The organism is Microbacterium sp. BWR-S6Y (assembly GCF_041379845.1).
Lineage (GTDB): Bacteria > Actinomycetota > Actinomycetes > Actinomycetales > Microbacteriaceae > Microbacterium > Microbacterium hydrothermale.
In genome coordinates this window covers 284,737-511,256 of sequence record NZ_JBFECV010000001.1, presented here as the reverse complement: position 1 = coordinate 511,256, position 226,520 = coordinate 284,737, and the positions used below count along the sequence as shown (strand labels likewise).

The window sequence follows — 226,520 nt, the reverse complement described above, 5'->3', positions numbered from 1 at the left end:
CTCGGGATCGCCCCCTTCCGCGTGGGGCGCGCGGTGCCGGACGAGGTGCTGGCAGCGATGCTCGCGCTGCAGGCCGAGATCGAACGCCTGCGCGAGGAGCGCTCGGCGACACCCGAGGAGGCGCGCCGGGCGAACGTGGCCCTGCGCCGGCTCATGCGCACGCAGGACAACCACTTCCCGGAGCTCGAGCGCGTGGCATCCGAGATGCTCACCGCGATCGCGCACCCCGGCGGGCCCCTCACGCAGCGCGGGGCGAGCGACATCGCCGCGCACCTCGGGTTCACGCTGCACTACGTGCCCGACCTCCCCTCGTCGACGCGGAGCATCGCCGACGTGAAGAACGGCCGGCTCTACCTCTCGACGAAGGTCGCGAAGGGCGACCCGCGCGCGGCGGTGCTGCAGGCGCTGTCGAGCCGCATGCTCGGCCACGGTGAGCCGACGAGCTACGACGAGTTCCTGCGTCAGCGCGTCGAGACGAACTACCTCACCGGAGCCCTGCTCATGCCCGAGGCGCACGTCGTCCCGGCCCTGCGAGAGGCGAAGGAGCGGCGCGCGCTCAGCATCGAAGACCTTCGCGACGCGTATTCGGTGTCATACGAGACGGCCGCGCACCGCTTCACGAACCTCGCGACCGTGCACCTCGGCATCCCGGTGCACTTCTTGAAAGTGCACGAGTCGGGCACCATCACCAAGGCGTACGAGAACGACGACGTGAACTTCCCCACCGACCGGCTCGGCTCGATCGAGGGGCAGATGTGCTGCCGGCGCTGGACGAGCCGCGTCGTCTTCGACGAGGACGACCTCTTCAACCCGTACTACCAGTACACCGACACCGGCAACGGCACCTACTGGTGCACCGCCCGTGTGGAGCAGTCGAGCGAGGGCGCGCACTCGGTGAGCGTGGGCGTGCGCTTCGACGACACGCGGTGGTTCCGCGGGCGCGACACGACCAACCGGGCGGTGTCGCGGCACGCGGTCGAGACGTGCTGCCGACGAGCGCCCGCGGACCTGGAGGCCGAGTGGCGCGGCCAGGCGTGGCCGAACGTGCGGACACCGCGGACGCTGCTCGCGACCCTGCCGACGGGGTCGTTCCCGGGGGTCGACACGACGGAGATGTACGAGTTTCTGGAGGCGCACGCGCCGCACGCGTGAGCGGGTGTGCAGGATGCATATCGGGGCGGGGAGATGGGGCAGGGTGCCCATTTCGCCGATCGGGAGGGGCCTCTAGCGTGTGCAGCACCCGCACCGTCCCTCTCCCCAAAGGACACCCCATGGCACGTATGGCCCACGCCGACGACTTCGCCCTCAGCCGCGTGACACCCGATGCCCAGAAGCACTGGTTCGGCATCGCCGTGCAGCGCTTCGGCCAGGTCTCGGCCCTCTCGCAGTTCCTGCTCGGCGCCACCCTCGGTTACGCGATGACCTTCAGCGAGGCCTTCCTCGCGCTGCTGCTCGGATCGATCATCCTCGAGGTGATCATGTGCATCGTGGGCATCATCGGGCAGAAGGAGGGACTCAACACCGCCCTCCTCGCCCGTTGGACCGGGTTCGGCGAGATCGGCGCGTCGCTGGTCGGCCTGGCGATGGGAATCAGCCTCATCGGCTGGTTCGGCATCCAGTCCGCCATCTCGGCCGAGTCGCTCGAGTCGCTCCTCCCGGGTGTCATGCCCGTCTGGGCCTGGAGCCTCCTCTTCGGTCTCGCCGTCACCGCGATCGTCGCGGTCGGCTTCGTCGGGATGCAGTGGCTCGCCAACATCACGGTGCCGCTCTTCCTCGTGCTCGTGGGCTGGTCGATCATCTCCGAGCTCAGCACCCACTCCATCGGCGATCTGCTGACCTCTCCCGCCCCCGGCCCGACCATGACGGTGTGGCAGGGCACGGCGATCGTGGCCGGAGGCCTCATCGTCGGCGCGATCATCACCGCCGACATGACCCGCTTCAACCGCTCGAAGGCCGACGTCGTCAAGCAGACCGTCGTGGGCGTGACGCTGGGCGAGTTCGTCATCGGCCTCTCGGGAGTGCTGCTGGCGCACGCCGCTCAGTCCGGCAACATCGTCGCGATCGTCACATCGTCGGTGGGCCTGGTCGGACTCATCATCGTGATCACCGGCACGCTGAAGATCAACGACTGGAACCTCTACTCCTCGACCCTCGGCCTGGTGAACTTCATCTCCACGGCCTTCGGTAAGAACCTGCACCGCGTCACCACGACCATCGTGCTGGGCGTCGTCGGCTCGGTCCTCGCCGCCGCCGGCATCCTGTCGCAGTTCACGGAGTTCCTCATCATCCTCGGCGTCGCCTTCCCGCCCATCGCCGGGATCATGGTCGCCGAGTACTTCCTCGTGCGCCGGTGGCGCGGAGAGCTCGACGCCTCGCGCGCCGAGGGCCGCCTTCCCCTGACCGCCCCGCGCATCGTGCCGGTCACCCTCGTCATCTGGCTGGTCTCGGCGCTCGTCGGGTACTTCGTCACCTGGGGGATCCCGGCGATCTCCTCGCTCGTGCTGTCGATCGTGCTCTACACGATCGCCGGCAAGCTCGGCTGGGTACGCGGGATCGGCCAGGCCACCACCGCGCAGTCCCCGGCCACGAGCGCCGCCCCCGTGGCATCCTGACCCGTCCCCCCCCCCCCCGAACGAAAGAAGCTCCACCCATGCACATCGGCATCGACGTCGGCGGAACCAACACCGACGCAGTGCTCATGGACGCCACCGTCACCCTCGCCGGCGTGAAGAAGTCCACCAGTCCCGACGTGACGACTGGCATCGTCGACGCGATCGCGGCCCTGCGCACCGAGCGCCACTTCGACGGCGACGACATCGACGCGGTCATGATCGGGACGACGCACTTCATCAACGCGCTCGTCCAGGCCCAGCGTCTCGCCCCGACCGCGGCGCTGCGCTTGGGACTTCCCGCGACCAAGGCGCTGCCGCCCCTCGTGGACTGGCCCGAGGTGCTGACCGAGGCGATCCAGGCGCGCAGCTACCTCGCGCACGGCGGCTACGAGTTCGACGGACGGCCGATCTCGCCCCTCGACGAGGACGAGCTGCGCGGCATCGCCCGTGACATGGCGGAGCACGGGGTGCGGTCGGTCGCGATCTCGTCGGTGTTCTCCCCCGTCAACCACGACCTCGAGCAGCGCGCGGCCGAGATCGTCGGTGACGTGCTCGGCCCCGACGTCGCGATCTCGCTCTCGCACGAGATCGGGCGGATCGGCCTGCTCGAACGCGAGAACGCCACGATCATCAACGCGGCGCTGCGCGAGCTCGCCTCCGAGATCGTCGACGGGCTCACCTCCGCCGTGCGCGCGCAGGGGATCGAGGCCCCGATCTTCCTCAGCCAGAACGACGGCACGCTGATGGACGAGGACTACGTGCGCCTCTATCCGGTCGCGACCTTCGCCTCGGGACCCACCAACTCGATGCGCGGCGCCGCCCTCACGAGCGGCCTGCAGACCTGCGCGGTCGTCGACATCGGCGGCACCACCGCCGACATCGGCCTGCTCAACGCCGGGTTCCCGCGCGAGACGGCGAACGAGGTCAAGGTCGCCGGCATCCGGACCAATTTCCGGATGCCGGATGTGCTGTCGATCGGCATCGGCGGCGGATCGATCGTCGATCTCGAGACGGGGGAGGTCGGACCCGCATCGGTCGGGTACCGCCTGACCGAGGAAGCGCTCGTCTTCGGCGGGTCGACCCTCACCGCGACCGACATCGCCGTGGCCGCCGGGCGCGCCCAGGTCGGCGACCCCTCGCGCGTGGCGCACCTGGACCCCGCGTTCGTGGAGCGCGTGCTCGCGCGCATCGCCGAGCGCGTGGCCGAGGCCGTGGACCGCATGCGCACCTCGCCCGAGCCGATCCCCGTGGTCGCGGTCGGTGGCGGCAGCATCCTGCTTCCCGACGAGCTCCCGCTGTTCGGCGAGGTGCACCGCCCGCGCAACTACGCCGTCGCCAACGCCATCGGTGCCTCGATCGCCCAGGTGGGCGGCGAGATCGACAAGGTCTACGCCATCGAGGCCGGCCGGCGCGACGAGGGCATCGCCGCGATCCGCGCCGAGGCCGTCGACAAGGCCATCGCCGCGGGTGCCCGTCCGTCGTCGGTGTCGATCGTCGACTTCGACGAGGTGCCGATCCCGTACCTCCCCGGCAACGCCACGCGCGTGCGCGTGAAGGCCGTGGGCGACCTCGACATGGGTGCGCGCGCGTGAGCTGGGAACTGTCGGCGTCCGTGGTCGCGGACCTCGCTCGCGGTGCCGCCGTCCTCGGCACCGGGGGAGGCGGCGATCCCTACATCGGAGCGCTCCTGGCCCGTCAGGCCCTCGCGGAGCACGGACCGGTGACGGTCGTGGAGCTCGACGAGCTGCCCGACGACGCCCTCGTGCTCACCGTGGCGATGATGGGCGCGCCGACCGTCATGGTCGAGAAGCTCCCGAGCCTCGACGAGGTCGTCGCCCCCGTGCATGCGCTCGCCGCCTCTCTCGGTCGCCCCGTCACCCATATCGCGTGCGCGGAGGCCGGGGGAGTGAACTCCACGATCCCGATCGCCGCGGCCGCGGCCCTCGGGTTGCCGCTCGTGGATGCCGACGGCATGGGCCGCGCGTTCCCCGAGCTGCAGATGGTGCTGCCGACCCTGTACGGCGTCACCGCCTCGCCGCTCGCCTTCGCCGACGAAAAGGGCAACACGGCCGTGCTCTCGACCGTCGACAACACGTGGACCGAGCGCATCGCGCGCGTCGCCTGCGTGGAGATGGGCTGCTCGATCATGATCGCCGGATTCGCGATGACGGGGACGACCGCCCGTGATGCCCTCGTGCCGGCCTCGCTCTCGGCGTGCCTGTCGATCGGCCGCGGCATCGTCGATGCCCGCGCGGCCAAGACCGATCCGGTCGCCGCGGTCGTCGAGGCCCTCGGCGGGCGCGAGGTGTTCGCCGGCAAGGTCGTCGACGTCGAGCGCGGGACGACCGCGGGCTTCGCACGCGGCAACGCCCGTATCGAGGGGACGGACGACACGCTCACCCTGTCGTTTCAGAACGAGCACCTCATCGCCCGCACCGGCGACGACGTGCTCGTGACGACGCCCGACCTCATCATCGTCCTGGATGCCGAGAGCGCCGAGCCCATCACCACCGAGGGGCTGCGCTACGGCCAGCGCGTGCGCGTGGTCGCCGCCCCCAGCGACGAGCGCTGGCACGGGCCCGAGGCCCTCGCGATGGTCGGGCCGGGCTACTTCGGCTACGACATGCCGTCGCACCGCTTCGACGGAACCGTGGAGGTGGCCGCGTGAGCTGGACCCTGACCGCCGCCGACCTGCCCGATCTCGCGCGCGGCGCGACCCTGCTCGGAACGGGCGGCGGCGGCGACCCGTACATCGGGCAGAAGCTCGTCGAGCGCGTGCTGGGGGCGGGGAGCATCACCGTGCTCGACCCCGACGAGATCGCCGACGACCTGTTCGTCATCCCCACCGCGCAGATGGGGGCACCGACGGTCATGGTCGAGAAGATCCCCGCGGGCACCGAGCCCACCCTCGCCCTGCGCACCCTTGAGAAGCACCTCGGTCGCACCGCCGAGGCAACCATGCCGATCGAGTGCGGCGGCATCAACTCGATGATCCCCCTCATCGTCGCCGCCGAGACCGGCCTTCCCGTCGTGGATGCCGACGGGATGGGCCGCGCGTTCCCGGAACTGTCGATGGAGACCTTCGCCGTCTACGGCGTCCACGGCTCGCCCCTGGCCCTCGCGGGGGAGCGCGGCGAGACCGCCGTCATCGACACCGGCGACGACGACCGGCAGATGGAGTGGCTCGCCCGCGGTGTCACGATCCGTCTCGGCGGGGTCGCCCACATCGCCGAGTACGCGATGACGGGGGCCGACGTGCGCCGGACGGCGGTCCCTCGGACGCTGTCGATGGCGCTGGCGCTGGGGCGCGGCATCCGGCAAGCACGCGAGCAGCATCGCTCGCCCGTCGAGGCGATCGCCGACACGCTCTCGACGACGCTCTACCCGCACGTGCGGGAGCTGTTCGTCGGCAAGGTCACCGACGTGGAACGGCGCACCACCGACGGCTTCGCGAAGGGAAGGGCGACCATCTCGGCGCTCGCACCCGACGACTCCTCGACGCTGGAGGTGGCGTTCCAGAACGAGAACCTCATCGCGCACCGCGACGGTGCGCTCGTGGCGATCGTGCCCGACCTCATCTGCATCACCGACATCGAGTCGGCCGAGCCGATCACGACGGAGGGGCTGCGGTACGGCCAGCGCGTGCGCGTGCTGGGCATCTCGACGCCCGCCCTCATGCGCACCCCCGGCGCGCTCGCGGCCTTCGGTCCGTCGGCGTTCGGCCTCGCCGAGACGTTCACCCCGGTGGAGGAGCTGCAGGGGGAGGGGGCCCGACCGCTGATTACCCTGTGAGCATGAGAACCCTCGGGCCCGACCGTCTTCCGGTGCTCGCCCGGGGGTTCTCCCTGCTCGGCTCGGGCGGCGGCGGCACGACGACGCTGCTCGAGATCATGGCCGGCCAGGTGCTGGACGCGCCTGTCGCGCTCTACGACATCGACGATCTCGACCCCCGCACCCCGTGCGTCGCGATCGGCTTCGCGGGCTCGACGTACCTGCTCACCGAGCGGGTGCCGCCCCCCGACGCCTTCGCCCCGCTCCTCGCCGCGGCCGAGCGCTGGACAGGAGTCCGGGCCACAGCCGTCTGCGCGATGGAGGGCGCCGGGTTGAATGGACTGACGCCCCTGCTCGTCGGGGACCGGATGCTCGTCGACGCCGATCTGATGGGCCGCGCGTTGCCCGGTATCGACCAGCTCTCGCTGCTCGTCGACGCGGTCCCGGGCGCGATCGTCGTGGCCGACACCGGCGGCGGCGTGATGCTCGTCGACTCCTCGCGGGCCGGAGACGCCGAGAGCCTCGTGCGTTCGAGCGTGATCCGCGCGGGCGGAGCAGGGGCGGTGCTGGTCGCGGGCTTCACGGTCGGCGACCTGCGGGCCCACGGCATCCCGGGCACGTACACGCGCGCCCTCGCCCTGGGGGCCGCGGACATCGGCGTGGACGACCTCCCCGAGACGCGCGTGCTCGGCAGCGGACGGGTGAGCGCGGTGGAGTCCGTGCCGGACGACGCCTTCGTCCGGTCGGTCGAGCTCGTCGGCGACGACGGAGCGCTGCTGCGCCTGGTCGCGCGCTCGGAGTTCCTCGCCGTGACGCGCGACGGCGAGACGATCGCGGCATCCCCCGAAATCCTCGTCGCGATCGACTCCCTCTCGGGAGAGGTGCTGCAGGTGGATGCCGTCACGCTCGCACGGCACGTCCGCGTCGTGGCGCTCGACGCCCCACCGTGGTGGCTCGCCTCGATCGAGCGTCTCGCACGGGTGATCCCCGCGGCGTACGGGCTGCGCGGTCTCGAGGTCGGGCGATGACCCCCCTCGACCTCGGCGCCCTGCTGGCGCACCCCGCGAACGGCGGGATCCGCGTGGTGGTGGAGGCGGCGGACGCGTTCGCGGGCGTCGTGGTCGCCGCCCGCGAGGCGATGCTCCCCGCGCACGGGGAGGCCGGACTCGCCGCGCTGACGGAACCGCCCCCGACGGCTCCGTGGCAGCAGGACGCGCTCGTCCGCCGTGTCCGCGACCGCGGCTTCCGCGGGCTCGCGGTGTCGGGCGCCGAGGTGCTCGGCCCGGGAAGCCGTCGGCTCGCCGCGCGCCTGGGGCTGACCGTGCTCGAGGTCGATGACCCGATGGCCCTCGCCCGGGCGGGGTGGGAGCTCGTGCAGGGGCGGGATGCCCTGACCCTCGGGTACGTGCGCCGAGTCGCCCAGTCGATCGAATACTCGGCGTCGCACCTCGCCGACCTGCTCCGCCACCTCTCGGCCAGCGTCGGTCACGGCGTCGCATTGATCGACGCCGAGGGCGTGCTGCTCGAGGCCGGCGGTCACCTGCCCGAGGCCGTGCGCGCCGCGATCGACGTCGGCCTCTGGCAGGACGCGGTCTCGGTCGCCGAGGGCGCCGCCGCGTCGGTGCGCGTCGACAGTCCGAGCCGAGCCGGATTGCGCCTGGCGATGTTCGGTGCGGGGCTCAGCCCCGCGCAGCTGTCGGCGCTCGCTGTCGCCGCCGAGGTCGCGATGCCGGCGGTCGCCGCGCGCATCCTCATCGACGAGGTGGCCGACGTGAGCGATGCCGCCGTGGCATCCGGACTCCTCCGCGAGTTCCTCGAGGCGCGCGAGGCGCGCGACCCCGACGTCGAGCAACGGATGAGCGAGCGCGGGTGGCGGACCGGTGGCTACCACCTCGCGTTCCGGATCGCGGGACGCCGCCGACTCGAGACCCTCGAACTGCTGCGTTTCGTGCGCCGGGGACTCGCGGCCCTCCCCGTCGACTCGCAGGCCGTCACGAGCGGTCGGGGTGTCACGGGGTGGCTGAGCTTCGCCGAGCCCCCGCCCGCGCCCCGCCTGGACGAGCACATCGCGTCGCTGCGGGCGCTGCACGACGGTGCGCGACGGTCGTTCGACGTCGCGACCGGGATCGGCTCGCTCGACAGCGGCGCCGGCGGTCTGCTCGCCAGCATCGATGGGGCGGTCGACGGCGCCCGCATCGCCGCGGCCCGGGCGGCGACGGGATGGTTCGTGCGCGTGGACGCCCTCGGCATCGAGCAGGTGCTGTTGTCGTGGGCGGGGTCGGACACCTTCGTGCCCGCCGCCGAGTCGCTGCTCGCGCCCCTCGCCTCGCAGGGCCCGGAGCTTCTCGAGACGCTCACCGCGTACCTCGACCACGAATCGGGCGTGTCGGCGACGGCGGCGGCGCTGGGTCTGCACCGAAACACGGTCGCGATGCGGATCGCCCGCGCGCAGGAGCTCCTCGGCATCGACCTCACCGACGTCGACGCCCGCCTCGCCCTGCATCTCGCCTGTCGCGCGCTGCGCTGAGGGCGGCGGGCGGGGGACTGCGAGTTCCGGGGCCGGGGTGCTGCGGGTGCCGGGCCGGGGTGCTGCGGGTGCCGGGTGCCGGGGACGACGCGGGACGGTGCGCGCGTGCCGTTGTGCGGAGTCGGTGCGTGACACGCCGGTTCGGGATACCGCGGCGGCGGCGTGTCGAGGCGGAGCCCGCGGGACGGTCCGCGACGCCGCAACGCGAGGCCGGGGGTTGTGCGGAAACCTGACACGTGTAAGGTTTCTGCACAACGAGCTCCGATCCCCCCGGAGCGCTTTCGATGAGGAGAGCAGTCATGAAGCACACCCTCGCGGCATCCACCGCGATCGTCGGACTCGTCCTGGGCGGTTTCGCCGCGGCATCCCCGGCCGTGGCCGCGCCACCCGGGAAGCCCGGTCTGCCCGGGCACGCGGGCCCTCCCGCCCACGCCGGTCCGCCCGCCTTCACCGGTCCCGGCGCCCGCGATCTCGCCCGATACGCCACCGACACCTGGACCTCGCTCGCCGCCATGGCCCACGAGGACACCGGTCTGCCCGACGACAACATCGGCGGGACGCTCGATGAGTCCACGGCATCCGGATACACCTCGCCGACCAACATCGGCGGCTACCTCTGGTCGACGGTGACCGCGCGCGACCTGGGCATCATCGATGCCGATGAGGCCCGCGAGCGCCTCACCGCCACGGTCTCGACGCTCGAGACGATGGAGCGCAACGACGGCAGCGGCATGTATTACAACTGGTACGCCCCCGCCACCGGCGCGAAGCTCGAGATCTTCCCGACCTCGGGCGAGGTCATCCACCCGTTCCTCAGCACGGTCGACAACGGCTGGCTCGCCGCGGGGCTGCGGATCGTCCGCGAGGCGGAGCCCACTCTCGCCGACCGCGCCGATGCGCTGTACGAGTCGATGGACTTCTCGGCGTTCTTCGACACCGCCGGGGCCGCGGGCCTTCCCGCCGGCACGAACCGCGGCGGCTTCTGGGAGGCCCCTCCCGGTGACGGCTGCGCCGTCGAGGCGCCGATGTACAACGGAAGCGGCGAAACCGCGTTCTACACGTGCCACCACTACGACACGACCGTCAGCGAGAGCCGCATCGCGACGTACCTCGGCATCTCCGAGGGTTCCATCCCGGCATCCGGTCTCTACGGCACCCACCGCACGATGCCCGCGGGCTGCGACTGGGCGTGGCAGGAGCAGCTGCCCACCGGCGAGAACCGCGAGTACGACGGCGTCGACGTCTACGAGGGCGTGTATTCATACGACGGCATGTCGTTCGTGCCGAGCTGGGGTGGAAGCATGTTCGAGGCCCTCATGCCCGATCTGCTCATCCCCGAGGCTGAATGGGGTCCGCGCTCCTGGGGCGTAAACCACCCCGTCACCGTCGAGGTCCAGAAGCGGCACGGCCTGGCCGAAGCCGGTTACGGGTACTGGGGCTTCTCGCCCGCCAGCAACCCGTTCGGCGGCTACAGCGAGTACGGAGTCGACATCGCCGGCATCCGCTCCGATGGATACACCTCGGATGCCGAGAAGACCGACGTCGACATCGATCGCCCCGGCTGCACCGAGGGGACGAACCCCGACCCGTCGTTCGGCGACGGGGTCGTCACCCCGCACGCGGCGTTCCTCGCCCTGCCGTACGACCGGCAGGGGGTTCTGAAGAACCTCCGCGGGATCGAGAAGAAGCTCGGCGCCTATGGTCCGGGTGGCTTCTACGACGCCGTCGCCGTCAAGAGCGACACGGTCGCCGAGCGCTACCTCTCGCTCGATCAGTCGATGATCATGGCGGCGATCGGCAACGCGCTCACCGGCGACTCGCTGAAGGACTACATGGTCGATGACAGGATGGAGCAGAACCTCCGGCCCGCCATCGAACAGCAGGTCTTCGGCTCGTCGTGGGGCGCTTCGCGTCCCTGACGGCCCGATCGCTCGATGCCCGGTGCCTCTCGGAGGTGCCGGGCATCGGTGTGTCCGGAACGGGGAGAGGATGCCGATGGCCGACGCACCTGCGCCCCGCGCGCGCCGCGGCAGCTACGCCAAAGGCCAGCAGACGCGGCAGCGCATCGTCGACGAGGCCGTCGTCGTGTTCGGTCGATCGGGCGTCACGGCCGGATCGCTCCGTGAGGTCGCGACGCGGGTGGGGCTGACTCCCGCGGGGCTCATGCACCACTTCGCGTCGAAGGAGGAGCTGTTCGCGGAGGTGCTGCGCCAGCGCGACGACAGGGTGCGGGCGGCGGCCGGCGATCCGCACGAGCACACGCTCGTCGAGCAGATGCAGAAGGTCGTCGCGCACAACGCCACCACCCGCGGCCTCACCTCGCTGTACACGCTGGTCGTCGCCGAAGCGGGGGACCCCGCCCATCCGTCGCACGAGGCTTTCGCCGAGCGGTACCGCCACGGTGCCGAGACCGCCGCCGACCTGCTGCGCGCGGGGCAGGCCGCGGGTGAGGTGCGCTCCGACATCGATCCCGCCCGTGCCGCCCGGCTGCTGAGCGCCGTGATGGACGGCCTGCAGCAGCAGTGGCTCCTGGATGACTCGGTCGACATGTCCGCGCTGTTCGCCGAGTTCGTGCGGGGTTATCTGCGGCCTCCGGCTTGAGCTCTGCGGGGCGTCCCGCGGCTCCCGAGACCGCACGTTCTGCACGAGACCGCGCGTTGTGGTGAGCGAATGCGTACGCGCTCGCGAAAGTCATGCGGTCTCGGCGAGGCTGCTCCGCCCGGGCGGGCGCCCACGGCTTGCGCAGCAGAGGTTATGCGCTTAAACTCGACCACGACGTTCAGACGAGCGCCTGACGACGGGCGCCCTGGTTCGAGGAGGAACACGATGAAGATGACCCGATGGAGCGCTGTGGCCGTGGTCGCCGCGGCGGCGATCGCCCTCACCGGCTGCGGCCGTGCCTCCGACACCGGGGCGGGTGCCGCGGAGGCCTCGACCATCGGTGACGCGAAGGCCGAGGGCACGCTCACGATGTGGGCGATGGGCGCCGAGGGTGAGGCGCTGCCGGAGTTTGTGAAGCAGTTCGAAGAGGCAAATCCGGGCGTCACCGTCGAGGTCACCCCGGTCCCCTGGGATGCCGCGTACAGCAAGTTCCAGACGGCGATCGCCGGCGGCAACACCCCCGACCTCGCGATGGTCGGCTCGACGTGGATGGCCGACTTCGGCGACGCGCTGCAGACCGTGCCCAGCGACCTTTCGACCGACGGGATCTTCCCCGGGGCGATCGATTCCACGATGATCGACGATCGCGCGACCGGCGTGCCGTGGTACGTCGACACCCGCGTCCTCTACTACCGGACCGACATCGCGGCCCAGGCCGGCTGGACGTCGGCCCCCACCACGTGGGACGACCTGAAGAAGATGGCCGCCGACATGCAGGCCAAGGGCGGCGCCGACTACGGCATCCGTCTCCCCTCGGGCAACGACTCGTTCCAGGGGAACCTCTGGATGCCGTGGTCGAACGGCGCCGAGCTGGAGGACGGCTCGAAATGGACCCTCGACACCCCGGAGACCACCGAGGCGTTCGACTACTACCAGAGCTTCTACACCGACGGCATCGCCAACCCCGCTGCCGACCGCTCAGCCGGAGCCCAGGAGGCGGACTTCGTCTCGGGCAAGACCCCGATGTTCATCGACGGACCGGCGTTCATCGGCCTTCTCGAAGACCTCGGCGGAGAGGGCTTCAGCGATAAGATCTCCACCGCGGTGCTTCCGGCCAAGGAGTCCTCCACCTCGTTCAGCGGCGGGGCGAACCTCGCCGTGTTCGACAACTCCGACAACGCCGCCAGCGCCTGGAAGCTGGTCCAGTGGCTGACCGAGCCCGAGACGCAGGCCGCGTGGTACGAGGCGACCGGTGACCTCCCCGCGGTTCAGGATGCCTGGAAGTCGGATGCCCTGTCGTCGTCGAAGACGCTCGCCGCTTTCGGCACCCAGCTCGAGACCGCCAAGTCGGTGCCCGCGGTCACCACATGGGTCCAGGTCGCCGCGGCCGGTGACGCGATGCTCGAGAAGCTCCGCCTCGGTCAGCAGAGCCCGGCCGACGGTCTGAAGGAGCTTCAGGCCACCGCGGACCAGCTGGGTCTGGGCTGACATCATGACGCAGGCAGTCGTGGGTGCGACCGGGCGGGCTCCGGCCGCCGGTCGCGCCCGCGCCGGCGGGGCGTCGAGCCGCCGCCGGCGCCAGGGATGGGTCGCGTGGGGCTTCGCCCTGCCGTTCGTCGCGGTCTTCGCGGTCTTCATGGTCGTGCCGATCGTCGGCTCCTTCGCGATGTCCTTCACCGACTTCACGGCGCGCGACATCCGCTCGCCGTTCGCGGTGAACTTCGTCGGACTCGAGCAGTACGCGGGGGTCCTCACCGACCCCGTCTTCCTCACGTCGCTGGGCGTGACCGCGACGTTCGTCGTCGTCGGCATCCCGGTCACGATGGCCGTCGCCCTGGCCCTCGCCCTCGCGCTCAACGCGAGCAAGGGGCGTTTCGTCTCGATCCTGCGGGTGGGCTTCTACGCCCCGGTCGTGACGAGCATCGTCGCGGTCGCGGTGGTCTGGCGCTACATCCTGCAGCCCGAGGGCCTGCTCAACTCGGCGCTCGCGATCATCGGCATCCAGGGTCCGGACTGGCTCAACGACACCCGCACCGCCCTTCCCTCGCTCATCGCGATGGCGGTCTGGCGCAACGTCGGCACGCTCATGGTGATCTTCCTCGCCGGTCTCCAGGCGATCCCGACCGACGTGAAGGAGGCCGCCCTCATGGACGGCGCCTCGTCCTGGCGCCGCCTCACCTCGGTGACGCTGCCGCTGCTGCGCCCCACCCTGCTGCTGGGCGCGGTGCTCATCTCGGTCGGCTTCCTGCAGTTCTTCGAGGAAGCGTTCGTGATGACCCAGGGCGGACCGCTCAACTCCACCCTCTCGGTGGCCTATTACACGTTCAAGCAGTTCGGCTTCGGGCAGTACGGCACGGCTTCGGCCGCGAGCTACCTGCTGTTCCTCGCGATCGCGCTGCTCAGCCTGGTGCAGTTCCGCGTGCTGCGCTCGAAGGATTGAGGGAGGATGCCATGACACTCACGTCACCCGCAGCTCCGGCCGTGGTCGCCGACACCGTCGAGCCGCCGCGCCGCCGCCGCTCCGAGAACCGCGTCACCCCCGGTCGCGCGCTGACCTACGGCGTCCTCGTCGTCGGCCTGATCGTCTGGATCCTGCCCTTCGCCTGGATGCTGCTGGGCTCGGTCAAGACGCAGCGCGAGATCCTGCAGCGCCCGCCGACGTGGTGGCCGCAGGAGTTCACCTGGGAGAACTTCGGCGCCTGGTTCGGCCAGCTGAACTTCGGGCAGTTCTTCGGCAACAGCATCCTCGTGGCGCTGTTCACGGTCGCCGGCAACCTCGTGTTCTGCTCGATGGTCGGGTACGCGCTGGCGAAGATGGACTTCCCCGGCAAGAAGGCCCTGTTCGTCGTCGTCATGGTGACGCTCATGGTCCCGGGTGTGGTCACCTTCGTGCCGTTGTTCGTGATGGTCTCCTCCCTCGGACTCGTCGACAGCTACGCGGCGCTGATCCTGCCGTTCGTCACGACCCCGCTCGGCGTCTTCCTCATGCGGCAGTTCATGCTCGGCATCCCGGATCCTCTCCTCGAGGCCGCGCGCATCGACGGCGCGGGGGAGCTGCGGATCTTCGCCCGGATCGTCATGCCGCTGTGCGGGCCGCCGCTGGCGACCCTCGGCATCCTGACCTTCCTCGCCTCGTGGAACAACTTCCTGTGGCCGCTCGTGGCGGCGCAGACCGAGGCCAAATACACCCTCCCGGTCGCGCTGTCGCTGTACTCGACGGGGCAGAACGCCACCGACTACGGCCTGCTGCTCGCGGGCTCGGTGCTGGTGATCGCGCCGATCATTCTGCTGTTCGTCTTCTTGCAGCGCTACTTCATCCAGGGCATCGCCTCGACCGGTTTGAAGTGAGGTGTCGGGCGGGTCGGCATCATGCGCCCCGCCCCGCACCCCGCAGCCCGCGTCCCGTCCCCGCCCGCCCGATCCCGGCCACGCACGGCCCAGCCGGTCCTGCCCCGCCCGTCGACAGGCCGCCGGCTCCGAAAGGACCCCCCATGACCCACGCCCGCTTCCTCACCGCCCCCGACGGCACGCGCTTCCGCGACCTGAACGGCAACGGCGTGATGGACCCCTACGAGAACCCGACGCTGAGCGTCGACGAGCGCACCGACGACCTGGTCGCGCGCCTCAGCCTCGAAGAGAAGGTCGGGCTGATGTTCCAGACCGTCATCGAGGTCGGCGACGACGGCGAGCTGCTCGAGGCTCCCGGCAAGATCTCGAAGTCCCCGACGACGACCGTGGTGGTCGGCAAGCACATGAACCACTTCAACGTGCACGCGATCCGCACGGCTCGCCAGGCGGCGACCTGGAACAACAACCTGCAGGCGCTGGCCGAGACGACGCCGCACGGCATCCCCGTCACCATCAGCACCGATCCCCGCCACGCGTTCGTCGAGAACACGGGCGTGGCCTTCTCGGCCGGCCCCTTCTCGCAGTGGCCCGAGGGCCTCGGTCTCGCCGCCCTCGACGACGTCGAGACCGTGCGCGAGTTCGCCGAGGTCGCGCGGCGCGAGTACGTCGCGGTCGGCATCCGCGCCGCCCTGCACCCGCAGATCGACCTCGCCACCGAGCCGCGCTGGGGCCGGCAGGCGCAGACCCTGGGACAGGATGCCGCCCGCGTGACCGAGTTCACGGCGGCCTACCTGCAGGGATTCCAGGGCGACGAACTCGGCCCCGACAGCGTCGCCTGCACGACCAAGCACTTCCCGGGCGGAGGGCCGCAGCAAGGCGGCGAGGACGCGCACTTCCCGTATGGCCGCGAGCAGGTGTACCCCGGCGGGATGTTCGACTACCACCTCGAGCCGTTCCGCGAGGCGATCCGCCGTGGCACCGCCGGCATGATGCCGTACTACGGCATGCCGGTCGGTCTCGAGGTCGACGGTCTGCCGATCGAGAAGGTCGGCTTCGGCTACAACCGCCAGATCGTCACGGGACTGCTGCGCGAACAGCTCGGCTACGACGGCGTCGTGGTGACCGACTGGGAGCTCGTCAACGACAACCACGTCGGCGATCAGGTGCTGCCCGCCCGCGCCTGGGGGGTCGAGCACCTCTCCGCGGTGGAGCGCATGGAGAAGATCCTGGATGCCGGCAGCGACCAGTTCGGCGGGGAGGAGTGCGTCGAGATGCTCCTCGACCTCGTCCGCTCGGGCCGGGTTTCCGAGGAGCGCATCGACGCCTCGGTGCGGCGCCTGCTGCGCGTGAAGTTCCAGCTCGGGCTCTTCGACGACCCGTACGTCGATGTCGACGAGGCCGAGCGGATCGTCGGCAACGCGGAGTTCCGCGCGCTGGGGGAGCGGGCGCAGGCGCGTTCGCTGACGGTGCTCGTGAACGAAGATCACGTCCTGCCCCTCCGACCCGCCGGGACGGTCTACGTCGAGGGCTTCCGCGCCGACGATGTCGCCGAGCTCGGCCGTGTGGTCGCCGAACCCGCCGACGCCGACCTGGCGATCGTGCGGATCGGAGCGCCGTTCGAGCCGCGCGACGACCTCTTCCTCGAGGCGTGGTTCCACCAGGGCTCCCTCGAGTTCGCGCCGGGCCTGGTGTACCGGTTGCAGCAGATCGCGGCATCCTGCCCTCTCGTCCTCGTCGTGAACCTCGACCGGCCGGCGATCCTCACCCCGTTCGTCGGACACGCCGCGGCGATCGTCGCCGACTACGGCAGCTCGGCGAAGGCCGTGCTCGACGCGCTCACCGGTCGGGTGGCGCCGCGCGGACGCCTGCCGATCGAGATCCCCCGGTCGATGGATGCCGTGCGTTCGTCGCGCGAGGATGTACCGTCGGACACCGGCGACCCCGTCTTCCCCGTGCACCACGGGCTCGAGCTGGAGGAGCTGGCGACCGTGGGGCAGAGGGGGTAGGTCCGACCGATGGCGGAGGGGCAGACGACGCGTCGACCGACCGTGTACGACGTGGCGCAAGAGGCGAACGTCTCGATCGCGTCGGTGTCGTTCGCGTTCCGCCGGCCCGACAAGCTCAGCGACGCCACGCGTCAGCGCGTGCTCGACGCGGCCCGGCGGCTGGGCTACGCCCCCAGCGGGGCCGCGCGGGGTCTCGCGCGGGGGCGCACCGGCACGCTCGGACTGCACGCGTTCGACCTGCTGCTCGAGCGGGCCGACCCCCTGGCCCAACCGCTGAGCGGACTGCAGTCGCCCGCGCTCGACACCGGGGGAGTCATCCCCTGGGATCAGACCGACGACGACGTCCTCTCCGACCCCCGGGCCTTCCCGCTGTACGTCGACGAGGTGCAGCGCGGTTTCGAGCTGGAGTGCTGGGCCCTCGGTCGTCCGGTGATGCTGAGCAGCGGATCGGATGCCGATGTGTCGGTCGCCGACACGGTGGGTCGCGTCGACGGGCTCGCGATCTTCCCCTCGCCGCAGACGGCGCCCACCCTCGCCCGGCATTCGCTGAACATCCCGATCGTGCTGTTCAGCGCCGCGCCCGACGACGATCCGCACCACCGGGTGCGCGTCGACAACGCGCGGGGGATGCGCGCGCTCGTCGCCCATCTCGTCGATGAGCACGCGGCGACCGACCTCGCCTTCGTGGGGCGCCTGGAGGCGACGGATTCGGTCGAGCGTCGGGCGGCGATGATCGCCGAGCTGGAGGCCCGCGGCATCCGTCCCCGTCCCGAGATCGTGGATGCGACCGTGCGCGGCGACGACGACCTCGTGCCGCAGGTGCGGGCGTTGATAGCGGGAGGGCGGATGCCGCAGGCCTTCGTCTGCGCGACCGATCAGAACGCCTTCACCCTGCTCGACGTCCTCGCCGCGGAGGGCGTGCGCGTGCCCGCCGACGTGATCGTGACGGGTTTCGACGGCACGCTCGGCTCGCGCCTGACCTCGCCGCCGCTGACGACCGTGCGCCAGCCGATGGAGGCGATGGGGCGGGCTGCGGCGCGGATCCTCGCCGGCACGGCCGGGACGCCCCCCGAGGGAGGTCGCTTCGACGTCGTGTTCGAGCCGCGGGTGCTGGTGCGGGAGAGCTGCGGCTGCTGACGTCGGCGCCGGTCCGTCGGCGCGTGCGCCGTCGTGCCGGGCCGTCCGGCTCGCGAGGGTGGGGCGGCTGTGCCGTCGTACGGAGTTCGTGGGTGGCGCGCCGGTTCGGGATGCCGTGACCCGGCGTGTCGGTCTGGATATCCGCGCTACGGCTCGCGGGGGACGGGTCAGGCCGCGTTCCACCGCAGCCGCGGGGCGCCGAGACCCGCGCGGAGCGCCGCGGGATCGGCCACGGGGAAGATCGTGACGATCCGCCCGTCCACCGCGTACGCCAGGGCCGCTGTGCCGCCGGGGGCCGGAGTGCCCAACGCGATGCGCGCGGTGCGGCCCTCCGCCACCTCGGTCACGGCATCGGCGCGGGCGAGCAGCGCCGAAGCGACCGCGGTCGCGCGCGCCAGCAGGGTCTCGGTTCCGGCCCACGGCAGGAGCGCTCCGACCTCGAGCCCGCACGCGCGCTCCAGCTCGCCCGAGAGCCAGCGCTCGCGCTTCAGTCCGTAGGGCGTGGGTGTCGTCGAGAGCAGATACCCGTAGACGTGCAGCAGCCCGGCGTTGCCGACCGGCCAGGTCGCCTCGAGGCCGGCCCGCTCGTGCAGCTCGTCGAACAGGGGGCGGGGGATGACCGCCTCGCCGACGTTCTCATCGATCACCGTCGATCGCCCCCAAGCGGCGAAGCGGCCCGCGGCGGCGTCGTCGGCGAGGGATGCCTCAAGCCACGGCAGCGACGAGATCGCGGCGGCGGGGTCGTCGAGGGCGCGGGCGGCGGCGTCGTCGAGGGCGGTGGTCGAGGTCACCCCTCCACGCTACGACGCGCGGTCGCATCGTTTACACGACGTTCACGGAATGTGGACATTGCGTCCACATTGAGAGCCCATCATGGACGCAACGTCCACGACAGGAGTTCCCCCCGTGCCCCGCCCCGTCCTCATCTTCGACTTCGACGGTACCGTCGCCCTCGGCGACGGTCCCCTGCTGGCCTACGCCCGCGCCGTCGCCGCCCACACGGCATCCGCCGAGACGTTCGTCTCCTCGGTCGCCGCCCGTCTCGCCGCCCCCGCCGGCGACGTCATCGACGGCTACGACGTCGTCCGGCGCCTGTCCCTCGACGCGGGCGTGGGCGAGGCCGCCCTCGCCGCGGCGTACGCCGACAGTCGAACCCGACTGGGCGGCGTCGACGCCCCCGTGTCGACCGCCCCCGGACTCGCCGCGTTCCTCGCCGCCACCGACGCCGAACGACTGCTCGTGACGAACGCCCCCGTCACACGCCTCGACCACGCCCTGGCCGCGATGGGGCTGAACGGACTCTTCGACCGTGTCGTCACCGACGCCGCCAAGCCCGCCGGTCTCGACGCGCTGCTCGACGACCTCGGGGACGGCGTCGCGGTGCTCGCGATCGGCGACGTCTGGCGCAACGACCTCGCCCCCGCGCACGCCCGCGGCCACGCGACCGCGCTCGTCGGCGGCTACATCGATCCCGCCGCCCGTCCCACCTTCCGCGCCGACACTCTCGACGAGCTCCTGCCGGCGCTCGCCGCCTGGGTCGCCGCCGCCCGCGTCGACGCTCCCCCCGCTCGCACGTCCTCCACCCCCGCCTGAATCCCACCCGACCCGCAGAAGGAATCATGAACACTCGTCGCCCCCGTCTCGCCGCCGCCCTCGCCACCGCGGCCCTCGCCTCGCTCGCCCTGGCGGGCTGCGCGGGCACGGCCGGATCGGCCTCCGAACCCGCCGCCGACCCGAGCTCGCTCGTGCTCGCCCTCGTCCCCTCGCAGGATCAGGCCAACCTCGTCGACACCGCGAAGCCCCTCACCGACATGCTCACCGAGAAGCTCGGCATCCCGGTCTCGGGTGTCGTCTCGAAGGACTACCAGGCCGCCGTCGAGGCGATGGGCGCGGGCCAGGCGCAGATCGGCTTCCTCCCGTCGCTGCAGCTGTGGCAGGCGAACGACCGCTACGGCGCCTCGGTCGTGCTCCAGACCGAGCGCAACGGCAACATCACCTACCCGGGTCAGTTCATGACGAACAACCCCGACAAGTACTGCGAGACGCCCGTCGTCGAGCGCGACGGCATGAGCTTCTGCAACGGCGCCGACGCGCTGCAGGGCCCGGCCGGACTCGACTCGATCACCAAGATCGCCGGAGCGAAGGTCGCCGTGCTCGGCCCCGGCTCGCCGGCCGGCTACATCTACCCGATGCTCGCGCTGAAGGAGGCCGGCGTCGACATCGACAGCGGATTCCAGAAGGTCCCCGTCACGGCGAACGACGCCTCGGTTCTCGCGGTCTACAACGGCGACGCCGAGGTCGGCTTCAGCTTCTGGGACGCACGCACGCTCGTCGCGAAGGACAAGAGCGACGTCGGACAGAAGGTCGTCGTGTTCGGCCTGACCGACGAGATCCCCAATGACGGCGTCGCCGTGTCGAAGGACCTCTCGCCCGAGCTGCAGGAGAAGATCTCGACCGCGCTCGAGGAGTACTCCACGACCGAGGAGGGCTCCGCCGCGCTGAAGGCGGTCTACTCCATCACCAAGCTCGCGCCGGCCGACCCCGCGTCGCTCGACGTCGTCGCCCGCGCCGCCCAGCAGCTCGGACTCCAGTGACGACCGGATCCCTCACCCCGGGCGTCGAGGCGCAGGCCTCGGCGCCCTGGGGCATCCGCCTCGACGGGGTGTCGGTGCGCTATCCGAACGGGACGATCGGACTGAAGAACGTCTCGGTCGACATCGCGCCCGGCGATCTCGTCGCCGTCGTCGGACTGTCGGGCTCGGGCAAGTCGACGCTCATCCGCACCATCAACGGTCTCGTACCGGCATCCTCGGGTGCGGTCGAGGTCGGCGGGCGCCGCATCGACGGCGCGTCCGGTCGGCGCCTGCGCGAGACGCGCGGGCAGATCGGGATGGTCTTCCAGAGCTTCAACCTCGCGGGCCGCACCACCGTGCTGAACAACGTGCTCGTGGGCCGCCTCGCGCACACCCCGCTGTGGCGCACCCTGCTCGGCGCGTACCGACCCGAGGACCGGCAGCTCGCGTTCGAAGCGCTCGAGCGGGTCGGGATGCTGCCCAAGGTCTGGGACCGCGCCTCGGCCCTCTCCGGCGGCCAGCAGCAGCGCGTCGCGATCGCCCGCGCGCTCACCCAGCAGCCGCGGATCGTGCTCGCCGACGAACCCGTCGCGAGCCTCGACCCGCCCACGGCCCGCGGCGTGATGGACGACCTGCGGCGCATCAACGAAGACCTCGGCATCACGGTCCTCGTGAACCTGCACCTGCTCGACCTCGCCCGCGAGTACGGCACGCGCATGATCGGCATGCGCGCCGGCGAGATCGTCTACGACGGGCCCGCGGCATCCGCCACCGACGCCGATTTCGCGGAGATCTACGGTCGCAGCGTGACCGCGGCCGACAGGCTCGACCGATGACGGTCCTCGTCGTGCCCCCGCGCCCGAGAGGGCGATGGATGCCGTGGACGGCGGCCGCCGTGATCGTCGCCGTCACGGTGTTCATGTGCCTGCCGGTGGTCGGCGTCGGCCTCGACGTGGGCGCGATCGTCCGCAACTGGCAGCAGGGCGCGCTCCGGGTCGGCGAACTCCTCACACCGGACTGGACGTTCTTCCCGCGCACCGTCGGGCCGATTCTCGAGACCCTGCAGATGGCCGTCATCGGCACGGCCGTCGGCGCCGCGATCTCGCTGCCGGTGAGCTTCTGGGCGGCCCGGCCCACCAATCCGTTCACCCCGACGCGGGCGCTCGTGCGCGGCATCCTGAACGTGGTGCGCGCGGTGCCCGAGCTCGTCTACGCCGCCGTGCTCGTCGCGATGGTCGGGGTGGGCGCCCTCCCCGGCATCCTGGCGCTCGTGCTGTTCAACGTCGGCATCGTGGTCAAGCTGGTCTCGGAGTCGATCGACTCCGCCGACGCCGGACCGCTCGAGGCCGGTCGCGCCGCCGGGGCGACGCAGACGCAGATCAACCGCGCCCTCGCCCTCCCCGACACCTGGCCGGTGTTCGTCTCGCAGACGCTCTACGTGTTCGAGCTCAACGTGCGCGCCTCGACCGTGCTCGGTCTCGTGGGCGCGGGCGGGATCGGCCTGCTCATCGACGCCGTGCGCACCTTCTACCGCTACGACCAGCTGTCGTTGATCATCGTCGAGATCCTCGTGATCGTCGTCGTGCTCGACACCGTCAGCGATGCGATCCGCCGGAGGCTCGTATGACCGCCCTCGCCCCCTCTGCGGTCACGGCCCCCGCCGTGCCGCGCCGCCGTCGGCGACCCCTGCGCGCCCTGTCGTGGGTCGTGGTCAGCGCGATCGTGATCGCCGCGTTCTGGTCGGCCGACATCACGTGGTCGCGCCTGGGCGAACTCCCCGCCGAGATCGCCCGCTACCTCGGGCTGATGTTCCTCTCGCCGAACTGGGAGAAGCTCCCCGAGGCGCTCTGGCAGACCTGGCGCAGCGTCGAGATGGCGTGGATCGGCACGGTTCTCGGCATCCTGATCGCCACCCCGCTCTCCTTGATCGCCGCGCGCGGTTTCGGTCCGCCGCCGGTGCGCGCGGCCCTGCGGTTCGTGTTCTCGCTCGTGCGCGCGGTGCCCGAGCTGGTGTTCGCGATCATCATCCTGTCGGTGACCGGTCTCACGCCCCTCACCGGTGCCCTCGCCCTCGCGATCGGCGGCGTCGGCACCCTCGGCAAGTGGGGATACGAGGCGGTCGAGAACGTCGCCCCCGGACCCATCGAAGCGGCCCGGGCCGCGGGCGGGTCGACCGCGCAGGTGCTGCGCTGGGGCGTCTGGCCGCAGGCGTCGCCGACGTTCCTGTCGTTCTGGCTCTACCGGTTCGAGATCAACGTGCGCGCCTCCGCCGTGCTCGGGCTGATCGGCGTGGGCGGGATCGGCGACATGCTCACCTCGTACACCCAGTACCGTGAGTGGTCGACGGTGGGCATGCTCCTCATCGTCGTGGTCGTGGTCACCGTCGCGATCGACGCCGTGTCGGGTCGCATCCGCCGCCGCATCATGGAGGGTCCCCGTGTCCGCTGAGGTGCCGGTCACCGCGCGCATCGCCGCGGTGCGCAACTCGCTGCAGCCCAGCGAGCGCCGTGTCGCCGACCTCATCGTCGATGAGCCGGATGCCGTCATCGAGCTCACCGCGCAGCAGATCGCCGACCGGGTGGGCGTGGGCCGCTCCACCGTCGTGCGCGCGTGCCAGACCTTCGGCTACCGCGGGTACCCGCAGCTGCGCGTGGCGCTCGCCGCCGAGCGCGGCCGCGGGGCGGTCGCCCCGGTCGCGCAGGACGGGGCCCTGGGCGGCATCCGTTCCGCGATCGATCGCATCTCCGACGACCTCCGGGCCGTCACGAGTCTGCTGGATGCCGAGGGGGTCTCCGAGGCCGTCGATGCCGTGGTCGCCGCTCGGCGGTTGCTGGTGGTGGCCAGCGGCCTCTCGGCGCCGGTCGCCACCGACCTCGCGATGCGACTGACCGCCGTCGGCCGGCCCGCCGAGACGGTGGGCGATCCGATCGGTCAGCAGATCGCCGCCCGGCATCTCGCGGTCGACGACGTCTGCGTCGTGATCAGCGGTTCGGGGGCGAACGAGGCGAGCCTGCGTGCCGCATCCGCCGCGCGCGCCGCGGGAGCGCGGGTGATCGCGCTGACGTCGTTCTCCGCCTCGCCGTTGACGGAGCGGGCCGACCTCTCGCTCGTGCTCGCCTCGGGGGGCTCCTTCCGCGACGAGCTTGAGCACACCTCCCGCATCGCCCACGCGGTGTTCGCCGAGGCGTTCGTCGACGCGGTGGCCGCCGCGCGCGCCGACGATGCATCCCTGGCCCGCTCGCGCGTGCTCGAGATCCTCTCCGACAACCTCGGCGACGCGGGCTGACCACTCGGTCCCGCCGCCCGCCCCGACGAAGAACCGCCCGACCTACTCCGACAGGCGCAGCGCCGTCCACAGCTCCGCGCGCGCGGCGAACGACGACAGGTCGCGCCCCAGCACGCGCTGCGCGAGGGCGATGCGCGCCCGCACCGTGTGCCGATGGATGCCGAGCGCCTGGGCCGTGGCCTCGTGCGAGCAGTCGTGGGCGAGCCAGGCGTCGAGGGTGGCGACCAGGGCGGAGCCGTCGGTGTCGTCGTGGCTCCGCAGCGGGGCCAGGGTTCCAGCGGCCACGGTCCGCGCGGCCTCCGTCCCGAGGGCGGTGAGCAGTCCCGCCCGCGCGGTGTCGGCGAAGTCGGCGAGACCCGCCTGGTCCGTGCGGTCGCGGGCGGTGCGCGCCTGCGTCAGAGCGCGCGAGAACGCGTCGTAGCCGGTCGGGGCGGAGCAGCCGACGACGAGTTCGAAGCGTTCCGCGATCTCGTCGAGCACCGCGCGGCCGGCGGCGGGGACGACCAGGGCGACACCGTCGTCGCTCCGACCGAAGAACAGTTCGCCGCGGCCCTCCTGCGCCCGCGTCTCGAGCCACTCCGTGAGCGCCGTCGAGCGGGTCGCGGTCGCGGCGGTCAGCCCCACGACGATCGGCGCGGCCGGAAGAGGCCCGAACAGGTCGCGCGCCGCACGTCGGGCGAGCGTCGGGTCGTCGCTCGCGAGCGCGTGCACCAGTCCGGCGCGGAACGTGCCGATCGCGCGTCCGAGCCCGTCCTGCTGCTCGAGGGCGAGGGCGGCCATCGCGACGACCGCGGTGACGACGCTGCGCGCCTCGTGGTCGAGGTCGTCGGCGGCGATCGCGAGCGCGCCGCGCAGGTGCCCGCCTCGGCCGAGGGTCTGCACGCTCACGGCGGAGCCGCCGCTGCGGATGGCCCCGGCGGCGCGCGTCCCCCGGCGCAGCATCGTCGTGACCTCGGCCGCGACGGCGTCGGCGGCCTCGGGGGGCAGGGCATCGGCGGGGAAGGCGCTGCGCAACGCCCCCGCCGCGTCGTAGAGCCCGACCCAGCAGTCGAGCTGCCGCGCGAGCTCGGCCAGGGTGGCCGACAGCCCGTCGGGACGCAGCGCGGCGAGCGAGACGGCGCGCTGCGCCGCGAGCGACCAGCTGCGACGCGCGTAGGCGTCGGCGGCGATGGCCTCGGCCCCCGCGCGCGCGACGGCTATGAACGGCGTGCGGTAGGGCACCTCGAACAGCGGCATCCCGGCCCGTCGGCACGCCGAGACCAGGGGAGAGGGGATGCCGTCGCGCACGACCTCCGTGCCGAAACCGAGGCCCTGGACGCCCCGCGCGAGCAGGCGGCCGACGTACGCCTCGTAGTCGGCGGCGTCGGCGTCGGCGAACTGGGTGCCCGTGGTCAGCAGCACGAGGCCCTCGCTGAGGAAGGGCGTGGGATCGACGAGGTCGCTCGAGTGCACCCATCGCACGGGGCGATCCAGGATGCCGGGGGCGAGGTCGTCGTCGGCGACGAGACGCAGGTGCAGGTCACGGCGGGAGAGGAGCGCGCGCAGGCTGGGCGGCGCGGGGACGGTGTCGGCCATGACAGCTCCTGTACGACTCGTATACGACGGCGCCTGCGACTGTACACGCAGGAGAGTGCGGGGCGCGGCGCGGCGTCCGTAGCATCGCGGCCATGAGCCTCGACACCCTTCCCCTCGTCGGCGGTCCGTCCCTCGCCCAGGAGCGCCGCATCGTCACCGCCATCCCCGGCCCGCGTTCGCAGGAACTGCTCGAGCGCAAGGCCGCCGCCGTGGCATCCGGCGTCGGTCACACCGTGCCGATCCAGGCCGTCGCCGCCGGAGGCGGAGTCGTCGTCGACGCCGACGGCAACTCCCTCATCGACCTCGGCTCCGGCATCGCCGTCACCAGTGTCGGCAACGCCCACCCCGCGGTCGTGAAGGCCGTGCAGGAGCAGGTCGCGGCCTTCACCCACACGTGCTTCATGGTCTCGCCCTACGACTCGTACGTGTCGGTCGCCGAGGCGCTCAACCGCCTCACCCCCGGCGACCACGCCAAGAAGAGCGCGCTGTTCAACTCGGGCGCCGAGGCCGTCGAGAACGCCGTCAAGATCGCCCGCAAGTACACCAAGCGCCAGGCCGTCGTCGCCTTCGACCACGGTTACCACGGCCGCACCAACCTGACCATGGCGCTCACGGCGAAGAACATGCCGTACAAGAGCGGCTTCGGCCCCTTCGCCGCCGAGGTCTACCGCGCCCCGCTGTCGTACCCCTTCCGCGACGGGCTCACTGGACCCGAGGCCGCCGCCAAGGCGATCTCGGTGATCGAGAAGCAGGTCGGGGCGGAGAACCTCGCCGCGGTCATCATCGAGCCGATCCAGGGCGAGGGCGGCTTCATCGTCCCCGCCGACGGCTTCCTCAACGCGATCGTCGACTGGTGCCGCGACAACGGCGTCGTCTTCATCGCCGACGAGGTGCAGTCGGGCTTCGCCCGCACCGGCGCGATGTTCGCGAGCGAGCACTTCGGCATCGTCCCCGACCTCGTCACCACCGCCAAGGGCATCGCCGGCGGCCTCCCGCTGGCGGCCGTGACCGGCCGCGCCGAGATCATGGATGCCACCCACACCGGCGGTCTGGGCGGCACCTACGGCGGCAACCCGATCGCGTGCGCCGCGGCTCTGGCATCCATCGACGCCTTCGAGAACGAGGGCTTCGTCGAGCGCGCGCGCGAGATCGGCGTGCTGCTGAAGGACCGCCTGCACGCCCTGCAGCAGAACGACCCGCGCATCGGCGACGTGCGCGGACACGGCGCGATGATCGCCGTCGAGTTCGTCGACCCCACCACCGGCGCCCCCGACGCCGCGCTCACCGGCGCGGTGGCCAAGGCCGCCATCGCCGAGGGCGTCATCGTGCTCACCTGCGGCACCTACGGCAACGTCATCCGGTTCCTCCCGCCGCTGTCGATCGGCGACGACCTGCTGAACGAGGGCCTCGACGTCGTCGCGGCCGCCCTCGCCCGCAGCTGACCCCCGTCCCGGCGGCGGCGGTCGACCCGAGAGCCCGCCGCCGTCGGGGCCACACACGAAGACGTGAACGACACAACGAAGGAAGCTCCCATGGACGACATCACCCGTGACGTGGTCGTGATCGGGGCCGGCGCCGCCGGTCTGACCGCCGCCAACGACCTGCGCAAGGCCGGCCTCTCGGTCGTCGTGCTCGAAGCCCGAGACCGCGTGGGCGGACGCCTGTGGACCGACGTCGTCGACGGCGCGATGCTCGAGCTCGGCGGTCAGTGGGTCTCTCCCGACCAGACCGCGCTGATCGACACCGTGGCCGACCTCGGCCTGTCGACCTACAGCCGCTACCGCGAGGGCGACAGCGTCTACGTCGGCCCTGACGGCGAGACCAAGCGGTTCACGGGCGAGATGTTCCCCGTCGCGCCCGAGACCGAGAAGGCCATCGACGAGATCACCGCGCGTCTGGACGCGATGGTGGCCGAGATCGACCCCGACAAGCCGTGGGAGCATCCGCACGCCGCGGAGTGGGACAAGATCTCGTGGGATGCGTGGCTCCGCCAGCAGACCGACGACGACGAGGCCGTGCGCAACCTGGCCTTCGCCACCGGTTCGGCCATGCTCACCAAGCCCACGCACACCTTCTCGCTCCTGCAGTCGCTGCTCATGGCGGCATCCGCGGGCTCCTACTCCCACCTCGTCGACGCCGACTTCATCCTCGACAAGCGCGTGACCGGCGGCCTCCAGCAGGTTCCCGAGCTCCTCGCCGAGCGCCTGGGCGACGACGTGCTGCTCAACCAGCCGGTGCGGCGCATCGTGTGGGGCGAGCAGTCCGCGACGCCCGCGCGCGCGACCGACTCGGCGACGGGCCCCCGCGTCGAAGACCTGCGCGTGCTGACCTCCCGCGTCGAGGCGGCGAAGCAGTCGTCCACCGGGGTCACCGTGATCACCGACGACGTCACGGTGCGCGCCCGCTTCGCGATCCTCGCCCTCGCCCCCGTGCTCTACTCGCGCATCTCGTTCGACCCGCCGATGCCGCGCCTGCAGCACCAGATGCACCAGCACATCTCGATGGGCTTCGTCATCAAGGTGCACGCGGTCTACGAGACGCCGTTCTGGCGCGAGCAGGGCCTGTCGGGCACCGCGTTCAGCCCCTACGAGCTGTGCCACGAGGCCTACGACAACACCAACCACGGCGACGAGCGCGGAACCCTGGTCGGCTTCGTCTCCGACCAGAACGCCGACGACCTGTTCCGCCTGAGCGCCGAGGAGCGCAAGGAGCGCATCCTCGAGTCGCTCTCGCACTACTACGGCCCCGAGGCGAAGAACCCCTCGGTGTACTACGAGAGCGACTGGGGCACCGAGGAGTGGACCCGCGGCGCGTACGCGGCCAGCTTCGACCTGGGCGGCCTGCACCGCTACGGCGCCGACCAGCGGCAGCCCGTCGGACCGATCCACCTCGCCTGCAGCGACATGGCCGGCGCCGGCTACCAGCACGTCGACGGGGCGATCCGCCAGGGTCACCGCGCCGCCGACGAGATCCTCGAGCGGACGCGCGGATGAGCGGCGACCGCGTCGTCGTCGGCTACACGGCGACCGACGCGGGCGCGGACGCCCTCGCGTTGGGCGCCCGCCTGGGCGCGGCCCTCGAGACCTCGGTCCACGTCGTCGTCGTCCTGCCGTCGGCGCAGGGCAACGTCTCGATCCCCAGCGACGCCTCGTACGACCGCCTGGTCGAGGACACCGCCCGCGGCTGGCTGCGCGATGCCCTGGCGCCGTTCCCCGGCATCCGGGGGCACGTCCGCTATGCCGCCGATGTGTCCGACGGTCTCGTCGCCGCCGCCGAGGAGTTCGGCGCGGGAGTGCTCGTCATCGGCACCGGCGGGGGAGGGCCGCGCGGGCGCCACCGCCTGGGCACCACCGCCGAGGAGCTCGTGCACTCCGCCCCCGTTCCCGTCGCGCTCGCCCCGGAGGGGGCCCGCAACGTCGACGCCGCGGTGGGACTGCCGCGCATCACGACCGCGATCGGCACCCGCCCGGGGGCCGACGTGCTCCTCGACACGGCCGTGTCGGTCGCGCGCCGATCGCACGCTCCCGTTCGTCTGCTCTCGCTCGCGGGAGTCGACCTGCCCGGCCGCGTCGACGCGGGACTCACCCGTCTCACCGGACAGGCGCACGCGCAGGAGGTCCTCGACACGGTGCGCTCGTCGCTTCCCGCCGAGATCGCCGCCGAGGCCGTGGTCGGCACCGGCAGCGACATCGAAGACGCCGTCTCTCGCCTCGACTGGCTCCCGGGCGAGATCGCCCTCGTCGGCTCCAGCCGCCTCGCGCAGCCGCGTCGGCTGTTCCTCGGCTCCACCGCGGGGCGCATCCTGCGCGCCCTGCCCGTCCCCATGATCGTGGTGCCCCGCACCTCGGAGGCTTCCTCATGACCTCATCTCGCAACGACGCGAGCCCCGCACCCGACAGCGCCGTCACCACCGGCATCTCCAACAAGGGACTGCGCGTCGGCTCGATCGGCCTGATCGGCGCCGTCGTGATCGGCATCTCGACGATCGCCCCGGCCTACACGCTGACCGGTGCCCTCGGTCCGACGGTCTCGGCCGTCGGCTTCCAGGTGCCGGCGATCATCCTCGTCGGCTTCATCCCGATGCTCCTGGTCGCCCTCGGTTATCGCGAGCTCAATTCCCGCATGCCGGATGCCGGGACCTCGTTCACCTGGGCCGCTCGCGCCTTCGGCCCCTGGGTCGGCTGGATGGCGGGCTGGGGTCTGGTGGCGGCGACCGTGATCGTGCTGTCGAACCTGGCCGGGATCGCGGTGGACTTCCTCTTCCTGCTCATCGCGCAGATCAGCGGGAACGCCGAGATCGCGGAGCTCACGCGGGTCGTGCCGATCAACATCGCCGTGTGCCTGCTCTTCATGCTGCTGGCCACGATCGTGTCGTACCGCGACCTGCAGACGACCCAGCGGCTGCAGTACGGGCTGGTGGGGTTCCAGATCCTCGTGCTGCTGGTCTTCGCGGGGGCGGCCGTCGTCGAGATGATGAACGGCAACGCCTTCGACCCCAGCCCCGTGCAGGCGTCGTGGTTCAACCCGTTCGAGGTCGACTCCTTCAGCGCCTTCGCGGCCGGTCTGTCGCTGTCGATCTTCATCTTCTGGGGCTGGGACGTCATCCTCACCATGAACGAGGAGACGAAGGACCCCGACCGGACCCCCGGTCGCGCGGCCACCGTGACGGTGTTCCTCATCGTCGCGCTCTACCTGCTGATCGCCGTCGCGCTGCTGATGTTCGCCGGCAACGGCACGGGCGAGCTGGGCCTGGGCAACGAGGACATCCAGGAGAACGTCTTCTTCCACCTGTCCGGACCGATCCTGGGACCGCTCGCGTTCCTCGTCTCGCTCGCGGTGCTGACCAGCTCCGCCTCGTCGCTGCAGGCGACCTTCGTCGGCCCGGCCCGCACACTGCTCGCGATGGCGCACTACGACGCGCTGCCGCGGAAGTTCGCCAAGGTCAGCCCGCGGTTCTTCACCCCCGGGTACGCCACGATCGTCTCGGCGATCGTTGCCTCGGCGTTCTACGCGATCATGCGCGTGCTGAGCGAGAACGTGCTCACCGACACCATCACCGCCCTCGGGGCGATGATCTGCTTCTACTACGGCCTGACCGCGTTCGCGTGCGTCTGGTACTTCCGCAAGCAGTGGTTCGACTCGGTGCGCAACGTCTTCCTCACCCTCCTCGCACCGCTCGTGGGCGGCGGCATCCTCGCCGTGCTCTTCGTGACGACCCTCATCGACAGCGCGAACCCCGACTACGGATCGGGTTCGCAGATCGGGGGAGTCGGCCTGGTGTTCGTCATCACGGTCGTCATCATCGTCGTGGGGGCGGTCCTGATGATCGCCCAGCGCATCGCGAGCCCCGCCTTCTTCCGTGGTGAGACCCTGGGACGGGAGGCGCCCGCCAGCGCCCGCCGCCGCCGCACGACCTGACAACGAAACGAAAAGGAGCAGTCCGATGAGCGACTACGCCGTCGTCAATCCCGCCACCGGCGAGACCCTCGCCGAGTACGACATCCTGACCGACGACGGGGTGGAGAGCGCGATCGCCTCCGCCCACGACGGCTACGGCGTCTGGTCGCGCACGTCTCCCGCCGAGCGCGCCGCCGCCATCCGCCGCGTCGCCGAGCTGCACCGCGAGCGGCGCGACGAGCTCGCCGCGATCATCGTGCGCGAGATGGGCAAGCCGCTGGCCGCCGCCGAGGGCGAGGTCGATTTTGCCGCCGACATCACCGAGTACTACGCCGACAACATCGACAAGATCACCGGCGACACCCCGCTCGACATCCTGGGCGAGGGAACCGCGGTCATCCGCCGCTCGCCGCTGGGCGTGCTGCTGGGCATCATGCCGTGGAACTTCCCGTACTACCAGGTCGCGCGTTTCGCGGCCCCGAACCTCGCGGTCGGCAACACCATCCTGCTCAAGCACGCTCCGCAGTGCCCCGAGTCCGCCGAGGCGCTGCAGGCGATCTACCGCGACGCCGGGCTCCCCGACGGCGCCTACGTCAACATCCGAGCCACCAACGACCAGGCGGCGACCATCATCGCCGACCGCCGCGTGCAGGGCGTGTCGGTGACCGGGTCGGAGCGCGCCGGGGCGGCCGTCGCCGAGATCGCCGGGCGCAACCTCAAGAAGGTCGCGCTCGAGCTGGGCGGGTCCGACCCGTTCATCCTGCTGTCCACGGATGACCTGGATGCCGCCGTGCAGGCGGCCGTCGACGCCCGCCTCGACAACAACGGCCAGTCGTGCAACGCCGCGAAGCGCTTCATCGTCGCCGACGACCTCTACGACGGGTTCCTGTCGAAGTTCACGGCCGCGCTCGGCGAGGCGAAGGTGGGCGACCCGTTCGCCGACGACACGGTGCTGGGCCCGCTGTCGTCGCTCACGGCGGCCGAGCGCCTCGACGAGCAGGTGCAGCGCGCCGTCTCGCAGGGCGCCACTGTCGAGGTGGGTGGGAAGCGCGACGGCGCCTTCTACCCCGGCACGGTCCTCACCGGCGTCACCGCCGACATGGACGCGTACGGCGAGGAGTTCTTCGGCCCGGTCGGCGTCGTCTACCGCGTCTCGAGCGAGGACGAGGCCGTCGCCCTGGCCAACGACACCGGGTACGGCCTGGGCTCGTACATCTTCACGACGGATGCCGAGCAGGCGCAGCGCATCGCCGACAAGATCGAGGCCGGCATGGTCTACGTCAACGTCGTGCTCGCCGACTCGCCCGAGCTGCCGTTCGGCGGCGTCAAGCGCAGCGGCACCTCGCGCGAGATGGGTCTGCTGGCGGCCGACGAGTTCGTGAACAAGAAGCTCATCCGCACGGCCTGATCCACGGGCGAGATCCCCCGGTCCCGGCGCACGGGACCGGGGGATCTCCGCGTCCGGGGCACCGTGACCCGGCGCCCGATCGGCACCGGCGGGACCCTCCGGAGGCGGCCCCGGTTCGCCAGGTCGGAGGACATGGCATAGACTGGGGAGCGCAGTCGAAATCTGCAATCTTTCGCCGTGCCCTCGGGTACGCGGTATCCCTCCCCGAGAGATTCCGTGCGGAAGTGCGTCGGTTTCGCATCCTGGATCCTTCGGGATCTTAGGGCGGTAGCTCAATTGGCAGAGCAGCGGTCTCCAAAACCGCAGGTTGCAGGTTCGATTCCTGTCCGCCCTGCGCACAGCGCACGCTGGCACAGACAGAGACCTGGGTGGTTCGATGACGCAAGACGAGGCGAAGGGCGAGGTCGTCGCAGACCGCGGCGCGCCCCGCGAGAAGAAGCTCAACTTCTTCGCGCGGATCGCTCTCTTCATTCGTCAGGTCTTCGGCGAACTTCGCAAGGTCGTCACGCCGACGCGGCAGGAACTGGTCAAGTTCACCGCCGTCGTCCTCGGGTTCGTCGTCGTCATGATGGCGATCGTCTACGGCCTCGACGTGTTGTTCGTGTGGATCACCACCGCCGTCTTCGGCGTCCCCGGTACCGCCGGCGCCTGACCGGTGTCTGGGCGGACGCGCGGCGCCGAGAGCGGCCGCCACTGAACGGAAGAGATCACAGTGTCTGAAAGATATGTCGACGACGCCGATTGGGCGACGGCCGCCGAACAGTCGAGCGAAGACGACGAAGCCCAGGAGGGCAACGTGCTCGCGTCCCAGGAGCGTGCCTCCGACTCGGCCGAGCACACCGCCGTCCACATCGTCGACGACGAGACCGACACCGATGACGCCGACCTCGGCGACATCGACATCACCGACCCGGAGGCGGACGCGATCGTGAACGACGCTCTCGAGATCGACGAGACCAGCGAGGCCGAGGCCGCCGCCGAGGTCCTGAACGACTCCCTCGCCGAGGAGCAGGCCGAAGAGGCCGCCGAGGCCGCTGACGAGGTCACCCCCTACGACGGCCCCGACGTGAACGGCGAGCCCGACGCGCCGGTCCTCGACGAGGACTTCGTCGACGAGGTCTCCGCCGCGGCATCCGTGGTCGACGAGGTCGAGGCCGAGGAGTCCCCGGCCGACGCGGCGACCGACGTCGACTCCACCGACGACGAGGACGCCGACCCGTACGAGACGTTCCGCACCGAGCTGCGCATGCTCCCGGGCAAGTGGTACGTCATCCACTCGTACGCCGGTTTCGAGCGCAAGGTGAAGGCCAACATCGAGCAGCGCAAGTCGACGCTCGAGGTCGAGGACGACATCTACCAGGTCGAGGTCCCCATGGAGGACGTCGTCGAGATCAAGAACGGCCAGCGCAAGATGGTCAACCGCGTGCGCATCCCCGGCTACGTGCTGGTGCGCATGGACCTCAACGAAGACACCTGGTCGGTCGTGCGTCACACCCCGGGTGTCACCGGCTTCGTGGGCAACGCCCACAACCCGACCCCGCTGCGCTTCGAGGAGGCCTTCAACATGCTGAAGAGCCTGGTCGAGGTCAAGGAGTCCGCTCCCGCCAAGTCCGGTGCCGCCAAGGGCGCCCCGGCCGCGCAGCGCGTCATCCCCGCCGAGGTCGACTTCGAGGCCGGCGAGACGATCACCATCAAGGAGGGCTCGTTCGCGGGTCTGCCCGGCACGATCAGCGAGATCAAGCCCGAGAGCGGCAAGCTCACGGTGCTCGTCTCCCTCTTCGAGCGCGAGACCCCCGTCGAGCTGTCGTTCGACCAGGTCACCAAGATGATCTGACGCGCGCTCTGTGCGTCTTCGCGAACGCCCCGCCCGGCTCCGTCCGGCGGGGCGTTCGCCGTTCACGTCGGCGCTCCCTTGCCGATAAACGCCGTCCGTGTCGAGACACGCGGCACCGCAGCATGTTTCGACAGGAATGGCGTTTGTCGGAGTGTGCGTCCTGCCGCATGCCGGCCCCGAAACCGCTCGATAAACGCCATCGGTGCTGAGGCACGCGGCGCCGCGCCGTGTCTCGGCATGAACAGCGTTTATCGCCGCCGCTGCGCCCTGCGCCGCTGACACGCCGACGCGCCACGGCGGCGCGGCGCGTCACCGTGTCTCGACCGGCTCGGCGTTCAGCGCGGTCACTCTGAGCGCGGGTTGAGGCCGACGTCGCGCAGGTTGCGCCCGTCGACCCGCGACACCACGGGCAAGCCCGCCGCCCTCAACGCCTCGCGCAGGCCGTCGACCCTCAGCGCACCGCCGTAGTCCCAGCGTGCGATGCGCCACCCCGCCCGTCGCAGCGCGTCCTCGCGGGTCTTCTCGGCCCGGACGGCCGAGGCGGCGGCATCCGGGTCGTGACGGTCGTACTTCACCCAGCCGTCGAATTCGCCGACGACGCGATGCTCCGGCCAGCAGAAGTCGGATCGATAGGCGCGGCCGCCGACGCGATGCTCGGTCTGCAGATCGACGGCGGGGAACCCGCACCACTCCATCACGGCCCGGCTCACTGACTCGCCCACGGACTCCGACCGCCGATCGCCGCGGGCAAGGACCCAATCGAGCTTCCTCCGACCCCGCGGATTGCGCTGGGCCGCGGCGAGGTCGAGCAGTTCGCTCGAGGTGATCGTCCCGGCCCGCAGGGCGGCATCCGCGACCGCCAGTGCGAAGGCGGGCGGCAGCACGCGCGCGAGGTCCACCACGACGTCGGCCAGAAGGGAGCATCGGATGCCGTCTTGCTCGACGGCGCGGCGACGGTCGGCGCTCGTGTGCACGCGCACGTCGGCGTACGCCAGTGAGCGTGCGCGCCGCTCGTCGAAGAGGTGGATGTGCCGAGGATGACCGAAGGTGGGCAGGCCAAGCAGAGTGGCCGCCGACTCGTGGGAGAACACCGCGTCGGGGTTGACGAGCCGGAAGGCGTGCACGCGCAGGAGATATCTGTCCCACGGCGGCAGCGCGGCCCACCCGGCCGCATCCGTGTACACCCCCGCCCGGATGCGATGCAGCTGCGGATCGCGCGACGGATGCGACCCGGGGGAGGGGGTCTCGGCTGCGGCGAACAACGGGAGAGGTGCGCTGCGGAACGCGGGGGGATCGGCATCCATTCGCCGAGGGTGGCGCAAACGGAGCGCCCGTGGTGACCGGGTGTGCATAACCCGGGTACCTACCGCACCCGGCGCCTCCGCCGATAAACGCCGTTCGTGTCGAGACTCGTGGCGGCACACAGTGCCTCGACACGGACGCCGTTTATCGGCGAGGGCGCGTCGGGGAGCGAGGGCGCAGGATGCCGGGGCGGCCGGCATCGCGTATGATGAGGAGGTTGCGTGCGCCCGCGCGCGCGACGACCGCTGCCCGGAACCGCCGGGTCGCGGGAGAGAGGGACCCGCGAGGATCCCGCTCGAGAGAGGAAAAGGATATGGCACCCAAGAAGAAGGTGACCGGCCTGATCAAGCTCCAGATCAAGGCGGGTGCGGCCAACCCCGCGCCGCCGATCGGTCCGGCGCTCGGTCAGCACGGCGTCAACATCATGGAGTTCTGCAAGGCGTACAACGCGGCGACCGAGGCCCAGCGCGGCAACGTCATCCCCGTCGAGATCACCGTCTACGAGGACCGCAGCTTCACGTTCATCCTGAAGACGCCCCCGGCTGCAGAGCTCATCAAGAAGGCCGCCGGCCTCGCGAAGGGTTCGCCCACCCCGCACACCACCAAGGTCGGCAAGCTGACCAAGGAGCAGGTCCGCGAGATCGCCACCACGAAGCAGCCCGACCTGAACGCGAACGACATCGAGGCCGCCTCGAAGATCATCGCCGGCACCGCCCGTTCCATGGGCATCACGGTCGAGGACTGAGGGAGATAACAATGGCTACCAAGTCCAAGGCATTCCGCGCCGCTGCTGAGAAGATCGCGGCCGACACGTTCTACACCCCCGCCGAGGCCGTCGCCCTGGCGAAGGAGACCGGCTCGAAGAAGTTCGACTCGACCGTCGAGGTCGCGCTGAAGCTCTCGGTCGACCCCCGCAAGGCCGACCAGATGGTCCGCGGCACGGTCATCCTGCCCCACGGCACGGGTAAGACCGCCCGCGTCATCGTCTTCGCCAACGGCCCCGCGGCCGAGGCGGCCCTCGCCGCCGGCGCCGACGAGGTCGGTGGCACCGAGCTCATCGAGAAGGTCGCCGGCGGATACACCGCGTTCGACGCGGCCGTCGCCACCCCCGAGCTCATGGGCCAGGTCGGTCGCCTCGGTAAGGTCCTCGGACCCCGCGGCCTCATGCCGAACCCCAAGACCGGCACCGTGACCCCCAACCCGGCCAAGGCCGTCGAGGAGATCAAGGGCGGAAAGATCGAGTTCCGCGTCGACAAGCACGCCAACGTGCACTTCGTCGTCGGCAAGGCCTCGTTCTCGGCCGAGCAGCTCGACGAGAACCTGAAGGCTGCGCTCGAGGAGATCGTCCGCCTCAAGCCGTCCAGCTCGAAGGGCCGCTACATCCAGAAGGGCGCCGTCTCGACCACCTTCGGTCCCGGCATCCCCCTGGACGTCAACGCCATCGTCTGACGTTCGTCACCGGAAGCCCCGTCGTGTGCGCTCTGCGCCGGCGGGGCTTTCGCGTTCCCGCATGCGGTGCCCACGGCCCCTCGTCTGCACGGACGTGCAACACAGCGTCATCCGGGAAGACGATCGCGCCCCGACGTGTTGTGCTGGGGGGTCGCGCTTCGCGACCCGCCCCCGATCACACATGTCTGGAACAGCTATGCCCCGTCGTCGTCTGACCGTCCTCGCCGCCACCCTGGGCCTGAGTGCCCTCGCGCTGACCGCCTGCAGCGGCGGAGCCACCTCGGGCGCCTCCTCCGACGCCGGTTCGGAGTACGGCCTGGTCTCGGGCGGCACCCTCACCGTCGCCACCGAGGGCACCTACCGCCCCTTCTCGTACCACGAGGGCGCGGGCGAGCTCACGGGCTTCGACGTCGAGATCGCCAAGGCCGTCGCCGACAAGCTCGGTCTGCAGGTGAAGTTCCAGGAGACCCAGTGGGATGCCATCTTCGCGGGCCTCGACGCAGGACGCTTCGACGTCATCGCGAACCAGGTGTCGATCAACCCCGAGCGCCAGGAGAAGTACACCTTCAGCACGCCCTACACCGTCTCGCGCGGCGTCGTCGTGACGACCGAGGGCGACGACTCCATTTCGAGCTTCGCCGACCTGTCGGGCAAGACCACGGCGCAGTCGCTCACGAGCAACTGGTACGAGCTCGCGACCTCCAGCGGCGCTCAGGTCGAGGCCGTTGAGGGCTGGGCCCAGGCGGTCGCCCTCCTCAAGCAGGGCCGTGTGGATGCCACGATCAACGACCAGCTCACCTACCTCGACTACGAGAAGACCAACAGCCCGACGGGCCTGAAGATCGCCGCCGAGACCGAGGACACCTCCGAGAGCGCCTTCGCGTTCAAGAAGGGGCAGGACGCCCTCGCGGATGCCGTGGACTCGGCGCTCGAGGAGCTCCGAGCCGACGGCACCCTGACCCAGATCAGCGAGAAGTACTTCGGCGCCGACGTCACCCAGTAAGACGTCGCTGTAAAGCCCCGCGGATCGTCCGCCCCGCACCTCTAGCGTGGGGGCGGACGATCCGCGCGTGAGCGGGAGCCTTGAGCGCTCCGCGTCGATCGTGCGGGCGGAGGTCCGCGAAGGAAAGGAGGCCCATGAACGACCTGTGGACGCTGTTGCTCGACTCGTTCTGGCCGATGCTGCTGGCCGGGATCACGGGCACCATCCCGCTGTCGTTGGCCTCGTTCGCGATCGGTCTGGTGATCGCGCTGCTCATGGCTCTGCTGCGCTTGTCGCCGAACGTCGTGCTGTCGGGCTTCGCGCGCTTCTACATCTCGATCATCCGCGGCACGCCGCTGCTGGTGCAGCTGTTCGTGATCTTCTACGGGCTGCCCGCCGTCGGCGTCGTGATCGACCCGTTCCCCGCGGCCGTGATCGCCTTCTCGCTCAACGTCGGGGGATACGCCGCCGAGGTCATCCGCGCCGCGATCCTGTCCGTCCCGCGCGGGCAGTGGGAGGCCGCCCACACCGTCGGGCTCTCACCGCGCAAGACGCTGACGCGCATCATCCTCCCGCAGGCCGCCCGGGTGTCGGTGCCGCCGCTGTCGAACACGTTCATCTCGCTCGTGAAGGACAGCTCGCTGGCATCCCTCATCCTCGTCTCCGAGCTGTTCCGCCAGGCGCAGAACATCGCGGCGTTCTCGTACGAATTCATGGCCGTCTACCTCGAGGCGGCGCTCATCTACTGGCTCTTCTGCCTCGTGCTGTCGTTCGGGCAGAACGCCCTCGAGAAGAGGTTGGACCGTCATGTCGCCCACTGAGACCCCCCTGCTGCAGGTCACGGGGCTGCAGAAGAGCTTCGGGACGAACCGCGTCCTCGACGGCGTCGATCTCGAGGTGCGCCGCGGCGACGTCCTGGTGCTGATCGGGCCATCCGGATCGGGCAAGACCACGGTGCTGCGCTGCCTCAACGGTCTCGAGACACCGGATGCCGGTGTCGTCGCGTTCGCCGACGGACCGCGCGTCGACTTCGCGGGCAAGGTCGCCAAGACCGACCGGGCGGCGCTGCGCGACAGGTCGGCGATGGTCTTCCAGCACCACAACCTCTTCCCGCACCTGACCGTGATCCAGAACGTCATCGAGGGCCCCGTGCAGGCGCATGGCGTCCCCCGAGCCGAGGCTATCGCCACGGCCGAGCGTCTTCTCGCCCGGGTCGGCCTCGCCGAGAAGCGCGACGCCTTCCCGTCGGAGCTGTCGGGCGGCCAGCAGCAGCGCGTCGGGATCGTGCGCGCCCTCGCCCTGGAGCCCGACCTTCTGCTCTTCGACGAGCCGACCAGCGCTCTCGACCCCGAGCTGGTCGGCGAGGTGCTGAAGGTGCTCCGCGAGCTCGCGAACGAGGGCTGGACGATGGTCATCGTCACGCACGAGCTCGGCTTCGCGCGAGAGGTCGCCGACGAGGTGCTGTTCTTCGACGAGGGCGTCATCGTCGAGCGCGGGGCTCCCGCGACCCTCTTCACGCGTCCCGAGAAAGAGCGCACGCGTCGCTTCCTCGACCGTCTGCTGCGCCCGCTCGACGGACCCGACCCGGCTTGAGTCGGCGGCATCCGTCGGCTCGTTCCGCGAAGCGTGCGGAACTGCCGGGGGACCCGCAGAGCGACCCGCAGAGCGACCCGGTGGCCGACCGTGGCACCCTGGGACGATGAACCGCCTGACGCATCTCCTGGGTATCGAGCTGCCGATCGTCCTCGGTCCCTTCGGCGGCCTGTCATCGATCGCGCTGACGGCGGCGGTGAGCGACGGGGGAGGCCTCGGCTCCTTCGGGCTCTACGGCTACGCCCCCGCGCGCATCGCCGAAACCGTCGCCGCCCTGCGCGCGGCGACGCCGCGACCCGTCGCGGTGAACCTGTGGATGCCACGCGGAGACGAGATCACCCCCCACGACATCGACCTGGAACCGTACGCGGATGCCGCGCGTTCGCTGTTCGAGGCGGCGGGGGCGTCCGTGCCCGCCGCGCCGGAGAGCTTCGTGCCCCCGGTCGACGCGCAGATCGACGCCGTGCTCGAGGCCCGGCCCGACGTGCTCAGCGTGGTCTTCGGCGTCCCGGACGCCGCGCTGCTCTCGCGCGCCCGTGAGCGGGGGATCGCCGTGATCGGCACCGCCACCTCCGTGGCCGAGGCGCGGGCGCTGGATGAGGCGGGCGTCGATGCGATCGTGGCGACGGGCTCGGAGGCGGGCGGTCACCGCGTCTCGTTCCTGTGCGAGCCGTCCGACTCGCTGGTGGGCACGTTCGCCCTCGTCCCCCAGGTGGTCGATGCCGTGTCGGCTCCGGTCATCGCGGCCGGCGGCATCGCCGATCGCCGCGGCGTCGCGGCGGCGTTCGCACTCGGCGCGGAGGGCGTGCAGGTCGGCACGGCGTTCCTGCGGACGCGTCAGTCGGCGGCCACGCCCGGGCATCGCGCGGCGATCGCCGGGGCGGCCGACACCGACACGCGCCTCACCCGTGCGATGAGTGGACGGCTCGCTCGCGGCATCCCGAACCGGGCGATGCGCGAGCTCGAGGCGGGGAGGATCGCGCCGTTCCCGGCGCAGAACTGGCTCACGGGAGTCTTCCGGGCGGCCGCGACGGCCGCGGGAGACGCCGACCTGGTGTCGCTGTGGGCGGGACAGTCCGCCGGCCTCAGCCGTCTCGACGACGCCCGCGAGGTGCTCGACGAGCTGCGGGCGGGACTGCCGGTCTAGACGGTCTCGCGGATGTCGAAGCCGGTGGGGATGCCGTCGGCGACGTTCTCTTCGAGCACGTCGACATCGTCCACCCGGGCGGACGGGGGCCCGTCGTGCGCCCAGGCGATGACGGCCTCGACGGCGTCGGGGTCGCCCGCGACGAAGGCCTCCACCGCGCCGTCTCGGCGATTGCGCACCCAGCCCCGCGTCCCGAGGCGCTGCGCCTCCGCGCGCAGGGCGTAACGGAAGCCGACGCCCTGCACCCGGCCGGTCACGGTGATGGTGACGGTTCGCATGCGTCCATTGTCGTCGGGGAGGAGGGGACGGCGCACTCGCGCGCCGGAGGGAGCCGCGTCCCGTGCCGATCGGTGCGGCACGGCGCGGGAGGCTCAGCGCGCGGCCAGACCCGCCTCGCGTGCCATCTCCCGCGCCGATAGGGTCGACACGGCACGGCGCCGCAGCCTCAGTGTGGAAGCACCAGCGACACCGCGATCACGAGCATCACCACGGCGATCAGCGCGTCGAGGATCCGCCACGCCCGGGGCGTGTCGAGCCGACGTCCGAGGGAGCGCGCGCCGAAACCGAGCGCGGTGAACCACACGAGGCTCGCGACGCACGCGCCGAGCGCGAACGCCCAGCGCCCCTCCCCGTGCGTCGCCGCCACGGATCCGAGCAGGAACACGGTGTCGAGGTACACGTGCGGGTTGAGCCAGGTGAGGGCGAGGCACGTCGCCACGGTGGCGGCGAGGGTCGTGCGCGTGCGCACGGCCGTGCCGGCGGCATCCGGAACCGGGGTGGTGGTCGCGGCGTCGACGCGGAGGGTCTCGCCGCTCGGGCGCAGGGCACGGCGCGCGGCGAGCAGGGCGTAGGCCGTGAGGAAGGCCGCTCCCGCCCACCGCACCACCACGAGCAGCCAGGGGATCGCCTGCAGCGCGAGGCCGATGCCCGAGACGCCGACGACGATCAGCACGGCGTCGGAGGCCGCGCACACGGCGACCACGGCCACGAGGTGCTCCCGCCGCATTCCCTGGCGCAGCACGAAGAGGTTCTGTGCGCCGATCGCGACGATGAGGGAGAAGCCGAGACCGAGACCGGCGAGGAGAGAGGCGAGCACGCCTCGACGTTAGGGGTCGGCCGGCATCAAGACCAGCTCAGGATTCTGCAGGACCATTAGCATTCCTTCATGTCCATCCCCCTCGATCTCGCCCGCACGCTCGCCGTGGTCGTCGAGGAGGGGACCCTGGATGCCGCGGCCCGCCGCCTGCACATCACTCCGTCGGCGGTCAGCCAGCGGCTCCGTGCGCTCGAGGACCGGGTCGGCCGGGTCGTGCTCGTGCGGTCCAAGCCCGTGCGCACGACCGAGGCGGGCGACGCGATCGTGCGGCTCGCGCGTCAGCTCGCCCTGCTCGAACACGACGCCCTGACGGCGATCGGCGCGGAGGAGGGGGCCACCGCATCCCTTCCGCTCGCCGTCAACGCGGACTCGCTCGCCACGTGGTTCCTCCCCCCGCTCGCGCGGGTCGCGGCGCGGCACGCGGTCGTGTTCGACCTGCACCGCGACGATCAGGACTTCACCGCGGGCCTGCTCGAGTCGGGCACGGTGATGGCGGCGGTCACCTCGCGCGCGGCACCGGTGGCGGGATGCCGCGTGCGACCCCTCGGCATCCTGCGCTACGAGCCCGTGGCCACGACGGCGTTCGCCGCCCGCTGGTTCGCCGGGGGAGCGGATGCCGCGGCGCTCGCCCGGGCGCCGCTGGTCGACTTCGACCGGCGCGACGACCTGCAGACGCAGTGGCTCTCGCGTCGGGGCGTGGCGGCGGGTGATCCGCCCCGGCATCGGGTTCCGGCGTCGCAGGACTTCGCCACCGCGATCGAGCTCGGGCTGGGCTGGGGACTGCTCCCCGGGTTCCAGTCGGCGGAGGGGCTCGCCGCGGGGACCCTCGTGCGTCTCGCCGACGACGCGGTGGACGTGCCGCTGTACTGGCAGCAGTGGAACCTCACCTCTCCGCTGCTCGACCTCGTCGCCGACGAGGTGGTGGCGGAGGGACGACGCCGGCTGGCGGGAGCCTGAGGGTGCGGCCCGACCCGGCTCCCGCCCGCGGCGCCCGGATCAGTCGTCGCTGACCCGCAGCACGACCTTGCCCCGGGTGTGCCCGCGCTCGATCGCCGCGTGCGCCTCGGGCGCCTCGTCGAGACCGAACACGCGCTCGATGTAGACGCGGACGGCGCCGGAATCGAGCAGGCGTCCGATCGTCGAGAGGGCGCCGCCGTCGGGGATCGTCTTGTAGTCGGTCGAGCGGATGCCGCGCGCCGCCGCCGCCTCCCGGAATCCCGGCCAGGCGCCGGTCGGAACCTCGATCAGCAGACCGCCGGGGCGCAGGACATCGAGCGACCGGGTCCCGGTGTCGTCGGCGACGTTGCCGATCAGGTCGATGACCACGTCGACGGTGTCGACGACGTCTTCGAAACGCGTGGTGGTGTAGTCGACGACCTCGGCCGCCTCCAGCTCGCGCAGCCAGTCGAGGTTGCGGGGCGAGCCGGTCGCGATCACGTGGGCCCCGAAGTAGGCCGCGAACTGCACGGCGAAGTGCCCGACGCCGCCGCTGCCGGCGTGGATGAGGATGCGCTGCCCCTGGTGGGCGAGGGCGGTCTCGACCACCAGCCCCCACGCGGTGAGGGCGGCGACCGGCACGCCGGCGGCCTCGACGTGCGAGAGCGAGACCGGCTTGCGGGCGAGCGAGAGCGTGGGGACGACGGCGTACTCGGCGTAGGCGCCGGGCGTGCGCGGAACCGCGACCATGCCGTAGACCTCGGTTCCGACCGGGAACGGATGGGCGTCGAACGGGGCGCGCACGACCACGCCGCTGAGGTCGAGCCCGAGCACGGCGGGCCACGCCTCGATCGCCGACGACATCCCGCGCCCCGCGCGGGTCTTCGCGTCGATCGGATTCACGCCCGCGGCCACCACGCGCACGAGCACCTCGCTGAGGACGGGGGTCGGGACCGCCACGCGATCCACGCGCAGCGCCTGGGCCGATCCCGGTTCGTCGAGGACGACGGCATCCATCGTCTCGGGCACCGCCGGGGCGGGCTGGAGGGCGGCCTCGGGACGCGTCGATCGGAATCTCATCGGGCGCTCTCTCTCGCGTGCGGCGTGTCCGCGGCGGCTCCGCCGCGGTCTCCACAGTCAAGCGCGCCATTGTCTCGACGGTGTTACACCTCGGTCACCGTGTCGCGAAGCCGCGGGTGCCCGCCGGGCGGGGCGGGAGCCCGGGCGTTCGCGGCGGCGGAACGGGGCGCGTGGTCGGACCAGGCACGCGGCGATCGGTTCCGCGCGCGGCGGGTCGCGTCGCGCGGAACCGTCACGATCGAGGGGCCCGGCCGGCCGGGCGCTCAGTCGCGCGCGGGGACCTCTCCGACCGCGAGGGCGTGGAGCAGCGTCGACAGGTGACGGATGTCGTCGATCGACCAGTCCGCGATCGCGTCGAACAGGCGGCTCTCGTGCGGAGCGCGGGCATCGGCCAGACGGCTGTGCCCGAGTTCGGTGACGGCGATGAGCCGGGAGCGGCGGTCGTTCGGGTCGGGCGTGCGGGTCACGAGCCCCAGGTCTTCGAGCTCGGTGATCGACCGGCTGAGGAACCCCTTGTCGGCGGCGAGGCGCTCGGCCAAGCCCGACAGGGTGAGCGGTCCGAAGCGGCTGACCACGGAGAGCGCCTTGAACGTGGCCGGGAGCATTCCGGGACTGACCCGTTCCGCCGCCTCGGAGACGAAGCGGCGGAACACGGTCATGAGTTCCGAGAACGACGACTCCAGGGCCTGCACGGCCTCACGGCGGTCATCGTCCACATCGCTCATCACGTCAGACATCTTCTCCCATCCCGGCGTCTCGGCGTGCGCGGCGCGAGGACGCGGCATCCTGGGTCGGCACGGTTCCGGTCGCGGCCAGGGTGGCCATGCCCTCGGGCACCGACACGGTGGCGAGATCGGCCTCGCTCGCGGCGACCCGCTCGGAGGTCGTCATGCGGGTGAGCGGGCGGTTGGGCAGGAACAGGATCGCGATCAGGCTGACCACGGCGACGGGCACCGCGATGAGGAAGGAGTGCGCGATCGACTGGGCGTAGATGTCCTCGACGATCACGCGCACGCTCTCGGGCAGCGTCGACACCTGCGGGATGGCGCCGGACTGCAGCGACTGGGCGACGGCGGCGCCCTTCTCGCCGAGCCCCATGATCGCGGTCGTGAGGTCGTCGGCCCGGTCGGTGAACAGGCTCGTCGCCATGCTCGCCAGCGCCGCACCCATGACCGAGACGCCGATGGTGCCGCCGAGGCTGCGGAAGAAGGTCACTCCCGAGCTCGCCGCGCCCATCTGAGCGGGGTTCGCGGTGTTCTGCACGACCAGGACGAGGTTCTGCATCGTCATGCCGACGCCGGCGCCCAGCAGTGCCATGTAGACCGAGACGAGCGCGAAGTTCGTGTCGTAGTGGATGGTCGACAGCAGGAACGATCCGGCGATGAGCAGGATGCCGCCGGCGATGAGGAACGGCTTCCACCGGCCGAAGCGCGAGATCAGCGCGCCGACGACGATCGACGACACCAGCAGACCGCCGATCATAGGGATGGTCATGACCCCGGCCTCGGTGGGCGTGGCCCCGCGGGCCATCTGCATGTACTGGCTCAGGAACACCGAGGTGCCGAACATCGCCAGGCCCGTCGCGATCGAGGCGATCGTGGCGAGGGTGAAGGTGGCGTCGCGGAAGAGGGTGAGCGGCACGAGCGGCTCGGACGAGCGCAGCTCGACGATCACGAAGAGGATCGCGGCGATCACGGCACCGCCGACCATCAGCAGCGTCTCGGTGCTGGCCCACTCGAAGGCGCTGCCGGCGTTGGTGACCCAGATGAGCAGCAGCGACACGGCGGCCGACAGCAGCACGATGCCGAGGTAGTCGATCTTCACCGCGCGCTTCGCGCGGACGGGGAGGTGCAGCGTGCGCTGCTGGATGAGCAGGGCTGCGACGGCGAAGGGGAGCGCGACGAAGAAGTTCCAGCGCCACCCGAACGCGTCGGTGATGACGCCGCCGAGCAGCGGGCCGCCGACGGTGGCGACCGCCATCACGGCACCGAACAGGCCCATGTACCGGCCGCGTTCGCGCGGGCTGATGATGTCGGCCATGATCACCTGGCTGAGGGCCGCGAGTCCGCCGGCGCCGAGACCCTGCACTGCGCGGAACGCGATCAGCATGTCGGTGTTCTGCGAGAAGCCGGCGGCGGCGGTGGCGAGCACGAAGACCGCGATCGCGACCTGGATGAGCACCTTGCGGTTGAACAGGTCGGCGAGCTTGCCCCAGATGGGGGTCGAGATCGCGGTGGTGAGCAGGGTCGCGGTGATGACCCAGGTGTAGGCGTTCTGGTCGCCCGACAGGTCGTGCACGATGACGGGCAGCGACGTCGAGACGACGGTCGAGGCGAGCATCGACACGAAGGTGCCGAGCAGCAGGCCGATCAGGGCCGGCAGGACGCGCCGTTGGGCGGGCGCGTCCGAAGAGAGGACTGTCATGCGGAGCTCCACGGAAAGGGGACGGATGCCGCGACGACGATGGCGCGATTAGTTGACTGATGTCAACGATACGCCTGATGCTTGACTTCCGTCAACTATTAATCGAGGAGCGCGAGGGCGCGGTACCTCTCCGCGGGTTCCGGTCGGGCGGGGGCGGGCTGACGCGCCTGCATCGTGCGGCGGTACAGCTCGTCGATGAGGGAGGTCGCCAGGCCGACCAGCTTGGAGATCTCGCGCTCGTCGCGCTCGACCCACTGGCAGCGCGGTTCGTCGTGCAGGGGGACGAAGCCGTCGTGCTGCTCCCAGGCGACCAGGGTCCGCTCGGCGCCCAGGACGTGCTGCTGCCACCAGATCTGCCGCATGTAGGTCTTCGGGATGGACCGCCACGCCTTGTTGGTGGTCTTGATCTCGGCGAGGATCACCCGGCCCTCGCCGTCGACGACGACGCCGTCGGGTGTCGCGAGGTGCCTCTTCTCGACGACCGCGTGATACAGGGCCGACGAGGGGCGGATGCCGTGCGTCGCCGCGACCCAGGCGGCGATCTCGGGCTCGCGTCGACGACCGTGCGCCGTGAAGGCGTTGCCCGAGAAGTTCGAGCCCATGAGCTTGGCATCCGCTGCCCGCGCGATGGCGTTCGCGCTGGTGAGGGTCGCGACGTCGGTGGCGGTGATCCCGCGACTGCGCGCGCGGATCCAGGCGACGCGATCGCGCGAGTCGGCGACGATCCTGGCGTCGAGGTCGGCGCTGCGGGAGGCGACGAGCTCGGGGGACATGCGTTCGACCCTAACCCCGTCGGCCCGTGCATCGCATGCGAGGCGCGGCGCGTCGGCATCCGGGGTCTTGCGTCCCAGGTAAGGGTGACCTAAGTTGTCCGCATGACTCCGGATGCCGCGCCCCTCCGCCGGCCCGACGGCGGCCGCTGGGGCGACCTCGAGGGTGCGGTGCTTCTCGGTGGCGACGCGAGCAGCGTCCCCCGGATGCGCCGGATCGTCGCGGTCCTGCCTCCCTCCGCGCACGTCACGGTGCTGGTCGAGGTGCGCGGGGCGAACGAGATCGATGTGATCGACGCGCGGGAGGCGCGCGTGAGCTGGCTCGACAGGTCGATCGACGGCGAGTTGTGCCCGCGGGGCGAGCGCCTCGCGCAGGCGATCCACGCCTGGTGCGCCGAGTGGGCGTGCGGCGACGACGCGGTGTGCACGGTCTGGCTCGGCGCGCGGACCCCGTCGCGCATCGTCCGCATGACGCAGGCGATGCTCCCCGCGTCGCGGGTGTCGTAGCCGCGGGTGCGGCGCGCGGCCCTCGCGGCGCGCGGCCCTCGCGGCGCGCGGCGGCGCCAGGCCGCTCGAGATCACACGATCGGCGCGAGCGCACCCGTTGCGCCGCGGCGCGAGCGTGCGATGTCGCGCCGTTCGTGTGATCTCAGCGGGGGTCGGGCGCGGGCGGGGCGTGGGTCCTCCCCAACGTTGGGGAGGGGGAGTTCTCCACCGAGGGGCTCGGGTGCGGGGCGCGGGATGGGGTTGCGCGCGACGCTGGGGGGATGGGGCGCGACATGGATGCGGACGCGGCGCGGAATCTGCTGCGCACGCGGGCTCAGCTGCTCGATCGAGACGTTGCGAAGAGCGGGCTCCGCAGCGACCCCGCCGGAGAGTGGCACCGCGTGCAGCGAGGCGTGTACGTCCCCCGTGTCGCCGTCGACGATCTCTGGCCCCAGGCCGATCTGCGTCTGCGGGTCGTCGCAGCGGCTGGTCAGATGCGCGGAGGTGACGCCGTGATCTCGCACGTGTCGGCCGCGGTCCTGCACGGGTTAGACCTGTCCGGCATTGCCGGCCGGCCGGTCGAGATGACGGTCGCCGGCGGTCGTCGGATGTCGAGCCGTCCGGGCTTGACGCGGCACCTCGATGAACTCGGTCCGGATGACGTCGTCATGGTCGAGGGGCTGCGTTGCACGTCCGTCGAGCGCACGGTCTTCGACGTCGCTCGGGTCGCCTCGCTCGAGACCGGCGTCGCCTGCGCGGACGCGGCAGCGAGGCGGATGGCGGTCCGGGAGGCGTCTTCGACCCGGGCGCGCACGAGGAGTGGCGTGCGCGTCTGCGCGTGCGCGCCGCGGCCGCGTCGGGTCGCCGTGGAGCCGCGCGGGCCCGGTGGGTGATCGAGTTCTTCGACGGGCGCGCCGAACTCCCGGGCGAGAGTCTCAGCCGTCTGCAGCTCTTCCGACTCGGTCATCGGGTCTTCGATCTGCAGGTGCCGGTCGAGGGCCCGGCCGGTGAGGTCTACGAGGTCGACATCGGACTCCCCGAGGCCAGGACGTTCTGGGAGTTCGACGGAGAGGGCAAGTATCTCGACGAGGCTCGGCGGAGCGGACGCACTCTGGACGAAGTGCTGCTGCGTGAGAAGCGTCGAGAGGACTGGATCCGCGGCGTGACCCAGTGGCGGCTGTATCGAGGGGGCTTCCGCGACGTCGCGACGCCGAAGGCCCTCGCGGCGCGCCTCGCCGCGTTCGGCGTAGCGCCGCCGACCGCGTGAGATCACACGATCGGCGCGAGATGACGCGTTCGATGCGCGGCGGAGGGGGTGATCTCGCGCCGTTCGTGTGATCTCGCGGCGATGGGGAAGGGGCGGCGGGCGGGCGGATTGGCGTGGGGAGCGCGGGTCGGGTACAGTAAGAACCAAGCCAAAGACCGTCGGTCATCGTCGTGCTCGCATGTCGATCGAAGCGTCTGCTGAGAAGCAGAGGACCTACGCAGGTAAACGAAACTCTCCCGAGCTCCGTGCGCCTGCGCCGGAGCTCTTCTTTTTTGCCCAGACCCCGGGTGTCTTCGGCCGGCGCCCCGCCTCCGCGGAGCGCCTCGTACACACAAGGAGTGGCCATGGCGCAGAAGGATGCATCGGTCGCCGAGCTCACGAAGAACTTCGAGAACTCGACCGCCGTTCTGCTGACCGAGTACCGCGGTCTGACGGTTGCCCAGCTCAAGCAGCTGCGCAACGACATCCGTCAGGACGCGGATTACGCCGTGGTGAAGAACACGCTGACCAAGATCGCCGCGTCCAACGCGGGGGTCACGGGACTGGACGACGAGCTCAAGGGCCCGTCTGCCATCGCGTTCGTGCACGGCGACCCCGTCGCCGTCGCGAAGAGCCTGCGTGCCTTCGCCAAGGCTAACCCTCAGCTCGTGGTGAAGGGCGGCTACTTCGATGGCGCCCCCCTGACCGCTGCTGAGGTCAACAAGCTCGCCGATCTCGAAAGCCGTGAAGTCCTGCTGGCGAAGCTCGCCGGCGCGATGAAGGCGACGATGACCAAGGCGGCATACGTCTTCCAGGCGCTTCCGTCGAAGGCCGTTCGCACGGTCGACGCGCTGCGCGAGAAGCAGGACACCGCGGCCTGACCCGGCCCGGCTGATTAACCCGATCAAGGAGATACAACATGGCTAAGCTCAGCACCGAAGAGCTGCTCGACGCGTTCAAGGAGCTCACGCTCATCGAGCTGTCCGAGTTCGTCAAGGCGTTCGAGGAGACCTTCGACGTCACCGCCGCCGCCCCCGTGGCCGTGGCCGGCCCCGCCGCCGGTGGCGCCGCCCCCGCCGAAGAGGTCGAGGAGAAGGACTCGTTCGACGTCGTCCTCGAGGCCGCCGGTGACAAGAAGATCCAGGTCATCAAGGTCGTCCGCGAGCTCACCTCGCTCGGCCTCGGCGAGGCCAAGGCCGTCGTCGACGGTGCCCCCAAGGCCGTGCTCGAGGGCGCGAACAAGGAGACCGCCGACAAGGCCAAGGAGGCGCTCGAGGGCGCCGGCGCCACGGTGACCCTGAAGTAATTCCAGCAACACCGTCGCTTCCGCGACACACGAAGACCCCGGATGCCACTGGCATCCGGGGTCTTCGTCGTTTCGGCGTCGCAGGCCGCTCCGAGGCGGGTGACGAACGCCGGAGTCGCGAGCGATGACACCGGGTCTCCGCCGTCGAGGAACCGGAATTCACCGGATCGAAACGAAAAGATCCTGGGAGAACCGTATGGGCATCGTTTACGGTCGATGAGAACACCCCCCCGTCGATCCCCCCATCCGACGTCGTTCTCGTTCACACGCTTGTCCGTGCGTCGGTACTTGGAGACCCATGCCCAACGCTGCATCGCGCGTGCCCGCACGCCGTTTCACGACCGCTCTCAGCGCCGCCCTGGGCGCCGCTCTGCTCGGTTCCGCCCTCGTCCCCCTTCCCGCCTTCGCGGCCGACGGCGCGAGGGTGGTGATCAACGAGGCCTACCTGAAGGGCGGGAGTGCCGGCGCTCCGTACGCGCAGAAGTTCGTCGAGCTGTACAACGCCGGCGACACCGCGCAGGACCTGAGCGGCTGGTCGCTGCAGTACCGCTCCGCCGCCAGCGTCGCCGCTCCCACCGGCGCGAACACGCAGACCCTGAGCGGATCCATCGCCGCGGGCGGCTCCTACCTCATCGCGCTCCCCGGCAACGGCGACGTCGGTGCACCGCTGCCCGCCGCGGACGCCACCAGCACGGGGCTGAACCCGTCGGGGACGACCGGCCAGCTCTTCCTCGCGAACGTCGCGGAGCCGCTCGCCCTACCGGCCGGCTCCGTCGACGACGACCGCGTGGTCGACTTCCTCGGGTACGGCGCCGGCGTCAGCTTCGAAACGGCCCCCGCCGTCGTCGACGGCCCGAACGGCACGCCGAACGCGCTCGTGCGCACCGACTTCGTCGACACCGACGACAACTCCGCCGACTTCACCAACACCACCACGGTGACGCCGCAGGGATCCGGGGGAGCGGCCCCCGAGCCGCAGCCGACCGAGGAGCCGTCGCCCGAGCCGACCACGCCCGTCCCCGGCGAGGTCACGCCCATCCGCGACATCCAGGGGACCGGAGCGACCACGCCCCTCGCCGGCACCGTCGTCACCACCCGCGGCGTCGTGACCGCCGCCTACCCGACCGGCGGATACAACGGCTTCTTCCTTCAGACGGAGGGAACCGGGGGCGCCATCGACCAGGCCGCCCACACCGCCTCGGACGCGATCTTCGTCTACGGCACCGCTGCCGCGGCATCCGTCTCCATCGGCGACCACGTCGAGGTGACCGGAACCGCGGGCGAGTTCTACGGACAGACGCAGCTGACCGCCGACGCCGCGAGCGTCCGCGTGCTCACCGACGCGGCTGCAGAGGTCGCCCCGGCCGAGATCACCTGGCCCAAGACCGACGAGGAGCGCGAGCGGTTCGAGGGCATGCTGCTCGCCCCGCAGGGCGACTTCACCGTCACCAACACGTACTCCACGAACCAGTACGCCGAAGTGGGACTCGCCGCCGGCACGACGCCGCTGCGCACCCCCACCGACGTCGCGCGGCCCGACACCCCCGAATACGTCGCCGCCGTCGCCGACAACAACGCGCGCGCGGTCGTGCTCGACGACGGAGCGTCGCTCGACTTCCTCCGCTCCGCCCAGGACGTCCCGCTGCCGTACGTCTCGCTCACCGACCCGGTTCGCGTCGGCGCACCCGTGACCTTCACGCGCCCGGTCATCCTCGACTACCGCAACAACGCGTGGAAGTTCCAGCCGACCGAGCAGCTCACGGTCGACAACGCCGCCACGGTCCAGCCGGCGACCTTCGAGAACACCCGGACGGCGTCGCCCGAGCCGGTGGGCGGCACCGTCAAGATCTCGAGCTTCAACGTGCTGAACTACTTCACCACGACGGCGGAGAGCGTCGGCTGCACCTCGACCTACGACGACCGCGACGGCAACCCCGTGACGGCCGACACGTGCCCCGCGCCCGGCCCCCGCGGCGCCGCCGACGACGCCAACCTCCAGCGCCAGCAGGCGAAGATCGTCGCCGCGGTCAACGGCCTCGGCGCCGACGTCGTCTCCCTCGAGGAGATCGAGAACTCCGCGGTGTTCGGCAAGGACCGTGACGACGCGCTGTCGACGCTGGTCGACGCCCTGAACGACGCGCTCGGCTCGGAGGCCTGGACCTTCGTGCCCTCGCCCGCCGAGCTGCCGGCCTCGGAGGACGTCATCCGCACCGCCTTCATCTACAAGAAGGCCGTCGTCGCCCCGGTCGGCGACAGCGTCATCCTCGACGACCCGGCGTTCGCGAACGCCCGGCAGCCGCTCGCGCAGGCCTTCGCCCCCGTCGACGATCCGGATGCCACCATCCTCGCGATCGTGAACCACTTCAAGTCCAAGGGCGACAGCCGCCCCGCGGCCACGGGTGACAACGCCAACGGCATCCAGGGCGCCTTCAACGGCGACCGGGTGCGGCAGGCGCAGGCGCTCGGCGCGTTCGCCGCGGAGAGGTCGGCGGCCATCGGGACAGACGACGTGTTCCTGCTCGGCGACTTCAACGCGTACACGCAGGAGGACCCGATCCAGACGCTGCGGTCGTTCGGCTTCGAGCCGCTCGAGGCGGGCACGGGCAAGTACTCGTACTCGTTCAGCGGTCAGTCGGGCTCGCTGGATCACGTGCTCGCCTCGCCTTCGGCGCGCGAGCTCGTCACCGGCACCGACATCTGGAACATCAACGCCGTCGAGGCGCTCGCCCTGGAGTACAGCCGATACAACTACAACGCGCTGAATTTCTACGACGAAACGCCCTACCGCTCCAGCGACCACGACCCTGTGGTGGTGGGTCTCGAGCTGTCGTCGACGACGGAGCTCAACCTGCTCAACATCAACGACTTCCACGGCCGCATCGACGCCAACACCGTGAAGTTCGCGGGCACGATCGAGTCGCTGCGCGCGGAGGGCGGGGAGGGCTCGTCGGTGTTCCTCTCCAACGGCGACAACATCGGCGCTTCGCTGTTCGCCTCGTCGAACGCCGGTGACAAGCCGACGATCGACGTGCTCGACGCGCTCGACCTGGCGGCATCCGGAGTCGGCAACCACGAGTTCGACAAGGGCGCCGACGACCTCGTCGGACGCGTCGGCGACCTCGCCGACTTCCCCTACGTGACCGCGAACGTGTACCGCGACGGAGAGCCGTTGCTCCCCGGCTACGAGATCATCGAGGTCGGTGGACTGCGGGTCGGCGTCGTCGGCGCCGTCACCGAGGAGACCGCGTCGCTGGTCACCCCCGGCGGGATCGAGGGCGTGGAGTTCCGCGAGCCGGTCGCCGAGGTCAACCGCGTGGTCGACGAGATCCGCGACCAGGTCGACGTCATCGTGGCCGAATACCACGAGGGTGCCGCCCAGGGCGGCTCCCTCGACGACGCCCTCGCCGCGGGCGGCGCCTTCGAGCGCATCGTGACGCAGACCGATCCCGACGTCGACGCCATCTTCACCGGCCACACGCACGAGGAGTACGTCTGGGACGCGCCGATCCCCGGCGTCGACGGCACGCGTCCGGTGCTGCAGACCGGCAGCTACGGCGAGAACATCGGCCAGATCGTGCTGAGCGTGGATCGCGAGAGCGGTGACGTCGTGGGTCACACCGCGCGCAACGTCCCGCGCCTGGCCGGCGAGGTCGTCGAGGACGACCCGGAGAAGACGGCGGAGAACAGCGCGGCCCTCGACGCCGAGCTCATCGCCGAGTACCCGCGCGTCGCCGAGGTCGCCGACATCGTCTCGGCCGCCCTCGCCGATGCGGAACGCGTCGGGTCGCAGCCGGTGGGCTCGGTCGAGGCCGACATCACCACCGCCTTCACCGGCGGAGCGTACGTCGACGGCGTGTACACCGGCGGCAAGCGCGACGACCGCTCCCGCCCGTCGGCGCTCGGTTCGCTCGTGGCCGACGCGCTCCGGGAGACGCTGAGCGACCCCGACCGCGGGGGCGCCGACATCGCGGTGGTCAACCCGGGCGGCCTGCGCGCCGAGCTGCTGCGCGACGGCGACGGGGTGATCACCTTCGCCGAGGCGAATGCCGTGCTGCCCTTCGTCAACAACCTGGGAACCACGACGCTCACGGGCGACCAGGTGCGCCGCCTCCTCGAGCAGCAGTGGGGCGACGCGGCCGGCCGCGAGGCCGACCTCGCCCTCGGTGTGTCGGAGAACGTCCGCTACACCTACGACGCCGCCCGTCCCGCGGGCGAGCGCATCACGGGCGTCTGGATCGATGGACAGGCGATCGATCCGGCCGGGTCGTACCGGGTGGGTTCGTTCAGCTTCCTCCTGCAGGGCGGGGACGCCTTCTCGGTGCTCGCCGAGGGCACCGATCCGCGCGACTCGGGCCTGATCGACCGCGACGGCTGGATCGCCTACCTGCAGCAGAACCCGGGCCTGAGCCCTGACTTCGCCGTGCGCTCCGCTCAGGTGCAGGACGTGCCCGCCGAGGTCGCGCGGGGCTCCCGCGCCGCCTTCACCGTGTCGGGACTCGACCTCACCTCGCTGGGCAGCCCGCTCACGACGGAGGTCTCGGCGTCGGTGGGAACGGGCGAGCCCGTGTCGTTCGCGGTGACCGACGGCGCGGCGCAGATCGCACTGGACGTCCCGGCCGATGCGCCGGCCGCCGTCGACGTCACCCTCACCACGGCGTCGGGGACGACCGTGACCGTCCCGCTGCGGGTCACCGACGCGGCTCCGGGCGGAGGGGCGGGGGCCGACGACGGTTCCGGTGACGGCGCCGACGAGGGCGGGAACGCCCCCGGCCGCCCCGGCGCCCTGCCGGTGACCGGCGCCGACACCGCCTGGATGGGCGCGGGCGTGCTCGCCGCCCTGGCCCTGCTGGGCCTGGGGATGGCGCTGCGGCGTCGCAGCAGCACCGGTTCTGCGCACGGCGCCGACTGACCGCGCGCGACAGGACAGAAGGGGCCCGGATGCCAGGACATGGCCTCCGGGCCCCTTCGCGGTCCGGGATGCCACGCGGGGCGACGTGCGCTCCGGGCGGTCAGGAGGGGCGCGGCGGAGCGGTGGAGGAACGCACGACGAGCCGCGTGTCGGCTTCGGTGCGCCGGGCGACCTCGCCCGTGCCCTCGATCATCCGCACGAGCATGCGCGTGGCCTCGATGCCCTGGGCCTGGGGGAACTGCTCGATCGTGGTGAGCGAGAACATCTCGGCGTAGTCGTGACCGTCGATGCCCACGACGCTGAGCTCGGTCGGGACCGAGATGCCCATCCGGCGCGCGGCGATGATCACGCCGATCGCGACCTCGTCGCACGCGGCCACGACGCCGGTGGGCCGTGAAGCGGCGTCGGCGAGGAACGACGCGGCCGCGGCGTAGGCGTCGGTGATCGTGAGGGTCGACGGGACGCTGCGGATGCGGATCGCCAGGCCGTTGTCGTTCATGGCGTTGCGGTAGCCGATCGACCGCTCGTCGACGTCTTTCGCGGGGGCGTCGGTGGGGGGTGTGCTGCCGACGAAGGCGATGTCGGTGTGCCCCAGCGAGATGAGGTGCTGCGTGATGATGCGGGTGATCGCGATGTTGTCGAGCCCGAGCGTCGGGACGCCCGACAGCGCGTTGCCGATGCTCACGACGGGCTTGCCGATGTTCGCCAGGCGCTCGAGGTCGGCGTCGTCGGGTTCGAGAGCGACGGCGATGATGCCGTCGAACCTCTTGCGCGCCAGGTAGGTGGAGTAGAGGCTCTCGCGGTCGCGCGAACCGGGCTCGGCCACGTAGAGCGTCACGTCGTAACCGAGGGGGATGAGCGTGCGCTCGACCCCTTCGACGATCGAACCGAAGTACCAGCGGTTGACCTTGGGGACGATGAGCGCGATGGTCCGCGTGCGGCCGGTGGCCAGGCTCACCGCGCTCGTGGACGGGACGTAGCCGAGGGATGCCGCGGCGTCGGCCACGCGCTGACGCGTGCCGTCGGAGACGTAGCCGCCGCCCGTGAGAGCGCGGCTCGCCGTCGACTTGGACACGCCCGCCAGGCGTGCCACATCGGCGATTCCGCTCATTCGCTGGTCTTCCTCGTGATGCGTCGACGTCCGTGTCGACGTCGAAGAAGAGTATCCGACAATCGAGGAAAGTGGAACCGGTTCCGGGATGCGGCGTGCCGCTTTTCCGCCGTCTTTCCGCTAGTTATCGGTTCGTGACCTGACGCTTGTTGCAACTCTTGTGGATTGCCTCTACGGTTGCCTGGAATCGGTTCCCGACAGGGTCCGATGCACCACCGAACTCAAAGAGGAGAGACCACATGGGTATGTCACAGCGGTATCGCCTGCTGGCTCCCGTCGGGCTGCTGGCGGTCGGAGCGATCGCACTCGCGGGCTGCGCCGAGGGTGACAGCAGCGGATCGGGCGGATCGGGCGGCGGCGAGACCACCGTGCGCATCGCCGGCGGTATCACCGGCACCGAGGCCGACGCGCTGAACCAGAGCTTCGAGCAGTTCACCAAGGACACCGGCATCAAGGTCGTGTACACCGGCGACAAGAGCTTCGAGGGCAACATCGTCACGAAGGTGTCGGGTGGCGACGCCCCCGACATCGCGATCGTCCCGCAGCCGGGTCTGCTCAAGACCCTCATCGGCACCGGCGAAGTACAGAAGGCCTCCGACGCCGTCTCGTCGAACGTCGACGAGTACTGGGGCGAGGACTGGAAGTCCTACGGCACGGAGGACGGCACCTTCTACGCCGCCCCGATGCTCGCCAACCTCAAGGGCTACGTCTGGTACTCGCCGGCGAAGTTCAAGGAGTGGGGCGTCGAGGTCCCCAAGACGCTCGACGAGCTGATGACGCTCACCGCGACCATCCAGCAGAAGACCGGGGCCGCCCCGTGGTGCGCCGGCTTCGCCTCCGACGCCGCTTCGGGGTGGCCGGGCACGGACTGGGTCGAGGACATGGTCCTGCGCCTGTCCGGTCCCGACACCTACGACAAGTGGGTCGCGAACGAGGTCAAGTTCACCGACCCCGAGATCAAGCAGGCCTTCGACGCCGTGGGAGACATCCTCCTCAACCCGTCGTACGTGAACGCCGGCTTCGGTGATGTGCGCAGCATCAACTCGACCGCGTTCGCCGACGTGGCCGCCAAGGTCGCCGACGGCAGCTGCCCGATGACGCACCAGGCGTCGTTCCTCTCCGCGAACTTCCTCACGGTCAAGAACGCCGCCGGCGAGACGCCCACGATCGCCCCCGACGGCGACGTGTACGCGTTCCTGACCCCCGGCGTGACCGAGGGCGAGCTCGCGGTCGAGGGTGGCGGCGAGTTCGTCGCGGCCTTCTCCGAGGACGAGAACGTTCAGAAGGTCGTCGAGTTCATGTCGACGCCCGAGTTCGCCGACGCCCGCGTCAAGCTCGGCGGTGTGATCTCCGCCAACAAGGGCGCCGACCCCTCCCTCGCCTCCAGCGAGTTCCTCACCGAGGCGATGAAGACGCTGCAGGACCCCAACACCACCCTGCGCTTCGACGCCTCCGACCTGATGCCGGCCACCGTCGGTGCCGGTTCGTTCTGGAAGGGCATGGTCAGCTGGATCGACGGCACGCCCACCGACGAGGTGCTGAGCAACATCCAGGCCGGTTACGACAACTGATCGACCTGAACCAATCGATGGGCCGCCCGCGACGCGGGCGGCCCATCCGGTCCATACTCATATTCCGCCCCAGGCACCACACGGGCACTCATCGATGAGCACGAAGGCGTGTTCGGGAGGGACGTCATGACCGATATCAAGAACGCGGAGACGACGCCGGCGGCGTCGCCCCCGCCGACCGGCCGGGGCAAGGCCGCGTCGCGCGGGTCCGCGGCATCCAATCGGACCACGCTTCTCGTGGTCCTGGTGGGGCTCATCCTCGTGGTGGCGCTCTTCCTCTTCATGGTGACGCGCGCCCCCGCCGACACCAAGCCGACCACGCTCGGGTTCTCCCTCAACAGCTTCTTCATCTGGCTCGGCGGGCTCAGCCCGATCGTGCAGATCCCCCTCGTCCTCGTGGTCTTCGGGGCGGTCGTGGGACTGCTCCTGCTCCTCATCGAGTACGCGCCCCGCTCGGGCAAGGGCTACTTCTGGCTGCGCCTGGTCGCGTGCTTCGCCGTGCCGATCCTCGCGTTCATGCTGCTGCGCCCGTACCAGAACGCCGTCATCTATGTGCTCGGCATCGCGGTGATCCTCGGCGCGATCCTCTTCTACGCCGACTACCGCTCCCGCCAGGGAGCCGGCTACCTGTTCCAGCTCATCCTCTTCGCCGCGCCCGCCGCGATCCTGCTGCTGATCGGCCTCGTCTACCCGGCGATCACGACCTTCTTCCAGTCGTTCTTCGACAAGACCGGCGACAACTTCGTCGGTTTCGAGAACTACATCTGGACCTTCACGAACCCCGAGGGCTTCTGGTCGGTCATCAACACCCTCATCTGGGTGCTGCTCGCCCCGACCATCGCGACCGCGATCGGTCTCGCCTACGCCGTCTTCATCGACCGTGCGGCGGGGGAGAAGTACCTCAAGGTGCTCATCTTCATGCCCTTCGCCATCTCGTTCGTGGGCGCGGGCATCATCTGGAAGTTCGTCTACGACTTCCGCCAGGGCGACCAGCTCGGCATCCTGAACGCGATCGTCACCGCCTTCGGCGGCCAGCCGATCTCGTGGCTGTCGGCCTCTCCGCTGATCAACACCCTGCTGCTGGTCGTGGTCTTCATCTGGAGCCAGACGGGTCTGGCCATGGTCATCCTGTCGGCCGCCATCAAGGCGGTTCCGCCGGAGCAGAACGAGGCCGCCGAACTCGACGGGGCGAGCGCCTGGGAGCGTTTCATCAACGTCACCGTGCCCGGCATCCGCTCGTCGCTCATCGTCGTGCTCACCACGATCGCCATCGGCGCGCTGAAGATCTACGACATCGTCGCCGTCATGACCGGCGGTCGCAACGACTCGACCGTGCTCGCCTTCGAGATGGTCAACCAGCAGCAGCGGTTCCAGAGCTACGGCCACTCCGCCGCGCTGGCCGTGGTGCTGTTCCTCTTCGTGCTGCCGCTGATCATCTTCAACGTGCGCCAGATCCGGAAGCAGAGGGAAGTGCGATGACCACCTCCACCGTGGTGCTCGAGCCCACCACCGACACCCGCTCGGCCCGCCAGGTCGCCCGCGACACCCGCAAGCACGAGGCGATGGCGCGCAAGCGCCTGACCTCGAAGGGGGCCACGATCGCGGCGATCGTGATCGCGTTCTTCTGGACGATCCCGACGTTCGGCCTGTTCATCACCTCGTTCCGCCCCGGCTCCGACACGCAGTCGACCGGATGGTGGACGGTGTTCGTCGACCCGTCGTTCACCCTGGAGAACTACCGGCTCGCGCTGACGTCGGGCGGCACCGCCCTGACGCTCGCGCAGTCGTTCCTCAACTCGCTCGCCATCACCATCCCGGTGGTGCTGTTCGCTTTGGCGATCGCCTCGCTCATCGCCTACGCGTTCGCGTGGATCGACTTCAAGGGCCGCAACTTCTTCTTCATCTTCATCTTCGCGCTGCAGATCGTGCCGCTGCAGATGGCCCTCGTGCCCCTGCTGAGCCTGTTCTCGCGCGGACTGACGATCAACGACGTGACGATCTTCCCGGGCTTCGACCTGCGCGGTGTGGAGCACAGCTTCGCCACCGTGTGGATCGCGCACGTGATCTTCGCGATGCCGCTGGCCATCTTCCTGCTGCACAACTTCATCGCCGAGATCCCGCACGAGGTGATCGAGGCGGCGCGCGTCGACGGCGCCGGCCACGGGCAGATCTTCTTCCGCCTGATCCTGCCGCTCGCCGCCCCCGCGCTGGCGTCGTTCGCGGTGCTGGAGTTCATCTGGGTGTGGAACGACCTGCTGGTGGCGACGATCTTCGCGCCATCGTCGTCACTGCCCCTGACGCAGTCGCTGAACTCGCTGTCGGGTACCTGGGGCGACCAGTGGTTCCTCCAGTCCGCCGGTACCTTCATCTCGATCCTCGTGCCGCTGATCGTGTTCTTCCTGCTGCAGCGCTTCTTCGTGCGCGGCCTGCTGGCGGGGGCCACGAAGGGCTGAGGTCCGTTCGACGAGAGGGGCACGGCATCCGGAAGGGTGTCGTGCCCCTCTCGCGTGTGCGGGGCGCGCGTGCGGGGAGGGGCGGATGCCGACGGCGCGCGGTGACCGCGTCACGGGGCCGCGAGAAACGGCATCCGTGACGAGACACGCAGTGCGGGGGCGTTCCTCGTCACGGATGCCGTTTATCGCGGTGTTACGGGCACCCGAGGGCGGGCGCGGGGACGGGGCGGGCGCGGGCGCGGGGCGGGGCGGTCAGGCGGTGCAGGCGAGGCGCGACTGGATGTCGCGCATGGCGTCGAGCTCCGACGACTGACCGGTCACGATCGCGCCCGCGACCTCTTTCACGCGCGCGTCGTCGCCCAGCTCGATCACCGCCTGCGCCATGGGGATGGCGCCCTCGTGGTGGCGGATCATCAGATCGAGGAAGAGGCAGTCGGCCGGCCGGCCCTCGGCGCTGCGCAACGCGTCGAGCTGAGCGTCGGTGGCCATGCCCATCTCGGACAGCAGCTCGTCCTGCGTTTTGGCCGCGGTGTCGCCGTGGCTGTGCGCGTCGGACTTCTCCATCCACGTCATCAGCGGCTGGCTCGAGGCCTGGGGGAGACCCCACTCGACCAGCCAGCCGAACATCTCGCCCCGCTGACCCGACTGGGTCACGGCGATGTCGTACGACAGCGTGCGCAGTTCGTCGTCGGAGGTCTTGCGGTAGATCTCCATTGCCATCAGCACCGCCTGCGTGTGGTGCACCTGCATGTCGCGGGCGAAGCCGGCATCCGCCGAGGTGTCGGCCGGGTGCGCGGGGGCCGCCGTCGCGCCGAACGCCGTGAAGCGTCCGACGGCGAAGGCGACCGCCATCACGGCGACGGCGACGAGCGCGACGACGGCCCACCGGACCGCGGGACGCGCGACCGGAGTGTCGTCGCTCATCTCAGGCCCTGCCCGGCCCGTTCACACCGCCCGAGCACGGGGCGTTCGGCTCGGGGGCGTTCTGGCTGCGCCAGTACTCGGTGAAGAACTCCGCGATGCGCGGGTCGTCGGCGCTGTCGACCTTGAGCTGGTGGTCCCACGCGCTGACGGCGATCGGGGTGTCCATGCCGGGGTAGGGCGAGAGCAGCGCGTAGCTGGAGGGCATGACGGCCTTCAGCGCGTCGATGCCGGCCTGGTCGACGCGCTCCGGGTCGTACGTGATCCAGATCGCGCCGTGCTCGAGGGCGTGCACCGCGTTCTCGTTCTGCTGCGGCTCGGTGTACACGCCGCAGTTCAGCCACACGGGGTTGTGCGGGCCGCCCGCGGGCGGGGTCTGGTCGTAGGTGACGGTGCCCTGCACGTGGTCGGAGCGGTTCTCGAAGCTCTGCACGCCGTCGATCTCGAGGCCCGTGCTGTTGCCCGCTTGGTAGCTGGGCGGCGGCGCCGGGGCGAAGGCGAAGGATGCCACGACGAGACCCACCACGGCGAGGGCGGCCGTGGAGCCGACGACCCACCACACGAGCTTCCCGCGCTTCCGGCGGGCGACCTGCTTCTGGTACTCGGCCAGTTTCTCCTGGCGCTTCTGCTCGCGCTGCTGCTTGACGGTGAGGTCGATCTGGGCCTGCTTCGCGGGGTTTCCGCTCGCGCGCTTGTCGGAGGGGGAGGTCATGCGCTGTGTTCGTCTCTCTTCGGGGCGGGACACATCGGCATCCGCCGACCTGTCCAGACTATTCGGGTGAATGGGCCGTGGGCCTGGGAGGAAACTCCGAGACCGGGATGGTGGCCCGTGGGGGAGTCGCGATAGTATGACGATGTCGAATCGATTCGAGGTTCGACGTTCCCCCCTTTTTCCCAGCCCGGCTCGCACCGGGCTGTCCGTGTTGCGAAACGAAACCAGACGTGCTCGATACTGCCTCCCACCCCGTCGTCCTGACATCCTCGTCCGCCGTGCCCACCAGCACCGGCGCCATCCGCACGCTCGGGAAGAACCCCTCGACCGCCCCGATCGTCTTGCACCCGGGTGACTCCATCCCCGCGTCCCGGCGGGTGCTGTACATCCTGGTGCTCGGCGCGCTGACGGCCCTCGGCCCCTTCACGATCGACCTCTACCTGCCCGCCTTCCCGGTGCTCGAGGCCGACTTCCAGACGACCGCGGCCGCGATCCAGCTCACCCTGACCGGCACGATGATCGGCTTCGCGCTCGGCCAGCTGATCGTGGGGCCCCTGAGCGACAAGGTCGGTCGGCGCATCCCCCTGCTCTCGGTGACCGCTCTGCACGTGGCCGCGAGCATCTTCGCCGCGCTCGCCCCCACGCTCGAGACGCTGTCGATCGCGCGCGTGCTCATGGGAGCCGGGGCGGCCGCGGGCGGTGTCGTGGCCGCCGCCATCATCCGCGACCTCTTCGGCGGGCGTCGGCTCGTGGTCATGCTCTCGCGCATGGCGATGGTCTCGGGGGTCGCTCCCGTGCTGGCCCCCCTCGCCGGTTCGGCCCTGCTGCTGGTGATGAACTGGCGCGGCATCTTCGTGGTGCTCGCCGTGTACGGCGCCGTCATGCTCGTCTCGGCGATCCTCTTCGTGCCCGAGACGCTCCCGGCCGCGCGTCGCGGGGGACCGGGATCGAGCACGGTGTGGCAGCGCTACGCGAGCGTGTTCCGCGACCGCGTGTTCATCGGCGTGCTCATCATCGGCGCGATGACCTTCAGCGGACTCTTCTCCTACCTGTCGGCGTCGTCGTTCCTGTTCCAGGTCACCTACGGGTTCAACGCGCAGCTGTACGGCGTGCTGTTCGCGGCCAACTCGATCGGCGTGGTCGTCGGCGTGCAGGTCGCCTCGCGCCTGGCCGCCCGCTTCGGCCCGCAGTGGGTGATGGCGTTCTCGACCGCGGTCCTGGTGCTCGCGGGAGGCGCGATCGTGGTGTTCGACCAGTTGGGTCTCGGTCTGTGGGGAACGGTCATCCCCCTGTTCTTCTTCATGACCGCGTGCGGGTTCACCTTCCCGTGCGCCCAGGTGCTCGCCCTCGACCGTCACGGCAAGGCCGCGGGCACGGCGCAGTCGATCATCGGCGCGGCCAACTTCGGCGTCGCGGGCATCATCTCGCCCGTCGTGGGACTGCTCGCGACAGGGTCGGGCATCACCGCCACGACCATGGCATCCGTGATGGTGGGCTGCGCGGTCATCGGAGTGCTGTCGCTCTGGCTGCTGGTGCGTCCGCGCACCGTGGAGCGCCTCGCCCCCTGAGCCCCGTCTCGGCGGGTCGACACAGTTCCGTGCCGTGCCCTGTCGTGCCGACCGTGTCGGCCCGGTCGCGAACAGTAGCAGGACGGGCGGTCGGCGCGTCGACCGTTCCGTCGACGGCGCGGACGCGGCATCATGAGGCGATGGATGCCGCTGCGATCGAAGACGTGCTCGACACGCGCCCGCAGCGTTTCCGCGCCGTCGTCGGGGTCGTCCTCATCGCCCTCGCCTGCGGCCTGGGCGCGTGGGTCTTCTTCCGCGGCCCCAGTCCGTTCGCCGTCGACGTGTGGTGGAACCAGCTCTTCGCCGCGGCGCCCTCGCAGCCCGTGTACGTCTTCGCGCTGGCGATGGACACCGTCGGCGGACACGTCACGGCGGTGCTCGTCGTGCCGGTGCTGGGCGCTCTGGCGCTCCTCTTCGTGCGCAGGCGATGGTCGGCGCTGTACTTCCTGGCCGCATCGGTGGGCAGTGCGCTGCTGGTGCAGGTGCTGAAGCACACGTTCGGGCGGGCACGTCCCGAAGACATCCTGATCCTCAGCGACTACGGCTCGTTCCCCTCGGGACACACCGCGAACGCGGCGACGATCGCCGTGGTCGCGGCGGTGCTCTTCCCCCGCGCGTGGGTGCGCGTCGTGGGCGTCGCGTGGGTGGTGCTGATGGCGTTCAGCCGCACGTATCTGCACGCGCACTGGCTCTCGGACACCGCGGGCGGCGCGCTCGTGGGAGCGGGGGCCGCGCTCGTGCTCGCCGCCGTGTTCTCGCGCCTGCGCGCGCGGGACGAGGATCGACTGACCATCCGTCGCCTGCGCAAGACGGATGCCGCGCGGGAGAGCTCGTCGTAGGCTGACGCGCATGAGCGAGCCCGGCGCCGTGCCCTCCGATCCCTCCGCGACCGATGCCGAGGTCGCGCGCCTCCGGGCCGAGGCCGAGGCCGCCGAAGCGGAACTCCGACTCGCCCGAGCGCGCGCCGACCTGGCGGCGGCCGAGGCCGCGGCGGCGGCGGCGCGCGTCCGCGCGGCGGGAGGCGGCGGTGCGGTCCCCGCTGAGGGCGGCTCGACGGCGGTGGGGAACGGCTCGACTCGGGCGGGGGACGGCGGTGCGGTCCCCGCGGCGGGCGCCTCGACGCCGGCGGGAGGCGGCGGTGCGACGCAGGGTGGGGGTCCGGTCGCGGCATCCGTCCCGGTCTCGGCGGCGTCCGGCTCTGCGGCGCCCGTTCCCGACGTGCAGGGCGCCACCACCGGCCCGGCCTCCGCCGACCCGGCTTCCGCCGCGCCCCTCACCGACGCGCAGGTCGCCGCGATCGCCACCGGGTACTCCGCCGACGGTGCGGCCCTCGACCTCGGCGTCCTCGTGAACGGTGGGCCGGTGGCATCCGTTCCGATCCGCATCCCCCTGGCCATGACGAACCGGCACGGCCTGATCGCGGGAGCCACGGGAACGGGCAAGACGCGCACGCTCCAATTGCTCGCCGAACAGCTGTCGCAGAACGGGGTGCCGGTCTTCGCGGCCGACATCAAGGGTGATCTGTCAGGACTCGCGGCGGCCGGCACGCCGAGCGAGAAGCTCGCCGCCCGCACCGCCGCACTGGGTCAGGAGTGGACGCCCCGGGCGTACCCGACCGAGTTCTACGCGCTCGGTGACGACGTGGGATCGGGTATTCCCGTGCGGGCCACCGTCTCGGGGTTCGGTCCGCTGCTGCTGAGCCGCGTGCTGGGGCTCAACGCGACGCAGGAGTCGAGCCTCGGCCTGGTGTTCCACTACGCCGACGAGAAGGGTCTGGCTCTGGTCGATCTGTCCGACCTGCGCGCCGTGCTGACCTACCTCACGGGCGACGAGGGCAAGGCCGAGCTGAAGGGCATCGGCGGTCTGTCAGCCGCGACCGCCGGTGTCATCCTGCGCGAGCTCGTGGCCTTCTCGGCCGCCGGAGCGGACACGTTCTTCGGCGAGCCCGAGCTCGACGTCTCGGTGTTCCTGCGCACGGATGCCGATGCCGGCGGCGCGGGCATCGTGAGTCTGCTCGAGGTGCCGAACGTCGCGGCGCGGCCCGAGCTGTACTCGACGTTCCTCATGTACCTTCTCGCGGAGCTGTACGAGGTGCTTCCCGAGGTCGGCGACCTCGACAAGCCCAAGCTGGTGTTCTTCTTCGACGAGGCCCATCTGCTGTTCCGCGACGCCTCCAAGGCCTTCCTCGACGCGATCACGCAGACCGTGCGCCTGATCCGCTCGAAGGGGGTCGGAGTGTTCTTCGTCACGCAGACCCCGAAGGACGTCCCCGGCGACGTGCTCGCCCAGCTCGGTTCGCGCGTGCAGCACGCGCTGCGCGCGTTCACTCCCGACGACGCCAAGGCCCTCCGGGCGTCGGTGCGCACCTACCCCGACTCGGGATACGACCTCGAGCGCGTCCTGCAGGAGCTGGGGACGGGCGAGGCCGCCATCACGGTGATGAGCGAGCGCGGCGCTCCGACGCCCGTGGCCTGGACGAGGCTGTTCGCCCCGCGCGCGTCGATGTCGCCCGTGACGGCGGATGCCATGGCCGCGGCCGTGGCGGCATCCTCCCTCTTCTCCGTCTATGCGACGCCCATCGACCGCGAGTCCGCGCGTGAGATCCTGGGCGCCCGCATGCAGGCGGCGACCGACGCGCGGCTCGCGGAGGAGCGGGCGAGGAAAGCCGCGGCCGATCAGGCGGAGTACGCGAAGCAGAAGGCGGCGATCGACAAGGCCAACGCAGAAGCGCAGAAGAAGGCGCAGCGCGAGTACGACCGGATTCTGAAGAGCACCGCCGCTCCGCGCAGCCGTTCGAGCGCGCCGGCCGCGGGCCTCGACGGACTGCTCGGACGCGGGGCGACGAAGAGCATCGTCAACGGCGTCATCCGGGGGTTGTTCGGCAACAGTCGTCGCCGCTGAGCCGGGGCGGTGGCGGCTCCGGGTTCGCGCGGGGTGGGGGTCTGCGCGGGCTCAGGGGTTTGCGCAGGCTCAGGGATCTGCACGAGCTCAGTGGGATCCGGGGGTTTCGGGCTGAGGTTGTGCGGATGGGTGAGGTTGTGGGGCGGCGCGGTTGTCGGGATTTGCGCACGCTCAGGGATCTGCACCGGGTCAGTGGGATCGGAGGGTTTCGGGCTGAGGATGTGCGACTCGCTGAGGGTGTAGGGGCGCCGTCGGCTCGAGCGACGAGGGGCGCCGCGCGGGCGCACGACAGGCGGAAGGGGGGCGGATGCCGGGAGGGTTGGCATCCGCCCCCGCCGGTCACGTCACGAGCGGCGGATCGCCAACGGCATCGTCGTGGTGTCGATGAGCGGGTCGTCGTCCTGACGTTCGACGAGGGCCTCGGCCTCGGCCGGGGTCTCGACGGTGGGCACCGAGCCCAGGAGCGGACGCTTCGCGGTCTCGCGCATCGACAGCAGGGCGACGAGCCCGAGCGCGGCGAAGAACATGATGTAGAACGCCGGCATGAGGGTGTTGCCGGTCAGGTCGATCAGCGCCTGGCTGAACAGCGGCGTCGTTCCGCCGAAGAGCGAGACGGCGACGTTGTACGCCACGGCCATCGCGCCGAAGCGCGAGGCCGTCGGGAACAGCGCGGGGAGGGCGGACGCCGAGATCGCGACGTAGAACGCCACCGGGACCGCCGCCATGAACAGCGCGATGATCACGGCCCACAGCTCGCCGATCTGCATGATGAGGAAGGCCGGGACGAGCAGAACCAGGGCCGATCCGGCCGCGATCGCGTAGACGGGCTTGCGGCCGATGCGGTCGCTGAGGCGGCCGATGAAGGGCAGGGCGGCCGACATGATCAGCAGCACCGGCACCGTCGCGATCGCCGCGGACAGGTTCGAGACGCCGACCTCCTTCTCGAGGTAGGTCGGCATGTAACTGGTGAGGGCGTACCCGGCGGTGTTGGTCGCCGCGACCAGCGCGATGCCGATCAGGAGCGCCTTCCAATGGTGGCGCACGATGCCCACGAGGCCCTGACGCGCCATGGGGTCGTTCGCGTCGGTCTCGACCGTCCCCGCCTGCTCGAAGGCGGGCGTCTCGGGGATGCGCAGGCGGAAGTAGATCGCGACGATGCCCAGCGGGATCGCGAGGAGGAACGGAATGCGCCAGCCGTAGTCGATCATCGCGTTCTCGCCCGAGATCGAGGTGGTGATCGCCGTCGTGATCGCCACCGCCGACGCGCCCGCGGCGAAGCCGACGTACGAGCCGACGTCGAGCCACGACGACCAGAAGCCGCGACGCTTGTCGGGGGAGAACTCCGACACGTAGGTCGTGGCCCCGGCGTACTCGCCGCCGGTGGAGAAGCCCTGGACCATCTTCAGCAGGTAGAGCGGGATGATCGCCCAGAGTCCGATCTGGGCGGAGGTGGGCAGGATGCCGATGAGGGCGGTGGCCGTGGCCATCATCGCCATCGTCAGGAAGAGCACCTTCTGCCGGCCGATGCGGTCGCCGAGCGGGCCGAGTACGAACCCGCCGAACGGACGGACGAGGAAGGAGATCGCGAAACCGAGGAGCGTGACCAGCAGGCCCCACGGGGCGGGGACGTCGGAGGCGAAGACGGTGGTGAGCGTGACCGCGAGGTAGCCGTAGATGCCGAAGTCGAACCACTCCATGAAGTTGCCGACGACGGTGCCGCCGATGGCGGTGCGCACGCGCTTCTTGTCGACGACGATGACGTCGTCGACCTCGAGCCGGGGGGCTCCGGATGCCGAGGGGGTTTTCTCGTTCATCCTTCTAGCGTTACCCCGATCGGGCTCGCGTTTCCAGTCCAGGCGCTGCGCGCGCGGGAATGCTACCGGAAGCTGAGCGTCTCGTCGCCCCAGGCGGCGCGCAGATCCCGGTCGAGGTCGTCGACGACGCGGTCGGTGCGGTCGATGACGAGGGTCGCGCGGTCGCCGACGGCACCGGAGTGTCGGCGTCGAAGGGCGTCCACGACGGCGAGGCGACCGCGTCGGGGGACTCCCCGCGGGCGAAGGCCGTCCACCGGGCCTGCATGCGCGCGGAGATCTCGCGCGCCACGCGCAGGCCGCCGAGGCGGAAGGTGAGGTCCTTCGGGCCGCTGACGAGCGCACCCCAGAGGTACGGCAGCTCGCTCGCGTGGGTCGCGCCGAGCCCGATGAGGCGCAGGAAGGGCGCCGCGTGGTCGAAGCGGTACAGCCAGGTCGGAGCGACCCGGGAGTGCCCCTCGGCCACCCAGAGCGTCGGCAGGCGGAACCCGATGTCGCGGGCTACCCCGAGTCCGATCGCGCGGTGACGGACGTGCTCGTACGCCGTGAGCACCTGCTCGCGGCTGGGCAGCTCGACCCCCGGGTTCTCGGCCGCCATCGCGGCGAACATCTGCTCGATGCGCTCGGAGGTGATGGGGATGAGCGGCGACTTCATGAACGAGAACAGCGAGGCTTCGTCCTTGTTGGTCCCGATGAGCAGCGGCACGGGCAGACCGCGGCCCTCGCGGAGGACCGTGATGGGCGCCTCGGGGAGGAGCTCCCCGTCGATCACGGGGGCGAAGGCGAGGGTGCCGGGGTCGGTCGTGGGCACCTCGGTGTACACCGTCATCCCCGCGGCGACGACGTCGTCGACGGGAGCCGAGCGCACGGCATCCGGTGCTCCCGGATCCGCCGGATCGATGCCGAGGATCTCGAGGAACCGGTCGGCCACGCGGCGGGCGCGCTCGGGTCCGTAGACGCTCGAGGCCGGAGACGACTGGGCGATCGCCCGGTGGAAGAGTCCCTCGGCAGAGGGGGTGGCCAGAAGCGTCGTGACCAGGCCGCCGCCGGCCGACTCCCCGAAGACCGTCACCCGCTCGGGGTCGCCGCCGAACGCGGCGATGTTGCGCTGGACCCATCGCAGGGCCGTCAGCACGTCTTTGAGGGCGAGGTTGCCGTCGAAGCCTCCCCCCGGGAGCGCCGTCGACAGGTCGATGAAGCCCAGCGCGCCCAGGCGGTAGTTCAGCGTGACGACGACCACGTCGCCTTCCGCCGCCAGCGTCGTGCCGTCGTACAGGGGCTGGGTCGACGACCCGAACGTGTAGGCACCGCCGTGCAGCCACACCATGACCGCGCGGCCCGGACGCTCGTCGTCGGGTGCCCACACGTTCAGCGACAGGCAGTCCTCGTCGCGGACGACGCCCTCGCCGAGCGGGATCGCCGGGTTCGCGGGCTGGGGGCAGGCGGGGCCGAAGTCCGCGGCATCCGTCTCGTCGGTGAGATCGGGTGCGGGGACGGGGTCGCGGAAGCGTCGCTCGCCCACGGCGGCCAGGGCGAAGCGGATGCCGCGCCACACGCGCACGCCGCCGGGGGCGGTGCTGCCGAGGAAGACGCCGGCGGGGGCGACGGCTCGAGGGGCGGAAGCGGTACCGGTCATGGGATCCTCACACGAGTTGGTGGACGAGGTGCGCGGCCTCGTTGGCCGCGAGGACGGCGAACAGAACGGTCATGATGACGGCGTTGTGCTCGATCATCTCGCTCTTCAAGCGGTCGAGGGCGGAAACGATGCGCGGGATGCCGGTCGCCCCGAGCGCGGTGGGGACGATGAGCGTGAGCGACCCGGCCACGGCCAGAACCACGCACAGGAGGACGGCGAGGGGGAGCGCGAGGTGCGCCGCGCCGATCAGCGCGCCGCCCTTCAGCTCGAGCGGGAGGTTCTTGCCGTTCGTCGCCGCCATGAGCACACCGAGTCCTGCCGCACGGCCGGGCGTGATGGCATCCATCGCCGACAACCAGCCCGGGGGCGTCGGGGTGGTTCCGGGGCGGGGGCGGCCGCGCCAGCTCACGACGGCCATGACCGTGAAGCCGACGGTCAGCAGCGCGCCCAGCGCGAGCACGACGACGTTCCCGCCTGCGTCGGGCGCGGTGCTCGACGCGCCCGACGCGGTGAGGGCTCCGACCGCGATCGCCGCGAGGGTGACGGTGAAGAAGGCGGCCGTGTAGACGGGGGCGGCCGTGCGACCGCGCGCGGACAGCAGGATCGCCACGACCGCGACGATCGGCAGCGGCGAGATCGCCATGCCGACGGCGAGGGGGAGGAGGGGGCTGAGCGAGGACATCGGCTCGGACGCTACGCCGGGCCGCGCACCGCCCCGGAAGAATGTTCGATCGACACGACAGGGACCGCGGTCGCGATCGGGAGATCGGCGGTGAGGAGGGTGCTCGCGGCGCCGGCGACCAGCCGCGCGCCGCGCCGCGCCGCGGGGGCGTCCGGCCGCAGGACCGCCCCGCGCGCGGGGGCGCCGGGCGAGCGGACCCCGATCCGGAGCGCCGGTCCGGCCGCGGTGCGCACCGTCTCGACGGACACGGTGGCCTCGCGTCGCGCCGCATGCTTGGCGACGTTCAGCATCCCCTCGGCCAGGATCTCGAGCGCATCGGCGGCCATGGCGGGATCCGCGTCGAGGGCCGCGCGGGCGTCGGGGGCGATCGTCGTCTCGATCCGCAGCGCGTGACCCCAGGTCTGCAGCACCTCGTCGAGGGTGAGCGACCCCGGCGCCGAGGGCGGCGCGTCGAACGCGCGGGAAACGGTGCCACCGAGATCGGCGAGCGACGCGGACAGGGCGGCGAGGTCGGCCGCGGACGGATCGGGATGCCGCATCGCGAAGTGCACGAGCACCCCCTGCGCGTCGCGGTGGAGGACGTCGGCGGCGGCCCGCAGCCCCGCGCGCGCGGCACGGGTGCCGAGGTCGTCGCTGCGGGTCCGGCGCGAGATCGCCGCGGACAGGCGCCGCCGCTCGCGCGCGAGGGCGTGCGCGGTCCCGCGCGCCCAGGCCAGGACCAGACCGACGGCGGGGAAGGCGACGGCGGGGACCGCGGCGGCGGGCCAGGGGACGCTCTGGGCGACGGCGACGGCGGAGAACAGCGACCCGGCCCCCACGAGCGCGCCGGCGAAGACGGCGAGGCGCGCGCGAGAGCGTCCGACGGCCCGCGGGACCGTCTCGGCGACCAGTCCGACGACGACGGTGAGAGCCGTGCCGCCCAGGACGGGGCCCAGCTCCAGGGTGCGCAGGGCGTAGGGCAGGACGGCGGCGGCGTAGAGGAGGGTGGCCGCTCCCCACGGGGGCAGGCGGAGGGAGGGCCGCGACCGGGTTCGCCGCACGTCCGTCGGCGGAGGGTCTCGGCGGGCGATGCCGTCCGCCCGCGCCGCGAGACGCCGGGCGTCGTCGCGCACCGCCCGCGCGCGCGTCCGCACGGCCTCCGGCGCGGGGGGAAGCGGAGCGGCCAGCGCTCGCGTCGCGGCGGTGACGGCCGCTCGCGCGTCGGCGCAGAACAGGCGCGCCCGGTCGGCGCTCGCGTCGAGCTCGGCCAGCACCGCGCGCAGGAGCGCGTCGGTCTCGCTCGTGCGGCGCGCGGCATCCGTCAGCACCGCGGTTCCGACCAGGGCGAGGGTCCAGCCGGCGAGGTTGGTCAGCGCGCGCAGCACGGCGTCTCCCGCGGGGGCGACGGGAAGACCGAGGGCGAGGGAGATCGCGTCGAGCAGCGTCGGACGCAGGACGGATGCCGCGACGAGCACGCACAGCACGAGAGCCAGCCGCGCCGAGGGGCGGGCGAGGCGCCGCTCGAGCACGGCCACCAGCAGCCAGACCAGCGAGAACGCGGCGGCGGTGAGCACGGAGACCGCGGTGCGGCCGGCGGCGTCCATTCCGGCGGGGGTCGGCATCAGCACGAGGACCGAGACGAGGAGGATGACCACGAACGTCGCGGGCGTGACGAAGCGACCGCCCGCGCACACGGCGGCGATGGCGGCGGGCCTCACGTCAGCGTGCCGTGATCGGCGAGGTACAGCGCGCTCGCGCGGACGCGCGCGTTGGTCGTCGGGTCGGAGCCGAGTCCGAGCCGTTCGAAGATGCGGCTGACGGTCCGCTCCACGGCGCGGGTGCTCGTTCCGCGCTCGCTCGCGATCTGCGCGTTCGTCCAGCCGCGGGCCACGAGCGCCAGCACCTCCAGCTGACGGCGGGTGAGCACCGACAGCGCGCTCGCCGCGCCCGCGGGCACGGGTGGCGCGGGCAGCGTGTGGCGCAGAGCGGCCTCGATCGCCGTCACGACCGTGTCGGCGGAGGTCACGTCGAGCTTCGACAGGAAGACCGCACCCGCGGGTCCCCCCGTCGCCGCCCCGGGGAAGCTGCTGAGGAACACGACCGCCATGTGCGGGGCGAGACCGGTCAGCATGACCGCGAGCTCGACGCCGGAGGGGCGCGAGCCGAGGTCGATGTCGGTGAGCAGCAGGTCGGGGTCGCAGCGCGTGAAGGCCGCCGTCGCCTCGGCCGCATCGCCGGCGCCGGTGACCTCGAAACCGCGGTGCTCCAGCATGTCGCACAGCAGCGCGCGCATCGCCGGTTGATCCTCCACGACGAGCACGCGTCGCACCCACGCGGTCTCCACGCGCTCACCCTATCGGCGGCGGGCCGGGCGCTCCGCCGCACCGCGCGTCACCGCACCGCGTTGCGCCGTGCTGTGTCGTGCCGCGCTCCGCCGCACCACCCGTCACCGCACCGCGCTGCGCCGCGCTCCACCGCGCGTCGTCAAGCCCCCGGCGATGTCGGAGGGGCGGCGTACCCTGTCGGGCATGACCGAGCTCTCCGCCCCCACCGGCCGCGAACCGTCCCTCGTCGCGCAGCCTCGACCCGACGGGTCGGCGCCGCGCGCCCTCGTTCTGGGGGCGACCGGCTACCTCGGTGGCCGACTCGTTCCGCGCCTGCTGTCGGCGGGATACCGCGTGCGCGTGCTCGCGCGCGACCCGCGCCGGGTCGGGGCGTTCCCCTGGGGCGACGAGGTCGAGATCGCCGCCGGCGACGCCACCGACCGCGAGGCCGTGCGGGCCGCCGTCGAGGGCGTCGACGTCCTCTACTACCTCATCCACTCGATGGGCAGCGCGCGCGACTTCGAGGCCACCGACCGCGTGGCCGCGCAGACCGTCGCCGATGCGGCATCCGCGGCATCCGTCTCGCGCATCGTCTACCTCGGCGGCCTGCACCCCGACGACGCCGCGCTCTCGGCGCACCTGCGCTCGCGCGTCGAGGTAGGCGAGATCCTGCTGCACAGCGGTGTCCCGACGCTCGTGCTGCAGGCCGGCGTCGTGATCGGTTCGGGGTCGGCGTCGTTCGAGATGGTGCGCCACCTCACCGACGTGCTGCCCTACATGCCGGCGCCCAAGTGGGTGCGCAATCACATCCAGCCCATCGCCGTGCGCGACGTGCTGCACTACCTGCTCGGCGCCGCCCGCGTCGCCCCCAACGTCAACCGCGCCGTCGACATCGGCGGCCCCGACGTGCTGCGGTACGGCCAGATGATGAACGGCTACGCCATGGAAGCCGGTCTTCCGCAGCGCGCGATCGCCTCGCTGCCCGTGCTCACCCCGCGCCTCGCGTCGCACTGGGTCAATCTCGTCACCCCGATTCCGAAGTCGATCGCCCGTCCGCTCGTGGAGTCGCTGCAGAACGACTGCGTCGTGAAGGACCGCGCGATCGACGACCTCGTTCCCCGGCCCGAGGGCGGGCTGATGCCGTACCGCGAGGCCGTGCGTCGCGCGCTGGGGCGCGTGAACGACGACGCCATCGAGACGAGCTGGCAGGATGCCGAGGTCTCGGGCGCCCCGAGCGACCCGCTGCCCAGCGACCCCGAGTGGGCGGGTCGCCTGGTCTACACCGACATCCGCACCATGACGACCACGGCGAGCGCGGCGCAGCTGTGGTCGGTCATCGAGGGGATCGGCGGCGAGAACGGCTGGTACTCCTCGCCGCTGCTGTGGGCGATCCGCGGGTGGATGGACCGGCTGGTGGGCGGGGTCGGCCTCGCGCGCGGTCGTCGCAGCCGCTCGGTGGTCACCGTCGGCGACGCCCTCGACTTCTGGCGCGTCGAAGCCATCGAGCCCGGCCATCTGCTGCGCCTGCGGGCCGAGATGAAGGTGCCGGGCGGGGCGTGGCTCGAGCTGCGCGCGACGCCGGAGGGCGACGGCGCACGGTTCGACCAGCGTGCGCTGTTCTTCCCGACCGGTCTGGCCGGGCGCCTCTACTGGCTCTCGGTGCTGCCCTTCCACGGCCTGATCTTCAGCGGCATGGCGCGGCGCATCACCGCGGCCGCCGAGCACGTGCAGCGCGAAGACCTCGAGCCGAAGGCGAAGGCGGGGCGCATCGCCCCCGAGATCGCCGAGGTCGAGACCACCGCGGCGCCCTCGGCGTGAGGCCGTGCCCGCGGAACGGCCGCCCCGCACCGGCGTCGCGCCCCTAGGCTGAGCCCCATGCCCCGCCACGCTCGCGTCCTGACCGTGTCCGACCGCTCGGCCGCGGGCCTCCGTGAAGATCGCGGTGGACCTCTGGCCGTGTCGTTGCTGCGCGAGGCGGGATTCGACTGCGCCGCCCCGGTCGTGGTCGCCGACGGGGCCGACAGTGTGGAGGCCGCCCTGCGCGCGCTCCTCGCCGAAGGGCCGGGGCTCATCGTCACGACCGGTGGGACGGGCATCGCCCCCACCGACCGCACACCCGAGGGAACGGCCCGCGTCGTGGATCGCGAACTCCCCGGCATCGCCGAAGAACTGCGGCGCCGGGGCCTCGCCGACACCCCGATGGCCGTCATCTCGCGCGGCCTCGCGGGGATCGTCGACCCCGGCACCCTGATCGTCAACCTTCCCGGATCGACCCGTGCCGTGGCATCCGGGATCGCCGTCATCGCCGAGCTCGCCCCCCACGTGCTCGATCAACTCGCCGGAGGAGACCACGCATGAGCGCCGTCCGCATCGCCCGCCTGTCCGACACGCCCCTCGACCTCGACGACCACCTCGACGCGGTCGAGGACTCGTCGTCGGGAGCGGTCACGACCTTCGTCGGACGCGTCCGCGACATCGACCCCGACGCCTCGGGGGCGGTCGTCGCGCTCGAGTACAGCGCGCATCCCGATGCGGAGCAGACCCTGCACCGCATCGCCCAGGACGCCGCCGCCGGGACCGACGCGATCGTCGCCGTCAGCCACCGCGTGGGCCGGCTGGCCGTGGGCGAGGCCGCGGTCGTCATCGCCGTGGCATCCGGTCATCGTGCCGAGGCGTTCGAGGTGTGCCGCACCGTGATCGAGACGATCAAGACCGACCTGCCCGTCTGGAAGCGTCAGGTCGAGGCCGACGGTACGACGGAGTGGAAGGGCCTGGGGGGTTAGGTATCAGTTCTGATGCCATCCATCTCATGGATGCGGATCTGCCGTCCGGACTGACGGAGGTGCTCGACTCGGCGGCGCGGTTGCAGCAGCTGGTTCCGGACACCGTGCTCGTCGGAGGGTCGGCCGCTGCCCTCTACGCGCGACACCGGATATCGACCGACCGTGACCACGTCCTCGCCGACCTGCGCGACCGGTTCGACCTCGTCCTCGACGCGCTGGAGCGCGACGGCGACTTCGTGCTCAATCGGGCCGTCCCGGGCAAGATCATGCTCGGTGAGCTGGGTGGTATCGAAGCAGGTGTGCGCCAGCTCATCCGACGTCGGCCGCTGGAGGTGCAACGGGTGACGCTCCCCGCAGGCACGGAGATCACGGTGCCGACGCCGGCGGAGATCGCGCGCATCAAGGGTTTTCTCATCGTCCGGCGCAATCAGATGCGGGACTACCTCGATGTCGCGGCGCTCTCCGGCGCGTTCGGCGTCGAGGAGATCGGCGGGGTGCTTGCCGACATCGACGAGTACTACACCGATCCGTCGCACGCCGAGGACCGCCCTGTGCAGGCGCAGTTGGCGCGCCAGCTCGCCTCCCCGGCACCGAAGGACCATCGGGCGATTGCCGGACTCGCCCATTACAAGGGGCTGATCTCCCGATGGCGTGAGTGGGACGACGTCGTCGCGGAATGCCGTTCTCTCTCCACCCGTCTGATCTGATCGGAGACGTCGTGCCCTTGCGCTTCCGCAACATCGATGCGACCCCCGACGACCCCGTCGACGCGTGGGGGTTCGAGGGGATGCTCGCCGCCATCGACCGGGGCTACGCGGTCGATTGGCGCAAGCTCATCGAAGCGGTGTCCACGGATCCTGCGTTGCGGGAGATCTACGAAGACGCCCGTGCTGCAGCCGAGTCCGCGTCGACGGTGGCATTGCTCGACGCGGCGCTGGCGGTGCGGGAACGTTCCCCGGCGGTCGAGGCGCGCGAGCGACTGCGTTCGGCGTTCCGTGCGACGCGTCTCACGCAGGCGCAGCTCGCCGCGCGTCTGGGAACCTCTCGACCGCGCGTGACGTCCTACCTCAGCGGCGCGGTGACGCCGTCGATGGATGTCCTGGTGGCCGTTGAGGCCCTCGCTCGAGAACGGCGTGCTCCCTCGCTCGCCGCACATCTCGAGCTGGTGTGACCGGAAGGCCGCTCAGCCCCCCGCGAAGGGCGGCAGCACGTCGACATAGGTGACCCCGGCGAGCGGGGCGTCGTCATCGTGACGCGTCCCGTCGACGAGGACGGCGCAGCGGTCGAGGATGCCGCCGAGGCCGGGGTGGTCCGCGACGACCCCGGCCCGCAGCGCGGCGAGGCTGTGCTCGGCGCGGTCTTCGGCATCCGTTCCCGCGGCCTCCGCCGCGGCGGCGAAGTAGCGCACGCGGACGCTCACGCGAGGGCTCCCGGCTCGCCCGGGCGCACCCAGTCGCCCGACTTGCCCCCGGTCTTCGACACGATGCGCACGTCCTCGATGCAGGTGCCCTTGTCCATGCCCTTCACCATGTCGACGATCGCGAGCGCGGCGACCGACACGCTCGTAAGCGCTTCCATCTCGACGCCCGTGCGGTCGGCCGTGCCCACGGTGGCCTCGATCTCGACGCCCGCGTCGGTGATCTCGAGATCGACCGCGGCGCGGTGCACCCCGATGACGTGGGCGAGCGGAAGCAGAGCGGGGGTGGACTTCGCGGCCTGGATGCCGGCGATCCGCGCGACCGCCAACACATCGCCCTTGGGGGCGGTGCCGTCGCGCAGGGCCGCGACCACCTCGGGGGCGCAGCGCACGAATCCCCGCGCGGTGGCGGTGCGCACGGTGGGCTGCTTCAGGGTGACGTCGACCATGCGGGCGTGGCCCGCGGCATCCAGGTGGGTGAAGGTCATGGAATCAGCATGACATCGAGGGCGTCGCCCGCCGACACGGTGGACACCTCGGCGGGCACGATCGCGAACGCTTCGGCGCGGGCGAGGGATGCCGCGAGGTGCGAGCCCGAGCCGCCGGCGGTCGCCGGGCGCACGGTGCCCGCGACGAGGTCGATCGCGGCGGGGAGGTACTGTCGTCGACCGGGCGGGGTGGTCCAGGTCTCGGATGCCGTGAGGCGGGCGATGCGCCGATCGACGACCGCGCGCCCCTGGAGCGCCAGCAGCGCCGGCCGCACGAACACCTCGAACGACACCGCGACGCTGACCGGGTTGCCGGGGAGGCCGAAGACGAGTCGCCCGTCGTCGAGCGCGCCGAAGGCCTGCGGTTTGCCGGGCTGCATCGCGACCTTCTCGAACGCGATGCGTTCCGACAGGGCCTGGCGCACGGGCTCGTAGGCGCCGGCGCTCACGCCCCCGCTGAAGACGATCACGTCGACGTCGGCGGCGTGTTCGAGCAGGGCGTGGATCGCGTCCGCGTCGTCGCGCAGCGACGAGATCACGGTCACCTCGGCGTCGGCACCCGCGACCAGAGCGGCGAGCAGCGTCGAGTTGGAGTCGGGGGTCTGGCCACGTCCCGGTGCGACGCCCGGCGCCACGAGCTCGCTCCCCGTCGACACGACGGCGACTCGCGGGCGCCGGTGCACCTCGAGGTCGGCCACGCCCGCCGCCGCGGCCGCGGCCAGTGCGAACGGCCCCAGTCGCTCACCGGCCGACAGCACGACGTCGCCCGCGCGGGTGTCGCCGCCGCGACGGCGGATGAAGGCTCCGGATGCCGCGGGTGCGCGCCGCACCTCGACGGTGCCGAGGGAGTTGGCGAGGCCCCCGGCCGTGTCTTCGAACGGGACGATCGCGTCGGCCGCGGCGGGGACGGGCGCGCCCGTCATGATGCGCACCGCCTCGCCCGCGCCGAACGGCGGGTCGTCGGACGAACCGGCCGGCAGATCGGCGACGACGCGCAGGGTGACGGGGTTCTCGGCATCCGCCCCCTCGACGTCGGCGACGCGCACCGCGAATCCGTCCATCGAGGAGTTGTCGAAGCCGGGGAGGTCGTGCGCGGCGAGAACCGGGGCGGCCAGCGTGCGTCCGACCGCCTCCGCGAGAGGCACGGTCTCGACGGGAAGGGTCGTGACGGCGGCGAGCACGCGGGCGCGGTGTTCCTCGACGGTGAGCAGCGGGGTCATCTCAGCCTCCGGGTCAGGGCGAAGCGGCGGGGCGCGCAGCGGGGATCAGGGGGATGACATCGTGTCGGGCGCGCAGCGCGTCGATGACGACCAGGCGTCCGAGCAACGGCTCTCCCGCGCCGGTGACGAGCTTGATCGCTTCGGTCGCGAGCAGGCCGCCGACCTGCACGCACAGCGACCCCAGCACGCCGACCTGCGCGCAGGTCGGCGGTTCGCCCGCGGAACCGGAGGGGAACAGGTCGCCGAGCACGACGGGGGAGTGGCCCTCGGGCGGGTGCGACCAGAACACGGTCACCTGCGCGGCCCACTCCTGCACCGCGCCCCAGACGAGGGGGATGCCGAGGTGCTCGGCCGCGGCGGCGACGGCCTCGCGCGTGTCGAAGGTGTCGCTGCCGTCGATGACGAGGTGCGCGCCGGCGAGCAGGTCGACGGCGTTGTCGGAGGTCAGTCGTAGCGTTCGCTCATGGACGACGGTGAGCGGGGAGAGATCGCGCACGGCACGCGCGGCGGAGGCGGTCTTCGCGGTGCCGATGTCGTCGATGCGGTGCGCGAGCTGACGCTGCAGGTTGGTGCGCTCCACCGTGTCGTCGTCGATGATCACGAGCTCCCCGACCCCGGCGGCGGCGAGGGCGAGCAAGACGGGCGACCCGAGTCCGCCGGCGCCGATCACGGCGATGCGGGCGGCCGCGATCCTCCGTTGACCCTCCTCGCCGATCGCCGCGAGGACGGCATGACGGGCCGTGCGGATGAGCTCTTCCGGGGCCAGGGCGGCCACCGGCTCGACGAGCGGCCTCATCCGCCGATCGCGCTCATGGTGCGCTCGGGCTGCACGAAATCCGCGCGCGCGAGGCCGACGCGGTCGGAGCCGTGCGCACGGGGCTTGGCCCACATGGCATCCCGCCAGACCTGGGCGAGACCCTCGTCGTCGGCGCCGTCGCGCAGCGCCGTGAGCAGGTCGGTCTCTTCGTGCGAGAACAGGCACGAGCGGATCCGGCCGTCGGCGGTGACGCGCGTGCGCGTGCACGCCGCGCAGAAGGGTTCGGTCACCGACGAGATGATGCCGACGTGACCGGCCACCTCGGTCTCGCCGGGGCGGCGCACCTCCCACCGCTCGGCGGGGGCGGCCCCGCGACCGCGGGGATCGGCGGACAGCACGAACGCCTGCTCGATGGCCGCGCGGATGTCGCGCGCCGGGATGACGTTCTGCGCCGACCACGAGCGGTCGCCGTCGAGGGGCATGTCCTCGATGAAGCGCATCTCGAACCCGTTGGACACGGCCCACTCCACCAGGGGGACGATCTCGGTGTCGTTGACGCCGGCGAGCAGGACCGCGTTGATCTTGATCGGTCCGAGGCCCGCGGCGCGCGCGGCCTGCAGGCCCGCGAGCACCTTGTCGAGGTGGGGGCGTCGGGTGAGTTCGGCGAAGGTCTCGGGGTGCAGGGTGTCGAGCGAGACGTTGAGCCGCGTGAGCCCCGCGTCCTTCAGGGCCTGGGCGCGCTTGTCGAGGCCGACCGCGTTCGTGGTCATCGAGATCGGCAGGTCGGGATTGTCGGCGCGGATGCCGGCGATGATGTGCTCGAGATCCTTGCGCACGAGCGGCTCGCCGCCCGTGATGCGCAGTTCCTCGGCGCCGAGGGAGTGAACGGCGACGCGCACGATGCGCCGGATCTCGTCGGCGCTCATGAGCTGCGTCTGCGGGAGCCACGGCATCCCGTCGGCCGGCATGCAGTACGTGCAGCGCAGGTTGCACTTGTCGATCACCGAGACGCGCAGGTCGGTCGCGACGCGGCCGAAGCGATCGAGGAGACCTCCGTCTCGGGGGGCTCCGGTGGCGGGCAGCGCCGTCGTGCCCGCAGCACCGCGCTCACCGGCCGTCGACCCCGCACGCGCGGGGGGCGGGGCTCCTGTGGCGGGGAGCGCCGTCGCGCCCGAGGCGGTCACGGTCGCGCCGAGCGACACGGCGACCGGCCGTCGCGTCGCGCTCGCATGCTCGGCATCCATGGGTCGAGCCTAGGCGAGTGCGTAGGGGGTGAGGGCGGTCGGGCGGGTGGTGCCGTGCGAGCGGTCGCGCGGGTGGTGCCGTGCGAGCGGTCGGGCGGGTGGTGCCGTCCGAGCGGTCGGGCGGGTGGTGCCGTGCCGCGGCCGCCGGACTGCAGTTCGGCGACGATTCGGTTGCAGGGTGTCGCCGACTCGTCAGCGGGATGCTGTCTCGGCGGTCGACGCGCGGACCCGGGCCGCGGACGCGGGGCCCGCTGCTCGGCCGCGCCGGGTACGGTCGTCGCATGCCGAACACCTTCCGCATCGCCACGGCCGCCCGTCTGCTCGGCGTGAGCGACGACACCGTGCGTCGCTGGATCGACCAGGGTCTGCTCGCGACGACCGGGGCCTCGCCCGTCGAGATCCCGGGGGCTGCGCTCGCCGAACGCGCGGTCGCGCTCGCCGACGAGCCCGACGACCCCACGGGCATCGCCTCGAGCGCCCGCAACCGGTTCACCGGCGTCGTCACGCGCGTGCAGATCGACGGCGTCATGGCACAGGTGGACCTGCAGTGCGGCCCGCACCGGGTGGTCTCGCTCATGTCGGCCGAGGCCGCTCGCGAGCTCGCCCTCGAGCCGGGCTCGCTCACCGTCGCCTCGGTCAAGGCGACAGTGGTGACGGTGGAGGCTCCTCGCGGCTGAGCCCGCCCGTCCCGCCCCCGCCCCGTCCCGCCCCCGCCCCGTCCCGCCCGGCGCCGCCCCGCCCCCGCCCCGCTCGGCGCCGCCCCGCCCCCGCCCCGCCCGGCGCCCTTCCCGTTCGCCGAGACCGCGTCCCCCGACAACTCGGCGTCGGGCTGCAGCCGACTTGCCAGCGAGATGCAGTTTCGCGAGATTTGCGGGAGAAGACGCCCTGACCGACCCGCAGATGCGGAACAATGGGTGCTCAGCGAGCCGCCGGGTCGCCGAAAGGACACCTCATGCGCCGTCTCCTCCGCTCGCTCGCCGTCGTCGGCGCCGTCGCCGTGCTCGCCTCGGGGTGTGCGAGCGCGGCGCCCGCGGCATCCGGGGATCCGACCTCGTCCGCGGCCCTCTCCGGCACCGTCGAGGTCTACGCCGCCGCATCGCTGCAGCGGTCGTTCGACGAGATCGCCGCAGCGTTCGAGCAGCAGAACCCCGGCGTCACGGTCAGCCCGGTGTACGACGGGTCGAGCACCCTCGCGACCCAGATCGGCGAGGGTGCCCCCGCCGACGTGTTCGCGTCGGCCGACGAGAAGAACATGGCGAAGGTCGTGGCGCAGGCGCCCGATCCGCAGGTCTTCGCGGCGAACACGCTGGTCATCGCCGTCCCCGCCGGAAACCCCGCGCAGGTCTCCGCGCTCGCCGACCTCGCCCGGGTCACGACGGTGCTGTGCGCGCCCGAGGTGCCCTGCGGTGCCGCGTCGCAGACGCTGCTGTCCAACGCCGGGGTCGCCGTCACCCCGGCCAGCTCCGAGCAGAACGTCACCGCCGTGCTCACGAAGGTCGCCGCGGGCGAGGCCGATGCGGGACTCGTCTACGCGACCGACGTGGTCGGTCGCGACGACGTCGAGGCCATCGTGCCGGCGGGCGCGGACGCCGTGGTGAACCGCTACCCGATCGCCTCTCTCGCCGACGCGCCGAACCCCGCGGCCGCCGACGCCTTCGTGGCGTTCGTGCTGTCGGACGCGGGGCAGAAGATCCTCGCCGACGCGGGCTTCCGGGCACCGTGACGGGCGGTTTCCTTCCTCGCTGGCTCGCGGTGCCAGCCGTCGTCGGGCTGCTCTTCCTGCTCGTTCCGCTGACCGCCCTCGTCGCGCGCGTGCAGTGGGCGACGCTGTGGAGCGACATCACCTCGCCCGCCGCGCTGTCGGCGCTGGGGTTGTCGCTGGGCACGGGTGCGGTCGCGACCGTGCTGTGCGCGCTCGTCGGCATCCCCCTCGCCCTGCTCATCGCCCGGAGTCCCGCCCGCACCGCGGCGGTGCTGCGCGCGCTCGTGACGGTGCCGCTGGTGCTGCCGCCGATGGTGGGCGGTGTCGCCCTGCTGTACCTCTTCGGCCGTAGCGGACCCCTCGGCGCGCTCGGCCTGCCGTTCACCACCCCCGCGGTGGTGCTGGCCCAGGTGTTCGTCGCCCTGCCTTTCCTCGTGCTCGCGGTGGAGGGCGCCCTGCGTGCCACGGGCGTCGACTTCGAGCGCACGGCCGCCTCGCTCGGGGCCTCGCGCGTCACGATTCTGCGGCGCATCACGCTTCCCCTCGCGGCCCCCGGCATCGTCGCGGGGGTCGTGCTGTGCTTCGCCCGGGCGATCGGCGAGTTCGGGGCGACGGCGTTGTTCGCGGGCAACCGTCCCGGCGTGACGCAGACCATGCCGCTCGCGATCTACACCGCCTTCAACGGCGCCGGGGTCTCGCAGGGCACCGCGGTCGCGCTGTCACTGCTGCTGCTCGTGACGGCGATCGCGGTGCTGCTGCTGGTGCGCGGGTGGCGCCCGGGGGTGGGGCGATGACGGGCCCGGATGCCGCGACGCCCGCGCCCCTCGGCCGACGCGACGCCCAGGGGGCCGGCGCCGTCCCCGCGCCCGACGGCGCGGTGGGGCCGGGGACCCGGATGCCCGAGCCGGGCGACCCCGGCGATGCCGCCTCCCTGCGCGCCCGCGTCGTCGTGCGTCGCCGCGACTTCACCGTCGACATCGGGCTCGAAGCGGCCCCGGGAGAGACCGTCGCCGTGATGGGCCGCAGCGGCGCGGGCAAGTCGACGCTGCTCACGGCGCTGGCCGGGCTCACCGCCCTCGACGAGGGCGAGATCACGCTCGACGGGCGCGTGCTCGATCGCGCTCCGCGTGTGCGCACCGCCCCGATGCACCGCGGCATCGTGCTGCTCGGGCAGGACGCCCGGCTGTTCCCGCACCTCACCGCGCGCGAGAACGTCGCCTTCGGTCCGCGCGCGGGCGGGGTGGCGGCATCCGTCGCCCGTTCGTCGGCCGATGAGTGGCTGGCCCGCGTGGGGCTGCCCGGCGCGGGCGATCGCCTCCCGGCGCAGCTGTCGGGCGGAGAGCAGCAGCGTGTCGCGGTGGCGCGGGCGCTCGCCGCGCAGCCGCGGGTCGTGCTCCTCGACGAGCCGCTCGTCGCTCTCGACGCGGTGACTGCGTCGGAGATCCGGGCGATGCTGCGCGAGCGCCTCACCGGGGTCACGACGATCGCGGTGACGCACGACGCGGTGGATGCCGCCGCCCTCGCCGACCGGCTGATGATCGTCGAGAGGGGCACGGTGACGCAGGTCGGTCCCGTGCGCGAGGTCCTCGCGGCCCCCGCGACGGAGGTGACCGCGCGGATCGCGGGGCTGGAACGACTGGTCGGCGTCGCGGCGGGCGGCGCGTTCGTCCGCGACGGGCGGCGACTCGAGACGACGGATGCCGCCTCCCTCGCGCTCGCGGCGCGTGACGGCGTGGAGCTCGCGGCGCTCTACCGCGCGAGCGACGCCCGCCTCGGTGAGGGCGCACCGGCGACGGTGTCGCACCTCGAGCCGACGCCCGCCGGGGTGCGGGTCGTCACCGACTCCGGGGTCGTCGAGGTGCCCCCGGCCGAGGCCGCGGACCTCCGCCCCGGCGACACCGTGCACTGGAGCGTCCCTCCCGCTTCCGTGCGGTTCGTGCCGGCATCCTGATCGCGCTCCCTTTCTCCCGCTCGAGTGTCCGAGACACGCCGTTGCGACCCGAGGGCGCACGGCGTGTTCTGGACACTCGACGGAGGTACGAGGCGCCGGGGGCTCACGCCGCGACGACCCGCCCGCCCTCGAGCCGCACCTCGCGGTCGATCAGACCTGCGGGCACGTCGACGTGCGACACGACCACCACGGCCTGTTCGTCCCCGACCGCGTCCAGCAGATCGGCGAGGAGGGCATCGGATGCCGCGGGGTCGACGCCCGCGGTCGGCTCGTCGAGCACGAGCACGGGGAAGCCGCGCAGCAGCGCGCGGGCGAGGGCGAGGCGCTGGGCCTGCCCGCCCGAGACGAGGCCGCCCCGGTCACCCACGCGCGCGTCGAGGCCGCCGCGTTCCCGCGCCCAGTCGGCGAGGCCGACGCGCGACAGCACGGACCACAGGTCGGCGTCGGTCGCGGTGTCGCGGGCGAACAGGAGGTTCTGCCGGATCGACTCGTCGAAGAGGTACGGCGACTGCTCGATCAGCCCGATCGTGCGGCGCAGGTCGTCGCCCGCCAGCTCGCGCACTTCGACGTCGCCGATCCGGAACGACCCGGTGTAGTCGAGGAAGCGCACGAGTACGTGCGCCAGCGTCGTCTTCCCGGCGCCGCTCGGACCCATCACCCGCACGCGCTCGCCCGGCGCCACGCGCAGGTCGACGTCGGTGAGCCGTCCGGCGTCGCCGTCGGCGTCGGAGCGGGCCGGCCACGACGCCCCGACCCCGCGAAGCTCGAGGCCCGCGCCCAGCTCGGGTGCGCGACCCGTCGCCGCCGGCTCGTCGCGGGGGAGCCCGTCGGGAACGTGCTCGGGCACGGCATCCGCGATCCGCTCCGCCGCGGCGCGCACCTGCCGCCACGACGCGAGCGCGAGGGGGACGGGTCCGAACACCTCGAACACGGCCATCGGCAGCAGCACGACCACGGCCAGGCCTGGCCCCGACAGCGTGCCGCCGGTGACGGCCGGGGCGGCGACCAGCAGAGCCGCGAGCGAGGCGACGCCGGCGAGCACCGAGACGGCTCCCGAGGTCAGCCCCTGGGCCCCGCCGCGGCGGATGACGGCGCGACGCAGCGCGGCATCGGCGTCGCGAACGCGTGAGCGGGCGGCATCCACCGCTCCGTACGCGATGAGCACGTCGAGGTTCGTCAGCAGGTCGTGGACGGCGTCGGCGACCGCGGCGCGCAGCGGCGCGATCGAGCGTTCGGCGCGGGAGCCGGCGGCCCAGCCGAGCGCTCCGGCGACGGCGAAGGCGAGCAGCAGGCAGACCAGCATCGACAGCGCCGCGGGCCACGACACGAACGCGGTGAACACGACCGCGGCCAGGGCGGTCGTCGCGGCCGTCACCAGCGGCAGCACCACGCGCAGCGGAAGATTCTGCAGCTCCTCGACGTCGTCGACGACGCTCGAGAGCAGCCCGCCGCGACGCGAACGGGCGAGGCCGTCGGGGGCGAGCGGCACGAGGTCGCGCACGAGGTCGGCGCGCACCCCGGCGAGCTGGTGCAGCGCCGCATCGTGGCCGCTGAGCCGCTCGAGGTAGCGGAACACCCCGCGCGACAGCGCGAACGCGCGCACCCCCACGACCGCGACCGACAGGTACATCACGAGGGGCTGCTCGGCGGCGCGGGCGATGAGCCACGCGCTGGCCGCGAGCAGGGCCACCGCGCTCGCCGCCGTGCCGAAGCCGGCCAGCAGCGCGGGGGCGAACCGCCGCCGCGACGGCATCGCCGCGCTCAGGATGCCGCGCACCCGCCCGCTCACGAACGCACCTCCCGTGCATCCGCGCGCGAGCCGCGGGAATCCGTCGCGACCATCCCCGGCGCCTCGTGCGGGGGCGACAGCTCGACCACTCGATCGGCGATCGCGCGCGCGGAGGGACGGTGCGACACCAGCAGCACGCCGCGGCCGGCGTCGGCCTCGCGACGCAGGGTCGCCCACAGGTGCGCCTCGGTCGCGGCATCCAGCGCGCTCGACGGCTCGTCGAGCACGAGCACCGGCACCCCGCCGACGCGCGCGCGGTACAGGGCGCGGGCGACCGCGACGCGCTGGGCCTCGCCGCCCGAGAGTCCGGCCCCGCCCGCGCCGAGGACCGTCGCGGGGTCGATCGCGGCCGCGCCCGCGTCGGCCAGGGCCGCGGCGACCGCGGCGTCGTCGACGGCGGAGCCGACCGCCACGTTCTCGGCGACCGTGCCCGACAGCAGCCCCGGTCGCTGCCCCGCCCACGCCACCGACGCGCGGGCGTCGGCCACCGCGACGCCGTCGACGCGCACCTCGCCGTCGTGCTCCGCGAAACCGAGCAGCGCGGCGATCAGCGACGACTTGCCCACGCCGCTCGGTCCCGTCACCACGACGACCTCCCCGGGCCACACCGACAGCGACACCCGCGGCAGAGCGTGGCCGGCGCGGTGCACGCGCACGCCCGCGAGCGCGATCGTCGATCCGAGCGTCGGGGCGGCGGCATCCGGGGTCGGCTCGGGCGCGAGGTCGCGCGCCGCGTCGAGGGCGTCGAAGATGTCCTCGGTCGCGGCGACGCCTTCGCTGGCGGCGTGGAACTGCACCCCCACCTGCCGCAGCGGCAGGTAGGCCTCGGGGGCGAGCAGCAGCACGAACAGTCCCACGAGCAGCGAGAGGTCGCCGGCGAGCAGGCGGAAGCCGATGGTCACCGCGATGATCGCGACGGAGATGGATGCCAGGAACTCCAGCGCGAAACCGGAGAGGAACGACACGCGCAGCACCGTCATCGTCTCGCGCTTGTAGTCGCGCGTCACCTTCTCGATCGAGTCGGCCGCGCGGTGCTGGCGGCCGAAGGCGGTGAGGGTGCCCAGGCCCTCGACGGTGTCGGCGAAGCGCGCGGCGAGGCGTCCGAGCGTGGCGTACTGCTTCTGCTGCACCCCGCGGGTCGCCAGGCCGATCAGCACCATGAACAGCGGGATGAGCGGGATCGTCAGGATGACCGTCAGACCCGACAGTGGATCGGCGAGGGTCATCGCGCCGATGAGGATCGGCATCGTGATCGCGGTGGCGACCAACTGCGGGAGGTAGCGACCGAAGTACGCGTCGAGCGCCTCGAGGCCGTGGCCGGCCGTCACGGCGAGGGCGGCGCCGTTGCGTGCGCCCAGCCACCGCGGGCCCAGGCGGCCCACCGCGGCGATGAGCGCCTCGCGCAGCTGCCGCGACGCCGACGCCGCCCCCCGTGCGGAGGTGCGCTCGGAGGCGGCGATCAGCAGCCCCCTGACCAGGCCGAAGGATGCCGCGGCCCCGATGGAGCCCCACAACTCGCCGACCGGCTGCCCCTGGATCGCGCCCACCAGCGCGCTCGTGAGCGCCCACGCGAAGCCGACGATCGCGCCCGTCTGGGCGAGGACGATCGCCGCGTTCACCGCGAAGAAGCCGCGGGAGGCGGTGGCGTAGCGGAGCAGCCGCGGGTCGACGGGTTTCATGGGATCAGTGCGCGACGAGCGCGGCCTTCTCGATGCGGGCGCGCGTGACGCGCTTGCGGAAGACCCAGTACGTCCAGCCCTGGTACGCCAGGATCAGCGGCAGGAAGATCAGGGCGGCCCAGCTCATGATCGTGAGCGTGTACGGGGTGCTCGAGGCGTTCTCGATGGTGAGACCCGCCCCTCCGGCGAGAGTGGTGGGCATGACGTTCGGGAAGAGGGCGAAGAACAGCGCGGCCACCGCGGTCACGATCGTCACCGCCCCGAGCGCGAAGGCGGTGCCCTCGCGATCGCGGCTGTTCGCGACCCACGAGCCGATCAGGGCGAGAGCGGCGGCACCCGACAGGGCCACGACGCCGAGGAACAGCGGGGCCGCAGTGGCCTGGGCGATCGTCCAGCCCAGGAAGATCGCCGCGAGGGCGATCGTGACCAGACCGGCGCGTCCCGCCAGTCGGCGGGCGTCGGCGCGGACCTGTCCGTCGGTCTTCAGCGCGACGAAGTACAGCCCGTGCACGAAGAACAGGCTCAGCGTCGTCAGACCGCCCAGGATGCCGTAGGGGTTGAGCAGCGTGAGCACCGTTCCGGCGTACTCGTGATCGGCGTCCAGGGGCACGCCCTGCACGATGTTCGCGAAGGCGACGCCCCACAGGAAGGCGGGGAGGGCGGATCCCACGACGATCATGCGGTCGAACGAGCGCTTCCACCGCAGCGAGTCGCGTTGGTGGCGGTACTCGAACGAGACGCCGCGGGCGATGAGGGCCAGCAGGATCGCCAGCAGCGGCAGGTAGAAGCCGCTGAACAGCGTCGCGTACCACTCCGGGAACGAGGCGAACAGGGCGGCACCGGCGACGATGACCCAGGTCTCGTTGAGGTCCCACACGGGACCGATGGTGTTGATGATCTGCCGACGGGCGATGTCGTCCTTGCCCAGGAAGGGCAGAGACATGCCCACGCCGAAGTCGAATCCGTCGAGCACGAAGTAGCCGACGAACAGGAACGCGACGATCCAGAACCAAAGCTGCGCGAGATCCATGATGACGGGGCTCCTAGTAGACCGTGGTGGGGGTGTTCTCGACGGAGTCGTCGCGTTCGGCGTCGGGGTCGGGCAGCGGCTCGGGGCCCTTCTGCGCGAACTTCACGATGAGGCCGAACTCGACGACGGCGAGGCTGAGGTAGACGAGCGTGAAGGCCACGAGCGACACGAGGACGCTCCAGCCCGGGACGCTGGGCGAGACGCCGTCCTGCGTGAGCATGAGACCGAAGACGATCCACGGCTGGCGGCCCATCTCGGTGAACACCCAGCCCACCAGGCTCGCGAGCATCGGGAGCGGGGCCGTCCAGATCGCCACGCGCCACATCCACCCGGCGACGGGGCGCTTGGCGTTCTTGCGCGTGACCCACAGGCCCACGACGCTCACGAGCGCCGCGATGCCGCCGAGGGCGATCATCCAACGGAAAGCCCAGTAGGTGACCCACAGGACGGGGGCGAAGTTGCCGTCGACCTGGTCGGCGAACTGGGGGAACATCTGCTGGCTGTACAGCGTATTGAGGTCGTTGATGCCCTCGACGCAGCCGTCGAGGGAGTGCGTCGACAGGATGCTGAGCAGGAACGGCACGCGGATGCTGAACAGCTCGCTCGTGCCGTCGGGGGTGCCGAGCGTGAAGATCGAGAACGAGGCGTTCGCGCCGCACACGGTGTTGAAGGTGGCCTCGGCGGCGGCCATCTTCATCGGCTGGGTCGCCACCATCACCAGGCTCAGCTGATCGCCGACGATCGCGACGAGGACGAACGACACCACGGTGGCCCAGAGGCCGAAGCGCAGGGTCTTGCGCATCATGTCGGTGTTGCGTCCGCGGGCCATGTGCCAGGCCGACACGGCGACGACGACCATCGCGGCGAACATCCACCCGGCGAAGATCGTGTGGGGGAAGGCGGCGAGGGCCACGGGGTTGGTCAGCAGCGCCCAGAAGTCGACGAGCTCGGCGCGGTGCCCCTCGGCCGACATCTGGTAGCCGACGGGGTTCTGCATGAACGCGTTGGCGGCGATGATGAAGTACGCCGACAGGGTCGCCCCGATCGACGCCATCCAGATGCTCGCCAGGTGGGCGAGGCGGGGGAGCTTGTCCCAGCCGAAGATCCAGAGGCCGATGAAGGTCGCCTCGAGGAAGAAGGCGAGCAGGCCCTCGAAGGCGAGCGGGGCACCGAAGACGTCGCCGACGAAGCGCGAGTACGCCGACCAGTTCATGCCGAACTGGAACTCCTGCACGATGCCGGTCACGACGCCCATGGCGAAGTTGATGAGGAAGATCTTCCCGAAGAAGCGGGTGAGGTGCAGCCACCGCACGTCGCCGGTCCGGTACCAGACGGTCTGGAAGACCGCCACGATCAGCGACATCCCCAGCGTCAGCGGGACGAAGAGGAAGTGGTACAGGGTCGTCAACCCGAACTGCCAGCGGGCGAGAGCCAGGGGGTCGAGCCACTCCATCGGGAGCCTCCGATCGAACCGGATTATGTGGTCAGACCACATGCTACGCCGGGCTCTCCCGCGCCGCCCGGCGATGATTCGGCGTCGAACCACCTCCCCGGTCTACGCTGAGACTTACCGGGGAAGTCTTTTCCCGCGAACCCGTCCGGAGGCGGCATGTCGGTGCGTCAGAGCCTGCTCGCGATCCTCGATCGCGGCGCCTGCTACGGCTCCCAGCTGCGCGCCGAATACGAGCGGCGCACCGGGGCCGCGGTCAACGTCGGCCAGGTGTACACGACGCTCGAACGGCTCGAGCGCGACGGACTCGTCGAAGGAGCGGGTGTCGACGACGAGGCTCGCGTGCTGTGGCAGCCGACCGACGCCGGTCGCCTCGAGGCGCGGTCGTGGTTGACGACCGCGTCCCTCGCGGAGGGGCGCGACGATGTCGCCCTCAAGATCGCCCTCGCCGTGACCCTCCCCGAGACGGATGTCGAGGCGGTGCTCTCGGCGCAGCGCGACGCCGTGCGCGCGGCCCTGGCGGCGACCGACGTCGAGGACGACCCGGAGGATGCCGTCGCGGTGGCGATCGTGCGCGCGGCGCGTCGGGCGCGCCTCGAGGCCGACCTGCGCTGGCTCGACGAGGTCGAGCGTCTCACCGCCGGCGCGGAACCCTTCGACCTCGCGGTCGAGCGTCCCCGTCGCGGTCGCCCCGCGCGCTCGGCGCTCTGAGGCGCGCGGCCCGTCCGACGCGGACCGTCCGACGCGGGGGGCGCGCGAGTACCTCCACCCCGCCGATCCGTCAAGGGCCGCCCCTTTCATCGGATGAACGCGCACGCTGAGACCACCCCGGACGAGCTAAGGAGTTCTCGCATGGTCATGGAAGCACCGCTCAGCCGCCGGGGTTCGAAGAGCGTCGGAACGCCGCCGGTCATCACCGAGATCCCCTGGACGCGCATCGACCTCGACCTGTACGAGGTCGCGCGCGAGGGGTACATCGTGGGCTACGTCGAGGTCGTCGGCGCCGTGTTCGTCGCTCTCGGCGGGGCGCGCTACGACCGCGCGGTCGAGCTGTCCCAGCACCTCACGTTCCATTCCGCGGTCGACGCCCTCGTGCGCCGCGCGGTCAGCGCGTGAGGCGGTAGCCCGCCTCGTCGATCGCCGCGGCGATGTCGTCGTCGCTCACGGCGCCCGTCCGGGCGATCCGCACGAGCGACGCCTCTCCGGCCCGCAGGTCGACCGAGACGACGTCGACGCCCTCGAGCGCCGACAACTCCTCGGTGACGGCGCGTACGCAGTGGTCGCACGTCATGCCCTCGACGGTGAGCACGTCGTTCGCCGCGGGCGTCGCGGCGGGGGAGGAGGCCGCGCGGTGGCCGCACCCGCAGCCGTCGCCGCAGCCTCCACCGGCGGGAGCGGATGCCGTGAGTCCGAGGTCGATGCGCTGTTCGGTCATGGGGTCTCCTTACGAGCGGACCAGGCGGGCGATGGCCTGGTTGGCTTCTCTGAGCTTCTCTTCGGCGACGGGGCCGCCCTGCGCGGCCGCTTCGGCGACGCAGTGCGAGAGGTGGTCGTCGAGCAGCGAGAGGGCGACGTTCTCGAGCGCCTTCGTGACCGCCGACACCTGGGTGAGGATGTCGATGCAGTACTGATCGTCGTCGACCATGCGGGCGATGCCGCGCACCTGACCCTCGGCGCGACGCAGGCGTTTGAGCAGGTCGTCCTTGTGGCCCTCGTATCCGTGCACGACATCCATCATACCCCCGTGGGGTATATGTATCACCGTTCGCCGAGGTGTCAACCCCCTCGGCACGACGCCGCGACTGACGGAGGGTCGAAGCATCAGGAGGTCGACATGCTGTTGCGTCAGACCGGTGGTGGTCGGCGATGACCACCGAACCCTTCCCCACCGGACCCCACCGCCCCGTGCGCATCCCGCACCTGCCCCCGCTGCGCTCGCAGCGGCGAGAATCGAAGGATGACGCGAACACTGGCAGCGCTTCCGGGCGCCGCCCGGAGGCTGTGCCTCAGCCGAAGAAACGGCGAGATCTGCACCCGTGAGGACGGGCACCGGGGCCTTCACCACCGCACGGGCGGGCGTCTGCTCTGGAGCGACCTGCAGGCCGATCCGCCCGAATGTCCCGGCGCGGGCTCGGCCGCTTCGCCGGCCGCGACGCTCGATGACGGGTTCCCCGATGGTCGCGCGGTCTGCCCCGTCTGCTGGGCGTTCGTCGAGGTGACCGCCGAGGGCGCGCTCGCGCCGCACGACTCCTGGCGCGGTGACGAGTCGCGCCAGGAGGCCGATCGACGGCGCGAGTGGTTCAATGCCTTCGGCTGGTGACCACCCCGCTCACGCGGGCGCCGCGACCAGGGTGGCCCGGCCGTCGACGACCTCGACCGTCTCGTCAAGCGCGCCCGCGTGCACGAGGTCGTGCGTGACCAGCAGGGTCGCGGTGTCGCGCTCGTGGGTGAGCCGGGAGATCAGCGCCATGATCTCGGCGCCGCGCGCGCTGTCCAGCGCGCTCGTGGGCTCGTCGACCAGCAGCACGCGGGGATCGTGCACGAGCGCGCGGGCGATCGCGACGCGTTGACGCTGCCCGCCCGACAGCTGCGCGGGGCGACGGTCGGCGTGAGCGCCGAGGCCCACGGCATCCAGCAGCTCGTCGACGCGTCCGCGCACGGCGGAGCGGCGCTCGCGGCGGCCGCGTCCGCCGAGCTCCGCCATCACCCGCAACTGCTCGCGGGCGGTGAGGGCGGGCAGCAGCTGCGGCTGCTGGAACACGATGCCGATGCGTTCGCGGCGCAGCGCGGTGCGGCTCGCGGCGCTCAGCGGGGTGGCATCCACCCCGTCGATGACCACGCGACCGGAGTCGGGGCGCACGAGCGTCGCGGCGAGGGCGAGCAGGCTGGACTTGCCCGACCCCGACGGGCCGGTGATGCCGGTGACCCGCCCGCGGCGGCCCTCCAGCGTGACGTGGTCGACGGCCGTGACGCGGGCGTCGCCGTCGGGGTAGGTCAGGGTGACGTCGTCGAGAAGGATCATCGGGTGCTCCCCAGAGCGGTGAGAGGGTCGGACGAGGTGACGGTGCGCAGCGACACGGCCGCTCCGGCGAGGCCGAGGGCGATCATGACGGCCGCGGGTGCGAGGGTGGTCAGCGGGCTGAGCAGGAAGGGCAGGGCACTGCCCGCGAGGGCTCCGAGGATCGCCGTGAGGGCGATGCCCACGCCCACGCCGGCGACCAGCACGACCAGGGCCTGACCGAGGGCGTCGCGCACGAGAGCGGGGGTGCTGGCGCCGAGGGCTTTCAGCACGGCGACGTCTCCCGCGCGCTGCATCGTCCACACCGTGAAGAACGCGCCCACGACGAGCGCCGAGACGCCGAAGAGCATCGCGATCATCAGCCCGAGCGAGCCGATCTCCGAGCGGAACGTGGGCAGCGCCGACAGGCTCGCCAGGGGAGTGGATGCCGTGGTCCCGGTGCTCTGCGCGAGATCGTCCCACGCGGGGGTGCCCGAGACGGCGAGCACGGTCGCCGCGCCCGTTCCGCCCAGACGCTCGTCGAGGCTCTTCCAGGCGCTCGGGCTCAGGGCCACGACGGGGGTGTGGCTGTACGACAGGTCGTCGCCGACGGCGGCGACGCGGAACGTTTCGCCCGCGATGGTCACGTCGTCGCCGACCGCGGCTCCCAGAGTTGTCGCGGCGCCGGCGGACAGCGCCGCCTCGCCGTCTGACGGGGCGTTCAGGGCGAACGAGGGGGCGTCGAGGCCGAACAGGGCGACCGCTCCCGAGGCGCCGGGGCCCTCGGCGCGGGACTGCAGGATGCCGACCGGCACGACGCCCGTGACACCCGGGGCGTCGCGCCACGCGGCGACGGTGGCATCGTCGATCGCCGACTCCCCGAAGGTCGCCGCCGCGTCTCCCGCCGGCTGAAGCACGAGCCGATCGCCGGGCAGGGCCAGCACGGCCGAGACGTTCTGGGCGGCGAGGCCGCCGGTCAGGCCCGCGAGGAAGCCCACGAGCAGGGTGATGAGGGCGACGACCGCCCCGATGAGGGCGAACCGCCCGCGGGCGAACCGCAGATCGCGCCATGCGACGTACACGTCGCCTCCTTCCGCCGGTGTCTCTCACCGGCACGTCTCCAGCGTCGTCGGGCGGGCGCCGCGGGTCATCGGCGCAAGGGGCGTTCTTGCTCTCCACCTTTCGGATGATCCGCCGGGGCCCCGGCATCCGTAGCCTGGGAGGGTCATGCCGCACCGCACCCTCGCTCCCGTGTTCGCGGGCCTGCGCGTCGGACTCCACGTCCTGTTCGCCGCGCTGCTCGCGCTCGTCGTGGTGCGCGTGCTCGTCACCGGCGGGTCCGCGATCGCTCTCGTGCTCGCCGGCGTCCTCGGCGCCGTCTACCTCGCGGGGCTCGGTGTCGCCCGCTCCCGGCGACGGGCCGCGGCGATCGCGTGGGTCGCGGTGCTGACGGCGGTGTGGGCCGCGCTCGTGTGGCTGGTCCCCGAGGCGGCCTACCTCGTCTTCCCGCTGTTCTTCCTCTACCTGCACGTGCTGCCCGGCGTCGCCGGCCCCCTCGCCGTGCTCGGCACCACGGCCCTCACGATCGCGGCGTTCGCGGTGCACGGGGGACTGACCGTGGGCGGTGTCGTCGGGCCGCTCGTCGGCGCCGGCGTCGCGCTGCTCATCGGCCTCGGGTACGCCGCCCTCGATCGACGTGCCGCCGAGCGCGAGGCGCTCATGGCCGAGCTGCTCGCCACGCGCGACCGGCTCGCCGCCGCCGAGCGCGAGCAGGGCGTGCTCGCCGAGCGGGCGCGCCTCGCCCGCGAGATCCACGACACCGTCGCCCAGGGACTCTCGAGCATCCAGATGCTCCTGCACGCGGCGGAGCGGGCGGATGCCGACAGCCCGGGCCTCGTCCACGTGCGCCTCGCGCGCGAGACCGCGGCCGACGGTCTCGCCGAGACGCGGCGCTTCATCCGCGAGCTCACGCCCCCGCGCCTCGACAGCGGCCTCGGCCCCGCGCTCGAGCGCCTCGGCCGGGAGTGGTCCGCGCGCGAGGGGATCTCCGTCGAGATCGAGACCGACGACGACGCCGAGCTGCCGATGGACGCGCAGACGGCCCTGCTGCGCATCGCGCAGGGGGCGCTCGCCAACGTCGCCCAGCATTCCGGCGCGGCGCACGCCGGCATCCACCTGACGCGCGACGGGGAGGGGGTGCGTCTGCGGATCAACGACGACGGCCGCGGATTCGACCCGCGCCTCGCCGAGGATGCGGCGGCGCACACCGACTCGTTCGGGTTGCGCGCCATGCGGGAGCGGGTGGAGCAGCTCGACGGCCGACTCGACGTCGAGGGCGCGCTCGGCGCGGGCGCGTCGATCACGGTGACCCTGCCGGGGAGCGCGTCGTGATCCGCGTCGTCATCGCCGACGATCACCCCGTCGTGCGCGCGGGGGTGCGGGCGCTGCTCGACGCCGAGACCGACATCGAGGTCGTCGGCGAGGCGGCGACCCCCGACGAGGCCGTCGCCCTCGCGGACGCCCTCGCGCCCGAACTCGTGCTGATGGACCTGCAGTTCGGCGATCGCGCCGCCGGGGCCGAAGCGACCCGTCGCGTGCGCGCGCTCGCCGCGCCGCCATACGTCCTCGTGCTGACCAACTACGACACCGACGGCGACATCCTCGGCGCGGTCGAGGCGGGCGCGAGCGGATACCTCTTGAAAGACGCCCCGCCCCACGAGCTGCTCGCGGGCGTGCGCGCCGCGGCGGCCGGTCAGAGCGCCCTCGCCCCGGCCATCGCGGGCCGGCTGCTCGCGCGACTGCGCGAACCCCGCGTCACGCTCTCGGCGCGCGAGATCGAGGTGCTGCGCCTCGTCGCCCGCGGGGCGTCGAACGCCGAGGTGGCCGCGCGCCTGCACATCACCGACGCCACGGTGAAGTCGCACCTCGCGCACATCTTCTCGAAGCTCGGGGTGACCTCGCGCACCGCCGCCGTGTCGTCGGCCCGGGCCCTCGGCATCCTGCGCTGACGGGGCCGCCCGACCCGGGCGCCCCGACGACGACGCGCCCGCGACGTACGATGGGCCTCATGATCCGGGTGCGCGTGGTCGGTGTCGCCCTCGATCCGGCGCAGCAGCACGTCATCCTGCTCTCGCCCCTCGACGCGGAGGCCGACGGAGAACGCGTGCTCCCCGTGTGGATCGGGCCGCAGGAGGCGATGTCGATCCTCGTCGCGGTCGAGAACACCCCGCCGCCGCGGCCGCTCGCGCACGACGTCATGACCGCGATCCTCGGTGAGCTGTCGGCGACCGTGGACCGCGTCGAGATCACCCACCTCGACGACGGCACGTTCTACGCCCGGCTCGTGCTCGACACCCCGCGCGGACAGCGCTCCTTCGACGCGCGCCCCTCCGACGCGATCGCGCTCGGCGCGCGCGCCGACGCCCCGATCTGGGTCGCCGAGGAGGTGTTCGCGGAGGCGGGCGTCCCCGCCGACGACGTCGACGTGCAGCCGTCGCCCGAGGAGGAACGCGTGCGGGAGTTCCGCCGCTTCCTCGACGACGTCGATCCCGACGATTTCCAGGGCTAGCACCGATGCCACCTGTCGGTGGACGCTCCTAGACTCGCGGAGGGGGCCGCTCGCCGCGGTCCGTGATCCACGACGAACGGGGAACCAATGCAACTCGCCATGGTCGGACTCGGACGAATGGGCGCCAACATCGTGCGCCGACTGATGAGGGACGGTCACGACTGCGTCGTCTTCGACGTGAATCAGGATGCCGTGGCCTCGCTCGTCGAAGAAGGAGCCACCGGGGCGACGAGCATCGCCGACCTGGCCTCGAAGCTGCAGAAGCCGCGCGCCGTCTGGCTCATGATCCCCGCCGGCCTCACCGGGAAGGTCGTCGACCAGGTCGCCGAGGTGCTCGAGCCCGGCGACATCATCATCGACGGCGGCAACTCGAACTACCGCGACGACGTGCGCCGCGCCAAGAAGCTCGACGACAGCGGCATCCACTACGTCGACGTGGGAACCAGCGGCGGGGTCTTCGGTCTCGAGCGCGGCTACTGCCTCATGGTCGGCGGCCACGACGAGGCCGTCGCGCACCTCGAGCCCGTCCTGCGCACGATCGCACCGGGTCCCGGAGAGGTCGAGCGCACGCCCGGCCGCACCGGCGACTACACGACGGAGGAGCGCGGCTACCTGCACTGCGGCCCGTCGGGCGCCGGGCACTTCGTGAAGATGGTGCACAACGGCATCGAGTACGGCATCATGGCCGCGCTCGCCGAGGGCCTCAACGTGCTCAACAACGCCGACGCGGGCCTGCACCAGGGCGAGCACTCGGCCGAGGTCGCGCCGCTCGAGGAGCCCGAGTTCTACCAGTTCGACATCGACACCGCCCGGGTGACCGAGCTGTGGCGTCGTGGCTCCGTCATCTCGTCATGGCTGCTCGATCTGACCGCGGCCGCCCTGGCGCAGAACCCCACGCTCGACGGCCTCGCCGGCCGGGTGTCGGATTCCGGCGAGGGCCGCTGGACGGTCAAGGCCGCGGTCGACACCGGGGTTCCCGTGCCGGTGCTCGCCGCCTCGCTGTTCGAGCGTTTCGCCTCGCGCGGCGAGGACCACTTCGCGAATCAGGTGCTCTCGGCGATGCGCCTGCAGTTCGGCGGCCACCAGGAGCTGCCCGCCGGAGACGTGCTCGAGGCCGGTCAGAAGAAGGCCGAGAGCGGCCGCGACTGACGCCGCGTCAGCGCGTCAGCAGGATCTGGCAGATGTAGAGGCTCCCGCCGTCGTTCCACACCTCGGTGGCGGGGGCCACGCACGTCCCGTCTTCGGCGGTGAGCAGCCGCACCCCGGCGTCGTCGTAGAGGGCGTACGGTCCGACCGTGCCGTGCACCGGCGCGGACACGCCCTGGGGGAGCTCTCCCACCGACGCGAGGGCGTCGCGAAGGGGCACGCTCGCGGTCTCGGTGTAGTAGTTGACGCCGTTGTAGTCGCGGCAGTTCGCGGTGCCCCCCACACCGACGGGGAAGCCGGTCGCGAGGCAGTAGCCGCCCGGGGGCATGTCAGGAAGCGTGTCGTGCGCGCTGCGGTACTTCTCGAAGATCTCCTGCCACTGCACGAGCTTCTGCGTGGCCTGCTCGTTCGGGGTGGGCTGCGGGGCGGTGAGCAGCCAGACGAGGAAGCCGATCGCCCCGAGGATGACGACCCCGCCGACGACGAGGGCGGTGATCGCGGCGGGGTGGAGACGGGCGCGGGACGTGGACGACATGGCGGGCTTTCTCGAGGGGGCGGGCCGCGTCAGGCTGCCACGCCCGCGCGCAGTGTTCGTGCCGTGAACAGGGGGGACGGGGGATCCCCGGCCGAGGATTCACCCGCGTTCTCGCCCAGGGGCACGGCACCGTGCGTCTCTCCGCCCGCGGCGGTCGGGGGAGACTAGAGGGATGAGCAGTTCGGCATCCACGCCCTCCGACCGTTACGTCGTCGCCACCGACGGTGCCTGCAAGGGCAACCCGGGTCCCGCGGGCTGGGCGTGGGTCGGAGAGGACGGGCACTGGGCGGCGGGGTCCATCCCCTCGGGCACGAACAACATCGGCGAACTGCTCGGTCTCCTTCACGCCATCACCGACCACGCCGACGTCCCCGAGCTCGTCGTCCAGGCCGACTCGAAGTACGCGATCGACACCTACTCGTCGTGGATGGACGGCCACCGTCGACGCGGCTGGGTGACGAGCGCGAAGAAGCCCGTCGCGAACCGCGGCATCCTCGAGGCGCTCATCGCCGCACGCGACGCGCGCCGCGAGGCGGGGCTTCCCGACGTGGTGCTCGAGCACGTGCGCGGTCACTCGGGCCACGTGCTCAACTCGTGGGCCGACGAGCGGGCGGTCCGCGCGTCGCAGCACGCGGCCAAGGGCGAGGAGCTCATCTGGACGTCGCTGCGGGGCCTCGACCGGCTCGAGGTGCAGAAGGCCCCGCCCCGGTCCGCCGCGGACCGCAACGGCCGCTGACCCTCCCCGTGCTCATCCCGCTAGGACGTCGGCCTCCTCGGCGAGGGTGAGCCCGGCGCGTCGAGGGCGGTCGACGCCACGATCCCGTTCGTCGGCGAGCACGCGTCGCATCGTCTCGGCGAGCGGACGACGTCGACCCCCGGATGCCACGAAGGCGGCGTCGCTGCGTCGGGAGAAGCCCTGCGCCTCGGCGGGGAGCCACAGCGGCAGTGACCGGGGGCCCATCCAGTGCTGCACGCCCCGGGAGAGGAGGGTCTCGTCGTCGAGGGCGACCGGCTCGGCATCCGCTCCCGCGGCCTCTCGCGCCGCGGCGAGCACGGCTGCCAGCGGGAGCTCCTCGCCCACGGCGTTCACAGGACCGATCGTGCCCGCGGCGCCCGCGCGCACGATCCACTCGGCGAGGTCGTCGACGTCGATGCCCTGCGCGTGGCGACCGGCGGTCTCGGGCACAACGACGCGTCCCCCGCGATCGAAGCGCGCCGGCCAGTATCCGAAGCGATCGGTCGGGTCGCCCGGTCCGACGATGAGCCCCGCGCGCACCCGCAGAGCCCGATCGCTCGCGCGCGCCGTCGTTAGCTGCTCGGCGTGGACCTTGGCATCCGAGTATCGGGTCGTGTCGAGCGGGTCGACGAGGTCCGCCGACTCGTCGGCGAACGGTGCGTCGGAGCGGGCGTAGACCGAGACGCTCGACACGAGCGTCCAGTGCGCCGCGCGATCGGCGAGGGCGTGGAGTCCGGATGCCACGAAGCCCGGGTCCCACGACAGCTCGACCACGTCGTCCCAGTCGCCGTCGAGGCCGGCGTAGGCGTCGCGTGCGCCGCGGTCGGCGCGCACCAGCCGCGCTCCCGGCGCGACGGCCCCCGACTCACCGCGCGCGAGGCAGGTGACGTCGGCGCCGGAGGCCAGCGCCGCCGCCGCTATCGCGCGGCCGAGCCACGCGGTTCCGCCCAGGATGAGGATGCGTCGCATACGACTCACCCAAGCAGCCCCCGCCTCGCGGGGCGAGGGGGGTTCGCGCTCGGCGGACGCAACCCCTGTCGCACCGTCCCGAGTGCTGACAGAAAGAGAGGATGCCGCCCGCCGCGCCCCGTCCCTCCCTCATCCAGCAGCGTTTCGCTCTCGAACGTGCACGAGCATGGGCGAGGTGGGGAGTGGCCGCAACGTCGATCTTCGCGGTCGGGATGGCGGTGCAGATCATACTCGAGGGCGGGGATGCCTCCTGGTGGCGCTGGGGCGGGCTCGTGTTCTGGGTGATCATGGTCGCTCTCAGCGTGCGCCGCGCCGCCGGGGCGGGGCGATCGCTGCGGGCCTTCGAGGCCGCGCACGTACGCGACGCCGGGAGGCAACGACCCATCGGCGCCTGAAACGACGTCAGAGTGGCGCGATGCAGAGCGCGAGAGCCGCTGCTACGTGCCGGCGCGACCTCTCGGGGGCACCGGGGTGCCCTGATGGAAAACGAGCCGCGGGGGAACGCCCCGCCACAGCGACGAACGGCGGCTGACGCGTCCCTCGAACACGAGCACGTAGTCGAGCAGCACCGTGTCGGGGGCGACGACCCTGCTGGAGCGTTCCCCGATCTCGCCCGCCGACGCCCCGGGGTCCGCGTGCAGGGCGGCGACGATGTCGTCGCGGGTGAAGCGCCGCCCCGACTGCCCGATCTCGACGACGTCCTCGCTCAGGAGCGGCTCGACCTCGGCGGGGTTCCGGCGCACCACGGGGTCGAGCAGTCGTTGCTCGGCCGCCCACGCCGCGGCGACGAGCGCGGCGGCATCCCGACTCCGGCCGCGGATCTCGTACCGGCGGTCGATGCCGGCCGTCGCGGTGCCCCACGCGCTCGCCGCGACCCGACGCTGGTGGGCGTCGAAGGCGGCCTCGTCGACGAAGCGCTCCTCGACGCGCCACACGAGGGGATCGTCGGTGGGATCGACGTCGAAGGCGAGGCATCCCGGCTCGGCCCGGGTGAGGGCGAGGTGCGCCGACAGGTGCGCCCGCACGCGCGCGGCCTCGGCCTCGTCGGCGCAGCGGAGCTCGCCCGACAGGGTCACCTCGGAGTCGCTGCGCACGGGAGTGGTCGTTCCCGACGTCCAATCGCGCCGCAACACGCTGTAGGCGACGGACGCCTTCGGCTCGCCGCCCTGCACGGGCCATCCGTCTCGATACGTCGCCTCGAGGACCCACCCGCAGCGGTCGAACGTCCGTCGCATCGCGAGGTTGTCTTCGCGTGTCTGGCCCTCGAACCGGATGACGTGAGGATGCGCGGAGAAGAGACGGTCGGTGGCGGCGAGCAGGGCAGCGGCTCCCCGCCCCTGCCCGCGCCAGGACTCGCCGATCCGCAGGTCGACCATGACGGTGGAATCGGCGAGGTCGTCGAGGCGGACGACCCCGACGTGTCCGTGCTCGTCATCGTCGACCCAGAGGGCTTCGGTCTCGTCGCCACCCCACGCGCCGGCATCGATCGCCTCGTCCACCTGCGCGGCGGTGGAGCGCGATCGCACGTGGAACGGGAACAGATTCGTGGTGAGAAACGCAACGAGCGCATCGCGATCGGCCCCGGCGGCGTCGAGGGGGCTCAGGTGCAGCGTCATCCGCCCACGCTACGCGGTCACCTGGCCGCGTTCACGTGACCGGGGTCACGTGGCGGGGGACGCCAGCGACGGGGTCTTCGCGATGGCATCTCTCAGCACCTTCTCGCCGGGGAAGAGGGGGTCGTGGTAGACGTCGCCGAAGGCGAAGGGGGCGCGCATGTGCCAGATCGACGCGCCCGTGCACCACGGCGACTGCAGCGGCGCCTTCAGCACCGAGCGGTACAGCAGCGCCTGCACGTCGTGGTTCGGCGCACCCGTGGGCGGGGTGCTGCCCTCCTGCTGGGCGAGGCCGTCGACGCGCGGTTGCACGCCGACCTCCGTGATGAGGAACGGGATGCGCAACTGTTCGCAGACATCCTCGAGCTTGCCGAGGTGGTCGTCGGTGCGGCCGCCCGCCCCGCGCCATCCGGCGGCGAGCTCGTCGACGGTGATGTTCGGCGCATCGGGGGTGTAGACCTTGTCGGTCAGGCGGATCCACGAGTTGATGCCGAAGACGTCGAGCAGCCGGGCCATGTGAGCGGTGCCCTGCGGGAGCCAGTACGTGTGCAGCAGGTAGAGCTCGAGCGTGGTGAAGGCCGCCGTCAGCTTCACCCCGGGTTCGGCCGCGCGCACGGTCTTCACGAGGTCGACCCAGTTCGCGTACTGCGCGGCTTCGGTCTGCCCGGGCTGCTCGCACGCCAGGGAGAGGTATTCGACGTCGTTGTCGGCGCAGAGGCCCGCGAAGTGCACCATCTGCTCGGTCCACCGGGAGAAGAAGCCGTCGACGGATGCCGGGGCGTAGTTCGCGCGGTAGAAGCCGTCGCCGTCCTCCTCGGTGGCGATGTGGGGCTTGAGCAGCGTGATGCGGACGCCGCGATCCTTCGCGAGCGCGAAGACCTTGCGGATGCGATCGTCCGACACCCGGGTGAAGGTCGTCGAGGTCGGATCGGGGATGTAGCACAGCACGACGAGGGTCGCGTGGGCGCCGAGGCGCGCGATGCGATCGAGCTCGCGCGCCGTGGCGGACAGGGGCGTCTTCTCGTCGAGGCTGAGCGAGATGCTCAGGTCGCGCCTGATGTCGCCGACCGTGCCGGCGAAGCGCCGCCGCCACCGATCGTCGCCCCGGCGCACCTCGATCGCGAAGGCGTACGCCTCCTGGGTCGTCGGTCGCCCCGAGAGGGTCGCGCCGACGATCGCGAGACCCGCCGGGAGCTCCCCGTCGACGAGGGTCAGCGTGGCGTCGTCGCTCGTGGACAGCGGACGGCGGACGGTGTCCCACACGTGCAGACCGAGGTCGGTGGGAATGCTCGGGCTCGGCGACGGGGACGCACCGGAGGCGCTGTTCGACGGCGAGAGCGACGGCTGCCCCGCGGCGTCGCCGGTGATCAGGGTCGCCGCCGCGGCGCTCGCCGCACCCAGCGTGACCACGCCGAGCCCGCCCAGCAGCAGGCCGCGTCGAGAGACGTCCATGGTGGTCCCCTCCCGGTGCGGTGCCGTGTGCGGTGTGCGAGATGCACGGTGTCGACGTCGACCGATGAGGGCGGCGCGTCGGGTGCGCGCCCTCGCACCAGGCTAGAGGGGCGGAGGAGGTGGGCGGAGGGACCGGGGTGGAAATCTTCGGCGACTCCCGGGGACTTCTCGGCAACCGCAGCCGATCGAAGGCGGCGGATACGCTGGACCTTCCGATACCCGAGGAGCCCCGTGTCATCCGTCTATCGTTCGAGCCGCGTCCGTCTCCTCCGCACCGCCTCCCTCGGGATCGCGGGAGTCGGGGCCTCGATCGTCATGGGGACGCTCGGGTCGTGGTGGACGCCCCTCATCCTCCTGATCGCCACCGCCGGGGCGCTGCTGGTGGTCTGGAGAACCGACGGCGGGGCTGCGGCATCCGGGGGTGTCGTCCCGGTGCTCGCGGTCGTGGTCGCGCTCACGGTGGCCGGGCTCTTGGGCGTCGCAGGTGCGCTGGCGCCGGTCTGGGTGTGGGCCGCTCTCGGCGCGTACGCGGTCGCGTGGGGCGAGTACCTCGTTTCGCAGACCATCGCGCGCTCGCGCGGGGTGGCGGGTTCCCGGTGACCGGGGCGCCGTTCCTCCTCGTCGCGGCCGTGTCGCGTGCGCACGAGCGGGGGTGGCAGGGCATCCGCATCAACGCGAATCTCTACGCGACGGGACATTGGCGGTGCCGCGTTTTCGTCCCCGAGCCGGGCGAGGTCGACGAGGGCTCCGTGCCACGCGAGAGCAACGTCCTCCTCGCGTACTCGAGTGCGGGCCGGGACGACGTGTTCCACGACGGGCGGACCGATTGGACGGTCGAGACCCTCGCCGATCGGTTCATCGAACTGGCGCGGCCGTTCGCGCCGGCATCCGGATCCGACCCGGCCTACGCCGCGTGGCTCGACGAGCTGCGTCGCCGCACCGGCGGAGGAGCGTTCTTGATGTACGAGGACTCGATGAGCCGCCAGACGATGTGGCGTGAGCGCGGACTCGTGAGCCTCTTGTACGCCCACCCCGAGGCGGCGGCAGCGGATGCCACGGGCGCGGTGGACGAGAACGGGTGGACGCTCGACGGCACCATGCCCGTTCCGCCCGCTCGCTGAGCACCGAACGCCACCCGTCCGCCTCTCGCGTCACGAAACGACGAACGGACCCGGATGCCGAGGGGGCGGCATCCGGGTCCGTTCGAGGGGTGTCAGACCGTCGCGAGGGTCGACTGCCAGCCGAGGGCGGGGGCGACGTGCTTCGCGAAGTTCTCGACGAGGCGGAGGTTGAACTCCACGCCCATCTGGCTCGGGATCGTCAGCATGAGCGTGTCGGCGGTCATGACGGCGGCGTCGTTCTGCAGCTGCTCCACGAGCACCTCGGGCGGCGCCGCATAGGTCTTGCCGAAGGTGGACCGCATGCCGTCGATCACGCCGATCTGGTCGCTGCCCGCGGATCCGCCGAAGTACATCTCGTCTTCGGCCGTGACGATGGGGAAGATGCTGCGGCTCACCGAGGTGCGGGGCTCGCCCGTGTGGCCGGCCTCGCGCCAGGCCGCGCGGAAGGCGTCGAGCTGCTGGGCCTGCAGGATGTCGAACGGCGTGCCGTCGGCCTCGATCAGCAAGGTGGACGACATGAGGTTGACGCCGATGCGACCCGCCCACTCGGCGGTGGCCGTCGTGCCGGCACCCCACCAGATGCGCTTCTTCAGGCCGGGGGAGTGCGGCTCGATGCGCTGGAGTCCGGTGCCGCCGCCGAAGGGGCTCATCGGGTCGCGCTCGGCCAGTCCCTCGCCCTCGATGGCGCGCAGGAACAGGTCGAAGTGCTCGCGCGCGATGTCGGCGCCCCGGGCGTCCTGCGATCCGGTGTAGCCGAATGCCTCGTAGCCGCGCTGCACCGTCTCGGGTGAGCCGCGGCTGACGCCGAGCGCGAGGCGGTTCCCGCTGATGAGGTCGACGGATGCCGCCTCCTCGGCGAGCATGAGCGGGTTCTCGTAGCGCATGTCGATGACGCCGGTGCCGACCTCGATGCGCGAGGTGCGCGCGGCGATCGCCGCGAGCAGGGGCATGGGGGCTGCCTGCTGTCGCGCGAAGTGGTGCACGCGGAACGAGATGCCGTTGACGCCGAGGTCGTCCATGCCCTGGGCCAGATCGATCGCCTGGAGCATCGAGTCGCCCGCCGACAGGTGGTGCCCGCCGCCGAGGGGGCCGTAGTGGCCGAAGGAGAGTGTGCCGAAGGAGCGCATGCTCGGTGCAACGCGCGGCATCCTGATCTATTCCCGCGCATGTACCGGAGACGACCCTCGGGCGCGCGAGGTGTGGAAGCATTTCGAGGGTGGACGATGGCGTGCGGGAGGAGCTGCGGCGGCTGCGCGCCCGGGCGTACGGTCCCGGCGCCGACATCGACACGGACCCCGCCGCCTGCGCCCGGCTGACAACCCTTGAAGAACTCGAGCGCGCCGAGCGAGCGGCCCGCGCGGCGGCTCCGCCGGCGACTCCGGCCGCGGACCCGGTCGCACCGATCGTCCGAACCGACGTCGCGCCGGAGACCGACGGCGAAGACGACGAAGACGACGACGACCCGCGCCCTCGCGAGCGCGCCCCCCTCGTGCGCTCGCGGCGCACGCTGTGGATCTGGGCGGCGTCGCTCGCCGTGGTCGCCGCGGTCGCGAGCGCGGCGACCACCGCGGGGGTGGGCTTCGTTCCGGTCTCGACGTCGCGGGGAGCGCCGCAGGTGGCCACCCTCACCGAGGATCCCGGCACGCAGACCCCCGCGATCTTCGGGCAGCGCACGGGCGACGAGCGGGCGTTCGCCGACTTCTACGGCGTCACGGCGTTCGTCGGCACGGCGCAGATCGACGCGAGCGAGAACCGCAGCCCGTGCCTCTACCTGCTCGACACCGACGAGGTCGGGCAGGACGGCGGCAACGGCTTCCGCGGCAACTTCGTCTACGGGGGATGCGGGGCCGGCATCTTCCCCGCGACCGTGCAGTTCGTCGTCGCCGACGGCATGCCGGCGGAGTTCATCGCGCGCTTCCCGATCGGCACGAGCGTGCAGTTCGTCTACGACGGCGACAACGTCGGCGTCTTCAGCGACAAAGGTTGAGGCGGGACGGGGCCGTGGGCGCGGTGCGCGCGGGAACGCTCTCGCAGCGGGGCGCCGAGCGGGTCGCGAACGCCGCCTGCCGCGGCATCCGCTCCGCCGATCGACCGGTCGGATGAGAGGCTGGGGGAGTGACCCCCCTCCTCGAGCACGTCCCCGCCGGCGCCGACCCGGATGCCGCCTACCTGGGCTTCGTGGAGTGGGCCGCCTCGCGCGGGCTGACGCTCTACCCCGCCCAGGACGAGGCGGTCATCGAGATCGTGTCGGGGGCGAACGTCATCCTGTCCACCCCCACCGGTACGGGCAAATCGCTCGTCGCCATCGCCGCGCACGCGGCATCCCTCTCCCGCGGTGGCCGCACCTACTACACGGCACCCATCAAGGCGCTCGTGAGCGAGAAGTTCTTCGCCCTCGTCGACATCTTCGGCGCCGAGAACGTCGGAATGGTCACGGGCGACTCCTCGGTCAACTCCGATGCTCCGATCATCTGCTGCACCGCCGAGATCCTCGCGAACCTCGCCCTGCGACAGGGGGTCGACGCGGACGTGGACCAGGTCGTCATGGACGAGTTCCACTACTACGGCGAGGCCGATCGCGGCTGGGCGTGGCAGGTGCCGCTGCTGCTGCTGAACCGCGCGCAGTTCATCCTCATGTCGGCGACCCTCGGCGACGTCGACGACATCGCCGACGACCTCTCGCGCCGCACCGGTCGGCCCACCGCGCGGGTGACCGGCGTCGAGCGCCCCGTGCCGCTGCACTTCGAGTACGCCCGCACGCCCGTGCACGAGACGGTGCAGGAGCTGCTCGACACGAAGCAGGCGCCCGTCTACGTCGTGCACTTCTCGCAGGCCGCCGCGATGGAGCGCGCGCAGGCGCTGTCGTCGATCCGCATCATCGGGCGCGAGCAGCGCGACGAGATCGCCGAGGCCATCGGCGGGTTCCGCTTCACCACCGGTTTCGGCAAGACGCTGTCGCGTTACGTGCGCGCGGGCATCGGCGTGCACCACGCCGGGATGCTGCCGCGCTACCGGCGCCTGGTCGAGACGCTCGCGCAGCGGGGACTGCTGCGCGTCATCTGCGGAACCGACACCCTCGGCGTCGGCATCAACGTGCCGATCCGCACCGTGCTCATGACGGCGCTCACCAAGTACGACGGCACGCGCATGCGCCAGCTCTCGGCGCGCGAGTTCCACCAGATCGCGGGACGCGCGGGCCGTGCCGGCTACGACACCGCGGGGACCGTGGTCGTGATGGCGCCCGACCACGAGATCGAGAACGCCGCGCAGATCGCGAAGGCCGGCGACGACCTCAAGAAGCAGAAGAAGATCGTGCGCAAGAAGGCGCCGCAGGGCTTCGTCAACTGGACGGAGCAGAGCTACGACCGCCTGGTCGCGGCCGAACCCGAGCCGCTCGTGCCGCAGATGAAGCTGAGCGCGGCGATGCTCATCAACGTCATCGCGCGCGGCGGCGACGTCTTCGGCAACGTCCGCTCGCTCGTGTTCGACAACCACGAGCCCCGCGCCCGCCAGTACGAGCTCGCCCGCCGCGCGATCGCGATCTTCCGCACGCTGGTGCAGGCCGGAGTGGTCGAGGCGGGGGCCGACGGCATCCGTCTCACCGTCGACCTGCAGCCGAACTTCGCCCTCAACCAGCCGCTGTCGCCGTTCGCGCTCGCCGCGATCGAGATGCTCGACCCCGAGGTCGAGCTCGGCAGGGGACCGGATGCCGCGCCCCCGGCGTCGTCGGTCGGCACGGGGCACTACGCGCTCGACGTCGTCAGCGTCATCGAGGCGACCCTCGACGACCCGCGGCCGATCCTGTCGCAGCAGCAGTTCCGCGCGCGCGGCGAGGCCGTGGCGGCGATGAAGCGCGAGGGCATCGAGTACGACGAGCGCATGGAGCTGCTCGAGGAGATCACGTGGCCCAAGCCCCTCGACGATCTGCTCGCGCAGGCCTACGAGGTGTTCGCGTCGAGTCAGCCGTGGATCCGCGACTTCGAGCTGTCGCCCAAGTCGGTCGTCCGCGACATGTTCGAGCGGGCCTGCTCGTTCGGCGAGTACGTCTCGCTGTACCAGCTCGCCCGCAGCGAGGGTCTCGTGCTGCGCTACCTCAGCGACGCGTACCGGGCGATCCGCCAGACGGTGCCGGTCGACGCGCAGACCCCCGATCTGCTCGACCTCATCGCCTGGCTCGGCGAGCTCGTACGGCAGGTGGACTCGAGCCTCGTCGACGAGTGGGAGCAGCTGATCAACCCGGCGGAGGATCCGTCCGCCCCCGTGGTGCCGCCCGCGCCGCCGTCGATCCTGACCAACCGGCGCGCGTTCGTCGTGCTCGTGCGCAACGAGATGTTCCGGCGCGTGCAGCTCGCCGCGCTGCAGCGGGATGACGAGTTGGTCGAGCTGGATCCGGATGCCGACTGGCCCGACGCTCTCGACCGCTACTTCGACGAGCACGACGCGATCCGCACGGACGGCGCCGCGCGGTCGTCGGCCTACGTCGACATCGACGAGTCGGCCGCCGCCGACGGCGTGTGGCGCGTCGAGCAGACCATCGACGACCCCGCGGGCGATCACGACTGGCGCATCCGCGCCGACGTCGATCTCGCCGCGTCGGAAGAGGAGGGCACCGCGATCGTGCGGGTCACCGAGGTGCTGCGGCTCTGACGGGTTCTCCCCCGCCGCGCGGAGGGTGAAGTTCTCCACCGATCGCATGTGCGCATGCGACCCCTGCTCGGCGGTGTCGTAAATTGGACCCACCCCGCGAACAGGAAGGACGGCCCATGACCCTCGACACGGCGCAGATGTTCGTCGCCCTCGCCGCCTTCTTCCTCACGTTCTCGGCGGCGATCCTCGGGGGCATGAAGTGGATGCTCGACCGGGTCGAGCGTCGCACCGACCGCAACTTCGCGCAGGTCGACCAGCGGTTCGCGCAGGTCGATCAGCGGTTCGAGCAGGTCGACCGTCGGTTCGAGCAGGTCGATCAGAGGTTCGAGCAGATCGACCACCGGTTCGACCGTCTCGAGTCCCGCATGGAACGCGCCGACGCGCGGATGGACCGTGCGGACGCCCGGTTCGACGAGCGCATGGCCCGCATCGACGCGCGCGAACGGCAGATCGACGACCGGCTGCTCAAGATCGACGCCAACATCCTCGACATCACCGCGAAGATCGCCGGGATGAACGACAGCATCGTCGAGATGAAGGCGTCGCTCGCGCGACTCGAGGGGCCGCAACCGCCGCTGCTGATCGCGCGCGGCTGACGTCCTCGTGTCCGCGCCTACCATCGGCGCGGCGCCCGGACCCCCGCACGAACGACGGATGCCGAGGCCCTGAGGCCCCGGCATCCGGTGTGTTCGTCGTTTCTCAGGACTTGCGGGCGACGCGGTTCTCGGCGCTGACCATCCACGAGAGCTGCTCGAGGCGCTCGAGGACGCCGTGCAGGATGTCGGCGCTCGTGGGGTCTTCGTCGTCGACGTCGTCGTGCACGTCGCGGACGGTGCCGACCACGGCGTCGAGACGCTCGGTGATGAGGTCGATGACCTCGGCCGTGTCGACCTCGCCCTGCGGGAACTCGGGCAGGGTGGTGGTCTCGGCGACGGTGTCGCTGCGGCCGTCGGGCAGGGCGTGCAGCGAGCGCATGCGCTCGGCGATCTCGTCGCCGAACTCGCGGGCGGCGTCGATGATCTCGTCGAGCTGCAGGTGCGTGTCGCGGAAGTTCTTGCCGACGACGTTCCAGTGCGCCTGCTTGCCCTGGATCGACAGCTCGATGAGGTCGACCAGCACGGCCTGCAGCGCGTCGGTCAGCTGCTCCGACGCCTGGAAGCCCTTCTCGGCGTTCTGCTCGTCGGTGGTCTCGGGACCGCTGCCTCCGCGCGCGGGGCGGCGGCGGTTCTTGGTGGGGGCGTCCTTCGTGGTGGTGGACATGCGCGTTCCTTTCGCTCACGGTCGATAGCGACGTTAGGCGCCGTCTTCGCACACGCGGCGGGGGTTGCGAGGGCGTCGGCGGAGAGGTAATCGGCCGATCCGTAGCCGCTCCGGCCGCGGACGACAACCCCGGGGGAGGCTCGGCGCGGCCTTTCATAGCGTGAGGCTCGTGCCCCTGACACCGCCCGCCCCCTCCCGGCCCCTCCGCGACTACGCCGCGATCGGCGACGGACGCACGGTCGCGCTGATCGGGTTGGACGGCTCGGTCGACTGGCTGCCGCTGCCGAACATCCACTCGCGCCCGGTGTTCGCCCGTCTCGTCGACGAGGGCGCCGGCGGATGCATCGGACTCGCACCGGCGGGGGAGTACGAGGTCACGCGCCGCTACATCCCGCGCACCAACGTGCTTGAGACGACCTTCACCACCGCGACGGGCGTCGCGACGGTCACCGATGCGATGGTCACGGGTATCGCCGGTCGTCTGCCCTGGGCCGAGCTCGCCCGCCGCGTCGACGGCGTGGAGGGCGAGGTCGAGTTCTCGTGGTGCGTGCAGCCCGGGACCATGCTGCGCTCCGCGGCCCCCTGGACCGAGCGCATCGACGGGTTCTCGATCATGCGCATCGGGCACGTCTCCCTCGCGGTGACGGGACACGAGCACGGACTCCACGGCGATCCGGATGCCGGTAACGAGAGCATCGATGGGAGCTTCACGACGACGAAGGGGTCGCGGCACCTGCTCGTCGTCGCCGCGACCGAGGGCGAGCCCTTGCGGATCCCCGACGCGAAGAACGTCGACCGCGGCATCGACCGCACGATCGGTGGTTGGGAGATGTGGTCCGACGAGTTCTCGTACGAGGGTCCGTGGGCCGACGACGTGCAGCGCAGCGCCCTGGCCCTGAAACTCCTGCTGTTCAGCCCCACCGGCGCCATCGCGGCCGCCGCGACCACGTCGCTGCCCGAGAACCCCCGCGGGGGCAAGAACTGGGACTACCGCTTCGCCTGGGTGCGCGATCTCGCCTACACGGCGCACGCCTGGGTGGGCTTCGGCCTGCGCGAGGAGACGCACGCCGCGATCTCGTGGCTGCTGCGCACGATCCGCAAGAACGGCCCCGAGGTGCAGGTGATGTACACCCTCGACGGCGACGCCGAGATCGGCCTCGAGAAGCATCAGGTGCCGGGATGGAACGGCAATCAGCCGGTCGTCACCGGCAACCCCGCGCAGGGGCAGCTACAGCTCGGCGTCTACGGCGATCTCATCGCGCTGTGCCGCACCTACGTCGAAGCCGGCAACCGCCTCGACATCCAGACCGGACGGCTCCTGGCCGACGTGGCCGACCGCACGTGCGACCTCTGGCGCCGCGAGGACTCGGGCATGTGGGAACTGCCCGAGCTGCGCCACTACACCTCGTCGAAGATGGGGTGCTGGAAGGCCCTCGACGACGCCCAATGGCTGGCAGAGGGCGGGCACATCCCCGACAACGGCGACCGCTGGCGGGCCGAGCGCGATCGCATCCACCGCTGGGTCGAGGAGCGCTGCTGGTCGGAGACGCTGCAGGCGTACACCCTCGCCCCCGGAACCGACGACCTCGACGCCTCCGTACTGCTGCACGCGCCCACGGGGTTCGACCGCGGCGAGCGGATGTCGAAGACCCTGGATGCCATCACCGAGCGCCTCACAACGGAGAACCACCTCGTCTACCGGTACACCGGGATGGACCAGGAGGAGCAGACCTTCGTCGCCTGCGCGTTCTGGCGCGCGACGGCGCTCGCCTGCGTGGGACGTCACGCGGAGGCCCTCGAGGCGATGGACGCTCTCGTCGCCCAGGGCAACGACGTCGGGATCTACTCGGAGATGATCGCCGAATCCGACGGGGCCTTCTGGGGCAATCTCCCGCAGGCCCTCAGCCACCTCGCCCTCATCAACGCCGCCCTCGTCATCCGCGACCTCGTCGACGACGCCGACCTCGCGGACCGCTGACCCTCCGCCGGGGCGGTCCCCGCCTCGGCATCCCCCCTACGAAAGGACTCGCCATGAGCACGCAGTACACCTTCACCGACCCGGCGAAGCTCTACGCCGACATCGATCCGCAGTCCCAGGATGCGAAGGAGCCCGGCCTCGACGCCGACCTCACCCCGAAGGCCGCGCTGGGCGAGGACACCTACGTCGGCAGAGAACGCCTGAAGGGGCGCAAGGCGCTCATCACCGGCGCCGACTCCGGCATCGGCGCGGCCACCGCGATCGCCTTCGCCCGCGAGGGAGCGTCGGTCGCGATGTCGTACCTGCCCGAGGAGAAGGTGGATGCCGACCGCATCGCCGGCATCCTGCGCGACGCCGGCGCGACGGTGGTGCAGATCCCCGGCGACCTGCGCGAGCGCGAGTACGCCCGCACGCTCGTGAAGGAAGCGGTCGACGGCCTCGGCGGCCTCGACATCGTCGTCAACAACGGCGGCAAGCAGATCTTCAACGAGGACGTCACGACGCTGACCGACGAGCAGTTCGACGACACTTTCAAGACCAACGTGTACGCGATGTTCTGGATCTGCAAGGAGGCCGTGCCGCACCTCGCCCCCGGCTCCACCATCATCAACACCACGTCGATCCAGGCGTACTCGCCCGCGCCCATCCTCGTCGACTACGCCTCGACGAAGGCGACCATCAACACCTTCACCAAGGCGCTCGGCCAGCAGCTCGCGCCGAAGGGCATCCGCGTGAACGCGGTGGCCCCCGGCCCCATCTGGACGCCGCTGCAGGTCACCGACGGCCAGCCCGACGAGAAGGTCGACGAGTTCGGCGAGGAGACCCCGCTGGGACGCATGGGTCAGCCGGCCGAGCTGGCGCCGGCGTACGTGTACCTCGCCTCGGCCGAGTCGAGCTACGTCATCGGCGAGACGCTGAACGTCAACGGCGGCATGCCCACGCCGTAAGCGTTTCGCGCGGAAGGGCCGTCGTCCGGGATCGGGCGGCGGCCCTTCCGCGGGTCCCGGTCCCTTCGACGAGCTCAGGGACCTCGTCGTGCGGAGGCGGCTGAGCGTGTCGGAGCCGTCGGTCCCTTCGACGAGCTCAGGGACCGGGTCGTCCGGGGGTGGCCGAGCCTGTCGAAGCCACCCGGGGCGCTCAGACGCCGAGCGGCTTACGGTAGAAGATCTCGCCGTCGGCGGTGGTCTCGGTGCGCTCGTACCCCTCGCGCTCGTACAGACGCTGGTTGGCCTCGCTGAGCCCGCCGGTGAACAGCTCGGCCGTGCTCGCCCCGGCCTCGCGCCCGCGCTCCTCGACGGCGGAGAGCAACAGCGTGCCCAGGCCCTCGCCCTGCTGGTCGGGGGCGATCGCCAGGCGTCCGATCAGCAGCAGGTCGCCGTCTCGCCGGGCGCGCACGGCTCCGACGAGACGTCCGTCGGTCACCGCCACGCAGCCCAGGTTCTCGACGAGCTCGGCCGCGAGTTCTTCGAGGGTCTGCGTCAACGGCGGCATGTCGGGATCGCCGTAGATGAGGGCTTCGCTCGCGAACGCGGCGCGCTGGATCGTCAGCACCTCGCCGGCGTCGTCGGGCGTGATGGGGCGGATGACGGGTTCATCGGGCATGAGGCTCTTTCCAGGCTGTTTCGAAGCGGGGGTTAACTATCATGGGCCCTGTCGCGACGTCTTTCCGGGGACGAGCGCCCCTCGCCATGAACGACTTCTTCGATGCGCGCGTCCGCACCACCGACGCCTCCGACACGCAGGCCTGGCTCCAGGCGCACTACGGGCGCGTCGATCTGCTCGCCGACCGCGCGGCGATCGCCGAGCACGCGGTCGGAGATGCCGGCTTCGCGCTGCGGAGGCTGACGTGGGCCTGCCGCGCCGAGATCGCCTACGAGGCGGACCGGTTCTTCTTCGCCACCTCCGGTCCCGGTCTCGCGTGGCGCATCGGGTCGTGCGCGGGGGACTACAGCGTCGAGCCCGGTCTCGTGCAACCCGGCCAGGAGCTCTCGGGTCGACCGAACCAGACCGAGGTCGATCTGCTGACCTTCGACGCGGCATGGCTCACCGAGGCGGCGAGGACGATGTACGGCGACGACGAGCTCGAGGTGCGTTTCGACGGCACCGGTCCGGTGTCGCGACGGATGCGCGATTACTGGCTGGCCACGATGCGGTGGGCGCTCACGCAGACCCCCCTGCTGGCCGAACCCCTGGTTCGCGCCCAGGTGCGCCGCTCCCTCGCCGCGGCGACGCTCGAGACGTTCCCCCTCGCCGGCGACCCCCGCGAGCGTCGCGCGTCGGCGATCGAGCAGGCGTCGGTCTACACGTCGGCGACGTCGTGGATCGACGACCACGCCTCGCTCCCCGTCACGATCGACGATGCCGCCCGCGCCGTGGGCACCTCGGCCAAGGGCCTGCGCCGCGCGTTCCTCGCGAACGGACATCTGGCATCCACTCCCGAGGACTATCTGTCGCAGGCGCGACTGAGCGCCGCGCACGCGGACCTGATCGCGGCCGATCCGAGCTGCTCGAGCGTGGCCGTCATCGCCGCGCGATGGGGCTTCGCCGATGTCGCCGCGTTCGAGCGGGCCTACCGCGAGATGCACCGCGTCACCCCCGCGGAGACGCTGAACCGCTGACTCAGCGATCGCGGTCGGTGTACTCGCCCGGGTCGTCGACGTCTTCGCGCGCCTCGTGGCCACCGGGCTGCTGCACGTCGGTGTAGGCCCCGGCCTCGTCGACGCGCGACCGGCTCTCGCTGCCGTCGGCGTTCTGACGGTCGACGTACTCGCCGGCCTCGTCCGCGCTGCCGTGGTCCATCTTCCCGTCGGGGAGCTGGACGTCGGTGTACGCGCCCTCACCGGGTTCCGTGCCGTGTCCGTTGACGTCGCGCTCGGCCATTGCCGCCTCCTCGGGGTCGTGGTGTTCCCGACGCTAGTGGGCGGATGCCGCGTCCGCGACCGTCTTGACACGTCCTTGTCGCGCGACCCCGCGCGTGTCAAGGCCGCCGCGCGCGTCGGCCCGGGGGTGCAGGGTGGGGCGCATGCCCGCTCTCGCCATCATCCTCGTCATCGTCGGCCTCGTGCTCCTCTTCCTCGGCGTCTTCGTCGAGGCCGTGAAGTTCCTGCTCTGGATCGGGATCATCATCCTGATCATCGGCGTCATCGCCGCGCTCATGCGCTTCATCCGCCGACAGGTCTGATCGCCGGTCCCCCGTCGTCGCGCCGCTCCGCGCGTCCCGCCCTCGGCCGGACGCGTCGAAGCGGCGTCGTCGTTCCGCGGCGTCTCGACCCCGCTCCGCCGCTCAGGCGGAGAAGAGGTCGCGCGCCCGCGGCCGACGCGTCGCCGCGACGTCGTCGAGAGCGGCCCCCAGCTCGGGGAACGCGAAGGTGAATCCGGCGTCGGTGAGCACGCGGGGGACCGCCCATCGGCTTTTCAGCACCAGCTCGGGCTCGTTGCGCAGGATCGCCATCGCGGGGTCGAGCATCCACCGCCAGGCCGGGAGGCCCCACGGCATCCGGGCCACCCGGCGCAGTTCGCGCATGAGCGTGCGGTTGTCGCCGACCCCCGGCGCGGCGAGGTTTACCGGCCCCGAGAGCGTGTCGTGATCGCGGAGGAAGCGGACGGATGCCACGACGTCGTCGATGTGGATCCAGCTGAAGCGCTGGTGACCGCGCGTGCGGTGCCACGACGACCACACGGGACCGGTGGGGTGGGCGCCGATCCCGCGGTAGCGGCGGTGCGGGAACCACCAGCTGTCGATCTGCGGACCGCCGAGCCCGAGACGCGCGAGGGCGAAGAGCATGCGGGTGGCGGGGCCGTCGCCGAGCACGATCGCCATGCGCAGGGCCACGCGCCGGGTCTCGGGAAGATCCCCCGCGAAGAACGCGCGCTCCCAGCTCGTGGCGACGTCGACCGAGAACCCCTCGCCGATCACGCCGTCGATCTCGTCGTTGCCGCTCTCGGTCTCGTGCCGGTAGATCGTGGCGGTGGAGGCGTTCATCCAGACGCGCGGCGGTCGCTCTGCCGTGCGGACGGCGGTGTGGAGAGCCCGTGTGGTGTCGACACGGGAGCGCAGGATCTCGTCGCGGTTCGCGTCGGTGTACCGGCACGACACGATCTTGCCGGCGAGGTTGACGAGCACGTCGGCGCCGTCGACGAGACGCGCGATCCCGCCGGGATCCGTCCAGGTCGCGTCGCCGGAGCGGCCCACGGTGACGACGTCGAAGCCGTCCTGCGCGAACGCGCGGGTCAGAGCTCGCCCGACGAATCCGCTCGCGCCGGTGATGACGGCGCGGGGGTGTCCAGCAGACGGGTGATCGGTCACGGGGACTCCTGTCGTCGCAGCCGATCGTAGCGAGCCGGTCGTCCTCGGGGGCGCGCGGTCGCTCGACATCGCGACGATCCGGTCGGGCGTGTGCGCCGTGACTGACACAATGGAGGCCATGCGACGACACGGCCGGGGCACGCGCGTCGCGCGGGGTGCCGCCGCCGCTGCCGTCGCGACCTTCGTCGCCCTGCTGTCGCACGTCTCCGGCGGCGGTGAGGTTCCCGGCATCCTGGGCATCGTCGTGCCGCTCGCGCTCTCGTTCGTCGCGTGCACCGCGCTGGCCGGCCGCCGCACCTCGGTGGTGCGGCTCGGCCTGGCGGTCGCGGTGAGCCAGGTGCTGTTCCATACTCTCTTCGTGCTGGGCAGCTATCGGCCGGGAGCCGAGGGACACGTCCACGGAGCCGTGCCCACCGCCGCCACCGGCGGCGCCATGCCGCACGTGATGACGACGGATGCCGGGATGTGGGCGTGGCACGCCGTCGCGGCCCTCGTCACCACCGTGGCCCTGCACCGCGGGGAACGCACGCTCGCGGCCCTGCGCGAGCTCGCGCAGCGCTCGATCGCCTGGGTCCGCGCGCGCGCCCGGATCATCGCGGCGACCTTCGGCCCGGCGCCGCTGCGCCGCGTCTCGGCCGAGGTGGTGGCCGTCGTGCGGCCCGTCTCGGCGCTCATCGTCGCATCCGCGAGGCGGCGCGGGCCACCGGCACGGACCGCGTGAGTTCCGCTCCGTCGGCCTGAGTCGGCGACGGGGCGGTCGATCCCGACGGGGCCTCGTGCGCCCGGGCGGGGTCGTTCGACGTCGTCCGGACGTCTTCTCGTTCCCGTGCCCTCGTGCACCGGCCACGGGCGCCACGCCGATGCCTCCCCGCATCGCCGCGCGTGCCGCTCGTCCGCCGTGCTCGCGAGGCGGCGGCCCCGTGCCTTCGCACGGGCGCCGATGTACGGGTGCCGCGTGCACCCGGAGAGTGCCCCATGTTCCGTTTCCGTGTCCTCGCGGGCGGGATCGTCGTGGCCGTCGCCGTCGTTCTGGCGTCGATCGTCCCGGCATCCGCCCACGATCAACTCCTGTCCAGTACACCCGCCGAGGGTGAGCGTCTGGCATCCGCCCCCGATGAGATCTCCCTGAGCTTCTCGGCCGACGTGCTCGACGTGGGCGCCGAGGTCGTCGTGGCCGACGCCGACGGCGTCGACTGGGCGGGCGCCGACCCCCTCCTCTCCGCGGGGGTGGTCACCGTGCCGTTGCGCGGTGAGCTGCCCGCCGCGGGGTACGAGGTGCGGTGGCGCGTCGTCTCGAGCGACGGTCATCCCATCTCGGGCGTCGTGCCCTTCACCGTCGGCGACGGCGCTCCCCTCGAGCGCGCCGCCGCGGTCCCCGCCGCCGAGGCGGCATCCGATCCGGTGGTCGACGATGCGGCCGGGATCCCCCGCGTCGTGGTCGTCGCCGCAGCGGGAGCGGCCGTCGCCCTCGCGATCTTCGTCGTGTTCTTCTTCCTCCGCCGTCGCGCCGCGCGCGACGCACAGTCCTGAAAGGCTTCTCATGACCCTCCGTACCCTGCGCTTCAGCGCCCTCGCCGCCGCCGCCGTTCTCGCCCTCGCGGGCTGCTCCGCCCCGGCATCCTCCGCCCCCGCCTCGCCGCAGGCCGACGCGTTCTCCTCGACCGACGTGTGGGTCAAGGCCGCCGACAGCGGCATGACCGCCGGCTTCGGCCAGCTGCGCAACGACGGCGACACCGATCTCACGGTCGTCTCGGCGACCGATGAGGCGACCTCCGCGATGGAACTGCACGAGACCGTGCCGAACGAGTCCGGTCAGATGGTGATGCGCGAGGTCGAGGGCGGCTTCGTCATCCCCGCGGGCGGATCGATCGAGCTCGCGCCCGGCGGCAACCACCTCATGTTCATGGACGTCACCTCGCCGCTGCGCGCCGGCGAGGAGACGACCATCACGCTCACCTTCGCCGACGACTCGACGGCCGAGATCACCGCTCCCGTGAAGGAGTTCTCGGGCGCGAACGAGAACTACGAGGGCGGCGACATGGGCGACATGGACATGGGTCACTGATGGCCCGTCGAGACAGAAGCCCCGCCGACAGCGGAGGTGCGACCAGACGCACCTTCCTGCTCGGCGGGGCGGTCGCGGGCGTCGGGGCGGCGGCGGCGATCGGGATCGACGCGGCCGTGTCCGCCCGCGCGCAGGATCCCGGGGCGTCGACGCCGCTGAACGGCGAGACGACCGTGCCGTTCTACGGGATGCATCAGGCCGGCGTCGACACCGACGCGCAGGCGCACGTCTCGCTCATCGCGTTGGACCTTCTCGCCGAGGTCGATCGCGACGGGATGCGACGGCTCATGCGCACCCTCACCGACGACGCCGCCCGGCTGACCCAGGGGCGCGGCGCCCTGGCCGACACCGAACCCGAGCTGGCCGTCGCCCCCGCGCGACTGACGGTGACGTTCGGGTTCGGACCGGCCTTCGTCGCACGGGCCGGAGCGTCGGCCCCGGCGTGGCTGCAGCCGCTCCCGGCGTTCGGGATCGACCGCCTCCGGCCGGAGTACGGCGACGGTGACCTGCTGCTGCAGGTCGCGGCCGACGACCCCGTGACCGTCGCGCACGCGGCGCGCATGCTGCTCAAGGACGCGCGGGCGTTCGCCGCCGTGCGGTGGGTGCAGCAGGGCTTCCGTCGCGCGCACGGCACCGAGCGCCCCGGGACGACGATGCGCAATCTCTTCGGCCAGGTCGACGGCACCGCCAACCCGGTGCCCGGGACCACCGCCTTCGACGACATCGTCTGGGCACGGGAGGGATGGCTCGCCGGGGGAACCGGGATGGTGGTGCGGCGCATCGCGATGGACCTCGACAAGTGGGATCACCTCGACCGCCCCGGCCGCGACCAGGCCGTCGGGAGGTTCCAGTCCTCGGGCGCCCCTCTCACCGGCACCGACGAGTTCGACGAACCCGACTTCGACGCGACGGATGCCATCGGCTTCCCCGTCATCGCCGAGTTCTCGCACCTGCGGCGCTCGCGTCCGGATGACCCCACGCAGCGGATCTTCCGCCGCGGCTACAACTACGACCAGACGCCGCCCGCCGGCGCGGTCAGCGACGCGGGCCTGCTGTTCGTGTCGTTCCAAGCAGACATCGAAAGGCAGTTCGTGCCCATCCAACGCAGACTCGACGAGCTCGATCTCCTCAACGAGTGGACGACCCCCATCGGATCGGCGGTGTTCGCGGTGCCACCGGGATGCCGCGAGGGCGGCTTCATCGGAGAGGGGATCCTGTCGTGACCACGACCGTCGAACCCGCCGAGCCCGCCGCGGAGGCATCGGCTCCCCGCTCGGGTGCGGCCACGCGTCCCGGCCGCGGCGGATGGTTCACCCCGCTGCTGCGGCGCCTGCACTTCTTCGCCGGTCTCCTCGTGGGACCGTTCATCCTCGTCGCGGCGGTGAGCGGAGCGCTGTACGCCGTCACCCCGACGCTCGAGAAGATCGTCTACGCGCACGAGCTGACCGCGGCGTCGGATGCCGCCGGGGTGCCGTTGGCCGCGCAGATCGAAGCGGCCGAGGCCTATCTCGGCGACGGGTCGACGCCCGTCGCCGTGCGCCCCGCCCCCGAGGCCGGGGCGACCACGCGCGTCATGTTCGCCGACGAGACACTGCCCGAGAGCACCACGCGGGCGATCTTCGTCGATCCGGCCACGACCGAGATCCGCGGCGACCTCCCCGCCTACGGCACGAGCGGCGCCCTGCCCCTGCGGCACTGGATCAGCGACCTGCACCGTTCCCTCCACCTGGGCGATGCAGGGCGCTGGTACAGCGAGCTCGCGGCATCCTGGCTCGGGATCGTCGCTCTCGCGGGGCTCGGACTGTGGCTCGGACGCTTCGTGCGCTCGCGCCGGGGACGCCGCGACCTGCTGCGCCCCAACCGCCGTCACACCGGGTACCGACGGCTGTCGGGATGGCACACCTCGGTCGGGATCTGGGTCGTGCTCGGCGCGGTGTTCCTCTCGGCGACCGGGATCACCTGGTCGACGTTCGCGGGAGCCCATGTGTCCGACCTGCGCGCCGCCGTCGGAGAGGGCACTCCCGCGCTGACGACCTCGCTTGACGGCGCGGCGTCCGCGGGCGGTGAGCACGCTGGACATGCCGGACACGGCGGCGCGACCTCGTCGCCGACGGGTGCGGCCAACCCCGCGACCTTCGACGCGGTCCTCGCGATCGCGCAGCGCATCAACGTCAACAGCGGAGACGTCGAGATCAAACCCCCGGCCGCCGCGGGGAAGGCGTGGGTGGTGCAGGAGATCCACCGCAGCTTCCCGACCGAGGTGGACGCCGTCGCGATCGACGGATCGAGCATGCAGGTGACCGACCGGATCGACTTCGCCGACTTCCCGCTGCTGGCGAAGCTGTCACGCTGGGGGATCGACCTGCACATGGGGACGATGTTCGGCCTCGCGAACCAGCTCGTGCTGTTCGCGCTCGCTCTCGGCATCGCGGCCCTGGTGGTGCTGGGATACGCGATGTGGTGGAAGCGGCGGCCGACCCGCGGCCTCGCGATCGCCCCCGCGCGCGGGGTGCTCGGTCGCGCGCCGTGGTGGGGGATCGCGGCGGTCCTCGTCGTCGCGATCGCGATCGGGCTGTTCCTGCCGCTCGTGGGCTACACCCTCGCGGCGTTCGTGGTGATCGACCTGCTGCTCGGCTGGCGCGCGCGCCGCGCCGTGGCCGCGGGGTCGCGCGGCACCGCGTCGCGCTGAGCGCCCCGGGGCGGCATCCCGCGGACACGCCTCACCGGCGGCCGTCCGCGGGGTGTCGCCTCGCGCCCCGGTGCCCGGTGTCCCGCGGACGGGTGCCGTCGTGCGGAGTCGGGGCTCTTCGGGGTGATGGGGGATGCCGTTCGTCGGCGTGTCGGGGGCGGACTCCGCGGGACGGCGGCGGGGGCCGGGGGTCCGAGGGCCGGACTCCGCGGGACGGCGGCGGCCGGTGTGCAGGAAGCCCGGCCGGCCGCTTCGCGCACCTCCATCCTGAGAGGGAGGCGGGAGACGCCGCGCGCTCGTAGCGTGGGAGGACCCCGCCGGAAGGACCCCCGTGACTCTCGCCCGTCGCCTCATCTGCCTCGTCTCGCTCGTCGCCGTCGCCGCCCTCACCGCGTGCGCGAGCGCGAGACCCGCTCCGAGCGGGAGTCCCGCGGCATCCGTCGACATCCCCGCCACCCCGGTGGGGGAGCGCATGACGTGGATCATCGACGTGTTCGAGGCCGAGGACGACACCACCCCCGGCGCGTGGGCACGCGTGCTGGACGAGAACTTCCAGAAGCAGGTGCCGGCCGAGCAGGTCGCCGAGATGGTGAACCGGCAGATCCGTCCGGCGGCGCCCTTCACCGTGACCGCCTACACCGGGACCGAGACGCAGGCCCGTGCCACGCTCGCCGGTGCCCTCGGCGACCCGTTCGACCTCACGCTCGCGATCGACTCCTCCGGGCGCGTCACTACGATGCTGCTGGGTCCGGTCGCCCCCGCGTGGGAACCCTCGACCTCGCTCGACGAGGTGGAGCGGCGGCTGCGCGAGCTGCCCGGCCAGGTGAGCGCGCTCGTGCAGCGCGGTGACGAGACGGTCGTGTCGATCGACGCCGAGCGCTCCGCGCCCCTGGCATCGGTGTTCAAGCTGTACGTGCTCCTGGCGGTGGCGGATGCCGTGGCATCCGGCGATCTGTCGTGGGACGACACGCTCGTGCTCGAAGACGCCGACCGCAGCCTCCCCTCGGGGGAGCTGCAGGACGCTCCCACCGGCACCGAGGTGTCGGTGCGCGAGGCGGCCTCGGCGATGATCCGCATCAGCGACAACACCGCGACCGACCTGCTGATCGCCCGGCTCGGACGCGAGCGCGTCGAGGCGGCGGTGGCGCGCAGCGGTCACTCCGATCCCGCCGCGCTGCGGCCCTTCGTCTCGACCAAGGAGCTGTTCACCCTCGGCTGGGGCGACCCCGCCGTGCGCGCCGAGTGGGAGGCGGCCGACGAGGCGGGCAAGCGCGCGCTCCTCGACCGCATCGACGCGGCCCCGCTCGCCGTCGAGGGCGAGAGGGTCGTCACCCCCGAGTGGCAGGACGGGTTCGACTGGTTCGCCTCGGCCGCCGACGTCGCCGCCGTGCATCGCGCACTGCAGCAGACCCAGGATGCCGAGGTGCTCGGCATCCTGAGCGAGAACCCGGGGCAGGGACTCGACGTCGGAGCGTGGCCGTACGTGGCGTTCAAGGGTGGATCGAGCCGCGGCGTGCTCACCGGCAGCTGGTTTGTGCGCGATGAGACGGGGGAGGCGACGGTGGTGCTGATGATGGCCGACACCGACGCTGTGGCGGTGTCGGAGGCGATGTCCGACTTCTTCCACCTCGCCGAGGACGCGCTGCGTCTGGCGCACTGAAGGTACGGACTCGACCTCCGGCGGGGAGGGAGGTTCCCGAGCCCGTCGAGGGGACCGGGCGCGGGAGGCGCCGGCGGCGGAACCTCCCGCGCGGACCCGTCAGGCGTCGTCGGGGTCGGGCAGTCGCTGGGCGATCTTGCTGGATGCCGCCGAGTCACGGCCGACGCCCGGTTGGAACGCCGCGATCGGGTCGTCGGCGCCGACGTGCGCCTCGCCACCGTCGGCGTCGCGCGGGGGAGAGGCGGGGGTGCTCTCGGTCGCGTGGCGATCGGCGCCCTGCGTGTCCTCGGTGTGGCGCGAGGTCGACCCGCTCCCGCTCGAGTCCCGCTCGGTGAGGCCGTCGGCGGCGCGGGTGCCGACGCCGGGCAGATCGTTCTGGCTCGAGATGTTCTGCAGCCGTGCTTCGTCGTCGGGATCGATCCGCGCCGTTCCGACGGCGCCGGAGTCGGCGCCCGCGGCGCCGGCGGGGATGTCGGCGGCGAGACCGTCGGACTCGGGGACGAGGTTCTCTTCGTCGGCTCCGGGGAGCCGCTCGGCGGGGGTGTCCATGCTGATCCTTCCGTGGGTGTGACGCCACGCTAGGTCGCCGCGCGGCGGGCGGGGGCGGGGTTGCGCGACGCCGGTCTGCGGCATCCGGTCCCGTTCGGCCCCGGTGTCGGAGGGGCTGGATAGGCTCGACGGAGCTTCGAAAGGAAACCGCAATGCAGCAGCGTCCCCTCTCCCGTACCGGCCGCGAGGTCTCGGCCATCGGCCTCGGCACCTGGCAGCTCGGCGCCGACTGGGGCGATGTCAGCGAAGACGACGCGCGCGCCGTCCTGGCGGCCTCCGCCGACGCCGGAGTCACCCTCTTCGACACCGCCGACGTCTACGGCGACGGCCGGTCCGAGCAGATCATCGGGGCGTTCCTGAAGAGCCGGGATGCCGACGACATCACCGTCGCGACCAAGATGGGCCGTCGTGAAGATCAGGTGCCCGAGAACTACGTGATGGAGAACTTCCGCGTCTGGCTCGACCGGTCGCGGCGCCTGCTCGACACCGAGACGCTCGACCTCGTGCAGCTGCACTGCCCGCCGTCGGCCGTCATCGACGACGACGCCACGTGGGACGCTCTCGATCAGCTGGTGTCCGAGGGGGTCATCGCGGCCTACGGCGCCTCGGTCGAGACGATGGATCAGGCTCTCTCGGCGCTGCGGCGACCGAACCTGACCAACCTGCAGATCATCTTCAACCCCTTCCGGCTCAAGCCCCTCGACGAGGTGCTGCCGCTCGCGGCCGAGAAGAACGTCGCCGTGTTCGCGCGCGTGCCGCTGGCGAGCGGACTGCTCTCGGGCACGTACTCCCGCTCGACGACGTTCGCCGAGAACGACCACCGCTCCTACAACCGCAACGGCGAGGCGTTCGACAAGGGCGAGACGTTCTCGGGCGTCCCGTTCGACGAGGGCGTTGCGGCCGCCGACGAGCTGAAGGCTTCTCTCCCCGAGGGGGTCGGCCTGCCCGCGGCGACCCTGGCGTGGATCGCCTCGCGCGAGGGGATCACCTCGGTGATCCCGGGGGCCCGGTCGACGGCGCAGGCGCAGGCCAATGCGGCAGCGGCCGATCTTCTCGAGGGAGGGTTCGACCTCGACGCGTTCGACGCCCTCGTGCACGACGTGTACGACCGGCGCCTGCGCGCGGAGATCCACCCGCAGTGGTGACAGCCGTTGCGGAGCGGATGCCGCGGCATCCGGCGTCCTGACACGACGAAGCCGGGCCCCTCGCGGGACCCGGCTTCGTCGTAGGGGAGCGGTCGTCAGCTGACGTCGCCGCGCCAGGCGCCGGATTCGGCGCCGCGGGACTCGATGTACTCCTTGAAGTTGGCGAGGTCCTTCTTCACCGAGTGGTCGTCGGCGCCGAAGACCGCACCGAGCTTCTCGAGGGCGCCGGCGGGCTCCCAGTCGATCTGCACGGTGACGCGCGTCTCGGCGTCCGACAGGCGGTGGAAGGTCACGACGCCGGCGTGGTTCTCGTCGCCGCCGACGCTGTTCCACGCGACGCGCTCGTCGGGGTGCTGCTCGGTGATCTCGGCGTCGAACTCGCGCTCGGCGCCGGCGATCTTCACCTTCCAGTGGGTGAGCGTGTCGGTCTTCTGCGTGATCGACTCCACGTAGCTCATGAAGTGCGGGAACTCCTCGAACTGGGTCCACTGGTTGTACGCGACGCGGACGGGAACGTCGACGTCGATGGTTTCGATGACCTGGGCCATGATGCGTGTCCTCTTTCGTGTGGTTTCCGGGGCTGCTGCCAGTCTTCGCGCGGTCTCGACGGCGGGCCCCCGGGGTTGAGGGATCGTCCCCGGTGCCGTATAGGCCCCGGCCCCGGCGCCGCCCCGGCCCCGGGTCGAGAAACGCCGTCCGTGCGCAAGAAACGCGGCGGCGGAGCGTTTCCGCGCACGAACGGCGTTCCTCGCGGGCGGAGGGCTGCTCCGGCACGCGGCGGGAGCGCGCGATGACGCCTGTCAAGGGCCCGGGCGGGCCGGGCCGGGCCGCGTTGGATGGAACGACCGCCGATCCCGGCGGCCACCCGCGTCCGACGGAAGGACCCCCATGAGCGACGCCTCGATCGACCCGACCCCCGACGCGACGACCCCGGTGGGCGAGGAGGGGATCGCGGGCGTGCAGCCGCTGCGCGACGGCGACACCTCCATCGAGCCGGATCCCGCCCTCGACCCCGCCCAGGCTGAGTGGGACGCGACCACGGCGCTCGACGAGGGGGCCGACCCCGACGACATCAATCCCGCCACCGCGACCGGGGCCGACCCGGCCGAGATCCCGGCCGACGACAGCGACATCCCCCTCGAAGACATCCACCCGGAGTCGACGGGCACCGACTCGCAGGGTGAGGACCCCGGCGTCGTCGAGCTGGGGGAGGAGGGGCAGGGCGACCTGGCCCCCGAAGACCTCTGATCACGGCACGATGCCCCGGTCGCGTGTGGCGATCGGGGCATCGCTGTTCCCGGGCAGGCGTCGCGGCAACGCGCGCGGGCGGTGGCGCGCCCGCCGATCCACCGCAGCGGGGGCGCGGGAACACCCGGCGTCTACCCGCCCCCGGGAGCACTCACTGCTCGATCGGTTGCGGCTCGCTCTCGTGCGCCTCGATCACCCCGTCGCTGTGGTCGCTCTCGGTCGAGACGGAGATGCGGCGCGGCTTCGCCTTCTCACTGACCGGGATGGTGACAGACAGCACCCCGTTGCGGTAGGCGGCGCTGATGCGCTCGGTGTCGATGCCCTGACCGAGGTTGAGCTGACGGACGAAGGATGCCGTCTCGCGTTCGCGTGTGATCCACTTGACGCCCTCGCCGGAACCGAGGGTGCGCTCGGCGCGGATCGTCAGCAGCTGTCCGTCGACGTCGATGTCGACAGAGCCGGGGTCGACGCCGGGCAGGTCGGCCGCGAGCACGTAGTGGTCGCCGTCGCGGTACAGGTCCATCGGCATCCGGCGCGGACCACCGCCGCGGCGGGCGTCGAGGAGCGTCGACGCGAGGCGGTCGAGGTCGCGGAAGGGGTCGTAGGTGGCCATGGTCGTTCTCCTTTTCGATCGGTCCGGATGGGGCATCCGGGTCGTGAAGTTGAGTCCTCTTCGCTCAACTTGGCAGCAGATTAGCACTCTCACCCTGAGAGTGCCAAGACTTCTCGGCTTCCTTCGTCGAGTGGTCGATCCCGTCCTTCCGCTCGCACGGGAACACGGGCCGTCCGACGGCCGCGGTGCGGAATCCGGGCGCCGTGCCCCGCGAGAGGCAGGGCGCGATAGCGTCATCGGGTGACGGATGCCGCGGCGAAGCCGCCCCTCGTGAGGGCGCTGTGGGGAGCCACGCATCCGGGGCCGACGCTCGTCGTGACGGTTCTGTCGCTCGCCCTCGGGATCGCCGCCGGTGTCGACGCCGGCCGGCTCGCGCTGCTGGTCGTGGCCGTGTTCTGCGGGCAGGTGTCCGTCGGCCTCTCGAACGACGCGATCGACGGCGCCCGCGATGCGGCCGTCGGCCGCACCGACAAGCCCATCGCCGGGGGAGCGGTCGCCCCGGAGCGCGCGCTCGCCGTGGCCGTGGCATCCGTCGTCGCGGCGCTGGCCCTCTCGGCGCCGCTCGGGGCGGGACTGCTCGCGGCCCACGCCCTCGCGCTCGCCTCGGCCTGGGCCTACAACGCCGGACTGAAGTCGACGCCGTTCTCGATCGCGCCGTTCGTGCTGAGCTTCGGGCTGTTCCCCTCGTTCGCGACGCTCGCGCTGCCCGCCCCGGGCCTCGCCGCCCCGTGGGCGTCGCTCGCCGGCGCCGCGCTGGGCGCCGCCGTGCACCTCACCAACGTCGTGCGCGACCTCGACGACGACCGGCGGACCGGCGTGCGCGGACTCCCGCACCGGCTCGGCGCGCGCTCCTCGGTCGTGCTCGCCGCGGTCGGGATCGTCGTCGGCGCGATCGCGGTGCTGACGGGGACGGATGCCACGGTGGTGGGCATCGTGTTCTTCGCGGCGGTGCTCGTGGTCGCGGCCGCCGCGGTGACGACGGCGTTCGTCCGCGCGCCGGGGCGCTCGGTGTTCCAGCTGACGATGCTGGCGGCGCTGCTGCTCGCCGCGCAGCTGGTCGTCGCCTGAGAGCGCGGCGTCCGCACGTCACCCGAACCCGATCCCGTCTGCGCTGCGGCGGCCCCTCCTCAGCCCCGTGCCGCGCGGTCGAATCGCATCGCGTACGCGCGCGTGAACACCGCGCCCCCGGGTCCGCGCAGGGCCGTGCGCAACGCCGTCGTGCGCACGGCGTGGGCGGCCGGGACGGCGGCGCGACCGAGCAGCGTGTTGAGGAAGGCCAGGCGGGCGGCGTGGCGGGCCGAGGCGAGACGGTCGCGCTCCCACCGGGCGAGCCCCGCGTCGTCGCTGCGCCGCACCCACGGGGCGAGCAGGGGTGCGAGGGTGAGGGCGTCGAGCAGACCGAGGTTCATCCCCTGGCCGCCGATCGGGCTGACCTCGTGCGCGGCGTCGCCGACCACGACGATCCGGCCCCGCCGCAGCGCGGGGGCGACGGCCCGCCGCACCCCGAAGGCCGACGCGCCCGCGATGTCGAGGTCGGTGCCGGTGCGGGCCGCGACGGCGTCGCGGAGGAAGGCGTCGGCATCCGCCACCGGCGCCGCCCCCGCCCACGCGACGAGCCGGCGGCGGCCGTCGGGGAGCGGGAACGACTCGACCACGCCGTCGCGCTCGAGGTGCACGCGGGCGATCGGACCCCCGGATGCCGCGACGTCGGCCATCACGTACCGATCGGGGTAGGCGTGAGTCCGCACCGCTCCGGGGCGGTAGACGAGGGAACGACCCGCCCACCCCGTGGCGACGACGACGACGCCCGCCCGGATCTCGCTCCCGTCGTCGAGCCGCGCCCGCACGCCGTCGTTCCCGGGGTGCAGGGAACGCACCGCCGCCCCGCGCCGCACCGGGGGCGCCAGGGCCGACAGCACGGCGATCGTGTCGGACTGGGGCAGGGCGGCGACGTAGGGATGGCGTGCGCGCAGACGGTCGAAGCGGATCTCGGCGAGAACGCGACCGTCGGCGCGCGCCTCACCGCGGGAGATGCGCACGGCGCGCTCGCGGATGCCGTCCGTCGCGCCCGAGCCCTCGAGCAGGGCCAGGGCGGGGGAGTGGATTCCGATCGCCCGCGTCCCCGCGCCGGGATCGACGCGCCGCTCGACGATGTCGACCTCGACGCCCCGCGCCCGCAGATCGGCGGCGAGCGCGAGTCCGACGGGTCCCGCTCCGACGACGAGGACCTCAGGCACGGGCCCGCCCCCTCGCCGTCGCCAGGAGGCGGAACGGGGCCGGCGTCTGCACCCGCCAGGGCGCGCCGAGGGCGGCCGACAGCTCGGCGGCGCGATAGCTGCGTCGGATCGAGCGCAGTCCGTCGACGCGCAGGAACGTCCCGGCCGAGAGCGGGGTGATCCCCACGGCGTAGAGCCCGTAGGCGAGGCGACCGCGCGCGATGTCGGCGTGCAGCACGGCGCCGCGCGAGAGAGCCAGCGAGTCGTCGGCGAACGCGCGCAGCGACGCCGCGTCGAGGTGGTGCAGCACGTGGTTCGACAGCACGAGGTCGAACGTCTCTCCCGCGTCGATCAGCTCCCGCGACCCCTGCGACACGAAGCGCACGCCCGGGCGTTCCCGCCGACGCGCGGCCTCGTACGCCCGGGGGTCGGGATCGGCTCCCACCCACTCCACATCGAGGCCGTCGCGGGCGGCGAGGGCGGCGAGACGCGCGACGACGTCACCGCCCCCGGAGCCGAGGTCGAGCACGCGGGCGGGGCGGCCGAGGGCCGCGAGCTCCGGCCGCACGCGGGTGCGGTACACATGGCCCCACGCCGACACGAGACGATTCACGACATCGAAACGGCGGTAGGTCGCCGCGAGCGCGCGCGGGTCGCAGTCGGGGTCGTCCATGAGCTCGGTCAGGGCGGTGTCGCGCCGCGCGAGGCCGTGTCGCGTGCTCACGGGGTCACGCGGCGCACGGTGAGGTGGGCGGCCTCCACCGTGAGTCCCGGTCCGAACGCGAGGGCCGCCACGCGATCGCCCTCGACGCGTGCCGTGTCGGCCAGCAGATCGCGCAGGATGAACAGCAGCGTGGCGCTCGACATGTTGCCGTGCGCGCGCAGCACCTCTCGCGAGGGGGCGAGGGCCGCGGCATCCAGGCCGAGGGCGCTTTCGACGCGGTCGAGGATGCTGCGGCCGCCCGGGTGCACCGCCCACGCGTCGACGCTCGCCGTGTTTCCCAGCACGCCGGCGGCGATCGCCGAGATCTCGCGGCCGATGATGCGCGGCACCTCGGGGGTGAGGGTCATCTCGAAGCCCGAGTCGCCGACGGTCCAGGCCATGTCCTTCTCGCCCTCGTCGGTGACGTGCGTGGCGAAGCCGTCGAGGTCGAGACCTCCGCGGGAGGGATCCCCGGATGCCACGATCGCGGCGCCCGCACCGTCGGCGAACACGGAGGCCGCGACGATCTGATCGGGGTGCGACGAGGTCTGCCAGTGCAACGAGCACAGTTCGGTGCAGGCCACGAGCACGATCGCGGCGGGGTCGTCGCCGACGATGCGCGCCGCGAGGCGGAGCGCGGGGATCGCGGCCGCGCAGCCGATGAAGCCGAGGTGGTAGCGCTCCACCGTGGGCATCAGGCCGAGGTCGCGCACGAGGTGGTAGTCGGGTCCCGGCGCGAACATCCCGGTGCACGACACGGTGACCACGTGCGTGACGGCCTCCGTGTCGTACCCGGATCCCTCGATCGCGGCGCGCGACGCCGCGGCGAAGAGCCCGGGAGCGGTGCGGCGGTACTCGTCGTTGCGCGCACCCGTGGGCGGCATCAGCAGTGTGTCGCCGTCGCGCACGGCGAGGCCGTCATCGGCGGCGCCGGCCAGCTGCGGGAGCACGACGTGACGGGTGTCGATCGCCGCGGCGTCGAACGCGGCACCGACCAGGCGCTGCGCCTTGCGGTCGAAGCCCGGTTGCGCGGCGAACAGGTCGCGCAGCGCTGATTGGGTCACGCGGGTCTCGGGCAGGGCCGTGCCGATCGACACGATGCGGGCGGTCATGACTCACTGTAGACACGCTTCGGCGGGCCGGGCGCGGGGATGGTGCGTCGGCCGCACGGCGCTTAGGGTGATCCGCCCGTCAGGCGGCGAGGGCGTCGCGCAGCAGGAGCCCCGAGATCGCGCCGCCATACTCGGCGATCATGCGACGTCGATCCAGGCGGCTGCGCGCGGCGAGAGCGGCCGCGCGCAGTGTCGGACGCTGGGCGAGCGCCTCCTCCCACGACAGGGCGATCGCGTCGACGTCGCGCGGGGTCACGAGGCCGAAACCGGCGACCACGCGGGCCGCGTCGCCGACGTCGGTGGTGACCGGAACGGCGCCGGAGGCCGCTCCCTCCACCAGGCAGAGGGGGGAGGCTTCGCCGAAGGCGCTCGTCAGGGCCACCACGTCGGCGATCCGGTACAGCTCGGGCATGTCTTCGCGCAGACCGAGCGCGTGCACGGCGACGTCGGCGCCGACGCCGCTCCCTGCCCGGAGCGCGCGGAAGGCGGGGTTCTCGGGCGTCATCCCCGACCCGCACAGCACGTAGTGCGCACCGGGGGTGCGTCGCGCGTGCGCGGCGACGGCGCGCAGGAAGAGGCCGGGGTCCTTCATCGCGTCGAAGCGCGCGGCCAGCAGGATCACGGCGGCGGTCTCGGGGATGCCGAGTCCTGCGCGGATGCGACGGCGCTCGGCGCGCGTCCCCGGGCGGAATCGCCGCGTGTCGATGCCGTTGTCGATCACGCGGGCCTCGCTCGCGTGCACGCCGGCGCGCGCGTAGGCCTCGGCCGTGGAGGAGGCGCACGAGATGGTGGCCGTCACGGCGCCCGAGGCGGCGGCATCCGCCAGCCACGACAGAGCGGGACCGGAGTGCGTCGGGTCGGAGCGGTGCAGGCACGCGGCGAGGGGCACGTCGGGGAGCATCCCGGCCCGCTCGAGGGCGACGACGAGGCTGAGCGGCTGCTCCTTCAGCGACAGGATCACATCGGCCTCGGCGAACAGCGTTGCGGCGTGATCGAGCTCGGTGGGGGTGAAGTCCTCCGGAGCGATGGGGCGGTCGCCGGCGACGCGATCGAATGCGTCGATCTCCACCCCGGCGGCGCGCAGGCGCCGATAGCGGGTGTCGTCGCGGGCCCACTGCAGCGACGCGTCCCGACGTGCCGACGCGGTGAGCGAGAGGACGCGGTGCTCCTGCGTTCCCTCCCGGGTGAGCCCCGCGACCACGTCGGAATGCAGGATGCGGGCCCCGCCCGCGAAGAAGCCCTCGTACAGCGAGAGCACACGGATGGATCGCGTCATCGGGGTCTCATTTCGGCCGGGGAGAGGCACCGCGGGTGCGGTCGTCCCATGCTGAAGGGTCGACCCCTCGGGGTGGGTTACGCCCGAAAGACCATCGTGTGAACGCCCGGACACGAGCCGACGCGCCGGCTCCCGGGGGAAGGAACCGACGCGTCGGGTGAAGGGGCGGTGGATCAGGCGCGGGGCGCGACCACCATCGCCTCGCCGGCGTGACGTGTGCGCGACCAGGGCCAGCGCAGCGCCGTGCGCTCGCGCGGTTCGTCGGTCGAGCGCGGCACGATGCCGTTGCCCATCGCGGTCGACATGGCGATGCTCCACACCGAGCCCGCCTGCTGTCCGCTCTGCTGTCCGTAGATCATGGTTCTCTCCTCACTCCCGTCTCCCGAGGGGATGCACCCCGTCTCCCGACGGGCGTCTCGATGTCCGTCCTATCTCCCGGGGACGGTGAGCGACGCCCTCTTGACAGCGGTGACATCGTGCGTATGGGGCCGAGGACTCGGATCCACCGCGACACGGGCGCCGCAAGGGGCGGCCGTGCAGGGAGGAGGTCGCTACGATCGTGGGTCGTGCAGCCGTCTTCCGAAGCGTCGTCGACGCCCTTCCCGGCATCCGAACTCGGGCGGGCCCTCCTCGCCTACGGCGAGGAACGGCGCATCGCCGCCGGCGAGGCCCGGCGGGAGCTCGGACTCAACGAGCTCGACGCCCGCGCCCTGCTGTTCGTCGCCGAGAACCCCGGCGCGCGACCCTCGCACGTCCGCGACCATCTCGGCATCACGTCGGCGGGGGTGACGACCCTCATCGATCGACTCGTGCAGCGTGGTGCCGTGCGTCGCGACCTCGACGCCGAGGACCGCCGGGTCAACCACATCACGGCCATCGTCGATCTGGACGCCCCGCCGTGGTGCGCCCTGCGGGCGTTCGACGCGCGCATCGAAGAGGCCGCCTCGCGGATGGATGCCGCGGAGGCGGGCCGACTGGCGGCGCTGCTCGACCAGCTCGTGGCGTCCGCCCGAGGCTGACACCGGTAGGCGCGGTCGGGCTCTGCGCTCGGACCGCCGAGATCAGTCGGCGGCGGCGAGGAACGCCTCGGATCGCGCCTGCAGGAACGAGCACAGCGCGGCGAGGGTCGCGAGTTCTCCGGCGAGGGCCATGACCCGACCCGCGGCGAGGGGAGCCGCGTCTTCGCGGGGCTCGAAGGTCACCGACCAGTCGGTCGCGCCCGGCTCGGACCCCGGCGCGACGTAGAACGTGGTCGACACGCTGCGCAGTTTCGCCGCGATGAGGCCCGCGTCCTCGCCGTTCTCGCTGTCCTGCGGGATGACGCGCAGGATGTCGGCGTCGTCGTAGCCCAGGGCGCGGAAGTCGTCGATCCAGGACTGCAGGGTCGTCACGGTACGGAACGGCATCGGGATCCCCTCGGGCGAGTGGGCACCGAACGGGTGCCCTCCTCATTATGACGGGCTCCCGACGTCTCGGCGCGGGGTCACGAGCTCCGCGCCGAGACGCCGCCGACCACCGCGCCGGGGAACGGGAGCGGTCGAGTCCGGCACCGCAGTGCCGCTTGCGAATGCTCGCCGCGGCCTCGACGCAGGTCAATCGCCGCGGCGTCATCCTGCGCTTCGCGGCTCATTCGTCGCGTGCCGAGGCCGACGGCGCCGAAATGCGCATTTCCGGCGCTTCGGGGGATACGGTGAAAACGGGTGGGGGGTCATCCACGCTGACCATCGCCGGTCGGAGGGGAACAGTGTCATCCGCCGTACGCGGCGCGTGAGAGCGTTCCCATACCGGGCGAGCGCCCTTTGGCGCAACGGTCTTGCCGCACATTCACGGACGATTTAGGAAACCTGCGTGGAGCATACGAACATCGAGACGCGCGACGCCGAGACGGTGGAGCACCTGTGGCAGACGATCGTCCCCGGAGCGCGGATCGCCCGAGCGGATGCCATCCAGCCGGCGCTGGCGTGGCACGCCGCGTCCGAGCCCGGATTCGGCTTCTGCGACTACACGATCGGCTCGACCATGCTGGTCGAATCCGACCCCCTCGACCAGGTGGTCGTGGGCCGGATCGCCGGTCCTCGTGTCGCCGGTACCTATCGTCGCGAGCGCATCGACACCTCGGTGCCGTTCATGGTGGTCGATCGTCCCCTCGAGATCGCCTTCACCGGCCGCATCGCCGGCACCGCGGTGTCGTTCTCGCGCACGGAGTTCGACGACGCCGCGCGACGGCTGTCGGGCGACGACGGACTGCGCGTGCGCGCGACCGGCTACGCGCCGGTGAACGAGCAGCGCCTGCGGTACTGGTCGCGGACCTGGGAGTACACGCGCGACGTGCTCCTGCGCTCTCCCGAGCGCACCCCGCTCATCCAGCAGCAGGCGCGCACGCTCATGCTCGAGGCGTCGCTGATGACCTTCCCCACGACGTTCACCGACGCCCTCGCGGCCGGGCGCCCGTCGCGCCCGCTGCCCGCGCCGGTGCGCCGCGCGAAGGCCTACGTCGAGGCGCATGCCGCCGAGCCCGTCGTGCTCGCCGACATCGCCCAGGCGGCGCGGCTGTCGCCCCGTGGTCTGCAGTACGCCTTCCGGGCCGCGACGGGACGCACCCCGATGCAGTACCTGCGTCGCGTGCGTCTGGACGCGGCGCGCGCCGAGCTGCGCAGCGCCGACCCGTCGGTCGAGACGGTCGCCGCGATCGCCGCGCGCTGGGGCTTCTCCAACCTCGGCCGCTTCGCCGCGATGTACCGCGGGGAGTTCGGCGAGACGCCGTCGACGACGCTGCGGTCCTGACGCCGGTCAGGCATCCATCTGCCGACGCGTTCGTACTCGCGCAGGCGGAGCGTGCGGTCAGCCCCGTGTGACGCGGACCCGGCCTCAGTGCCCGGCGCCGAGGCCCCCGCTGAGACGACCGTGGAAGCGGGCGGCGGCGTCGTTCATGCCCGCGAGCTCCACGGTGGTGCCGAGGTGGGCGTACTTCGTCTGCACCGCGTCGAGGGCGGCGACCGTCGAGGCGTCCCAGACGTGCGAACGCGACAGGTCGATCACCACGCGCGCCGGGTCGTCGTGGTACGCGAACTTCGTGGTGAGGTCGTTGCTCGAGGCGAAGAACAGCTCGCCCTCGACGACGTAGCGGGCGGTGTCGCCGTCGACCGTGCGGGTGACGTCCGTCAGGCTCGCGACGCGCCGGGCGAACAGCACCGCCGCCGCGATCACGCCCACCCCCACGCCGATCGCGAGGTTGTGCGTCCACACGGTGATCGCGACGGTCAGCACCATCACGATCGTCTCGCTCAGCGGCATCCGCCGTAGGGTCGAGGGCCGGATGCTGTGCCAATCGAAGGTCGCGATCGACACGACGATCATCACCGCGACGAGGACCGCCATCGGGATGATGGCGACGACGTCGCCGAAGGCCAGGACGAGCACGAGCAGGAAGACGCCGGCGAGGAAGGTCGAAATGCGCGTGCGCGCGCCCGAGGCCTTGACGTTGATCATCGTCTGGCCGATCATCGCGCAGCCGCCCATGCCCCCGAACAGGCCCGACAGTACGTTCGCGGCGCCCTGGCCGAGCGATTCGCGGGTCTTCGACGAGGGGGTGTCGGTGATGTCGTCGACGAGCGCCGCGGTCATGAGCGACTCGAGCAGCCCGACGATCGCCATCGCGAGGGCGAAGGGCAGGATGATGCCCAGCGTCTCGCCGGTCAGCGGGACGTTCGGCACGAGCAGCGCCGGCAGGCTCTCGGGCAGGGCGCCCTGATCGCCGACGGTCGGCACCGAGATGCCGAAGAGCACGGCGGCGCCGGTGAGCAGCACGATGGCGACCAGGGGCGCCGGCACGACCTTCGTCACGCGGGGGAGCAGGTACATGATGGCCAGTCCCGCCGCGGCGATCGGGTACACCGCCCACGGAACGCCGATCAGCTGCGGCACCTGCGCGATGAAGATGAGGATCGCGAGAGCGTTGACGAAGCCGACCATGACGCTGCGCGGGATGTAGCGCATGAGCTTGGCGACGCCGAGCAGACCGAGGATCACCTGCAGGATGCCGCCGAGGATCACGGTCGCGAGCAGGTAGTCGACCCCGTGCTCGCGGGCGACGGGGGCGATCACGAGCGCGATGGCCCCGGTGGCCGCCGAGATCATCGCGGGGCGCCCGCCGAGGAAGGCGATCGCGACCGCCATCACGAACGACGAGAACAGCCCGAGGCGGGGGTCGACGCCGGCGATGATCGAGAACGCGATGGCCTCGGGGATGAGCGCGATCGCGACGACGAGGCCGGCGAGCACCTCGCGGGTGAGCAGGCGCGGCGAGCGCAGGGCCTGCAGCACGGTCGGTTCGGGGCGCGGGCGCGCGAGGACGTCTGTCATGAGAGGTCTCCTGGACGGGGAGGGAACCCGCGTCGACGCGGGGAAGAATAGGGGGGTCGCGATCGCGACCGCCACCAACTCTACCGTAACGTGAGGTTTGCGGGATCGGGGATGCCATGACCGACGACCGGCAGATGCAGATCGGCGAGCTCGCCGAGCGGACGGGGCTGTCGGTGCGCACGCTCCGCCACTACGACGAGATCGGCCTGCTGCGCCCCTCCGCCCGCACCGACGGCGGCTTCCGCCTGTACACCGCCGATGACGAATCGCGGCTGCTGCTGATCCGTCGCATGAAGCCGCTCGGCTACTCGCTCGAGCAGATGGGCGAGCTGCTCGCGGTCGTCGACGGGCTCGAGGCGCGCCCCGACGACGCCGATCTGCGCGCGCGCTTCGCCGACATCCGCGACGAGGCGCTGCAGCGTCGCGAAGACCTGCGGCGCAAGGTCGCCGCGGCCGACGAGTTCGTGGCCCAGCTGGAGGCGCGATGACCGCGCACGACATCGTGCTCGAGGGCCACGGCATCCGTCTCGTCCCCGCCGATCCCTCCCACGCCGCGGCGGCGTGGCCGCTCACCGACCCCGAGCTGTGGAGCCGCATGACCACGCCATGGGCCGATTCGGTCGACGCGTACGCCGCACGCGTCGAACACCAGCGGGAGACGCCGGGACTGTACGCCTTCACGGTGCAGGATGCCGACACCGGCACCGTGCGCGGGGCGACGACCTTCTACGAGTACGTGCCCGCGCAGGGGCGGGTCGAGATCGGCACCACCTGGTACGGCCGCGCCTTCCAAGGTGGGCGCACCAATCCCGCGGCCAAGCTCCTGCTGCTCGGGCACGCGTTCGACGCGTGGGGCGTGAACCGGGTCGCGCTGCGGTGCGACGCCCGCAACGAGCGCAGCGCGCGGGCGATCGAGCGCCTCGGCGCGACGCGCGAGGGGCGCCTGCGTCGGCACCGCATCGCCCCGGACGGCTCGGTCGCCGACACCCTGTACTTCTCGATCCTCCGCGAGGAGTGGCCCGCGGCGCGGGCGGGGCTCGAGGCGCGCCTGTAACCCGCCGGGTCCGGCGCCCCGCCGCGGGCGGGTTCGACAACCCGTGGGCCGCGAGACTGCATCCCGCTGGCGACTCGGCGGCATCCTGCAACCGAGACGTCAGCCGCGTGCAGTCTCGCGGGCGGGGTGCGGCGCGGCGGGGTCAGTCGCGCGCGGCGGCGGCGCGGCGGCGTGCGAAGGCGCGCGCCTCGGCGAACAGCTCGAGATCGATCTGCACGTGGCGACGGGCGAGCTCGGCGGCCTCGTCGGGAGCGGCCGTGACGATCGCGTGCACGATCGCGTCGTGCTCGCGGGCGGCGCGCGACTCCATGCGGCGATGACTCTCGCGGTCCCCCCAGGGGTGCGCGGGGGCGGAGAGCGAGAGGTGACGCTCGTGATCGAGCAGGATGTCGCGCAGTGCGGTGTTGTGGGCCGCGTCGATGATCGACAGGTGCAGCAGGCTGTCGGCGCGCTGCTTGGGATCTCCGGAATCCGCCGCGTGGAACGCGCCCAGGCGCTCGCGCAGGATCGCGATATCGGCATCCGTCCGGCGCTCGGCGGCCAGGCGGGCCAGCGACGCGTGGAGCATCGAGCTCGCCGTGCACGCGTCGACGAGGTCGCTCCAGCGCTGCTCGAACCACCTGTCGACGCCGACCACGACCGAGTCGGGCCACTGCTCGGCCACGAAGGTGCCTCCGCTGCGGCCGCGGCGGCGCTCGATGAGGCCCCGCGCCGAGAGGTCGTCGAGGGCGGCGCGGACGGTCGTGCGTCCCACCCCGAGGAGGGGGGAGAGGTCGCGCTCGGCGGGCAGGCGCGTGCCGGGGAGGAACTCGCCCACCGCGACGGCGGTGATGAGGCGCTCGGTCACGCGCTCCACCAGGGAGGCGTCGTCGGTCTCGGCCATGGGCTCCCGTCGTTTCCTCCATGTTAAATCCGCAGAAAAGGTTTGCCAACGCACCTTTAACGGGTCCACGATGACTCCATGCAACGCGAGATCACCGTCCCGTTCCTCGACGGTTTCACCTGGGCCCGACTGACCGAACCCGCCGAGTCGACGGGCCGCGCCCCGCTGTTCGTGCTCCACGGCGGCCCGGGGATGGCCCACGACTACGTGTCGAACCTCGACGCCCTCGCCGACATCACCGGTCGCACCGTCGTGCACTACGACCAGATCGGCTGCGGCCGCAGCTCGCACCACCCCGACGCGCCCGCCGAGCGCTGGATGCCGCAGCTCTTCGTCGACGAGTTCCACAACCTGCGCGAGGCGCTCGGCTTCGACGAGTACCACGTGCTCGGTCAGTCGTGGGGAGGGATGCTCGGTGCCGAGATCGCCGTGCGCCGCCCCGCGGGGCTCGAGGGGCTGATGATCTGCAACTCCCCGGCATCCATGCAGCTCTGGCTCGACGGCGCGGCCCGGCTGCGCGCGGAACTCCCCGCCGAGAACCGCGAGGCCCTCGACCGCCACGAGGCCGACGGCACCCTCGACCACCCCGACTACGTCGAGGCCACGCGCGTGTTCTACGAGCGTTACGTCTGCCGCATCACGCCCATGCCGCAGGACTTCGTCGACAGCGAGGCCCAGATGCTCGCCGACCCGACGGTCTACCACACGATGAACGGACCGAACGAGTTCCACGTCGTCGGCACCGGCCGTGACTGGACGATCATCGACCGCCTGCCGCAGGTGGCGGTGCCCACCCTCGTCGTCGCCGGCGAGTTCGACGAGGCGACCCCGGAAACGTGGGCGCCGTTCGTGGAGAAGATCCCCGGTGCGCGCGCGCACGTCTTCGCCGGAGCGAGCCACTGCACCCACCTCGAGATGCCCGACGTCTTCCGCGGCGTGATCGCCGACTTCCTCGCCCCCCTTCCCTGACCCGTCCGCCCCGACCCCGCCACACCCCACCCGAACCAGGAGCCTCGATGTCGAAGAACGCCCCCGAAGCCCAGCAATCGCTGGAGGCCTTCGGCTACACGCAGGAGCTCAAGCGCTCCATGTCCACCCTCGACCTGGTCGTCTACGGCCTCGTCTTCATGGTGCCGATCGCCCCGTGGGCGATCTTCGGCGTCGTCTACAACGCCGCGAGCGGCATGGTCCCGCTGGTGTACATCACGGGCGTCGTGGCGATGATCTTCACCGCTCTGGCCTACGCGCAGATGTCGAAGGCGTTCCCCATCGCGGGCTCGGTCTTCTCGTACGTCGGTCGCGGCATCCACCCCACCGTGGGCTTCTTCGCCGGCTGGGCGATCCTGCTCGACTACCTGCTCGTGCCCACGCTGCTCTACGTCTTCGCCGCGTCGAGCATGGCCGGCATCTTCCCCGACGTGCCGCAGTGGATCTGGGCCGTGGCGTTCGTGATCATCAACACCGTCATCAACGTGCTCGGCATCGGCTCGATCAAGATCGCGAACCGCGTGATGCTCGGCATCCAGCTCGCCTTCGTCGTCATCTTCGTCGTCATCGCGATGGTCGCCCTCTCGAGCGGGGCGATCCCCGGCGCGGAGTTCTCGATCGCCCCGGTGTGGGATGCCGAGAAGGTCAACCCCGCACTCATCGCGACCGCCCTGTCGATCGCGGTGCTGAGCTTCCTCGGCTTCGACGGCATCTCGACGATGGCCGAGGAGTCCACCGGCGACCGCAAGTCCGGCGGACGCGCGATGATCATCGCCCTGCTCGTGGTCGCGGTGCTCTTCATCGCGCAGACGTGGTTCGCGAGCGCCCTGGCCGCCGGCACGATCGCCTTCTCGGACGACGACGTCAACAACGCGTTCTTCCTTCTCGTGGCGCAGGCCGCCGGTTCGGGATGGGCCACGGCGTTCCTGGCGGTGAACGTGGTCGCGGTCGGTATCGCCAACGCCGTCGCCGCCCAGGCCGCCACCTCGCGCCTGCTGTACTCGATGAGCCGCGACCGGCGCCTCCCCGCCTTCCTGTCGAAGGTGAACTCCCGTCAGGTGCCGCTCGCGGCGATCCTGTCGGTCAGCGCGATCTCGCTCGTGCTCGTGCTGTTCTTCGTTGGACAGATCGCGGTGATCTCGTCGCTGGTGAACTTCGGCGCGCTGCTGGGCTTCCTCCTACTGCACGTGTCGGTCGCCGTGTACTACCTCGGCAAGAAGAAGTCGAAGAACTACCTGCTGCACCTCGTCGTCCCGGTCATCGGGTTCCTCATCATCGGCTACGTGCTGCTCAACGCCGACATCACCGCCAAGATCGGCGGCATCCTGTGGCTCGTCGTCGGCGGTGTCGTCTACGCCATCTTCGCCCGCAAGAACGGCGGCGCGACCGGGCCCCTGCCCGAGCACGCGACCGCGACGGCCGGCGAGGGCGGCGGCGAGGTGGCCTCGTGACGAGCGTCACCCACGCGCTCGGCAAGGAGCTCGGTCGCCCGGGCTTCGACGCCGGGGTCGATCCGGTGCTGCGGATCCACCCCGGCACGGGGGAGACCGTCTCGTTCGAGACCGACGACGCCGTCTACGCCGAACTGCACGACCACGGCGACCTGGCGGCGCTGCGCGCGCCGATCAACCCCGTGACCGGCCCCGTCTTCGTCGAGGGCGCGATGCCCGGCGACGCGCTCGCGGTGCACGTGCACGAGATCCGGCTCGGCGCGTTCGGCTGGTCGCAGAGCCTCCCGGGTGCCGGGGCGCTGCAGCACCGCATGCCCGATCGCGTCGTCAGCCGCCGCATCCCGATCGACGCCGAGGGCGTGCACCTCACCGATCGGCACGTGGTGCCCGCGCGCCCGATGATCGGATGCATCGGCACCGCCCCCGCCGCGGGGACGCACTCCACCGTCATGCCCACGACCGCGCTCGGCGGCAACATGGACCTCACCGACGTCGCCCCGGGCGCCACCGTGTACCTCCCGGTCGCGGTCGAGGGAGCGTTGCTGTCGATCGGCGACATCCACGCCGTGATGGCGCGCGGAGAGTCGTCGTTCGTCGCGATCGAAGCGGCCGGTGTCGCGGTGGTCTCGATCGACCTCGTGAAGGATGCCGGCCTGCGCGCGCCGCGGGTGGAGACCGCCGAGGAGTGGATCTTCGTCGGCCTCGGCGACCCGGTGCAGGAGAGCATCCGCCGCGGCTACGAGGACGTGTTCGACCACCTCGTCGACGAACGCGAGTGGGAGGCGATGGACGCGTACGCGGTGATGAGCGCGGTCGTGCACAGCGAGCTGGGAGGCCCGACGGGGTCGGAGGACCCCGACCCGCTGCATCCGTTCCGCGCGATCGGGGCGGTGACGCTGCACCGCCTGCCCAAGAGCGTGCTCTGACAGAATCCTCCCGTGACCGACGAGACGACCCCGAGAACGCGCGACACGGCTCGCGTGCTGGTGTTCGACGAGGACGGCGCCCTGCTGCTGATGAAGCAGCACTGGGGCCGGCGCGTGCGTCCCGCGCGCTGGCTCACGGTGGGCGGCGGAATCGACCCCGGTGAGGATGCCGCGACCGCGGCGATCCGCGAACTGTACGAAGAGACCGGACTCCGCGTGGAGACCGTGGGCGAGCCGGTCGCGTTCCGTGAGATCGAGCTGCCCCCGGCCGAGGCATACGGGCGTCGGACCGCGGTGTACTTCGTGCTGCGCACCCCTCGTTTCGAGATCGCCCGGGATGCCTGGACCGAGGGTGAACAGGACGACATCGTCGACGTGCGGTGGTTCACTCCGGCCGAGCTCGCGGCATCCGACGATGTCTTCGACCCGGAAGACGTCCGCCGGATCATCGCGGAGATCGGGGGAGCGCCGCGCGACTGACCTCGGCCCCGATTCGGTCGAGCCTGACAGCCGTGTAAGCTTTCCTGTTGGAAGTGTGTCCGAGCGGCCTAAGGAGCATGGCTGGAATCCATGTAGGCGGGGTAACTCGCCTCGCAGGTTCAAATCCTGTCACTTCCGCCACACGAAGAGCGTCACCCTCGATATCGAGGGTGGCGCTCTTCGGCGTTCAGCCCACGCTCTCGCGCTCGCGCTCGACCTGCGCCGCGCCCGGGCGCACCACGAGCGAGCGCGGAAGCACGCGCGCGAGCACGCGGCGCACCGGGGTCGCCCGGGCGAGAAGACCCGCCCGGATGCCGTCGACCGTCGCCACCAGGGCGGGTCCGCGCGCGGCATCCGGTGCGTCACCGGCGTAGCTCACGCGCTCGAGGGCCTCGCGCAGAAGGTCGACGTCGTCCGCCTCGACGCCGTGCTCGTCGACGAGACGCGCGGCGAAGGCGCGGGGCGACTCGGCGCCGGGGGCCGGGATGCCGAGGTCGACGGCATCCTCCTGCAGGGCCGTCCACGCGGCGACGGCGTCGCCGGCGCGCGCCGCGCCGAGCCGACGACGGCGCCGGGCGGTGCGCAGCAGGGCCGGAACGACGGCCGCGGCGAGCAGGGCCAGCACGACGATGCCGACGGGCACCCACGCGGCTCCCTGACGCGCGGTCGTCGCCGCGGCGCCGGTGTCGACGGCCCCCACGTCGCCCCGATCGGCCTGCGAGGGCGCGGCCGAGGGCTGGGCGTCGGGGGCGGCGGCATCCTGTTCCGGGGTGTTCGGGGTCGTCCCGCCGTTCGAGGTCGATCCGGAGGCGAAGTTGGTGGGCACGCCCAGGCTGTTCGTCGGCTCGAAGGGGACCCAGCCGATGCCCTGGAAGTACACCTCGGGCCACGCGTGCAGCTGGCTCGACGTCACGGTGTACTCGGTTCCGCCCTGCTGGGGGATGCTCGAGGCCGTTCCCGGCAGGTAGCCGACCACGATCCGCGACGGCATGCCGAGCGAGCGGGCCATCACGGCGAAGGCCGAGGCGTAGTGCACGCAGTAGCCCGCGCGCACCTGCAGGAAGTCGGCGACGGCGTCGAGTCCCGCGCCGTCGAACCCGGAGTCGACCGGCGCATCGAGCGAATAGCGGAAGGCGCTGCTGCGGAACCACGTCTGCAGGGCCAGCAGCGCGTCGTAGGGGTTCGCGGCCGAGGCCGTCACCTCGCGCGCGGTGTCGCCGATGATCGAGGGCACATCGGCGGGCAGGGCCGTGACGTCGGCACCGAGGCCGGGGTCGCCCACGGCGCGGCTGCGGATCTGTTCGAGCGTCGGCCGCGGCACGCTCGCCTGCACCTCGTACTGCTGGTCGCGCGTGGAGCCGGCGCGGGTGACGACGGTGCGGTTCTGCGGCATGCCCAGCCAGTCGCCCTCGAGGCCGGTGACCGTGGATGCCGGGTAGGGCACGGGGAGCCACGGACTGTCGAGCGCGTCGACCGTGACGTCGGTCGTCCAGTCGGCGCGGGCGATCTCGGCGTCGGCCTCGACCGGGCCGAACACGGGCGCGTCGCCGGAGACGGGAACGGTGTCGCCGCTGTCGGGCGACCAGACCGCGCCGTCGAAGCGCGACAGCGTGACCGCGCGCAGGTACGGCGCCGTCGGGGCCGTCGTGCGAACGGTGAGGACGTCGACCTCCCGCGGCTGACGCAGGTCATTGCCGAGCTCGAGGTTGGGGTTGATCGTCGTGCCCGTTCCGCCCGACCCGCCCGTGGCGAAGCGCAAACCGGGCTGGGGGAGCAGGGGAGTGGCGACCACCGCGACGATGACGGCGACCACGGCGACCGCGACGGCCGTCGCCGACACCCCGAGCCGCCCGGGCGATCGACGTGCCGTGGTGCGGCGGGGGTTCTGCGCGGTGGTGCGCGCCCGCGTGTCGACGCGCAGGAGGAACAGCAGGGCGGCGGCGAGGAGGACGAAGCCGGCGACGTCGACGTCGGAGGGGATCGCGATCGTCGGGATGAGCGACACCGCGACCAGACCCACCCCGGCGAGCAGCGGCATGCGCGCCGTGAGCACGACATGGTCCAGGACGAGGGCGAGAGCGCCGACCGCGGCCACCAGGAGGAAGCTCAAGCCGGCCTCGGGCGGCACGGGGGCCACGCCCAGCCGGATCTCCTCCGACGCTCCGGCGATCAGCCCCGGCACCGATGCGAAGGTCGCCGGCGTCGGGATGACGCCGAGCAGGGCGGTCGAGCGTCCGAACAGCGCCGTGAGCACCACGACCCACACGACGGCCTCGACGACGCTGGCCACCACGGCGGGCAGCTGCGCGAGGCGCACGAGCAGACCCGCCCCGAGCACGGCGGCCGCCAGCCCGGCCGCTCCGGCCACCCAGGCACCCGGGGCGATGACCGAGAACGCGGGAAGCAGGGCGGCGACGATGGCGACGTACAGTCCGCCGGTCAGCATCGCCGCGTCTCGGCGACGCCGGGCGGTGCGCAGCCGGGTGACGTCAGCGGCCGACACGGGCGTACCCCTGTTCGATTGCGCCGTCCCACGCCGCGGCGACGTCGCCGCCGGGGCGCACGTGCGCCGCGCGCCAGCCTCCCGCGCGCAGGCGGTCGAGGTCGGCGTCGTCGGCGACGACCAGCAGCACGGGTAAGGCCGAGCGCTGCGCCACGGCGCCGAGGCTCGCGCGGTCCTCGGGGTGCAGGGCACCGGTGACGACCACCACGGGGCCCGTCAGCCCCGCCGCGGCGGCCGGGACGACGCGGTGCGACGGGTCGTCGGGGCGGGCGCGCAGGCTCGCGAACGCCGCAGCGGTCGCGCGCGCGTCGGCGTCGTCTCCGCCCTCGACGGGGTCGGCGAGCAGTGCTCCGTCGCTGTCGATCACGTCGACGGTGTACCCCTCGTGCACCAGGCGGGCGACGGCCGAGACGCAGGCCGACACGGCCGTCTCGAAGGCGCGGTCGCTCCCCGGTGCGTGCGCGGCGAGCGGAGACCAGCGCGACACCGCGCGATCGAGCACGACCGTGGCTGCGGGGCTGGACTCCTGCTCCTCCTGCCGCACCATGAGCGTGTCGCGGTGCGCCGTCGCGCGCCAGTGGATGCGCCGCATCGAGTCGCCGGGGGCGTAGGGCCGCGCGACGAGGTTGTCGGCGCCCTGGCCGATCTGCAGGGTGGTGGTCTGGCGGGAGCCGCCGGCCTCGCCCGCGGCGCCGGGCAGCGCCGCGAGATCGCGGATGGTCGGCGCCACCGTCACGGTCGTCGTGCGCCCGAGCGCGATGCGGCGGCGGATCAGCCCGAACGGATCGGTGGTGGTCACCTCGAACGGCCCCAGCGCGTGCACGCCGCGCGCGACCCCCTCCACGTCGTAGCGCACCTCGATCGTCGACGACGCGCCGTTCGCCACAATGATCGGCGACGCCCCCTCGGCCGTTCCGGTGAGGCCCGCCGGCAGGCTGTCGCGCCATCGCCCGGGGGCCGTGGGCAGGGCGCTCTGGATCCCCGCGCGCACCGAGACGGTGGCGATGCCGCCCACCTCGGGCACCTCGGGCGAGACGACACGGGTCACCGCCCCCGCCCCCCGCGTCAGCAGCAGCGACACGGTCGAGGCCGCGAGGAGCGCGACCAGCAGCGTGCCGAAGTAGAGCAGCTCGGGGATGCCGGCGCGCTGCGCGATCACGAAGGCCGCCGCCGCGAGCAACAGTGCTCCCGTTCCGCGGAGCGTGAAGGGCCAGAAACGCCTCACCCGGGCTCTCACGGTCGGGAGGCGAGGGGCACGCGTACGCTCGCGGCGATCCGCTCGAGGGCGTCGGCGACCACTGCGGCTCCCGCTCGACCTCCGGCGGCGGAGCGGTTGGCGATCAGACGGTGGGCGAACACCGGCGAGAGCAGGGCCGTGATGTCGTCGGGGATGACGTAGGACCGGCCGTCGAGGGCCGCGCGCACCTTCGCCGCGCGCACGAGCTGCAGCGTCGCCCGGGGGCTCGCGCCCAGCCGGATGTCGGGGTGGCTGCGGGTGGCCTGCGCGAGGGCCACGACGTACTCCTCGAGCGCCGGGGCGACGTGCACCCCGCGGGCCCAGGCGATCATCGCGGTCACCTGACGCGCCGAGACGACGGGGGTGAGCCCGTCGAGCGGGTTGACCGCGTCGCGTTGACGGAGCATGAGCGCCTCGGCCGCGGCATCCGGGTATCCCATCGAGATGCGCAGCAGGAAGCGGTCGCGCTGCGCCTCGGGCAGGGCGTACGTGCCCTCCATCTCGAGGGGGTTCTGCGTCGCGACGACCAGGAACGGCGAGGGCAGCACGTGCGTACGGCCGTCGACGGTGACCTGACGCTCCTCCATCGCCTCGAGCAGCGAGGACTGGGTCTTGGGGGAGGAGCGGTTGATCTCGTCGGCGATGACGATGTGCGCGAACACCGCTCCGGGCGTGAATTCGAACTGCCGCTGCACGGGATTGAACACCGACACGCCGGTGATGTCGCCCGGCAGCAGATCGGGGGTGAACTGGATGCGTCGCACGTCGGCGTCGATCGTGGCCGCCAGGGCCCGCGCGAGCATCGTCTTGCCGACGCCCGGGACGTCTTCGATGAGAAGGTGCCCCTCGGCCAGCAGGGCGATGAGGGCGCTCTGCACGGCGTCGGGCTTGCCGTCGATCACTCGCGAGACCGAGGCCAAGATCTGCCCGGTCAGCCGCGCGAAAGAATCCGCATCCAGCGGAGCGTCGGCGCCGGGTCGGCTGGGGGTGTCGGCGCGGCGGAGTCGTGATGCCGCCTCGGGCGTGACCGTCTCGTCCATGGCATCCCTTGGGTCGCGGGGTGGAGGCGCGTCGTCGCCGCCGTGACCTGATCGTAACCCGCACGGCGGGGGCGGGGGCCCGAAACGGCGTCGCGCACAGGCGTCACACGGCGGATGCTCGGGCCCCTAGGATCGGGGAGCGTTGGTCCAGCCGAGGAGCCCGCGCATGTCGCACCCCACCCCGTCCCCGTCCGTCTCCACGCACGTCCTCGCCGTCGACATCGGGGGGACGAAGGTGGATGCCGCCCTCGTCTCCGTCGCGGGAGAGGTCGAGCGCCAGAGCGTGACCCGCCGCACCACCGGACGCTCCGCGGACCGCGGCGAGATCGCGCGCCACATCCGCGAGGCCGCCGCCGGAGCGCTCGCCGCGGTGCCCGAGGCGCGGGTCGGGGCCGTCGGGGTGGGCAGCGCCGGTCCGGTCGACCTGCCCTCGCGCTCCGTCTCGCCGCTGAACCTGCCGCTCGCCGCGGGGCTGTCGATCGACGAGGTGCTCGCCGGACTCGTCGACGGTCCGATCCGGCTCGCTCTCGACGGCACCTGCATCGCGCTTGCCGAGCACTGGCGCGGCGCGCTCGTCGGGTGCGACGACGCGATGGCGATCGTGGTGTCCACCGGAGTGGGCGGCGGACTGATCCTGGGCGGTCGGCCCGTCGCGGGTGCGAGCGGTAACGCGGGGCACCTCGGGCAGACGTTCGTGCGCACCGTCGAGGACGATGAGGTCGTGGCATCCTCCCTCGAGGCCGTCGCGGCGGGGCCCGGGACGGTCGCGTGGGCCCAGCGGCAGGGCTGGCACGGCGAGACCGGTCTCGACCTCGCGGCCGCCCACGCGGCGGGCGACCCGGTCGCGATCGCGGCCGTGACCCGCTCGGCCACGGCCGTGGGGCAGGCGATCGCGGCGGCGGCGACGCTCTGCGACCTCGAGGCCGTCGCGATCGCGGGAGGCTTCTCGCAGGTCGCGCCCGACTACATCGATCAGGTGCGCGCGGCCGCGCGGGCCGCGTCGCTGCACGCCTACGCGCGGCGCTGCCGCATCGTGGGCTCGGGCCTCGACGGCGACGGCCCGCTCCTGGGGGCGGCGGCCCTCGCGCTGCAGTCCTGACGCCGGGTCTACCCTGAGAGACCGAGGGACCGCGCCGCGGGCCGGCGAGTGAGGGCGGGGAGCATGCGTACGGGTTCCAACCTGCCCGCCGTCGGCGAGTACAACCAGACGCTGGTGCTCGACCTCATCCGGCGTTCGCCCGAGGGGCTGAGCCGCGTGGAGCTGTCGGCGCGCACCGGTCTGAGCGCGCAGACGCTGAGCAACGTCACCCGCCGCCTGGCCGACGACGGCCTCATCATCGAGGCGGGGAAGGTCATCTCGGGTCCGGGCAAGCCCCGCACGCTGTTGAAGCTCGAGCCGCGCTCGCGTTTCGCCGTCGGGGTGCACCTCGACCCCGTCGTCGACACGATCGTGCTCGTCGACATGGCGGGCGAGGTCATCGCGCACGACGAGATCCCCGCCCTGCGCGACGCCGCACCGGGTGATCTGGTCGCCGCCGTCGCGACCGCGGTGGACGCCATCGTCGCGCGCGCCGAGGTGTCACGCGATCTCGTGCTGGGCGTGGGGGTCGCCGCCCCCGGGCCCTTCGACGCCCGCGGCGGTCGGCTGCTCGATCCTCCGCTGCTGCCGCAGTGGCACAACGTCAACGTCCGCGAGGACCTGAGGGCGGCGACGGGGCTGCCGGTCATCGTCGAGAAGGACGTCACCGCGGCGATGGTGGGCGAGATGTGGTTCGACCGCTCCGACGCCCTGAGCGACGCGATGTTCCTGTACTACGGCGCCGGCGTCGGCATGGGGCTCGCGGTGGCGGGGGCGCCCGTGCGCGGTCGCACCGGCAACGCGGGGGGCATCGCGCACGTGGTCGTGGATGCCGCGGGCCCTCTGTGCGCGTGCGGATCACGCGGGTGCCTGGGGGTGTCGATCGAGCCGCGTGTGCTCATCGCCGAGGCCGGGTACGACGACGTCGATCCGCGCGCGGGCCTGGACCGTCTCGTGCGCGATGCGGCGGATCCCCGGCACGCGGCCGCGGGGGTGCTGCGCCGGGCGGGGGAGCGGATCGCCCGGGCCGTGGTGGTGACCAACAACCTGCTCGACGTCGACGAGGTCGTGCTCGGCGGCCCCGCCTGGGAGCGACTGGCCGGGGTGCTCGCCGATGTCGTGGCGGAGCACGTGGCGGCGGATGCCGCGTCGACGGCGACGCTGCCGATCATCGTGCGCCGCTCCGTGGTCGGTCTCGACGTGGCGGCCGTGGGGGCCGCGTGCCTCATGCTGGACGGCGCTTTCGCGGCTCGACCGGCGCGGATGATGATCGCCCTCTGACACGGTCGTGCGCGTCCATAGCCGGGCGTGTCGTGATCGTTACCTTGCGTCGCGCGTCGCGACTTGCCGAGTTAGTCCATTTGATTTATAAAAGGTTCTGGCGACGCGGTGTCTCCACCCGAGCAAGGGAGCTTCCATGAAGAAACTGACGATGGCGACCGGTCTTCTGACCGCCACCGCCCTGACCGTGGCTCTGGCCGGCTGCTCCGGTGGCAGCGGCGACGCGGCGGACTCGAAGACGATCCGTGTGGCGTACCAGACCACGGCGACGTTCAACCAGATGCAGACGCTGATGGAGAACGCCAAGAAGCAGTACGAGGCCGCCCACGAGGGCATGACGGTCGAGCTCGTCCCGATCCAGGCCGAGGGCGCCGACTACTACACGAAGCTCGCGCTGATGAACAAGTCGGCCAGCACCGCCCCCGACGTGCAGTACGAAGACACGTTCAAGATCCAGTCCGACGCGGCCGCCGGCTACCTGCTGCCCCTCGACGACTACCTCGCGAAGTGGGACGACTGGTCGCAGTTCGCCGAGGGCGCCAAGCAGGCCGGTCTCGGCCCCGACGGCAAGACCTACGGCGTCTCGCTCGGAACCGACACCCGCGGCCTCTGGTACAACAAGGCCCTGTTCCAGGCCGCAGGCATCTCCGTGCCGTGGCAGCCCAAGACCTGGGCCGACATCCTCTCGGCCGCCGAGAAGGTGAAGGCATCCAACCCCGACGTCATCCCGATCAACGTCTACTCGGGCAAGACGGCGGGTGAAGCGGCATCCATGCAGGGCCTCGAGATGCTGATGTACGGCACCGAGGACACCCTCTACGACACCGACAGCAAGAAGTGGGTCGTCGGCAGCCAGGGCTTCAAGGACTCGCTGCAGTTCGTCAGCGACGTCTACCAGGGCGGTCTCGGGCCGTCGCTGCAGCAGGCGCTCGACCCCAACATCTTCACCAGCGTGACCGCCGACTGGCTGCCCTCCTCGAAGCTCGCCATCGCGCTCGACGGCTCGTGGCAGTCGGCCGCGTGGGTCGAGGGCGGCACCGCCGCGTGGCCCGAGTGGAGCGACGCTCTCGGCATCGCCGCCATGCCCACGCAGGACGGCCAGGCGCCCGGCACGACGAGCATGTCGGGTGGATGGACTCTCGCCATCGGCAAGAACACCAAGAACGCCGACGCCGCGTGGGACTTCCTCTCCACCGCCGTCAACAAGGACAACGCCACCGCCTACGGCATCGACAGCAGCCAGATCGCCGTGCGTGCCGACGTGGCCCAGTCCAGCGAATACCTCGACGCCAACCCGAGCTTCAAGACCTTCTCGAGCTTCGTCGACACCACCCACTTCCGCCCGGCCACCGAGGACTACGACAAGATCTCGAACCAGATCCAGGTCGCCATGGAAGCCGTCATGACCGGCCAGTCCAGCGTCGACGACGCGGCCGCCGCCTACGACCAGGCCGTCATCGGCATCGTGGGCGAAGACAACACCCAGCAGGGCTGATCGTGACCGCCCTGGCTACTCCCGGGGCGACCGGAACCGACCGGGGGTCGCGCGTGAAGACGCGCGGCCTCCGGTCGTCGGCCCGGGCGCTCCCGCTCCTGCCGGCAGCCCTGCTGCTGGCGGTGTTCCTGCTCGGCCCCATCCTGGTGTCGCTGTGGGGCTCGCTCACCAACGCGACGCTGTCGGGATCGACGGCCGTCGCGAGCGACTTCGTCGGCTTCGACAACTACGTGCAGCTCTTCAAGGCCCCCGACTTCCCCGTCGCGGTGGTCAACACGATCGTCTTCGTGTTCTTCTCGGCCGTGATCGGACAGAACGTCCTCGGCCTGGCCCTCGCGCTGATGATGCGCTCGGGCAATCGCGTCGTCACGGCCGTGGTCGGCACGATCGTCGTGACCGCGTGGGTGCTGCCCGAGATCGTCGCGGCGTTCGCGGCGTACGCGTTCTTCCGCGACAACGGCACGCTCAACGCCGTCCTCGCCGTCTTCGGCATCGCGCCCGTGAGCTGGTTGTTCACCCTGCCCGTGCTCATGGTCATCTTCGCGAACATCTGGCGCGGCACGGCGTTCTCGATGATGGTCTACTCCGCGGCCCTGGCCGACGTCCCGCCCGAGATCACCGAGGCCGCCGAGATGGACGGCGCCAGCGGCGTCAAGCGCCTGCTGCACGTCACCATCCCGATGATCCGCTCGACCATCGGCACGAACTCGATGATCGTGACGCTGCAGACCCTGTCGGTGTTCACGCTCATCTTCGTGATGACCGGCGGCGGCCCCGGCAACAAGAGCACGACGCTGCCGATCCTCGCGTACCAGCAGGGCCTGAAGTTCGGCGAACTGGGCTACGGCACCGCGATCGCCACGATCATGCTGCTCATCGGCGCGATCTTCTCCTTCTTCTACGTCCGCGCGCTGCGCGAGGAGGTCTCGTCATGAGCGCCACCACCACGCTCCCCGAGGTCACGGGCCGCCGCGCCCGGAACCGGAAGAAGGCCTCGCTGTCGTCGCCGCGCACCCGCGCGCTGAGCGTGCTGTCGAACACGCTCATGATCGTGATCGGCTTCCTCTTCGTCGTCCCGCTCGTGTGGCTGGTCACGGCGTCGCTCGACGCCCAGCCGACGCTCGCGATCAAGATGCCCGAGGTCATCACGCTCGACAACTTCGCCGCGGTCATGAAGCCCGACCTGCTGTTCCTGCCGCTGTGGAACAGCGTGCTGCTCGCGGGCGGCACCGCCGTCGCCACGGTCGTGCTCGCCTCGCTCGCGGCCTACCCGCTGTCGCGCTACAAGATGCGCGTCGGAAAGCCCTTCCTGTACGCGGTGCTCTTCGGCACGTGCCTGCCGATCACGGCGATCATGGTGCCCGTCTACAGCCTGTTCGTGCAGCTGAACCTCATCGACTCCGTCGGCGGCACGATCCTCTTCCTCACCGCGAGCGCCCTGCCGATCGCGATCTGGATGATGAAGAACTTCATGGACGGCGTCCCCGTCGAGCTCGAGCACGCCGCTTGGATGGACGGCGCAGGATCCATGCGCACGCTCGTGCAGATCGTGCTCCCGCTCATGCGTCCCGGCATCGCGGTGGTGTTCATCTTCACCTTCATCCAGGCGTGGGGGAACTTCTTCGTGCCTTTCGTGCTGCTGCTCAGCCCCGACTACCAGCCGGCCGCGGTCAGCATCTTCAACTTCTTCGGGTCGTTCGGAGCCGTGGCATACGGCCAGCTCGCGGCCTACTCGATCGTCTACTCCCTTCCGGTCCTCGGCCTGTACGTGCTCGTACAGCGCGGACTCGGCGGCCCGTCGGCCCTCGCCGGCGCGGTCAAGGGCTGACCCGTCCCCCCAGACAAGGAACCTCTTCGCCATGCACGACCGCACCGCGCTCATCGAGATGCGCATCGAACGCTTCGTCCGCGAGCGTCTCGCCCCCGCCGTCTACCGCGCCCGCCAGCCCCTCGACATCCGGGCCTGGGAGGCCCCGGGCGAGCCCGTGACCTTCGCCGAGGCGCAGGATGCCGCCTACCGCCCGTTCGCGATCGGAACGCCGTGGGGCCGGGCGTGGGGGACCACCTGGTTCGCCGTGTCGGGGGAGATCCCCGCCGCGTGGCGCGACGACGCGGGCGCCCTTCCCGCGGGCACCGTCGCCGAGCTCGTGATCGACCTCGGCTTCACCGCCGGCCAGAGCGGCTTCCAGTGCGAGGCCCTCGTGTGGAACCGCCAGGGCGCGCCGATCAAGGGCGTCTCGCCGTTCAACAACGCCAGCCCCGCCGCGGTCGACGCCGACGGCCGGGTCGACGTGCTCGTCGAGGCGGCCTCCAATCCCGACGTGGGCAGCCTCTTCACGTTCGAGCCCACGCCGGTCGGCGACCCGGCGACCGCGGGCGATGCACCTCTCTATACGTTGCGCGAGATGTCGATCGGCCTTCGCGACCTCGCGGTGTGGGATCTGCTGCAAGACTTCCGCCTGCTCCACGGCCTGATCGCCGAGCTCGACGCGACCTCCGCGCGCCGCGCCACCCTGCTGGAGGGGATGGATGCCGCGATCGACGCCGTCGATCCGCACGACGTGGCCGGCACGGCCCAGGCCGGGCGCGACGTCCTCGCTCCGCTGCTGGCCGCGCCCGCGGCATCCAGTGCCCACGTGCTGCACGCGGTCGGGCACGCCCACATCGACTCCGCGTGGCTGTGGCCGGTGCGCGAAACCGCGCGCAAGGTCTCGCGCACCTTCAGCAACGTGCTGTCGCTCATGGACGAGGACCCCGAGTTCGTGTTCGCGTCGTCGTCGGCGCAGCAGTTCGCGTGGATGAAGGAGCACTACCCGGCGCTGTGGGAGCGGCTCAAGGAGCGGGTCGCCGAGGGGCGCTTCGTGCCCGTTGGTGGCATGTGGGTCGAATCCGACACCAACATGGTCGGCGGCGAGGCGATGGCCCGCCAGTTCGTGGAGGGAAAGAGCTTCTTCCTCGAGGAGTTCGGCATCGACACCGAAGAGGTCTGGCTGCCCGACTCGTTCGGCTACAGCGGAGCCCTGCCGCAGATCATGAAGGCCGCCGGTGCGCGCTGGTTCCTCACGCAGAAGATCTCGTGGAACGAGACCAACCGCATCCCGCACCACACCTTCCGGTGGGAGGGCATCGACGGCTCGCGCATCTTCACGCACTTCCCGCCGGTCGACAAGTACAACTCCGAGGTGACCGCGGCCGACCTCGCGCACGCCGAGCGCAACTTCGCCGACAAGGGTCGCGCGCGCACCTCGCTGCTGCCGTACGGCTTCGGCGACGGCGGCGGCGGACCCACGCGCGAGATGACCGCGACCATCGCGCGCGCCCACTCGCTCGAGGGCGCGCCGATCGTGAAGCACTCGACCCCGCGGGAGTTCTTCGAGACCGCCGAGGCCGAGTACGCCGACCCGGCCGTCTGGGCGGGGGAGCTGTACCTCGAGTTCCACCGCGGCACCTACACGAGCCAGCTGCGCACCAAGCAGGGCAACCGTCGCAGCGAGCACCTGCTGCGCGAGGCCGAGCTGTGGGCGGCGACCGCGACCGTGCGCACGGGGGCGGAGTACCCGGCCGAGGCCTTCCGCCGCCTGTGGCGCCTGGTGCTGCTGCAGCAGTTCCACGACATCCTCCCCGGCACCTCGATCGCGTGGGTGCACCGGGATGCCGAGCGCAACTACGCAGCCATCGCGGCCGAGCTCGAGCAGATCATCGCCGACAGCCTCCGCGCGGTCGCCGGCGAGGGGGACCGCACGCTGCTCGCCAACGCCGCGCCCCACGCCCGCTCCGGGGCGCCCGCCCTGGGCATCGCGCCGGCGCCGGGGGCGCGCGACGTCGCGCCGCGCGCCGAGGGCGAGGGGTTCGTGCTCGACAACGGCATCGTGCACGCGGTGATCGACGGCCGGGGGCTCCTCATCTCGCTCGTCGACGTGGTGTCGGGCCGCGAGGTCGTGCCCGCGGGGCAGGTGGCGGGACTGTTCGAGGTGTTCCGCGACACCCCGACCCAGTGGGACGCGTGGGACATCGACGAGACCTACCGCCGTCACGCCACACCCCTCGACAGCGCCGACGCCGTCCGCGTCGACGGCCACGCGGTCGTGGTGGAACGCTCGGTCGGCGACTCCACGATCGTCACGCGCTTCGCGCTCGCCGCGGGGTCGCGCACGGTGCGCCTGTCGCTCGACGTCGACTGGCACGAGCAGCAGAAGCTGCTCAAGCTCGGCGTCCCCGTCGACGTGCACACCGACCGCGCGGCATCCGAGATCCAGTTCGGTCACATCGTTCGCCCCACCCACACGAACACCTCGTGGGATGCGGCGCGCTTCGAGACCGCCGCGCACCGGTGGGTGCGGGTCGCGGAGCCCGACTTCGGCGTCGCCGTGACCAACGACTCGACCTACGGCCACGACATCACGCGCCACGAGCGCGAGGGCGGGGGCACGTTCTCGCTCGTGCGCCTGTCGATCATCCGCTCGGCGATGTTCCCCGACCCCGGTCAGGACCAGGGCGCACACCACCTCGAGGTGGGCGTCGTCGTGGGCGCCGACGTGCTCGACGCCGTCGCCGAGGGCTACCGCACGAACCTCCCCGCGCGCGTGGTGACGGATGCCGCGCACGAGAGCGTCGCCCCGCTGGTGGCGATCGACGCCCCCGGTGTCGTCGTCGAGGCCGTCAAGCTCGCGCAGGACGGGTCGGGCGACGTGGTCGTGCGCCTCTACGAGGCGCTGGGGGAGCGCACGCAGGCGCGGCTCGAGGCCGACTTCGACGTCGCCCGCGTGAGCGAGACCGATCTGCTGGAGCGCGACGTGGATGCCGCGGCGGTGACCGCCGAGCAGGGTGGCGTCGTGGATCTCGAGCTGCGTCCGTTCCAGCTCGTGACGCTGCGTCTGTCGCGCTGATCCGGACCAAAGCGGTGCGGCCGGAGCATGTCTCCGGCCGCACCGTCGTTTCTGCCACGTGCTCACGCGAACGCAGCGGCGCCCCGAGTGACGGGGGAGGGCCAGAGGCGGGCGGAGGAGAATTCCCGCGGATTCGTCCTCCCCTGTCCCTCACCCTCCCCCTCGTCCCACGGCGGCGGCCGTCTCACACGGACGCCACCGCCATGAGCACGACGGATGCCGCCATCGCGACGATCTGCGCGCGATCCAGCCGTGTCGGCATCCGGCTCGCGGCCACCACCGACAGTCCCGCATAGCCCACCGCGCCGGCGAGCAGGAACGGCGTCAGGCTCACCCCGTGAGCGTGTCCGGTGGAGGTGCCGTGTGCCCCCATACCGATCTGCAGCGCGGCCATCACCACCATCCCCAGCGTCGTGTGCAGCGTCATGAGGGCGGGAACGCGCGGTGCTCGGCGCTGCCGGGGGCGTCGCCAGACCGTGAGTGCCAGGGCCGCCACGAGCAGCACCGCCGTCCAGTAGACCGGAGCGACCACGCCGAACACAGCGGCATCCACCATCGCCAGCAGCATGAGAACGGAGGCCGCGACCTCGGGCGGCCGCACCCGCGCACGATCGGCTGCCAGACAGCAGGCGCCGACCGCGGCGGGGGCGACCGCCCAGGCGTGGAGGATCTCGCTCATCGATTCAACCGTGGTGCGTGTCGCCGTGTCCGTCGTGACCGTGCGCGCCGTGCTCGTGACCGCGCGCGCCGTGCTCGTGACCGTGCGCGCCGGATGCCGGGGCGTCCGCGTGCTGCCCGTGCCCGTGCCCGGCCGCGGGGGTGCAGTGCGTGTTCGCCGGCGCGGGGACGTTCAGCACGGGGTTGCGTTCGAAGAAGTTGTAGGGCTTGAGCGTGAACTTCGCGTAGTCCATGGGCATGACGGGCCAGTCCTCGTTGCGCGGGAAGTGCGTGAGGCCGAACGTGTGCCAGAGCACGAGGTCTTCGCCGACGAGGGGCTCGTCGCCGGCGATGAACGCGGGGATGCCGGCTCCGCCCGGGTGCTGGTTGACGAAGTCGCCCGCGGCGTAGCGCTCGTCGGGGTCGTACTTCGTGACGAACAGATTCTTGGTGGCGAACGCCGCGCGTGCTGCGATGGACGAGTCGTCATCGGCCAGCAGGACCGGCGTCTCGGTGGGGAACAGCATGTACGAGGTCGCCTGACCGCGTTCGGTGGTCTTCTCGGTCGAGGCGATCTGCCAGACGCGGCTGACCGCTCCGTCTGCGAGACGACCCGACACCTTCTCGGAGGTGATCGGTGTCACCTTCTTGGTGAAGGCGTTGCCGGCGGGGTTGTCGGCGGAGATCGGCACGCGCACCGCGTCGATCTCGTTGACGACGTTGGCGACTCCGTCGACGGTCATGTCCAGTCGCGCCGAGAACAGGTGCTGGTGATACGGCGCCCCGAGTCCCGGAGCCACCTCGGACGCGAACGGGTAGCCCTCACCGGGGTAGGCGGAGGTGAACAGGATGCCGGTGAGCTTGGCCTCGCACTCGATGGTGCCGTCGAGGTAGAGGTACCAGTAGAAGCCGTAGTCGTAGTTGCCCACCGTCGTGAAGAACGAGATGACCAGGCGCCGGGAGCGACGGACCTCGCTCGACCCGGTGAAGAGGTCGGTGTGCTTCCAGAGGGTGCCGAAGTCCTCCTCGTGCATGCACACCGCGTTGCGGATGGTGCGCGGCATCCCGTTCTCATCCGACAGCACGGCGTCGACGTAGGTGATGTCGCCGACGCAGTCGCAGCCGAGCTCGAGTTCGTTCGTGTACCGGCCGAAGAGGTACTCGCCCGTGTCGAAGTAGTTCTGCCAGAACCGGTTGGGTGCGGGGTCGGCGTAGGGCACGACCATCTCGCTGATCGAGCCGCGGTACATCACCGGTCGCCCGGCGAACGAGAGCTGACGCAGGATCAGACCCTCGCGGGTGTCGAAGCCGATGCGCAGGTCCCACTCGCCCCACGTGACGTGCTCGTCGTCGACGGTGAAGCTCGAGCCCTCGGGCTGCGTGATGACGATCGGTTTCAGGCCCTCCAGCGGCGGCCCCTGCAGCTCGGGGTCGTCGAAGTTGCCGTGCGTCTCGGGCACCGTGAAGCCCGGGGTGTCGACGATGTCGATGATGCGCCGGTCGGCGACGTCGATGTAGGCGGTGAGGCCGTCGACGGGGTGCGCCCAGGGGTGGTCGGCGGGGTGATCCTGGCGGAAGGCGAAAGTGCGCAGCACCCTCCGCCCCACCTCGTTCTCGTAGCCGTAGTGGCCGGCCGACAGCGGCACGAGCACGACGTCGGCGGTGGTGAGGCCCCGCGCCGCGAGCGCGGCGACCCACTCGGCGCTCTCGTTCGCGATGACACCGACCTCTTCGAACTCGGCGTCGAGGATGGGCAGCTGCCCGTCGGAGCCGTCGAGCTCGGTCTGGCGCAGCACCTCGCCGCTGGCGAGGGAGACGACGACATCGAGCGAGTGAGCGGTGCGCAGGTTCAGCAGCTGGACGCGCGCGCGGCGCTCGGGGAACGGGGTCTCGCCGCGCTCCCACGCGAGGACCTCGGCCTTGGGCGCCTCTTCGAGGCCGACGTAAGCGAAGCGGGTCGCCTCGTCGAGGCCGTCGAGGCCCGACACGATCGCGTGGACCGCGGTGATCTCGGCGGGGGAGAGGGAGGCCAGTGGATGGGCCGGAGCCGCGGGGGCGGTGAAGGTGGTGGAGGTCGGATCGGTGAGGGTCATGATGTCTCTCTCGGAGGGAACGGGTGGGGCGGGAAGATGCGGGAGGGATGCCGCGACGCACGGCCGCGGCATCCGGTCAGCCCGCGATGGCGTCGGTGAGCTTGGCGTAGGCCGCGGGACGGCGGCGGCGGATCCAGGCGGCCTGGGCGTACCCGAACGCGGGGACGACGACCACGAGCGCGAGCAGCGCCCACGTGACGGCACCGAAGGTGGGTGCGCCGTCGGCGTCGACGTCGCCCACCATCACGGGGAAGTACGCGACGATCACGACGGCCGAGATCGCGAGTCCCACGAAGCCCAGTGCCGGGGCGATCACCGTGTTCCACGGGCGCCGATCCTGGCGGTTGCGGGTGAAGTAGACGATCACGGCGATCGAGGTGACCGCCATCAAGATGACGATGGCCACGGTCGCGACGCCGGAGAGCCAGGTGAACACCTGCAGAAGCGGGTCGAGCCCGAGCAACGCGAACGCCGCGAGGAGAACGCCCGCGGTCGCGGTCTGCACGATCGAGGACACGTGCGGCGAGAGGTGGCGCGCATGCACGCCGGATACCGACTCGGGAAGCACCCCGGCACTCGACATGGCGTGCTGGTAGCGCGTCAGGACGTTGTGGAACGACAGCACGCACGCGAACATCGACGTCAGCAGCAGAACGTTCACGATGACCTCGCCGACCGTGCCGAGGTAGATCGCCACGGTGCGGAGCATGAGCGTCGCGGGGTTCTCGGCGGCGGCGGCGAGGACGCCGTTCGGCCCCCAGGCCATCACCAGTCCCCAGGTCGACAGCGTGTAGAAGACGCCGATACCGATGACGGCGCCGTAGGTGGCGCGCGGGATCGTGCGGTCGGGGTCACGAGCCTCGTCGCGGAAGATCGCGGTGGCCTCGAAGCCGATGAACGCGGCGATGGCGAACATCAGGCCCACGCCGGGGGAGCCGCTGGCGATGTTCGCCGGTTCGAAGGGGGCGAGGCTCAGTCCCTCGGGGCCGCCGTCGAGCACCACCGCACCGACGAGCACGAGGACGATCGCGACCTCCGCGATGAGGAGGATGCCGAGCACCTTGCTGGACAGGTCGATGTGTCGGTAGCCCAGCACCCCGACGAGCGCGACGGTCGCGAGTGCGTACAGCCACCACGGGAGGTCGGGTCCGCCCACCGACACGATCGTGATCTCGAGCAGATACCCGACGTAGCCGTAGACCGCGACCTGGATGGTCGTGTAGGTGAGGATCGCGGTCCACACGGCGGCGAGACCGGAGGGGCGTCCCAGCCCGTACCCGATGTAGGTGAAGAAGGCGCCGGGGCGGGGCACGTGCCGGGTCATGGCCGCGAGCCCCACGGCGAACAGGAGCAGGATGACGGCGCTGACGGCGTAGAGGGCGGGGTATCCCACCCCGTTGCCGATCAGGATGCCGAGGGGGCCGGCGCCGCCGACGACGGTGAGCGGCGATGCGGCGGCGACCACCATGAAGATGATCGCCGTGACACCGAGGGAGCCCTGCAGAGTCCGCTTCGCGGACGCCGCCACCCCCTTCGACTCGAGCTGGGTCATATCGGTTCCTTACGTGTTCGGGTGGGGCGGGATTCGAGCGGGAGAGCGCGGTTGGTGAGTCCGAGGTTCCCCCACCCCCGTTGCCGGGCCGTGTGGGCGGCGTGAAGGAGTGGGCTCGCCGAGTGAGACGGCTGCCCGGGGCGTGTCTCACTCGGGGTCACCAGCCCGAAACATGCGGGTCGCCCGGGTGCAATGCCTGGCGCGTACGGTCGGCACCACCCGACGGAGACCACGTGACTGCACTCGCCCGCGCCATTGCGCGCCCCGATCCCGTCGCCGGCTTCGGCGACCGCTCGCCCCTGCACGGACTCGAACGACGCCGCATCGGCGTCATCGATCTCGCGGCCCAATCGGTCGCGGCGGTCGCCCCGGCCGCGGCGGCGACGACGGTGGTGCTGCTGGTCGCGGGCTTCGCCCCGGGCGCGACGGTCGCCGCGATCGTGGCCGCGGCGATCCTGAGCCTCGGCGTCGCCCGCACGATCTCGCAGTTCGCGCGGCGCTTCGCCGCCACGGGCGCGCTGTACACCTACACCGCTCGCGGCCTCGGCACGCGGGCCGGTCTCGCCGCGGGGGCGGCGATCCTCACGGGGTACGGCGCGGTGGCCATGTTCGCGCTGCTGGGTGGTGCGTACTACGCCACCTACCTGGTGGCGGGGCTCTGGCCCTCGATCGATCGCGCGCTCGTCACCGCTCTCTTCGTCGTGGGACAGGGGCTTCTCGTCGCGTTCGTCCTCGTCCGCGGCATCCGGATCTCCGCGCGAGCGGCGCTCGTCGTCGAGACCCTGTCGGTGGCGCTGATCGTGGTGCTCCTCATCGCTCTCCTCGTGCAGATCGGCCCGATCGACCTGACGGCGGTCGCGGGAATCGGCGGGGCCGACCTCGATCCGACCGCGTTCGCGGCGGCGGCGGTGATCGCGCTGACGGCGTTCGTCGGGTTCGAATCCGCGGCCACCCTCAGCGTCGAATCGGTGTCGCCGCTGCGCAACGTCCCCCGTGCGATCACCGGCACCGTGGTGTTGTCGGGGCTCCTCTACGTGCTCGCCGCGGTGACGCAGGTCGCGGGCTTCGACGCGCTGGGCGCCGATCTCGCCCTCAGCGCCTCGCCGGTCAATGAGCTCGCCGAGGCGTACGGCCTCGGCGGGTGGGGCGTCGTGGCCGATCTCGGCATCGCGGCGTCGTTCCTCGCCTGCGCGATCGGCACGACCACCGCGCTCGTGCGGGTGCTGTTCGCGCTGAGCCGCGACGGGGTGCTGCCGGCGGTCGTCGGTCGCACGCACGCCCGTTTCGGCACCCCCGCGGCGGCGGTGGCCTGGGCGTTGCCGCTCATCACCGCCGTGCCGGTCGGGGTGGCGGTCACCGGGATCGATACCCGCGACGCGATGCACGTCACGATCGGGGTGGGGGCGGCGGGCTACATCGTCGCCTACATCCTCGTCTGCGTCGCCGCCCCCGTGTTCCTCCGGCGCATCGGCGAATCGACGGTCGGGGCCACGATCATCGCCGGGGTCTCCGCGCTCGCGCTCGCCGCGGCGCTCGTGTCGTTCTTCGTCGACGACCTCGCCTCCGGGGGCACGGTCGTCGCGGTCGTCGCGGCGCTGATCGTCGTGTCCGGCGGCGTCATCGTCGTCCTCCGACGGCGCCACGGCCCGGGGGCCCTCGGCGCGTACGACGAGCCGGTCGCGGCGCAGGTGCTCGGGGGAGTGGTGTCGCCGCGGCATCCCGATGATGCGTGAGCAGCCGGCGCTCGCCGCACGGCAGCCGGGCGCCGTGCACTCGGCGCTGGCCGTGCTCGAGGCCGTCGCCCAGCTCGGGGCCGGGGTCAGCGCCCAACGGCTGTCCGCGGAGCTCGGTCTGCCGCGGGCGACGACCTACCGTCTGGTGAACCTCCTCGTCGAGGACGAGTACCTCGTCCGGACCCCCGATCTCGCCGGCTTCGCTCTCGGAGCCAAGGTGGCACAGCTCGCCGCCGTCGTGGCACCGCCCGCGCGCCTGTCGTCGGCCGCGCGGGCGGTGCTCGCCGAGGCGCGCTCCGCCCTGCGCGGGGGAGTGCACGTGGCGCTCTTCGTCGACGGGAGAATCGCGGTGCTGGATGCCGACCCCGACTTCCCGCTGTCGGACGAGGCGCGTCTCGCCCGCGAACCGGCGCGCTACGCGCTCGGCCGGCTCATGCTGCTGTCCCAGGGCGACGCGGGTAGCCCCGAGCTCGAGCGCGCGCGCGACGACCTCGCGCGCTGGGGCGCGACACGCCAGAGCGGAGAGCTGGTCGCGGCCTCCGGATGCCTGGCGGTCCCGATCCGCGATGCGAGCGGGCTCGCCGCGGGAGCCGTGGCGTTCTCGGGCCCGCGGCACCGTGTCGACGAGCCCGGCGACGTGCTCTCGGCGCTGCGCCCGGCGGCCGACGCCCTCGCCCCGCTGATGGTGTGACGCGCATCGGGTAAGCTGTACACGGCTCTCCGCGTGGCGGCATCCAGGCCAACTCCCCCAGGACGGAAACGTAGCAAGGGTAACCAGGCTCTACCGGGTGCGCGGAGGGTCTTTTCTTTGCCCGGAAACAGGCGGGTCGGCCCCGACGCTTCAGCGATGACCCTCCACCGGCTGCCCGTCCTCTCGGCCGGCGCGCCGTCGCCGCACCGCCGCGATGACCACCGGCAGGACCGATACCGCGACGATCACGATCACGAGCACGTCGATGTTGTGAGCGATGAACGGGATGCCGCCCAGCAGGACCCCCACCAGGGTCATCGCGCACGACCAGCCGACGGCGCCGACCGCGTTCCAGAGCAGGAAGCGTCGGTAGGGCATGTCGGCGGCGCCGGCGACGAGGGGGACGTACGTGCGCACGATCGGGACGAAGCGGCCGACGACGAGCGAGAGGCCGCCCCACCGGGCGAAGAAGGCCTCGGCCTCGGCGAGACGCGCGGTGGTCAGAAGGCGCGCGTCGTCGCGGAAGAGGCGCCGTCCGAACCGTCGGCCGAGCCAGAAGCCCACCTGATCGCCCGCGAGCGCCGCGACCGAGGCGACGAGCGCGACCTGCCACGGGGCGATGCCGAGGGGGCCGCTGAGGATGGCCGCCGTGACCAGCAGCGAGTCGCCGGGGAGGAAGGGGAACAGCACCCCCGACTCGATGAAGACGAGCAGGGCGATCCCGGCGAGGACGAACGGCCCGAAGGCCTGCAGCACGGATGCCGCGTCGAAGGGGTTGAGGGCGGTGAGCATGCGGGGATCCTCCGGTCCGGGGCGGGACGGGCCGCCCGTGCCGGAGCGGGAGCACCGACGGACCCGACTGTAGAGCCGGCCCTCCCAGATGCCGCCAAGATTGACGGCGCCCCGCGACCGTGATCGCGTCGGCGCGTCAGCGGCCGGGGGAGAAGGGCCCGTCCAGCACCGCCCACTGCAGCAGCATGATCGTCTTGGCATCCTGGATCGCGCCGGTGCGGATCATCGACAGGGCCTCGTCGATGTCGTATTCGAGGATCTCGATCTCCTCGTCCTCCTCGGCGAGACCGCCCCGGTCGCCCTCCCGTTCGGCGCCGTCGTAGGCCGCCGCGAAGAAGTGCAGGCGTTCGGTGACCGATCCCGGGCTCATGTAGACGTCGAAGACGTGCTCGACCTCGTCAACCCGGACGCCGGTCTCCTCCTCGGCCTCGCGGCGGATCGCCGTCACCGGATCGTCGTCGTCGAGGAGTCCCGCCGCGGTCTCGATGAGCATGCCGTCGGGGTGGGCGTTGACGTACACGGGGTAGCGGAACTGGCGCGTGAGCAGCACGGTGCGCCGCGACGGGTCGTAGAGCAGGATCGTCGCGCCGTTGCCGCGGTCGTACGTCTCGCGCGTCTGCGTGCTCCACTCGCCGTCGTCGCCGCGGTAGCGGAACGTCGTGGCGCGCAGCACGTGCCAGCCGGCGGCGAGCAGGCGCACCTCGGCGACCTGCACGCGCGGGTTGCGGTCGAGGTCGCGTCCGGTCAGGTGCAGGCCGGTGCGTCCGCGGTGGTCGGGGACGGTGGTGCCGGGGAGCGCGGGATCGGAGGTCACGATCGCGAGCTTAGGCGGCAGGCGTCCTGATCACTCGACGCCGAAGCAACCCCGGGGCGGTGTCGGGGGCCCGCTCTAGGCTGGATGCGTGACGCAGAGCATCTACATCACGTCGGCCGAAGGTCATTCGGGCAAATCCTCCGTGGCTCTGGGCGTCCTCGACGCCCTCAGCCGCGTGACGCCGCGCGCGGGGGTGTTCCGCCCCATCGCGCGCTCCACGGCCGAACGCGACTACGTGCTCGAGATGCTGCTCGACCACGACAGCGTCGACCTCGCGTACGACGACTGCGTCGGCGTCACCTACGACGACGTGCGCGACGACGCCGATGCGGCCCTGGCCCGCATCGTCGAGCGCTACAAGGCCGTCGAGGCGCAGTGCGACGCCGTGGTCATCATCGGCAGCGACTACACCGACGTCGGCAGCCCCGCTGAGCTCGCCTACAACGCGCGCATCGCCGCCAACCTCGGCGCCCCCGTGCTGCTCGTGCTCGGCGGCCGCGCGCAGCAGGGACACAGTGAGACGCTGGGCCTGTCGGTCGCCCGCACCCCGCAAGAGGTCGGACAGATCGCCTCGCTCGCGATCTCCGAGCTGCAGCACGAGCGCGCGGCGCTGTTCGCCGTGATCGCCAACCGCGCCGACGCCGACCACCTCGACGAGATCGTGGCATCCGTGCGGCAGGTCGTCGACGCGGCCCCGGTCGCCGGAGCCGACGGCCGCACCGTGCCGGTGTGGGCGCTGCCCGAGGACCGCTTCCTCATCGCCCCCTCGGTGCGCGGCGTGCTGCGCTCGGTCGAGGGCGAGCTCATCAAGGGCGACCCGGCCCTGCTCACGCGCGAAGTGCTCGGCGTCGTCGTGGCGGGCATGTCGATGGTGAACGTGCTGCCGCGCCTGCAGGAGTCGGCGGTCGTCGTCATCCCCGCCGACCGCACCGAGGTGCTCCTCGCCGCTCTGCTGGCCAACGCCTCGGGGACCTTCCCCTCGCTGGCCGGAATCGTGCTCAACGGAGGGTTCGAGCTGCCCGACTCGATCGTGCGGCTCATCGACGGCCTGGGCTCTCCGCTGCCGATCATCGCCACCGACCTCGGCACCTACGACACCGCCGTGCGCATCATGAACACGCGCGGGCGCCTGGCCGCCGACTCCCAGCACCGCTACGACACCGCGCTCGCGCTGTTCGAGCGCCACGTCGACACCGAGCTGCTCACGCGCGAACTCGGCGTCGCCCGACCGAGCGTCGTCACCCCCCTGATGTTCGAGTACGGTCTGGTCGACCGGGCCCGCGCCGACAAGAGGCGCATCGTGCTACCGGAGGGCACCGACGATCGCGTGCTGCGTGCGGCGGCGACCGTCCTCTCGCGCGGGATCGCCGACCTCACCATCCTGGGCGAGCCGATCGAGGTGCGCGGACGCGCGATCGAGCTGGGCATCGACATCCGCGACGCGGAGGTGCTGAGCCCCTTCGACGCCGTGCACGTCGACAAGTTCGCCACCGAGTACGCGCGGCTGCGCGCCCACAAGGGCGTCACCTACGCCCAGGCCGCCGACACCGTCACCGACGTCTCGTACTTCGGCACCCTGATGGTGCACCTGGGGCTCGCCGACGGCATGGTCTCGGGCGCCGCGCACACCACCGCGCACACGATCCGCCCGGCCTTCGAGATCATCAAGACCGCCCCCGGCGTCTCGGTCGTCTCGAGCGTGTTCCTCATGGCGCTGGCCGACCGCGTGCTCGTCTACGGCGACTGCGCCGTCATCCCCGATCCCACGAGCGAGCAGCTCGCCGACATCGCCGTGTCGTCGGCGGCCACCGCCGAGCAGTTCGGCATCGCCCCCCGCGTGGCGATGCTGTCGTACTCGACCGGCGAGTCGGGCACGGGCGCCGACGTCGAGAAGGTCCGTGCGGCGACGGCCCTCGTGCGCGAGCGCGCCCCCGAACTGCTCGTCGAGGGTCCGATCCAGTACGACGCCGCCGCCGACGCGGCCGTCGCGCGGGCCAAGATGCCCGGGTCCGCGGTGGCGGGGCGCGCCACGGTGTTTGTCTTCCCCGACCTCAACACCGGCAACAACACCTACAAGGCCGTGCAGCGCTCGGCCGGTGCCGTCGCGATCGGGCCGGTGCTGCAGGGCCTGAACAAGCCCATCAACGACCTGTCGCGCGGAGCCCTCGTCGACGACATCGTCAACACCATCGCGATCACCGCGATCCAGGCCCAGGGGAGCCCCGAATGAGCGTCGTGCTCGTCGTCAACAGCGGATCGTCGTCGTTCAAGTACCAGTTGCTCGACATGGCGCACGAGCGCGTGCTCGCCTCGGGCCTGGTCGAACGCATCGGCGACCCTTCGACAGGCTCAGGGACCGGGGGAACGGCGCGGCACACGGTGAAGGCCGCCGCACTCGCCGCCGCCGACGCCCCGGCGCCGACGGTGACGGATGCCACGTACACGATCGAGCGCGAGATCCCGGATCACACCGCCGGGTTCGCGGTCATGCTCGACGCCTTCGCCGCGCACGGACCCTCCCTCGACGCGCATCCGCCGGTCGCCGTCGGCCACCGCGTCGTGCACGGCGGCGCGCGGTTCTTCGCGCCCACCGTGGTCACCCCCCTCGTCGAGATCAACATCGACGAGCTGTCGGTGCTCGCCCCCCTGCACAACCCGGCGAACCTCGCGGGCATCGTCGCGGCCAAGAAGGCGTTCCCTGCCGTCCCGCACGTCGCCGTCTTCGACACCGCGTTCCACCAGTCGCTCGCCCCCGAGGCGTACACCTACGCGATCGATCGCGAGGTCGCCGAGGCGCACCGCATCCGCCGCTACGGCTTCCACGGCACGAGCCACAAGTTCGTCAGCGAGGCCGCCGCCGCCTTCGTCGGCCGTCCACTCGCGGAGCTCAAGCAGATCGTGTTCCACCTCGGCAACGGCGCCTCGGTCGCCGCGATCGAGGGCGGTCGGTCGGTCGACACGTCGATGGGCCTCACGCCCCTCGAGGGTCTGGTCATGGGCACGCGCTCCGGTGACCTCGACCCCGCCGTCCTGCTGCAACTCGCCCGTCGCGCCGAGATGTCGATCCCCGACCTCGACACGCTGCTGAACAAGCGGTCGGGCCTGCTCGGCATCGCGGGTGTCTCCGACATGCGCGACATCCAGGAGCGCCGGGATGCCGGCGACCCGGCCGCGCGGCTCGCCTTCGACGTCTACATCCACCGTCTGCGCGCCTACGCCGGCGCGTACCTCGCCCAGCTCGACGGCGTCGACGTGATCTCGTTCACCGCGGGAGTGGGCGAGAACGCGCCCGCCGTCCGCGCGGAGGCGATGGCGACGCTCGGCTTCGCGGGGGTCGAGATCGACCCCGGACGCAATGCGGCGCGAGAGCGCGGCATCCGACGCATCTCCACCGACTCCTCGCGCGTCGAGGTGCTCGTGGTCCCGACCGACGAAGAGCTCGAGATCGCGCGGCAGACGCTGTCGGTCACGGCCTGAGCGTCGCCCGCCCAGGGCTGGGGGAGAGCAGCCCTCAGCTCCCCGCGAGCGCCATGTGCACCTGGTAGCGATCGCCGCGGTACCACGACGTGACGTGCTCGACGGGCAGGCCGGCGGCGCGGGAGGTGCGACGGAACACCAGCACCGGTGAGCCCGGGACGACCGCGAGCGGCTCGGCGACGGCGTCGTCGACCGCCTCGGTCCAGACGGTCTGCTCGGCGGCGTCGATGCGGACGCCGTACCGGTCGGCCAGCAGGCCGTAGAGGGACGCACTGAGGTCCTGCTCGCCGAGGTCCTCGGCGACGCGCGGCGAGTACCAGCCGAGCTCGAGGGCCATCGGGATGCCGTTGGCCAGACGCAGGCGCTCGATCGACCACGCCCGCTCTCCCTCGGGCAGACCGAGCGCGGCGCGCACGTCGAGAGGCGGGACGGCGCGCTCCGCGCGACGCACGAGGGTCGTCGCGACCATCCCCCGTCGACGCATGTCCTCGGTGAACGAGGCGAGGTGCAGCTGGGACTGCACGCGCTCGCCGGCGACGAAGGTGCCCTTGCCCTGCACCGTGTAGAGCTTCTGCTCCTCGATGAGCTGACGCAGGGCTTCGCGGACCGTCGCGCGGCTCACACCGTGGCGCGTCGACAGCTCGCGCTCCGAGGGGATCGCCGCGTGGGCGGGCCACGTCGAGCCGATGTCGGCGAGGAGGATGGCGCGAAGCTGGGCGTGCTTGGGCACGGGGCCGGACGTGACGGAGGCCGCCGGGGCGTCGGCATCGGGGAGACGGGGCATGACGGCGTCGACTTTCGATGTTGACACGGGCGAGGGAGACCACTAGCTTCACTGGTACGTACCAGTCCGAGCCAGTGGGCGCATCGCCCCGGGGAACGGTGTTCTTCCCCAGCCTAAGCGGCGCCGGTGGTGCGGACCGCAGCCCCACCGTCTCACCGAGGAGTACCCGTGCCCGACATCCAGTCCCCGCTCGTGGGAACCGTCCTGGCCCTGGCCGACGTGCCCGACCAGCTCTTCGCGCAGGGCGCGATGGGGCCGGGCGTCGCGATCGAGCCGCCCGCCGAGGTCGTCGACGCGGTCGCCCCGATCGACGGCACGCTGCTGCAGGTGTTCCCGCACGCCTTCGTCGTCGTCGCCGACGACGGTCTCGCCGTCCTCGTGCACCTCGGGCTCGACACCGTGCAGCTGCAGGGCCGGGGCTTCACCCCCTTCGCCGCGAAGGGGGATCGCGTCACTGCCGGAACCCCCGTGATCGCGTACGACGTCCCCGCGATCCGGGCCGCCGGGCTGTCGAGCGTCGTCCCCGTCGTGGTGCTCGAACGCTCCGCCGACGACGTCACCGTCCTCCTCCCCGACGGCGCGGCCGTGCTCCCGGGTGCTCCGCTCCTGTCCGTCTGACCCGCCCCGTCCGACCCGTCTCGTCTGAACCGTTCCTTCACCGTCGAAAGAGAACCCGCCATGACCGCCACAGCCGCCCCCGCCTCCCGCCGCCGCGGCATCCCGGGCTTCGCCCAGATGCAGCGCCTGGGCAAGAGCCTGATGCTGCCCATCGCCGTCCTGCCGGCGGCCGGCATCCTGCTGCGCCTCGGGCAACCCGACCTCCTCGGCCAGATCGACCTGCCCGTCATCGGTCCCTTCTTCCAGGCGATGAGCGCCGCCGGAGGAGCCCTGTTCGACAACCTCGCGCTGCTGTTCGCCGTCGGTGTCGCGATCGGCTTCGCCAAGAAGGCCGACGGATCCACCGCGCTCGCCGCCGTCGTCGGCTACCTCGTGCTCGCGAACGTCTTCAAGGCCATGTCGCCGGTCGTGCTGGCCGGACAGACCACCGCCGCGGGCGACCAGGTGCAGATCAACTACAGCGTCTTCGGCGGTATCGTCATCGGCCTGCTGACGGCGTGGCTGTTCGACCGGTGCCACACCATCCAACTGCCGTCCTACCTGGGCTTCTTCGGAGGACGACGGTTCGTGCCGATCATCGTCTCGCTCGTGAGCCTCGTCGTCGGATTCGGGCTCAGCTACTTCTACCCGATCTTCAACACCGGGCTGACGGGTCTCGGGGCCTTCATCGGCGGGACCGGCGCGATCGGGGCGTTCGTCTACGGCTTCACCAACCGCATGCTCATCCCGCTCGGGCTGCACCACATCCTCAACTCCTACGTGTGGTTCCTGCAGGGCTCCTACACCAAGGGCGACGGCAGCGTCGTGACCGGTGAGCTCACGCGCTTCGCGGCGGGCGACCCCACCGCCGGCGCCCTCACCTCGGGCTTCTACCCGGTGCTGATGTTCGGCCTCCCGGCCGCCGCCCTCGCGATGATCCACCTCGCCAACCCCGCGCAGCGCAAGGCCGCGATCGGCATCCTGGGTGCCGCGGGTCTCACCGCGTTCCTGACCGGGGTGACCGAGCCGCTCGAGTTCGCCTTCATGTTCGCGGCCTTCCCGCTCTACGTCGTGCACGCCGTGCTCACGGGGATCTCGCTCGCCGTCGCCTACCTGCTCGACATCCACCTCGGGTTCTCGTTCTCGGCCGGTCTCTTCGACCTGCTGCTGTACGGCACGGCCCCGGCGGCGAACAACGTCTGGTTGCTCGTCGTGATGGGCGTGGTCTACTTCGGCGTCTACTATTTGCTGTTCCGCCTCGTCATCAAGAAGTGGAACCTGCGCACGCCGGGCCGCGAAGACCTCTCCGCCCCGGCGGCCGACGCCCCGGCGGTCGACGCCGACGCCGACCCCGCGGCGGCCGGCCCTGCGGTCGCCGGTTCCGTCGCGGCATCCGCGCCGCCCCCCGCGTCCCCACCGCTCGCCGCGTCCGCCGCCCCGGCTTCCTCCGGCTCGACCGCCGAGCAGCTGATCGACGCCTTCGGAGGTCGTGCGAACCTCGTGCACGTCGACGCGTGCATCACGCGGCTGCGCATGGAGGTCGCCGACCGCACGCTCGTCGACCACGCGCGACTGAAGCAGCTCGGAGCCGCGGGGGTGCTCGAGGTGGGCGACAACGTGCAGGCCGTCTTCGGTCCCCGCGCCGAGATGCTCAAGAACGACATCCTCGAGGTGCTGTGATGGACACCGGATGCCGCGGAGCCCGCGCACGAGAGAACGGGGAGCGCTGATGGAGGTCGTCATCGTCTCGACCCCCGAGGAGGCCGGGCGCCTCGTCGCCGACGCCTACGCGCAGCTGCTGCGGGAGACCCCGGCGGCGGTCCTGGGACTGGCGACGGGCTCCACCCCGCTGCCGGTGTACCGCGAGCTCGCGCGCCGTCATCGCGAGGAGGGGCTGAGCTTCGCGCGGGCGCGGGCGTTCCTGCTCGACGAGTACGTGGGCCTGCCCGCGGGACACCCCGAGCGCTACCGCGAGTTCATCCGCACCGAGCTCGAGCAGCACGTCGACTTCGCCCCCGACGCGATCGTCGGCCCGGGCGATCTCGACGTCGCGCCGCTGGAGGCGGGCCCCGCGTACGAGCGGCTGATCCGCGACGCGGGCGGTATCGATCTGCAGATCCTCGGCATCGGCACCGACGGTCACCTCGCCTTCAACATGCCCATGTCGAGCCTCGCGAGCCGGACGCGCCTGAAGACCCTGACCCCCCGCACCCGGCAGGACAACGCCCGGTTCTTCGACGGCGACATCGACAGCGTTCCCACCCACTGCCTGACGCAGGGACTGGCGACGATCCTCGACGCCCGCCACGCGGTCATGCTCGGCTTCGGCCGAGGAAAGGCCCAGGCCGTGCGCGAGGCGGTGGAGGGTCCGGTCTCGGCGCGGTGGCCCGCGTCGGTCCTGCAGCTGCACCCGCACGCCACGGTCGTCGTCGACGAGGATGCCGCGAGCCAGCTCGCCTTCGTCGACTACTACCGCACGACGTTCGCCGGCAAGCCGGCCGGGCAGGGGCTGTGATGCGTCTGCGCGCCGCCCGGGCGCTCATCGGGGGAGCCTTCGTCGGCCCCGTCGTGCTCGATGTCGTCTCGGGGCGGATCGATCGCATCCGTCCGGCGACGGGCGATGAGAGCGTGGACCACGACATCGTCGACGGCGTCCTGACCGCCGGGATGCTCGACCTGCAGGTCAACGGGTCGTTCGGCGTCGACGTCGCGACGGCCGACGAGGGCGGGTGGCGCACGCTGCTCGCGGGACTCGCGGCGCGCGGCGTCACCGGCGTCGAGCCGACCGTCATCACGGCGCCCCTGCCCGACACCGTCGCCGCCCTCGAGCGGGTGGGGCGCGCCCGCGAGACCTTCGCGGACGAGCCCGTCGCGCGGGTGCTCGGCGCGCACCTCGAGGGGCCGTTCCTCTCGCCCGCCCGCAAGGGGGCCCATCGCGCCGACCTCATGCTCGCCCCCTCCCGCGCGCACCTCGACACCCTGCTCGAGCGTCCGGCCGCCCGCGCGGCGCTGCGCACCGTCACCCTCGCCCCCGAGCTGCCCGGCGCCCTCGACGCGGTGCGCCGACTGACCGCCGAGGGCTACGTGGTCGCCGTCGGCCACAGCGACGCCACCGCGGCGCAGGTGCACGCGGCGGGCGACGCCGGCGCGACGATGACCACCCACGTCTTCAATGCCCAGCGCCCGCTGAAGCCGCGGGAGCCCGGTGTGCCCGGTGCCGTTCTCGCGGACGACCGCTTCTTCGTCGGCACGATCATCGACGCGCAGCACCTCGACCCGAGCGTGGTCTCGCTCGTTCTCGCCTCCGCCGGCCGACGCACCGTCGGGGTCACCGATGCGATCGTCACGGCCGGGCTCGAGGCCGACCGCTGGTGCGACTTCGGCGGACAGCCCGTCGCCAACGACGCGCACGGTCTCGGCCGACGGCGCGACGGCACGATCGCCGGAGCGGGGATCGTGCTCGACGAGGGGGTGCGGCGCATGATCGCCGCGGGTCTCGATCCCGCCGCGGTCCTCTCGGCGTGCACCGAGAACGCCGCGCGCTCGCTCGATCGCGCCGACATCGGGCACATCGCCGAGGGCGCGGTGGCCGATCTCGTGCAGTGGGATGCCGCGTGGCATCCGTCCGAGGTCTGGATCGGCGGACGCGCCCTCTCGGTGGCGGCCCGATAGCCCTCGCGCAGCCGCCCCGCCACTACGCTGGAGGGGCGGCGCTGAGGGCGCTCGCGCCACCGCACCCCGATCTGGAGCACGCCGTGACCGACAGCCCCGACCTGCCCGACCTGACGTCGTTCGACGGCGTGCTGTTCGACCTCGACGGGGTGCTCACGCCCACCGCCGAGGTGCACATGCGCGCGTGGAAGACGATGTTCGACGAGCTGTTCGCCGCGTGGAAGATCGAGCCGGCCTACACCGACCGCGACTACTTCGAGTACGTCGACGGCAAGAAGCGCTACGACGGGGTCGCGAGCCTGCTGCGCAGCCGCGACGTCGAGGTGCCGTGGGGTGACCCGTCCGACGACCCGAGCGAAGACACCGTCTGCGGCGTCGGCAATCGAAAGAACGAGGTGTTCTCGCGCATCCTCCGCAGCGAGGGCATCCGCCCCTATCCCGGATCGATCGCGCTCCTCGACGTGCTGCAGACGGCGGGGACGCCCATCGCCGTCGTGTCGAGTTCGAAGAACGCCGTCGAGGTGCTCGAGGCGGCCGGCATCCGAGACCGTTTCCCCGTCGTGATGGACGGAGTGATCGCCGAGCGCGACCACCTGGCATCCAAGCCCGCCCCCGACGTGTTCGCCGAGGCCGCGCGTCTGCTCGGCGTCGACCCGGCGCGATCCGTGGCCGTCGAAGACGCCCTGAGCGGCGTGCGCTCGGCCGCGGCCGCCGGTTACGGCGTCGTCGTGGGCGTCGACCGCGGCGTCGGCGCCGACGACCTCGTGGCCGCCGGGGCGACCGTGGTCGTCGACGACCTCGCGGCGTTCGTAGACTGAGCCGTCGCCTGCGCGCGACGCCCTCGCCGCCGACCCGGGCGGCGAGACCGTGCACCACCCGTGCCGACGGCTCCACGCCGTCGCGCTCCGACCCGAACCCGCCACCGGAAGGCACGCCCCGATGATCGATCGCGATCGTTTCCCCATCGACGAGTGGCGACTCGTCGAGACGCAGTTCTCGATCGACGACGTGGGGGTCACCGAGACCCTCTTCGCCGTCGGCAACGGCTACCTGGGGCTGCGCGGCAACTCGATCGAGGGCCGCTTCGCCCAGGAGCAGGGCACCTTCATCAACGGGTTCCACGAGACGTTCCCGATCCGTCACGCCGAGCAGGCCTACGGCTTCGCCGAGGTCGGCCAGACGATCATCAACGCCCCCGATGCCAAGGTCATGCGCGTCTACGTCGACGACGAACCTCTCTCGCTCGACGTCGCCGACGTGCGCGAGTACGAGCGCGTGCTCGACATGCGCCAGGGGATCCTCCGTCGCGACATCCTGTGGGTGACGCCCTCGGGCAAGCGCGTGCGCATCGAGGACGAGCGCTTCGTGTCGTTCGACGAGAAGCACCTCGCGGTGCTGCGGCTGACCGTCACCGTCCTCGACGCCGACGCGCCCGTCACCGTCAGCAGCCAGCTGCTCAACCGTCAGGACGGCGAGGGAATCTACGGCGGTTCGCCGATGGCATCCACCGGGGCCGGATTCGACCCGCGCAAGACCGAGAAGCTCAGCGACCGCGTGCTGCAGCCGCGCGAGTACTGGCAGGACGGCGAACGTTCGGCGCTGAGCTACGAGGTGAGCGAGTCGGGCATGACGCTCGCCGTCATCTCGGACCACCTCGTCGACACGCGGAACGAGTACACGTCGCGGCGCCTCATCGAGCCCGACATCGCCAAGAACGTCTACCGGGTGCACGCGAAGGCGGGCGTCCCCACCACGATCACCAAGCTCGTGAGCTACCACACCTCGCGGGGCGTGCCCGCGGGCGAACTGCTCGACCGCTGCCGCCGCACCCTCGACCGCGCCGTCGAGACCGGCGTCGACCGCCTGGTCGAGAAGCAGATCGCCTGGTACGCCGACTTCTGGGACCGCTCCGACGTGCGCATCGGCGGTCACGGCGACCTGCAGCAGGCGACGCGCTGGTGCCTGTTCCAGCTCGCACAGGCCGCCGCGCGCGCCGACGGACAGGGCGTGCCGGCCAAGGGCGTCACCGGATCGGGCTACAGCGGCCACTACTTCTGGGACACCGAGGTGTACGTGCTGCCGTTCCTGGCGTACACGTCGCCGCTGTGGGCGCGCAACGCCCTGCGCATGCGGTACCTCATGCTGCCCGCCGCGCGAAAGCGCGCGCACCAGCTCAACGAGGCGGGCGCGCTGTTCCCGTGGCGCACCATCAACGGCGAGGAGGCCTCGGCCTACTACGCGGCCGGCACCGCCCAGTACCACATCAACGCCGACGTCTCGTTCGCGCTCGCGAAGTACGTGCGCGCCACGGGCGACGAGGAGTTCCTCGCCCGTGAGGGCGTGGACATCGCGGTCGACACCGCGCGGCTGTGGTCGACGCTCGGCTTCTGGCGCTCCAGCGACGCCGCGGCCGACGGCGAGCACGACTCGTTCCACATCCACGGCGTCACGGGGCCCGACGAGTACACCACCGTCGTCAACGACAACCTCTTCACCAACGTCATGGCGCGCTTCAACCTGCGCTTCGCCGCGCGCACCGTGCGCGACCTGGCCGAGAACGACCCCGACGCGTACGCGCAGATGGCCGACCGCATGAACCTCGACCCCTCGGAGCCCGAGCGGTGGGAGAAGGCGGCCGAGGCCATGCACATCCCGTTCAGCGAGGCCCTCGGCATCCATCCCCAGGACGCCGTGTTCCTCGAGCGCGAGATCTGGGACCTCGAGAACACCCCGCCCGACCAGCGACCGCTGCTGCTGCACTTCCACCCGCTGGTGATCTACCGGTACCAGGTGCTCAAGCAGGCCGACGTGGTGCTCGCGCTGTTCCTGCAGGGAAACCACTTCACGGATGCCGAGAAGCTCGCCGACTTCGAGTACTACGACCCGCTGACCACGGGCGATTCCACGCTGTCGGCCGTGGTGCAGTCGATCCTCGCGGCCGAGGTGGGCTATCAGGACCTGGCGCTGGAGTACTTCCGTCAGGCCGCGTTCGTCGACCTCGGCGATCTGCACCACAATGCCTCCGACGGCGTGCACGTCGCGTCGGCCGGCGGAGTGTGGACGGCGCTGGTGAGCGGCTTCGGCGGCATGCGCGACCACTTCGGTCGCCTGACCTTCGACCCCCGACTGCCCGCCGACTGGCCCGAGCTGTCGTACGTGCTGCACTGGCACGGGACGCGCCTGGACGTCACCCTCACCGCGACCGCGCTCACTCTGCGGGCCGGGAACGACGGCGGCCCCGTCGCCTTCGCGGTGCGCGACGTCGAGTACACGGTCGCCCCGGGCGAGACCGTGCGCGTCGCCCTGCACGGTCAGGGCCCGGTGCGTCCGGGTCGCCCGTCGATCCGCCAGCTCGAGGGCTCGGTGCGCGAGGACGGCACCCTGCTCTCGGCGTCGGTGCCCATCGTCACCGCGGCTATCCCGATCGTGAGCGACGACGATTCGCCCATCGCGGTGGGTCTCGACGGCGGATTCTGATCCTCCCCGAGCGCGGTGGCATCCTCCGGGATGTCGCCGCGTTCGTCGGTGGGGGTCCTCAGGGCGTCGATCAGGCCGCCGTGCGTCCGCGCGGGTCGTCGAGAACAGGGGATCCGGCGAGAACAGGACGGATGCCGGGGCTCCCGGCCTGTTCTCGCGCGATCTCCTGCTCCCCAGCGCGCGGGCGGGGTCCGGCATCCGGGAAATCCGGCGGTGCGCACCCGGTCGGAGCCGGTCACGGAGGCGATGTCGGAGGGACGCCGTAGGCTGGTGGAGTGACGACAGCCCTGTACCGCCGCTACCGCCCCGAGGCGTTCGGCGAGATGATCGGGCAGTCGCAGGTGACCGAACCGCTCATGACCGCCCTGCGCAGCGACCGCGTGGGTCACGCGTATCTGTTCTCCGGTCCGCGCGGCTGCGGAAAGACGACCTCGGCCCGCATCCTGGCGCGCTGCTTGAACTGCGCCGCGGGTCCCACCGACACCCCGTGCGGTGTGTGCGACAGCTGCGTCGAGCTCGGGCGCGGCGGCGGGGGATCCCTCGACGTCGTCGAGATCGACGCGGCGAGCCACAACGGCGTCGACGACGCGCGCGACCTTCGAGAGCGGGCGATCTTCGCCCCCGCGCGCGACCGTTTCAAGATCTTCATCCTCGACGAGGCCCACATGGTCACGCAGCAGGGCTTCAACGCGCTGCTCAAGCTCGTCGAAGAACCCCCCGCCCACGTGAAGTTCATCTTCGCGACCACCGAGCCCGAGAAGGTGCTCGGCACCATCCGCTCGCGCACGCACCACTACCCGTTCCGTCTGGTCCCGCCCGCGGCCATGCTCGACTACGTCCAAGAGCTCTGCGAGAGCGAGTCGGTCGGGGTCGAGGCCGGGGTCCTTCCGCTCGTCGTCCGAGCCGGGGGCGGTTCGCCGCGAGACACGCTCTCTCTGCTCGACCAGCTGATCGCCGGTTCCGACGCGGATGCCGCGGGGCACGTCCTCGTGCGTTACGAGCGGGCCGTGGCGCTGTTGGGCTACACCCACTCCGAGCTGCTCGACGAGGTCGTCGACGCGTTCGCCGCGGGCGACGGGGGAGGGGCGTTCGCCGCGGTCGACCGGGTCGTGCAGACCGGTCAGGATCCGCGCCGCTTCGTCGACGATCTGCTCGAGCGCCTGCGCGACCTCATCGTCGTCGCGGCGACGGGCGCGGGAGCCTCCGCCGTGCTGCGCGGCGTCCCCGACGACGAGCTGGAGCGCATGGCCCGGCAGGCCACCGCCTTCGGTGTGCACCGTCTCTCGCGCACGGCCGATCTCGTGGTCGCCGCCCTCGACGAGATGACGGGCGCCACCTCGCCCCGTCTGCAGCTCGAACTGCTCGTGGCGCGCGTACTCACGCACGCCGGGGTCGCGCAGGGGACCGCCCCGGCGACCGCCCACGACCTCGACCTCGCGCACACCGCCTCCGCGGCCCCGATCGCCCCCGCCACGGGGCGTCCGGCATCCCCCGCGGCCGACATCGCCGCTCCGGGTGCCACCGCGCGTGACGGGGGAGCGGCGTCGTCCCCGCGCATCGCCGCACCGGCCGCCGCCGCGGCGCCGGTCGCGTCGCCGGGTGGACCGCGCATCGCGTCTCCGGGTGTCGCGGCACCCACGGTGGCCTCGCCGGGTGCGGCTCCGGCCGTTGCTTCTCCGGGTGTGGCGGCGCCCACGGTGGCTTCTCCCGGTGCGGCTCCGGGCGTTGCGTCGCCGGGTGCGGCGCCGGCCGTTGCTTCTCCGGGTGTGGCGGCGCCCACGGTGGCCTCGCCGGGTGCGGCGCCGGCCGTTGCTTCTCCGGGTGCGGCGGTGCCGGTCGCGTCTCCCGGTGCGCCGTCCGCACCGACGTCGTCGCGTAGTGCGGAGCCGAGCGGCAGCGCGCCGATCGCGCAGCCGGATTCCGCCGCCCTCGCGCGTCCACAGTCCGGCCCGGACGCCCCCGTGGCGCCCTCGCCGGGGCGGTCCGCATCCGGTGCCTCCGCCGCGACCGCCCGTGCGCACCCCACCGCCGCCGCTGCCGATGACGCCGACGCGCCGCCGCCGTTCACCGACGACGACGCGCCGCCCCCCTTCGACGATGACGGCGACGCGCACCCCTTCGACACCGCGCCCACGCCCGGGGGTGACCGCGCCTCGATGCCCGCCGCGGCGACAGTCCCGTCGCCGCGTCCCGCGGCGGATGGCGCGCCCCCGTCCGCCGACTCCGGCCCGGCGGGCCGTGGGGCTCCCGCGACCCCGCGCCCGTCCGAGGCGAACGCACCGGCTCAGGCGACGGATGCGCCCGCCGCGAGCGAGCGGTCCGCCGCGGCGGAATCGACGGCGTCGACCGCGGCATCCGCCTCGCCCGCTCACGAGACGCCGCGACCCGCCTCGACGGACGCGACCTCCTCCGCCGACGACCCCTCGCCGCTCGAGCCGGTCGCGCCGACCCCGCCGGCGACGCCCGTGGGCCCCATCGAGCTCGGGCATGTGCGCGACGCCTGGCCCGAGGTGCTCGGGCAGCTCGAGGTGGCCAGCAGGTCGTCGTGGCTGGTGGTGTCCACGGCCACCGTCGCCGCGTTCGAGGCCGAGGTGCTCACCCTCGCCTTCCGCACGTCGGCCGACCTCGCCGCCTTCAAGACGCGCACCCCCGAGGGCGGCCCGAGCGAAGACCTCCGGCAGGCCATCCAGGCGGTGCTCGGCGTGCGCGTGAAGTACCTCGCTCGTCTCGAGGGCGACGGCGGTCCCGGCGGATCACCGCGCCGCCCGGGCGATGGATCGCCGGCCGGTCCCGGAGCAGCCCGCAGCGCGGGGCCGACGGCATCCGCGCCGCGCACCGCGTCCAGCTCGGCGCCCTACGCCTCGTCGGTGACCGAGTGGGCCGTGGCGCCCATTCCGACCTCCGACGGGGGAGCGCCGACCGCCCTGGCCGTCGATGACGAGCCCGACGACGCGGTGGTCGAGTCGACGCGGATCGCTCCGCACGCCGGCGCGGTGCTGCCTCCGCGCGAGGTCGCCCCGTCGGTCCCGGCGCCCGACGAGGTCGACGACGACGACGTGATCCCGCCCGCGGACGAGACCGAAGCGCCGCTGCCGCCCGTCGTCGTGCCCCGCATGGCCCCGCTCCGCGGCGGCGTGCAGCGCTACGGCGAAGCCGTGGTGCGCCAGATGCTCGGCGCCACCTACGTGCGCGATGAGCCCTACGAGCCCCCGACGAGGTTCAGCTGATGTACGACGGCATCGTCCAAGACCTGATCGACGAGTTCGGTCGCCTTCCGGGCATCGGCCCGAAGTCGGCTCAACGCATCGCGTTCCACATCCTGCAGTCGCCGTCGTTCGACGTCTCGCGCCTGTCGACGCTGCTCGGCGAGATCCGCGACAAGGTGAAGTTCTGCGAGATCTGCGGCAACGTCACCGAACAGGAGCGCTGCTCGATCTGCCGCGACCCGCGCCGCAACGCGACCCTCATCTGCGTCGTCGAAGACGCGAAAGACGTCGCCGCGATCGAGCGCACGCGCGAGTTCCGTGGGCTGTACCACGTGCTCGGCGGAGCGATCAGCCCCATCGCGGGCATCGGACCCGACGACCTCCGGGTCGCGCAGCTCATGCAGCGTCTCGCCGACGGAACCGTGCAGGAGGTCATCCTCGCCACCAACCCCAACCTCGAGGGAGAGGCGACCGCCACCTATCTGAGCCGGTTGCTGCACACCCTGGAGATTCGGGTGACGCGACTGGCATCCGGTCTGCCGGTCGGCGGCGACCTCGAATACGCCGACGAAGTGACCCTCGGTCGCGCTTTCGAGGGACGTCGCGCGCTCTGAGCTCCGGCCGGGCGACGCGTGCTCGCCGCGCGCCCGGCCCTCACCCGCGTCGGCGCCCTCCCCGCAGCTCGGCGGGTCGCAGCGCTCGGCGCCCTCCCGCGCAGGCGCCCTCCCCGCGGGTCGGCGGGCCGCGGCGCTCGGCGCTCACCCGCGTCGGAGCCGTCGGCGGGCAGTCGAGCTCGACCCTCATTCGCGTCGGTGCCCGCGCGGGGGTCGGCGAACGGCATCCCTTCGTCGAGTGGAGTGGCCTCGCGCTGATCCCCGCCCGACACCGGGTGAGAAATCCGTTGCGGGGTGGTGAACCTCTCGTTCACTCGTTGCTCTCGGCGCGGACAGAAGGGAGGAGCACGTTCATCTCTGCGGAACAGTGCCGGACGACCCGTAAGTCCCGCACACGGGTCCGTCAGACAGGGGCCATCTCCGTGGGCGAAAAGCTCTCCGTCGCGCCTGCCCGCCGGGGCCGCGTGATCTTCGACACCTTCCGATCGGCGTACGATCCGCGGCTCGCCGCGTGGTTGCTGTTCCGCTCGTACGTCCTCCCCGAGCTCGCGGGCGTTCCGCTCGCGGCCCAGGACGCGGCGCCCGGGACCGGGCTGGTCTCGCTCGGCGTGTTCGGCGTCTGGCGCCTGCTGGCGACCAACAACCGCGAGCTCGCCCGATGCGCAGCGGTGTTCTCCTCGCCGGCCGCCGCCCTCGAAGCCGCGCTCGCCGACCAGCGTCGCACCGCGGAACTGCAGCTGAGCGCCGTGCGCGGTCCCTCCGCCACCAAGCACGCCTGGGTCCTGCGCGGCGGAGGCCGCCCCGTGGTGACCAGCGCCCGCTGGTACGAATCGGCGGGGGAGGCGGTGAGCGCCGGCCGGATGGCGTCGGCCGTCCTGGCATCCGCAGAGGTGAACGAGACCGTCAGCATCGGCACCGCTTCGGGTCGTCGCTCGCGCGTGCTCGAGCGTTCGACGTGACGGGCGTCGAGGGCCCGGCAGTCGGCGGCGGGCTGATCGCCGGGCGATTCCGCCTCGGGGAGCTGCTCGGATCGGGAGGCACGGCGTCGGTCTTCGCCGCCGTCGACACCGTCACCGGGCGACGGCTGGCCGTCAAGCTGCTGCATCCTCACCTGTCCGAGAGCGCACCCGTGCGCGACGCGTTCCTCGCGGAGGCGAGGCGGACGGCCCAGGTCGCGCACCCCGCCGTCGTGGTGATCGTCGACATCGGCGTGTACGACGACAGCGGCACCCCGATCGCGTGGATCGCGCAGGAGAGGGTGGCGGGCCGCCCCCTCTCGGAGCACGTCCGCGCGGAGGGGCCCCTGAGTCCGCGGGAGGCGGTCGCCGTCGCGGCCGACGTGCTCGCTGGCCTCGAGGCGGCGCACGCCGCGGGGGTGATCCACCGCGACGTCTCGCCCTCGAACGTGCTGGTCCGGCGCGAGACCGACGGCGGCATCCGCGCGACCCTGCTCGATTTCGGTCTGGCCGACGCGGCGGGGCGCACCGCCCACGGCGACGACGTCCTGCGCAGCGCCGTGACCGACGCCACGGCCGGTGTCGTCGGCAATGTGCAGTACGCCTCCCCGGAGCAGCTGTCCGGTCGACCCGTGGGTCCGCGGGGCGATCTGTACCAGGTCGGCGGTCTGCTGATGTTCGCCCTCACCGGGCGCGCGCCGTTCGACGGCGACGACCGCCTCACGCTGGCGCGGGCGCACCTGAGCGCACCGCCGCCGGTACCGTCGGTGCGTCGGCACGGGATCGCGCCCGCTCTCGACCGTGTCGTGGTGCGCGCCCTGCTGAAGGACCCCGAGGACCGCTTCGACGACGCCGGCGCGATGCGCGCGGCGCTGCTCGCGGCGCAGGCGACGGTCGACGCGCCGGCGAACGGCCCGCGGACCCCGCCGCCGGGGCGACAGCGGGCGGAACCGTCCGTTGCTCGACGCCCCGCGGCCGCGGGGGCTCTCGCGGTGGTTCCGTCGTCGACTCCCGCTCCGTCTCCGTCGTCGCCCGGGCGGCGCTCGGCCGGATGGGGCACCGTCATCGCTGTCGTCGCGGTCCTCGTCGCGGCCGCGACGGCCGTGCCCCTCCTGGCCGGCGCCGGGCGCGAGATCCCCGTCGCCGAAGCCGCGACCCGGGCGCCGAGCCCCCCGCCGACGACGCCGCCCACCTCTGATCCCACCCCGGTCGTGGCGAGCCCCTCCACCCCGCCGCCGGTCACCGTCCCCGCCTTGACGAGCTACGCCGACGCGCCCACCGTGCTCGCCTCCGCGGGGTTGCGAGTGGGAGAGGTCACCGTGCGCGACGAGGCGGCCGTCGCCGGAACGGTGCTCGAGTCGATCCCCGGCGCGGGCTCGTCGGTGCCCCGCGACAGCGCGGTCGCCCTCGTGGTGGCATCCGGATCGAACACGGTCCCCGAGGTATCGGGGATGGATGCCGCGACCGCGACCTCGCATCTGCGTGCGGCCGGGTTCGCCACGACCGTCGTCGCCGTCGTCTCGGAGCGCACGGAAGGACTGGTCGTCGCGCTCGAGCCGGCGGCCGGGAGCTCCGTCGTCCTCGGGTCCGCGGTGCGCGTGCTCGTCGCGCGCGCCCCCGCGCCGAGCCCGACGCCGACCTCGCCCGCGGTCACGCCCTCTCCGTCGCCGACCGTCACGCCCACGCCCACCCCCACGATCCTGCGCTGACCTCGCCCGGGGCGGTGCTCTGCGGTGCGGTGTCGTCCGCCGTCCATCCGTCGGGAGCGAAGGGAACCGGATGACGAGGCACTGCGTCGCGGCATCCGGGCGGGCCCCCGGGCCCTGCGTCGCGGCATCCGCGAGTGCGCCGGGCCCCGCGTCGCGGCATCCGGGCGGGCCCCCGGGCCCTGCGTCGCGGCATCCGGAAGCCCTCCCCGGGGGCACGCGTCCGACCGACCCCCGCATCCGGGCCGCCCGCGTCCGGGCGAGCCCCCGGACACCCGCCCCCGCGGCGTCGATGTCCCTCGTTCACCTTCCGGCGCTGCGCGTTCACCCGGCGGCCAGGGCGTGTGGCGGATCGATCCCGGCCGCGTTCACAGCCCACTCCTACCGTCGCTGATACCGGCTGACCCGAGCCGGTTCCCGGCACACGAGCGACGCGCGTCGCCGGCCTGCGCACGCGCCCCGTTCCGCCCGCCCCGGACCGGGGGAGCCCGCGGCCGACCGCGCTCGATGGAGAACGCGATGACCGACACCACCACGGAGGTCCTGCCTCGGCAGGCGGCCGATCCTCTCGAACCGCGGTCGCTCAAGAGCGCCCCGGTCGTGTCCGATCGGATCTTCCGCGGCGGCGCGTACGCGGCGGGCGTCATCACGGTCGCCGTGATGCTGGCCGTGGGAGTCTTCCTCACCGCTCGCGCGGGCGATGCGCTCGTGGTGGCGGGACCCTCGTTCCTCACCACCCAGGAGTGGTCGCCCGAGACCGGCTCGTTCGGGGTCGCGGCGGTGCTGTTCGGCACGGTCACGATCGCCCTCGTGGCGATGTCGGTCTCGGTTCCGCTCGCCCTCGGGACGGCGCTGCTCATCAGCGAGATCGTGCCGCCGCGCCTGCGATCGCTCCTGATCACCATGGTCGATCTGATGGCGGCCGTTCCGAGCGTGGTGTTCGGACTGTGGGGGGTGTTCTTCCTCCAGGCGAACGTCATCCCGGTGGCCGAGTGGATCTCGGTCTACTTCGGCTGGATCCCGATCTTCCAGGTGACGGACGCCACGGGCGCCCGTCTCACCGAGGCGGGGGCGTTCACCTCGTCGGCCTTCATCGCCGGCATCGTCGTCGCGCTCATGGTGGTGCCCACCCAGACCTCGGTCATGCGCGAGGCGTTCTCCCAAGCACCCCTCGGCGAGCGCGAGGGCGCCCTGGCGCTCGGGTCGACGCGGTGGGGGATGATCCGCGCCGTCGTGCTGCCCTTCGGGCGCGGCGGCATCATCGGCGGCACGATGCTCGGCCTCGGGCGCGCGCTCGGCGAGACGATCGCCGTGGTCATGATCATCTCGCCGATCTTCACCATCAACACGCAGCTGCTCAAGACCGGCACCAACTCCGTCTCGGCGCTCATCGCGCTGCGCTACGGCGAGGCGAGCCAGTTCGGGCTCTCGGCGCTCATGGCGGCCGGACTCGTGCTGTTCATCATCACGCTGATCGTCAACTTCACGGCGTCCATGATCGTGGCCCGGAGCCGGTCCGGAGCGGAGAGCAACTGATGGCCATCCTCACTCCCGAAGCCCCCCTCGCGGGCGAAGGCGCCCCGGGCGAGCCGATCCGCACCACCATCCCGCTCCGCGACGGGCACGTCGGCGAGCGCCGCGACCTGCGCACGGTCCCCTTCGGCGACCGCTTCGACCTGCTCGGCAGCGCCGCCGCGGCGCTCGCGGTCTCGACGCTGCTGTTCGGATGGCTCACCCCGATGACGGGGGTCATCGGGTGGGTCGTGCTGTCGTTCGTCGGTTTCCTCGGGATCTACGCGGTGATGTCGTCGCTGCGCGCCGACCGCCTCGCCGTGCGCGAGCGGATCGTGACGGCCCTGTTCTACTCGGCGGGGGTGATCCTGCTGGGCGCCCTGATGTTCGTGCTGTTCTTCACGCTCATCCGGGGGTCGGCCGCCCTAATGAACGGCAACTTCTTCGTCGAGACGATGACCACGGCCGGCCCCCTCGATCCGCTGACCACCGGCGGCATCGCCCACGCGATCGTCGGCACCCTCATCCAGATCGGCATCGCCCTGTCGATCACCATCCCCCTCGGCGTGATGACGGCGGTGTTCCTCAACGAGATCGGGGGGCCCTTCGCGCGGTTCGTGCGAACGGTGTCGGATGCCATGACCGCGTTGCCCTCGATCGTGGCGGGGCTCTTCGTCTACGCCGCCGTCGTGACCCTCATCACGCACGAGCGTTCGGGGTTCGCGGCATCCCTCGCCATCAGCGTGATGATGCTGCCGATCATCGTCCGCGCGTCGGACGTGGTGCTGCGCCTGGTGCCGAACAATCTGCGCGAGGCGTCGTACGCCCTGGGTTCGAGTCGGTGGCGCACGGTGTGGAACGTCGTCCTGCCCACCTCGCGCTCGGGCCTCGTGACGGCGGTGATCCTCGGCACCGCCCGCGGGATCGGCGAGACCTCGCCCGTGCTGCTGACCTCCGGCGTCACGGCGCAGATGAACCTCAACCCCTTCTCGGGCCCCATGATCTCGCTCCCGCTGCAGGTGTTCGACTTCGTCAAATCGCCCGAGCCCAACATGATCGCGCGCGGCTTCGGGGCGGCGGCGACCCTCGTCCTGCTCGTGCTGACGCTGTTCATCGTCGCGCGCCTGATCGGCGGCCGCGGACCGGGCCAGCTCTCCGACCGCCAGCGCCGCGCGGCCGCCGCGGCCTCGGCGCGGGACGTCCGGCGGATGAGCACCGACACCGCCACGCACTCGCGCGCCGTCCGCCGCCTCGGAGCGCCGAGCGGTCCGGCATCCTTCCTCCCCTTCCTCCGCACGGGCTCCGCCCGCACCCGCCGCCCCCGACCCTCCGAGGAGAACTCGTCGTGAACCTTCGTCACCGCTGGGGCCGCATCGCGGCCACGCTCGCGGTCGTGACGCTCGTGGCCCTGGTGCCCGCGCCGGCCCAGGCCGACGGCTACGTCCCCATCTCGGGGTCGGGCTCGACGTGGTCGCAGAACGCCCTCGATCAGTGGCGCAAGAACGTCGCGAACAACTACGGCATGACCGTCAACTACTCCGGCACGGGGTCGTCGGCCGGACGCAACGACTTCATCAACGAGACCGTGGACTTCGCCGTGAGCGAGATCCCGTTCCAGAGCCAGCCCGAAGACAACTCCCCGCCGGAGAACCCCGCGACCCCCTACGCGTACATGCCGATCGTCGCCGGTGGCACCTCGCTGATGTACAACCTCAAGATCGGCGGCAAGCGCGTGACCAACCTGCGCCTGTCGGGCGAGGTCATCGCCAAGATCTTCGCGGGCCAGATCACGAAGTGGAACGACCCCGCGGTCCAGGCCGACAACCCGGCCCTGGCCATGCCCGACGTCTCGATCACCCCCGTCTACCGCTCCGACGGGTCGGGCACCAGCGCGCAGTTCACGCTGTGGATGTCGAAGCAGTTCGGCGGGGTGTGGACCTACGGCATGCGCTCGCAGTTCCCGCAGGTGACGCCGGCGTTCAAGGGCCAGAACGGCTCGCTCGGCGTGGCGGGCTACGTCAGCCAGAACTACGGCGAGGGCGCCATCACCTACGTGGAGTACTCGTACGCGATGAAGTCGGGCTTCCCGGTCGTCAAGGTGCTCAACAACGCCGGGTACTACGTCGAACCGACGTACCAGTCGGTCGCCGTCGCGCTGATGTCGGCGGCCATCAACCCCGATCTCACGCAGAACCTCGACGGCGTCTACAACAGCACCGATCCGCGTGCCTATCCGATGTCGAGCTACTCGTACATGATCGTGCCCACGCAGACGAACAAGGTCTTCACCGCCGAGAAGGGCCGCACGCTCAGCCGCTTCGCGACGTACATGCTCTGCGAGGGCCAGCAGCAGGCGTCGGCCCTGGGGTACTCGCCGCTCCCTATGAACCTCGTTCAGGCGGGATCCGACGTGCTGAAGAAGATCCCCGGGACGGAGGGAGGCGTCGACTTCGCCAACTGCAACAACCCGACCTTCAAACCGGGGGACTCGCCGCAGAACAATCAGCTCGCCCTCACCGCCCCGCCGCCGCCGGAGTGCGACAAGAAGGGCGCGACGCAGTGCGTCGAGGGCACCGGCGGAGCACAGGAGGAGACGCCGGCGACCGGAGCGGGAGGCGCGAGCGGGGGAGCGAACAGCGCTGCCGCCGCGGCCGGGGCGACCGGAGCAGCCGCGGCGGGGGATCCCGCCGCCGCCGCGGCCGCGGGAACGACGGCCGGGGCGACCGCATCGGAGCCCGTGTACGACGCGAACGGCAACCTCGTCGCCGCGGCGGCGGGAGGGACCTCCGCGGCCGTCTCGGCACCGTTCACCCTCGCCGAGAACGGCTGGGGGACAGCGCAGTTCATCATGCTCGCCGCCGGTCTGCTCGTGGTCGCGGCGATCCTCATCCCGCCGTTCCTCGCGCGACGTCCGCGCGATGCGCGTCGATCGAGATAGCCCTCTCACCTGGGATTTGTGGCGTTCGCACGTGCAGCCCGCGGTGGCGGTGCCTCGTTACCGCCGCGTTCATCCCGCCGACACCCGTCACCCGTCAACTGGTCTCGACGCTCGCTCGAGACGTCCGCCCGCAAAGGAAGTACCCGTGACTGAACAGCGCCAGCGCCACCGCGCCGAGCCCCCCTCCGGGGGCCGACGCGCGCGGCGGGCGTCGTCGCCCCGGCACTCGGACGAGCCCCGCGCCCGGCTGCACCGTCTTCTCGCGTCGAGCGCGGTCGGCGTGATCGCGGGCGTGACCATCTTCGGTCTCACGGGCGGCAGCGGAGCCCTCTTCGCGAGCGGATCGGCGGCCGTCGCCGACGACTCCTCCGCCGTGACCGTCACCGCCCGACAGCAGGACGCCGACATCGCCGACGCCCCCTTCCCCGACCTGGCCGTGACCGTGTCGCAGACCCGCGCGCTGGAATCTCAGGGCATCGTCGTGTCGTGGACCGGGGGCAAGCCCTCGACCGTCCCGAGCTCGCAGATCGGCGGCGCCGACTTCCTGCAGGTGTTCCAGTGCTGGGGCGACGATCCCGCCGATCCCGGTACCCCCGACCGCACCACCTGCCAGTACGGTCTCGGCGGCGTCCCCGGATCCCACCGCGACGACCCCCGTGACAGCGACGCCTCCGTCGCCGAGCAGGACAAGGCGTTCACCGTCTACGGCGACGGGTTCGCGACGCCCACCTACACGTCCATCCCGTTCCGCGCGGCCAACGGCCGCACGATCGCCAACGTCGTCGACGGGAAGTATTCGTACACCAAGGACGCCGACGGCAAAGACGTCCTCGCCGACATGAACACGAACGAGTTCTTCTCGAAGTACACCACCAACATGGTCGCCTGGGCCGGCTCGGGCGGCGACGGTTCGGGCTCGGTCAAATTCGAGGTGCAGACCGCTCTGCAGTCCCAGGGGCTCGGCTGCGGTTCGCCCGTGACCGCCGCGGACGGTTCGGTCTCGGGATCCGGCTGTTGGCTCGTCATCCTCCCGCGCGGAAAGGCCGACGGAGGGGCATCCTTCGTCACGAAGTCGGGGTTGTTCTGGGATGCCTGGAAGCACCGCATCGCGGTGAAGCTCGACTTCAAGCCGCTCGGCGTGCGCTGCCCGATCGGCGCGAGCGAGCGTCAGCTCGCGGGAAGCGAGCTGATCAGCCGCGCCATCTCGTCGTGGCAGCCCGCGGTGTGCAATCAGACCGGGGGCTCGGTCTACTCGGCGATCACCGGTGCCGAGTCCGACGCGGCCCGCGCCGCCAACGGCACCGCGCCGGCGCCCCTCGCCCTCACCTCGCGCCCGCTGGATCCGAGCCTCGGCACGGATTCCCTCCGTTACGCCCCGATCGCGGTGACGGGAGCGGCCATCTCGTTCGCGATCGACCGCAACCCCCGGCCCGGTGACGACACGGTCCCCGAAGAGGACCGCTCCCGCGTCGGGCTGCCGTTCACCTCGCTCAAGCTCACCCCGCGGTTGGTGGCCAAGCTGCTGACGAACTCCTACCTCGACTCGCTCCCGACCTTCGCCGACCGCGACCACCTCAGCCACACCGACGGCGACACGCGCGTCTTCAACCCGCGCAATCTCGTCAGCGACCCGGATTTCCTCGCCATCAACGACCCGGAGTGGGCCTACCAGTCGCTCGCGGCCGCATCCCTGGCCGACGCCCTCGTCCCGCAGGGGCGGTCGGATGCCGCCTACGCGATCTGGCAGTACGTGATGAGCGACGAGTCCGCGCGGCGGTTCCTCGAGGGCACCCCCGACGACTGGGGGATGACGGTCAACCCCTGGAGTGCGACGACGGATGCCGCGAACGCCTCGTCGCAGGCGATGACCCTGCCCCGCGAGGACTTCCCCAAGGCCGATCCGATCGAGCAGGCGGCCACGGAGGCGGCCGGTCCGGTCAACCTCGTCACGTGGCGTCCGTACGTCAACGACCTCGACGCCGGCGCCTACAACACCCTCCGCGGAGACGGCCTCACCCTCGGCGGGTGGGATCCGATCGCCACCCCGCCCAAGTACGGAAAAGCCGATCGCAGCCTGCCCGGTCGCCAGACGGTCATCGCGGTCACCGACACGGCATCCGCCGCCCGCTATCAGATCGTCACGGCGGAGCTGAAGAATCCCGCGGGCGAGTTCGTCGGGGCGACGACGGATGCCATGGCGGCCGCGGCCGCGGCCATGACGGCCGACGCCGGTCAGTCCCAGGTGGTCTCGTTCGACCCCACCTCGCCGGCCGCGGCGGCGGCGCGGGGAGCGTACCCGCTGACGATGCCCGTGTACGCCGCGGTCAATCCGAAGGTGAGCGACGCCGACCTGCGCCGCAGCTACGCCGCCTTCATCCGGTTCGCCGCGACCGACGGCCAGCAGTCCGGCACCGCGATCGGTCAGCTGCCGCAGGGCTTCCTCCCGCTGCCCGAAGCCTGGCGCGACCTCGCGATGGCCGCCGCCGACGACATCGAGGCGGGGCGGATGCCGACGGCCGGGGGCGGTGGCACCACGACGCCCGCGTCGCCGGGGACGCCCGTCGCCGGCGTCCCGTTCCCGAGCGGCGGTGTGGTCGGGAGCGCCCCCGCCGCCGCGGCGGTGCCCGCGGGAGGGTCGGCCCCCGCTGCGACCGCCGCCGACCCCTCCGCGACCGGAACCGCGGCCGCGGCGAGAGCGGGAGCGACGACCCCCGACGACCCCGACCTCGGCGCCCTGCCTGCCGCCCTCCCCGTCAGCGTCGCGGGCGGTCTCGCCTCCGCCTTCGCCGTCCCCCTGCTCGGCCGCCTGCGTCGACGTCTCTGACGTCGCGCCGCCGACACCCCACGACCTGCCCTCTCCCAACTGAACACCCGAACCCCCATCACTGCATCACACATCGAAAGGCATTGAGTTGAAGCTCAAGAAGCTGGCCGCCATGGGCGCGGCCTGCGGTATCGCGATCGCCGGATTCGGCGTCGCCTCGGTGGCCTCGGCCGAACCGGTCTCGAACAGCTACGCGCTGGTCGGGTCCGACACGCTGCAGGACTCCGTCAACGCGATCACGAACGGAACCACCCTCACCGGTTCGCTCGTGCGCGTGACCTCGAGCAACAAGACGCTCGGGAACTTCGACGCATTCGGTGCGACCGCGATCCAGACCAAGCAGGGCGGTCCGTTCTTCGGACGCCCCGCCGGGTCGGGTGCGGGTGTCACGGCGCTGCGCGCCTCCATCACCGGAGCGGCCTACAGCGGCAACGCCGGCGTGCCGGCCCGTCCCATCACCGGCCAGGTCGACATCGCCCGCTCCTCGAGCGGACCGGGCAGCAACGCCAACGCCAACGGTCTGCTCGCCTACGTGCCCTTCGCCCGCGACGCCGTGGGCTTCGCGTACAAGGGCGGCGACTCGTCGTGGGCCACGCTGAGCGCCGCTCAGCTGAAGTCCATCTACGAGTGCAACACCACCTCCATCGGCGGCGTCACGGTCAAGCCGCGCCTGCCCCAGAGCGGTTCGGGTACGCGCAACTTCTTCCTCGGTGCGATCGGCAACCCGACCCTCGGCTCGTGCGTCACCGACGCCAACGGCACCACGCCCGAGAACGACGCCTCGGTGCTCGGCGCCAACGACCTCATCCCCTTCAGCGCGGCCAGCTGGATCGCACAGGCGAACGGGGCGACCGGGGTCAACACCACCCTCAACTCCGGTGCCAGCTTCGGCTCCCCGGTCGGCGGCGAGCCCGCCTTCACGGGCACCGCTCCCAACCTCGTCCCCAACACGGACTTCTACAAGGACGCGACCTTCGGCCGCGACACCTACCTCGTCGTCGAGTACGCGCGCATCGTCCCCGGTGACGCGAAGTACGACGCCGGCCTGGCGAACCTCGTCAACCCCTCGGTCGCCAACAGCCTCACCAGCTTCGGTGCGCTGCCGGTCTCCGTGGGTGGCGTGAAGAAGAAGTTCGGCTTCCTCGCCCCCTCCACCACCACCATCCAGCGCGCGTTCGCGACGCTGTGACCTTCGAGCTCGGAAAAGGACTCACTTCGATGAACATCAAGAAGTTCGGGACGATCGTCGCCGCGGCGACGGCGGTCTCGCTTCTCGCGGGCGGCTTCTCGGCCACCGCGGCGAACGCCGCCACGCCGGCGCCGCAGTTCTACCTCCTCGACGGCGGCGACGGGCACCTGCTCGCCGACGACTCCGTCCTGAGCTGGGACTCCCAGGTCCTGGCCACCCCCGGACCCACCGTCGACGACATCACCGTCACGTTCCCGGGCACCCCCGACGCGACCGGCGTGGCCTACTTCATCGCCCCCCAGGGCAAGGAGACCACCATGTCGGCGTGGACGGCGTCCAGCGACGGCGCCCTCACCCCCGGCACGGTCGACATCATGTCGCCGAACCTGACCCTCTCGGGCTTCCTGTTCGGCAACTGGGCCCAGGTCAAGGCGAACGGCGGCGACTTCAGCCTCGGCTTCGCGTGGACCCGCAACAACGGCCTCAACATCGCCGACGCCGGCGTGAAGTTCGTCGGCATCCACGTCAAGCCCGGCGGCGACTGGACGTTCGACCCGCAGAGCTCCGGCCCCGCGGTCACGGCCCCGACCACCGTCAGCGGTGCGATCGACGGCCTCGTCGTCGGGACGCCGTTCTCGCAGACGCTGACCGCCGACGGTACGGCACCGCTCACGTGGTCGATCAAGGACGGCGGCTCGCTTCCCGCCGGCCTGAGCCTCGACGCCTCCACGGGTGTCGTCGCGGGAACGCCCACCACCGGGGGCGCGTACAGCTTCACCGCCGTCGCGACCAACAGCGCGGGCAGCGCCGAGAAGGCCTTCTCGGGCTCCGTCACCACCGGTAAGACCGGCCCCGACAAGCCGTCGGGCTCCTCGGCGAACAAGGTCGACGTGGCCGACCCGGCGAAGGGCGCGAAGAACATCGTCGTCCCCGCCGGTGCCGCCAACAAGGGCAAGACCCTCGAGGCGTGGGCCTGGTCGGAGCGCACGGACCTCGGTCAGGTCACCGATGACGGCAACGGCAACTTCTCGGTCGACATCTCGAGCCTCCCCGGCGGCGAGCACACGATCGCCCTCGTGCTCCCCGGCGACGCCGACTTCGGCATCCTCGCCTGGGACACCTTCACGAAGGTCTCGTCGTCGGGCGACCCCATCGCCGACAACGTCGACCTGACGGCCGCTGTGACCGCGAGCGACCTGTGGTCGCTCAACGCCGAGGCCACCAAGGTCGATTTCGGCAGCGTCGCGCGCGACAAGAGCGTGACCAAGGCCCTCGGCAAGGTCACCGTCGTCGACGACCGCAACGTCCTCAAGGGGTGGGACCTGACCGCCGCGTGGAGTCCCTTCACCAACGGCGCCGGTGACCAGATCCCCGCGAGCGCGCTCGCGCTGACGCCGAAGGCGTACTCCGGCTACACGCCGATCACCGGTGTGACGGTCGGCACGGGCTCGACGATCGCCTCGAGCACGGCGGTCTCGACGCTCACCACGGGTGCGCTCTTCGACGCCGACCTCACCTTCACCGCACCGAAGGACGCGCAGACGGGCGACTACACCTCGACCCTGACGGTCACCCTCACCTCCAAGTGAGCTGACCCGCGCCGCGGCCGCGCGGAGGGATCCGATCGATCCCTCCGCGCGGTCCCGCGTCGGGCGCCCACGCCCGATCCGTTCCCCTCAGCCCTCGTTCACCTCGGCGACACACCCGCGTCGCCCCCATCTGCGGAGATTGACCGTGCTCTCCTCGACCTCGCGGCGCCGCTTCCCGGCTCTGGGCGCCGCCTCGATCGCCACCGCCGCGATCGCCGCCCTCCTGTGCGTTCCGACGGCCGCGTCCGCGGCATCCGGCGCCCCCGTGACCGTTCCCGCCTCGATCGCCGCCCCCGCGTCGACGACGCCGTCGCTCCTCGCCGCCGAGGGTGATGCGGATGCCGCGACCGTCGGCGTCGCGACCCGCCCCGCGGGCGAAGACGGCCGCCCCGACGGGCGATCGCGCTTCACCGTCTCCGCCGACCCGGGCCAGACCGTGACCGACCGCGTGCTCGTCGGCAACACCGGCACCGCACGCCAGGACTTCACCGTCTACGCCACCGACGCGTTCAACGCCGACACCGGCGACTTCTCGTTGCTTCCGACGGATGCCACACCCACCTCGGTCGGGTCATGGGTGCGGTTCGACGACGGGAGCGATCGCGTCACCTTCTCCCTCGACCCGCAGGAGGTGCGCCTTCTCACCTTCACCGTCGCGGTGCCCGCGGACGCCACCCCGGGCGATCACGTCGGCGGGGTCGTGGCATCCGTCATCGAGAGCGGAGCGCAGGTCAACGTCGACCGTCGCGTGGCGACCGCGATCTTCGCCCGCGTGTCGGGGGACCTGCAGCCGCAGCTCTCGCTCACGAGTTACGAGGCGTCGTACGAGGGGGCGTGGTGGAACCCGTTCGCAGGCTCGGTGCGGCTGCGGTACACCGTGACCAACCCCGGCAACATCGCCCTCGCCGCCAACCTCACCTCGGGCGTCGGCACCTGGTTCGGCATCCCGGCGACGGGAGCGCAGGGCGGCGGGGTCCCGGTCCTGCTCCCCGGCAACAGCGCGACCTACGAGGACACGGTCGACGGGGTCGGCCAGTGGCTGTACCTCAACCCGCACACCGTGCTCAACCCGTTCGTCGAATCGCCGGACCCGTCGATGCAGCTCACGATGGTGCCCATCACCCGGGATGCCGTGACCTTCGCCGTGCCGTGGACACTGCTCATCGTCGCCGCGCTCGCCGCGGGAGCGGTCCTGCTCCTGCGCTGGCGACGTCGCCGCGACGAGGAGAGGGCGCAGGAGTGGATGGACTTCGTCGCGCGCACCGCGGCCGATGACGCCGCCGCCCTCGTGGGGGCCCGGGCGGACGGCTCGTGAGCCGCGCCCGGCGGCCGCGTCCCGTCGGAATCGCACGGTGCGTCCTGGCCGTGGCTCTGGCCGTGGGGTCGCTCGGCGTGGGCTCCGCAGCATCCGCCGACGATTCCGGCACTCTCTCCGTGACCATCACGGACGGCTCGACCACGCCCACGCCGACTCCGACGGCCGCCGGCGACGGCGGCTCCGGTTCGCCGACCGGCGGGGCGGGCGCCGTCCCCTCGGGCGGCTCCCGTCCGCTTCCCGCCCCCGCGCCGGCCCCGGGAGCGGGCGGAGGCGCCCCCGCCGGGGGCGGGACCGCGCCGACCGGCGAGGTGAGCATCGCCGGGATGCTGTACGTCGGCGGGTTGAACGCCGCGGCGACCCCCGCGGTCGATCCGGCCGGGGGAGTCGTCGACGTCTGGTTCACGGTGCGCAACGCATCGTCGAGCCCCATCGATGCGACCGCGGACTTCTCGATGGACACGGGCATCTTCCCGCAGCGCCTCGACACCGTCGACGACGTCGCCGTCCCGGCCCTGCAGCCGGGGGAGACGCGTGTGGTCGCCGCGCGCCTGAAGCACGGGGGGCAGTGGACGCTTCTGTCGACCCACGTCACCCTCACCCCGCCCGAGAGCGTGGACGGCGTCGCGCTGACCCCCGTGACGCGCGACGCGCTGGCGCTGATGTTCCCGTGGGTGCTCATCTCGCTCGCGGTGCTCGTCGCCGTGGCCCTGACGCTCGTGCAGGTCATCCGCGTCGGCCTGCGCCGCGCGGCGACCGCGACGGCGGTGACGACGTGACCCTGCTCGGCCGCCTCGGCCCGCGGTGGACCGACACGGCCCGCGCCGTGGCCGGGGCGTTGCCGTTCCCCGTCGCCTCCCGGCGGGCGGGTGTCGCCGCGTCGATCGCGTCCGCCCCGATCGTCACCCCCACGGGGGCAGCGGCACCGCGCGGCGCGCGTCCCGGGTCGGGACCGATGCCGCCGCGGCCGCCCCGCCGCCCGCCGCGTGCGCGTCCCGTCTACGCTCCGCTGGCCCCCGGTCAGGTGTTCCTGCGCGGGATGCTCGTGTCGCTGTCGGTACTGGTGCTGGTGTTCCTGGTCAACCTGCTCGTGATCAGTCACGTCTCGCACTTCGCCGCGCAGCAGCAGGCGCGCGACACCTTCCGCGCGCAGCTGGCGGCCGGCACGGCCCCCGTGAGCGAGGGCGATTTCGAGGATCATCTACTCCCCGACGGAGCCCCCGTCGGCATCCTCTCGATCCCGCAGCTCGGGGTCGACGAGGTGATCTCCGAGGGGACGACCTCCGGGGTGCTCATGCACGGACCCGGTCACCGGCGCGACACCGTCCTTCCCGGTCAGGCGGGGGTGAGCGTGCTGATGGGGCGCGCGGCCGCGTTCGGCGGACCCTTCGGTGGTCTCCAGTCCCTGCAGCCGGGCGAGACGTTCACCGTGCGCACCGGGCAGGGCGAGCAGACGTTCGAGGTGCTCGGCGTGCGCTACGCGGGCGATCCGACGCCGCCGGCTCCGGTCCGCGGCGAGAGCAGGCTGATCCTCATGACCGCGCGCGGGGCGCCGTACCTCCCGACGGGAGTCGCCTACCTCGATGCCCGCGCCACCGGAGCGGCGAAGCCCGCCGGCGCCCGCCAGACCACCTCGATGACCCTCCCTCCCCAGGCGCAGCCCCTCGCGACCGACATGACGACGGTGTGGGCGCTGGTGTTCGCCCTGCAGCTGCTCGTCGTGGCCGAGTTCGTCGCCGTGTGGGCGTACCGCCGCGTCGGATGGCAGAAGACGTGGATCGTCTTCGCCCCCGTCCTCCTGCTGGCGAGCGTGTTCGTCTCCGACCAGCTCATCCGCCTCCTCCCCAACCTCCTGTGAGCGAGACCCCATGACCTCGACCCCCGATCCCCGCGATGAGGCGAACGCCCCGGCGTGGGGCGATGTCGCCCGCACCGAGGTGCACCCCGTCGGCTCCGCCGCGGGAGACACCTCGGACCCCTTCATGACCGACGTCCTGGGCCCCGACGAGGCGCTCACCCTCGCGGAGCTCGAACGCGACGGGCTCGAACGCGACGGGCTCGAACGCGACAGGCTCGAACGCCACGGGCTCGCCGAGGCGGATCGCGCCGGGGCGACGGCTGTCGGCGCCCCGCCGACGTCGCGGCGCGGGGGGCGGCTCTTCTCCCGTCGGGACCCGTCGCCCTCGATCGACGTCGCTCCGTTCGCGGCCGCCCCCTTCGACACCCGCACCGCGGTGCTCGCCCCGACGGCCCCGCCGGTGTTCACCGCCCCCGGTCTCACGGCGCACGCCCCCGCCGCATGGCCCGAGGTCCCCGCCCCGGCGGCGGCGTCGCTGTCCGAACTCGATGCGCGGTCGATCTCCGCCTGGTTCGGCGATCATCAGGTGCTCCTCGACGTCTCGCTGACCATGCCGGCGGGTCAGGTGACGGCCCTCATCGGCCCGTCCGGGTGCGGCAAGTCGACCTTCCTCCGCATCCTGAACCGCATGCACGAGCTGGTGCCCTCGGCATCCCTCGCCGGTGAGGTGCTGCTCGACGGCGACGACATCTACGACGCCGGGCACCGTCTCATCGACGCCCGCAAGCACATCGGCATGGTCTTCCAGAAGCCCAATCCGTTCCCGGCGATGTCCATCTACGACAACGTCATCGCGGGCCTGCGGCTCACCGGCACCCGCGCCTCGCGCGACGAGAAGGACCATCTCGTCGAGACGTCGCTGCAGAGCGCTGGACTGTGGAAGGAGGTCAAGGATCGCCTCCGCGCCCCCGGGGGCGGCCTGTCGGGCGGCCAGCAGCAGCGTCTGTGCATCGCCCGGTCGCTCGCGATCAAGCCGCGCGTGCTGCTGATGGACGAACCGTGCTCGGCTCTCGACCCCACCTCGACCCGCGTGATCGAGGAGACGATGGGCGAGCTGCAGAAGGAACTCACGATCGTCATCGTCACCCACAACATGCAGCAGGCGCAGCGCGTATCCCAGCAGTGCGCGTTCTTCCTGGCATCCCAGGGTCAGCCCGGCCACATCGTCGAGCACGGCGACACGGATGCCATGTTCGACTCGCCCATCGACCCCCGCACGTACGACTACGTCAACGGGCGCTTCGGATGAGGCGCGGCGCATGACCCTCTTCGATCAGCAGACCGCCGTGCTGCCTCCCGCGCGCCCGATCGACGAGCCCGAGCCGGTCCGGTCGGGGACGGCGCTCCTCCTCGCCCTGCTCGCCGGCGCCCTCGTCGTCCTCCTCTCGGCGGCGGTCTTCATCGCCGAGACGGTGGCCCGCGCCGAGGCGGAGCAGACGGTCGCCGACGGGGTCCGCTCCGCGTGGGCGATCTCCGGGAGCGAGCGCGTGCGGGTCGACATCCCCGGTTCCATCCTCGTGCAGGAGGCCCTCGGTCGATTCGACCGCGTCGACGCGACGGTCTTCAGCCTGCCGACCGGCCGCGCCAACGCGGATCTGACCGTCTCCCTCGAGGGTCTGCGAGTCACCGACGGAGGGTGGGATGCCGACCGCCTGTCCGCGTCGATGACCCTGACCGCGGCGCAGGCCACCGCGCTCCTGATACCCGCCGAGGAACAGGGACGGGTGCGCATCGACTTCTCGGGAGGCGACATGGTCGTCGGCGGGGCGACGCCCGGCGCGGCCGACACGAGCGTCACGATGACGCCGCGCTTCGAGGACGGTCGGCTCGGCGTGGCGCTGTCGGCCGTCACCGTGAACGGAGCGACCCTCTCGGCAGAGCAGGTGCAGGCGCAGACGGGTGCCGATCCCGCCGCGACGGGGCCCGCTCCGCTCTGCCTCGCGGAGACCGTGCCGGGCTTCCTGCACCCGCACGACGTGCGGATCGCGGACGGACGTCTGCGCATCGAGTTCGACATCGACCGCGACGCGTCCGAGACCGACGCGGGCCGACGACCCGGGTCCTGCCCCTGACCCGGCCCCGCGCTCTCCCGCCCCGGCGGGGGTGACACCACCCCGACGCGCCGCGCTCTCCCGCTCTGGGGCTCGCACCGCCGCCGCGATGTGCGGCTCTACCGCCGCGCGCGCGCTCGCACGCGCGTGACGCTCGACAGCGTCGCGCGCACCGGCTGACCCAGGTAGATGCCGAGCGAGGCGCCGACCGCGAGCGCGATGCCGATGGTCGCCGCGCCGGCGAGGGTGGTGACTCCGGTCATGAGCACCGCCGGGTCGTCGCCGGACTCCACGATGCCGAGCAGACCCCGGAACACCGCCGCTCCGGGGACGAGCGGCAGGATCGCGGCCGTGGTGATGGCCACCGACGGCACGTGCAGACGGTAGGCGACCACGATCCCGACGAAGCTGCCGATGAACGCCCCCACCCCGCTCGCCGCCGCGACCTCGAAGCCGAGCCCCGTCGCGGCGACGTAGCCCGCCCACGCCACCAGGCTCAGAGCGGCGCTGACGAGGATGATGCGCGCCCCCGCCCCGTTGAACACCGCCACGGCGACGGCGATCACCGCGGCGCCCACGAACTGCAGGACGACGGGTCCGAGGGGGAGGGCGGTCGACGGCGGTGACATCCCCAGCCCGATCACCCGCACGGTCTCGAGTCCCGCGAGGATTCCGAGCACCACGCCGAGCGTCTGCGTCGTCAGCTCGAGGATGCGGCCCGTCGCGGTCAGGGCGAAACCGTCGATGGCATCCTGCGCCGCTCCCACGACCGTGAGCCCGGCGAGCATGAGCACGATCCCGGATGCCACGATCACCGACGGTCTGATCGCGGCCGCCGCCTCGATGCCGGTGTACCGCAGCAGCGGCGACAGCGCCGCCACGACGGTGAGGACGAAGCCGCCGGCGATCTGCGCGAAGAAGTACGGCACGCGCGCGCGGGCCATCAGGTACTGGGTGGTGGCGGCCAGCGCCGCGGCGATGAACGACAGCACCAGCGCGAGCCAGTTGGCGCCGAACATGATCGCGACCCCCGCCGCGAGGGAGGCCTGCGAGACGACGACGATCGCCGGTCGGTAGCGGAACGGCAGGCGCCGGATGGCGCGGCAGCGCGCGATCGCGTCGTCGAGGGCGAGCCCGCCGGTGATCTCGGTCACGAGGGCCTGGAGCCGCTGAAGTTTCGCGTGGTCGGGGACGGAGCCGCGCACGACCCGCAACAGGGTGGTGGGGTGACTGGCCCTGGGTCGGCTGTGCGCGATCGTGATCGAGTTGTAGGTGACGTCGACGTGCACCGGGTCGAGCCCGTACGCCCCGCAGACGCGCACGATCGTCAGCGTGACCTCGTTCGCGGGCGCGCCGACGACGAGCATCGTCTCGCCGATGCGGATGGCGAGGTCGAGGATGCGCGTGGCGAGCGCCTCGTCGATGACGGGCAGCAGGGTCGTGTCGAGCGACGTCGCCTCGTCGGCGTGGACGAGTCGGCGCAGCGACGACAGCCAACGGCCGGGGGTGAGCGGCATCCGAACGCTCCAGGGGGAGGGGGTGGAACCCGTCGATCCTATCCGCGACGCCGACGGGCGCCGGTGCGCTCGCGCATGGCGGAGGAGGTATGCGCGCGCCTCTAGGATGATCCACGGGCGCGGCTCGAGCGCCGGCGTCGTGACACTCCGACGCACAACCCCTCCGGGAGTTCTCCACATGGCTCTGATCGTCCAGAAGTACGGCGGTTCGTCCGTCGCCGACGCCGAGAGCATCAAGCGCGTCGCCAAGCGCATCGTCGACACCCGTCGTGCCGGTCACGAGGTCGTCGTCGCCGTCAGCGCGATGGGCGACACCACCGACGAGCTGCTCGATCTCGCGGGCCAGGTCGCCCCGATCCCCGCGCCCCGCGAGCTCGACATGCTGCTCTCCAGCGGCGAGCGGATCTCGATGGCGCTGCTGGCGATGGCGATCCACTCGATGGGCTTCGAGGCCCGCTCCTTCACCGGCAGCCAGGCGGGCATGATCACGGATGCCACCCACGGGGCCGCCCGCATCGTCGACGTCACACCGGTGCGCCTGCGCGAGGCCCTCGACGAGGGCGCCATCGTCATCGTCGCCGGCTTCCAGGGCTTCAACCGCGACACCCGCGACATCACCACCCTCGGGCGCGGCGGTTCCGACACCACCGCCGTCGCGCTCGCGGCGGCGCTCGAGGCCGACGTGTGCGAGATCTACAGCGACGTCGACGGCATCTTCACCGCCGACCCCCGCGTCGTCCCGCTCGCGCGCAAGCTCGGCCGCGTCGGCAGCGAAGAGATGCTCGAGCTCGCCGCGAACGGCGCCAAGGTGCTCTACATCCGCGCGGTCGAGTACGCCCGCCGTCACGGCGTGCTGATCCACGCGCGATCCACGTTCAGCGCAAGCGAGGGCACCTGGGTGCTCGACGCCTCGAAGAAATCCCCGCTCGTCCCCGAGGGAGCCACCATGGAAGAGCCCATCGTCGCCGGCGTCGCCACCGACCTCAGCCAGGCGAAGATCACCGTCATCGGCGTGCCCGACGTGCCCGGCAAGGCCGCCGACATCTTCAAGATCGTCGCGAAGTCCGGCGCCAACGTCGACATGATCGTGCAGAACGTCTCGGCGGCCGCCACCGGCCGCACCGACATCTCGTTCACCCTTCCCAAGACCGATGCCACGACGGCGCTGAAGGCGCTCGCCGGGGAGCAGGCCGAGGTCGGGTTCGAGAGCCTCGTCCACGACGACCAGATCGGCAAGCTCTCGGTCGTCGGCGCGGGCATGCGCACGCACTCGGGCGTCTCGGCGACCCTCTTCGAGGCGCTCAGCATGGCCGGGGTCAACATCGAGATGATCTCGACCTCCGAGATCCGCATCTCGGTGGTCGTGCGCGGCGTCGACCTCGCCGAGGCGGCCCGCCTCGTGCACACGGCGTACGGTCTCGACGGCGACGCCGAGGCCACCGTGCACGCCGGCACCGGTCGCTGACCCGCCCCTCGCAGGCGATCTCCAGCGACGCGGTCTAGCGTCGTCGCCGACGAGCGGAGACGGCGATGGCGCGACGGCGGACGACGCGACGGCGGACGGTCGCGTGGGTGGTCGGCGGCGCGGGCGCTGTGATCGTCCTCGTCGTGGGCGCTGTGCTCTTCCAGCCCTGGTTGCTGTTCGTCGACGTGCGCGTGGCCGATCGCATCCCGTCATCGCAGACGACGGCGCCCGACATCGTCGAGCCGGTGGAGATGGCCGAACCGACGGTGGAGGACGCGACTCCCGCCGCACCCGCGGCCCCCCGGGACCTCCTCGCGGGATCGCTGATCAGTCATGAACACGAGACGTCGGGATCGGTCCGCGTCATCGAGAATCCCGACGGCACCCGCCAGGTGGCGCTCGTGGGACTGGAGACCTCGAACGGGCCCGACGTGCACGTGTGGCTCAGCGCCGGACCGGTGGTCGAGGGCCGCGACGGGTGGTACACGGCGGCGTCCTACGATCACGTCGACCTCGGGCCCCTGCGCGGCAATCTCGGCGACCAGCTCTACGACATCCCGGCCGAGGTCGATCTGTCGAGCTTCCGCACGGTCGACCTGTGGTGCGAACGCTTCGGCGTCTCGTTCGGTGCTGCCGCGCTGAGCTGACCGCTCCGCGCGTGACACGACGCAGGAGTTTTCCGGCGGGCGGCCTCCGGAGCGGCGGAATGCGGCCGCGCACCCGCGCGGAACCGTCAATCTTCCTGCGCCGTGTCTCCGCCGTCGGCAGCCCCACGGCCACTCGCGCTACCCTGACCCGAACGCCGCGTTCGCGGCATCCGCCACCCGAAACACCCGAGGACCTCGCATGACCCGCATCTCCGATTCCGGAATCTCCCTCGCCGTCGTCGGCGCCACCGGCCAGGTCGGCACCGTGATGCTCGAGATCCTCGCCGAGCGGTCGTTCCCGATCCGCGAGCTGCGCCTGTTCGCGACGGCGCGTTCGGCTGGGTCGTCGATCGACTTCGGCGGGCACTCCGTGATCGTCGAAGACGTGGCCACGGCCGACCCCGCCGGCGTCGAGGTCGCGCTGTTCTCCGCCGGGGCCACCGGCTCCCGCGCGCACGCGCCCCGCTTCGCCGAGGCCGGCGCCCTGGTCATCGACAACTCCAGCGCGTGGCGCATGGATGCCGAGGTCCCCCTCGTCGTGAGCGAGGTCAACCCGCACGCGATCGACCAGGCCGTCAAGGGCATCGTCGCCAACCCCAACTGCACGACCATGGCCGCGATGCCCGTGCTGAAGGTCCTCGACGCCGAGGCGGGCCTCGAGCGCCTCATCGTCAGCACCTATCAGGCCGTCTCGGGCTCGGGGCTGGCCGGGGCGCAGGAGCTGCTCGGCCAGGTCGAGGGCGTGCTCGCGCAGGGCGACGTCGAGCGCCTCGTGCGCGACGGCTCGGCCCTGGACTTCCCCGAGCCCGAGAAGTACGTCGCCCCGATCGCGTTCGACGTCATCCCCTTCGCCGGCAATCTCGTCGACGACGGTCTGAACGAGACCGACGAGGAGAAGAAGCTGCGCAACGAGAGCCGCAAGATCCTCGAGCTGCCCGACCTCCGCGTCGCAGGCACCTGCGTGCGCGTCCCCGTCTTCACCGGACACTCGCTGAGCATCAATGCCGAGTTCGCCCGCGACCTCACCCCCGAGCGCGCCCGCGAGCTCCTCGCCGACGCCCCCGGCGTGCGTCTCGAAGAGGTCCCCACTCCGCTGCAGGCGGCGGGAACCGACCCCAGCTACGTCGGCCGCATCCGCGCCGACCAGTCGGCGCCCGAGGGCAAGGGTCTCGTGCTGTTCATCAGCAACGACAACCTGCGCAAGGGAGCCGCGCTGAACGCCGTGCAGATCGCCGAGCTCGTCGCGCAGAAGCGTCTCGCGACCGCCTGAGACACGGCATCCGGATGCCGCTCGCGAGGTGTCTCGACATCGAACCGACCGATCTCTCGATGTCGAGACACCTCACGGCCCGCACCTAGAATCGACGGGTGACTGAAAACGTCGATGTTCTCCTCATCGGTGGCGGCATCATGTCCGCCACTCTCGGCACGCTGCTGAAAGACCTCCAGCCCGATCTGAAGATCGCGGTGCTGGAGCGCCTCAGCGACGTCGCGCAGGAGAGCTCCAACGCGTGGAACAACGCCGGTACCGGTCACGCGGCGCTGTGCGAGCTGAACTACACCCCCGAGGGCAAGGACGGCTCGATCGATCCCGCCAAGGCGGTGACGATCAACGAGCAGTTCCAGCAGAGCCGCCAGCTGTGGGCCTCGCTCGTGGCCGAGGGCGTGCTCGACGAGCCCTCGACGTTCATCAACGCCACCCCGCACATGACGTTCGTGCGGGGCGAGAAAGACGTCGCCTTCCTCCGCAAGCGCTACGAGGTGCTCAAGCAGCAGCCGCTGTTCGCGGGCATCGAGTACACCGAGGACTCGCGCGTCATCAACCAATGGGCGCCCCTGCTCATGCAGAAGCGTCGCAAGGGCGAGCCCTTCGCCGCCACGCGCGTCCCCGCCGGCACCGACGTCGACTTCGGCTCGCTCACGCGCCAGCTGTTCGCGAACCTGCGCGAGAAGGGCGTCGAGGTCGTCACCAACCACGACGTCAAGAAGCTGAAGAAGCAGAAGGACGGGTCGTGGGAGGTGTTCTACCGCCACGTGATCGGCGGCACCCCCGGCTCGATCAACGCGAAGTTCGTCTTCGTCGGCGCGGGCGGCTGGGCGCTCAAGCTCCTGCAGCGCTCCGGCATCCCCGAGATCAAGGGCTACGGCGTCTTCCCGATCGGCGGGCAGTGGCTCAAGACCTCCAACCCCGACATCGTCGCGAAGCACCGCGCCAAGGTCTACTCCCAGGCGTCGGTCGGCGCCCCGCCCATGTCGGTCCCGCACCTCGACACGCGCGTGATCGACGGAGAGTCGTCGCTGCTGTTCGGCCCGTTCGCCACGTTCAGCCCGAAGTTCCTCAAGAACGGCTCGATGCTCGACATCGTGACGCAGGTGCGCCCGCACAACATCGGGCCCATGCTGAAGGTCGCGGTCGACAACCCGAGCCTGATCAAGTACCTCGTCAGCGAGCTGCTCAAGACCCACTCGAAGAAGGTCGACAGCCTGCGCGACTTCATGCCGACGGCGAAGGACGAGGACTGGGAGCTGCTCGACGCCGGTCAGCGCGCCCAGGTGATGAAGCGGGACAAGGACAAGGGCGGCGTGCTGCAGTTCGGCACCGAGGTCGTCACCGCGGCCGACCACTCGATCGCCGGTCTGCTGGGTGCCTCGCCGGGCGCCTCGACCGCGGTGTCGATCATGCTGGGCCTGATCAAGACCTGCTTCCCCGAGCGGATGCCGCAGTGGGAGCCGCGTCTGCGCGAGCTCATCCCCAGCTACGGCGAGTCGCTGAACACGCAGCCCGAGATGGCTCGCAAAGAGCTGGACGCCACGGCTCGCGCGCTCGCGATCAACCCCTGAGGCCCGCGTGGCGAAGCTGTACTTCCGCTACGGCGCGATGAACTCGGGCAAGTCCACCGCGCTGCTGCAGGCGGCGTACAACTACGAGGAGCGCGGTCAGCGCGTGCTGCTGGCCAAGCCCGAGATCGACACCAAGGGCGCCGATCAGATCGACAGCCGCCTCGGCGTGACACGACCGGTCGACTTCCTCGTCGGGGCGTCCGACGACCTGCGCGAGACGTTCCATGCGGCGGCCGGTCACGCCCCGGTCGCGTGTCTGCTCGTGGACGAGGCGCAGTTCTTCACCGCCGAGCAGGTCGACGACCTCTTGCGCATCGCGGTGCTCGACGGCATCCCGGTCCTTGCGTACGGCATCCGCACCGATTTCCGCACCGAGGCGTTCCCGGGGTCGGCGCGCCTGATGGAGATCGCGCACAGCCTCGAAGAGCTCAAGACGATCTGCCGGTGCGGGCGGAAGGCGATCTTCAACGCCCGGCTCGTCGGCGGGCGCTTCGTCTTCGACGGCGACCAGGTCGCGATCGACGAGGGGCAGATCGCGGGCGAGGTCACCTATGAATCGATGTGCGCGGCCTGCTACCTGCGCGAGTCCGGCGGGCGTCTCGACGGTCGCTGAGTCGTCCCGAGGACTCGGCCCGCCCGCCTCACCCGGCCCGCGTCGACGTCGAGACGGCACGTAGCCGACGAGTCGGTTGCAGGATGCCGCCGAGATGTCAGCGGGATGCCGTCTCGCGTTCGAACGACCGGGCCCCGCGCCGACCGCGCACCGGCCTCGGCCCGGCGGACGCTCCGGCGATGTCGGCGCTGACCGATAGCCTGGAGGTATGCGCGTCCTCCTCGCCGGCGGTGCCGGTTACATCGGAACCCACACGGCCGTCGCCCTCCTCGAGGCCGGCCACGACGTCGTCCTTCTCGACGACCTCTCCGGCACCCACGCCGTCGCCGCGGAGCGCGTCGAGCGCATCACCGGCAAGCCCGCGCCGCTGGTCGTCGGCGACGCCGCCGACGAGGGCGTGGTCACGAGCGTGTTCGACGAGCACGGGCCGATCGACGCGATCATCCACCTCGCGGCGTTCAAGGCCGTGGGCGAGAGCACGCAGAAGCCGCTCGCGTACTACTCGAACAACCTCGACACCACGTTCACGCTGCTGAAGGTGGGCATCGCCCGCGGCATCCGGTCGTTCGTCTTCTCGAGCACCGGCACGGTCTACTCCGACCCCGACGACCTGCCGTTCACCGAGGAGTCCACGACGAGCGTCGACCTGTCGAACGCGTACAGCAAGTCCAAGCGCATGAACGAGGTCGTCCTCGCCGACGTGGCCCGGGTGAACCCGGAGCTCAACGTCACGGTGCTGCGGTACTTCAACCCGGTGGGCGCGCACGCGTCGGGTCTCATCGGCGAAGACCCGGCCGGCATCCCGAACAACCTCATGCCCTTCGTCTCGCGCGTCGCGATCGGCTCGCTCGACGAGATCGGCGTCTTCGGCGACGACTACGACACCCCCGACGGCACGGGCCTGCGCGATTACATCCACGTCGTCGACCTGGCCGAGGGGCACGTCGCGGCCCTCGAGCAGGCGCAGCCGGGGCACCAGGTGTTCAACCTCGGCACCGGGCGCCCCGTGAGCGTGCTCGAGCTCGTGGCGTCGTTCGAGAAGGCCGTGGGTCACGAGCTGCCGAAGAAGATCCTCGACCGCCGTCCGGGCGACGTCGCGGCGACCTACTGCGACCCCGCGAAGGCCGCCCAGGTGCTGGGATGGCGGACGCGGTTCTCGATCGACGACGCCTGCCGCGACTACTGGAACTGGCAGACGAAGAACCCCGCGGGGTACGCCACCACCGCCGAGGCGTGATCGCGCGCGCGTAGGGTGATGTGGTCCGGCCACATCCACGCGCGCCGGACGGAGGGGACCCCATGCCGAACAGCGCGCCGCGGGCCTGGCAGATCGTACTCGAGCGCATCGAGGGCGATCTGCGCGACGGTCGTCTCGGCCCGGGCGACCGGCTGACGCCCGAGCGCGAGCTCGCCGTCCAGCTGGGCGTCGGGCGCTCGAGCGTGCGCGAGGCCGTGCGCGTGCTCGAGGTGCTCGGTGTCGTGCGGACGGCGACCGGCTCGGGACCGTCCGCGGGCGCGATGATCGTCACCACGCCGCGCGGGGGCCTCGCGGCGTTCCTGCGCCTGCAGGTGGCGGCGAACGGATTCCCCCTCAGCGACGTGGTGCGCACGCGCGTCGTGCTCGAGGGCGACGTCGTCGAGCGGCTCGCACGCTCCGACGCGGACCTGACCGAGATCGTCGGCATCCTCGACGCGATGGATGCCGCCGACCTCGCCCCCCACGAGTTCCTTGCCCTCGACGCCCGCTTCCACCAGGCGCTCGCCGAAGCGTCGGGCAACGCGGTGATCGCCGCGATGATGGCGGGCCTGCGCAGTTCGATCGAGGCGTACACGCAGGCCGGCGCGGCGCGACTGGGCTCCTGGACGCGGACGGCCGACCGGCTGCGGCAGGAGCACCGGCGCATCGTCGACGCCGTGGCCCGCGGCGACGCCGACGACGCGCGCGAGCGGGTGCGCGGCCACATCACCGACTACTACACCGAGGTGGCGCAGGCGCTGAGCCCCTCCGACCCCGCCGACGACGCGATCGGCGACGCCGCGCGCGCCGCCGTGCGCGCATCCCCGCCCTCCCGAGAGGAAGCCCCGTGACCGATCGTCCCGCCCGCCCGCCCCGCCCGCAGCACGTCCTCCACGTCGTCGGGACCGAGCGCCTGAGCCCGCACCTGGTGCGCGTCCGCGCGCGGGGGACCGACCTGTCGGCGTTCCGCGAGAGCCCGCACACCGACGCGTACGTCAAGATCACCTTCGCCAAGCCCGAACTGGGGCTCGAGCCGCCGTACGACCTCGCCGCCCTGCGCGAGACGCTCGCCCCCGGCGACCTCCCCGTCACCCGCACGTACACCGTGCGCGCCGTCTCCGGCGACGAGCTCACGATCGATTTCGTCGTGCACGGCGACGAGGGTCTCGCCGGCCCCTGGGCCGCGGCGGCGCAGCCGGGGGACCGGCTCGTGGTCTCCTCGCCCGGGGGAGGCTACACCCCCGACCCCGCGGCGGACTGGCACCTCTTCGCCGGCGACGAATCGGCTCTGCCGGCCATCGCGGCCTCCCTCGAGGCGCTGACCCCGGATGCCGTGGGTGCGGCGTTCCTGGAGGTGCAGTCCGTGGGGGAGCAGGTGCCGCTGAGCGCGCCTCCCGGGGTCGTCGTCACGTGGGTCTACCGCGGGGAGGCGCCGGCCGGCGCGACGCCGGTTCTGGCGGAGGCGGTGGCCGGGTGGCATCCGCTCGACGGCCGTGGGCAGGTGTTCGCGCACGGTGAGCGCGAGGCGATGAAGGCGCTGCGCGACATCGTCTTCACCCGGTGGGGACTCGAGCGCGCCCAGGTCTCGCTGTCGGGTTACTGGGCGTACGGACGCACCGAAGACCGGTTCCAGGCCGAGAAACGCGAACCGATCGGCAAGATCCTCTGACGCTCTCGGGTCGACGGGCTCGACCCGAGAGCGATCGAGCCCTCAGGCCTGCGCGCGCTCCGGGAGCGTGGGGATGAGCTGCTCGAGGAAGGCCGCGGTGTCTTCCCAGCCGTGCACGGCCTGGCAGGTCACGCCCATGGCCAGGACCGGGTAGTCGTTGCCGTCGGGATCGAGCCTGTCGCCGACGAAGAGCATGTCGTCGAGGGGGATACCGGTGGTCTCGGCGAGCTTGCCCATGCCGTAGGCCTTGTCGATCCCGCGGTGGGTGATGTCGACCGAGGTCGATCCGCCCGAGCGCACCTCCAGGTCGGGGATGCGCGCGGCGACGGCCTCGCGGAGGCTGTTCTTCTTCTCACCCGTGGGGTCCCACGCCATCTTCGCGTCGAGCGGGGCGGACTGGCCGAGGGCGGAGAACGTGATCTGCGACCCCCGGTCTTCGAGGATGTCGCCCCACGGCTCGGCCTCCCAGAGGCCGAGGCGCTCGGCCTCTTCGCGCACCGCGGTGAGGGAGCGCTGCTTCTCGTCGTCGGTGAGCGAGTGGGCGTACACGGTCTCGATGCCGGCGGGGGTGAGCCGGTAGTACTGCGTTCCGCAGGTGGGCATGAGGTGGAACTGCGCGAGGAGCTCCGGCGACGCCTCGGGCAGGCGCTCGACCACCTGAGAGCGGAACTGCTGCAGCTGACCGCCCGAGATGATGGCCACCTCGACGCGCGCGGCCAGCGCCAGGAGCAGTTCGCCGATGCGCGGGTCGATGGCCGACTTGGACGGCGCGAGGGTGTCGTCGAGGTCGAAGGCGACGAGGCGGGGCGAGGCGTTGGACACGGGGCTCCTGCGAGGTGGGGTGGGGGCCACGCACGTGATGCGTGCGGGGTGCGGGCGCCACTGGGGCGGGCTCCGTGAGATTCTACCGACCCTCGACAGCCGTGATCCGCGGGTGAAACAGGCGGGCAGGGATGCGAAACACGCGCGGTCCGCGCGGCGACCACGATCGCATCAGAGGCGCGACGCCATGCGTCTCGGCTCAGGGGGCGTACGCACAGTCACCCGGCGCGCGTCAACGTGCCGATCTGATCGCCATTCCGGTTGAAGACGGTCATCGTGTCGTCGGAGACGGTCGCGGTTGCAATGCCGCGAAGCCACGTGTCGACTTCTGGGCACGCCATCTTGGTCGAGAGGCCCATCGTGATGGAGATGCGGCCACCTTGCTCGGTATAACGGCCGCCGATCCCATTACATCCATCGTTTCCGCTCACTTTGCCGTCGCTCAGAGATAGATATTCCGGCCCGGTACCCTCCCATCGTCCGGACTCGAATGTTTTCTCCGGGTCAGCTGCCGAACCGGCGCAGGCAGTAGCACCCCAACCCACGGCGATAAGAGCGACGACAGCGAACGCACGGCGCAACATGAGATTCTCCTCATTTACATCGGAATACGAAATCTTCTTCATACGGGATTGTCAGGTTGTCGTAGGGTAGGCGCGACGCTGTGAGGTGGGTGGGGGCCCTATCGCGATCCCCGTCTACGACATTGTGCGTTTTCCACGACCCACATGAGATGAGACGATGACACGAAACACCACGCGCATGGGATGGGGCGGCGCGACCGCAGCCATCGCACTCAGCGCATCCGGTCTGCTGGTCCCCACGGTGGCTTTCGCCGACGACGACACGTCGACTGCACCAACGGTGGGCGCGGAGTTCGATGCGACGGCGCAGCAGTTGCTGAGTGCAGATGACGAAATCCAGGCCGTTGCCAAGGACGGCCGCGGCAACGTCGTCGTCTACACAGCCGGTGAGGAAAGCGAGCTCGGCGGTCAGACGCGAGACTTCCTGGAGTCGAAGTCAAACGTCATCGTGAAGTCGATTGGAACGCCCATCAGGGCACTGGCCGCCACCGACGTGGTCGGTGGCGCAGGTTACTACTCCCCCGACCCGAATGGTGGTCAGGGCGGCTTCCTCTGCTCGGTTGGTTACGCCGGCTGGAGCCCTCAGGGCGCGCCCGCCGTCATCTCCGCCGGACACTGCACTGTCGACGGCACAGCCATCAAGTCGCTTCTCACCACCCCCGCGAACGACACCGCCGCAGGCGGCACGACGCCCAAGGAATTGGCCCCTCTCGGCACAGTCGCCTACTCGCAGTATGGTGGCCCCGGCAATTCAGTCGGCGCCGACGGCGACAAGTCTTCGGTAGACATTTCTGCGATCGATGTGACCAACTCCGAACTGACTCTGAAACCCGAGATCACCGACTGGACGACTGCCTCGTCGAACGACCTGGCGGCTTCGACGATCGCCGTCAAGGCCATCGGTCAGGCGCAGGTGAACGCTCCTGCCTCCAAGTCGGGGCGAACGACCGGACTGACGTCGGGCACCGTCGAGTCGGTTGAGGGCTGGGCCGAAGTCAGCGGGCGTTGGGTGTACGGGTTCAGTGTCGTCGGCGATTACAACATGGTCCTCGGCGGAGATTCGGGTGGGGCTGTCTTCCAGGGCAACACCGCCGTCGGTGTGGTTTCGGGTGGAAACGACCCCGATCCCGCGACAGGAACCCCGGGCGGCGACTTCATGTGGGTTGCCGACCTGCAAGCAGGGCTTGCTCGCACCGACGGCTACACCGTCGCCCTGAAGATCGACGCTCCCGCCCTCACCACCCCCGCCGACGGCGGCACGGTGGGCGTCGGCGGCGTCATCTCCGGTACCGCTCAGGTGGGCACCACGCTGAAGGTCAAGCCCTCGAACGGCGATTCCTTCGACGTGACCGTCGACGGTTCGGGCAACTGGAGCTTCCCCGCTCCCGACAAGCTCGGCACCTACTCCTTCTCGCTCACCTCCGTCAGCGGATACAACACCTCGGCCACGGTCGACGCCTCCGTCGAGGTCAAGGCCGAGGCCCCGGTCATCACGACGCCGGCCAACGGCTCCACGGTCGAGAACGAGCTCACGGCCATCTCGGGCACCGGCCTCGCCGGCGCGACGGTCACCCTGACGGGCGACGTCACGGGCTCCGCGAAGGTCGCCGAGGACGGCTCCTGGTCGGTCGAGACCGACCTGGGCATCGGTCAGTACACCGTCACCGCCACGCAGGCGCGTGACGGCCAGACCTCGGCCGCGGCCACCGTCGAGTTCACCGTCGCCCCCTCGGCTCCGGTCATCACCGGCATCCAGGACGGCGAGTCGTACAGCGGCGCCGCGGTTCCCACCGCCATCACGGGTATGGGCCTGACCGGCGCCGACATCACGGTGACCATCAACGACGCGAAGGTCGGCGAGACGGTCGTCAAGGACGGCAAGTGGTCGGTCGTGCTCAAGGACGCCCTGGCCCCCGGTGACTACGCCGTGGTCGCCACCCAGACGGTCGACGGTGTCTCGAGCTCCGCGTCGGTGAGCTTTTCGGTCGCCGCCGCTCCCGCGCCCTCGCCCAGCGGCACCCCCGCTCCCGGTGGCAACCCCGGCGGCGGCAACGGTGGCGGACTGGCCAACACCGGTATGGGTGACGTGGCTCCCCTCGCGTGGGGCGCTCTCGCCCTCATGCTGGGTGGGTTCGGTGCCCTCGGCTACCGCAAGGTGCGTCGCGCCACGCGCTAAGCATCTCTGAGTCAGCGCCCCCGGCGCCTTCCCGTTTCGGAAGGCTCCGGGGGCGCTTTCGTTCGTGCCGCCTTCGGCGCACCGCGGTGGGGCGTGCGGATCTCCGAGGTCGCCGCGGAGCGCGATGCCGGGTGTCCACGATCCCGCGGGCGGGGACGGGCGGGGACGGGCGGGGAGGTCGCCGGAGCTACGCGGGGTCGCGCCGCTCGCCTGCGGCCGGGGAAACGGGGAAGGGCTCCCGCTCGGCGGCGTTGCGCCGCTCACCTGCAGTCGGGGAAACGAAGAAGGGCTCCCGCTCTGCGGAAGCCCTTCTCGGTGATGCGATGGTCGGGGTGACAGGATTTGAACCTGCGGCCTCGTCGTCCCGAACGACGCGCGCTACCAAGCTGCGCCACACCCCGTTGCAACTTGAAAAGTCTACCCTGTCGCGGGCCATGCTCCGAACCACGGGACGCTCCGGGCGCGCCGCGTCCCGAATACGAGCACTGTCGCTCGGGTGGCGACGACCCGCTGACGAGCGGATCGCCGCCACCCGAGTCAGGATGTCGGCATCCGTCGACGACGTGCGACCGCCCAGGCGAGAACGCCCGCGCCAGCCGCCGTGACAGTCACTCCGATGCCGCTCACGGCGGCCATCCCGGGGATTCCCGTCGCGGCGAGGGACGCGACTGTCGCGGCCGCAGGGACAGGGACGGGCGGCGAGGGCGAGGCCAGCGGGGCGGCGGGGGCTGTCGGGGTCGGGCTCGCGGTCGGCGCCACGGGAGCGACCTGCTCCGTCTGCGACGGCGACGCGAATCGCTCCACCCAGCGGTAGCCCGGGGCGAGGAACGGCGCGTCATCCGGTGTCTGCTCCGCGCGCTCGATCCGCCACACCGCCGTGTACACGCCCGGCCCGGGAAGCGGTGGTGCCTGCACCGTATAGGTCCCCGGTCCGACCGTCGGGTCGGTGCGCAGGGTGAGCTGAAGGATGGGCGCGAGGTTCGCGGGGATCTCGTCGGACTCGGCAGGCCACGCGTTCGTGCGGTACACGTCGGCCGTGGCCGTGAGGGTCGTGAACGATCCGTCGCTCCGACGCGGCCACACGCCCTCGAGGGGGCTCACCGTCACCTCGTCGACGAACGCCCCGTCGACGAGGCGCGCCGTCGTCCGGATGCGCGGGGAGAAGCGCACCGGGCGGGGGGCGGCATCCTGGGTCGACAAGTCGAAGGTCCAGGGGGCGGCCGGCCCCGCGGACTCCTGCTGTCCCGGTGTCGAGAAGTAGCGGATGGCCGCCGCGCGGACGGTGAACGAGCCCGAAGCCCGCACGACGTACGGTCGGCCGTCGACGGACGCCGCCGCGGGCGCGACGATCGGGAACGTGTCCCCGGCTCGGACGTTCTCGCGCACGGCGGAGCCGGTGTCGGCGAAGACGCCGTTCTCGAGGTGGACGGAGCCCGTCGCGGCAGGGTCGATGTCGACGGTCAGCGCGCCCTTCGTGGGGTCGTCGGCGTCGGTGGTCAGGGTCAGCGACCCGCTCGTGCGCGGAACGGGAATCGCTTCGGCCTCGGCGAGATAGCGCTGCGCGCGCTCCTGGACGGCGCTGCTGTTCTCGGGGCTCGCGCGCCGCATGATGAAGTCGATCGCACCGGCGAGGTCGTCCCCCTCGTAGCCCCACGAATGCAGGGTCGTCTGCCGATCGACGATCGCCTTGACCGCCCAGCCCACGCTCGCCGCCTGCACCGGGTCATCGGTCTGGCCGTAGGCGGTCACGAGGTAGTTGATCGAGACGAGCTGCTGGGGAGTGAGTCCGTTGACGTCGCTCGAGGTGCCGTGATCGGTTGTCGCATCCGTCGCCACGGGGAGCCCCGGATGGATGCAGTACGTGTGCACGTCTCCGACGCGCATGGATCCATGCCATCCCGTGCGGGACAGCGGCGCCCAGGTGCCGAAACCGGTGCCGCGGTCGGCGGCGACGGCGGCCGGGCCGCCGGCGAGCGTGCCGATCAGGACGGTGAGCAGGAGGAGGGCGGCGGGCAGCCGCCGTGGTGGCGACGGTGGACGGTGCATGAGTCTTCCCTTCGGTCGAGGACTTCGATCGTCGGGGAAGCGCGGAAGGCGGAAAGCGCGAAAGGGGCCGATCCGTGGATGGATCGGCCCCTATCCGGGCGGGGGAGGAGTGGTCAGCGCGGGAGCAGCGTGAGCAGACTCGCCTCGGGGCGGCACGCGAAGCGCACCGGAGCGTAGATCGAGTGCCCGAGGCCTGCGCTGACGTTCAGCGGCACGCGGCGTCCGCCCGAGGACCACTCGCTGAGACCGCGCGCCTGGTCCAGCGGCAGGTCGCAGTTCGACACGAGGGCCTTGCGGCTGAACGGCACGCGCACCTGACCGCCGTGCGTGTGACCCGCCAGCAGGACGTCGGCCCCGAAGTCGACGAACGTGTCGAGGGTGCGGGTGTAGGGGGCGTGCATCACGCCGAGGGTGAGGTCCGCCGCCGGCAGGGATGCCAGCACGGGAGGGATCAACTCGGGCTTGTCCCACTTGCGGTGGGCGTCGTTGACGCCGAACGCGGTCACGCGCATCCCCTTGACCTCTACCGACACCGCGGTGTCGTCGAGGACGTGCCACCCCAGGTCGTCGGTGAAGAACCGGTCGAGCGCGTCGACGTCGAGGTGCTTGTGCGCGGGGAGGTTGCCCGAGGGGCCGAGGAAGTAGCGCAGCGGATTGCGGGGCGCGGGCTCCTGGAAATCGTTGGAGCCGTGCACCACGAGACCCGGAACGCCGCGGAGGGGCGAGAGGGCGGAGCGGATGCCGGTGAGCCCGTCGCGGTGCCCGAGGTTGTCGCCCGTGTTGATCACAAGGTCGGGGGAGAGCTCCGCCAGTCGGGCCATCCACTCCTGCTTGCGGTGCTGCCACGGCGCCATGTGGGCATCGGAGACGTGCAGGACGCGCACGGGCTCAGCGCCCTTCGGCAGCACGCGCAGGGCGTGGTAGCGGACCGTGAACAGGTAGCGTTCGATCCCCATTCCCCACACGGCGGCCCCGACGGCGGCCGCCCCCGCGACCCCGAGGGGCGCGAGGGCGGCCTTCACCACGGGACGGGTCACGAGGGGCAGTCCTTCGCGACGATCGTCAAAGTGATGTTGGTGTTCTTGTTCGCGGACGAGCCGCCGGCCGGGTTGGTCGAGACGACCTGTCCCTCCGCCGGAGCCTTCTCGTCCTTCGAGCACGAACCGATGGAGACGGTGCCGAAGCCCGCGGACAGCATCGCCGCGCGCGCCGAGCTGACCGGCTGGCCGGCCACGTCGGGAACGGTCCCGCCCTGGCCGTTGCCGGGGTTCAGCGTGATGACGGAACCGGCCGGGGCGGATCCGCCGCCGGGGTTCTGCGCCGCGACGCGATCGTTTCCGAAGTCGGCGTCGACCGGGTCGCCGATCGAGACGCGGAAGCCCGCGTTCTCGAGCGTCGACCGGGCGCTGTCGATGGACTGACCGACGACGTTCGGCAGATCGCGCTGCTGCGTGCGTAGCGAGCTCGAGGGCGGATCGGGGAAGCGATCGCCGCCGTAGAACTCGTCGGCCGCGCGCTGGGTCGCCCTGGCGATCGAGTAGCGCATGTCGGACAGCTGCTGGCCGTTCGAGTACTTGCCGAACAGGGTCTCGATGCCGCGCCAGTTGCCGACCCACACCGCGGTGGTGACCTTGGTCGAGGACTCGATCATCCAGGTGTTCCAGCCCTCGTGCGTACCGGTCTTGCCGAGGACGGGGGTGCCGTCGCCCGGGTTCGCCGACGAACCGGTTCCACCACTGGCCATGACGCCCTGCAGTGCGTATCCGACCGCGGCGGCCACATCGGCGGTCAGCGCCGGCTGGCATTCGCGCACGGGGGTCTGGCGCTCGGCGCCGTCGCTGTCGGTGACCTTGTCGATCACCTTCGGCTGGCAGTGCGTGCCCCCGTTGGCGACGGTGGCGTAGGCGCCCGCCATCGCCAGCGGGGAGACCGGGTCGTTTCCGATCACGTTGTTGGCGACGGCCATATCGATGTCGGTGCCGTTGCCGCGCGTGACGCCGAGCTTCTTCGCCGTCTTGGCGATGTCGCACAGGTCGAGCTCGGACGCCATCGCGAGGTAGCCCGTGTTGAGCGAGTCGCGCGTGAAGCGCATCGGGGTGCCCACGTAGCCCGAGCTGTTCCCGAAGTTGTTGATCGTGACCTTGCCGGCGTTGATCCAGTCGCCGGTGCACGAGTTCTTCATGTTCGGCACGGGTCCGAGGCGACCGTTGAGCGTTTCGTTGAGAGACTTCCCCTTCTCGACCCAGTCGACGAGGGTGAACAACTTGAACGTCGATCCGGCGTTGAAGCCGTCGGAGCCGCCGAACGTACTGTCGCCGGCGAAGACGATCGAGTTGTACGACGGATCCGCCTCCGCCTGCGCCGGGTCCTGGGTGAACTTCGTGTTCTGCGCGATCGCGAGGACGCGACCGGTGCCCGCCTCGAGGCTGACGGCGGTCGAGCCGAAGTCCATGTTGGGGTACATGGCCGGCGCGTTGTCGTTCATCGCCTGCTGCGCGGCATCCTGGACACGCCAATCGAGCGTGGTCTGGATGGTCAGACCGTCCTGGCGCAGGGCGCGCACGCGGTCGTCGGTCTCGGCGCCGAAGGCGGGGTCGTTCAGGATCGTCGCGACCACGTACTGGCAGAAGTACGGAGCGGCCGAGACGACGCAGCCCTGGTCGGTCGAGGTGATCGACGGCGTGATCGGTTCGATCGCGAACTGCACGTACTGTTCGTGCGTGATCTTGCCGTCGGCCTCCATGCGGCTGAGCACGTAGAGCTGACGGCCCTTCGTCTCGCTGTAGCCGTCGGCGGCGTTCACGAGCTGCTCCTGCGTGATCTCGCCGTTGTCGCGGAGCGTGTACAGGGCCTGGATCGTGCTCTGGTCGACGTCGTCGATCGAGCCGTCGGGCGCCTTGTTCCACGCGGTCTCGCCGTCGTTGATCGATCCCTCGGGGATGTCGATGCGGAACCGGTTGGGGTTCTGCACCATTCCCGCGAGCACCGCGGCCTGGCCGATGTTCAGCTGCGAGGCCGGGACGTTGAAGTAGCGCTTGGCTGCGGCGTCGATGCCGTAGGTGACCCCGCCGAAGTTCGCGATGTTGAGGTAGCCGAGAAGGATCTGGTCCTTCGTGTACTCCTTCTCGAGCTGCACGGCGTAGCGCATCTCCTGGAGCTTGCGCTGGTAGCCCGCGGCGCCGTCGGACTGGATGGCCTCGAGGGCGCACTTCTGCAGGGCCTCGTCGCGCGTCATGGCGGGAGTGGTGTCGGTCGCGTCGACGGCCTTGGCGTCGCGCTCGCAGCGCTGCACGAGCACGTTCTTCACGTACTGCTGGCTGATCGAGGAGCCACCCTGGGTCTCGCCGCCCGAGGCGTTGCTGAGCAGGGCTCGGGTCGTTCCGATGAGGTCGACGCCGCCGTGCTGGTAGTAGCGGGGGTCTTCCGACGACAGGATCGCGTCGTACATGACCGGGTTGACCTGGTCGAAGGTGACCGGGGAGCGGTTCTGGTCGAAGAACTTCGCCAGCACCTGGTCGCCGGCCATCAGCGTCGTCGGCTGCATGAGCTCGTCGGGCTGCAGGTAGCTCGGCATCTTGTCGAAGATCGTGATGGCGCTGGAGGCGGCGGCGCCGGAGACGGCGATGGCCGGCGTCACGGCGGCGGTGACGAGGAGTCCGGCGACCGCGCTCAGGCCGACGAGGCCGACGATGCCGCCGAGGGCACCGCTAGCCGTTCGTTTGTTCTCGGGCATAGGGTTGATGCTAAGCGACGTTGCTGGGCGATGCCTCGAAGGCGTGCGCTCGCGCGCGCACCTATCCGATTCCGCGCGCGAGGCCCTCGTGCGCGGCGACCGCCGGGAGCCGTCACATGACCACGTGGGAATACCTCACCACGCCGCTGCTGATCCACAACACCGCCGCGATCCTCAACAACTGGGGCAAGCAGGGCTGGGAGCTCGTCCAGGTGGTGACCGGCCCCGAGGGCGGCCTGGTCGCCTACTTCAAGCGCCCCGTGGGCGGCGGGTCCGCCAACGCCGGTCTCGGTGCGGCCGAGGCCGCCGCGCGCCAGTTCGAGGGCCAGCAGTGAGCGTCTCGGAGCGCCTCGCCGCACTGGGCGTCGAGGTCCCCGCGGTTGTGCCGCCGGTGGCGTCGTACATCCCCGCGAAGCGCCACGGCGACCTCGTCTACACCTCCGGCCAGCTCCCCATGGTCTCGGGCAGCCTCCCCGCCACGGGCAAGGTCGGCGAGGGCGACGGCCTGGTCGTCCCGGCGGATGCCAAGGGGTACGCGCGTCAGTGCGCGCTGAACGCGATCGCGGCTGCGGCGGCGCTGGTCGGCGGCGTCGACAACCTCACCGGTGTGCTCAAGCTCACCGGGTTCGTGGCATCCGTCCCCGACTTCACCGGGCAGCCGGGCGTCATCAACGGCGCGAGCGAGTTCTTGGGCGAGGTCTTCGGCGAGACCGGGGCGCACGCCCGCTCGGCCGTCGGTGTGCCGGTGCTGCCGCTGGACAGCCCCGTCGAGGTCGAGGTGGTCTTCACCGTCGCCTGACGCGACGCAGACGAAGGGCCGTGGACGCGAGGCGTCCGCGGCCCTTCGTCGTCGCGGCGCGCATCGGTGGGAGCGACTGCGGGCGACCTCACCCCATCTCCGCTCGGCGGGGGACTCGGCGGATTCTGAACATCGGAGGAGGACGATCACCGTCGTGACTCCTCCTCCTGCGTGGTCCGGCTCCCCGCTGACGACCCCTCCCGCGCGGCTGCGCCGCGCCGCCCTCATCGCCGTCGCGACCGTCTTCGGCCTCGTGCTGGTGGGGTTCGTGCTGCGCTTCACGAATCTCGACGCCGCGGCCTCGACGGCGATCCATCACCTCCGGCACGGCGTTCTCGCACCGCTCGCGGAGGCCCTCTATCTCGCCCTGAAACCGGTGCCCGCGGCGCTCCTCATGCTCGTGTCGACGGGAGTGGTCGCCGGGCTGACCCGGTCGTGGCGGCAGGCCCTCGTCTTCCTCGGGACGATCGCGCTGACGTGGGGGTCGGCCGAGGCGATCAAGCTCGTCGTCGACCGTCCGCGACCGGGTCTGAGCGAGGCGGCGATGGCGACCGTCGGAAAGGCCGTCGACGCCTCGTTCCCGAGCGGTCACGTCGCCTTCACCGCAGCGTTCGTCGTGACGTGCGCGTACCTGGCGTGGGGGACGCGATGGCGAGCGTTCGTGATCGCGCCGGGGGCGCTCCTCGTGGCGTGCATGATCGCCGCCGTCGTGGTCGAGGGAGTGCACTACCTCGGCGACGCTCTGGCATCCCTCGTCTGGGTGGCGGGCATCTTCCCGGTTGCGCGCGGGCTGTGCGCGGTGGCGGTCGCGAGGGCGGATGCCGAGGTGCGGCGCCGACGCTCGCGTCAGGTGGTCTGAGCTCGCGGCGACTGCGCGCTTCTCTTTGTGCTTTGATGCTGATACAAATAACTTGTATCCGGTGGGGAGTACAAAAGGGGGACTCGATGCTCGAGAAGATGTGGGAACGCGCGCCGCTGATCGTGGGGGAGCCGATCGGCGTCCTCGTCGTGGCGGTCGTGGTGGCGACCATCCTGGTGCGCACGCGACGTCGAGGAGAGACGGATCGCCCCGCGGCGTCTCACGCCGTCCGTGCGGGCGCCCTCTCCGTCGTCCTCGTGTGGGGGCTCGATCACCTCGTCCGCCGACTCCTCGTCGACGATCCGAGCATCGCCTGGTGGGCGTTCGCCGTGCCGATCGCGGCGGGGGCTCTCGCTCTCTGCGTCCGTCCGGAACCCCGCCGAACCGGAACGCGACGGACGGGCGCACCGACCGCGGTGGGAGTGCGGCGGTCGTGGTCGAGCTTCACGGATCCTCGCTTGCTGCGCGTCGCCGTCGCCCTCGGCGGGGTCCTCACGATCACGACCGTGTGCGCGGGGCTCGCCTCCTCTGCGGACGAGGCCGGGCGATGGGCCCTGCTCGTCTTCGGTGATGGCGGGACCACGAGCTTCTACGGGTGGGCGTACGGTCTGCCCGTCCTCCTCGCGACGGCCCTCCTGGCGGGGGTCGTGGGCGCGCGCCTGCGCCGCATCGCCGCACCGCCCTTCCCCGAGGCGGGGGTCGCCGACGAGCGTCTCCGTCGGCGGGCGGCATCCGACGCCGTCGTGTCCGTCGCCGTCGGATCCGTCGCGCTCGCCGCGGGCGAGGTCTTCCACTTCCTCGGACGGGTGGGGCTCGGCAGCGTCGGGGCGGGCATCCCCGGGGTGGGGGACTTCACCTGGGGCACCCCTTACGCGGCTTTCGCGGGTGCTTTCGAGGGGGCCGGCTGGCTCCTCTCGGTGGCTGCTGTCGTTCTGCTGCTCGGTCTCGCTGCGGGAACTCTCCCCCCGCAGCTCTTCGGACCTCGGATGCCGATGCGCCCGCGCCCCGAGACGCCGGTCCGATGAGTCCGACGGAGGATGCCGTCACCTCGGCGATCATCGTGGAGCGGCTCCGGGGGCTCATCGTCAGCGGTTCCCTGGGTCGGGGGGAGAGGCTGCCGACGGTACGTCAGACGGCGGCGGACTTCGGCGTGGCGGTGGGGACCGCCGCGCGGGCGTTCCGTCACCTCGAGAGCGAGGGGCTCGTGGTGACCCGCACCGGCGGGGGGACACGCGTCGCCGACGACGCCTCGCCGCTTCCGGGTCCGGTGGTCGCGCGCGCACGCACCCTCGTCGATCTGGCGCGCGAGCACGGTGCGTCGATCGATGATCTGCAGAGCGCGCTCGTGGCGATCTGGGCCGAGACGGACTGAGCCGCGCCGAGTCGATCCGCGCGCCGGTACGGCCGCCCGCTCCGCGCCGGGAGGACCTCACCCCGAGGCGGAGGGCCAATGGCGGTCGTGGATGCCAGGGATTCCGGCATCCACGACCGCCGGTGACTCACTTCACCTGGGCGCTGATGACGCTCATGACGGCCGTGTCGGCGAGGGTCGTCGTGTCGCCGACCTCGCGTCCCTCGGCGACGTCGCGCAGGAGGCGACGCATGATCTTGCCGGAGCGCGTCTTCGGCAGCTCTCCCACGATGTAGACGTCGCGCGGTCGCGCGATCGGGCCGATCTGCTCGCCGACCCACCGGCGCAGCTCGTCGCCGAGCCCCTCGACGGGATTCTGCTTCAGGTAGCGGCTCTTGATGATGACGAATGCGACGACCGCCTGGCCGGTGGTCTCGTCCGAGGCGCCCACGACGGCCGCCTCGGCGACACCCTCGTGACCCACGAGCGCGGACTCGATCTCGGCTGTCGACAGTCGGTGCCCCGAGACGTTCATCACGTCGTCGACGCGACCGAGCAGCCAGACGTCGCCGTCGTCGTCGAGGCGGGCTCCGTCGCCGGCGAAGTAGTAGCCCTTGTCAGCGAACTTCTCCCAGTACGTCTCGCGGTAGCGGTCCGGATCGCCCCAGATACCCCGGAGCATGCTCGGCCACGGCTCGGTGACGACGAGGAGCCCGCCGCTGCCATTGCCGACGGGTTCTCCCGCGTCGTCGACGACGGCGATCGAGATGCCGGGGACCGGCACCTGCGCCGAGCCCGGCTTGGTCTCGGTCACCCCGGGGAGCGCCGAGATCATGATCGCGCCCGTCTCGGTCTGCCACCACGTGTCGACGATCGGCGTCTCGTCGGCACCGATGATCTCGCGGTACCAGACCCAGGCCTCGGGGTTGATGGGCTCGCCGACCGACCCGAGCAGACGCAGCGACGACAGGTCGAAGCTCTGCGGCACGTCGCGCCCGATCTTCATGAACGACCGGATCGCGGTGGGTGCGGTGTAGAAGACGGTGACGCCGTGGTTCTGGATGAGTTCCCACCAGCGGCCGGGGTGCGGGGTGTCGGGGGTTCCCTCGAAGAGCAGCTGGGTGGCCCCGTTGGCGAGGGGGCCGTAGGTGACGTAGGTGTGCCCGGTGATCCAGCCGATGTCGGCGGTGCACCAGTAGACGTCGGTCTCGGGGTGCACGTCGTGCACGACGCGGTTCGTGAAGGCGGCCTGCGTGAGGTAGCCGCCGGAGGTGTGCAGGATGCCCTTGGGCTTCCCCGTGGTGCCGGAGGTGTACAGGATGAAGAGCGGGTTCTCGGCCGGGAACGCCTCGGCCTCGTGCTCGGACGAGGCCTGCGGCACGACGTCGTGCCACCAGATGTCCCGGTCGTCGCTCCACTCGACGTCGTTCTCGCCGCGCTTGACCACGAGGACGTGTTCGACGGTCTCCTGGATGCCGGACCCGTTGCGGTCGGCGAGGGCCTGATCGACCGCGGGCTTGAGAGGGGAGACCTTGCCCTTGCGCCAGCCGCCGTCGGCGGTGATGACGAGCTTGGCTCCGGCGTCGTCGATGCGGGCGCGGAGGCTGTCGGCCGAGAACCCGCCGAAGACGACCGAGTGGACGGCGCCGATACGGGCGACGGCGAGCATCGAGGCGATCGCCTCGGGGATCATGGGCAGGTAGATCGCGACGCGGTCACCGCGCTCGATGCCCAGGTCGATCAGCACGTTCGCGAGGCGCTTCACCTCGTCGGTGAGCTCCGCGTAGGTGACGTTGCGCCGGTCGCCGGGCTCGCCCTCCCACCGGAGGGCGATGCGGTCGCCGTTGCCGGCCTCGACGTGACGGTCGAGACAGTTGTAGGCGACGTTGAGCTCGCCGTCGGCGAACCATTCCGCGAACGGGGGGTTGGACCAGTCGAGCACCCGGGTGAAGGGGGTGTGCCAGTGCAGCTCGCGGGCCTGGTCGGCCCAGAATCCCTCCCGGTCGGCGGCCGCGCGCTCGTACAGACTGCGGTCTGCGACGGCGTTCTCGGCGAAAGCGGCCGACGGGGCGAACCGCCGGGTCTCGTTGAGGAGGTGGTCGATCTGGCTGCTCATCGCGGCGCTCCTTCGCGTTCACATCACGCCCGCGTCGATGCGCGGCGTCCTGACCCTCGTCACGCTAGCCATCGCTCTGCGCGGAGGCCACCTCCGATAGTTGGCATCCGCGCAGCCGGGAAACAGGTGATATATCGCGATGAATAGGTCGTGGGAGTTGGCCGCGCCCCGCGGCGCGCGTACTCTGGTTGAGCCCGAACATCGCTTCCGGCACTCGCGTCGGGGGGAGCCCCCCAATTTTCCTCCGGCGCGCGGCGGCATCCCTCGCCCCCCACTGTAGGGATGCCGCCCCCTTCTTTTTCCGGGGCTGTTTCCACGCCTCCTCCCCACCGGGCGGACCTGCCCGGCTCTCCACCGAACGGCCCGCGCGCCCGGCGGTGACACGGCGGTCTGCCTAGCGTCGAGGACGTGGCATCCCTCCTTCCTCCCACGCCGTCCGGCACCGTCGCGCGCTCCCTCCCCGCGGAGCGAAGCGGAGATGATCCCGGTGCGGGCGACGAGGATGCCGCGGTGTCGTTCCTGCGACCGTTCTTCGACGATCCGCGCGTGACCGACCTCTTCGTCAGTGGCGCAGACGGTCTGTTCGTCGATCGCGGCGACGGGATCGAGCGGGTCCCATCGTGGCGGGCGAGCGAGGCCGAGGTGCGACGTCTCGCCGTGCGTCTCGTCGCCCGCGGAGGGCGCCATCTCGACGACGCCTCGCCGTGCGTCGACGTGCGGCTCGAACGCGGGGTCCGGGTGCATGCGGTGCTCGCGCCGGTGGCCGCTCGAGGAACGAGCATCTCGGTGCGCGTGCCGCGATGGAACGCCCCCGATCTCGACCTGCTGCATCGTTCGGGAATGCTGTCGACCGCGCAGCGGACGCTCCTCGAGGGCCTCGTCGATCGCCGCGAGAACGTGCTCATCACCGGCTCGACGGGTGCGGGGAAGACCACGCTCCTTTCCGCGCTGCTGTCGCGGGTCCCTCCCTCGGAGCGCATCATCACGATCGAGGAGGTCGCCGAGCTCCGCCCCGCACACCCTCATCACGTCGCTCTTGAGGCGCGGCAGGCGAACATCGAGGGCGCGGGAGCCATCACGCTCGCGCGTCTCGTCCGCGAGGCGCTGCGCATGCGCCCCGACCGTCTCATCCTCGGCGAGTGTCGCGGAGAGGAGCTGCGCGAACTGCTGATGGCCCTCAACACAGGGCACGACGGCGGAGCTGGAACCGTGCACGCGAACGGGCTCGCCGAGGTCGCGACGCGCCTGGAGGCGCTGGGAGCCCTGTCGGGGATGGATGCCTCGACCACCGCGCGGCAGGTGGTGAGCGCGATCGGCGCGGTGATCCACGTCGACCGTGCCGGCGGGCAGCGACGCCTCGCCGCCTGGGGCCGGCCCGTCCTGCGCGGCGGCAAGCTCGCGATCCGACGGGAGGAGGGATCGTGACCACGCCCGATCCCTATGAAACCGTCATGCGGCTCGCCGTGCTCCTCACCGGGGGAGCGTCTCCCGCGCTCGCGTGGGGTCACCTGGGTGCCGGTGGCGACCCCACCGCGCTCGCGGCGGCGGCCGCGGCCGAGCGGGGAGACGACGTCGGCGCGGTCCTGAGCGCATCGGGCGGCGCATGGCGCGATATCGCCGTCGTCTACGCCGTGGCGGTCGAGACCGGGGCACCCCTGGCCGAGACGCTGCGGTCGGTGGCCGGCTCGCTGCGCGACGCCGCCGAGGTGTCCGCCGAGGTGCGCGTCGTCCTGGCCGAGCCCCTCGCCACGGCGCGGCTGCTCGGGTGGCTGCCCGTCGCCGGTGTGCCCCTGGGGGCACTGCTCGGATCCGACACGATCGGCGTGCTGATCGGCGACCCGGTCGGTCGCGGCTGCCTGGTCGCCGGAGTGGTCCTGATCGCGGCGGCGCGGGCCTGGACGCGCAGGCTCGCGCGATCGGCGCGGCCGTCCTCGACCGTGCCCGGTCTCGATGCCGAGCTCTGGGCCGTCGCCCTCTCGGCGGGAGCGTCGCCCCAGCGGGCGCGGACGGTGATCGCCCGGCGCTCCCACGACGTCGACGAGCGAGCATCGCGCGCCGTCGACGACACCCTCGATCTGGCGTTGCGGGCGGGCGTCCCCGCGGCCGAGCTTTTGCGCGCCGACGCCTGGGCCGCCCGCCACCGGGCGCGCACCGAAGGACGGGAGAGAGCGGCGCGACTGTCGACGCGCCTGTTGATCCCCCTGGGCGTGTTCACGCTGCCCGCCTTCCTCCTCCTCGCCGTCGTCCCCGTCGTCATCGGCCTGCTCCGCTCCGGGACGTTCCCCTGACGTTGGTGCCCGCCTCCGCGCCTCGATTCGCCCTCTCATCCACCCCTGAAAGAAGGAGACCCCATGTCCGACCCCACTCTCGCCGGATCGCGCCCGTCCGTCCCCCGGCCCCTGCCCCCGCTGACCGGCCCGAGCGCGCGACGATTGTTCCTCGACGAACGCGGAGCCGCCACCGCGGAGTACGCGATCGCGACGATGGCGGCGGTTGAGGCATTGGGGCAGACTTGAGCCATGACCCCGAAGTCGATCACCCGCGCCGCGATCTACGCCCGGCAATCTGTCGCCGCTGACGAGCTCCTCGCCGATCAGATCGCCCGCTGTCGCGACCTGGCGTCCGCGAAGGGCTTCGAGGTCGTCGAGGTGTACAGCGACAACAACGTCAGTGGCTACAAGGCGCGCGAGGCTGGGACGGCATTTTCCCGGATGCTTGAGGACGCGCGCGCGGGGCGCTTCGACGTCCTCATCGTGCGGAAGCTGGACCGCCTGGGTCGCTCGCTGACCGCGCTGGAGTCATTCGCGGCGGCCCGCGTCGCCGTCGTGACGATCGACGAGAACATCGACCTCACGACGGTAAACGGGCGACTCATGGCGAACCTTCTGACCTCTGTCGCCCGCGCTGAGGTTGAGATCAAGGCAGAACGTCGAGTGAATGCCAACAACGCGCGGCGCGCTCGTGAGAGTGGCGGCATTCCCACCTCGGGTCGCGTCCCCTACGGCTATCGCTGGGTGCCGACGAAGGAGCGCGGCGACGGCGACGCCTATGTCATCGACGGACCGAAAGGCGAGCCGGGGACGCCGGCAGAACGCGACGACGACCGCGCCGCGGACGTGCGGGAGGTCTACGACGCCTTCCTCGCGGGCGTTCCGCTCGGCTCGATCGCGCGCGACCTCAACGCGAAGGGGCGACGCACCGTCCCGACGAAGAATCACCCGGAGGGCGTGCCGTTCACCCCGACGACGCTTCGACGCATGCTCATGTCGCCCTACTACTGCGCGCGGATGCCGCTCGAGGCCGCGGAGAAGTACGACCAGCGCGCCCTGAACCGCGGGACGACGACACCGGGACGGTGGGAGCCGATCGTCAGCGTCGAGGAATGGGAAGCGGCGAAGGCGCGACTCGAACACCCGGAGCGCAAGACGTCGCCGGGACCGTCGCGGAAGTGGCTCCTCTCAGGACTGGCCGTGTGCGGCGTGTGCCGGACACCGATCCGGGCGGGCGGCGGGGAAAAGGGCGTACATAGCTACCGCTGTTCGTCGATGGCTCACTTCATGCGACGGGGCGACCCTCTCGACCGCTTCGTCGAGCGCGTCATCATCGCCCGTCTCGCACGACCGGATGCGGTCGACCTTCTCGACGATCGTGAACGCGGCGACGCTGACGCGCTGCGCGCCGAGCGGGAGCGGCTGACGACGGCGATTCGTCAGGCGGGTGACGACGAGATGGACGGCCTCATCGACCGCGCCGAGCGCGTGCGCCTCACCAAGCGCGCCAACGGTCGCATCTCCGAGATAGATGACAAGCTCCGCTCAGGCGCCGACGTGGACGCGCTCGCCGGCATCATCGGCGCCGGCGATGTCGCGAGGACGTGGGACACGCTGACGCTCGGGCGCAAGCGCGCGATCCTCGAGGCCCTCGCGACCGTCGTCGTGCACAGCGTCGGCCAGGGCAACCGCCGCAACATGAGTGACGAGGCGATGGCTAAGACGGTCGACTTTGAGTGGCACGGTTGAGGGCAACAGGTCCGGCAACGACGCGCTTCTACGCTGAGCGCATGGACTTCTACCCTGGCGACACTGTGGTGCTCCACGACAATCAGGTGGGCACCGTGCTTGAGCCTGCCGGCGCAGGTCGCGGCTACCTCGAGTACAGCTACCCCAACAGATCCAGTCGCGGACGACACGGCGTCAAGGCGTATCCCGTTCTGCTTGACGGCGGCGAGATCCGCGTCTTCGTAGCGTCCGCTCTAACGCTCCCCGGTCAGCCCGAATAGCGACAGCGGGCGCCGTTGCTTTTCCGGCGCACCCGAGCGGCGTTAGCTAACTCCGACCTCAGACGCGGAGTTATCGGCGTGCGGCGGGATAACTCGACGCTCAGACGGGGAGTTGTGGGGCGACCGCGTGCGGTCACGGGTGCGGGCGACAGGTCCGGCCCCTTATCTGCCTCGTGCGCGAGACATAGCGACCCGCAATCCTGCTCGCGAGACTGATTCCAGATCCGGGACGTGGAATGAGATGCGGCGTCCAACCCGTTCCAGACATTCCAACTGCGCGAGCGACAGTCAGGAACCCCGTGTTTACGCGGTTCTCGGGGACTCATTCCAATCGTTCCAAACGTTCCAGTCATTCCATTCCGAGCGTGTCCCCCGTAGGGGGCACGCCGCTCTGGAATTTGGAACAGAGCGCGACGTCTCG

Annotated in this window: 206 protein-coding genes, 3 tRNA genes and 1 other RNA gene (1 of these 210 running past the window's edge); 143 read left to right on the top strand and 67 right to left on the bottom strand. The window is 71.7% G+C overall.

What is annotated here, in order from left to right; all coding sequences use genetic code 11:
- The 14 genes from AB1K56_RS02375 to AB1K56_RS02310 all read left to right on the top strand — a co-directional run.
- Positions 1 to 1,152, top strand: the 3' portion of a protein-coding gene (locus AB1K56_RS02375; protein ID WP_371204385.1) for a helix-turn-helix domain-containing protein. Its footprint begins 327 nt before the window's first position; only the last 1,152 of its 1,479 coding nucleotides appear in the window; its start codon lies beyond the left edge, outside the window; the stop codon is at positions 1,150 to 1,152.
- Between the two features lie 119 nt (positions 1,153 to 1,271).
- Positions 1,272 to 2,612, top strand: a complete 1,341-nt coding sequence (locus tag AB1K56_RS02370) for a cytosine permease (protein WP_371204384.1) — start codon at positions 1,272 to 1,274, stop codon at positions 2,610 to 2,612.
- Between the two features lie 38 nt (positions 2,613 to 2,650).
- On the top strand, positions 2,651 to 4,204 hold the full coding sequence (locus AB1K56_RS02365; protein WP_371204382.1) for a hydantoinase/oxoprolinase N-terminal domain-containing protein: 1,554 nt from the start codon (positions 2,651 to 2,653) through the stop codon (positions 4,202 to 4,204).
- A complete protein-coding gene (locus AB1K56_RS02360) occupies positions 4,201 to 5,280 on the top strand; it encodes a DUF917 domain-containing protein (RefSeq protein ID WP_371204381.1) in 1,080 nt (359 codons plus the stop codon). The genes AB1K56_RS02365 and AB1K56_RS02360 overlap by 4 nt, the downstream gene beginning before the upstream one ends.
- Complete coding sequence (locus AB1K56_RS02355; protein WP_371204380.1) at positions 5,277 to 6,404, top strand: DUF917 domain-containing protein; 1,128 nt, start codon at positions 5,277 to 5,279, stop codon at positions 6,402 to 6,404. The genes AB1K56_RS02360 and AB1K56_RS02355 overlap by 4 nt, the downstream gene beginning before the upstream one ends.
- A gap of 2 nt (positions 6,405 to 6,406) precedes the next feature.
- Positions 6,407 to 7,411 (top strand): DUF917 family protein, encoded by a 1,005-nt coding sequence (locus AB1K56_RS02350; RefSeq protein ID WP_371204378.1) that lies wholly within the window; start codon positions 6,407 to 6,409, stop codon positions 7,409 to 7,411.
- Positions 7,408 to 8,910 (top strand): PucR family transcriptional regulator, encoded by a 1,503-nt coding sequence (locus tag AB1K56_RS02345; RefSeq protein WP_371204377.1) that lies wholly within the window; start codon positions 7,408 to 7,410, stop codon positions 8,908 to 8,910. Before AB1K56_RS02350 ends, AB1K56_RS02345 begins: the two co-directional genes overlap by 4 nt.
- Positions 8,911 to 9,209: 299 nt before the next feature.
- Positions 9,210 to 10,829, top strand: a complete 1,620-nt coding sequence (locus AB1K56_RS02340; protein ID WP_371204376.1) for a glucoamylase family protein — start codon at positions 9,210 to 9,212, stop codon at positions 10,827 to 10,829.
- A 76-nt stretch (positions 10,830 to 10,905) separates the two neighbouring features.
- Positions 10,906 to 11,511, top strand: a complete 606-nt coding sequence (locus AB1K56_RS02335; RefSeq protein ID WP_371204375.1) for a TetR/AcrR family transcriptional regulator — start codon at positions 10,906 to 10,908, stop codon at positions 11,509 to 11,511.
- Between the two features lie 225 nt (positions 11,512 to 11,736).
- The gene (locus AB1K56_RS02330; RefSeq protein ID WP_371204374.1) at positions 11,737 to 12,999 is read left to right on the top strand and encodes an extracellular solute-binding protein; all 1,263 of its coding nucleotides are present in this window, start codon (positions 11,737 to 11,739) and stop codon (positions 12,997 to 12,999) included.
- 4 nt (positions 13,000 to 13,003) lie between these two features.
- On the top strand, positions 13,004 to 13,951 hold the full coding sequence (locus tag AB1K56_RS02325) for a carbohydrate ABC transporter permease (RefSeq protein ID WP_371204373.1): 948 nt from the start codon (positions 13,004 to 13,006) through the stop codon (positions 13,949 to 13,951).
- An 11-nt stretch (positions 13,952 to 13,962) separates the two neighbouring features.
- On the top strand, positions 13,963 to 14,859 hold the full coding sequence (locus tag AB1K56_RS02320) for a carbohydrate ABC transporter permease (RefSeq protein WP_371204372.1): 897 nt from the start codon (positions 13,963 to 13,965) through the stop codon (positions 14,857 to 14,859).
- A 143-nt stretch (positions 14,860 to 15,002) separates the two neighbouring features.
- Positions 15,003 to 16,865, top strand: a complete 1,863-nt coding sequence (locus AB1K56_RS02315) for a glycoside hydrolase family 3 protein (RefSeq protein WP_371204371.1) — start codon at positions 15,003 to 15,005, stop codon at positions 16,863 to 16,865.
- Between the two features lie 9 nt (positions 16,866 to 16,874).
- A complete protein-coding gene (locus AB1K56_RS02310) occupies positions 16,875 to 18,002 on the top strand; it encodes a LacI family DNA-binding transcriptional regulator (protein WP_371204370.1) in 1,128 nt (375 codons plus the stop codon).
- A 167-nt stretch (positions 18,003 to 18,169) separates the two neighbouring features.
- Here AB1K56_RS02310 and AB1K56_RS02305 read toward each other — a convergent pair whose 3' ends face one another.
- The gene (locus AB1K56_RS02305) at positions 18,170 to 18,793 is read right to left on the bottom strand and encodes an amino acid deaminase (RefSeq protein WP_371204369.1); all 624 of its coding nucleotides are present in this window, start codon (positions 18,791 to 18,793) and stop codon (positions 18,170 to 18,172) included.
- A gap of 115 nt (positions 18,794 to 18,908) precedes the next feature.
- Here AB1K56_RS02305 and AB1K56_RS02300 point away from each other — a divergent pair, with 115 nt between their 5' ends.
- The 6 genes from AB1K56_RS02300 to AB1K56_RS02275 are packed head-to-tail and all read left to right on the top strand — an operon-like array spanning position 18,909 to position 23,861.
- On the top strand, positions 18,909 to 19,595 hold the full coding sequence (locus AB1K56_RS02300; protein WP_371204368.1) for an HAD family hydrolase: 687 nt from the start codon (positions 18,909 to 18,911) through the stop codon (positions 19,593 to 19,595).
- A gap of 26 nt (positions 19,596 to 19,621) precedes the next feature.
- Positions 19,622 to 20,596, top strand: a complete 975-nt coding sequence (gene phnD / locus AB1K56_RS02295) for a phosphate/phosphite/phosphonate ABC transporter substrate-binding protein (protein WP_136586828.1) — start codon at positions 19,622 to 19,624, stop codon at positions 20,594 to 20,596.
- Positions 20,593 to 21,411 (top strand): phosphonate ABC transporter ATP-binding protein, encoded by an 819-nt coding sequence (gene phnC, locus AB1K56_RS02290; protein WP_371204367.1) that lies wholly within the window; start codon positions 20,593 to 20,595, stop codon positions 21,409 to 21,411. The genes phnD and phnC overlap by 4 nt, the downstream gene beginning before the upstream one ends.
- Positions 21,408 to 22,202 carry a phosphonate ABC transporter, permease protein PhnE gene (gene phnE / locus AB1K56_RS02285; RefSeq protein WP_136586826.1) on the top strand — a complete coding sequence of 265 codons (795 nt, stop codon included), beginning with the start codon at positions 21,408 to 21,410 and terminating at the stop codon, positions 22,200 to 22,202. Before phnC ends, phnE (AB1K56_RS02285) begins: the two co-directional genes overlap by 4 nt.
- Entirely contained in the window at positions 22,199 to 23,023 is an 825-nt protein-coding gene (phnE, locus tag AB1K56_RS02280) for a phosphonate ABC transporter, permease protein PhnE (RefSeq protein WP_371204366.1), read from the top strand. Before phnE (AB1K56_RS02285) ends, phnE (AB1K56_RS02280) begins: the two co-directional genes overlap by 4 nt.
- Entirely contained in the window at positions 23,013 to 23,861 is an 849-nt protein-coding gene (locus tag AB1K56_RS02275) for a MurR/RpiR family transcriptional regulator (RefSeq protein ID WP_371204365.1), read from the top strand. The genes phnE (AB1K56_RS02280) and AB1K56_RS02275 overlap by 11 nt, the downstream gene beginning before the upstream one ends.
- Positions 23,862 to 23,903: 42 nt before the next feature.
- Here the strand turns inward: AB1K56_RS02275 and AB1K56_RS02270 are convergent, their stop codons facing one another.
- The gene (locus tag AB1K56_RS02270; RefSeq protein WP_371204364.1) at positions 23,904 to 25,436 is read right to left on the bottom strand and encodes a PucR family transcriptional regulator; all 1,533 of its coding nucleotides are present in this window, start codon (positions 25,434 to 25,436) and stop codon (positions 23,904 to 23,906) included.
- Positions 25,437 to 25,528: 92 nt separating this feature from the next.
- Between AB1K56_RS02270 and gabT the strand changes: the two genes are divergently transcribed.
- The 8 genes from gabT to nusG all read left to right on the top strand — a co-directional run bounded on the left by gabT (position 25,529) and on the right by nusG (position 34,075).
- Entirely contained in the window at positions 25,529 to 26,878 is a 1,350-nt protein-coding gene (gene gabT, locus AB1K56_RS02265; protein WP_371204363.1) for a 4-aminobutyrate--2-oxoglutarate transaminase, read from the top strand.
- A 90-nt stretch (positions 26,879 to 26,968) separates the two neighbouring features.
- Positions 26,969 to 28,429, top strand: coding sequence for a flavin monoamine oxidase family protein (locus tag AB1K56_RS02260; protein ID WP_371204362.1), 1,461 nt, complete (start codon positions 26,969 to 26,971; stop codon positions 28,427 to 28,429).
- Positions 28,426 to 29,298 (top strand): universal stress protein, encoded by an 873-nt coding sequence (locus tag AB1K56_RS02255; RefSeq protein WP_371204361.1) that lies wholly within the window; start codon positions 28,426 to 28,428, stop codon positions 29,296 to 29,298. The genes AB1K56_RS02260 and AB1K56_RS02255 overlap by 4 nt, the downstream gene beginning before the upstream one ends.
- A complete protein-coding gene (locus AB1K56_RS02250; RefSeq protein WP_371204360.1) occupies positions 29,295 to 30,854 on the top strand; it encodes an APC family permease in 1,560 nt (519 codons plus the stop codon). The genes AB1K56_RS02255 and AB1K56_RS02250 overlap by 4 nt, the downstream gene beginning before the upstream one ends.
- Before the next feature lie 25 nt (positions 30,855 to 30,879).
- Complete coding sequence (locus AB1K56_RS02245; RefSeq protein WP_371204359.1) at positions 30,880 to 32,241, top strand: NAD-dependent succinate-semialdehyde dehydrogenase; 1,362 nt, start codon at positions 30,880 to 30,882, stop codon at positions 32,239 to 32,241.
- Between the two features lie 261 nt (positions 32,242 to 32,502).
- Positions 32,503 to 32,575: transfer RNA gene (locus AB1K56_RS02240), tRNA-Trp, on the top strand.
- Positions 32,576 to 32,617: 42 nt separating this feature from the next.
- Complete coding sequence (gene secE / locus AB1K56_RS02235) at positions 32,618 to 32,893, top strand: preprotein translocase subunit SecE (RefSeq protein WP_371204357.1); 276 nt, start codon at positions 32,618 to 32,620, stop codon at positions 32,891 to 32,893.
- Between the two features lie 60 nt (positions 32,894 to 32,953).
- Positions 32,954 to 34,075 (top strand): transcription termination/antitermination protein NusG, encoded by a 1,122-nt coding sequence (gene nusG / locus AB1K56_RS02230; protein WP_371204356.1) that lies wholly within the window; start codon positions 32,954 to 32,956, stop codon positions 34,073 to 34,075.
- A 344-nt stretch (positions 34,076 to 34,419) separates the two neighbouring features.
- Here the strand turns inward: nusG and AB1K56_RS02225 are convergent, their stop codons facing one another.
- Positions 34,420 to 35,379: a hypothetical protein gene (locus AB1K56_RS02225; RefSeq protein ID WP_371204354.1), complete on the bottom strand. Its 960-nt coding sequence runs from the start codon at positions 35,377 to 35,379 to the stop codon at positions 34,420 to 34,422.
- Positions 35,380 to 35,690: 311 nt separating this feature from the next.
- Between AB1K56_RS02225 and rplK the strand changes: the two genes are divergently transcribed.
- The 6 genes from rplK (at position 35,691) to AB1K56_RS02195 (ending at position 40,548) form a co-directional block, all read left to right on the top strand.
- Entirely contained in the window at positions 35,691 to 36,122 is a 432-nt protein-coding gene (rplK, locus tag AB1K56_RS02220; RefSeq protein ID WP_058232721.1) for a 50S ribosomal protein L11, read from the top strand.
- Between the two features lie 11 nt (positions 36,123 to 36,133).
- Entirely contained in the window at positions 36,134 to 36,826 is a 693-nt protein-coding gene (gene rplA / locus AB1K56_RS02215; protein WP_136586815.1) for a 50S ribosomal protein L1, read from the top strand.
- Between the two features lie 196 nt (positions 36,827 to 37,022).
- Positions 37,023 to 37,829 carry an amino acid ABC transporter substrate-binding protein gene (locus AB1K56_RS02210; RefSeq protein ID WP_264631428.1) on the top strand — a complete coding sequence of 269 codons (807 nt, stop codon included), beginning with the start codon at positions 37,023 to 37,025 and terminating at the stop codon, positions 37,827 to 37,829.
- Between the two features lie 134 nt (positions 37,830 to 37,963).
- Positions 37,964 to 38,629, top strand: coding sequence for an amino acid ABC transporter permease (locus tag AB1K56_RS02205; protein WP_136586813.1), 666 nt, complete (start codon positions 37,964 to 37,966; stop codon positions 38,627 to 38,629).
- Entirely contained in the window at positions 38,616 to 39,401 is a 786-nt protein-coding gene (locus tag AB1K56_RS02200; protein ID WP_371204352.1) for an amino acid ABC transporter ATP-binding protein, read from the top strand. The genes AB1K56_RS02205 and AB1K56_RS02200 overlap by 14 nt, the downstream gene beginning before the upstream one ends.
- Positions 39,402 to 39,507: 106 nt before the next feature.
- Positions 39,508 to 40,548 carry an NAD(P)H-dependent flavin oxidoreductase gene (locus tag AB1K56_RS02195; RefSeq protein WP_371204351.1) on the top strand — a complete coding sequence of 347 codons (1,041 nt, stop codon included), beginning with the start codon at positions 39,508 to 39,510 and terminating at the stop codon, positions 40,546 to 40,548.
- Here the strand turns inward: AB1K56_RS02195 and AB1K56_RS02190 are convergent.
- Positions 40,545 to 40,826 carry an acylphosphatase gene (locus AB1K56_RS02190; protein WP_264631426.1) on the bottom strand — a complete coding sequence of 94 codons (282 nt, stop codon included), beginning with the start codon at positions 40,824 to 40,826 and terminating at the stop codon, positions 40,545 to 40,547. The two genes, AB1K56_RS02195 and AB1K56_RS02190, sit on opposite strands and share 4 nt — an antisense overlap.
- A gap of 167 nt (positions 40,827 to 40,993) precedes the next feature.
- Positions 40,994 to 41,644 (bottom strand): LysE/ArgO family amino acid transporter, encoded by a 651-nt coding sequence (locus tag AB1K56_RS02185; RefSeq protein ID WP_371204350.1) that lies wholly within the window; start codon positions 41,642 to 41,644, stop codon positions 40,994 to 40,996.
- 69 nt (positions 41,645 to 41,713) lie between these two features.
- On the opposite strand from AB1K56_RS02185, the gene AB1K56_RS02180 reads away from it, so the two are divergent.
- Positions 41,714 to 42,601 carry a LysR family transcriptional regulator ArgP gene (locus tag AB1K56_RS02180; RefSeq protein ID WP_371204349.1) on the top strand — a complete coding sequence of 296 codons (888 nt, stop codon included), beginning with the start codon at positions 41,714 to 41,716 and terminating at the stop codon, positions 42,599 to 42,601.
- Between the two features lie 39 nt (positions 42,602 to 42,640).
- Here the strand turns inward: AB1K56_RS02180 and AB1K56_RS02175 are convergent, their stop codons facing one another.
- From AB1K56_RS02175 to AB1K56_RS02160, 4 genes are all read right to left on the bottom strand, one after another.
- A complete protein-coding gene (locus AB1K56_RS02175) occupies positions 42,641 to 43,660 on the bottom strand; it encodes an NADP-dependent oxidoreductase (protein ID WP_371204348.1) in 1,020 nt (339 codons plus the stop codon).
- A gap of 263 nt (positions 43,661 to 43,923) precedes the next feature.
- Positions 43,924 to 44,385 carry a MarR family transcriptional regulator gene (locus AB1K56_RS02170; RefSeq protein ID WP_319801380.1) on the bottom strand — a complete coding sequence of 154 codons (462 nt, stop codon included), beginning with the start codon at positions 44,383 to 44,385 and terminating at the stop codon, positions 43,924 to 43,926.
- 4 nt (positions 44,386 to 44,389) lie between these two features.
- On the bottom strand, positions 44,390 to 46,084 hold the full coding sequence (locus tag AB1K56_RS02165) for an MDR family MFS transporter (protein WP_371204347.1): 1,695 nt from the start codon (positions 46,082 to 46,084) through the stop codon (positions 44,390 to 44,392).
- A gap of 98 nt (positions 46,085 to 46,182) precedes the next feature.
- Positions 46,183 to 46,857 (bottom strand): YqaJ viral recombinase family protein, encoded by a 675-nt coding sequence (locus AB1K56_RS02160; RefSeq protein ID WP_371204346.1) that lies wholly within the window; start codon positions 46,855 to 46,857, stop codon positions 46,183 to 46,185.
- A gap of 102 nt (positions 46,858 to 46,959) precedes the next feature.
- On the opposite strand from AB1K56_RS02160, the gene AB1K56_RS02155 reads away from it, so the two are divergent.
- From AB1K56_RS02155 to AB1K56_RS02130, 6 genes are all read left to right on the top strand, one after another.
- Positions 46,960 to 47,361: an SIP domain-containing protein gene (locus tag AB1K56_RS02155; protein ID WP_371204345.1), complete on the top strand. Its 402-nt coding sequence runs from the start codon at positions 46,960 to 46,962 to the stop codon at positions 47,359 to 47,361.
- A gap of 260 nt (positions 47,362 to 47,621) precedes the next feature.
- The gene (locus AB1K56_RS02150; RefSeq protein WP_371204344.1) at positions 47,622 to 48,233 is read left to right on the top strand and encodes a hypothetical protein; all 612 of its coding nucleotides are present in this window, start codon (positions 47,622 to 47,624) and stop codon (positions 48,231 to 48,233) included.
- The gene (locus AB1K56_RS02145; protein ID WP_371204343.1) at positions 48,230 to 48,607 is read left to right on the top strand and encodes a hypothetical protein; all 378 of its coding nucleotides are present in this window, start codon (positions 48,230 to 48,232) and stop codon (positions 48,605 to 48,607) included. Before AB1K56_RS02150 ends, AB1K56_RS02145 begins: the two co-directional genes overlap by 4 nt.
- 344 nt (positions 48,608 to 48,951) lie before the next feature.
- Positions 48,952 to 49,467, top strand: coding sequence for a 50S ribosomal protein L10 (rplJ, locus tag AB1K56_RS02140; RefSeq protein WP_058232707.1), 516 nt, complete (start codon positions 48,952 to 48,954; stop codon positions 49,465 to 49,467).
- 38 nt (positions 49,468 to 49,505) lie between these two features.
- Entirely contained in the window at positions 49,506 to 49,892 is a 387-nt protein-coding gene (rplL, locus tag AB1K56_RS02135) for a 50S ribosomal protein L7/L12 (protein ID WP_136586802.1), read from the top strand.
- Positions 49,893 to 50,211: 319 nt separating this feature from the next.
- On the top strand, positions 50,212 to 54,801 hold the full coding sequence (locus tag AB1K56_RS02130) for an ExeM/NucH family extracellular endonuclease (RefSeq protein ID WP_371204342.1): 4,590 nt from the start codon (positions 50,212 to 50,214) through the stop codon (positions 54,799 to 54,801).
- 100 nt (positions 54,802 to 54,901) lie between these two features.
- Here AB1K56_RS02130 and AB1K56_RS02125 read toward each other — a convergent pair whose 3' ends face one another.
- Positions 54,902 to 55,912, bottom strand: coding sequence for a LacI family DNA-binding transcriptional regulator (locus tag AB1K56_RS02125; RefSeq protein WP_371204341.1), 1,011 nt, complete (start codon positions 55,910 to 55,912; stop codon positions 54,902 to 54,904).
- Positions 55,913 to 56,151: 239 nt separating this feature from the next.
- On the opposite strand from AB1K56_RS02125, the gene AB1K56_RS02120 reads away from it, so the two are divergent.
- From AB1K56_RS02120 to AB1K56_RS02110, 3 genes are all read left to right on the top strand, one after another.
- Complete coding sequence (locus AB1K56_RS02120; protein ID WP_371204340.1) at positions 56,152 to 57,483, top strand: ABC transporter substrate-binding protein; 1,332 nt, start codon at positions 56,152 to 56,154, stop codon at positions 57,481 to 57,483.
- Positions 57,484 to 57,609: 126 nt separating this feature from the next.
- Entirely contained in the window at positions 57,610 to 58,962 is a 1,353-nt protein-coding gene (locus AB1K56_RS02115) for a carbohydrate ABC transporter permease (RefSeq protein ID WP_371204339.1), read from the top strand.
- On the top strand, positions 58,959 to 59,936 hold the full coding sequence (locus tag AB1K56_RS02110; protein ID WP_136586798.1) for a carbohydrate ABC transporter permease: 978 nt from the start codon (positions 58,959 to 58,961) through the stop codon (positions 59,934 to 59,936). The genes AB1K56_RS02115 and AB1K56_RS02110 overlap by 4 nt, the downstream gene beginning before the upstream one ends.
- 252 nt (positions 59,937 to 60,188) lie before the next feature.
- Here the strand turns inward: AB1K56_RS02110 and AB1K56_RS02105 are convergent, their stop codons facing one another.
- Positions 60,189 to 60,860 (bottom strand): DUF305 domain-containing protein, encoded by a 672-nt coding sequence (locus AB1K56_RS02105; protein ID WP_371204338.1) that lies wholly within the window; start codon positions 60,858 to 60,860, stop codon positions 60,189 to 60,191.
- A 1-nt stretch (position 60,861) separates the two neighbouring features.
- The gene (locus AB1K56_RS02100) at positions 60,862 to 61,569 is read right to left on the bottom strand and encodes a DUF3105 domain-containing protein (protein WP_371204337.1); all 708 of its coding nucleotides are present in this window, start codon (positions 61,567 to 61,569) and stop codon (positions 60,862 to 60,864) included.
- A gap of 230 nt (positions 61,570 to 61,799) precedes the next feature.
- Between AB1K56_RS02100 and AB1K56_RS02095 the strand changes: the two genes are divergently transcribed.
- The 3 genes from AB1K56_RS02095 (at position 61,800) to AB1K56_RS02085 (ending at position 66,038) form a co-directional block, all read left to right on the top strand.
- Complete coding sequence (locus AB1K56_RS02095; protein WP_371204336.1) at positions 61,800 to 63,137, top strand: multidrug effflux MFS transporter; 1,338 nt, start codon at positions 61,800 to 61,802, stop codon at positions 63,135 to 63,137.
- Between the two features lie 140 nt (positions 63,138 to 63,277).
- The gene (locus AB1K56_RS02090) at positions 63,278 to 63,976 is read left to right on the top strand and encodes a phosphatase PAP2 family protein (protein WP_371204335.1); all 699 of its coding nucleotides are present in this window, start codon (positions 63,278 to 63,280) and stop codon (positions 63,974 to 63,976) included.
- 10 nt (positions 63,977 to 63,986) lie between these two features.
- Positions 63,987 to 66,038 (top strand): helicase HerA-like domain-containing protein, encoded by a 2,052-nt coding sequence (locus AB1K56_RS02085; protein ID WP_371204334.1) that lies wholly within the window; start codon positions 63,987 to 63,989, stop codon positions 66,036 to 66,038.
- A gap of 344 nt (positions 66,039 to 66,382) precedes the next feature.
- Here the strand turns inward: AB1K56_RS02085 and AB1K56_RS02080 are convergent, their stop codons facing one another.
- The 5 genes from AB1K56_RS02080 to AB1K56_RS02060 are packed head-to-tail and all read right to left on the bottom strand — an operon-like array spanning position 66,383 to position 72,490.
- The gene (locus AB1K56_RS02080) at positions 66,383 to 67,852 is read right to left on the bottom strand and encodes an MFS transporter (RefSeq protein ID WP_264631411.1); all 1,470 of its coding nucleotides are present in this window, start codon (positions 67,850 to 67,852) and stop codon (positions 66,383 to 66,385) included.
- Between the two features lie 10 nt (positions 67,853 to 67,862).
- Positions 67,863 to 69,485, bottom strand: a complete 1,623-nt coding sequence (locus AB1K56_RS02075) for a carboxylesterase/lipase family protein (protein ID WP_371204333.1) — start codon at positions 69,483 to 69,485, stop codon at positions 67,863 to 67,865.
- A gap of 7 nt (positions 69,486 to 69,492) precedes the next feature.
- Positions 69,493 to 70,167, bottom strand: a complete 675-nt coding sequence (locus AB1K56_RS02070; RefSeq protein ID WP_371204332.1) for a GAP family protein — start codon at positions 70,165 to 70,167, stop codon at positions 69,493 to 69,495.
- A gap of 11 nt (positions 70,168 to 70,178) precedes the next feature.
- Entirely contained in the window at positions 70,179 to 71,864 is a 1,686-nt protein-coding gene (locus AB1K56_RS02065; RefSeq protein ID WP_371204331.1) for a hypothetical protein, read from the bottom strand.
- The gene (locus AB1K56_RS02060) at positions 71,861 to 72,490 is read right to left on the bottom strand and encodes a response regulator (protein WP_371204330.1); all 630 of its coding nucleotides are present in this window, start codon (positions 72,488 to 72,490) and stop codon (positions 71,861 to 71,863) included. The genes AB1K56_RS02065 and AB1K56_RS02060 overlap by 4 nt, the downstream gene beginning before the upstream one ends.
- 184 nt (positions 72,491 to 72,674) lie before the next feature.
- Between AB1K56_RS02060 and AB1K56_RS02055 the strand changes: the two genes are divergently transcribed.
- The 5 genes from AB1K56_RS02055 to AB1K56_RS02035 are packed head-to-tail and all read left to right on the top strand — an operon-like array spanning position 72,675 to position 76,424.
- Positions 72,675 to 74,288, top strand: coding sequence for an SDR family oxidoreductase (locus AB1K56_RS02055; protein WP_371204329.1), 1,614 nt, complete (start codon positions 72,675 to 72,677; stop codon positions 74,286 to 74,288).
- A 57-nt stretch (positions 74,289 to 74,345) separates the two neighbouring features.
- Entirely contained in the window at positions 74,346 to 74,828 is a 483-nt protein-coding gene (locus AB1K56_RS02050; protein WP_371204328.1) for a molybdenum cofactor biosynthesis protein B, read from the top strand.
- The gene (locus AB1K56_RS02045; protein ID WP_371204327.1) at positions 74,825 to 75,253 is read left to right on the top strand and encodes a molybdenum cofactor biosynthesis protein MoaE; all 429 of its coding nucleotides are present in this window, start codon (positions 74,825 to 74,827) and stop codon (positions 75,251 to 75,253) included. Before AB1K56_RS02050 ends, AB1K56_RS02045 begins: the two co-directional genes overlap by 4 nt.
- Before the next feature lie 26 nt (positions 75,254 to 75,279).
- On the top strand, positions 75,280 to 75,960 hold the full coding sequence (locus tag AB1K56_RS02040; RefSeq protein ID WP_371204326.1) for a hypothetical protein: 681 nt from the start codon (positions 75,280 to 75,282) through the stop codon (positions 75,958 to 75,960).
- On the top strand, positions 75,930 to 76,424 hold the full coding sequence (locus tag AB1K56_RS02035; protein ID WP_371204325.1) for a helix-turn-helix domain-containing protein: 495 nt from the start codon (positions 75,930 to 75,932) through the stop codon (positions 76,422 to 76,424). Before AB1K56_RS02040 ends, AB1K56_RS02035 begins: the two co-directional genes overlap by 31 nt.
- A gap of 12 nt (positions 76,425 to 76,436) precedes the next feature.
- Here the strand turns inward: AB1K56_RS02035 and AB1K56_RS02030 are convergent, their stop codons facing one another.
- From AB1K56_RS02030 to moaA, 5 genes are read right to left on the bottom strand one after another with little or no spacing between them, the layout of a single operon-like run.
- Positions 76,437 to 76,673 carry a MoaD/ThiS family protein gene (locus AB1K56_RS02030; protein WP_371204324.1) on the bottom strand — a complete coding sequence of 79 codons (237 nt, stop codon included), beginning with the start codon at positions 76,671 to 76,673 and terminating at the stop codon, positions 76,437 to 76,439.
- Positions 76,670 to 77,158 (bottom strand): cyclic pyranopterin monophosphate synthase MoaC, encoded by a 489-nt coding sequence (moaC, locus tag AB1K56_RS02025; protein ID WP_371204323.1) that lies wholly within the window; start codon positions 77,156 to 77,158, stop codon positions 76,670 to 76,672. Before moaC ends, AB1K56_RS02030 begins: the two co-directional genes overlap by 4 nt.
- Positions 77,155 to 78,378 carry a gephyrin-like molybdotransferase Glp gene (glp, locus tag AB1K56_RS02020; RefSeq protein WP_371204322.1) on the bottom strand — a complete coding sequence of 408 codons (1,224 nt, stop codon included), beginning with the start codon at positions 78,376 to 78,378 and terminating at the stop codon, positions 77,155 to 77,157. The genes moaC and glp overlap by 4 nt, the downstream gene beginning before the upstream one ends.
- 13 nt (positions 78,379 to 78,391) lie before the next feature.
- On the bottom strand, positions 78,392 to 79,174 hold the full coding sequence (locus AB1K56_RS02015) for a ThiF family adenylyltransferase (protein ID WP_371204321.1): 783 nt from the start codon (positions 79,172 to 79,174) through the stop codon (positions 78,392 to 78,394).
- Entirely contained in the window at positions 79,171 to 80,379 is a 1,209-nt protein-coding gene (gene moaA / locus AB1K56_RS02010; protein WP_371204320.1) for a GTP 3',8-cyclase MoaA, read from the bottom strand. The genes AB1K56_RS02015 and moaA overlap by 4 nt, the downstream gene beginning before the upstream one ends.
- Before the next feature lie 281 nt (positions 80,380 to 80,660).
- On the opposite strand from moaA, the gene AB1K56_RS02005 reads away from it, so the two are divergent.
- The 4 genes from AB1K56_RS02005 (at position 80,661) to AB1K56_RS01990 (ending at position 84,032) form a co-directional block, all read left to right on the top strand.
- Positions 80,661 to 81,056 (top strand): molybdopterin-binding protein, encoded by a 396-nt coding sequence (locus AB1K56_RS02005; RefSeq protein ID WP_371204319.1) that lies wholly within the window; start codon positions 80,661 to 80,663, stop codon positions 81,054 to 81,056.
- Positions 81,057 to 81,331: 275 nt separating this feature from the next.
- The gene (gene modA, locus AB1K56_RS02000) at positions 81,332 to 82,102 is read left to right on the top strand and encodes a molybdate ABC transporter substrate-binding protein (protein WP_371204318.1); all 771 of its coding nucleotides are present in this window, start codon (positions 81,332 to 81,334) and stop codon (positions 82,100 to 82,102) included.
- Positions 82,099 to 82,875 (top strand): molybdate ABC transporter permease subunit, encoded by a 777-nt coding sequence (modB, locus tag AB1K56_RS01995; protein ID WP_371204316.1) that lies wholly within the window; start codon positions 82,099 to 82,101, stop codon positions 82,873 to 82,875. The genes modA and modB overlap by 4 nt, the downstream gene beginning before the upstream one ends.
- Positions 82,872 to 84,032, top strand: coding sequence for a sulfate/molybdate ABC transporter ATP-binding protein (locus AB1K56_RS01990; RefSeq protein WP_371204315.1), 1,161 nt, complete (start codon positions 82,872 to 82,874; stop codon positions 84,030 to 84,032). Before modB ends, AB1K56_RS01990 begins: the two co-directional genes overlap by 4 nt.
- A 103-nt stretch (positions 84,033 to 84,135) precedes the next feature.
- Here the strand turns inward: AB1K56_RS01990 and cydC are convergent, their stop codons facing one another.
- Genes cydC through AB1K56_RS01970 form a run of 4 tightly spaced genes read right to left on the bottom strand, consistent with a single transcriptional unit; the run spans position 84,136 to position 89,983 of the window.
- Entirely contained in the window at positions 84,136 to 85,821 is a 1,686-nt protein-coding gene (cydC, locus tag AB1K56_RS01985) for a thiol reductant ABC exporter subunit CydC (protein ID WP_371204314.1), read from the bottom strand.
- On the bottom strand, positions 85,818 to 87,500 hold the full coding sequence (cydD, locus tag AB1K56_RS01980; RefSeq protein WP_371204313.1) for a thiol reductant ABC exporter subunit CydD: 1,683 nt from the start codon (positions 87,498 to 87,500) through the stop codon (positions 85,818 to 85,820). Before cydD ends, cydC begins: the two co-directional genes overlap by 4 nt.
- Positions 87,501 to 87,504: 4 nt before the next feature.
- A complete protein-coding gene (gene cydB / locus AB1K56_RS01975) occupies positions 87,505 to 88,530 on the bottom strand; it encodes a cytochrome d ubiquinol oxidase subunit II (protein WP_136586777.1) in 1,026 nt (341 codons plus the stop codon).
- A gap of 13 nt (positions 88,531 to 88,543) precedes the next feature.
- Entirely contained in the window at positions 88,544 to 89,983 is a 1,440-nt protein-coding gene (locus tag AB1K56_RS01970) for a cytochrome ubiquinol oxidase subunit I (RefSeq protein ID WP_371204312.1), read from the bottom strand.
- Positions 89,984 to 90,139: 156 nt separating this feature from the next.
- On the opposite strand from AB1K56_RS01970, the gene AB1K56_RS01965 reads away from it, so the two are divergent.
- Together AB1K56_RS01965 and AB1K56_RS01960 are read left to right on the top strand one after the other, a co-directional pair.
- Positions 90,140 to 90,691 (top strand): PadR family transcriptional regulator, encoded by a 552-nt coding sequence (locus AB1K56_RS01965; RefSeq protein WP_371204311.1) that lies wholly within the window; start codon positions 90,140 to 90,142, stop codon positions 90,689 to 90,691.
- A gap of 141 nt (positions 90,692 to 90,832) precedes the next feature.
- Entirely contained in the window at positions 90,833 to 91,096 is a 264-nt protein-coding gene (locus AB1K56_RS01960) for a hypothetical protein (RefSeq protein ID WP_371204310.1), read from the top strand.
- Here the strand turns inward: AB1K56_RS01960 and AB1K56_RS01955 are convergent.
- Entirely contained in the window at positions 91,086 to 91,415 is a 330-nt protein-coding gene (locus AB1K56_RS01955; RefSeq protein ID WP_371204309.1) for a heavy-metal-associated domain-containing protein, read from the bottom strand. The genes AB1K56_RS01960 and AB1K56_RS01955 overlap by 11 nt on opposite strands.
- A gap of 9 nt (positions 91,416 to 91,424) precedes the next feature.
- Positions 91,425 to 91,715, bottom strand: coding sequence for a metal-sensitive transcriptional regulator (locus tag AB1K56_RS01950; RefSeq protein ID WP_371204308.1), 291 nt, complete (start codon positions 91,713 to 91,715; stop codon positions 91,425 to 91,427).
- A 222-nt stretch (positions 91,716 to 91,937) separates the two neighbouring features.
- On the opposite strand from AB1K56_RS01950, the gene AB1K56_RS01945 reads away from it, so the two are divergent.
- Positions 91,938 to 92,300 carry a hypothetical protein gene (locus tag AB1K56_RS01945; protein WP_371204307.1) on the top strand — a complete coding sequence of 121 codons (363 nt, stop codon included), beginning with the start codon at positions 91,938 to 91,940 and terminating at the stop codon, positions 92,298 to 92,300.
- Between the two features lie 9 nt (positions 92,301 to 92,309).
- On the opposite strand, the gene AB1K56_RS01940 is transcribed toward AB1K56_RS01945, so the two are convergent.
- A complete protein-coding gene (locus AB1K56_RS01940) occupies positions 92,310 to 93,002 on the bottom strand; it encodes an ABC transporter ATP-binding protein (protein WP_371204306.1) in 693 nt (230 codons plus the stop codon).
- A complete protein-coding gene (locus AB1K56_RS01935; RefSeq protein WP_371204305.1) occupies positions 92,999 to 94,060 on the bottom strand; it encodes an FtsX-like permease family protein in 1,062 nt (353 codons plus the stop codon). Before AB1K56_RS01935 ends, AB1K56_RS01940 begins: the two co-directional genes overlap by 4 nt.
- A gap of 145 nt (positions 94,061 to 94,205) precedes the next feature.
- Between AB1K56_RS01935 and AB1K56_RS01930 the strand changes: the two genes are divergently transcribed.
- The 4 genes from AB1K56_RS01930 to gnd all read left to right on the top strand — a co-directional run bounded on the left by AB1K56_RS01930 (position 94,206) and on the right by gnd (position 97,695).
- The gene (locus AB1K56_RS01930; protein WP_371204304.1) at positions 94,206 to 95,369 is read left to right on the top strand and encodes a sensor histidine kinase; all 1,164 of its coding nucleotides are present in this window, start codon (positions 94,206 to 94,208) and stop codon (positions 95,367 to 95,369) included.
- On the top strand, positions 95,366 to 95,986 hold the full coding sequence (locus tag AB1K56_RS01925) for a response regulator transcription factor (protein WP_264631389.1): 621 nt from the start codon (positions 95,366 to 95,368) through the stop codon (positions 95,984 to 95,986). The genes AB1K56_RS01930 and AB1K56_RS01925 overlap by 4 nt, the downstream gene beginning before the upstream one ends.
- Positions 95,987 to 96,045: 59 nt before the next feature.
- The gene (locus AB1K56_RS01920) at positions 96,046 to 96,546 is read left to right on the top strand and encodes a bifunctional nuclease family protein (protein WP_371204303.1); all 501 of its coding nucleotides are present in this window, start codon (positions 96,046 to 96,048) and stop codon (positions 96,544 to 96,546) included.
- 87 nt (positions 96,547 to 96,633) lie between these two features.
- The gene (gene gnd, locus AB1K56_RS01915) at positions 96,634 to 97,695 is read left to right on the top strand and encodes a phosphogluconate dehydrogenase (NAD(+)-dependent, decarboxylating) (protein ID WP_136586767.1); all 1,062 of its coding nucleotides are present in this window, start codon (positions 96,634 to 96,636) and stop codon (positions 97,693 to 97,695) included.
- 7 nt (positions 97,696 to 97,702) lie between these two features.
- Here the strand turns inward: gnd and AB1K56_RS01910 are convergent, their stop codons facing one another.
- Positions 97,703 to 98,227 (bottom strand): hypothetical protein, encoded by a 525-nt coding sequence (locus tag AB1K56_RS01910; protein ID WP_371204302.1) that lies wholly within the window; start codon positions 98,225 to 98,227, stop codon positions 97,703 to 97,705.
- Positions 98,228 to 98,399: 172 nt separating this feature from the next.
- Between AB1K56_RS01910 and AB1K56_RS01905 the strand changes: the two genes are divergently transcribed.
- Positions 98,400 to 98,963, top strand: a complete 564-nt coding sequence (locus AB1K56_RS01905; RefSeq protein ID WP_371204301.1) for a ribonuclease H — start codon at positions 98,400 to 98,402, stop codon at positions 98,961 to 98,963.
- Between the two features lie 12 nt (positions 98,964 to 98,975).
- On the opposite strand, the gene AB1K56_RS01900 is transcribed toward AB1K56_RS01905, so the two are convergent.
- Entirely contained in the window at positions 98,976 to 99,932 is a 957-nt protein-coding gene (locus AB1K56_RS01900; RefSeq protein WP_371204649.1) for an NAD-dependent epimerase/dehydratase family protein, read from the bottom strand.
- 182 nt (positions 99,933 to 100,114) lie between these two features.
- Here AB1K56_RS01900 and AB1K56_RS01895 point away from each other — a divergent pair, with 182 nt between their 5' ends.
- Complete coding sequence (locus AB1K56_RS01895; RefSeq protein ID WP_371204300.1) at positions 100,115 to 100,327, top strand: hypothetical protein; 213 nt, start codon at positions 100,115 to 100,117, stop codon at positions 100,325 to 100,327.
- Between the two features lie 42 nt (positions 100,328 to 100,369).
- On the opposite strand, the gene AB1K56_RS01890 is transcribed toward AB1K56_RS01895, so the two are convergent.
- Together AB1K56_RS01890 and AB1K56_RS01885 are read right to left on the bottom strand one after the other, a co-directional pair.
- On the bottom strand, positions 100,370 to 101,548 hold the full coding sequence (locus AB1K56_RS01890) for a GNAT family N-acetyltransferase (protein WP_371204299.1): 1,179 nt from the start codon (positions 101,546 to 101,548) through the stop codon (positions 100,370 to 100,372).
- Between the two features lie 45 nt (positions 101,549 to 101,593).
- On the bottom strand, positions 101,594 to 102,997 hold the full coding sequence (locus AB1K56_RS01885) for a hypothetical protein (RefSeq protein WP_371204298.1): 1,404 nt from the start codon (positions 102,995 to 102,997) through the stop codon (positions 101,594 to 101,596).
- A 231-nt stretch (positions 102,998 to 103,228) separates the two neighbouring features.
- Here AB1K56_RS01885 and AB1K56_RS01880 point away from each other — a divergent pair, with 231 nt between their 5' ends.
- Both AB1K56_RS01880 and AB1K56_RS01875 read left to right on the top strand, forming a co-directional pair.
- Positions 103,229 to 103,597 carry a hypothetical protein gene (locus AB1K56_RS01880; protein WP_136586762.1) on the top strand — a complete coding sequence of 123 codons (369 nt, stop codon included), beginning with the start codon at positions 103,229 to 103,231 and terminating at the stop codon, positions 103,595 to 103,597.
- On the top strand, positions 103,594 to 104,118 hold the full coding sequence (locus tag AB1K56_RS01875) for a hypothetical protein (protein ID WP_371204297.1): 525 nt from the start codon (positions 103,594 to 103,596) through the stop codon (positions 104,116 to 104,118). The genes AB1K56_RS01880 and AB1K56_RS01875 overlap by 4 nt, the downstream gene beginning before the upstream one ends.
- A 92-nt stretch (positions 104,119 to 104,210) precedes the next feature.
- Here the strand turns inward: AB1K56_RS01875 and AB1K56_RS01870 are convergent, their stop codons facing one another.
- Positions 104,211 to 105,245 (bottom strand): LLM class flavin-dependent oxidoreductase, encoded by a 1,035-nt coding sequence (locus tag AB1K56_RS01870; protein WP_371204648.1) that lies wholly within the window; start codon positions 105,243 to 105,245, stop codon positions 104,211 to 104,213.
- 89 nt (positions 105,246 to 105,334) lie between these two features.
- Between AB1K56_RS01870 and AB1K56_RS01865 the strand changes: the two genes are divergently transcribed.
- The 3 genes from AB1K56_RS01865 (at position 105,335) to AB1K56_RS01855 (ending at position 109,361) form a co-directional block, all read left to right on the top strand.
- The gene (locus AB1K56_RS01865; RefSeq protein WP_371204296.1) at positions 105,335 to 106,105 is read left to right on the top strand and encodes a hypothetical protein; all 771 of its coding nucleotides are present in this window, start codon (positions 105,335 to 105,337) and stop codon (positions 106,103 to 106,105) included.
- A gap of 128 nt (positions 106,106 to 106,233) precedes the next feature.
- Positions 106,234 to 108,765 carry a DEAD/DEAH box helicase gene (locus AB1K56_RS01860; RefSeq protein WP_371204295.1) on the top strand — a complete coding sequence of 844 codons (2,532 nt, stop codon included), beginning with the start codon at positions 106,234 to 106,236 and terminating at the stop codon, positions 108,763 to 108,765.
- A gap of 116 nt (positions 108,766 to 108,881) precedes the next feature.
- A complete protein-coding gene (locus tag AB1K56_RS01855) occupies positions 108,882 to 109,361 on the top strand; it encodes a hypothetical protein (protein WP_371204294.1) in 480 nt (159 codons plus the stop codon).
- A gap of 103 nt (positions 109,362 to 109,464) precedes the next feature.
- On the opposite strand, the gene AB1K56_RS01850 is transcribed toward AB1K56_RS01855, so the two are convergent.
- Positions 109,465 to 110,025: a Dps family protein gene (locus tag AB1K56_RS01850; protein ID WP_116536354.1), complete on the bottom strand. Its 561-nt coding sequence runs from the start codon at positions 110,023 to 110,025 to the stop codon at positions 109,465 to 109,467.
- Between the two features lie 169 nt (positions 110,026 to 110,194).
- On the opposite strand from AB1K56_RS01850, the gene AB1K56_RS01845 reads away from it, so the two are divergent.
- The gene (locus AB1K56_RS01845; RefSeq protein WP_371204293.1) at positions 110,195 to 112,003 is read left to right on the top strand and encodes a glycoside hydrolase family 15 protein; all 1,809 of its coding nucleotides are present in this window, start codon (positions 110,195 to 110,197) and stop codon (positions 112,001 to 112,003) included.
- 53 nt (positions 112,004 to 112,056) lie between these two features.
- Complete coding sequence (locus tag AB1K56_RS01840; RefSeq protein WP_371204292.1) at positions 112,057 to 112,950, top strand: SDR family oxidoreductase; 894 nt, start codon at positions 112,057 to 112,059, stop codon at positions 112,948 to 112,950.
- Positions 112,951 to 113,140: 190 nt separating this feature from the next.
- On the opposite strand, the gene AB1K56_RS01835 is transcribed toward AB1K56_RS01840, so the two are convergent.
- Positions 113,141 to 113,605 (bottom strand): GNAT family N-acetyltransferase, encoded by a 465-nt coding sequence (locus AB1K56_RS01835; RefSeq protein WP_371204291.1) that lies wholly within the window; start codon positions 113,603 to 113,605, stop codon positions 113,141 to 113,143.
- 86 nt (positions 113,606 to 113,691) lie between these two features.
- Here AB1K56_RS01835 and AB1K56_RS01830 point away from each other — a divergent pair, with 86 nt between their 5' ends.
- Positions 113,692 to 114,621, top strand: a complete 930-nt coding sequence (locus AB1K56_RS01830) for a helix-turn-helix transcriptional regulator (RefSeq protein WP_371204290.1) — start codon at positions 113,692 to 113,694, stop codon at positions 114,619 to 114,621.
- Position 114,622: 1 nt separating this feature from the next.
- Here the strand turns inward: AB1K56_RS01830 and AB1K56_RS01825 are convergent, their stop codons facing one another.
- Positions 114,623 to 114,883, bottom strand: coding sequence for a hypothetical protein (locus AB1K56_RS01825; protein ID WP_371204289.1), 261 nt, complete (start codon positions 114,881 to 114,883; stop codon positions 114,623 to 114,625).
- Between the two features lie 142 nt (positions 114,884 to 115,025).
- On the opposite strand from AB1K56_RS01825, the gene AB1K56_RS01820 reads away from it, so the two are divergent.
- Positions 115,026 to 115,184 carry a hypothetical protein gene (locus AB1K56_RS01820; RefSeq protein ID WP_371204288.1) on the top strand — a complete coding sequence of 53 codons (159 nt, stop codon included), beginning with the start codon at positions 115,026 to 115,028 and terminating at the stop codon, positions 115,182 to 115,184.
- Positions 115,185 to 115,286: 102 nt separating this feature from the next.
- On the opposite strand, the gene AB1K56_RS01815 is transcribed toward AB1K56_RS01820, so the two are convergent.
- Complete coding sequence (locus AB1K56_RS01815; protein WP_371204287.1) at positions 115,287 to 116,309, bottom strand: epimerase; 1,023 nt, start codon at positions 116,307 to 116,309, stop codon at positions 115,287 to 115,289.
- A 97-nt stretch (positions 116,310 to 116,406) separates the two neighbouring features.
- Between AB1K56_RS01815 and AB1K56_RS01810 the strand changes: the two genes are divergently transcribed.
- The 6 genes from AB1K56_RS01810 to AB1K56_RS01785 all read left to right on the top strand — a co-directional run bounded on the left by AB1K56_RS01810 (position 116,407) and on the right by AB1K56_RS01785 (position 122,723).
- Positions 116,407 to 117,030: a hypothetical protein gene (locus AB1K56_RS01810; RefSeq protein ID WP_371204286.1), complete on the top strand. Its 624-nt coding sequence runs from the start codon at positions 116,407 to 116,409 to the stop codon at positions 117,028 to 117,030.
- A gap of 254 nt (positions 117,031 to 117,284) precedes the next feature.
- Positions 117,285 to 117,839: a copper resistance protein CopC gene (locus AB1K56_RS01805; RefSeq protein ID WP_371204285.1), complete on the top strand. Its 555-nt coding sequence runs from the start codon at positions 117,285 to 117,287 to the stop codon at positions 117,837 to 117,839.
- Positions 117,840 to 117,849: 10 nt separating this feature from the next.
- Positions 117,850 to 118,374, top strand: coding sequence for a copper chaperone PCu(A)C (locus AB1K56_RS01800; protein WP_371204284.1), 525 nt, complete (start codon positions 117,850 to 117,852; stop codon positions 118,372 to 118,374).
- Positions 118,374 to 119,597, top strand: a complete 1,224-nt coding sequence (locus tag AB1K56_RS01795) for a Dyp-type peroxidase (RefSeq protein WP_371204283.1) — start codon at positions 118,374 to 118,376, stop codon at positions 119,595 to 119,597. The genes AB1K56_RS01800 and AB1K56_RS01795 overlap by 1 nt, the downstream gene beginning before the upstream one ends.
- Positions 119,555 to 121,063: a PepSY-associated TM helix domain-containing protein gene (locus tag AB1K56_RS01790; RefSeq protein ID WP_371204282.1), complete on the top strand. Its 1,509-nt coding sequence runs from the start codon at positions 119,555 to 119,557 to the stop codon at positions 121,061 to 121,063. Before AB1K56_RS01795 ends, AB1K56_RS01790 begins: the two co-directional genes overlap by 43 nt.
- Positions 121,064 to 121,394: 331 nt before the next feature.
- The gene (locus AB1K56_RS01785) at positions 121,395 to 122,723 is read left to right on the top strand and encodes a serine hydrolase (protein ID WP_371204281.1); all 1,329 of its coding nucleotides are present in this window, start codon (positions 121,395 to 121,397) and stop codon (positions 122,721 to 122,723) included.
- A 99-nt stretch (positions 122,724 to 122,822) separates the two neighbouring features.
- Here AB1K56_RS01785 and AB1K56_RS01780 read toward each other — a convergent pair whose 3' ends face one another.
- Positions 122,823 to 123,272 carry a hypothetical protein gene (locus AB1K56_RS01780; protein ID WP_371204280.1) on the bottom strand — a complete coding sequence of 150 codons (450 nt, stop codon included), beginning with the start codon at positions 123,270 to 123,272 and terminating at the stop codon, positions 122,823 to 122,825.
- A gap of 152 nt (positions 123,273 to 123,424) precedes the next feature.
- On the opposite strand from AB1K56_RS01780, the gene AB1K56_RS01775 reads away from it, so the two are divergent.
- Complete coding sequence (locus AB1K56_RS01775; RefSeq protein WP_371204279.1) at positions 123,425 to 124,417, top strand: aldo/keto reductase; 993 nt, start codon at positions 123,425 to 123,427, stop codon at positions 124,415 to 124,417.
- Positions 124,418 to 124,512: 95 nt separating this feature from the next.
- On the opposite strand, the gene AB1K56_RS01770 is transcribed toward AB1K56_RS01775, so the two are convergent.
- Complete coding sequence (locus AB1K56_RS01770; protein WP_371204278.1) at positions 124,513 to 124,965, bottom strand: SRPBCC family protein; 453 nt, start codon at positions 124,963 to 124,965, stop codon at positions 124,513 to 124,515.
- A 340-nt stretch (positions 124,966 to 125,305) separates the two neighbouring features.
- Between AB1K56_RS01770 and AB1K56_RS01765 the strand changes: the two genes are divergently transcribed.
- Entirely contained in the window at positions 125,306 to 125,665 is a 360-nt protein-coding gene (locus tag AB1K56_RS01765) for a sugar ABC transporter ATPase (protein WP_371204276.1), read from the top strand.
- Between the two features lie 151 nt (positions 125,666 to 125,816).
- Here AB1K56_RS01765 and AB1K56_RS01760 read toward each other — a convergent pair whose 3' ends face one another.
- Entirely contained in the window at positions 125,817 to 126,278 is a 462-nt protein-coding gene (locus AB1K56_RS01760; protein ID WP_371204274.1) for an Hsp20/alpha crystallin family protein, read from the bottom strand.
- A gap of 240 nt (positions 126,279 to 126,518) precedes the next feature.
- Between AB1K56_RS01760 and AB1K56_RS01755 the strand changes: the two genes are divergently transcribed.
- A complete protein-coding gene (locus tag AB1K56_RS01755; protein WP_371204273.1) occupies positions 126,519 to 127,346 on the top strand; it encodes a UbiA family prenyltransferase in 828 nt (275 codons plus the stop codon).
- A 59-nt stretch (positions 127,347 to 127,405) separates the two neighbouring features.
- Here the strand turns inward: AB1K56_RS01755 and AB1K56_RS01750 are convergent, their stop codons facing one another.
- From AB1K56_RS01750 to AB1K56_RS01730, 5 genes are all read right to left on the bottom strand, one after another.
- A complete protein-coding gene (locus AB1K56_RS01750) occupies positions 127,406 to 128,515 on the bottom strand; it encodes an FAD-dependent oxidoreductase (protein WP_371204272.1) in 1,110 nt (369 codons plus the stop codon).
- Positions 128,508 to 129,167 (bottom strand): methyltransferase domain-containing protein, encoded by a 660-nt coding sequence (locus tag AB1K56_RS01745; RefSeq protein ID WP_371204647.1) that lies wholly within the window; start codon positions 129,165 to 129,167, stop codon positions 128,508 to 128,510. The genes AB1K56_RS01750 and AB1K56_RS01745 overlap by 8 nt, the downstream gene beginning before the upstream one ends.
- A 47-nt stretch (positions 129,168 to 129,214) precedes the next feature.
- Positions 129,215 to 130,309 (bottom strand): type III polyketide synthase, encoded by a 1,095-nt coding sequence (locus AB1K56_RS01740; protein ID WP_371204271.1) that lies wholly within the window; start codon positions 130,307 to 130,309, stop codon positions 129,215 to 129,217.
- Between the two features lie 79 nt (positions 130,310 to 130,388).
- Complete coding sequence (locus tag AB1K56_RS01735) at positions 130,389 to 131,585, bottom strand: glycosyltransferase (protein ID WP_371204270.1); 1,197 nt, start codon at positions 131,583 to 131,585, stop codon at positions 130,389 to 130,391.
- Positions 131,586 to 131,758: 173 nt separating this feature from the next.
- Entirely contained in the window at positions 131,759 to 131,944 is a 186-nt protein-coding gene (locus tag AB1K56_RS01730) for a hypothetical protein (protein WP_264631356.1), read from the bottom strand.
- A 207-nt stretch (positions 131,945 to 132,151) separates the two neighbouring features.
- Between AB1K56_RS01730 and AB1K56_RS01725 the strand changes: the two genes are divergently transcribed.
- The gene (locus AB1K56_RS01725; protein WP_371204268.1) at positions 132,152 to 132,604 is read left to right on the top strand and encodes a MarR family winged helix-turn-helix transcriptional regulator; all 453 of its coding nucleotides are present in this window, start codon (positions 132,152 to 132,154) and stop codon (positions 132,602 to 132,604) included.
- Positions 132,605 to 132,646: 42 nt separating this feature from the next.
- Here AB1K56_RS01725 and AB1K56_RS01720 read toward each other — a convergent pair whose 3' ends face one another.
- Entirely contained in the window at positions 132,647 to 132,991 is a 345-nt protein-coding gene (locus AB1K56_RS01720; protein WP_371204267.1) for a hypothetical protein, read from the bottom strand.
- 442 nt (positions 132,992 to 133,433) lie between these two features.
- Between AB1K56_RS01720 and AB1K56_RS01715 the strand changes: the two genes are divergently transcribed.
- Positions 133,434 to 134,369, top strand: coding sequence for an AraC family transcriptional regulator (locus AB1K56_RS01715; RefSeq protein WP_205822799.1), 936 nt, complete (start codon positions 133,434 to 133,436; stop codon positions 134,367 to 134,369).
- 84 nt (positions 134,370 to 134,453) lie between these two features.
- On the opposite strand, the gene AB1K56_RS01710 is transcribed toward AB1K56_RS01715, so the two are convergent.
- Entirely contained in the window at positions 134,454 to 135,947 is a 1,494-nt protein-coding gene (locus AB1K56_RS01710) for a SulP family inorganic anion transporter (RefSeq protein WP_371204266.1), read from the bottom strand.
- Between the two features lie 116 nt (positions 135,948 to 136,063).
- On the opposite strand from AB1K56_RS01710, the gene AB1K56_RS01705 reads away from it, so the two are divergent.
- Complete coding sequence (locus tag AB1K56_RS01705; RefSeq protein ID WP_371204265.1) at positions 136,064 to 136,435, top strand: MerR family transcriptional regulator; 372 nt, start codon at positions 136,064 to 136,066, stop codon at positions 136,433 to 136,435.
- Positions 136,432 to 137,001 carry a GNAT family N-acetyltransferase gene (locus tag AB1K56_RS01700; protein ID WP_371204264.1) on the top strand — a complete coding sequence of 190 codons (570 nt, stop codon included), beginning with the start codon at positions 136,432 to 136,434 and terminating at the stop codon, positions 136,999 to 137,001. The genes AB1K56_RS01705 and AB1K56_RS01700 overlap by 4 nt, the downstream gene beginning before the upstream one ends.
- Before the next feature lie 142 nt (positions 137,002 to 137,143).
- Here the strand turns inward: AB1K56_RS01700 and AB1K56_RS01695 are convergent, their stop codons facing one another.
- Positions 137,144 to 137,884: a FadR/GntR family transcriptional regulator gene (locus AB1K56_RS01695; RefSeq protein ID WP_371204263.1), complete on the bottom strand. Its 741-nt coding sequence runs from the start codon at positions 137,882 to 137,884 to the stop codon at positions 137,144 to 137,146.
- Between the two features lie 78 nt (positions 137,885 to 137,962).
- Here AB1K56_RS01695 and AB1K56_RS01690 point away from each other — a divergent pair, with 78 nt between their 5' ends.
- From AB1K56_RS01690 to AB1K56_RS01670, 5 genes are all read left to right on the top strand, one after another.
- Positions 137,963 to 138,853 carry a proline iminopeptidase-family hydrolase gene (locus AB1K56_RS01690; RefSeq protein WP_371204262.1) on the top strand — a complete coding sequence of 297 codons (891 nt, stop codon included), beginning with the start codon at positions 137,963 to 137,965 and terminating at the stop codon, positions 138,851 to 138,853.
- Positions 138,854 to 138,900: 47 nt separating this feature from the next.
- Positions 138,901 to 140,322 carry an APC family permease gene (locus AB1K56_RS01685; protein ID WP_136586729.1) on the top strand — a complete coding sequence of 474 codons (1,422 nt, stop codon included), beginning with the start codon at positions 138,901 to 138,903 and terminating at the stop codon, positions 140,320 to 140,322.
- Positions 140,319 to 141,248, top strand: coding sequence for an acetamidase/formamidase family protein (locus AB1K56_RS01680; RefSeq protein WP_371204261.1), 930 nt, complete (start codon positions 140,319 to 140,321; stop codon positions 141,246 to 141,248). Before AB1K56_RS01685 ends, AB1K56_RS01680 begins: the two co-directional genes overlap by 4 nt.
- A gap of 12 nt (positions 141,249 to 141,260) precedes the next feature.
- On the top strand, positions 141,261 to 141,728 hold the full coding sequence (locus AB1K56_RS01675) for an NUDIX hydrolase (RefSeq protein WP_371204260.1): 468 nt from the start codon (positions 141,261 to 141,263) through the stop codon (positions 141,726 to 141,728).
- Between the two features lie 49 nt (positions 141,729 to 141,777).
- A tRNA-Ser gene (locus AB1K56_RS01670) sits at positions 141,778 to 141,869 on the top strand.
- Between the two features lie 46 nt (positions 141,870 to 141,915).
- Here AB1K56_RS01670 and AB1K56_RS01665 read toward each other — a convergent pair.
- The 3 genes from AB1K56_RS01665 to AB1K56_RS01655 are packed head-to-tail and all read right to left on the bottom strand — an operon-like array spanning position 141,916 to position 146,508.
- On the bottom strand, positions 141,916 to 144,231 hold the full coding sequence (locus AB1K56_RS01665; protein WP_371204259.1) for a DUF3488 and DUF4129 domain-containing transglutaminase family protein: 2,316 nt from the start codon (positions 144,229 to 144,231) through the stop codon (positions 141,916 to 141,918).
- Positions 144,218 to 145,456: a DUF58 domain-containing protein gene (locus AB1K56_RS01660; RefSeq protein WP_371204258.1), complete on the bottom strand. Its 1,239-nt coding sequence runs from the start codon at positions 145,454 to 145,456 to the stop codon at positions 144,218 to 144,220. Before AB1K56_RS01660 ends, AB1K56_RS01665 begins: the two co-directional genes overlap by 14 nt.
- Before the next feature lie 8 nt (positions 145,457 to 145,464).
- On the bottom strand, positions 145,465 to 146,508 hold the full coding sequence (locus AB1K56_RS01655) for an AAA family ATPase (RefSeq protein ID WP_371204256.1): 1,044 nt from the start codon (positions 146,506 to 146,508) through the stop codon (positions 145,465 to 145,467).
- Positions 146,509 to 146,674: 166 nt separating this feature from the next.
- Between AB1K56_RS01655 and AB1K56_RS01650 the strand changes: the two genes are divergently transcribed.
- The 6 genes from AB1K56_RS01650 to AB1K56_RS01625 all read left to right on the top strand — a co-directional run bounded on the left by AB1K56_RS01650 (position 146,675) and on the right by AB1K56_RS01625 (position 155,248).
- Positions 146,675 to 147,607 (top strand): ROK family protein, encoded by a 933-nt coding sequence (locus tag AB1K56_RS01650; protein WP_371204255.1) that lies wholly within the window; start codon positions 146,675 to 146,677, stop codon positions 147,605 to 147,607.
- 63 nt (positions 147,608 to 147,670) lie between these two features.
- On the top strand, positions 147,671 to 148,867 hold the full coding sequence (locus AB1K56_RS01645; RefSeq protein WP_371204254.1) for an ROK family protein: 1,197 nt from the start codon (positions 147,671 to 147,673) through the stop codon (positions 148,865 to 148,867).
- Positions 148,868 to 149,003: 136 nt separating this feature from the next.
- Entirely contained in the window at positions 149,004 to 150,362 is a 1,359-nt protein-coding gene (locus AB1K56_RS01640; protein ID WP_371204253.1) for an extracellular solute-binding protein, read from the top strand.
- A gap of 2 nt (positions 150,363 to 150,364) precedes the next feature.
- The gene (locus tag AB1K56_RS01635; protein WP_371204252.1) at positions 150,365 to 151,297 is read left to right on the top strand and encodes a carbohydrate ABC transporter permease; all 933 of its coding nucleotides are present in this window, start codon (positions 150,365 to 150,367) and stop codon (positions 151,295 to 151,297) included.
- Positions 151,294 to 152,190, top strand: coding sequence for a carbohydrate ABC transporter permease (locus AB1K56_RS01630; RefSeq protein ID WP_371204251.1), 897 nt, complete (start codon positions 151,294 to 151,296; stop codon positions 152,188 to 152,190). The genes AB1K56_RS01635 and AB1K56_RS01630 overlap by 4 nt, the downstream gene beginning before the upstream one ends.
- A 31-nt stretch (positions 152,191 to 152,221) precedes the next feature.
- Positions 152,222 to 155,248 carry an alpha-mannosidase gene (locus tag AB1K56_RS01625; RefSeq protein WP_371204250.1) on the top strand — a complete coding sequence of 1,009 codons (3,027 nt, stop codon included), beginning with the start codon at positions 152,222 to 152,224 and terminating at the stop codon, positions 155,246 to 155,248.
- 184 nt (positions 155,249 to 155,432) lie between these two features.
- Here AB1K56_RS01625 and AB1K56_RS01620 read toward each other — a convergent pair whose 3' ends face one another.
- The 3 genes from AB1K56_RS01620 to AB1K56_RS01610 form a co-directional block, all read right to left on the bottom strand.
- A complete protein-coding gene (locus AB1K56_RS01620) occupies positions 155,433 to 155,927 on the bottom strand; it encodes a hypothetical protein (RefSeq protein WP_371204249.1) in 495 nt (164 codons plus the stop codon).
- 4 nt (positions 155,928 to 155,931) lie between these two features.
- Positions 155,932 to 157,998: a primary-amine oxidase gene (locus AB1K56_RS01615; RefSeq protein ID WP_371204248.1), complete on the bottom strand. Its 2,067-nt coding sequence runs from the start codon at positions 157,996 to 157,998 to the stop codon at positions 155,932 to 155,934.
- 76 nt (positions 157,999 to 158,074) lie between these two features.
- Complete coding sequence (locus tag AB1K56_RS01610) at positions 158,075 to 159,550, bottom strand: APC family permease (RefSeq protein ID WP_371204247.1); 1,476 nt, start codon at positions 159,548 to 159,550, stop codon at positions 158,075 to 158,077.
- Positions 159,551 to 159,783: 233 nt separating this feature from the next.
- Here AB1K56_RS01610 and AB1K56_RS01605 point away from each other — a divergent pair, with 233 nt between their 5' ends.
- The 3 genes from AB1K56_RS01605 (at position 159,784) to ffs (ending at position 162,091) form a co-directional block, all read left to right on the top strand.
- Positions 159,784 to 161,283 carry an APC family permease gene (locus AB1K56_RS01605; protein ID WP_371204246.1) on the top strand — a complete coding sequence of 500 codons (1,500 nt, stop codon included), beginning with the start codon at positions 159,784 to 159,786 and terminating at the stop codon, positions 161,281 to 161,283.
- The gene (locus tag AB1K56_RS01600) at positions 161,276 to 161,974 is read left to right on the top strand and encodes a helix-turn-helix domain-containing protein (protein ID WP_371204245.1); all 699 of its coding nucleotides are present in this window, start codon (positions 161,276 to 161,278) and stop codon (positions 161,972 to 161,974) included. The genes AB1K56_RS01605 and AB1K56_RS01600 overlap by 8 nt, the downstream gene beginning before the upstream one ends.
- Positions 161,975 to 161,994: 20 nt before the next feature.
- Positions 161,995 to 162,091, top strand: an RNA gene (gene ffs / locus AB1K56_RS01595) — signal recognition particle sRNA small type.
- 33 nt (positions 162,092 to 162,124) lie between these two features.
- Here the strand turns inward: ffs and AB1K56_RS01590 are convergent.
- Together AB1K56_RS01590 and AB1K56_RS01585 are read right to left on the bottom strand one after the other, a co-directional pair.
- Positions 162,125 to 162,766, bottom strand: a complete 642-nt coding sequence (locus AB1K56_RS01590) for a DedA family protein (protein ID WP_371204244.1) — start codon at positions 162,764 to 162,766, stop codon at positions 162,125 to 162,127.
- A 136-nt stretch (positions 162,767 to 162,902) separates the two neighbouring features.
- On the bottom strand, positions 162,903 to 163,580 hold the full coding sequence (locus tag AB1K56_RS01585; protein ID WP_371204243.1) for an NUDIX domain-containing protein: 678 nt from the start codon (positions 163,578 to 163,580) through the stop codon (positions 162,903 to 162,905).
- 88 nt (positions 163,581 to 163,668) lie between these two features.
- Here AB1K56_RS01585 and pta point away from each other — a divergent pair, with 88 nt between their 5' ends.
- A complete protein-coding gene (gene pta, locus AB1K56_RS01580) occupies positions 163,669 to 165,810 on the top strand; it encodes a phosphate acetyltransferase (RefSeq protein ID WP_371204242.1) in 2,142 nt (713 codons plus the stop codon).
- The gene (locus tag AB1K56_RS01575; protein WP_371204241.1) at positions 165,807 to 167,057 is read left to right on the top strand and encodes an acetate/propionate family kinase; all 1,251 of its coding nucleotides are present in this window, start codon (positions 165,807 to 165,809) and stop codon (positions 167,055 to 167,057) included. Before pta ends, AB1K56_RS01575 begins: the two co-directional genes overlap by 4 nt.
- Before the next feature lie 34 nt (positions 167,058 to 167,091).
- Here the strand turns inward: AB1K56_RS01575 and AB1K56_RS01570 are convergent, their stop codons facing one another.
- Positions 167,092 to 167,841, bottom strand: coding sequence for a GntR family transcriptional regulator (locus AB1K56_RS01570; protein WP_371204240.1), 750 nt, complete (start codon positions 167,839 to 167,841; stop codon positions 167,092 to 167,094).
- A 168-nt stretch (positions 167,842 to 168,009) separates the two neighbouring features.
- Between AB1K56_RS01570 and AB1K56_RS01565 the strand changes: the two genes are divergently transcribed.
- From AB1K56_RS01565 to AB1K56_RS01465, 21 genes are all read left to right on the top strand, one after another.
- The gene (locus tag AB1K56_RS01565; protein ID WP_371204239.1) at positions 168,010 to 168,459 is read left to right on the top strand and encodes a PTS glucose transporter subunit IIA; all 450 of its coding nucleotides are present in this window, start codon (positions 168,010 to 168,012) and stop codon (positions 168,457 to 168,459) included.
- A 60-nt stretch (positions 168,460 to 168,519) separates the two neighbouring features.
- Positions 168,520 to 170,118, top strand: coding sequence for a PTS transporter subunit EIIC (locus tag AB1K56_RS01560; protein ID WP_371204238.1), 1,599 nt, complete (start codon positions 168,520 to 168,522; stop codon positions 170,116 to 170,118).
- 49 nt (positions 170,119 to 170,167) lie between these two features.
- Positions 170,168 to 170,953 carry a glucosamine-6-phosphate deaminase gene (gene nagB / locus AB1K56_RS01555; protein ID WP_371204237.1) on the top strand — a complete coding sequence of 262 codons (786 nt, stop codon included), beginning with the start codon at positions 170,168 to 170,170 and terminating at the stop codon, positions 170,951 to 170,953.
- On the top strand, positions 170,953 to 172,110 hold the full coding sequence (locus AB1K56_RS01550) for an N-acetylglucosamine-6-phosphate deacetylase (RefSeq protein WP_371204646.1): 1,158 nt from the start codon (positions 170,953 to 170,955) through the stop codon (positions 172,108 to 172,110). The genes nagB and AB1K56_RS01550 overlap by 1 nt, the downstream gene beginning before the upstream one ends.
- Before the next feature lie 83 nt (positions 172,111 to 172,193).
- Positions 172,194 to 172,928 carry an HAD family hydrolase gene (locus AB1K56_RS01545; protein ID WP_371204236.1) on the top strand — a complete coding sequence of 245 codons (735 nt, stop codon included), beginning with the start codon at positions 172,194 to 172,196 and terminating at the stop codon, positions 172,926 to 172,928.
- Positions 172,929 to 173,049: 121 nt separating this feature from the next.
- Positions 173,050 to 175,587, top strand: coding sequence for a glycoside hydrolase family 65 protein (locus tag AB1K56_RS01540; RefSeq protein ID WP_371204235.1), 2,538 nt, complete (start codon positions 173,050 to 173,052; stop codon positions 175,585 to 175,587).
- 275 nt (positions 175,588 to 175,862) lie between these two features.
- On the top strand, positions 175,863 to 178,814 hold the full coding sequence (locus AB1K56_RS01535; RefSeq protein WP_371204234.1) for a DNA polymerase III subunit gamma and tau: 2,952 nt from the start codon (positions 175,863 to 175,865) through the stop codon (positions 178,812 to 178,814).
- On the top strand, positions 178,814 to 179,407 hold the full coding sequence (gene recR / locus AB1K56_RS01530) for a recombination mediator RecR (protein WP_136586708.1): 594 nt from the start codon (positions 178,814 to 178,816) through the stop codon (positions 179,405 to 179,407). Before AB1K56_RS01535 ends, recR begins: the two co-directional genes overlap by 1 nt.
- Positions 179,408 to 179,829: 422 nt before the next feature.
- Positions 179,830 to 180,366, top strand: coding sequence for a hypothetical protein (locus AB1K56_RS01525; protein WP_371204233.1), 537 nt, complete (start codon positions 179,830 to 179,832; stop codon positions 180,364 to 180,366).
- Entirely contained in the window at positions 180,363 to 182,072 is a 1,710-nt protein-coding gene (locus AB1K56_RS01520; protein WP_371204232.1) for a PASTA domain-containing protein, read from the top strand. The genes AB1K56_RS01525 and AB1K56_RS01520 overlap by 4 nt, the downstream gene beginning before the upstream one ends.
- Positions 182,073 to 182,588: 516 nt before the next feature.
- Positions 182,589 to 183,605: a phosphate ABC transporter permease subunit PstC gene (pstC, locus tag AB1K56_RS01515; protein ID WP_264631320.1), complete on the top strand. Its 1,017-nt coding sequence runs from the start codon at positions 182,589 to 182,591 to the stop codon at positions 183,603 to 183,605.
- On the top strand, positions 183,605 to 184,930 hold the full coding sequence (gene pstA, locus AB1K56_RS01510) for a phosphate ABC transporter permease PstA (RefSeq protein WP_371204231.1): 1,326 nt from the start codon (positions 183,605 to 183,607) through the stop codon (positions 184,928 to 184,930). Before pstC ends, pstA begins: the two co-directional genes overlap by 1 nt.
- Positions 184,927 to 186,519, top strand: a complete 1,593-nt coding sequence (gene pstS, locus AB1K56_RS01505; RefSeq protein ID WP_371204230.1) for a phosphate ABC transporter substrate-binding protein PstS — start codon at positions 184,927 to 184,929, stop codon at positions 186,517 to 186,519. Before pstA ends, pstS begins: the two co-directional genes overlap by 4 nt.
- A gap of 145 nt (positions 186,520 to 186,664) precedes the next feature.
- The gene (locus AB1K56_RS01500) at positions 186,665 to 189,343 is read left to right on the top strand and encodes a hypothetical protein (RefSeq protein ID WP_371204229.1); all 2,679 of its coding nucleotides are present in this window, start codon (positions 186,665 to 186,667) and stop codon (positions 189,341 to 189,343) included.
- Positions 189,344 to 189,431: 88 nt separating this feature from the next.
- Complete coding sequence (locus AB1K56_RS01495; protein WP_371204228.1) at positions 189,432 to 190,532, top strand: hypothetical protein; 1,101 nt, start codon at positions 189,432 to 189,434, stop codon at positions 190,530 to 190,532.
- Between the two features lie 29 nt (positions 190,533 to 190,561).
- Complete coding sequence (locus AB1K56_RS01490) at positions 190,562 to 192,121, top strand: Ig domain-containing protein (RefSeq protein WP_371204227.1); 1,560 nt, start codon at positions 190,562 to 190,564, stop codon at positions 192,119 to 192,121.
- Between the two features lie 145 nt (positions 192,122 to 192,266).
- On the top strand, positions 192,267 to 193,436 hold the full coding sequence (locus AB1K56_RS01485) for a hypothetical protein (protein ID WP_371204226.1): 1,170 nt from the start codon (positions 192,267 to 192,269) through the stop codon (positions 193,434 to 193,436).
- A gap of 50 nt (positions 193,437 to 193,486) precedes the next feature.
- Entirely contained in the window at positions 193,487 to 194,215 is a 729-nt protein-coding gene (locus tag AB1K56_RS01480) for a hypothetical protein (RefSeq protein WP_371204225.1), read from the top strand.
- Entirely contained in the window at positions 194,212 to 195,294 is a 1,083-nt protein-coding gene (locus tag AB1K56_RS01475; protein ID WP_371204224.1) for a sortase, read from the top strand. Before AB1K56_RS01480 ends, AB1K56_RS01475 begins: the two co-directional genes overlap by 4 nt.
- Positions 195,295 to 195,769: 475 nt before the next feature.
- Positions 195,770 to 196,543, top strand: a complete 774-nt coding sequence (locus AB1K56_RS01470) for a phosphate ABC transporter ATP-binding protein (protein WP_240752695.1) — start codon at positions 195,770 to 195,772, stop codon at positions 196,541 to 196,543.
- 10 nt (positions 196,544 to 196,553) lie between these two features.
- Positions 196,554 to 197,366, top strand: coding sequence for a hypothetical protein (locus AB1K56_RS01465; RefSeq protein ID WP_371204223.1), 813 nt, complete (start codon positions 196,554 to 196,556; stop codon positions 197,364 to 197,366).
- Between the two features lie 98 nt (positions 197,367 to 197,464).
- On the opposite strand, the gene AB1K56_RS01460 is transcribed toward AB1K56_RS01465, so the two are convergent.
- Positions 197,465 to 198,862 carry a threonine/serine exporter ThrE family protein gene (locus AB1K56_RS01460; RefSeq protein ID WP_371204222.1) on the bottom strand — a complete coding sequence of 466 codons (1,398 nt, stop codon included), beginning with the start codon at positions 198,860 to 198,862 and terminating at the stop codon, positions 197,465 to 197,467.
- A 178-nt stretch (positions 198,863 to 199,040) separates the two neighbouring features.
- Between AB1K56_RS01460 and AB1K56_RS01455 the strand changes: the two genes are divergently transcribed.
- From AB1K56_RS01455 to AB1K56_RS01420, 8 genes are all read left to right on the top strand, one after another.
- Entirely contained in the window at positions 199,041 to 200,327 is a 1,287-nt protein-coding gene (locus AB1K56_RS01455) for an aspartate kinase (protein WP_076676959.1), read from the top strand.
- Positions 200,328 to 200,392: 65 nt separating this feature from the next.
- The gene (locus AB1K56_RS01450; RefSeq protein WP_371204221.1) at positions 200,393 to 200,974 is read left to right on the top strand and encodes a DM13 domain-containing protein; all 582 of its coding nucleotides are present in this window, start codon (positions 200,393 to 200,395) and stop codon (positions 200,972 to 200,974) included.
- 199 nt (positions 200,975 to 201,173) lie between these two features.
- Positions 201,174 to 202,244, top strand: a complete 1,071-nt coding sequence (locus tag AB1K56_RS01445) for an aspartate-semialdehyde dehydrogenase (protein ID WP_264631309.1) — start codon at positions 201,174 to 201,176, stop codon at positions 202,242 to 202,244.
- Between the two features lie 98 nt (positions 202,245 to 202,342).
- On the top strand, positions 202,343 to 203,815 hold the full coding sequence (locus AB1K56_RS01440) for a malate:quinone oxidoreductase (protein ID WP_371204220.1): 1,473 nt from the start codon (positions 202,343 to 202,345) through the stop codon (positions 203,813 to 203,815).
- A gap of 7 nt (positions 203,816 to 203,822) precedes the next feature.
- Positions 203,823 to 204,428, top strand: coding sequence for a thymidine kinase (locus AB1K56_RS01435; RefSeq protein WP_136586695.1), 606 nt, complete (start codon positions 203,823 to 203,825; stop codon positions 204,426 to 204,428).
- Positions 204,429 to 204,636: 208 nt separating this feature from the next.
- On the top strand, positions 204,637 to 205,665 hold the full coding sequence (gene galE, locus AB1K56_RS01430) for a UDP-glucose 4-epimerase GalE (RefSeq protein ID WP_371204219.1): 1,029 nt from the start codon (positions 204,637 to 204,639) through the stop codon (positions 205,663 to 205,665).
- 62 nt (positions 205,666 to 205,727) lie between these two features.
- The gene (locus AB1K56_RS01425) at positions 205,728 to 206,516 is read left to right on the top strand and encodes a FadR/GntR family transcriptional regulator (protein WP_371204218.1); all 789 of its coding nucleotides are present in this window, start codon (positions 205,728 to 205,730) and stop codon (positions 206,514 to 206,516) included.
- Entirely contained in the window at positions 206,513 to 207,334 is an 822-nt protein-coding gene (locus AB1K56_RS01420; protein WP_371204217.1) for a siderophore-interacting protein, read from the top strand. The genes AB1K56_RS01425 and AB1K56_RS01420 overlap by 4 nt, the downstream gene beginning before the upstream one ends.
- Positions 207,335 to 207,376: 42 nt before the next feature.
- Here the strand turns inward: AB1K56_RS01420 and AB1K56_RS01415 are convergent, their stop codons facing one another.
- Entirely contained in the window at positions 207,377 to 208,156 is a 780-nt protein-coding gene (locus AB1K56_RS01415; protein ID WP_371204216.1) for an HAD-IIB family hydrolase, read from the bottom strand.
- Between the two features lie 218 nt (positions 208,157 to 208,374).
- On the bottom strand, positions 208,375 to 208,782 hold the full coding sequence (locus AB1K56_RS01410; RefSeq protein ID WP_371204215.1) for an META domain-containing protein: 408 nt from the start codon (positions 208,780 to 208,782) through the stop codon (positions 208,375 to 208,377).
- A 115-nt stretch (positions 208,783 to 208,897) separates the two neighbouring features.
- Here AB1K56_RS01410 and AB1K56_RS01405 point away from each other — a divergent pair, with 115 nt between their 5' ends.
- Positions 208,898 to 210,916, top strand: a complete 2,019-nt coding sequence (locus AB1K56_RS01405) for a hypothetical protein (protein ID WP_371204214.1) — start codon at positions 208,898 to 208,900, stop codon at positions 210,914 to 210,916.
- Between the two features lie 324 nt (positions 210,917 to 211,240).
- Here AB1K56_RS01405 and AB1K56_RS01400 read toward each other — a convergent pair.
- The 4 genes from AB1K56_RS01400 to AB1K56_RS01385 form a co-directional block, all read right to left on the bottom strand.
- Positions 211,241 to 211,317, bottom strand: a tRNA-Pro gene (locus AB1K56_RS01400).
- A gap of 136 nt (positions 211,318 to 211,453) precedes the next feature.
- A complete protein-coding gene (locus AB1K56_RS01395; RefSeq protein WP_371204213.1) occupies positions 211,454 to 212,962 on the bottom strand; it encodes a hypothetical protein in 1,509 nt (502 codons plus the stop codon).
- 113 nt (positions 212,963 to 213,075) lie between these two features.
- Positions 213,076 to 213,999 carry a metallophosphoesterase gene (locus AB1K56_RS01390; protein ID WP_371204212.1) on the bottom strand — a complete coding sequence of 308 codons (924 nt, stop codon included), beginning with the start codon at positions 213,997 to 213,999 and terminating at the stop codon, positions 213,076 to 213,078.
- Complete coding sequence (locus AB1K56_RS01385) at positions 213,996 to 216,695, bottom strand: transglycosylase domain-containing protein (protein ID WP_371204211.1); 2,700 nt, start codon at positions 216,693 to 216,695, stop codon at positions 213,996 to 213,998. Before AB1K56_RS01385 ends, AB1K56_RS01390 begins: the two co-directional genes overlap by 4 nt.
- A gap of 116 nt (positions 216,696 to 216,811) precedes the next feature.
- On the opposite strand from AB1K56_RS01385, the gene AB1K56_RS01380 reads away from it, so the two are divergent.
- The 5 genes from AB1K56_RS01380 to AB1K56_RS01360 all read left to right on the top strand — a co-directional run bounded on the left by AB1K56_RS01380 (position 216,812) and on the right by AB1K56_RS01360 (position 219,725).
- Positions 216,812 to 217,030 carry a hypothetical protein gene (locus AB1K56_RS01380; protein WP_108317699.1) on the top strand — a complete coding sequence of 73 codons (219 nt, stop codon included), beginning with the start codon at positions 216,812 to 216,814 and terminating at the stop codon, positions 217,028 to 217,030.
- A complete protein-coding gene (locus AB1K56_RS01375; RefSeq protein ID WP_371204210.1) occupies positions 217,027 to 217,494 on the top strand; it encodes a RidA family protein in 468 nt (155 codons plus the stop codon). The genes AB1K56_RS01380 and AB1K56_RS01375 overlap by 4 nt, the downstream gene beginning before the upstream one ends.
- Positions 217,495 to 217,648: 154 nt before the next feature.
- Positions 217,649 to 218,353 carry a phosphatase PAP2 family protein gene (locus tag AB1K56_RS01370; protein WP_371204209.1) on the top strand — a complete coding sequence of 235 codons (705 nt, stop codon included), beginning with the start codon at positions 217,649 to 217,651 and terminating at the stop codon, positions 218,351 to 218,353.
- 86 nt (positions 218,354 to 218,439) lie between these two features.
- Positions 218,440 to 219,378: a hypothetical protein gene (locus AB1K56_RS01365; protein ID WP_371204208.1), complete on the top strand. Its 939-nt coding sequence runs from the start codon at positions 218,440 to 218,442 to the stop codon at positions 219,376 to 219,378.
- Positions 219,375 to 219,725 (top strand): GntR family transcriptional regulator, encoded by a 351-nt coding sequence (locus AB1K56_RS01360; RefSeq protein WP_371204207.1) that lies wholly within the window; start codon positions 219,375 to 219,377, stop codon positions 219,723 to 219,725. The genes AB1K56_RS01365 and AB1K56_RS01360 overlap by 4 nt, the downstream gene beginning before the upstream one ends.
- A 127-nt stretch (positions 219,726 to 219,852) precedes the next feature.
- On the opposite strand, the gene acs is transcribed toward AB1K56_RS01360, so the two are convergent.
- Positions 219,853 to 221,820 carry an acetate--CoA ligase gene (gene acs / locus AB1K56_RS01355; protein WP_371204206.1) on the bottom strand — a complete coding sequence of 656 codons (1,968 nt, stop codon included), beginning with the start codon at positions 221,818 to 221,820 and terminating at the stop codon, positions 219,853 to 219,855.
- A gap of 408 nt (positions 221,821 to 222,228) precedes the next feature.
- On the opposite strand from acs, the gene AB1K56_RS01350 reads away from it, so the two are divergent.
- From AB1K56_RS01350 to AB1K56_RS01330, 5 genes are all read left to right on the top strand, one after another.
- Entirely contained in the window at positions 222,229 to 223,245 is a 1,017-nt protein-coding gene (locus AB1K56_RS01350) for a TadA family conjugal transfer-associated ATPase (protein ID WP_371204205.1), read from the top strand.
- Complete coding sequence (locus AB1K56_RS01345) at positions 223,242 to 224,108, top strand: pilus assembly protein TadB (RefSeq protein WP_371204204.1); 867 nt, start codon at positions 223,242 to 223,244, stop codon at positions 224,106 to 224,108. Before AB1K56_RS01350 ends, AB1K56_RS01345 begins: the two co-directional genes overlap by 4 nt.
- 63 nt (positions 224,109 to 224,171) lie before the next feature.
- The gene (locus tag AB1K56_RS01340; RefSeq protein WP_371204203.1) at positions 224,172 to 224,336 is read left to right on the top strand and encodes a DUF4244 domain-containing protein; all 165 of its coding nucleotides are present in this window, start codon (positions 224,172 to 224,174) and stop codon (positions 224,334 to 224,336) included.
- A gap of 3 nt (positions 224,337 to 224,339) precedes the next feature.
- Positions 224,340 to 225,839 (top strand): recombinase family protein, encoded by a 1,500-nt coding sequence (locus AB1K56_RS01335; protein WP_371204202.1) that lies wholly within the window; start codon positions 224,340 to 224,342, stop codon positions 225,837 to 225,839.
- Between the two features lie 41 nt (positions 225,840 to 225,880).
- Entirely contained in the window at positions 225,881 to 226,099 is a 219-nt protein-coding gene (locus AB1K56_RS01330) for a hypothetical protein (RefSeq protein ID WP_371204201.1), read from the top strand.
- The last annotated feature ends 421 nt before the right edge of the window (positions 226,100 to 226,520 follow it).

Excerpts from the sequence above, each read along its gene's own strand:
- AB1K56_RS02370 (WP_371204384.1), top strand. The coding sequence starts at position 1,272 with ATGGCACGTATGGCCCACGCCGACGACTTCGCCCTCAGCCGCGTGACA.
- AB1K56_RS02365 (WP_371204382.1), top strand. The coding sequence starts at position 2,651 with ATGCACATCGGCATCGACGTCGGCGGAACCAACACCGACGCAGTGCTC.
- AB1K56_RS02350 (WP_371204378.1), top strand. The coding sequence starts at position 6,407 with ATGAGAACCCTCGGGCCCGACCGTCTTCCGGTGCTCGCCCGGGGGTTC.
- AB1K56_RS02345 (WP_371204377.1), top strand. The coding sequence starts at position 7,408 with ATGACCCCCCTCGACCTCGGCGCCCTGCTGGCGCACCCCGCGAACGGC.
- AB1K56_RS02340 (WP_371204376.1), top strand. The coding sequence starts at position 9,210 with ATGAAGCACACCCTCGCGGCATCCACCGCGATCGTCGGACTCGTCCTG.
- AB1K56_RS02335 (WP_371204375.1), top strand. The coding sequence starts at position 10,906 with ATGGCCGACGCACCTGCGCCCCGCGCGCGCCGCGGCAGCTACGCCAAA.
- AB1K56_RS02330 (WP_371204374.1), top strand. The coding sequence starts at position 11,737 with ATGAAGATGACCCGATGGAGCGCTGTGGCCGTGGTCGCCGCGGCGGCG.
- AB1K56_RS02325 (WP_371204373.1), top strand. The coding sequence starts at position 13,004 with ATGACGCAGGCAGTCGTGGGTGCGACCGGGCGGGCTCCGGCCGCCGGT.
- AB1K56_RS02320 (WP_371204372.1), top strand. The coding sequence starts at position 13,963 with ATGACACTCACGTCACCCGCAGCTCCGGCCGTGGTCGCCGACACCGTC.
- AB1K56_RS02315 (WP_371204371.1), top strand. The coding sequence starts at position 15,003 with ATGACCCACGCCCGCTTCCTCACCGCCCCCGACGGCACGCGCTTCCGC.
- AB1K56_RS02310 (WP_371204370.1), top strand. The coding sequence starts at position 16,875 with ATGGCGGAGGGGCAGACGACGCGTCGACCGACCGTGTACGACGTGGCG.
- phnD (WP_136586828.1), top strand. The coding sequence starts at position 19,622 with ATGAACACTCGTCGCCCCCGTCTCGCCGCCGCCCTCGCCACCGCGGCC.
- phnE (WP_136586826.1), top strand. The coding sequence starts at position 21,408 with ATGACGGTCCTCGTCGTGCCCCCGCGCCCGAGAGGGCGATGGATGCCG.
- phnE (WP_371204366.1), top strand. The coding sequence starts at position 22,199 with ATGACCGCCCTCGCCCCCTCTGCGGTCACGGCCCCCGCCGTGCCGCGC.
- AB1K56_RS02270 (WP_371204364.1), bottom strand. The coding sequence starts at position 25,436 with ATGGCCGACACCGTCCCCGCGCCGCCCAGCCTGCGCGCGCTCCTCTCC.
- gabT (WP_371204363.1), top strand. The coding sequence starts at position 25,529 with ATGAGCCTCGACACCCTTCCCCTCGTCGGCGGTCCGTCCCTCGCCCAG.
- AB1K56_RS02260 (WP_371204362.1), top strand. The coding sequence starts at position 26,969 with ATGGACGACATCACCCGTGACGTGGTCGTGATCGGGGCCGGCGCCGCC.
- AB1K56_RS02255 (WP_371204361.1), top strand. The coding sequence starts at position 28,426 with ATGAGCGGCGACCGCGTCGTCGTCGGCTACACGGCGACCGACGCGGGC.
- AB1K56_RS02250 (WP_371204360.1), top strand. The coding sequence starts at position 29,295 with ATGACCTCATCTCGCAACGACGCGAGCCCCGCACCCGACAGCGCCGTC.
- AB1K56_RS02245 (WP_371204359.1), top strand. The coding sequence starts at position 30,880 with ATGAGCGACTACGCCGTCGTCAATCCCGCCACCGGCGAGACCCTCGCC.
- secE (WP_371204357.1), top strand. The coding sequence starts at position 32,618 with ATGACGCAAGACGAGGCGAAGGGCGAGGTCGTCGCAGACCGCGGCGCG.
- AB1K56_RS02225 (WP_371204354.1), bottom strand. The coding sequence starts at position 35,379 with ATGGATGCCGATCCCCCCGCGTTCCGCAGCGCACCTCTCCCGTTGTTC.
- rplK (WP_058232721.1), top strand. The coding sequence starts at position 35,691 with ATGGCACCCAAGAAGAAGGTGACCGGCCTGATCAAGCTCCAGATCAAG.
- rplA (WP_136586815.1), top strand. The coding sequence starts at position 36,134 with ATGGCTACCAAGTCCAAGGCATTCCGCGCCGCTGCTGAGAAGATCGCG.
- AB1K56_RS02210 (WP_264631428.1), top strand. The coding sequence starts at position 37,023 with ATGCCCCGTCGTCGTCTGACCGTCCTCGCCGCCACCCTGGGCCTGAGT.
- AB1K56_RS02205 (WP_136586813.1), top strand. The coding sequence starts at position 37,964 with ATGAACGACCTGTGGACGCTGTTGCTCGACTCGTTCTGGCCGATGCTG.
- AB1K56_RS02200 (WP_371204352.1), top strand. The coding sequence starts at position 38,616 with ATGTCGCCCACTGAGACCCCCCTGCTGCAGGTCACGGGGCTGCAGAAG.
- AB1K56_RS02195 (WP_371204351.1), top strand. The coding sequence starts at position 39,508 with ATGAACCGCCTGACGCATCTCCTGGGTATCGAGCTGCCGATCGTCCTC.
- AB1K56_RS02190 (WP_264631426.1), bottom strand. The coding sequence starts at position 40,826 with ATGCGAACCGTCACCATCACCGTGACCGGCCGGGTGCAGGGCGTCGGC.
- AB1K56_RS02180 (WP_371204349.1), top strand. The coding sequence starts at position 41,714 with ATGTCCATCCCCCTCGATCTCGCCCGCACGCTCGCCGTGGTCGTCGAG.
- AB1K56_RS02175 (WP_371204348.1), bottom strand. The coding sequence starts at position 43,660 with ATGAGATTCCGATCGACGCGTCCCGAGGCCGCCCTCCAGCCCGCCCCG.
- AB1K56_RS02170 (WP_319801380.1), bottom strand. The coding sequence starts at position 44,385 with ATGAGCGATGTGGACGATGACCGCCGTGAGGCCGTGCAGGCCCTGGAG.
- AB1K56_RS02165 (WP_371204347.1), bottom strand. The coding sequence starts at position 46,084 with ATGACAGTCCTCTCTTCGGACGCGCCCGCCCAACGGCGCGTCCTGCCG.
- AB1K56_RS02160 (WP_371204346.1), bottom strand. The coding sequence starts at position 46,857 with ATGTCCCCCGAGCTCGTCGCCTCCCGCAGCGCCGACCTCGACGCCAGG.
- AB1K56_RS02155 (WP_371204345.1), top strand. The coding sequence starts at position 46,960 with ATGACTCCGGATGCCGCGCCCCTCCGCCGGCCCGACGGCGGCCGCTGG.
- AB1K56_RS02150 (WP_371204344.1), top strand. The coding sequence starts at position 47,622 with ATGGGGCGCGACATGGATGCGGACGCGGCGCGGAATCTGCTGCGCACG.
- rplJ (WP_058232707.1), top strand. The coding sequence starts at position 48,952 with ATGGCGCAGAAGGATGCATCGGTCGCCGAGCTCACGAAGAACTTCGAG.
- rplL (WP_136586802.1), top strand. The coding sequence starts at position 49,506 with ATGGCTAAGCTCAGCACCGAAGAGCTGCTCGACGCGTTCAAGGAGCTC.
- AB1K56_RS02125 (WP_371204341.1), bottom strand. The coding sequence starts at position 55,912 with ATGAGCGGAATCGCCGATGTGGCACGCCTGGCGGGCGTGTCCAAGTCG.
- AB1K56_RS02120 (WP_371204340.1), top strand. The coding sequence starts at position 56,152 with ATGGGTATGTCACAGCGGTATCGCCTGCTGGCTCCCGTCGGGCTGCTG.
- AB1K56_RS02115 (WP_371204339.1), top strand. The coding sequence starts at position 57,610 with ATGACCGATATCAAGAACGCGGAGACGACGCCGGCGGCGTCGCCCCCG.
- AB1K56_RS02110 (WP_136586798.1), top strand. The coding sequence starts at position 58,959 with ATGACCACCTCCACCGTGGTGCTCGAGCCCACCACCGACACCCGCTCG.
- AB1K56_RS02105 (WP_371204338.1), bottom strand. The coding sequence starts at position 60,860 with ATGAGCGACGACACTCCGGTCGCGCGTCCCGCGGTCCGGTGGGCCGTC.
- AB1K56_RS02100 (WP_371204337.1), bottom strand. The coding sequence starts at position 61,569 with ATGACCTCCCCCTCCGACAAGCGCGCGAGCGGAAACCCCGCGAAGCAG.
- AB1K56_RS02090 (WP_371204335.1), top strand. The coding sequence starts at position 63,278 with ATGGATGCCGCTGCGATCGAAGACGTGCTCGACACGCGCCCGCAGCGT.
- AB1K56_RS02085 (WP_371204334.1), top strand. The coding sequence starts at position 63,987 with ATGAGCGAGCCCGGCGCCGTGCCCTCCGATCCCTCCGCGACCGATGCC.
- AB1K56_RS02080 (WP_264631411.1), bottom strand. The coding sequence starts at position 67,852 with ATGAACGAGAAAACCCCCTCGGCATCCGGAGCCCCCCGGCTCGAGGTC.
- AB1K56_RS02075 (WP_371204333.1), bottom strand. The coding sequence starts at position 69,485 with ATGACCGGTACCGCTTCCGCCCCTCGAGCCGTCGCCCCCGCCGGCGTC.
- AB1K56_RS02070 (WP_371204332.1), bottom strand. The coding sequence starts at position 70,167 with ATGTCCTCGCTCAGCCCCCTCCTCCCCCTCGCCGTCGGCATGGCGATC.
- AB1K56_RS02055 (WP_371204329.1), top strand. The coding sequence starts at position 72,675 with ATGACCGAGCTCTCCGCCCCCACCGGCCGCGAACCGTCCCTCGTCGCG.
- AB1K56_RS02050 (WP_371204328.1), top strand. The coding sequence starts at position 74,346 with ATGCCCCGCCACGCTCGCGTCCTGACCGTGTCCGACCGCTCGGCCGCG.
- AB1K56_RS02045 (WP_371204327.1), top strand. The coding sequence starts at position 74,825 with ATGAGCGCCGTCCGCATCGCCCGCCTGTCCGACACGCCCCTCGACCTC.
- AB1K56_RS02040 (WP_371204326.1), top strand. The coding sequence starts at position 75,280 with ATGGATGCGGATCTGCCGTCCGGACTGACGGAGGTGCTCGACTCGGCG.
- AB1K56_RS02035 (WP_371204325.1), top strand. The coding sequence starts at position 75,930 with ATGCCGTTCTCTCTCCACCCGTCTGATCTGATCGGAGACGTCGTGCCC.
- moaC (WP_371204323.1), bottom strand. The coding sequence starts at position 77,158 with ATGACCTTCACCCACCTGGATGCCGCGGGCCACGCCCGCATGGTCGAC.
- glp (WP_371204322.1), bottom strand. The coding sequence starts at position 78,378 with ATGACCCCGCTGCTCACCGTCGAGGAACACCGCGCCCGCGTGCTCGCC.
- AB1K56_RS02015 (WP_371204321.1), bottom strand. The coding sequence starts at position 79,174 with ATGAGGCCGCTCGTCGAGCCGGTGGCCGCCCTGGCCCCGGAAGAGCTC.
- moaA (WP_371204320.1), bottom strand. The coding sequence starts at position 80,379 with ATGGATGCCGAGCATGCGAGCGCGACGCGACGGCCGGTCGCCGTGTCG.
- AB1K56_RS02005 (WP_371204319.1), top strand. The coding sequence starts at position 80,661 with ATGCCGAACACCTTCCGCATCGCCACGGCCGCCCGTCTGCTCGGCGTG.
- modA (WP_371204318.1), top strand. The coding sequence starts at position 81,332 with ATGCGCCGTCTCCTCCGCTCGCTCGCCGTCGTCGGCGCCGTCGCCGTG.
- AB1K56_RS01990 (WP_371204315.1), top strand. The coding sequence starts at position 82,872 with ATGACGGGCCCGGATGCCGCGACGCCCGCGCCCCTCGGCCGACGCGAC.
- cydD (WP_371204313.1), bottom strand. The coding sequence starts at position 87,500 with ATGAAACCCGTCGACCCGCGGCTGCTCCGCTACGCCACCGCCTCCCGC.
- cydB (WP_136586777.1), bottom strand. The coding sequence starts at position 88,530 with ATGGATCTCGCGCAGCTTTGGTTCTGGATCGTCGCGTTCCTGTTCGTC.
- AB1K56_RS01970 (WP_371204312.1), bottom strand. The coding sequence starts at position 89,983 with ATGGAGTGGCTCGACCCCCTGGCTCTCGCCCGCTGGCAGTTCGGGTTG.
- AB1K56_RS01965 (WP_371204311.1), top strand. The coding sequence starts at position 90,140 with ATGTCGGTGCGTCAGAGCCTGCTCGCGATCCTCGATCGCGGCGCCTGC.
- AB1K56_RS01960 (WP_371204310.1), top strand. The coding sequence starts at position 90,833 with ATGGTCATGGAAGCACCGCTCAGCCGCCGGGGTTCGAAGAGCGTCGGA.
- AB1K56_RS01955 (WP_371204309.1), bottom strand. The coding sequence starts at position 91,415 with ATGACCGAACAGCGCATCGACCTCGGACTCACGGCATCCGCTCCCGCC.
- AB1K56_RS01950 (WP_371204308.1), bottom strand. The coding sequence starts at position 91,715 with ATGGATGTCGTGCACGGATACGAGGGCCACAAGGACGACCTGCTCAAA.
- AB1K56_RS01945 (WP_371204307.1), top strand. The coding sequence starts at position 91,938 with ATGACGCGAACACTGGCAGCGCTTCCGGGCGCCGCCCGGAGGCTGTGC.
- AB1K56_RS01940 (WP_371204306.1), bottom strand. The coding sequence starts at position 93,002 with ATGATCCTTCTCGACGACGTCACCCTGACCTACCCCGACGGCGACGCC.
- AB1K56_RS01930 (WP_371204304.1), top strand. The coding sequence starts at position 94,206 with ATGCCGCACCGCACCCTCGCTCCCGTGTTCGCGGGCCTGCGCGTCGGA.
- AB1K56_RS01920 (WP_371204303.1), top strand. The coding sequence starts at position 96,046 with ATGATCCGGGTGCGCGTGGTCGGTGTCGCCCTCGATCCGGCGCAGCAG.
- gnd (WP_136586767.1), top strand. The coding sequence starts at position 96,634 with ATGCAACTCGCCATGGTCGGACTCGGACGAATGGGCGCCAACATCGTG.
- AB1K56_RS01910 (WP_371204302.1), bottom strand. The coding sequence starts at position 98,227 with ATGTCGTCCACGTCCCGCGCCCGTCTCCACCCCGCCGCGATCACCGCC.
- AB1K56_RS01905 (WP_371204301.1), top strand. The coding sequence starts at position 98,400 with ATGAGCAGTTCGGCATCCACGCCCTCCGACCGTTACGTCGTCGCCACC.
- AB1K56_RS01900 (WP_371204649.1), bottom strand. The coding sequence starts at position 99,932 with ATGCGACGCATCCTCATCCTGGGCGGAACCGCGTGGCTCGGCCGCGCG.
- AB1K56_RS01890 (WP_371204299.1), bottom strand. The coding sequence starts at position 101,548 with ATGACGCTGCACCTGAGCCCCCTCGACGCCGCCGGGGCCGATCGCGAT.
- AB1K56_RS01885 (WP_371204298.1), bottom strand. The coding sequence starts at position 102,997 with ATGGACGTCTCTCGACGCGGCCTGCTGCTGGGCGGGCTCGGCGTGGTC.
- AB1K56_RS01870 (WP_371204648.1), bottom strand. The coding sequence starts at position 105,245 with ATGCGCTCCTTCGGCACACTCTCCTTCGGCCACTACGGCCCCCTCGGC.
- AB1K56_RS01855 (WP_371204294.1), top strand. The coding sequence starts at position 108,882 with ATGACCCTCGACACGGCGCAGATGTTCGTCGCCCTCGCCGCCTTCTTC.
- AB1K56_RS01850 (WP_116536354.1), bottom strand. The coding sequence starts at position 110,025 with ATGTCCACCACCACGAAGGACGCCCCCACCAAGAACCGCCGCCGCCCC.
- AB1K56_RS01840 (WP_371204292.1), top strand. The coding sequence starts at position 112,057 with ATGAGCACGCAGTACACCTTCACCGACCCGGCGAAGCTCTACGCCGAC.
- AB1K56_RS01835 (WP_371204291.1), bottom strand. The coding sequence starts at position 113,605 with ATGCCCGATGAACCCGTCATCCGCCCCATCACGCCCGACGACGCCGGC.
- AB1K56_RS01830 (WP_371204290.1), top strand. The coding sequence starts at position 113,692 with ATGAACGACTTCTTCGATGCGCGCGTCCGCACCACCGACGCCTCCGAC.
- AB1K56_RS01825 (WP_371204289.1), bottom strand. The coding sequence starts at position 114,883 with ATGGCCGAGCGCGACGTCAACGGACACGGCACGGAACCCGGTGAGGGC.
- AB1K56_RS01820 (WP_371204288.1), top strand. The coding sequence starts at position 115,026 with ATGCCCGCTCTCGCCATCATCCTCGTCATCGTCGGCCTCGTGCTCCTC.
- AB1K56_RS01805 (WP_371204285.1), top strand. The coding sequence starts at position 117,285 with ATGTTCCGTTTCCGTGTCCTCGCGGGCGGGATCGTCGTGGCCGTCGCC.
- AB1K56_RS01800 (WP_371204284.1), top strand. The coding sequence starts at position 117,850 with ATGACCCTCCGTACCCTGCGCTTCAGCGCCCTCGCCGCCGCCGCCGTT.
- AB1K56_RS01795 (WP_371204283.1), top strand. The coding sequence starts at position 118,374 with ATGGCCCGTCGAGACAGAAGCCCCGCCGACAGCGGAGGTGCGACCAGA.
- AB1K56_RS01790 (WP_371204282.1), top strand. The coding sequence starts at position 119,555 with ATGCCGCGAGGGCGGCTTCATCGGAGAGGGGATCCTGTCGTGACCACG.
- AB1K56_RS01780 (WP_371204280.1), bottom strand. The coding sequence starts at position 123,272 with ATGGACACCCCCGCCGAGCGGCTCCCCGGAGCCGACGAAGAGAACCTC.
- AB1K56_RS01775 (WP_371204279.1), top strand. The coding sequence starts at position 123,425 with ATGCAGCAGCGTCCCCTCTCCCGTACCGGCCGCGAGGTCTCGGCCATC.
- AB1K56_RS01770 (WP_371204278.1), bottom strand. The coding sequence starts at position 124,965 with ATGGCCCAGGTCATCGAAACCATCGACGTCGACGTTCCCGTCCGCGTC.
- AB1K56_RS01765 (WP_371204276.1), top strand. The coding sequence starts at position 125,306 with ATGAGCGACGCCTCGATCGACCCGACCCCCGACGCGACGACCCCGGTG.
- AB1K56_RS01760 (WP_371204274.1), bottom strand. The coding sequence starts at position 126,278 with ATGGCCACCTACGACCCCTTCCGCGACCTCGACCGCCTCGCGTCGACG.
- AB1K56_RS01745 (WP_371204647.1), bottom strand. The coding sequence starts at position 129,167 with ATGGACGACCCCGACTGCGACCCGCGCGCGCTCGCGGCGACCTACCGC.
- AB1K56_RS01740 (WP_371204271.1), bottom strand. The coding sequence starts at position 130,309 with ATGACCGCCCGCATCGTGTCGATCGGCACGGCCCTGCCCGAGACCCGC.
- AB1K56_RS01735 (WP_371204270.1), bottom strand. The coding sequence starts at position 131,585 with ATGACGCGATCCATCCGTGTGCTCTCGCTGTACGAGGGCTTCTTCGCG.
- AB1K56_RS01730 (WP_264631356.1), bottom strand. The coding sequence starts at position 131,944 with ATGATCTACGGACAGCAGAGCGGACAGCAGGCGGGCTCGGTGTGGAGC.
- AB1K56_RS01720 (WP_371204267.1), bottom strand. The coding sequence starts at position 132,991 with ATGCCGTTCCGTACCGTGACGACCCTGCAGTCCTGGATCGACGACTTC.
- AB1K56_RS01710 (WP_371204266.1), bottom strand. The coding sequence starts at position 135,947 with ATGACAGACGTCCTCGCGCGCCCGCGCCCCGAACCGACCGTGCTGCAG.
- AB1K56_RS01705 (WP_371204265.1), top strand. The coding sequence starts at position 136,064 with ATGACCGACGACCGGCAGATGCAGATCGGCGAGCTCGCCGAGCGGACG.
- AB1K56_RS01700 (WP_371204264.1), top strand. The coding sequence starts at position 136,432 with ATGACCGCGCACGACATCGTGCTCGAGGGCCACGGCATCCGTCTCGTC.
- AB1K56_RS01695 (WP_371204263.1), bottom strand. The coding sequence starts at position 137,884 with ATGGCCGAGACCGACGACGCCTCCCTGGTGGAGCGCGTGACCGAGCGC.
- AB1K56_RS01690 (WP_371204262.1), top strand. The coding sequence starts at position 137,963 with ATGCAACGCGAGATCACCGTCCCGTTCCTCGACGGTTTCACCTGGGCC.
- AB1K56_RS01685 (WP_136586729.1), top strand. The coding sequence starts at position 138,901 with ATGTCGAAGAACGCCCCCGAAGCCCAGCAATCGCTGGAGGCCTTCGGC.
- AB1K56_RS01655 (WP_371204256.1), bottom strand. The coding sequence starts at position 146,508 with ATGGACGAGACGGTCACGCCCGAGGCGGCATCACGACTCCGCCGCGCC.
- AB1K56_RS01650 (WP_371204255.1), top strand. The coding sequence starts at position 146,675 with ATGTCGCACCCCACCCCGTCCCCGTCCGTCTCCACGCACGTCCTCGCC.
- AB1K56_RS01645 (WP_371204254.1), top strand. The coding sequence starts at position 147,671 with ATGCGTACGGGTTCCAACCTGCCCGCCGTCGGCGAGTACAACCAGACG.
- AB1K56_RS01640 (WP_371204253.1), top strand. The coding sequence starts at position 149,004 with ATGAAGAAACTGACGATGGCGACCGGTCTTCTGACCGCCACCGCCCTG.
- AB1K56_RS01630 (WP_371204251.1), top strand. The coding sequence starts at position 151,294 with ATGAGCGCCACCACCACGCTCCCCGAGGTCACGGGCCGCCGCGCCCGG.
- AB1K56_RS01625 (WP_371204250.1), top strand. The coding sequence starts at position 152,222 with ATGCACGACCGCACCGCGCTCATCGAGATGCGCATCGAACGCTTCGTC.
- AB1K56_RS01620 (WP_371204249.1), bottom strand. The coding sequence starts at position 155,927 with ATGAGCGAGATCCTCCACGCCTGGGCGGTCGCCCCCGCCGCGGTCGGC.
- AB1K56_RS01615 (WP_371204248.1), bottom strand. The coding sequence starts at position 157,998 with ATGACCCTCACCGATCCGACCTCCACCACCTTCACCGCCCCCGCGGCT.
- AB1K56_RS01610 (WP_371204247.1), bottom strand. The coding sequence starts at position 159,550 with ATGACCCAGCTCGAGTCGAAGGGGGTGGCGGCGTCCGCGAAGCGGACT.
- AB1K56_RS01600 (WP_371204245.1), top strand. The coding sequence starts at position 161,276 with ATGCGTGAGCAGCCGGCGCTCGCCGCACGGCAGCCGGGCGCCGTGCAC.
- AB1K56_RS01590 (WP_371204244.1), bottom strand. The coding sequence starts at position 162,766 with ATGCTCACCGCCCTCAACCCCTTCGACGCGGCATCCGTGCTGCAGGCC.
- AB1K56_RS01575 (WP_371204241.1), top strand. The coding sequence starts at position 165,807 with ATGAGCGTCGTGCTCGTCGTCAACAGCGGATCGTCGTCGTTCAAGTAC.
- AB1K56_RS01570 (WP_371204240.1), bottom strand. The coding sequence starts at position 167,841 with ATGCCCCGTCTCCCCGATGCCGACGCCCCGGCGGCCTCCGTCACGTCC.
- AB1K56_RS01560 (WP_371204238.1), top strand. The coding sequence starts at position 168,520 with ATGACCGCCACAGCCGCCCCCGCCTCCCGCCGCCGCGGCATCCCGGGC.
- nagB (WP_371204237.1), top strand. The coding sequence starts at position 170,168 with ATGGAGGTCGTCATCGTCTCGACCCCCGAGGAGGCCGGGCGCCTCGTC.
- AB1K56_RS01550 (WP_371204646.1), top strand. The coding sequence starts at position 170,953 with ATGCGTCTGCGCGCCGCCCGGGCGCTCATCGGGGGAGCCTTCGTCGGC.
- AB1K56_RS01540 (WP_371204235.1), top strand. The coding sequence starts at position 173,050 with ATGATCGATCGCGATCGTTTCCCCATCGACGAGTGGCGACTCGTCGAG.
- recR (WP_136586708.1), top strand. The coding sequence starts at position 178,814 with ATGTACGACGGCATCGTCCAAGACCTGATCGACGAGTTCGGTCGCCTT.
- pstC (WP_264631320.1), top strand. The coding sequence starts at position 182,589 with ATGACCGACACCACCACGGAGGTCCTGCCTCGGCAGGCGGCCGATCCT.
- pstA (WP_371204231.1), top strand. The coding sequence starts at position 183,605 with ATGGCCATCCTCACTCCCGAAGCCCCCCTCGCGGGCGAAGGCGCCCCG.
- AB1K56_RS01490 (WP_371204227.1), top strand. The coding sequence starts at position 190,562 with ATGAACATCAAGAAGTTCGGGACGATCGTCGCCGCGGCGACGGCGGTC.
- AB1K56_RS01465 (WP_371204223.1), top strand. The coding sequence starts at position 196,554 with ATGACCCTCTTCGATCAGCAGACCGCCGTGCTGCCTCCCGCGCGCCCG.
- AB1K56_RS01460 (WP_371204222.1), bottom strand. The coding sequence starts at position 198,862 with ATGCCGCTCACCCCCGGCCGTTGGCTGTCGTCGCTGCGCCGACTCGTC.
- AB1K56_RS01455 (WP_076676959.1), top strand. The coding sequence starts at position 199,041 with ATGGCTCTGATCGTCCAGAAGTACGGCGGTTCGTCCGTCGCCGACGCC.
- AB1K56_RS01450 (WP_371204221.1), top strand. The coding sequence starts at position 200,393 with ATGGCGCGACGGCGGACGACGCGACGGCGGACGGTCGCGTGGGTGGTC.
- AB1K56_RS01445 (WP_264631309.1), top strand. The coding sequence starts at position 201,174 with ATGACCCGCATCTCCGATTCCGGAATCTCCCTCGCCGTCGTCGGCGCC.
- galE (WP_371204219.1), top strand. The coding sequence starts at position 204,637 with ATGCGCGTCCTCCTCGCCGGCGGTGCCGGTTACATCGGAACCCACACG.
- AB1K56_RS01425 (WP_371204218.1), top strand. The coding sequence starts at position 205,728 with ATGCCGAACAGCGCGCCGCGGGCCTGGCAGATCGTACTCGAGCGCATC.
- AB1K56_RS01410 (WP_371204215.1), bottom strand. The coding sequence starts at position 208,782 with ATGAAGAAGATTTCGTATTCCGATGTAAATGAGGAGAATCTCATGTTG.
- AB1K56_RS01405 (WP_371204214.1), top strand. The coding sequence starts at position 208,898 with ATGACACGAAACACCACGCGCATGGGATGGGGCGGCGCGACCGCAGCC.
- AB1K56_RS01395 (WP_371204213.1), bottom strand. The coding sequence starts at position 212,962 with ATGCACCGTCCACCGTCGCCACCACGGCGGCTGCCCGCCGCCCTCCTC.
- AB1K56_RS01385 (WP_371204211.1), bottom strand. The coding sequence starts at position 216,695 with ATGCCCGAGAACAAACGAACGGCTAGCGGTGCCCTCGGCGGCATCGTC.
- AB1K56_RS01380 (WP_108317699.1), top strand. The coding sequence starts at position 216,812 with ATGACCACGTGGGAATACCTCACCACGCCGCTGCTGATCCACAACACC.
- AB1K56_RS01365 (WP_371204208.1), top strand. The coding sequence starts at position 218,440 with ATGCTCGAGAAGATGTGGGAACGCGCGCCGCTGATCGTGGGGGAGCCG.
- AB1K56_RS01360 (WP_371204207.1), top strand. The coding sequence starts at position 219,375 with ATGAGTCCGACGGAGGATGCCGTCACCTCGGCGATCATCGTGGAGCGG.
- acs (WP_371204206.1), bottom strand. The coding sequence starts at position 221,820 with ATGAGCAGCCAGATCGACCACCTCCTCAACGAGACCCGGCGGTTCGCC.
- AB1K56_RS01340 (WP_371204203.1), top strand. The coding sequence starts at position 224,172 with ATGTCCGACCCCACTCTCGCCGGATCGCGCCCGTCCGTCCCCCGGCCC.
- AB1K56_RS01335 (WP_371204202.1), top strand. The coding sequence starts at position 224,340 with ATGACCCCGAAGTCGATCACCCGCGCCGCGATCTACGCCCGGCAATCT.
- AB1K56_RS01330 (WP_371204201.1), top strand. The coding sequence starts at position 225,881 with ATGGACTTCTACCCTGGCGACACTGTGGTGCTCCACGACAATCAGGTG.